This is a genomic window from Leptolyngbya sp. NIES-2104, from assembly GCF_001485215.1.
GTDB lineage: Bacteria > Cyanobacteriota > Cyanobacteriia > Leptolyngbyales > Leptolyngbyaceae > Leptolyngbya.
On sequence record NZ_BBWW01000001.1, the window covers coordinates 4304006 to 4531173 of the forward strand.

The following is a 227168-nucleotide window of genomic DNA, read 5'->3' on the forward strand; positions in this document are numbered from 1 at the left end:
TTTTCATGTCTTCGCGCAGTGCCTGCTCTCGTCCTACAGGGTAGAATGGAGCGAAGAAAGGTAGACAAGTGTGATAGTCAATAATTTGATCAGCACTGTAGGGGTGACCCAGTGGTAAAACAGAAATCAGTCGATTCAAATGGCTTGGCAAAGCATTAAGTGTTGCGACACCTGATGTCCCCAGCAATTCTTGAATAGCAGATTTAGGATTTGGATGATTTAGATGGCTCAAATGGCGTGATAGCAAGCTTTGCAGCGTTTCGTCTGAATACCCGGATGGAAAATAAGCTAGGCGATTATTTTGAGGTGTGACATTGCTTGACTTTCTGTCAATACAACTGTTGGTGCTAGGCAACGGCATCACAAAGTATCCTTCATACTAGAAAAAGCCTCCACTAAGAGCCAAACTCCGCTTTTCACTTTTCTGCGCGACGAGCATAACTCGGCACCTACAATTCTTCCTGAGTTTTGATCGACAAGAGTTATCAAGTGTGCATGATCAGGATCTGCTAATTTCCACATTCCCAGAAAGCTGAATAACTTTCCAAAGCTTTGACCAACCCTTAGGCAAAACCCACCCCATGATTGCAGCAATTTAGCCATATTCTGATCAACTTGCTGCATTACCCTGAGTTTCCTGTAACCTGAAGATTTTTTCAGCGAAGAAGTGCAATCTGATGAACCGCTGATTATTCCAGTAGGGTGGTTATTAGCCCTTAGATAAAGGTCAATCTGGGTTGAATCAACATAGTAGTGGCGAACTTTAGGCAGTTTTGACGGATGGTCGCTCATGAATTTCTCTACCTACAATTTAGGTTAATTAGTGAAATTTTTGGAACTATGAGTTTTGCGCCATTTAACAGCGCAAGCACTGTTAGATGGCTTCGATAGCTGTACCGACGAGTGAACTAGAATGCTAGGAAGTACTTCTTCTGAATCCGGGTCAGAAGAGGTGCCATTGTAAACACTCATCAAGGTCGGTAAAAAGCGAAAATAGTGAAATAGCGTTGTCCTCTAATCGGAATGAAATTTAAGCACTAATTCAGTCGAAATATAGCTCAATTTTCATTCCAGTCGTTATATTGATACTTCTGTTTACTAAACTTAGAGTAACTTCGCCATGAGTTCATTTAACTTAAAAATTGCCCTTGACCAGTTCAGTCAAGCAGAGACCGTGAGAGTTAAAAAGCGTCTTACAACAACCTTGAGATTTGTACTCAAGCAGTACGTTTTACCTTTATGGATAGGACAAAAATATACATCTGAACAGATAGAGTCAAACTTTGAGGAGTGTCTTGCTAATGTCTCAATCAAGGAATTTAGGCAACCTCCATTAGTTGAAGATGCGATCGCGCAGCAGCTAATGACACTTGTAGCTGACGGTAAGCTCAGAAGAGGCACTGCTGATAATTATCGATCTGTACTGAATAAATTTATTAAATGGATTCAAAGTCAAGAATGGTATGCTCGTGCAGGGTGTCTTGAAGGCGACGAAGGCTCAACTGCTAAAGGTAGAAATTTGAGGGCAGCACGTAAGGGGCAAAACAAGCGAACACGAGAGCAATCCAAAATATTAGAACAAAGTATTCCTGTCATAAGCCCCGCTGACTTGCCTTTAAGACTGCAACGCCAAATTTTTTCTGAAAGAAATGAGTTAGGAGTTAATGACTTCGGGTTGCGGTTCCGACAAAGATTTCAAGAGAAATATAAAAAGTTGCCTGCTGTAGGGTTGAAGAAATTTTACTTAACATGGGAAATGCCCGGACCTTTAGAGGTAACAGGAGTATCCTCTCTCCCATCTGAGTCGGACTCAGATGAACTGTTGAAAAATATTTGCCACTTCATGTGGTGGCTAGATCAGGTTAAAAAACGACCCGTACACGAATTGGAGATAGAAGATATCATCGACCCCGATTTACTGTGCGAGTTCATCATATGGGGATTCATTGAGCAAGGATATCGCGGAGGTTGGGATTTTCATATTTCCAGTTCTGCTATTCAGGTTTCACAATGGCTATTTCATCTAAATTCAAGCGACCCCTTTCTTGCAGATATTGAAGAGCTTGTGTTGCTAAAGAAGATGTATCGGAAAAGAATTGTAGCCAATTCTATTCTTAGAGGAGGTCTAGATTACTATGTGACTAACGAAAAGTATCTGTCTCTTCATGAGTGTGAAGAAATCCTTTCACAGTTATACAAAGAGTGTGAAATCAAGAATTCTAGAGGATTGGCACGAACGGATAGAGCAATTATGCAGTCCTGGCAGCGATATTTGATTTGTGCAATAATCTACTACTCAGGGTTAAGAGTTAAAGAGGTCTGCCATCTTAAAGTAGAACATTTAGCAATTACGGAGAGAATTGCCGATTGTGCAGTGATTTATTTTGAATTTGGGAAAAACTCGCGCCGTGTGCTTCTCCCTAATGTCTTAAGCAAAGATTTAGATAGATGGGTAAAGGAATGGAGATCCCAAATTCATGTCGAACACGGTCTCGTTTTCTTCTCCCTAGGCTCTAATAGTAATTTAAGCACTGTAGGGCAACCTCTTGATCACGCAGCAATCTATTCAATGATTTCAAAAGCTATTTATAAACATAGTGGTAAGGTTGCCTCACCAACTATGCTTAGAAGATTTAGTTCCCTTCGTTTAATACCCCTTGATAAGTTTGCAAATGATCTCTTAAATGAGATGGCTGAGTTCTTCTGGAGTGACGAAATCTTCTCTAACCCGCAGGAGGCTAGAGGATTTCTTGATGGATTCAGCACAGCGATTCGCATTCAGAAAGATTTAGGTTTGTGATGATGACGATTATTCCATATCCAAACTACGAATGTGATATCTCATTAGTCAATTACTCTATTTTAAGATGAGCAATTCGATTTTATTTTTGCGGGCATCCATAACAAAATGTTCAAAGTGGAACTACTTTTTCAGTGAATTTCTTTCCTTCCAGAAACAGCTTCAAGCTAGGGCAGTCCCGTCTATTCAGCAGAATCGTGATCGCGGACTTCTTGGTGATCGATCCCATACTGCACAAATAACTCAGAAACGGTCGTGTTCAAGGCATCGGTGAGCTTTTCAATCACCTCCAGTGAAGGATTCACGATGCCACGTTCAATATCCGAAATATACGTGCGATGCATCTCTGCACGCTCCGCGAGTTCCTCTTGAGACAAATCGAGTTCGCGTCGCCGTCGCCGGATGGCTTTGCCGAATCGCTGTTTGATGTTGGGGTGTTGCTGATTTTCTGCCACTGCATCATCGTCACCAAGGCCAGTTGACAGATCTACAGGCGATCGTCTAAGTTTTGTCGGTTATCGCCTACAATCTAGAATGCTTCATCCACTTGAACCCACTGAAGCAGTGCGATTGGTCATAACCCAGCATGAATTCTGACGCTCAACCTCCAATCGATGCCACGACCGCTCGGACTCCTGATGCGATTGCCGCATTATTCGAGTTACTGATGCTGCATCATCGCGACTTCAATTCGGCTTCGCCAAATTCCACAGACGGAATCGTGTTGCCGATGCAGTTTCCAGACGCGATCGCTCGTCCTCAGTTTGCGATCGGCGATCGCTGTCGTTGGATACCGAATCCTGCGACCGATTGGGGCATGGTGATCGGGCAGGTGTTTGTGCCGATCGAAGCAGATCAGTCAGAGCTGCAACAGTGGGCATGGGTGTATCTGCTGCTACTTGATTCAGATAGCCCATCCCGCTCATGGCTGATTGCCGACTGGGTTGAAGAAGCAGATTTAGAACTTTATGAGAACGATTGAAACAGAGAAACGGATATGAGTGATTCGTCGGGTCAACGTCCGCTCGGAGACATCGAGCGTGTGTTATTTCGCGTCTTCGTCAACTGCCGCCTATCAAAGCATCCCCGTGAGCTGTACGAAGAATATGCGTTTACATATACGCAACTCGCTCATATTGCTGGTTGTAGCCTTCCTGCCATGACGCGCTGGATGAATATGGATAAGTCACCGAGTAGTCTTAAAGCCGTTTACCTACGGCGATTAGGCGAGTTTGATTTCTTGCTGCATCACTACGACCAGATTCCGGTAGAACTGTGGGATCTCACCTGTCCACTTCCGCCGAGAATTCGTGCCGTTTTGTACCCAGACCGGGAATGACTGTTTGAACCTTACTATCAATTGATAGCAAGTTGACTCAAGGACTTGTGAAATGAGTACGAGCGATCTATTGTTCCAAGAGGTTGTTGGAGGACATTTCCGCTTGAACACGATCATCTCCACCTTCGATATCACCAAGGAAGCTTTGCCGGATTTGTTGCTGCGGGTCAAACAAGGCAAAGTACAAATTCCTGATTTACAGCGCAGTTTTTGCTGGAGTGATGAATTGATCATTGAACTGCTGGCCAGTGTTAGCCTAGGCTGGCCAGTTGGCTCGATCATGCTGCTAGAGCAAGGACAGAGCGATTGGAGTTTTCGTCCTCGATCTGTTGAAGGCGTGTGCCTCCATTCCCAAGTCCAGCCCACTCACCTAATTCTCGATGGGCAACAGCGCACGACTGCGCTCTACATGACTCTATTCTCCGAAAATTCAGTCCGAACTAAGGGCAAGCGCACCCAGAAGCTAATCGATCTCTGGTACTACATCGACATCACGAAAGCGCTCGATTCGGAACTGGATCGCGCTAGTGCGATTCTCAGCTTGCCCAAAAACCGAATCAGGGTTGGGGCGCAAGGAACGATCGACTGCACCACTCCAGATCAAGAGTATGCCAGCGGACTATTTCCGATCGCACAAGTGTTTCACTATCCGCAGTGGCGACAAGGCTACTCCAGATTCTGGCAGTACGACCCTGTCAAATTAGAACTGATCGATCGCTTTGAGCAAGATGTCATCAAACGCTTTGAGCATTATCAAGTGCCTGTGATTCAACTCCGGTCTGAACTGCCCAAAGCCGCTGTCTGCCGCGTCTTCGAGAAAACGAACACCCAAGGCACTGAGCTAAATTTCTTTGATCTTGCCACCGCCTGTTTTGCGAGCGAAGACTTTTCACTTAGACACGATTGGGCAATCAAAGAGCAGCAACTGAAACAGAACACGCTGCTGCAATCGGTGCGAGAAACCGATTTCCTTGCCTGTGTCACGTTAGTGGCAACCTACTTCCGACGACAAGCTGCGAGGATCGCTGCCACGCCGTTGAAAAAGTTACCTGGTATTGCTTGTGGTCGGGCTGAAGTACTGGATTTAAGTGTGGAAGAATACCGGCACTACAACGAAAAAGTGATGGTGGGGTATGAAACGGCAGCTCGCTTTTTACACGGTCAACGTCTACTTAGTACCGAAGATTTGCCCTACCAAATTCAACTCGTGGCGTTAGCTGCGATTTTTACGGTGGTCGGACCGCCGCACGAACAACTGCGATCGAAACTCGAACAGTGGTTTTGGTGTGGAGCCTGCTGTGGAATGTACACCTCCTGGCACGAAGTCCGCGCCGCCCGCGATATGTTGGAAGTCCCTGATTGGCTACTCAGCGATGGTGCAATTCCCGCGACCATCCGGGATGCTCATTTCGGTGCTAACCGATTGCTCAGTTCTCAACAACGCCGTGGAGCGGTCTACAAAAGTGTGAGTGCTTTACTACGACAACATGGTGCGATCGATTTTGCGACTGGCGAAGCCTTGTTCGATGTGCAATTTTTTAACGACCCGATCGAAAGTCATCACATCTTCCCAGTCGCCTACTGTAAACGGCAAGGGATTGCGCCTGTACAGTACAACTGCTTGGTCAATCGCACTCCCTTATCACAGTTGAGTAATCAGAAAATTGGCGGTCATGCACCGAGCCAGTATCTGCAAATTCTGGTCGATCAAGGCATTCCACGATCTCGCCTCGACGCAATTTTGCGATCGCATCTGATCGAGCCAGAAACCCTGTGGAATGATGACTTTGAAGCATTTGTAGAGCGCAGAACTGAGGCGCTCCTGTCCTTGGTGAGTCAGGCGATGGGCAAAGCACCTCCCGATACCCGACTCGAACTGGATGCTCCATCAAACCGAGAAAGCGCTTGATTGTAACCGTTCCAGATGAATTCTCTACTCATGTTGACCCTTAACGATTTGCTTTCCACTTACGATGCCTGCACTCAGCAGAGAATGAGCGACGTGACCGAGCAACTGGCACGATTGCGTCAAGAGATCGAGACCCAATGTCTGAGTATTAAGCAGGCGGAGTCCGAGTTACTTCAGGCGCAACAGCACTGCCTCGATCAGATGCGTTCCCACTTCGCGGCGGATGCTAGAGCGTTACTCAAAACCCCACAGTTCTCGGCATTCATCGAATTTCTGGTGGAAGCTGTGGCAGGCGACCGCATTGGTTCCGACCCGCTCCTCGTGCCACCGAGTCCAACCTTCTGGCTGCTCCAATCGAGGGAGATTGCGCTGCACCTGCGCGACATTGAAAGTATTCAACTTGACAACCTGGATGGAACACCTGGTGCTGCTGTGATTCGGATGCAAGTTGCGATCCAGGATTGGCAGCAACCCGTCCACATTTTTCCACAAGGTCTGCGGCAGCAGTCCCAGGTAGCAGCAGTGCTGAACCAGATCCAGTCCCAATTTCCCCAGCCTGATCCTCAGGGTGATGGAATGGCTTACCTGAACCGGGTCGTGATTCAAGAACTAGCGTGTGTGGTGCTGTACGTGGCTCGACTGTTTAGCCTCAATTGGGTCATCGCGATCAATGAAGGCTTTGAACTTTAAGGAGGTCATCGGGATGCGGAGTTTAACCTTGCCCAACCAGCGTTGCCAATGGATGTGCCGCTTCTGGGGTCGCGGGCTTGCCTTCAATCGCTGGTGCCTCCAACAAGGTTGGTTCAGCTTCGATCTTGCCTTAATGATTCAAAGCAGGTTGATCGATCGCGTCGCCCACGAACACAAGCTGGCATGTGAAGCCCATCTGCTAGTCCTGGAATCTAGCTTTTTGATTGGAGAAATCGCTGCCACTCCGGAGACGCTGGAGTACTTTTACGATTTGAGATCGCTCTATCACGAAGGCAGATACGAGACGCTATTGATTCAACTTTATCAACTGGATCGCAAGGTTACTTCTGAGCAGACCCACAATGCTGGAATCAGCCTGGACGAGGAGTGACCGACTGAAGTAAACCATTACACCTAGTACTACAAAACGAGAAGTTTAAAGCAATGAGAGAACCCAGATTAAATTTAGATAGCACACTCCGCGACACCTTGGTTTTTGGTGAACCCTTGGATTGGTCAGGACAGGAAGGGATCAAGCGCCGAGCTACCTTTGACCAACTCCAAGTACAGCAACTAGAGCAGTTGATTGCTCAGGCATTTGTTGAGGGCGACGATCAACAAAACTTGTGGATCACCCCGCAAAATCTAGTTGCGTATGCACGATCTCCCACTTTAAAAGCATTGAACTGCTACTTCGAGGGCTTTGTAGCATCCCCGGTCTGGGAGCAAGCTGTTGCGATCTGTGGCATTCGGATTGAAGGCAACATTTCCCGTGAGCTACGCCAAGCGTTCTATCGCCGATTTGAACCTGCTGGAACGATCGAGCTTTCCACCATTCGACTGCGAGCAACCTGGCAGTGGGGGGTGCAAACGCTCAATTCCGATTAGTCCCTAGAGGTGAAGATGCTAGACCCAACGAAACCCATCAGTGCCTGCACTGCCCAAGAAATTGCGATCGCTCAACTGATAGATGCCAGTTCCGGACGCTTTGATGCGACTCAAGTGTTGCGCGACCTCGAAGCGCGTCGCTCCCTATGGCGAGCGTTCCTGATGGGGCGACCGTTTTTGCACTGCGATGAAGCAGGACTGCCAGCCTGCGGCTTACTGCCGCTACGGGACTTAGAACGACACTGGAATCTAGACATGCTGTACATCCTGGCACAATCCGAAGCGAGTGTTGCCCCACTGCTTCACGTGGCGGATGCTTGGGGGTGCGAAGCAGGGCAATATAGTTTGGCGCAAGCAGAACGATTGTTGGGAACAGGTCGCCCTGCTCCGATCGTTTGGGCGTGGTGGGATTAAATGACTCAGACCCTTGCCCGATTACGGTTGATCTGATCTCAGAAAAGTAATACAAATGTACGATATCTACTTTATTCTCCTACTATGACGCTTTCTCTTAACCTTGAGGGTTACCAAGCCTTGCGCCGCTCCCATCAAGCGCAAATCGAACCCCGTCTGGCTCAACTGAGTCAAAGCATCGCTCAGCAAATCCAGGCATTAGACGCAGAGGAACACAGTTTCATTGAGCAGTCTGCCGTTGCGATCGCACAGTTGCAGTCCACGATTGCCCCCGATGTTCGCTGTGTGTTGGGTGAAGTCGCTTTTCGCACCCAGATGACGGATGGGTTTTCCACCCAATCGCGCTTAGCAAGTGACAAACCGGAACTGAGTGCAGATTTCGATACTTGGATCTTGCATGATTTACCGTTTCCCGTTGTGCTGATGGAACACCGAGCCGATGTCGATGACTGGGCGTACAACGACGAGAATCATTACACAGAGTACCGCTATGAGTTGGTGATCACGATGGGGAATTGGACGACATCGATCGGAGCCGCGATCGCTCAACTCAGTCCAGGCAATCCGATGCACTATCGCCGTTGTGAATTCGAGCAGCAGCAGTATGAACTGGCGTATCAATTGAAGCCGACTCACCGTTGGAATGAGCCACCCACGCCTCAGTTTCCCGAATTGGATTGGTCGATCGAGCAACAAGAGCAATTACGCCAAGAACTAAGTTGTGTCTTGGCATTTGTCGGCGACCTACTGATGCTGCATCCCTTAGTCGCAACATTCCGTTATCCGATGCGACGCTAGATCGCGCTGATTCACCGATTATTAGCTCTTGGGCTGCGCCGTTCGCCCGCCCGTACAAGTGCAGTTGAAGTCCCTGATGGAGGCAAGTATATGAATGATTTGTGGATCAGTTTATCGACCTATGGGGGAGTGACGACGCGCACCGCGCTTGATGTGTTGTGGGCAGCAGGCATTCGGCAAGTGGAATTAGCGATCGGAGTCAGACCCAGTATGGATACGATCGCGGTACTCCAACACTATCAGCAACTGGGAATGCAGTATCGCGCGCATCATGCGATCGTTTGGCAGGAACATCGATCGTTTAATCTCGCTGAACAGTTCGACTTGGACTATTTTGAGCGGTTGACCGATTGGCTGGCAGCGATGCAAATCTCAGCCTATTCCGTTCATGCAGGTCGGATTGATGCCGAAAATTCAGATGCCCAAATTGCTCAGTTTTTTGAGCATCTCGCCCAGTTAGCTCAACTGTGCCGCGATCGCTGCATTCGGCTTGGAGTCGAAACAATGTACCCAACGTTGCTTGATCACCCTCAGCGCTACTTCATGCAAAATAGGGCAGAAATCGAGCAATTTCTCACAGTGATGCCCAACGTTGATTTGGTGATTGACCTAGCTCATCTCAACTTGTGGCACGATTGCTCGATTTCAGAGAAGTTACAAGTCTTGCAAAGCGCGAAGAATCGCTTACTTGAACTGCATATCTCCGATAACGACGGTATCCGGGACAACCATACCCAAATCAGCGAAACAACCTGGTGGTTGCCCTATGTCGCTTATGCTCCGATCGACATTCCGATCGTGCTGGAAAGTCGGATGAATGGGCAGACAGTCGAACAAGTCCACCAGCAAGTGCAGCGCGTCCAAGCCATTTTCGCTGCGACGAACGCCTCCCCGACATCTATCGCAATGGGAGAACATCATGACTGAAGACAAATTTTGGAATTTGATTGACCAGAGCCGACAAGCATCTAAGAACTGCAAGACACAGACCGCTCGCTTGCAGCAGATCCTCTCCACGTTACCGCCCACGGAGATTGTTGAATTTCAGCAGGTTTTTGCTGACAAGATTGTGGAGAGCTATCGCTGGGATTTGTGGGGAGTCGCTTGGTTGATTGGCAAGGGTTGCTCCGATGACGGCTTTGAATATTTCTGCCGCTGGCTAATTGGTCAGGGTAAGACCGTTTATCGCCAAGCCCTAGTTGATCCGCAGAGTATTATGAATTGCCTGGAGGGAAGTCACCCAGACATTGAATGCGAGGAATTGTTTTACGCGGGGATGGAAGCGTATGAAGCAATCATGGGCGAGATGCCTTTTATTGAGATTGCCTACCCAAGACACCCAGTGGGCGAACCGTGGACGAGCAAAGAGGTCGTGGAGCGCTTTCCTCAAGTCGCGCAACGCTATGGGAAAGAATCCTAGCCCATCGCACAGGGAGCAAGATTGCAAACCCCTGGGCGCAAAGCACCACATCAACCAGCGGTGCAGCGAAACTCACGAGATGCATTCAGTTCCCAAGCAAATTTTTCAGGGTCAGCATTGAATTATTTTCAACACAACACGAGGTCAGAACAATGGCATGTCAAGGAGCAGTTCCGCCCACCGAGCCAGAGGTCAAACAAGCCGTACAAGAGGTGATGGCGCTGCTGTCCTCGAAGTACCACGTCTATCGAGAACCGATCGAGCAATACAAAGCACGGATGATGACCTGGGCAGGATCTGAACCCTTGATCGAAGACAGATGTCCAGCGACTGCAAGAGCAGCGCCAAGCCGCCGATGAGGCGCTGGAACGAGGAATTTATGAAGTGCTATGGCAAGATCGCTGTGAGAGTTTTTAGCTGCTTGGTGGGTTACCTATCCCCACAAGATGCAACCTGTGCAAGGGCAAAGGTAAAGCCCTTCTCCAGCTAGAGTTGCAGGCTTACTTTTGTGTTAGAACTTTGCGATCGACCTTGTTGTTAGAACCCTTGACCCTACTCACCAAAGCGCTTGGAGCAGCATCAATTGCTCGATCGCTGGAAGAATGGAAATCGACAACGAGTTGTGCGCCTGTAATTGCGTTGTGGTGGGATTGAGTGCCGATTCGATGGGAGAACTAGATCATGACCGATTTGCTTCAAGAACATCGCGCTTGGACACCCGGATCAAGAAAGCTGGAATTGATCCACGGACAATTGAGGGTGGGCGATCATGCCACCCATAGTCTGCGACTTCTGAAGCAGATTTTGCGCGGTTGGGGGATGGATGCGATCGTCGCGCTTGCCCCGGAACGGTTGTGGTGGCAGGCACTCTCCGAAACGTTTGGCGCTCCCCCGATCACGGGTTTGGATCAGTGGGATGAGATCGCTCCGCTCCCCGCAGTGACCGCGCTGCAAACTTGGGCAAGCACGATCGACTACACGCCGTCCCACCCACCGCATCTTGGGCAGTGGCAATGGGACGATACCCATCGTCGACAAGCTCTGCAACTGGCTTTTTTCGAGTTGAGCCGACGACCTGAAAAACTGGGAAGCTCGACTGGCATTGGCGTGGTGAATCGCTTGGGAGAAACGGGACTGATGCCAGATATCGTGTTCTACTGTGGAGAACCGCGCAATCGCCTCTATGACTACTATGTTGAGGGAGCCGCCGAAGTAGTGGTGGAATTCCTGCAACCAGGTTGTGAGGAGTATGTTCGCACGGTCAAGCAACCGATTTATCAAGCGGCAGGAGTGCCGGAACTCTGGATCGTGGATCTCAGACAGCGACATCTTCAGTTCCTCCGACTGATCGATGGAAGCTATCAAGTTCAAACTCCAGATGCGGATGGATGCTACGCCATTTCCAGTCTTCCGGGCGTGACCTTCTTAGTGGAGCGCCTATGGCAACCAGACATCCAGGATCTCAACCCTTGCGCTGAGCCGTGGTTTGAAGTCGCTGCCGACACTCCGAAGCGACCCAAGTTGACCTCCGTGGGGGAAGGGTTGGATTGGAGCAAAGCCCTGCTGAAATTTCCGGTCGGACTTGATCCCGTGCCAATTCGGTTTGAGGATTACATCTACTGGTGTCCGCCGACCAAGTTTGAGTTGGTGAACGGTCAGATCAACATTGGTGGACAAGATGGCATCAAGGGCTTAGCAGGGATGTTGATGATGACCTTTGGGCTGCGGGAAGTCGTCAAGCTGGCTCATTCCCAAGCCTGGGTGCAGGCATTGGTGAACTCTCGAACCCATGCGATCAACCCGAATCATAAAGCAGCAGTTTGGCACACGGCTCAAACCGTCGCGACCTTTTTGCGCCATCACTACCAGTGCGATCGCATTGCGGTTGCAGGCGATCTGATTGCGCCGGTGCCCTGGAGTCTATGGTCAGAAATTGTCGTGGTGATCTGGGGCTTGCTGCCCCCCAATGACGAAATCGACCTCAATCGCTATACGGCTCCAGAGCAGGTGGTACAGCAATTGGGAGGTGAGTACCGAATGCGTTTAATCGATGCGAGTAGAGCCTTAACCGAGGCGGAGCAGGAAGTCTTAGCAGCAGGCTGGATCGACCTATAGTCCTAACGAAATGATAGAGGTAACCCATGACCACCCTAGAAGAGAGCGATACGCTACTCGTTCCACAGTCTTCCCCCTTAGCAAATATTAAGCTGTGGAACCCTATCAAGCCAATTGGCGATCGTCCGAAGGAGAACTTGCTTCGCAAACCGCTTAATTGCTCGATGTTTCTAAGCAATTTTTGCTTCCAGAGAGTGAACTGATGAATGAAGCCAATACACATCGCTTGTTTGAACGGTTTGACCAGTTGTATCGCGGTCGGCATCTACCGGATACGCAGAACTTGATGTGCTACGGATTTTCGTGTGAGGATGGCTGGTTTGCCTTGATCTGGGAATGGTCTGAACAGATCGAAGCATATTGCCAGATGCATCCCGACGCTGATGACCTGATGGTAGTGCAAGTCAAACAGAAACTTGGGGAACTGCGGTTCTATACACAGCCCAAAATTTGGGATATAGAATATTTGATCGAAGCTGCACGAATTCGATCGCTGCAAACCTGTGAACTGACAGGAGCGCCAGGAGCATTGTGTCAGTTGCCATCTGAGGTCGGATCTTATTATCAAACACTGTCGATCTCGTTCATCTGAAGAATTGGGTTTTGTGCTTGCGACTACAACTCGATTGCATCCGCAACTGCCACCCCGTTCATCCGGCTGAATCAAAAGGTATTGCTTAAAGATCAGAAAGATTACTCCTCGTCGAATGGAATTATGTCACGTTCACCCTTTTCTCTCTTTAGTCAACAATACTTCGCTGCCTTACTAAATAGTTTTGGCACGGTCTACTTGAATGAGCCAGTCCCGCGCAATCCAAAGCTGAGAATCTACAAGCATCCTGCTCGCTCTGATTTTGGCACTGCGGTTCTGGGTGCGCTGACGGAAGGCAGCCCTCAAGTTTGGGTTAATCCTGAAATTATTGCCGAAGCAGAAGTAGTGGATGTTCTGTTTGAGCCAGATCCGACAGCCTCAAAAGCCGTGCTAGGCATTTTGGGAGACTTGCTGATTCAACCCTGCATTATCGAGTCGCTCCGATCTCTACCGACGAGTTGGGAGTTCAGGGCTTGCTTGGGACACTGGCTCAGATGGCAAGTCGAATCGGACGGCAGCATCATTCCGGTTGATGAAGCAGCGCCAATCGACAACGAGGATGCGTGCGAAGAGAACGACGAGGCTGAAGAACTGGAGTGCGATCGACGTTTGCTAGTAATCGTCCCCCAGATGACGGCTCAGCAACTCGAAGGATGGGGAGCAAGATTATCTGGTTGCCAGATTGCGGGTCTTTACGAGCTACCGCCTATTTACGCTACAACGATCGTCTGCACTCGCGAACTGCCAGAAACGGCAGAGACGCTATGGTTGAGGTTGCTGAGTCGTGGGTCAACCCAGCGAAAAGCGATCCAAGACCTGATCAAATTAGAGCCAAATCATCCGCTTCGATCCGTCACGTTACACTCGTTACAGTCTTGGTATCAACGTCTGTCTGAAGACACCCAGAACCGAGAAAGCAAGCTTCTGATGCAATTGCTGAGTCAGATCGAACTTTGACTCAAGATGCCGCGATGAGCTAGCTAAGGATACGTCCGGTGGAAGCAACGAGAGCACAGACAAACTGCCGAAGTGCTGGATCGAACCTTGAAACTCCATGCGATCGCAAATCAACGGGTCGATGATTTGCTCAATGATTCAACGGACTAATTTTTCAATTCTCGAAGCGCCTTCGATCTTAGGACTTTCGCCGTTAGGGGTAAGACAACCTCAAACAAGCTTGCTTCATTTTGGTTTGCCGTGATGGAGTTGAGAAATCATCGTGAAGTCACTAGAGTGGAGATGCTCATTAATTCAGAACAGGTTGAGAAATAGTGACTTTTGCAGACACCGCAAGCAAATCTCGCACCATTCACATTCTTGCTATCTCAGGCAGCTTGCGTCAGGTTTCCTCTAATACTGCTCTGCTTCAGGCTGCGATCGTCCTGTTGCCAGAAGGAGTCGAGATGAAATTATACAGTGGACTGGGGGATTTGCCCCATTTCAACCCTGATCTTGAACCAACGGAACCACCCTCCGTCACAGAGTTACGATCGCTGGTGAAATGGGCAGATGGGTTAGTGATTTCAAGTCCAGAATACGCGCATGGTATACCAGGTGTGTTGAAGAATGCGCTGGATTGGTTGGTGAGTGGGGAAGAGTTTGTCGGAAAGCCAGTTGCATTGTTTAACGCATCGCCGCGAGCGATTCATGCCCAATCCTCACTGACTGAGATTGTGACTACGATGGCAGGACACATCGTGCCTGAAGCCTCCGTTACGGTTTCTCTGCTGGGTAAAAATCTAGATGCAGCAGGAATTATGGCTGACCCAGAGATTTCAGGTGAGCTAAAATCTGCAATGATTTTATTCGCCAACGCGATCGAGCAATTTTCGTAGCAGAACCAAGCACATCTCGAACGGTTACTATCTATTACACTTCCTGTGCATTCTTAACTTTTGCTTACAGTTCCGCCCTCTAACGAGGGGATTTGCTCATCATCAGAAAGAGTTAAGCAAGAGTTGGCAAGGCAACAATGGCAACTGCTGCGATTTCAGCACAATTCCTCCGATGACTTCCTTAACTATGGAGGCTGCGATCACCAAAACTGTAATTGAGGAGTCCTCTTGTGGAGAGCAAAGACACAGAGCCGCAGTCTCTCGCGGCTAACCTAGCTGAAACGGAATCAGCTTCCCAAATCTTTCCGCGATCGCCCGTCCAAATGAGTGATCCGAGTGCTTGGCAGAATATCTTTTTGGTGCATCATCGTCAGCCCGCCTGGGAGATGCCAGAAAACTATTTGGCTCAACCCATCGTCAGCGTCAATATTGGTGCTGCTCAGAAGTTAGAGCGCGTGATCGAGGGGCGACTGCAACGGGAGAATTTCTTGACGGGAAACATTGCGCTCTATCCCGCAGAAGTCGATTACTGTCTGCGGTGGGAGAAAGAAGCCGAGTTTTTGCTTGTGGGACTCGATCCAAACCATCTATCGCAACTAGCAGCGGAAGTCTCCGGCAAAGAAACAGTAGAACTGCTGCCATTGCTGTCTGCCCCTGATCCCCTGATTCATCAGCTTGCACTGGCGCTTAAATCTGAACTAGAGTCGCCCCAGGTCGGTGGAAAGCTCTATGTCGATACGATCGCTCAAACTTTCGCCCTGCATCTCTTACGAAACTACACTTCCAGTCAGCCTAGAAGTGTGCCCTCAACGCTCCACGGACTGCCCCAACATAAGTTACAGCAGGCAACCGACTACATTCAGGATGCGCTCGATCGCGACCTCAGTTTGGCAGAACTGGCGGCAGTCGTTCAGATGAGTCCATTTCATTTTGCTCATTTGTTCAAACAATCGACCGGACTCGCACCGCATCAGTTCGTGATTCGATGTCGAGTGGAACGTGCTAAAGAACTTCTCCTACACAGTTCCCTCAGCATTGCTGACATTGCGGTTGAAGTGGGCTTTGCCAATCAGAGCCATTTGACGCGGCATTTCCGGCGAATTGTTGGGGTCACACCTCGCACAGTTCTAGCCAATCGCAAGAATGTACCAAATTCCGCAAAAACGTAGCAGACTGATTTTCTCGATCAGCCTATCGTTGGCAATGTGATGCACACTCAAGTGAATTAAGGGAGGGGAGTTAAGAGCATTTGCTCATTGCTAAGCGCGATCTGGAGTCCTCAAGTTAGCCTCTTGCACAACTCTCAAGAAATTAGGAACGGCTGGGTGTGTCGAGCCAGAATGCCAAGCCACAACCAATTCTAGAGTTGGGGTTGGTTCATGAAGCGGCTTAAATACTACTCCTGAATGTCCAATATTGGACAGCGATCGCTGCATCAGTGCGAGTCCAATCCCGACTGATACTAAGCTCAAAATCGTTTGCTGCGGAATGACTTCTTGCACAATTTTAGGACTGTACCCTGCTTTTTGAAACATGGCGAGGATGCGATCGTATAAAACCGGACCAATGCGCCGAGGAAATAGAATAAACGGCTCGTCTACTAACATTTGAAGCGATATCACCGCTTTGTTCGCAAGTGGATGATTGGTAGGCAGCACCAGAACTAGATCTTCTTGATAAATGGTTTCTGTATTCAATACGTCAGTTTCTAAGGGGGGATGGAGTAGCCCGACATGCAAGCGTCCCTGGATCAGTTCTGTGATCTGTTCCGGGGTACGAAGTTCGTTCAGCATTAGTTGAACGTTGGGATAGGAGTCGCGAAATCGAGACACGATTTGAGGCAGCACACTGCTGAGTGCAGGTCCGGTAAATCCGACTTCGAGATGACCAATTTCTCCGCGCCCGGTTTGTTGGGTGAATTGAATCGTTTGTTCTGCTTGCTGCAAAATTTTGGTGGCTCCTTCATAAAAGATGTGTCCTGCTTCTGTAAGTCGCACGGTGCGCTTGGTGCGGTGAAACAAGGATGTGTCGAGTTCGAGTTCTAATTGACGAATTTGCTGACTGAGGGGTTGTTGTGTGATGTTCAACCGCTTTGCGGCTCGTCCAAAGTGCAGTTCTTCTGCCACCGCAATAAAGTAACGAAGATGACGAAGTTCCATTTGAATGTTTTAGGTGTTAGTTGCAATAGAAAAGAGTGTTAGACATTGATCTTTGTCTGTGTCTAAGATTAGCGTTAATGTTCGGAGTGTCGATGGGGTTGTACGTTGAAAATAGACAAAATGACAAGTAGATTAGCGAATCAAGTTGCGATCGTAACGGGTGCATCGTCAGGAATTGGAGAAGCAACCGCGATCGCACTTGCCGTAGCAGGCGTAAAAGTTGCCCTTGCTGCCCGTCGAGTCGATCGATTGACCACTCTCAGTCAGCAAATTCAAGACCAAGGTGGAACTGTGATGGCGATTGAAACTGATATCGCCGATGAAGTTCAAGTCCGAAATTTGGTGCAAAAGGTACAGACGAATTGGGGACAGATCGATATTCTCATCAACAATGCTGGAGTCATGTTGCTCGGTCCGATTGATGGTGCAGATACTGAAGATTGGCGACGCATGATCAATGTCAATGTATTGGGCTTAATGTATGCGACTCACGCGGTTTTGCCAGTGATGAAAGCTCAGAAATCAGGGCATATCCTCAACATTTCTTCTGTGGCAGGTCGAGTCGTTCAGCCCTATGGAGCAGTTTACTGCGCGACCAAATTCGCAGTGGGTGCATTTTCAGAATCCCTGCGCCAGCAAGTTTCCAGCGACAATATTCGCGTCACGATCGTTGAACCGGGTGTCGTTGCGACTGAGCTAGTTCAGCATATTACTCATGCTGAAACGAAGGATATGGCAGAAACATTTTATGGCTCGATGAAAACGCTGGATAGCGAAGACATTGCTAGTGCAATTGTTTACGCATTGACTCAACCCGCTCACGTCAATGTGAATGAACTGCTCATTCGCCCTACTCAGCAAGAACGTTGACGGTTCAACCAGTCTACCAGGTTAAATTTTAGGCATCTGACAACAAAGGAATGAATCACGATGACAGCTAACTCTAATCCCCCTGAACAATTGATGAGCCATTTGGTTCTTCCAGCTAGTTTTTTTGCTCAACGTCCATTAGTGACAGCCGATGGCTCTGCGGTGACAGCCGATGATCGCTTTGCGCTCATGGATTTAGTCAATCGTGTTGAGTGGTGCATTGGCTCCCGACAGAAAGAGGCTTACAAAAATCTCTTCACAGAAGATGCGGTGTTTGATCATGCAGCAGGGCGTGTCCAAGGAAATCAGAACGTAGCGGATCTCACCTGGCAAATTCCCTACTACGGGCTGCGGCATATGTTCTTAAACCATGTGCCATTCATTGATGATCAGGGTTATTTAGCAATGCTCAGCCACATTCTAGTCGTTCAGGTTGTTGCAGAACATTCCATCTCTGTCCGCTTTCCCGCGATTCTTGATCAAGGAGTTGTGCGATTTGTATTCCAGAAGCAAGCCGGATCGTGGAGAATTTCGGAAATGGTATTTGAGCAGCAGAAGCTTGCCGATTTCAGTGGCGCACCCCCAGAAATGCTCCACAGTATGGCGCAAACTCAGACACAGCGACAAATGAGCCGCACGACTGGCGAAGTAACACCATCCACTCTATGAGAGGACTTTTTCATGTCACAACTGCTTCATCTTGACATTCCTAGCGAGGTTTTTGCTCGCGGTGAACTGGTCACACAGGAGGGCTACCTTTTAACTGTTGAAGATCGCATCAATATCATGCAATTGCCTGCTGAATATGAATTTGCGATCGGAGCGCAAGATATTGATGCGATCGCAGCCTACTATACCGATGACATCATCATTGATCATCCGCTTGGGTCTGCCAAAGGAAAAGCATCTGCGCTTGACCTCGCTTGCAGCGGCAAAATTCCCATCACGGGTTTACGCCATCAATTCTCAAATCAGGTCGTGTTCATTGATAAAAGCGGCAACCCTGCTTGCATCAGTTACATGACTGTGATGCAGATTGCAACGGAAACTCCTTCAAGCGTAAGTTTGCCAACAATCTTTGGACATCTCGTTCTGCTGGATGTGGTTCAGAAAGTGAATGGCAAATGGTGCTTTGCAAAGCGAATTTTTGACCAACTCAAGGTAGCCAATCATCTAGGTCTAGATGAAGCGACTCGTCAACAGATTGCTCAAACTCATGCTGAGCGTGCTGCAAGCAATGGTGTACCTGCTTAACTGCAAAATAATATCGTTTCCCTGAGAGAACTGCGATCGAACGAGCCAAAGAGCAGGGGCGTTAGTACCTTATCGATCGCAAGAACGTACCAAATTCCGCAAGAACGTAGCATCTTTTTAATTCACGTTGATCTACCGTACTAAACAATGTACGAAGCGAACGAGTCTCTATGAAAGCGATTCAAGTTAGCCAATTTGGTTCTCCTGATGTTCTCCAACTTGTAGAACTTCCCGACTTGACTCCTGCCGCAGGACAAGTTGTGATGCAGGTTCATGCCGCAGGGGTCAGCCCACTTGATACCTATGTGCGGGAGCAAAGTCACGGCGCACCTACCCCGCCTTTGCCTTATATTCCTGGATTTGAGGCGGCAGGGACGATCGCGGCTCTCGGTGAAGGAGTCACACAATTTCAGGTTGGGGATCAAGTCTATGCCAATACCTTTTTAGGCGCTTATGCCGAGCAGGTTGTACTAGATGCGACTACCGTTTATCGATCGCCCAACACCGTTTCTTTTGCCCAAGCAACGATGCTGTCTAATTCTTATCCAACTGCCTACTATGCGCTCTATCATTTGGCGAAGGCGAAACCGGGTGAAACTGTCTTTGTGCATGGAGCCAGTGGTGCAGTCGGTACGGCAGCAGTCCAAATGGCGCGGGCAGGTGGTCTGAAAGTTGTGGGAACGGCAGGCAGCGATCGCGGCTTAGAATTAATCAAATCTGAAGGCGCACATTATGCTCTGAATCATCGTGACCCAGATTATCTGAAGCAGGCACTAGCAATTACAGACGGTCAGGGATTTGACATCATTCTGGAAATGAATGCAACCAAGAAACTGGCAGATGATGCAATGCTGGTCGGCAAGTTTGGGCGAATCGTCGTGATTGGTGGAACGAATGGTGCGGCTCCCTTTGATGCAACGCCGATTCTATGGAAAGGAGCCAGTATTATCGGATTGTATATTGGGTTAGCAACACTCGCAGAATTAGCACAGATTCATGCTGCAATTTATGCGGGACTAGAGAACAAAACCTTGCGCCCAACCGTTGCTCAGGAGTTTTCATTAGTCGATGCAGCAAAGGCACATGAAGCGGTGCATCAGAATAGTAGCTCAGGAAAAATAGTGCTTTCGTTTTAGAACAAGTGAATTATCAAGCGATCGAGGCACTCAGATTTACTTAAGCGTGCCGCTGGTTTAAGCAGACCTAGCACAATGTCTAGGTGAAAAACGCAACAGTCGTCCAGTCCTATTTTGATTCATCAGGAGTACTCTTGAGGCAGTGACAACTCATTCCTTCGCTCAAACTGTGGAACGTGATGCAGAAAGCATTAACCAGGATTCGATTTAGGATGGCATTCGTCTCGCTCACCATGAACAACCGCAGCACCGACTTCATGGTTTCACCGTTCAATCTTTTTTGGATACCAAGCACAACTTATGTTGACCTACTCACTGGAACCAATTTTTTCTTATCACCTTCAGTTAGACCCTCCGGAGATTTTGGGACCTGTCCCCGATGGCTTTCGAGCGAATGCCTATGTTAAATCTGGAACGATTACAGGAGAAAAATTACACGGCATTCTTCGTTCAGGTGGCGGTGACTGGTTTACGATTCGTCCCGATGGCGTTGCGATTACCGATGTGCGAGGGACGATCGAAACTCAGGATGGAGCGCTGATCTACCTCACTTATACTGGGGTGATGGATTTGGGGGAGGATGGCTATCAAAACTTCCTCAACGGTCACTTTCCGCCTACTGCAAAGATTCACACAACGCCTCGTCTTCAGACTGCTCATCCGACTTATCAATGGTTAAATCGGGTGCAATGTGTGGGTGTTGCCGTCTTAGATTTTGCCACGTTTGAAGGCGATTTTGAAGTTTATGCGCTGCGCTGAAATCGTAGAACTGGCAACACCTTTAATCTCTTACGGAGAAGTCTCATGTCGAAAATTGGTGTGATTGGGTCTGGTGGAATCGGAGGTACGATCGGAACATTGTGGGCAAATGCAGGGCATGACGTGTTCTTTAGTTCTCGCAACCCGGAGAAGCTGTCTGAGTTAGTAAAACGCGAGAACACCCAAGCTGGAACAGTTGCAGCCGCAGCTAAGTTTGCAGATGTGATTCTACTTGCTTGTTACTATTGGACGATCGATGATGCGATCGCTGCTGCGGGTTCGCTCGATGAAAAAATCATTGTCGATGCAACCAATCCTTACAGGCTCAATGAGGGCAAAATTCATCGCGTTCCTGATGTAAGTTCAGGCTTAGAACTCGCATCAAAAGTTCCGAATGCAAAAGTCGTAAAAGCTTACAACACCTTGCCAACTGCGACCTTTGCGAATGAAGCGCATCGTTCTGATCCCTATGCGTTGTTCTATTGTGGAGACGATGCTGCCGCGAAAGCGATCGTTGCTCAACTCATCTGCGATAGTGGTTTTGCAGATATTGACACGGGCAACCTCAACCAGGTGATTCACCAAGAACCGGGCGGCGTACTTTACAACCATCCCATGTCTGCAACTGAGGCTAAAAAATTGCTGCCTTCTCTACAGTGAAATAACGTGAGGAAATCACATGACAGAACTGAGCCATCATGTCGCCTCGATCGAGGGAATCAACCTCCACTATCTGAAAGCCGGACAAGGGAAAGCCGTTGTGCTGCTGCATGGTTGGCCGCAAACTAGCCATGAATGGCACAAAATCATGCCCAATTTAGCCGAACACTATACTGCGATCGCCCCCGATCTCCCCGGTTTAGGCGATTCTGATCCTTTAAGCGATGGATACGATAAACGCAACATCGCCAAATACCTACATCAGTGGATTCAGCAACTCGGCTTTGACTCTATTTACTTGGTGGCTCATGATATGGGAGTTCCAGTTGCCTATGCTTATGCAGCACTGTATCCTACATCGGTCGATCGACTCGTCATTCTCGATGTGCCTCCTCCCAATCCAAACTCACAAATTGCACTGTGGCACATTGCATTTCACATGATTCCAGAGTTGCCAGAAGCCTTAATTCAGGGACACGAAGAGCAATATTTGCGCTACTTTTACGGGGATGCTTACCCGACAGCGATTACGATCGAAGATGTACGCGAATACGTTCGCTGCTACAGCAATCCGGCATCGCTCAAAGCGAGTTTAGACTACTATCGCGCCTTTCCGCAGGATGTTCAGGACAACATTGAGTTTGCAAAAACGCCGCTCACAATGCCCGTTTTAGTGCTGGCAGGAGCACGATCTCCACTAGGAAATGCTGCTTATCAAGTGATGCAAACCCTGGCAACAGACGTTCAAGGCGAAGTCATTGCGGACTGTGGACACTGGATTGCGGAGGAACAACCGGATGTATTGCTCACTCACTTGATGAGCTTCTTTGCTAAAGCAACCGTTTCTGTTTGATGTCAACCTTCCAGCATCGGTAGGAGAATTGGATTATGCCAACTGTCAAAGTTTATGGACAAAGCTACACCTGTGAGCCTGGTAAAAATCTGCGCGAGTTTCTGCTGAGTCAGCAGGTTGAACTATACAACGGAAAAGCCTCGTTGATTAACTGTCATGGTCATGGCACTTGCGGAACTTGTGCTGTTGCAATTCAGGGAGCAGTGTCAGAGCCAACGTCGATCGAGAAATTTCGGATGAATGTACCTCCGCACAAAGGTTTGGATTCGGGTCGCCGTCTTGCTTGTCAGGTTAAAGTTTTAGGGGACATTGAAGTGACTAAGTATAGCGGCTTTTGGGGAGAAGGAGAAACCTCTGTGCAAAGAACGGCTGCTGAATTCTAGTACTATTTCACCGACCCATGTGCCTGAACACAAGTCGTTTTTTGGAGGAGAATGTCGTGCAGTTTCTAATTCTTTTTCGGGTTGTTACAGGTACCCCAATGGATCAGGTCTTCGCCCTAGTCAAAGAAGAATCTGCTCGAAATTGGGAGTTTTATGCAGCGGGACTATTTCGACAGTCTTTTTACTTCGATGATTATAGTGGTGCAGTAATTCTGGCGGAGGCTAATACTCAAGATGAAGTTGAAATGGCGACTCAGAGCTTTCCAATGGTCAAAGCAGGGCTACTCACAGTAGAAGTTATTCCCTTAAGACCTTATATCGGAATTGCTCAACTTTTCGCTAATCCAGTTTCGCTAAGTGCTTGAACAAATGGGGAAATGAACATGACGCAAACGATGAACACGACTGAACATCCATCCAAGCGGCAGATTGCTGAATTATTCTATGCTGCAATGAGCACAGGAGATTCTAGCTTACTGGATCGATCGCTTTCCCCAGATTGGATTGATCATACGCTTCCTGCGGGGCGGCAGCCCGGACGGGAAGGCATTCGACAGGCATTGCACATTCTTCGCACAGCGATTCCCGATTTAGTCTGTACGGTGCAAGAGATGTTCTTTAGCGAAGATAAGGTGATCACTCGTATTGTGTTTAGCGGCACTCATACGGGCGAGTTTCTAGGGGCACCTCCGACGGGTCAGCCAATCCAATTTATTGCCTTCGACATCCATCGGGTGAGCCACGATCAGATTGTTGAAAGCTGGCATCTCGAAGACAATCTCACCCTGTTTCAACAAACCCGACTGATTCAGTTTCCCAGCTAATCAAAAGGTGAAAAGTCATTCGCGCGGTCGCACCCCTAACTTTCCGCTCAACAGGAAAACTAAATGAAAGCGTATCAGATTAAAACAGCAGCAGGCATTGATGGGTTAACAGTCAGTGAGTTGCCCATGCCTGAACCCAGTGCAGGACAAGTGTTAGTGCGTGTCCGAGCGACTTCCCTGAACTATCGGGATACGGCAGTTGTCAGTGGACGGTATCCTGGGCAAACGCTGCCTGTGATTCCTTTATCGGATGGTGCAGGCGAGGTCGTCGCGATCGGGGAAGGAGTAACGCGGGTGAAGGTCGGCGATCGCGTTGCGGGCATCTTTTTTCAGGACTGGATTGCAGGCAAGCTGACCCGCGTGAAGATTAAATCGGCGTTAGGCGGCGCGATCGATGGAATGTTAGCGGAATACGTTGTCCTAAATCAGGAGGGGGTAGTGCTGCTCCCCGAAAACCTATCTTACGAAGAGGGCGCATCCTTACCTTGCGCGGCGGTCACGGCTTGGCAAGCACTGGTGACAAGAGGTGGATTAGCCGCAGGAGAAACCGTCTTACTGCTAGGCACAGGTGGTGTTTCCATCTTTGCACTGCAATTTGCCAAACTCTTAGGAGCCAAAGTTATTATCACCTCTAGCAGCGATGAAAAACTAGAACGCGCACGATTGATGGGAGCGCACGAAACGATTAACTATAAGCAGTTTCCAGAGTGGCAGAAAACCGTTTGGGAGTTGACTCATAAAGAAGGCGTAGATCAAGTGATCGAAGTGGGTGGAGCAGGGACGCTCGATCGATCCCTACAATCTGCCCGTGTCGGTGGACGAGTGAGCTTGATTGGAGTATTGGGGGGCGCAGGCGAGGTGAACTATGTCAATATTTTGCAGAAAAGTATTGATGTTCAGGGCATCTATGTTGGAAGTCGAGAAATGTTTGAGGCGATGAACCGGGCAATCTCGCTTCATCAAATTCAACCTGTGATCGATCGCGTATTTCCATTCGATGCAGCACCAGACGCTTACCGCTACCTACAAAGTGGCAGTCACTTTGGTAAAGTCGTCATTCAACTTTAACGATTCACCTTTATCTGATTGAGGCGATGTCCGATGCCAAACTTAGTTCGAGCTGTTGTTGTTGACCCGACTGTTCCTGGGCGGTTAGCTCTTCAAACTGTAGAGCGATCACAACCTTTACCGAATCAAGTCATTGTCCAAGTCGAATCGATTTCGCTCAATCGTGGCGAAGTGCGACGCTCTCAAAGTGCTGCTGCCGGATGGCGACCCGGTTGGGATTTTGCTGGAACAATCGCTGAAGCTGCCGTTGATGGTTCTGGGTTTCCAGCAGGAACTCGGATTGTCGGATTCTTGCCCGAAGGGGCTTGGGCAGAACAAGTGGTCGTGCCGACTCATGCGTGCTGCTTCGCAGATACCGCAAGGGTCGCATCTCTCCCTGATTCAGTCGAGTTCAAAACTGCCGCAACCTTACCTGTAGCAGGACTAACCGCATTACTGTCTTTAGAACGGGGTGGACTGTTGCTAGATCGATCCGTGCTGATTACGGGTGCGTCGGGCGGCGTTGGATATTTTGCGTGTCAGTTAGCGGCACAAGCAGGCGCGATCGTCACGGCTCAAGTGCGTCGTCCTGAGTTAGTCGAGTTTGTCAAAGCTGCTAGAGCACATCAGGTGATTGTAGGAGACGATTTTGCTGCCTATGCTCCTTATCATCTCGCGCTCGATTCTGTCGGTGGAGAAGTTCTACCTGCTGTACTAGAGCAGCTTGCGCCAGATGGAACCTGTGTTCTGTTTGGTGCAACATCTGGCACGAAAATTACATTCAACGCTTCTAAGTTCTATGGGGGCGGCGGGCTGAGTTTGTATGGCTTTATTCTGTTTCACGAACTGAAGAAGCAATCTGCTGCGACTGGATTAGCTCGGTTAGTTCAGTTAGTTGCTCAGGGTGTACTTGCTCCGCACATTGATCTAGAAGCTTCGTGGAGTGAGATTGCACAGGTTGCACAGCAACTCACCGATCGACAGTTTCTTGGTAAAGCGGTTCTCCATATTCAACCCAGTTAAGAGGATTTTCATGATGCACGCTCTCGAAACCTATGCTGCAAACTATGCTCATTTCGCTAAACTAACTCGGCAATCAGGCATTCTCACGATTCAGTTTCATACCAGCGACCAATCCTGGGAATTGATGGGTGAAACTCGTGACCTGTTGCCTGATTTGTTTATCGACATTGCCCACGATCGCGAGAATCGTGTTGTGGTGATTACTGGAACTGGAACTGAGTTTTGTGCTACGCTCAATCCCGAAAGTCTTCAACGAGAGCTAGGAGGCTGGGGAGCCGATGTTGCTGACCGCTGGCGCTTTGGCGGCAATCATGCGGTGCGTAAAATGCTAGAGATTGAAGCACCTGTAATTCTCTGTCTCAATGGGGCGCTTCTGCAACATGCTGAAATCTGGATGTCTGCGGACATTGTGCTGGCGGCTCCAGAAGCAACGGTGCAAGATTTCCATATTGCAGGCGGGCAAGTACCGGGCGGTGATGCTTCTGTCGTCTGGGAAACGCTGTTGGGTCACAGTCGAGCGAAGTACTTTCTACTTACTGGACAAATTCTCACTGCTCAAGAATTGCATCAATGGGGGATTGTGCATGAATTGTGCGATCGTACTGCTCTGCTCGATCGCGCTCAAGAACTCGCCACTAAGTTTACAGGCTTGAATCGCCACGTCTTGCGCTACGCCAAAGCTAGTGTGACCGAACGATTGCGACGCAATTTAGCGATGGAGCAACCTTATACACAAGCCTTGGTCATGCTGGGCGCTCAATCTGCGGTTCCAGAACTGCTGGCTCAACTTCAGCCGTAACAAGCATAAACTTCAAGTCATCGAACTGTCGTGTTTAAATTGGAGAAGCTCATGAGTCAGAAAGTATGTGCGATCGTAGGTGTTGGAAAAGGATTGGGGTTAGCAATTGCTCAACGATTTGGACAAGAAGGGTATGCGATCGCAATGCTGGCTCGAAGGGCTGAAGCTCTAACAACTTATCAAGCTGAACTGGAACAACAAGGAATTGCTGCTCAAGGATTCAGTGTAGATGTTGCAGATAGCACTGCGCTAAGTCAAGCGTTTGAACAAATTGCTCAAACAATGGGTGCGCCAGAAGTACTGGTTTACAATGCGGCAGTGATGAAAGAATCCGATCCATTAACGATTCCCAATGATGAATTTGTGACTGAATTTAAGGTGACAGTTGCAGGTGCTTTGACCTCGATCCAGCAGGTTGCTCCCGCAATGAAATCGCAGGGTCGCGGCACGATTTTGCTCACGGGTGGGGCACTTGCTTATGACGAGTATTCTTTCCCGCCGTATGTTTCACTCGCTGTCGGTAAAGCTGGCATTCGCAAACTCTGTTTTGTGATGGCAAATGCACTCGCACCCGACAACATTCATGTTGCGACAGTTACGGTGTGTGGCACGATTCAGCCAGAGACGCACTTTGCGCCTGACAAAATTGCTGAGGTGTACTGGCAGTTGCACACTCAACCGAAAGCAGACTGGAAAACAGAGTATGTTTATCGATAAGCGGATCGAAGTCAGCGATCGACCAGCACGACACCTGAGCAAAAGTTAACGGGTGAGGATCAAGGCAATCTGAAGAGCTTACCGCCTGCTTGACTTATCCCGACAAAGTGGAGAAAGAAGGTTCAAACTTGAGGGAGATGCTGCAATCCCTGTAGAAATAGAGTTGCTGAAGGACTGTTTTGTTCAGGATGCCATGCGGCTGCAAGTTCCAATTCTGGTGTGAGTTCAGACAGCGATCGACAGACGACCCCTTGAGGCGCAACCGCACAGGCTGACGCATGAAGCAACGACACGCCTAGCCCAGCCGATACTAACCCCAAAATTGTTTGCTGCGGAAAAACTTCCTGGACAATGTTTGGGCTAAAGCCTGCTTGTTGACAAAAACTGATCATTTGATCGTAGAGAACTGGACCGACAGAACGCGGGTAGAAAATGAAAGACTCCTGAGAAAGCGATCGTATCGAGATGACCTGGCTTTTAGCCAAGCGATGACTATCCGGTAAGAAAACCATCAGCGGTTCCCGGTGTAGTGTTTCTAGCCTCAGCGCGGATTGAGCGATCGGCGGATGTAGCAAGCCAATCTGAATGCGATGCTCGATCAAGGCTTCAACCTGTTCATTCGTCGTTAGTCGCTCTAGCACAAGCTGAATGTTCGGATGCTGCATTTTGAACTGACGAATGGCTTGGGGTAGAACACGATTCAAAGCGGCGCTCGTAAAGCCAATTCTGAGTTCACCGCGATCGCCCTGTTGAGTTCGCTGTGCTAGGAGGATCGCTTGATTCGCTTGCTGGAGTGTTTTTTGCGCTTCAATGAGAAATACTTTTCCGGCTTCCGTTAAGCGCACTGTTCGTTTAGTGCGGTGGAACAGTTGCACCTCGATTTCGGCTTCTAGCTCTCGAATCTGACGGCTCAGGGGTTGTTGTGCCATTTGCAAGCGTTGCGCCGCACGACCGAAGTGCAGTTCTTCTGCCACCGTGACAAAGTAACGCAGATGCCGCAATTCCATTTGAACCTCTAGAGTGTCAAGGTTGAACTAAATCGGTGTTGGACAGTTCTAATCTCACTTTTTAGCATGAATGGAGACGGTGTAGGAGGAAATGAACCATGAGCAATGGTCGATCGCTCGGAAACAGTGTTCAAATCAAAGCTCTCTCCTTATGAGGGTGAAACCAGCCTGAATGCTCTCATGAAACAGAAATACATTTGAAGGACGGGAACGGCTCAATCTTTAAAGCTCAAAATTCAATTCAAACCTTTAATCATCATGTGGCAAAGGACAATGAAACGGCTGAAATGGGTCATCATTGCCGCGATCTCGCTATTCATGCTGGCGGTGACTTTAACAATTCCGCATGAGTCTGCGATCGCAACTGATACTTTGCAAGCGATTGCACAAAATCCTACTTCAACTGCCAGGAGTAAACCTGCCCGCATCATCTTCTTTCATATCGACGGCTTGCATTATCAAGCACCAGAACGATTAAAGATGACGAACTATCAATCCTTAGTAAAGCAGGGAACTTCAGTCGAGGAAGCCTACATTCTGATTCCGTGGCATCAAACCGAGAACGGCTATTGCAGTCTCAGCTTAACTTCACCCCCAAATCCAACTACAATGGCAGGCTCGATCTTTCTCGATCCGTGGTGGGAAGAACGCTACATTCAGCAGACCTTCTATCCACGCCAACTCACTCCACACATTGCTAATAGCATTGCCTACTCATCGCTCAATCCAGGTTTTAACTTCACCAAGCTGGAATACAGCACTGATGAAAGTAGTGTGCGATTTGCACTCGATCTACTTAGACAGCATGACATTCGATTCATGCGACTGGTGCTACAAGATACAGGTTCAGCAAGTCAAGATGTCGCGGATGGACGATTGAAGAATGAACCGTGGGCAGAAAACATTTGGGCAAATGGTTCACCTTACATCAAAGCAGCGCAAAACGCCGATCGTTTACTGGGCGAATTTGTCGCTGAACTCAAACGCATGGGGAAATGGGACGATACCTTGCTCGTTCTTCTCACCGATGGACAAGCCTCAACTGGATGGCATCCGATTCAAAATGAAGAGAGTTGGCGCATTCCGCTTGCGTTTGTCGGTACTGGGGTAGCGCAAGGTCGTACGATTCCTTATGCAGAAAGCATCGATATTGTTCCGACGGTACTCAATCTCATGGGAATGCAACCCTTGAATACCGACGGTGGCTCTGGGCGAGTGTTAGAAGAAATTAAGGCGAACAATCCTGCCTCGGCTCAACCGCCCCGCCGACTGCTCGAACTAAATCGGCAGATTAAAGAACACTTGCGCTTGAAATCTCAGATGCAGCTACTCGCCGATCGCTATCCGCTCATCGATACTTCATTGATGCAAGCCGAAAACCGCTTAGAGCGACCCGGAGCTAATTTCTACAATTTGGAGCGCATGGATCAATGGCGCGAGGCAGGCACGCTCGACAACATGCTGCGCGTGAATCGAGAAGCGATCGCTTTCCTACGAGAACGTCTAGCCCTCAGTGGCGCACCCAAATCTTAAATCCTCTTTATAACCAAGGAGCTTCGCTTATGACTCGATCAGTTCAAGTTCTTAGTACGTTGTTATTGCTTGGAAGCTTATTTGTTGGCTGTACTCAAACTTCCCAACCTCAAACCATGCCTCAAACGTCAACAACGCCTACAACGCAGCAAACTGCTACTCAAGTGACACGAGAAGATTTTTCAGTCAGCAGTGACCCGAACATTCAACTATTTGTGCGAGAAGTAAAGCCGACCGGAAACACCGATCTGACTCCGATTCTGCTCTTGCATGGCGGTGGTGGTGGCGGACTTGCTTCTTATGATGTCAATGTTCCAGGGTACTCGCTGGCTGAAACGTTCGCCCAAGCAGGACATCCCACTTACCTTATGGATGTGCGCGGTTGGGAGAACTCCACTCGTCCCGCAGGCTTAGATCAACTGCCCAGCGCCAATCCGTCGTTAGTCACCTCCGAAGAAGCAGTTAGAGATATTAGTGCCGTGGTTGATCGAATTCGGCAGCGCAATCAGAATCGAACCATTGCCTTAGTCGGTCATGCGTCTGGAGGGCATTGGGCAGGCATGTACACCAGTCGCAATTCAGGTAAAGTTAGTGGTCTTGTGATGCTGAATAGTTTGTATGGGGTGAATGCGCCGTGGAACTACCGCAGCACCTTTGAGCGTAAAGATGGTTCAGAACAGTTTGACTCCAGTGCTGCCGCTTTCCGAGAAGTGACGGCTGAGGGATTGATCGCCAATTGGACACGCGCCATTCCGGTAGAGGATAAGAATCAGTGGCGCGATCCAGCCGTCGTGCAGGCACACCAAACGATCGCACTTACAAACGATCCCACCAGCAATACTCGCAAACCGCCAAGCATTCGCGTTCCGGGCGGCTTTCGCCTTGATGCTTACAATCTCTCACGCGGTCAGAAGCTTTGGAATGCAGCCGATATTCGAGTGCCAACGTTGTTTATCCGAGGCGATCGCGATCATTGGTCGAGGCAGGCTGATCTTCAGGCATTGGACGCTGAACTAGTGAATGCACCGCGCAAAAAGACCGTGACGATCGAGAATGGGACGCATTTTCTGTTTCTGGATCGACCAGAGCGAGGACGAGATCGCTTTATTCAGGAAGTTTTGTCCTTTCTTGAATGACATTTTAGAAGCTCGTCGATCGCGAATTGATTGCTTGAATTGAAATCGTCGCTCAGTTCATATGGGCAAAAGCGATACAATTGTTCGCTAAAGGCTAGCAGCGAACGAATATGAAACTTGCAGAGTTACCTCAGGACGTGCTGGATGATTTATGCCAAGAGCAGCAGTGGCGATTAGATATCGATCCTGGCTTTGATAGCAAGCACGAATTTTGGATGCAGTGGCATCATTTCCTCAAGTTACCGGACGATGCTTACTTTCCTCGCACCGAAGACAGTTTGGCAGAGTTTCTGACGATTGAAGAACACGATCTGCTGCTCCCTGTTCCGCGATCGCATCACGGCAGCATTCATCTGATTCGCTTGATTCCTAGTGCCGATCAACAAACGCTGACTCTGTTTCTACAAGATTCATATCATCGGGATTGGTTCACGGAGCCAAGTGATGCTCGGTATGGATTCATTGCGATCGCGGATCGTTACCAAAAGTTCGGCTGCGATTTCTATCTTGCTAGTTACTACCATTTCGCCTATCTGATTGGAAGAGATTACGAAGTAGCAGTGACGATCCTGGCTCAGAAACTGGGATAGCGATCGCGACGTAGAGTGTGAATCAGCAGCGATCGCGCTGTTCCAAATCTGAATCATGCAGCGATCGCGCTCTTTGCTTTCGTTGACTCTAATTGATTGCAGGAAAACTCAAAGATTTAGAAATGAAAGATTCTCGATCGGCATAGCTTCTTTGATCAGAGTATTATCTGGCTTAAAATCGGTATAAATCCTAAAAAACGGGGAGGTCATACCGATTACAAGCGGGATAATATGCCTTGAGAGAGCAGTTATGCCGATTGCAAGGGCTTTAAACGGCAGAAGTAATTGTTATCCTGCTTCGTTTTCGGGTGGGGGAGTAAATTTATTAGGTGCTTGTCAATTTCCAAAAGGTGGCATGGATGAGCAGTTTAGATTTGTTCGCACACTGTTTGGATTGTTTGGCGTAACCAGTAGTTTACATCATCTTGATCAGCTAGTTTGCTCCACATCATTGAAACTGTCCAAGATTGCATTTCAATTGGAAGTTTAAAGACTTCGATGTTATCTAATGTCGAGAAATAGCTGGCTGTACGAGAAGGAATAGCGGCAACTAAATCACTAGACGCGATGATGGACGGCAGAACCAACATATGCGGAACAGTGATTGCAATACGGCGCTTCAAGTTGTGCATTGCAAGAGCGCGATCGACTTCGCCAATTGTGTCTCGTCGAACAGTAACTAGCGCATGAGACAAATTTGCAAACAATTCTAGAGAAAGCGGTTTCCGAATCATTGCAGGATGATTTCTACGAGCAATGCCAACAAAATGTTCTTGAAATAAAGGAGTACAGGTCATTTGACGTGGTGGATTTGGAAAAACACCGAGTGCCAGATCTGCTGCGCTCTTTTCTAATAATTCGCCTACGCTATCTTTCTCAAATCCGATCATTCTGAAGTTTAGCTTTGGTGCAATCTGGCAACAATACGCGATCAGTTTTGGCACAACGACAAAGCTTGTGTAATCCGTACTTCCAATCGCAAAATCCCGTTGATCAGATGCAGGGTCAAAGGCTTGACTCGTTTGAAGGGTCTGGCGAATTTGATGGAGTGCAGCAAAAATACCAGGCGCGATCGCAATCGCTTTACTGGTTGGCTGCATCTCTCGCCCCACTCGAAGAAACAATTCGTCGTTAAATAAGCCTCTCAACCGTCCAAGTGCTGCACTCATGGCAGGCTGCCCCAAATAGAGACGTTGAGCCGCAGCCGTGACACTGTGTTCTTCAAAGAGTGCCTCAAAGGCAACTAGCAAATTCAAATCAACCTCAGATAATTCAATTGATCTCATTAATATCTATTATCTCTACAATCGATTTGATTAATTTATATCATTTTGGTACGGTGGAATCCAGTGTTGGACTGAGCAGGAAGCATCATGATAGAACAAACGAAAATTGCAGTAGTCACAGGAAGCAATCGAGGGTTGGGCTATGCGATCGCTAAAAAGTTAGGTCAGATTCAGGGCATTCAAGTTGTTTTGACCAGTCGTAACGAAGCGGAAGGGCGCATGGCTCAAGAAAAACTAGCTCATGAGGGTGTAAATACGAACTATCACAGCCTAGACATCAACAGCGATCAGAGTGTTCAGGCTTTCGCGGAATGGTTGAAGCAAACCTATTGCAAGATTGACATTTTAGTGAATAACGCTGGCATTAATCCTACAGCGCAGATCGAGGAATCTAGCCTATTGACGGTACAACTAGAAACAATGCTTTCAACCTTTACAACTAATGTTCTCGCAGTTGCCCGTATCTCTCAAGCATTGATTCCGTTGATGAAAGCGCAAAACTATGGGCGGATTGTCAATGTTTCAACTGAGATGGCATCCTTCAGCACTTTGTCTGATGATGATTATCCGCTTGCCCCATCTTATCGATTATCCAAAATTGGGCTAAACGGACTCACTGCAATCTTGGCAAAAGAACTACAAGGAAGCAACATTCTAGTCAACACTTACTCGCCAGGTTGGCTGCAAACCGATATGGGTGGCGTGAATGCCCCATTCACGGCTGAAGAAGGCGCGGAAACTGCGGTTTATCTTGCGACATTGCCAGACGGAAGCGTTCAGGGTCAGTTCTTTGCTGAGATGCGGAAGTTTGGCGGAGCGATCCAATTAAATTGGTAATCCCTCGACAAATTAAACATCACTGAGTATTGACCCATTTAACTCAAAACTAAGGAGTGAAAATTATGACTGAGATGGAAACTCAAAACCTGGGTGTTGCTCGTCAATTCGTTGAGCAGTTTTTAGGTCAAGGTAATGTGAGCATTGCTGAAGAGATCCTAGATGAAAATATTCAAGTTACAACTGGACTTAAACCCGATGCTCCAATCGACGGGAGCGAAGAGTACCAGCAGATTTTTAGTTCATTCTTTGATGCGTTTCCACCTGTTTCACAACTGATGATCGAAGACATTTTTGCAGCGAATGATCGAGTCGTTGTACGGTTTCGGTCAGAGCAGAGACACGCAAAAGACTTTTTTGGAGTTGCAGCAACGAATCGAACAATCGTATTTATTGAAACTCATGTCATGCGTCTTCAGTCTGGCAAGATCGTAGAGAATGTAGTTAGCGCCACAAATCTTGAGTTTGAGATGCTGATGGCTCCAGTTCTCACACCACTCATTCTTCAGTAAAGGTAAGGTGCAAAGTTGATTGTCCGTTGGCAGCCAGCAGGATAATCGGGTAGCTAGGGAATTTTCTTCCCCAGCCTCCACAACACCCTATATGTGGAGACGCATATAGGGTTTCCCCAGAGCAGTTTAGAGTTCAGCTCGATCACTACAAGAGCAACCTCGATGTTCTCCAGGATTGGTTACGCAATTAAGCACCGACAATTTAGCTCCCCTAGCTGGGGACTCCTTTAGCCCCTAGTTCTGCGATATCAACTTCTCGTGAGGTTAGACATTAATTGAAGGATGGGGCGATCGCAAGGCGAAGGATTGCTAAACGAACGGAGAAATATTGGCATAGAGAACCCAGTCCTTTCAAGGTAATCAGCGAACTTGCTGGAATTCGGGCATTGCAACCAGCGATCAGAATCTGAAAAAGAGTTCAGAAATGGGAACGAGAAAACAAGGATTTCGATTATTCTCTGTTCTTTATTTAATACTTTGAAAGGGTTGACCTCAGAGAATTACACAGCTAGAAACGTTGTTTCCCAGGAAAAATATGCAAGATTCGCTCGAAGCAATGCAACATTGAACGATCACAAATTGAGATCGCCGATCTCAAAAACCGACGCACTTATGCAGTTTTGTCGAATGATTTTTCTTGCTCCGATACTCTTAAATACTCGGCTGTGTCTGACCTTTAGGGTCGCTCAGACTGCAATTCTAAGGATATTGTCGGGAACCTTAATACCATCCTCTATTCTCCACGCTGGTTATGAAGTGTTCTTACCTGTGGTTATGCAGCTTACTTGGAAGTCTTGTAGTAAATGCTCCGGTTGCTGCTCAACTGATTCCAGATAGCAGCGCTGGCACGACCGTCATCACAGAGACCACGAGCCGAGATCGCATCGACGGCGGCATTATTCGTGGAGCGAACTTGTTTCATAGTTTTGACCAGTTCAATGTTCTGAACGGTCGCAGCGCCTATTTTACCAATCCTACAGGCATCAGCAATATTTTTACCCGCGTTACTGGAGGCAATCTCAGCAGCATTGATGGAACACTAGGGGTTTCAGGAGCAGCAAATTTATTTTTGCTCAATCCAAATGGCATTCTGTTCGGTGGCAATGCAAGACTTGATGTCTCCGGATCATTTGTAGCAAGTACTGCTGATCAAATTCAGTTTGAGAGTGGCGTATTTGATGCGACGAATCTCACTGCTCCTCTGCTAACGATTAGTGTTCCGCTCGGACTTCAGTTCGGGAGTAACCCTGGTATGATTACTAACCGATCTACCGTAGGCTTAGGCACACCGAGCGGAAGCACGATCGCACTGATTGGAGGAGATTTAGCGATCGTAGGGGGTCGCATTATCACTGATGGATCTGTGGAGCTTGCGAGTTTCACACCTAACAGTAGCGTCAACCTCATTCCGAATGGAACTGGATATCGTATCAACGCCAGTTCCACTGCTAGCTTTCAAGATATTCGCCTGACTCAAAGGGCGCTTGTTCAATCTCAGGGCAATTTGTCGCTACAAGGGCGCAATATTAGTCTAGAAGAATCTTCTCAACTGCAAACGATCTCAACTGCAAATCCGGGTGGAAATCTTACCATTCAAGCCACAGGTATCTTTAGTCTCAGTGATACTATCAACCGAAGGGCTAGAATTTCGACGATAGTCCCAACTGGAGCAACTGGAAAAGGCGGCGATATTACGATTCAGGCGGGGCAGGTCTGGATGCAAGATTCTGCTGATGTCTATACGATGAGCGAAGGATCGGGGGCAAGTGGCGCGATCGCAGTTCAAGCCAACCGCCTAGAAATGATCGATCGCAGTTACCTCTACACCGAGGGCTATAGTACAGGACGCACAGGTGATATTGATATTTCGGTCGGCGATTTGCGACTCTTTGATGGTGCGGGCATCATTGCCTATGCTGAGGGTGATTCTCCCGCAGGCAACGTCACCATTCGTGCCAATCAAGCCGATTTGATTGGTACAGCAACCAATCCATACACCGTGATTGAAACAACCTCATACGCTAGCAGTCCTGGTCGCGGTGGTGATCTGACAGTCAATGTTGCAGGTCGCCTACAATTGCTCGATGGCGGCAGACTGCAAGCGGGATCACTCACAGCTAGAGATTCTGGAACTTTAACCGTTAGAGCTGGAGAAATCATTGCAGATCACGGTGGCTTCGACCAAACAGGGATCAAATCCCGAATGGAATGGGGTTCCTCTGGACAAAGTGCGCCTGTGATTGTGGAAGCGGGTCGAATTCTGGTGCGGGATGGGGCTGAAATTGCGACCGCAACTCATTCAGTAGCTGGCTCAGATGCAGGAAGTTTAACGATCAAAACAGATGAACTCACCGTTTTTGGAGGACTGAATGAATACGGTCAAGGTGGGATTTTCACAAAATCTACGAACGGTACTGGTCGAGGCGGCGACATTCGGTTAGAGGCGGGGAGTTTACGGCTGCTCGACGGTGGAGAAGTGACAACCGATGCTCAAGATAGCGGCAATGCAGGCAATCTCACCGTCAAAGCAAATACCGTTCAGATTGAGGGCATTGATGCAGTCCGTCAACTTCTAAGCGCACTACGCACGAGTACCAGTGCGGGCGGAAACGGAGGAAATGTGACGATCGAGAGCGATCGCTTAGCCTTACTCAACGGTGGACGCATTTCTGCCTCAACGACTGGCGCTGGACAGGCAGGAAATGTAACATTAACCGTCAATGACATCGCGCTACGTGGACAGTCTTCTACATTCACCAGTCAAATTACTGCCTCATCGAATACGGGTGCAAGTTCTGGATCAATTCAAATCAATAGTCAACGACTGGTGATCGCAGATCAAGCCCAAATCTCAGTAAGCAATACCAGTACTGGAAAAGCTGGAGCGATCGGAATTAATACAAGTGATTTAAGCTTGACTAGTAACGGTAAGCTTACGGCTGAGGTCAGAGACGGCGACTCTGGCGAGATTCGCATTGTCAGCCAAAGAGCGCGACTTGATGACAGCATGATCTCTACCAGTACTTCAGGACAGGGAAATGGCGGACTTATTACTTTAACAGCTAGAGAAAGCTTACAGCTCTCAAATCTGGCTCAATTGTCATCTCAAACAAGCGATCGCGGCAATGCAGGCAATATTCAAATTCAGTCTCCAACGATCGAGTTACAGTCGGCTGCGGCAGTCACAACCGCAACAACAGGAACAGGCAATGCAGGAACACTGAATATTCAATCCGAAATCTTGAGTCTCCGAGATCTGGCACAGTTCTCCACAGCAAGTAGCGCAGCAGGCAAAGCTGGAAATATCACGGTGCAGTCGGGCGCGATCGCACTTTACAACAATGCCCAAATCAGTAGTCGCAGTACAAGCAGTGGAGAGGGTGGAACGATTAGAGTGACTGGGCGATCGCTTGACCTATCGACAGAATCTGATATTACTAGTGCCACATCCGCCGGAAATGGCGGGAATCTTAGCTTCAGTCTTTCTGAACTTCTGCTACTGCGCGATCGTAGTCATTTAAATGCCGAAGCGGGCGGGAGTGGCGATGGAGGAAATATCGCCATTCAAGCTCCATTTATCATTGGGTTAGGTAACAGTGACATTATTGCGAATGCCAATATGGGACGAGGTGGCAACATTAGCATTACGACGCAAAGCCTCCTCGGATTGCAGTTTCGTTCGCAACTGACTCCTGACAATGACATCACAGCTAGCTCACAGTTTGGAATGAATGGATCAGTTCAGATCGAACTGTTAGCGATCAGTCCTGCCCAAGGCTTAACGGAATTTGCACTAGATATTCTTGATCCCAGTCAGCGATTAGCTCAGTCTTGTGTGTCTAATCAAGGCAGTCGTTTTATCATCACCGGGCGGGGCGGTGTTCCTGCCAACCCAACTGAGCAGGTTAGATCAGATCGTACCTGGGTCGATTTGCGCGATTTTTCGGGTCAGGGAAGAACAATAGCTGCGGCGACTGCTGTTGCTCCTGCTTTGATAGAAGCAACCGCTTGGCAGCGTAATCCACAGACAGGCAAGGTGGAATTAATTGCAGACTATCCCTCCGTTTCAACAAATCCTGCTGCAAGCTGTGCGCCGTGAAGCCCTTGAGGATAATCTCTACAAAGTCCTCGATCAAGGACGATGACCCTACCACTCTTTAATGCTGGATCACCCGAAGAAACACAATCTGAGCTAGTTCAGAAAGCCATAGATGTCCAGATTACAGCATCGGTGATGACCCTGTAGACCGATATCAAGCAACCCAGAATCGATCTCACTGACTCTGCCGGAAATGCTTTCCGGTGTAATCCTCAAGGTTTTCGACTCGATGCCAGTGTTCTAAAAGATCCGAGCAGATCATCTCAATCTCAAACAAGTGGCACAGGGATTCGCAGGGCAACTTCGCGCCAAGCAGTACGGGTGACAGGCAAAGGATCGATAGAGTCGGCAACAACACCCAATCCAAAACGAAGCTTGTCTTCAGCTAGACAGTAAGCAATTCCGTAGCCTTCTGAGCCTGTAATTAGACTTCCAGTTTGGCGAAGTAGCTGCTCGATTGTATCAATCCGTAGGTAAACACACCATCGATCGCGAGCGAGGAACTGTGAAAGTGTTTTTTACCCGTTCCTGGTAATCTTCCTGGTGATCCATCTAGTCTAACGATCGCTCAATTCCAGCATCGCCACCTGTGAATTCCTGGGTTGGATGTCTGCTCACGAGACCTAATCCTCAAAGCAACTCGTGGGGTTGCGATCGCGCTGGTATCGTCGCGTGGGCGGAGACAGCAGCAACCAGGATTCGCGACGGATAATCCAGCTTTCGTGAAGCAGTTTGATGCGATCGCCGAACGCTCTGACTTGCTCGATTCTCTACAATAGGGAAAAGACTCTTCCAAGCAGAGGCACGATCGTGATCGAGGAGGGCAACCGCATGAATGAAAAGGGCACAGAGCCAGAGAGAATTGCAGCTTTGGAAGCGGAACTGGCTCAAGCGCGATCGCACCTCGAAACCCTTCAGCAAGAAAACGATCGCCTCCGCAAATCTGAATCGCGATATCGTCAGGTGTTTGAGAATGCACCAATTAGCATGGTGCTAATTAATACTGATGGCTACTGTACTCAGATAAATTCGGCGGCTGAAGATTTATTTGGACTATCGATCAACCAGTTAAATCAGCAAGCAGCTCCCGTGTTTGACAATTCTCAATTGGCGGAAAATGGGACGTTACCTTATATGCAGAGAGCATTTGCCGGAGAAGCAGTGATTGAGCCGCCAACGACTTATGATGCGTCAAGGGATTTTGAAAGTGGAAAATTTGATCATGGGCGCGGGCATTATGCCCCGATTTGGAACGCTGCGGGTGTGGTCGAGGAGATTGTAGAAATCACGGCTGATATGAATGTTTTCTTTGCAGTACAGAAAGAATTGCTGCAAGAGAAAGACCGTGCTACTCAAGAACGCGCCCGACTACTTAGCACGATCGCTGAAGTTGCCAATCTACTTTTACGATCGCCGGACTATATCACTGTTCTTCCGGATGTCGTGCGGCTGTTGGGCGAGGCGGTGGGAAGCGATCGATGTGCCCTTACCCAAGAAACCACTGAGCCGCAGTCAGACAAGCCTGCGGTCAAACTACTAAATGAATGGTGTCGAGCAGGAATTCCTAGCGTTTTGGTCGGTTCTCCAGAGTTTCAAGCTGGATTTATGACCGATAAACTTGCTGCTTTTGAACAACAACTCTTGCAGGGAGAAACCGTTAACTTTCTCGTGGCAGACGTGGAAGAACCTTGTTTGAGAGCATTCTTTGAGGCTCATGGCTGTATATCGCTGCTAATTGTGCCAATCTTGGTGCAAGGACAGTGTTGGGGACACATTGGCTTTGATAATTGTGGAGAAGCACGACTGTTTGATGAGGCAGAAATTGCAATTTTGAAGATTGCGGCGGATAGTATTGCAGCGGCGATCGAGCGTCAGGCAAAAGAGGACGAACTGCGAAAATCGGAGGCATTGTATCGATCGCTGTTCGAGATCAGCAGCGAAGGCATTTATCGCTGGCACTTGGATCAGCCTGTCTCGGTCAATTTAACGCTTCATGAACAAGTCGAGTTAGTGTATCGCTATCATTCTTTTGTTCAGGCGAACGATGCTTTGGCAAGAATGTACGGACTAGAAAAGGGAGAAGAAATCGCAGGGCTGAGACTTGCTACTGTGCATCAACAATCCTCAGAAAAAACGTTAGCGATGATGCAGACAATTTGTAGAAATGGATGGCAAATTCGCAATGCAGAATCTGAGGAAATGGATGTCAATGGAAAAAAGCGGTATTTTCTCAATAGTATCATTAGTATCATTGAAGATGAGTGTGTCAGCACAGGTTGGGGCACTCAAATCGACATTACGGAGCTGCGAGAAACACAGCAAGCGTTACTTCAGGCAGAACAAGAGCAAACTACAGAACTAACCAGAGCGAATGAGGCTCTGAAGCGATCGCTGGAGGTTTTGGCAACCGAGCCAGATTTAGACAAGTTCATTGACCATGTGCTGGGCGTGATTGCTCGCCAGATGAATGCGCCTGCTTCTTTACTATGGCTGTTTGATGCCTCGCTGCAAACTGTGACGCTGCACTTAATGCACATCAATGACCAAGCCTGCCCCTCCGCTCAACTTCGGGCGAATGCTGCACACTCTCAGCAACTTCGCTTGCAGAAACCGAACTGGGTATTTCGCCTTGACCAACGGCAACCCTATCTGCTGGAAGTGGTGACACCGATATTCACCCAAGCAAGTTGTACCTTCTTAAATGGGATGGGCATTAAAGCGATTCTCATTATTCCCTTATGGTTTGGGGAGCGACTGATTGGCTCGTTTGCATTACGTTTGTCAGAAGCGCGAACCTCTCAACCGAGTGAATTAGAGTTTGTGCAAGCCCTAGCGCATCAAGTTACTTTAGCCATTCAGCTATCACGATTAGCAGAAGAGGCACAGAAGACCGTCTTGTTAGAAGAGCGTAACCGTATGGCGCGTGAAATTCACGACACCCTCGCACAAGGATTTACAGGCATTGTGGTGCATCTCGAAGGCGCAGAAAGTGTCATGAGCGAAGATCCCGAAAAAGCCCGATCGCGCCTGGATCGTGCCCGTCAACTCGCCCGCGAAAGTTTAGCCGAAGCGCGACGTTCTGTTCAAGCCCTACGTCCACGATCGCTCGAAACGGGGAACTTGTGCGAAGCGATCTCACGGTTGATTCAAATCATGTCTGACGATACACCGCTACAAATTCAATTTGAGTGTTACGGGACAACGCAACCGCTACCAGATCACCATGAAAGCCACTTGTTACGAATCACTCAAGAAGCCGTCACGAACATTCTCAAACACGCGGATGCCACTCACGCCACAATTACCCTGACGTACACTCAGGCTATCCTTTGCTTACAGATCCAAGATGACGGACAAGGCTTTGAGATTCGATCGCTAAAGACAGACGGCTTTGGCTTGGTGTGTATGCGCGATCGAGCCAAAGAAATTGGGGCAGATTTCAGCATTCTCAGTCATCCTGGAGAAGGCACAACCATCTGTGTCACGACAAGATTAGATCCGGAGGCAGAACAACATGACTAAGCCAATTCGCGTTCTCGTGGCGGATGATCATCCGATCGTGCGCGAAGGCATTGTCAGCTTGATTACCGATCAGCCCGACATGATTGTGGTAGCTGAAGCAGAAGACGGACAAAGCGCGATCGAGCTATTTTCTCAACATCAGCCCGATGTGACTTTGATGGATCTGCGAATGCCGAACGTTTCTGGCAGTGAAGCGATCGCCCGGATTCGTCGGGATGCTCCCAGTGCCCGAATCATCATTCTTACGACCTACGACGGCGACGAAGACATCTATCGCGGCTTGCAAGCGGGAGCGATGTCCTACTTGCTGAAAGATGTGCCGCGCCAAGAATTGATTGGCACGATTCGCACAGTTTATGCCGGACGCAAGCAGATTTCTGGAGTGGTGGCAGAAAAACTGATCGGGCGGATGGAGAGTGAGACGATTAGCGATCGAGAATGCGAGGTGCTTCGCCTCATTGCAGCAGGTAAAAACAATCGCGAAATCAGTCAAGCGCTAAAAATCAGTGAAGGAACCGTAAAATCGCATATCAATAGTATTTTGCACAAGTTTGAAGTAGACGATCGGACTCATGCAGTCGTGCTAGCTCTGAAACGCGGCATTATTGGTCTCTGAGCCGCTCAGAAGCCAGGACTCTAACGAAAGTTAGATCGGTTGCTCGATCGTTTGGATGGCTCAACGCTCCACTAAAATGCAGAAGCAAAAATTGATAGAAAGCTAGATGAAAAACCATCATGGCTTCTTTACGGTTAGAGGTGGGATGAAACTGTGCTGTGACTGTTCCACTTTCGTCATGCTTTAGAGAGGAGAAGCGCGATGCCGGAGTATGACTACATCATTGTTGGGGGTGGTTCTGCTGGAGCCACGATCGCTGCTCGGCTTTCCGAAGATGCGAGTGTCTCGGTCTTATTGCTGGAAGCGGGACAAAACTGGCGGAGTCAGGATGCTTCCCCAGAGTTGCGAGGGTACAACTTCTTTAAGATGCTGACTCAGGAGGGCTACTACTGGGAAAGTTTGCAGGGGACGCTGACGACTCAGAAACAACCAGAACCTTACATGGTCGGCAAAGGATTAGGGGGTGGCTCCTCGATTAATGGTCAAATTTGGATGCGCCCACCGATGGATGATTATGATCATTGGGTGTCGCTCGGTTGTTCGGGATGGTCAGCAGATGAAATGCTGCCGTATCTGAATAAAAGCGAAGCGGATGAATTGGATCGTCCCTATCATGGCAATGCAGGTACAATTCCAGTGTGGCGACCGCAAGCACAGGATTGGGGATACGTCGATCGCGCTTTTCAAGAGACCGCGATCGCATTCGGACACACAGAATCAAATGCAGATTTAGACTTAAATGCTCCCGGTGCAACAGGCTTATCGAGGATTCCTCTGAATGTGCGTCAGGGTCAGCGCGTGACGACGAATGATGCCTACCTCGAACCAGTGCGCGATCGTGCAAATCTAACCATTCTCGGCGGAGCTTTAGTCGATAAAGTGCTGTTTAAAGGTCAGCAAGCGATCGGGGTCAAGGCGATCATTAACAATGAACAACGAGCGTTTCGTGGGAGTCAAATTGTACTGTGTGCGGGAAGCATCTACTCGCCTGCAATTTTAATGCGATCGGGAATTGGAGCCGCGAATCAACTCAAAGCATTAGATATCAGCGTCTTAGTCGATTTACCTGGTGTTGGTGCGAACCTAAAAGACCATCCCATGCTGTCCGTTGTTTTTCCACTCAAAGAACAGTATCGAATGCCGAATTCAGATAGCTTACTATCAAGTTTTTACTTGCAATGGAGTTCAGGCATTGAAGGGGGACGGGCGAATGATTTGGTCATGTTCCCGATGAATTTAATGGGTGCAACTTCGGACGCGGTTCGGACGGGTGGAATCGTGCTGGATTTGTTTGATATATTTTCGGTCGGTAAAGTTGAGCTAACGAGTCTTGATCCAGCCAAAGATCCTTCAATCTGGGTAGGAATGTTAAACGATCGACGCGATTTGGTGCGTCTAAAAGCGGGAGTGCGACATTTATTTGAGATGGTTCAAAGTCAAGCGATTTTAGAATTAGCTGCCTCTGACCCTCAGTTTGCTCCTCGGATGCAGTCGGGTCGCCCGATCGCTGATTTTGCAGACGATGCCACTTTAGAAGCTGCAATGCTAGAGTACTGCGCTCAATTCTTTCATCCAGCGGGAACCTGTCGTATGGGATCACCTTCTGACTCAATGACCGTCGTTGATCCAAAGGGTCAAGTGATTGGAACTGAGAATCTATTTGTTGCGGATGCCTCGATCATGCCAGATATTGTTCGAGCCAACACGAACGTCACAGCAGTTTTGATTGCAGAAGTCATGGCGGATCAACTTAAACTGCGCTTTTCTAGCTCAAAGCAGAGTGCAACAACGCTCATTTACTAATGTTTCGCGAGTCGTCCGATGTCCTGCTTAAACCGTTCTCAAGTCAATGCTATCCCTGCAAGCCTCTCGATTTTACTATTTTCTCTAATTATTGTAGAAATTAAGACTAGCTCTGCTTCTGAAGCAATTGCTGGGGACTCGTTCACCCAAGTGACAGGTGTCGATCAGCTTTCGGATGTGCAATCTACTGATTGGGCATTTCAGGCGCTACGATCGCTCATCGATCGATACGGCTGTCTTTCAGGCTCCCCAAATCAAACCTTTCGTGGCAATCGTGCGCTCACTCGTTACGAATTTGCAGCGGGATTAAATTCTTGCCTAAACCGCATCAATGAGCTTGTTACCGCAAGTACGAGTAACATTGTGAGTCAAGAAGATTTAGCCACATTACAACGGCTACAAGCTGAGTACAGCAAAGAATTAACGGTCTTGCGCGGTCGTGTTGATCAGTTAGAAGCCCGCACAGCAACCTTAGAAAAACAGCAGTTTTCGACTACCACAAAACTGACCGGGCAAGTTGTTCTTGCAGCAAATGCAGGTGGCTTTAGGGGTGAACGTATTCTTGATCCGACAGGCAGAGTTATCACGAATACCAACCCGAATCCAACGGTCTTTTATCGTGCAGCACTCGATTTCGATACCAGTTTTAGCGGTCAAGACTTGCTGAAATTGCGGTTAGATAGTCTCAGCGCTCGTGGTCGAGAACAGACCGCAGGTTTTTTAGAACCCAACTTTGGCAGCACTTTGGAGTATACGGTGCGAGGCACACCTAATCAGCGATTGGGCGTTTCGCGGCTCTACTACGCCTTCAATCCAGTGCAAGATTTGAAAGTGACGGTTGGTTCTGCGATCGTCAGCACTGATTTTGTCGATCGCAATCGCTATGCCAATAAAATCACAGATTTTTCCACTCTGGCATTTGTGAATAACGATTTGCTGTTTCCGATTAATGCTCCATCAGTGGGAGCCGCTTTAGATTGGAGTCCGGCTCAAAGTCCATTCAAGTTACGAGCCGTTTATTTAGCGGCTGACGCTGCGAACCCAGATCGAGAAGGACAGGTGAGCGAGATCGCGCCTTTCGCTCAACTGCTAGTTCCCAGGCTTACAGGTCGTCGTGGTCTATTCGGTGCGCCGTATCAAGGAACTATTGAACTTGAATATGCACCCTCACAGGCTTTCTCAGTGCGATTGCAGTATAGCGGCGGAAAACTATCCGAACAGCGCTTTGATGTGTTTGGGGTCAACGTTGAATTAGCACTCTCACAACAGGTTGGGCTATTCGGTCGATATGGCTACAGTAACTATGACGGTACAAGCTTCGGAAACATTCAACCGAACTACTGGATGGCAGGAATTGCTTTTCAAGATCTGTTGATTCCGAAATCGATCGCAGGTCTTGCAGTGGGGCAACCCTTTATCGAAAATGCCGTTGGTGATGCCACTCAAACCAATATTGAAGCCTTTTATAACCTTCCCTTAAACGACAACATTAGCCTCACACCATTGATTCAAATCATTACTCATCCGGGTAATCAAGACAGCAACGGCACGATCGTCACTGGAACACTACGCACTGTATTTTCATTTTGATAGTAGGAGCAAGCGAATGGCTGATACTTATATCCTGATTGTGTTTCACTCCTTGCAAGGACATACTCAGCGCGTGGCTGAAATTGTGGCAGAGGGAGCGCGATCAATTCAATCAACAAAAGTTGTGATGAAGTCGGTGGATGAAGTCGATCGAACGGACTTCAAAGATTGCGATGCCTTGATTATGGGGTCTCCAGTGCATCAGCGATCAATGAGTTGGGAAATGAAGCGATTTGTCGATCTCGTGTGTGAACCTAGCTGGTTTTTTGATGATATGGTCGGTCGCGTGGGCGGCGTATTTACTACCGGGGGCGGACATGGCGACTGTGGAGCAGGCTGCGAACTTGCACAATTAAGTATGTTGGGAAATCTCGCATCTCTTGGCATGGTGCTTGTGACCCTTCCTAAAACCACTCCCGGTTTCAATGCCGCCGGAATGCACTGGGGAGCACACGTTCGCACAGGTGGCAGACAAATGGAGCCTGCGACACCCCAACAACTCGATCCAGAAGCATTAGAAGCCGCTTTTCATCACGGTGCAAACATTGCGCGAGTTGCGGTGAACTTGCGAAACGTTCAATTGATGGCTCAAGGCAATGTTGTCCCCGCACAGCCTGAACGAGAGCAGCGAACTCAGATGCAGGGCATCATCCCGCAGGGCGTTCCTCGGTAAACCAGCCTCAGCACGAATCTTTCTTTTGACAGAGCTTTCGCTTCGATGTTCTTCGCATAATGACCTTAACCTGAAGGAGTACTTTGATGGATTTGAAGTTGGCAGGGAAACGCGCTCTAGTCACTGGGGCAAGCAGTGGAACTGGAGCCATCATTGCAAAGACGTTGGCACAGGAAGGTGCTTTCGTCATCGTGCATGGACGGAATCTGGAGCGAACTGAGGCTGTGACTTCAGAGATTCGCGCCGCAGGTGGCAAGGCAGAAACAGTCCTGGGAGATCTTAGCACTCAAGATTCGACAGATCACATTGCTCAATCTGCCCTTCAAGCGTTTGGTGGAATTGATATTCTGATTAACAATGCGGCTCTGATTGGGCATTACGAAACCTGGGAGGATGTAGGAGCAGACGATTGGGCACAGATGTATGACGGCGTTGTGCTGGTGATTGTTCGCCTAGTAAGTGCATTGCGATCGCACTTAGAAACCCAAGGTTGGGGACGCATCATCAATATTGCTAGCGCCCAATCCCTGCAACCCTTCGCGATGATGCCCGATTATGCAGCAGCGAAATGTGCAGTTTTGAACTTAACCAAAAGCTTATCGAAACGCTTCGATCGTACTGGAGTCACGGTGAATGTCGTTAGTCCCGGCATCATTGTCACCGAGCAAATTCGCCAGCGATTAACTGAGGCAGCAGAGAAAGAAGGGCGTACTACTGAGTGGAGCGCGATCGAACAACACGTCTTAACCACCGAACTCGATAATCCTACAGGTCGGCTTGCTCAACCTGAAGACGTTGCTAATGTTGTAACTTTTCTAAGTAGTCCTCTAGCTGATTACATCAATGGAACCAATGTGCGCGTTGATGGTGGCAGCATTCTTACGATCTAGAACACGAGGAGCAACTCAATGTTACGACTTCATCACTTTGGAATCACAGCACATAGCTTAGAGGAGACGATTCAGTGGTACAGCAAAAATTTAGGGTTCACCTATGACTATACCTATGAGGTTGAAGCCTTGAAGATGAAAGCTGCATTTATGAGCTTGGGAGAGTTTCGACTTGAAATCTTTGAAGTTGAAAATGCTGAGCCGATGCCTACCTATCGAAATGAAGTTGCAACCAATATTCAAGTTCGAGGCTTAAATCATATTGCTTTAGCGGTAGAAGATATCGAAACCACAGTTCACACGCTCAAGCAGCAAGGAATTGAGTTTGTGACTGACCTTGCCGAGATTCCCAATTCTCAGGGGGAACGCTACACCTTTTTCAAAGACAACAATGGAGTTTTGATCGAATTATTTCAACCCAATCCCAGTAATGACAAAGGAGTAACCTGATGTCTGAGAAAATTGCATTTCCCAGTGTTGCCCATAAAACGCTATCTGAACTGATCTCGCTTGAAAATCGCGTTGTTGTTGTCACGGGTGCAGCACGCGGAATTGGTCAAGCGATCGTCAACCGTCTTCACCAATCTGGAGCTAAAATCATTGCGGTCGATCGCAGAACTGAACCGTTTGAATCCTCTAATGGCATCCTCTCCGTAACGGCTGACATTCGCCAATCGGATCAAGTCGAGCAAGTGGCAGAACGCGCCATGCAGGAGTTTGGCAGGCTTGATGTTTGGGTAAACGATGCGGGATTGCTGCCGATTCATACTGCAATGGATCTGACCGATGAACAGTGGCAAGAGACGATCGATACCAACCTCACCGGAACGTTCTACGGCTGTCGAGCCGCAGGACGCAAGATGAAAGCCCAAGGCAGCGGCGTGATCATTAATATCGCGTCTAGCCTTGCCTTTCATAGTGTGCCTGAACAGCCCCATTATGTGGCTTCAAAGTGGGGTGTGCGAGGATTGACGGCAGCACTCGCGAATGAATGGGGAAAGTATGGCATTCGAGTGGTGGCGGTCGGTCCTGGATTGACGGATACACCTGGCGTTGAAGCAAATATGCAAGAACTCGATCGATTGCAGGGCGGTGATGCAAGAGGTGCAACGGCAAAGATGTATCCATCGAGACGTATGGGCGAACCGGATGACATTGCTCGAATGGTTCTCGTACTAGCAAGTGACTTAGCAGCATTTGTCACAGGTGCAGAAATTTTAGTAGACGGTGGTGAAGTGTATTCCAGTCCTGCGGGTTGATAGTCATCGTAAATTGGAGAATCAAGATGGTCGGACGACTGACAGGTAAAGTTGCATTGATTACCGGAACGGCAGATGGTCAAGGGCGGGCTGCTGCTCGATTGTTTGCTCAAGAAGGCGCGATTGTGGTCGGTTGCGACCTCAAAGGCGACGAGAACCAGAAAACGGCTCAAATGGTGACTGGATCAGGCGGGCAGATGGATGCAGCAACGCTTGATATCACAGAGGCTCAAGCTGCTAAAGATTGGGTGAATGCTGCTGCGAAGCGTCACGGCGGTATTGACATTGTTTACAACAATGCTGCTTTAGAATGGTTTGCGCCTTTCGCAGAGATGAGTGCAGATGATTGGCATCGTACTATCCGTTACGAACTTGATGGTCTTTTCTTTGTCACACAAGCAGCTTGGTCACATTTGATTACGCGAGGCGGTGGTTCGATTATCAATACCGCTTCAGTTTCGGGAATGCGGGCGAATGAGCATATTGGCTCGATCGCTCATGCTGCTGGGAAAGGCGGAGTCATTGCCCTCACTCACCAGCTTGCACTAGAAGGTGCGCCTCATAACATTCGGGCGAATGCAATTTCACCTGGTCCGATTAATACGCCTGCAACTCTGCCTCAGCTTGACAAAGATCCGAGCTTTCGTCTGACTTATGAGGGTTGGACACTCTTAAATCGAACAGGAGAGCCTGAAGACATTGCTTACTGTGCTTTGTGGCTTGCCTCTGATGAATCCTCGTTTGTCACCGGAATTAATGTTCCAGTTGACGGCGGATGGAGCGCGAAAGGGGGACTGACCGCGAAATCAGGCGAGCTTGCTGTGAATCAACGCCCATAGTAGGAGATATTCGATATGATTGCAGAAAATATCATTGTTCAAGGAACTGGGAAAGACATCACCGCAGAGTGGGTCTGGAATTACTTTCGAGATGTCGATAGCTTTGATCCTGAGAATGTAGTGAAGCACTACACCGAGGATGGACAGTTTCGCTTTGGCAATCAAGAGCCTGCTCGTGGAAAAGCCGCGATCGCACAAATGCTCTCTGAGTTCTACAAAAACCTACAATCAATGAGCCATCGCAATGTTGGACTCTGGTTGGGTGATAATTCAGCCGTATTTGAAGCAGAAGTCACTTTTACTCGCAAAACAGGCGATCGTATTGTTCTACCCGCTGCCAGCATTATTCGACGACGTGGAGAACTGGTCGAAGATTTTCGCATGATTATGGACGGTTCTCCCTTGCTCAAATCATCATGATGAAACTATTCTACGCTCCTGGAACTTGCGCCCTCGCGCCTCACATCGTTCTCGAATGGATTGGTCAACCGTATGAGCTTCAGAAAGTAAAACCCAGTGACCCAGAGTATTTGAGGCTCAATCCCTTGGGGCAAGTTCCTGCGCTGATGGACGGCAATAGTAGCGTGATGAATCAGGCGGATGCTGTGCTGAAGTATTTAGCGCATAAGTATCCAGAAGCCCAATTGAATGATGACGGAACACTGGAAGGAGCGTATGAACTCGATCGCTGGTTAGCGTTCCTGACTGGGGACGTGCATCCTGCTTTTTTCCCATTCTTTGCACCACAACGTTACTTGATTGATGACTCTGAGCCAGCGCGAAATTCGGTCAAAGAAGCTGCTTACAAATTGATCGATCGGGTCTACCGCCATTTAGATCAACACCTCGAAAACAAAGAACATTTAGTCGGAGATCGGCGAACGATTGCTGACCCTTATGCCTTTGCCATGATTCGGTGGGGCAATCTGTTACCGAATGGACTCTCGAACTATCCGCAGATCGATCGCTTCTACCAGCATTGGCGCAACGATGAAGGAGTACAACGAGCAATGCAGCAACAAGGAATCCAAAAATGATCACGCTAAGTTCAACCTTTTCCCATCACACCACTGAGGCAAACGGCGTAAAGCTGCACTATGTCATAGGCGGATCGGGTGAGCCGATCCTGCTCTGGCATGGTTTTTTAGAGACTTGGTACTGCTGGCGAAAAATCATGCCTGCGCTGGCTGAGCGATACACCGTAATTGTGCCAGATATGCGCGGTTATGGCGATTCTGATAAACCGGAAACTGGGTACGATGCACGATCGCTCTCCGAGGACTTCCGCCAACTCATTCAACAGTTAGGGTTTGAGAAAATCCATATTGTTGCTCACGACATGGGTGCGCCACCTGCTTTGATCTATACAAACGACTATCCGGATGAAGTCTTAAGCTTGACCTATTTAGAAGAACCTGTGTTGCTCCAAGCCCATCTTCAGCAAATCTTTCAGTTCTCACCCCAATCGACCCAGAACGGTGGCTTGTGGTGGTGGACATTCTTTCTCGCGCCTGAGCTACCTGAAACTTTGATTGCCGGACGTGAGCAAGAATTCTTGAGCTATTTCTACAAGACCTACTGTGTTGATTCAAGCGCGATCGAGCCTGAAGCGATCAACGAATACCTCCGCACTTTCGCCACTCCCGCAGGCATTCGAGGCGCATTAGGGGTCTATCGCGCCATCTTTGAATCCGTTCAGCAAACCGAAGCAATTGCAAACCATCCAATTCAGACTCCAGTTCTCGCGCTGGGTGGGGAAAAGTCGATCGGAGAAAAGGTCAAACTGATGATGCAATCTGTTGCGACAGATGTTCGCGGGGGGAGTGTCGATCGCTGCGGACATTTCATCCCCGATGAGCGTCCTGATGCCCTGATTGACCAACTGTTTACGTTCTTTCAATCTGTTGAGAACAAGCGTTTAAGAGGTGTTGTATGACTGGCGGCTTCAAAGGCGGCATTCCCACGGCTCGAAACATCGACCATGCGGGCTATACCGTCCCAGATATCGAGCAAGCAATCCACTTTTTCACGTCAGTCCTCGGCTGTGAATTGCTTTATCAAGCAGGACCGTATGGAGAACCAGAGCCAAATTGGATGCAAACGCATCTAGGAGCCAGCCCAAATGGAGAAGTTCGATTAGCTTTGTTGCGCTGCGGTCCCGTCAACAACATCGAATTGGTGGAGTTCAAGGCTCCCGATCAAATAACAATACCACCGAGAGTCAGTGATGCAGGTGGGCGGCATCTTGCCTTTTATGTGGATGATATGAATGCGGCAATTGCCTACCTAAAAGCGCAACCTGATGTTCAAGTTCTAGACTCGATCGTTCACACTGCCGATGAAGGCGAAGAAGCAGGCATCATTTCCACCTATTTTGTCACGCCGTGGGGAATGCACATGGAATTGATTACCCGCCCTGCTCACGCTCCTTATGAACAGCGAACTTCAGCCCGATTATTTCGTCTAATGTAAAAATACGCACCAATTAAGCGCCAAGATGAAGACCACCACTAATCATTAATCCAATTGATGCGGAAATCATTACCGTGAATGTCACTCCCATACCAATAACTCGATAGCGAAAGTTCTCTTTGACTTGGCTGACCCCGATCGCATGAATAATGCGTCCGATTACCAGAGCGCTGCACAAAAGGTGAATCCAAAGGCTTGTCTGCATCTGAATTTCTGAGAAATAGATCAAGATGAGTGAAAGTGGAACATACTCTGCAAAGTTTGCGTGAACGCGAATCGCTCTTGCCAGTGCCGCTTGGTCTCCGTCTCCGATCGCGACTCCGAGTTGCCGTCTCAGCAGAAGTGTGCGGATACTCAGCGCCGCAAACACAAGACCCAGAATGGCAGCATAGATTGAAGTTATCAGCATTCGTTTGTTAAGGGGTATCGTTTCCTGGCTCACATTACCTGCGATCGACAAGTGCGAAACGTTAAAGTTCAAGACGATTCTTTTCTTGCTCAACTGCTTGACGCTTCACAGCTTGCTCGATCGCCTGAATCGCCTCATCACACCAAGCGACCCACTCTTCTTGATATCGGATACCGCGACGAATCACTAAGTGCATATAAATATCCTTGAGTTCAAGTGAATCGAGATGTTGGGAGAAATACTCATCTAATTTTTTGACGTGTTGCACCATTTCAGAATGCAGTTGTCGCCGCCGTTCAATTTCGCGTCTCACGGTCTGATGAGGAACGAGGTGTCCAGCCAATCCCATCACGCCTAAATCCTCACGAATTGCAGCGGGTTCACAAGGTTTTGTCAGCCAGTCGGTTAGTTCTTGCTGTCCTGACTCGGTGATGGAATAGATTTTTTTATCAAGTCGTCCGGGTTGAGGAATCGCCTCATAGGTGACACTACCCTGCTGCTCTAGCTTTGTGAGTTCGGCATAAACCTGCTGCTGACTCGCTTTCCAAAAGCAACTGCCAAACCCTTCGGCAAATTCTTTGGCGACCTCATAGCCGCTGAGCGGCTGACGAGACAGAAATGCCAGGATGGTGTGCTTGAGTGCCATAACAAAATTCTACTTGACGGATTCAATAGGTTGAGTATACCTTAATTATTGTACTCAAAAACTTGAATACAATAATTCGAGTAAATAGAGTCAACATTTGAGGAAACTACAATGTCGGAAGAAACAGTAGATAATCCTGGAGTGATTGCATTTCCGCCCGCGCTTTTTGCCGGAACCCTCGCGATCGGACTCTTGCTTCAATTCATTTTTCCGGTTCCCTTTCTGCCGCGATTGGTCGCGATCGCATCAGGCATCGTCGTCCTGATCGGCGCAGCTTCGATCTCAATTTCGGCGTTTCGCGCTATGCACCGCGCACAGACTGCCGTTAATCCTTCTCAACCCACCACGGCAATTGTCTCCGACGGAGCGTTTAGTTTTAGCCGCAACCCGATTTACTTATCTTTAGCAATGCTTTACGGAGGCATTGCGCTACTGGGGAACGCACTCTGGGCATTGTTGCTGCTGTTGCCGTTAATTGTTGTGGTTCAAATCGGTGTAATTGAGCGCGAAGAGCATTATTTAGAGCGAAAATTCGGCGATGAATATCTTCGCTACAAGGCGAGAGTGCGGCGCTGGGTATGAGCAATGAGGCAAAACATGAACCAAGCTAAATGGCGATCGCCGCGTTTAGGTGCGATGTTTGGAGTCGGTTTTCTGCTGCTAGTTGGTGGTGGTGTTTATCGAGTGTGGTTGAGTTGTCCGATTCAGCAACCGAGTGCTGTCGCTGCTGCGCCTGGGGTTGAAACCGTCTCTGCTTTGGGGAGATTGGAGCCAGAGGGTGAGGTGATTCAAGTGTTTGCGCCGACTTCCTCAGAAGGTGCGCGAGTCGAAGCGCTCAGAGTGAGTCACGCTCAGCAGATTCGCAAAGGTGATGTGATTGCGGTTCTCGATACTTACGAGCGGAGACAAGCAGCGTTGCAGGAAGCACAAGAGCAGTTAAGGGTTGCTCAAGCTCGGTTAGCGCAGGTCGAAGCGGGTGCAAAGTCGGGAGAGATTCTGGCACAGGCGCAAGTGGTCGATCGCCAACAAGTAGAACTTCAAACTGAAACAACTGCTCAGGAAGCGACGATCGCCCGTCTAGAAGCAGAACTTCACAACGCAGAACTTGAAGATCGGCGCTATCAAACACTTTATGCTGAAGGAGCCGTTTCTGCTTCCTTGCGGGATGGCAAGCAATTGACTGTTGATACTGTGCGGCAATAACTCAACGAAGCACAGGCAAATTTAAGTCGAATTCAGTTGTCTCGACAGAAGCAGGTCGCAGAAGCACAAGCCACCCTCGATCAAGTTGCAGCGGTGCGTCCAGTCGATGTGAATGTAGTGCGATCGCAAGTCGCACAAGCACAGGCAAGTGTCGCACGGGCACAGGCAGAATTAGATTTGGCAACGGTGCGATCGCCCCAAGCTGGACAAGTTCTCAAAATTCACACTCGTCTTGGCGAATTAGTGGGGACTCAAGGCATCATTAGCCTGGGGCAAACCCAGAGCATGGTAGCAGTCGCAGAAGTTTACGAACTGGATGTGAGTCGCATTCGAGCCGGACAGACTGCAACGGTGGTCAGTAAGAACAATGCGTTTCCAGATGTACTCAGGGGTTGGAGTTTCAATCGAGATGTATCTATACAGTAGCATTACTGGCAGGGGGCAATTTCAGAACAAAGGTTGTTCCTTGCTGAGGTTCTGAGAAGACTGCTATTGTACCCCAATGTTGTTGCACGATAATTTGGTGTACGATCGCAAGTCCCAGTCCAGTTCCCTTGCCGACTGCTTTAGTGGTGAAGGCATGGTCAAAGACTTTTGCTCGCACTGCTTCTGTCATACCAATGCCGTTGTCCGCGATCGTAATCTTGATATCGTTATTCTCAGTGCTAGTACAAATTGTAATTTGAGGAGTATTAGTAGTTTCTACGGCATCGATCGCATTTGCTAGTAGATTCATAAAGACTTGATTGAGTTGTCCTGGAAAACAATTCAGCATTGGAATCTCGTCATAATTCATCACTACTTCGATCTCTGGTCGATGTTCATTGGCTTTCAAGCGATGCCGTAAGATCAGAATCGTGCTGTCAATTCCATCGTGTAAGTTGAAGAATTGCTGAGTCTCCGTATCTGAACGCGAGAAGGTGCGAAGACTTTTGCTGATTGACGTGATGCGATCGCTGCTCGATTCAATCGCTTTGATGACTTTAGGCAAATCTTCTCGCAGAAAATCTAGGTCAAGTTCCTCAAGTTTTTCGATCAAGTCAGGATCGCCAACCCTAGCAAGGCAAAGATCGATCGCTTTGAAGAGATCCGCCATATAGTTCTGAACGGCTCCAATATTACCCACAATGCAGCCGACTGGATTGTTAATTTCGTGTGCCACACCCGCAACGAGATTGCCCAATGCAGACATTTTCTCGCTTTGGATCAACTGAAGTTGAGATTGTTGTAGATCTTCTAGTGCTTGTTGCAGTCGCAGCGTTCGATTCTGCACTTGCTGTTCGAGCGTTTGCGTTAGTTGTCGTAGTTGAAGATGGAGCTTGACGCGAGCGATCACTTCTTCTTGCTCAAATGGTTTAGTAATATAATCCACAGCACCCAGCGATAAGCCTTTGACTTTGCTAGTGGTATCTGAAAGGGCGGTCATGAAAATGACTGGAATTGTAGCAGTTTCCGCATCTGCTTTAAGCTGCTGACAGACTTCAAATCCATCCATTCCAGGCATTTGGACATCTAACAAAATCAGTTCAGGTCGCTTCTGAGCCACCTTGTTTAGTGCATCCTCGCCATCCACTGCCATACGAACTTCCCACCCCACACTTCGGAGCGCTTGCGAAATCACCGACAAATTATTGGGATTATCATCGACTACTAAGATAAATGCACTGCTCATGATTCACCCTCCAAGTAGCCTTGCAGCAACACAATCATTTTTTTAGCTTGGAAACTGCCTGCTAGTTCGATCATGATTTTTGCGAAGGCAGCACACTCAGGCTGAGCTTGTGCAAGGGCACGGGCTTCTGCTTCGATTTTGAAAAAATCGCCCTCCTCCACTAACTCGTATAGCTGTTTAAGTATTTCGATCGACGGTGGAATGATTTCGGTTGTCTCCTCAACCTGAGCCGCGATCGCTTGATAAATCCAGGTCAGATTTAACTGCTCCTGTATCTTTTCTAGCAATGTTTCTGCTTGCACAGGTTTCGGTAAAAAAGCATTACCACCCGCTGCAATACTCCGGTTCTGGTCAATGTCGAACACACTAGCGGAAGAGACAATCACAGGCAGCGATCGTAACGCTAGATTTTGGCGGAGTTGCTTCAACATCTCAAACCCATCCATTATAGGCATGGCGAGATCCGTAATGATTAAATCTGGGTGAGCGGCTTCGAGTTGCGCTAAGCCTTCCTGTCCATCGCAAGCTTCGAGCAGCGTAAATCCAACAGGTTCAAGCAGGTTCACTAAGACAGCGCGATTTTCCCAGCGATCGTCCACGACGAGAATTTTCCGCTTTTCGCCTTCGTAAGCAATCACGGTTCCTTGGCTACTTTGCCGAGCCGCGATCGCCCAGTCTGTCGCTTCTGTAAGTTCCACTTCAAACCAAAAGCAACTTCCAGTGCCAAATTCACTCTCAACTTGAAGCGGACTTCCCATCAGTTCCACAATCCGCTGAGAGATCGACAATCCGAGTCCAGTTCCTTCTGCTTGTTTTTTCGCGCTCCCAACTTGCTCAAAGGGCAAGAAGATTTTGTTTAACTGCTCAGGTGTCATGCCGACACCTGTATCCTTAATGCTGAATCGTGCTTTGAGTTGCCCTGCCGTCGTCGGTTCAATCTCAACTAAGAAAGTAACACTGCCTTGCTCTGTGAATTTAATCGCGTTGCCCAACAGATTGATCAACACTTGACGCAATCGCTTTTCGTCGGTTCTGACTCCGGTGGGCAGATGGGTCGGTGCATAGATAAATTCAATGCCTTTTTGTTCCGCTCGAATCCGGCAGATTTCAGCAACGCTATCGAGAAACGAGGGGAAATGGAAATCGCTACAGTGAAGTTCGAGCTTGCGTGCTTCGATTTTTGAAAGGTCGAGAATGTCGTTAATCAACGTGAGCAGGTGTGAGCCGCATTGGTAAATAATATCGATGCCTCTGTCAGCGCGATCGCTCAGTGGCTCATTGCGCTGAAGAATTTGAGCATAACCTAAGATGCCATTCAGCGGTGTTCTGAGTTCGTGGCTCATGTTCGCGAGAAATTCGCTTTTGGCTTGATTGGCACTATCCGCGATGCGTTTGGCTTGAGCCAGTTCAGTCGTTCGCTCAGCCACGCGTCGCTCTAAGTTAGCGAATGAGTCTTCTAGCTGAGTCGTCATGCTTGTAAACGCTTGCGCTAACCGTCCCAGTTCATCATTGCGCTCTGTGTCGAGTTGTACCTTGAAGTTTCCGCCTGCGACTTGATCAGCAGCACCGACCAGTTGATTCAGCGGATTTGCAATCTTACGATCGAGGACAAAGAACAACAGGACAATCTCAATGAGTAACGCAATCAGACCCGAAATCAGAATAAATCGAGCCGCATCCAAGGCTTGTCCAGTTAGCAAGGATTTGGGATAAACCGTAACGAAATACCAGTTCGGTCCTTGCACTTTGCTGATTGCTAAAAATTCGCGATCGCTTTTATTTTCGATAACTGTATCTCCGTTAGCTGAGTTCTGTACCAGTTGATAAATGCGTTTGAAATGCTCATCACCTGCTTGCAGAATCTCAAACTCTCCCCCACTATTTTCTAAATCTTGTTCATGCTCAGGATGAGCAATCAAGCGTCCATCAGCTCGAAAAATAACGTTGTACGCGCCGACTAAATGATCCTGAATTGCAGTATCAATCAAGTTGCCGACGGGAATATCAGTGCCCACCGATGCCACATGATGTCCCTGAAAATCAATCGGAGTCGAAAGCGTCGTCATGAAGACCCGTGTGACTCCTTCGTAGAATAGGGCAGTCCATTGCGGAGTGCGATCGCGGTTGTGTTCGGGGTCAGTATAGTAATACCAATGCTCTTTGCTTACATCGGTCTCTGCTGTGATGTCATTGCCCCAATTGGTTCCACTCCAATAAATCAGCGCAGAGTTATAGGGGCGAGGCGTAGTGTAAAGATTCAGGACGCGATGATCCCAGGCAGGCCCATAGGTTCTCAGCATCTCGTAGCTAATTACAGCAATGCGGCGATAGTTTGCATCCACTACTTTTGATGAACCGAGAAATCCACTCATCCCACGTTCTGTGAATGCTCCTGTCTCAGAATTACCCTGGTAAAACTCAGGGCGAAGGCGAATCGTGTGATCCGCTTGCTCAAAGTAAAGTCGATCGAATTCAGCTTTGGGATCACGATCGCCCATTGCTGCTAACCGAGAGAGGAAATCAGCTTTGAATCGCTTGTGATTTTCTTCTTGTTGGAGGAAGAAGTAACTTTCTTTTGCCCCGCGCTCAATGATGTATTTGCTGAGTTGCTCTCTGGTTTGAGTTTCCAGATTCGCCATGATGTGCAAATAGCTCGTGCCTGCCGAAAGTAACACGACGAGCGTGATCCGAATCGACATATTGATCAATGTTTTGAGCGCAAGCGACCCTTGATGCCCCAATCGAGCAGCACGATTCCAGAACATTATTCCTTATCCACTATTTTAAGTCGGTGCATCACAGTCAAGTGAATTCGTCTTCATGATTCCCTCACAGATGTCAACTCAAACAAATAGCACAGCAGCATGAACCCTCTCTGTAATTCCGAAGCATCCCCATACAATCGATAGAGTTAGCCCTTCTCAATTAGCCCACGATGTACCAATGCGAGATTTTTATTCACCGATCAGTGCTTTAGCGATCGTCTCAAACTGATTGATGCTCAGCGAGAAGTGCCCCTCCTCTGCGTAACTGACAAATTGCGCTGTGGGTAAGCTCGTTACCATTCGCTTTACAGGAGCGATCAGCACATTCTGATCCTGTTCGCCATGAAACACAATCAGCGGCACTAGGCTAAATTTCGGCGATCGTAGAGCTACTGCCGAGACTGTAAATACTGCTCGTACTGTCGGACGATCAATCTTTGCAGAGCAATAATTGCTGGATTGATTTCAACATACCGCCGAGTTGGATTCTTGAGGTAATTTTCCTGCTCACTCTCGATCATCTCAATGTCTTGTTTGAGAAATCGCAGAAACAATGAATGGACAATCAATGGCTGCAACACTGGACGAAACGCACTCAGTAACCAGGGTGGCACAGGCAATCTCAAGAACAATAACGATATGGATCGACTCTCTGTTTTTCCAACAGGTACTCGCATCAAATATATTGTCGAAACGTCTTCCAAGCGATTGACAAAATGCGGATAGCAAAAATCAATTGACATCACTTTTGTCGTCACATTTCCATCACTTAGTCCTAGTACTTTTGCAATTAGATTGTTGCAGGACACTTTGTATTCTGCTGTCACGGAATCTGCTGTTTCTTGTAGTTTGATCAAGGCTGGCGCAAACCAACTCTGCAAATTCTGATGTAAATGTCCGTGGAACACGTCCATCGTATTTTCATTGCAAATTGAGAAATGGGCGTTAAATTCTGCCTGTCCTTGCATCATCAGATAGTGACGATCGCCGTACTCAGGAATCTGGGGTAAAGCGTGATGCTCGGCTAAGGTTGGATCACCAGGAAACAACCAAATGATGCCGTACTTTTCCTGCACTGGATAATGTTGCGCTGGAAGATTCGATTCAACTCGTTCGACAGCTTGAACTTGATTCCGATCGTCTCGAAACAGATTAATCTTCTGCTCCCAAATCTGCGTGAGTAAGGTGCGATTGCGTTTTACATCCTTTGAGCGGGCGATCGCATACCAATGATTCGCATTAATCCCGACTTCGCGCACTGCATTCTGGACGGTCTGCCCTGACAAGATAGGGGACAATTCCATACGCACCTCCACCACAAAATCCCGCTTCAGCATAGCTGAGCGCTGCGACGCACCCAGAGTGATCAGAGTCATGATTTGAGCACAAAAAATTATGACAGGCGTAATATTCCTAAAAAGCGCACGATCGCGTATGATGCCTGGGAGTCTCTTTGATTTGAGGCTGTTGCCATGAACCCAATCATTGATTTCTCTGCACCGTTTCGCAGTAGATTGCGCCACATCGAGTGGCTGCTGGTTGCTGCTTTCGGGCTGGTTTATGGATTGGAGGCTTTAAATAACGGCGCGTGGGCTGAATTCTTGAAGATTGTGGCTTATGCGATCGCCTTTCTTGGATTGAGTTGGCGTTTGCCCACTCATCGTCCGATTTGGCAACGGCAGATTTATGTGGTCTGCGGACTACTTTTGGCAATGTCCATTCGATTCGTTGGGCTGGAGTGGGATTTGTTCTTCTACTTCTACATTGCCAAAAGTTGCTTCTTACTAGAACGGAGAAGACTGACACTGACAATCATCAGCAGCATGGCGTTGAATGTCTGGGTCTATTATTACGCGATGCTACTGCAACGATCGACTGACTCACAGCAGATCGGAGGATGGATGCTTGAGTTTGTGGCGACCTATTCTGCGATTCTGGCATTTGTCGTCTATCTCAGCTTGATGGTAATCACAGAACAAAAGAGTCGCCGCCGTGCTGAAGCGTTAACGCGACAGGTTGAAACGTTAGCAGCAACGCTGGAACGAACACGCATTGCTCGTGATATTCATGACTCTTTGGGGCATTTATTAACCGATCTGAATTCGAGATTGTCGATCGCTCAGGCAATGCGAGATCGCGATCCTCAAGCCGCATCCACAGCAGTCAATATGGCAAAATTGCTGGCGCTGGAAAGTATGACTGAAGTGAAGCGATCGCTGCAAATTATGCGATGCTCTGATTTCGACCTAGATCAAGCCCTGACGACTTTAGCAGAACAACTCCGACACAACCAAGCGATCAAGGTACAATGGCAGCTCAATTTGCCATCCCTACCACTCCCGATCCGTCATCATCTTTACTGCATTGTCAAAGAAGCCTTGATCAACGTTCAGAAGCATTCCCATGCCTCAGAAGCGCAGTTACGCAGTGATTTTACACCGCAAGAACTTAGGGTTGAAATCGAAGATAATGGTCAGGGCTTTGATCCCGCTTATTCCTATGATGGGTTTGGCTTAAAAGGAATGCAAGAGCGAGTTGACTTGTTGAATGGGACGCTAGCAATTCGCAGTGCAGCCGATCTAGGAACACACATTCAGGTAACTATTCCGCTATGATTCGTCTGTTGATTGTGGATGACCAACCGATTTTTCGCCAGGATCTTGCTACACTGCTATCTTTAGAGGCAGACTTGGAAGTAGTGGGACAAGCTGAGAATGGGCAGGACGCGATCGCACTTGTGCCTTCACTCCAGCCAGATGTCATCTTGATGGATGTAAGAATGCCGATCTGTGATGGCGTGACCGCGACGGCTGAAATTCATCAACGCTACACCTGGATACGAATTTTAGTCCTCACGACCTTTGATGATGATGAGTACATCGAGCAGTGTCTCAAAGCAGGGGCATTGGGCTATTTGCTCAAAGATACGCCGCCTGCTCAGATTGCGATCGCGATTCGCTCGGTCTACCTTGGATACAGTCAACTCGGACCGACGATCGCGCCCAAAGTGTTTGCCCAGCTACAACGAGACGACCCACCGCAGGCACCCTCATCACATCCTCTGAGCAAACGAGAACAGGAAGTCGTGAGGTTAATTGGACAGGGTAAAAACAATCAGGAAATTGCTCGATCGCTGTATTTGACAGAAGGAACGGTGAGAAATTATGTCACTCGAATTATGATGCTACTGGGAGTAAGTAATCGGGTGCAAGCAGCACTGTGGGCGAAACAGCATTTGCAGGACTAAATCTCGCTCAGCAGAAAGCAAATCAGCCGCGATCGTTCCTGGTCTAATCTCTGCGACCTCTCTGAATTCAGAAGTCAATCACAAATCCCAGCAGCCACTCCGGTGCCCCATCCTCGGTCGAAGCTAACACATGGTATCGAGATGCTAAGGGTCAGATTCAATTCGCTGCGACTCATACAATGTTAACTATGCCGTCAAGTGCTTGTACTATTAATTAGCTAGGCTCGGACAATCTGAAGAAATAGATTCACGCTCGAAATACAGCGTCGAACCCTCTCATCAAGAATGTTACCTGCATTAGCTGTGAATCAAACAGAGTCTGAATCAATGACTGCTAGAGATCCGAATGCCTAAACGATTGCCAAAGGCTAATCGAGCAATCAGGGCAGTCCACCCGGTTTGATGATTCGCACCGAGTCCCCGCCCCGTATCACCATCGAAATGTTCGTGAAACAGTGTTAAACTCTGCCAATACGGGTCAGAGGCATAGTGTGGAGTGTCGCCATGCCACGGGCAATGACCTGATTCATCTGGGCGAAAAATACGATATAGACGATCGCTGAGTTCTCGTGCAATTTCGGCAAGGGTCAACCACTGCCCTGATCCGGTTGGACATTCGACTTTGAACTCATCGCCGTAAAAGTAGTGATAGCGTTCGATCGCTTCGATGATCAGATAATTGATCGGAAACCAGATCGGACCGCGCCAGTTGGAATTGCCACCAAACAAAGCACTGTCTGATTCACCCGGAAGATACCCAACTCGGTATTCTTGATCGCTCGCCCAAAATGAATACGGTTGATCTTTGTAGAAGCGTGACATGGATCGAATGCCGTAGGGCGAAAGAAACTCGTTCTCATCGAGGAGGTACTTCAACACGCACACGAGGCGATCGCGAGACGGAATCGCTAGTAACAATCGATCGTGCCCCTGATCACCGTGCATACAAGAAATTCGCTGTGCTAAGTCTTGACGATTCTCTAAAAACCACTGCATTCGCTTGGAGAAGCCCGGTAAGCGATCGATGACTGATTTTTCTAGCACTTCAACCGCCAACATCGGCAGCAATCCAACCAGCGATCGCACTCGTAGCGGAATTGGGTCTTGATCATCCAGACGAATTTGATCGTAGTAGAAGCCATCTTGCTCGTCCCAGAGTCCCGTGCCTCCAAATGTATTGATGGCATCTGCGATCGCAATGAAATGCTCAAAGAATTTAGAGGCAACATCTTCGTAAGCTGGATCTTCAGCAGCAAGCTCGATCGCCATTGACAGCATTGTGCCACAGTAAAATGCCATCCATGCCGTGGCATCGGCTTGGGCAAGTTCTCCGCCGGTCGGAAGCGGTTGAGATCGATCAAACAATCCAATGTTATCGAGTCCGAGAAAGCCGCCGGAAAAGAGATTTTTACCGTCGCTATCTTTGCGATTCACCCACCAAGTGAAGTTTAGCAGTAGTTTGTGAAAGGTTCGGGCGAGAAAGACGCGATCGCGCTTACCTCTCGGAGCCGATAGCTTATACACGCGCCAACATGCCCAAGCATGAACCGGAGGATTGGTATCGGAAAAGCCATATTCATAAGCGGGAATTGCGCCATTTGGGTGCATGTACCATTCGCGCAAGAATAAAATCAACTGTTGCTTAGCAAAATCAGGATCAATTTTTGCCATCGGAATCATGTGAAAGGCGAGATCCCAAGTGGCGTACCACGGATATTCCCACTTATCCGGCATCAAGATCACATCGCGATTGTACAAGTGATTTGACCAGTCTCGATTTGGGTAAGCATCCCGCTGTACAGGCAGGGCTAGTTTATTGGCAGAAGGAAAAGAGGCGGTCGATGTCATGCGCGATTGCGCGAATTCCTTTTGTCATGGAGGCAAAGCCGTTCAGCCGGAGTAGGTTCACCGCGATAGTTCGCAAGATTGCCATGTTTTCTGGTGCATGACCGGAACAGAGTGGGGCAGCGTCTTCTTTGAAGACCACATCTTTGCCCCAATGCAGTCGATTTTCGATGTGCCAATGGGCGCGAATCCACTCGCCGAGTTGTCGAGCATCAACTGAGCGTGAACTGATGTAGAACAGGGTTTCGTGCATGGCTTCGGTTGCTCGAATCCCTGTGCGTTCGACGCGAATCAGGCTTTGTACGCCATGCCAAACGGCATCTAGGTCTGAGGTCGCTGCTAGCACACTTACGGTGCGCCTCGTGATGCGGTCTCGAACCTGCTCAGTTTGGTCATCGACGCTATCGGGGATGCGAGACTCAAATTGAGCTTGAAGATGCTGATACAACTTTGGTTGGTTACCTTTGACGGCGATGAGATAGTCATTGCCGCTCTCAATGATTTGCTCCACTGTTTTTTTGGGTGTGCAAGGCATCGAAACTGAAGCAAACGCCTTGGATGTCGAGAATCTCCAGCAATTGCAGCACGGTCTCAATCTCGCTCTGTTGGGCATTGTGCATCGGCATCAAGCCCACGACCACTCCAGTCCGCACGGAAAAGGCAGAGACGACATTGACGAAATCTTGCAGATGCGTGTCATACGCCACCACACTGGCTTTGATGCCTTTGCCATCAATGGCGAGTTGTTCTCCACTTTGCAGGTCTATCTGCGTGATTGCCCAAGCGTTAAAGGCTCTTGTCAGCGACTCAAACGGGACGCGCTCAATCACTTTGCGGAGCGTGGAGTACGACGGCAAGCGGGTGTAGGGCAGTTTCAGTAGTTCAAGTAAAGCCGCTTGATGTCGTCCCACAAACTCTTCTAAAGCACGATAGCTCGTACAACCACTCAGCACACCCATGAGGATTAGCAACAGGATCACCCATAGCTCATAGCGCGGTTGCGTTCGGAAGTCCCGCACTTGCTTGAGATGCTCAATCAGGCTCATAGTCAGATGAGGAGAGAAACAACAGTACGATTATGCTTTTTCTCTCCTCAATAAACTAGCCCTGCGCTGTACAGGGGGTTGAGTGGGATCGCCGGAGAGCCAATCGGCAACTCCGTAATGATAAAACTGCTTCGACCACAACAGTCCAGCACAGGCTTGACGTGCCACTCGTGCTTCATCAGCGGCAAGGTGCTGGCTCAGATCTGAATAGTATTCATCCGCTTCTTGAATGCGTTGCTCGAACAGTTGATCAAACGAGTCGCCAAAGTCTGCCTCAACCGATTCAGCAGATAATCGCAGCTTTAAGACCACCGTTTCACCAGGCGGAATCTCTAGCGGGTAATGTGCGGCTGCTTTCGTACCGCTTGATGAATTGACCGCATTCTGCTGATTGTGAATTAGGTAGGAATGAAAGGCATCTTTCACAAATGGACTGGCATTTGCTGTACCAAACAAGCGATCGACATTCGTTTCATTCTCAGTAAATAGAAATTTCACGCTGTCTTGCCCAGAGAGTGGCTGAGCGACAAGGTGAAACTGTCCCAACGTTGAATGCGTTGCGACAATGCCTTGATTGTTCAATTCAATATTTGGCTTTGATTCATAGCCTTCGCCAGTTCTGCCCCATGACCAGCTATTTTTGAACCACAAGGTGGGTAGCACATGCAGACGTGCTGCCTCAGAACTGCGGTTCGCGATCGCAATCCGAATCAAAAGATCATCGGGTGCAGCTTTTGCATACTCGATCGAGACATCAAAATAGCGATGGTCATCAAAGATGCCTGTATCGAGCAGTTCATACTCGCGCTCAGTTTTGCTCCGACATTGATTCTCTTCCACGAGTTGAGCGTAAGGAAACTCAGCTTGGGGATACTTGTACAGCGCTTTGAAATAGGAATGCGTGGGTGTGGAATCGAGGTAGAAATAGCATTCTTTGACATCTTCGCCGTGATTGCCTTCAGCGTTGGTTAATCCAAATAATCGCTCCTTTAGAATCGGGTCGCGTTCGTTCCAAAGTGCAAGGGCAAAACAGAGACGACCTTGGCGATCGCAGATTCCCAGCAGTCCATCTTCGCCCCACCGATAGGCACGAGAGCGAGCATGGTCATGCGGAAACGAGTCCCAGCTTGAGCCATCCGTCGAGTAATCCTCGGGTACCGTCCCCCACTGCCGCTCAGCTAGATAAGGTCCCCAACGTTTCCAGTTCTGTTGGCGTAGATTCTCTTCAATCAGTCGCTTTGACTCGGCATCATTGCTGTATTGGGTCATGATTCTGACTTGAGATCCTTTTCTCTAGCGTTGATCAAGGTTAACAAAGTCTCTTTCCAATCTCCATCACATACAATTGCAGTAGCGAAAAATACTGAACAGTGCTAAGCCTCGGCATTTTGCGATCGAATGTTGAACGCTTGAGCAAGCTGCGGAAACGCAGGGGGCAAGCTCGAAGCACTGAGCTACTGTGAGATGTAATTGATTTCGTGTTTTTGCCCAGCGGCGATCGTTTTCTTCATCGAGGAAGCTTTTACGTTCTTTGCCTCGGACTTTGATTTTACATTGCAATAAAGTTTTTCAAGCGAAGATTGGCGCAACATCCATAAAGAGCCTTACCGAAGTGACCAGTCCTTCAGAATTTCTCTCGGTGATTGCGACTGCGGGAATTGTTACTGTTTTTCCATCTTTCAGCTTAAACGTATTGAACGCTTCCAACACGAATTTGCTATCGTCACCAAAAATGTTCTGAAGATTATGTTCATCTCCGTCAACCGTTGCCCAAAAGGTCTTCAAGCCTTCTAAAACGTTGTTCTTGCCTCTGACAATTGGATTATTGCCGAATTGCATTTCACACTCTTCTGCTAGGAATGAAGCATAGGCATCAATATCAAGTTTGTCCATCGCGGTTAAGTAAGTAAGGTACCACTCATACGCTTTTGAACTAAGTTGATTCACTTTCAGTTCATCAGTTTTCACGAGACTATCCTTCTTGTTTGTTGAAAAAGTCAGCAATTGGTCTGTCAGGTAGTCAGGGCGTTCTGTTACAATCCAATGTCCACAATGAGGAATTACACTACCTTGAATATTGTTTGCTACTCGCGTTTTTGAGTGATTCAAGTGAGACTTTATTCAGTTGGCTCCGTAAAGACTACCTCGTAAAGATTGAACTCGTTTTCCGCTAACCCCTGCCAATACTCTCGCACAGACTCATACTTTGCTTCCTTCAGTAAGGCATCAAAGTGATCAAGACTGCGCCACTGTCCATAGTTAGCAGTGCGTGTTCCATCCAGCGATCGATGAAAGTTAGCAGAAATCAAATCTGGATGTTGCAGCGCAATTTCAACGTTCTCACGCTCTAAATCAACTAATTGCTGTTGGTGTTCTGGCTTGACTCGAAACTCCGCAAAATGAATGCGATCGCCCTTCGTAATTTTGAGCAAAGCCTCATCAGGCTTTGAAATGACAACCTCATAGATATGCGAATCAAGGAGTTGAAATTGAGCAAGTTTGGCAGCGATAGCTTCGCTACACGGGTACGTGCTCGCTTGGTCTTGAGGACTTTGAGCAAAGGCTTCGTACTCTGCCTGTGTTCTCCACTGAGCATAGTTGAACACTCGTGTGCCATCTAAGCTTTTATGAAAACTGGCAGAGATAAAACCGGAATGATGTTTCGTAGTTGTTTCGAGCACATCAATCATTAAGTCAATCAGTTCTTGCTGACGGTCTGGTGCAGTCGCAAGACTAAAAATGACTGTGATGACTTCGTTATCTTTGGCGATCGTCGGCATTGATTTCTCCAGGAGTGACGGGATTATGCAAAGCCGCCCGTAGCGTGCAGGGTATGCCCAGTTACGTAAGCCGAATCATCGCTGACTAAAAAAGCAACCGCATTGGCGATATCTTCAGCTTCTGCTAGTCGTTGGAGCGGAGCCATTTGCTTGAGTTGCTCTTGCTCCTCAGCAGAAACCATACTGGAAAAAGAATCCGTTGTCGTCGGACCTGGCATAATTGCATTCACCCGAATTCCCCGCACTCCAACTTCTTTTGCGAGGGCAAAGGTAAAGGCTTCGATCGCGGCTTTGCTCCCTGCAATCACAGATAAATTCGGTTGAGGCTGCACAGTGTAGGGGGTTGAAAAAGTGACAATCCGCCCGTTGTCTGCCAGGTGCTTTGCTGCTTCTTGCAGGGCAAAAAAGTTGCCTTTAGCATTGAAGGTGAAGATAGAATCGAATTCGGCTTCGGTCGTTTCTGCGATCGATTTCGTCAATCTCGGCGCACCGCCACTAATCACTAAGATATCGACTTTGCCGAACTGCTCGATCGTCTTCTGAAACAGATTACGAATGTCATCAAGCTTGGTTAAATCAAGCGGAAGAGCGATCGCATCTGAGCCATTGGCTTTGATAGTCGAAACAACCGCTTCGGCTTTCTCTCGATTGCCAGCGTAAGTAACCACCACATTTGCTCCGTCTCGTCCCAAGCGTTCGGCAAGTGCCTGCCCAATCCCGCGAGACGATCCAGTCACGATCGCAACTTTTCCTACTAAAAATCCCATGTTGAACTCTCTCTAAACGAATCAAAAGAACACAATTTTGATGAAACTGGAACTAGCAATCAGTCAACGCGATGTTCTCATAAAGACTCTTACACGATGCCACCATTGGCGCGAATGCTTTGACCTGTAATCCAATGAGCCTGATCCGAAACCAATAGCGCGATCGCATCTGCAAGGTCAGAGGGCTGTCCCAATCGTCCTAATGGCGTTTGAGCAACCATTTGATCGACTTGCGCTGGATCGAGGACTAAGCCATCCGTTTCAGTTACACCGGGAGAAACCGTATTGACTGTAATTCCGCGAGATCCCAATTCTTTGGCTAAAGCTGCACTGAAATGCTCGATCGCTGCTTTACAGCCCGCATACGCGCCACCTGCTGGAATTGCCATTGCGGTTCCACTGGTGGAGATGCTGATAATGCGACCGTGATCAGCCAAATGATGCGCGGCTTGCTGAAGGGCAAAGTAAACCCCACGAGTGATGTCAAACATGCTGTTGTACTCGTCTTCGGTCATGTCAGCCGTGGGCTTAAAGATATTCTTTCCTGCTGCATTGTTAACTAAGATATCGACTTTGCCAAACTGATCGATCGTCTTCTCAAACAGCGATCGCACTTCTTCAAGCTTTCGCACATCGACTTGAATCGCCGTTGCTTTCGAGCCTTTGGACTCGATCGATTGCACAACTTCTTCTGCTTTATCTCGATTTCCAGCATAAGTAATTACCACGCTTGCACCGTCACGTCCCAACCGTTCAGCAATGGCGCGACCAATGCCGCGAGATGAACCTGTAACAATCGCAACTTTTCCTTGCAGCGACATTCGATGATCTCCTTGCGAGTAGAGGAAACAATTTCAAGGTAAGCTAACACTTACTTTTTTGAAAGTACTTACTTTTTTGTAAGTGCCTTGAGTGGGAGAACGACAGCAATGGCAGAAGAAACCGAAGGCACTGTATTTGTGCAAGCAACGCTGAAAGTGTTAGGAGGGAAATGGAAGCTCTTGATTCTGTGGCACTTAAAAGATCAAGTGAGACGATTCAGTGAACTGAAACGACTGATGCCGGAAATTACAGAGAAGATGTTAATTCAGCAGCTACGAGAGTTAGAGAAAGATGACATTGTGCATCGCAATGTTTATCCAGATGTGCCGCCGAAAGTGGAGTATTCTTTTACGGAATACGGCAGAAGCTTAGAACCCGTGTTGCAAGTCCTCTGTAATTGGGGTGAAGCGCATCTCGATCGAGGTAACTCCCCAAATTAAGAGCGGCATTTTTTCATACCCAACTTTATAAGTAGAAACCCCAGCACTGCTTAGGGCTTCTACTGCTTATGAATGGGTAAATTCAAGTTGTGAGTAAGTTCCCCCGAATAAGCGATCGCGAATCATGTCACTTGCTAAAAAGTCATGCGGGAATCCGGGTTCAATCTTGCTAATCTCATCCAATCGCTGCAACTGTTCTGGCGAAATCTCAACGCTGAGGCAATCGAGATTGTCCTGGAACTGAGACAGCTTTCTTGCACCAATAATCGGAATGATGTTATCCGATTGTGCCTTGAGCCAAGACAGTGCAAGCTGAGACGGACTACAGCCCACCTCTTTTGCAACCTGCACCACGGTATCGGCAATCTCAAGCTGATGCGGCGGAACTTGATCGCCCAAACGGTTGCTGTCCCCGTTCGAGGATTGATTGTATTTTCCAGTTAACACACCGCCTGCTAAAGGCGACCAAGGCGTAACCGACATCCCAAATGCTTTCGCCATCGGCAACAAATCACGTTCTGGCGTGCGCTGAACTAAATTGTATTCCACTTGCAGAGCTACGAAAGGAGTCCAACCATAGCATCGCGCTAACGTGTTCGCTTCTGCCACAATCCAAGCGGGCGTGTCAGAAATGCCAACGTAGAGAACTTTGCCTTGGCGCACGAGATCATCGAGCGATCGCATGACTTCTTCAACAGGCGTTGTAAAGTCCCAAGCATGTAGCCAGAACAAATCAATATAGTCAGTGTTTAATCGCTTCAGGCTACCTTCGATCGATTGCATCATGTTTTTGCGATGATTCCCGGAACCGTTCGGATTCGCGCCGTTTTCATTCATCTTCAAGGGAAACGAATACTTGGTTGCAACGACAAAGCGTTCTCGATCGCGGTTGATCAACTCACCCACAATCTTTTCACTGCTGCCGTCGGTATACCCATTTGCAGTATCAATAAAGTTACCACCCGCATTGACGAACGCCTCAAAAATTTGGCGGCTTTCATCTTTCGAGGCTCCCCAGCCCCAATCTTCACCAAATGTCATTGTGCCAAGACAAAGTTCGGAGACGCGCAGCCCACTTTTGCCTAATAGCTTGTATCGCACGATTAATGCTCCTAATGGTTGAAATTTGTCAATTGAAGCGGTTAAGTGGATCTAAGACCTCTAACACTAGGTAGAGTTAGATAGAGAATTCTGCCGCCTTGATTTCCTCGATCGAATTCGTTAGGCGGTATACTTCGCGTTTGCACCTGCGGCAACATCGATCGTCATTCCCGTCACATAACGCGCCTGCGAAGAAACGAGATAGACAACACTATCTGCAATGTCTGAAGGCTCTAACAGTCCAATTGGAAGTGCATTATAAGCTCTCAAGGTTTGTTCTCCTTGCTTCGCTTGTTCGGGTGTTTGCGAACCGCCTAACCCTGTGCGAACTCCAGTAGGCGCGATCGCATTCACCGTGATGTTATGCGGCGCGGCTTCCAAAGCGGCTGATTTGGTTAATCCCACTAATGCCCATTTCGAGGCAACATAGTTGGCATTGCCTGCATTGCCCTGTCGCCCAAACGTAGAAGTCACCACGACAATCCGCCCCTGTTTGCGTCCGATCATGTGTGGCATGACTGCCCGGAGTGTATTTGCCGTTCCGATCACATTCACATCAATCACATTCCGCCATTGAGCATCGGTTGATTCAGCAATGGGGGAAGCATCATTGATCCCAGCATTGGCAATCATGATGTCAACTTTGCCGAGTTCTCGAATGGTACGATCGACGACTCCCCGCATCTGCTGCATCTCTCGAATATCTGCCTGAATCGCCAGACCCCGTTGCCCTTCTGCTTGCACCAAGCGCACCGTTTCCGCTAAATCTTGGGCGGTTGCAAGTGGAATCGGATGCCCCGAAATGTTTCTGCCAATGTCTACCGCAACCACATCAGCGCCCGCACGAGCAAGGGCGATTGCACAGGCACGTCCGATGCCCCGTCCGGCTCCGGTCACGATTGCAACGGTTCCATTAATGCCAGTGTTAACAGGTTGTGAACTAGACGAGTTTTGAGCGATCGCTGGAGTAGATTGCTCTGGATTTTGCAAAGCAGCGGCGGCTGTTCCTGCAACCGCTGCGGAGCCGCCGAGGATAATGTTGCGGCGTGTGATTAATTTTTTGGGTTTTGCTCTGTTCATAGAAGTTGTGTTGCTTAGACAAGGGTAAAGGTGCGATAGCTAATCCAGCATTCCACTGGTGACATCAATCAATGAACCGTGAAAAGCAGTAGCATCGTCAGACGCGAGAAACATCACGGTTCGCGCCATTTCTTCGACCGTGTTGGTGCGCCCGATCGGAATTGCTTTTGAGCCTTCCTCGAAGGAGAGTCCACGCTGTTCACGGACTCGGCGTAGCATTGGTGTATCTACTCCTCCGGGTGAAATGGACACAATCCGAATGTTGTCTTTGGCATATTCGAGCGCCGCAACTTTCGTCAGTGCTAAAACCGCATGTTTGCTCGTGCTGTAGGGACCGATTTCGGTAAATCCTTTATGTGCAGAAATCGAAGCCGTATTGACGATGATGCCAGCTTTTTGCTTGAGCATGTAAGGAATCTCATACTTCATAGATAGAAATGTGCCCAGTGCATTCGTGTTGATACTATCCATGAAGTCTTCGATCGATTGGTCGTGCAATCGCGCAATTTTAGGATTGACAATTCCAGCGTTGTTAAAGGCAATGTCGATTCGACCATATTTCTGAGCGCAAGCATTCACAAGCGCTTGAACGTCTTGTTCACGTCGAACATCGGCTCTCATGTAAGTAGCTTCACTACCAAACTGCTTAATGTTGGCTTCGACTTGTCTACCTAAGTTCTCGCGCCGTCCGCAGAAGAAGACTTTTGCCCCTTCACGCGCAAAAGCATAGGCTGTTCCTTCACCAATTCCAGAGGTTGCTCCCGTGATCAATACAACTTTGTTCGCAAATCGACCCTGCGAATTGGCAGTTCCAGTTGCGGGAGCGGGTGGCTTTTGAGTGTTCGCTTGAGCATATCCTGCTGCAACGGTCGCAGCCACACTCGCAACACTAGCACCACCAATCAAAATGCGTCGTCGAGATAATCTTCTGGATGGCTTCTGAGAGTTAGAATCTTGTGTCATGATTTTTTCGTAGATCCGATTACTTTTAAGTTAAATAAACTCAACTGTTTTTTAGGCTCAATTTCTGCGCTAAAGTATCGAAATTCTGCTCACTCAACAACTATCGCGGTAGGCTTTCGGGCTTGCACCTACTGACTTATGAAACTGAGCGGCAAAGTGACTTTTGTTCGTGAAGCCAACGGAAAGCGCAACTTCCGCGATCGGTAATCGAGTTTTCACAAGGAGCTGTTTTGCTTTCTCAATCCGTTGCTGCATCACATACCGATGCGGCGGGAGTCCGATCGTTGCCTTGAACGATCGCGCAAAGTGGGCTGGACTAAAGTGAGCCAGCGCTGCGAGATCGGCAACCGTAAAATCTTCGCTCAGATGCGTTTCAATAAAAGCTCGAATTTGATTAATCTGATGGGCATCGAGTGGGCGATCGTCGATCGCTAGCTTGGTCGAACTGCCGCGATAGTGACGGAGTAGATGAATCATCAGCGCAGTGGTCAGCGATTCAATGTAAAGCGATCCTCCGATGCCCCCGGTTTGTAATTCAGTCTTAAACAGCACCGCAAGGTGAAACAAGACCGGATCATCTAACACCAATCGATGATCGAGGGTTGCTGTTTCCCCCATACCACAGTCGATCGCAATCTGAGCCATCAAGATCGGATCTAGCGCGAGATGAACGGTATCGGCGGGTTGCTCCCATCGCCACCAAATCTGCGGAACGGTATAGAGACAGACACTTCCGGTTGGAACTGCGACAATTCCACTGCCACCCCCATCAATGCACCACGTCGATCGCAGTTGTGGCGCAAACACGGCTCCAAGCACGGGACGATCCAAAACATGATTCGCTTCACCTGGCGGTTCTTGTGCCGATGACGCTGTAATCCCGTTCCAGGTCGCTTTTATGGGTGAAGCTTGTGGATCATTAGGAAGGAATAGCATAGCTCAAATTAGAGAAAAGTTTCAAACTGAACATTGGCGCTTCTGCTCAAAGGTGAATAGATTTAAGCTTATGAAAAGCCCGGCAATTTCTCCTCCTTAGTAGGGTGAGTTTTTAGGCTCGACTCAAGTAGAAGGCAAACTGAATCGATCGATGGGGCTACTTCCTCAACTTAAGTACAGGTCAGTCAAACAAATCGTATGGAGTCGAAACTGTGGCGCAGAAAATCTGTACTGAGATAGGTTGTCATTTTGCAAGATTGTTCTAGCTTCGGGAAGAGATGCGCTTTGAGTTGAAATCGCAGTAGTAAAAATCTATGTCCCAGCTTGATCAGAAGATGCAATGCGATTCGCCAAGCCTCGAAGGAGTGCGTCAAGACCGCATGACAGTTTTAGAGCAGGAAAATGCTTTACTGCGATCGCAATTACAGCAAGCTCAAGCCTCAGAAGCGCGGTATCGGCAAATTTTTGAGAATGCACCGATTAGCATCATGTTCATCAATGCTGAAGGCTACGTGACCGAAGCGAATCAAGCCTGTGAAGCTTTGTTTGGGGCAACCTCTGAACAACTCAACGTGCGATCGATTTTTGAGCGACCGGAGTTAGTTGAGAATGGGACGCTACCTTATATGTTGCAAGCCTTTACAGGTAAGTCAGTCGTGGAGATACCGACTTGTACTGATTACACTGACGATGAAGGGGGAATTCTTTTTTTTTCTCAAGGGCATTATGCGCCGATTTGGGATGAGTTGGGCAATGTTCAAGAAATTGTGGAGATTGCCCCCGATGTCTCAGCGTTGTTTGAGGTAAGACAAGCGCTACAGAAAGAACAAGAGCGAGCAGCCCAAGAACGCGCTAATCTTCTGGGCACGATCGCCCAAGTTGCCAATCTCCTTTTACGATCGCCCGACTACACCACTGTTCTTCCTGATGTGGTGCGGCTGTTAGGCGAGGCGGTGGGAAGCGATCGATGTGTGATTACGCAAGAAATGATCGATCCGACAACTCAAAAGCATGTGGTTCAGTTTGTGACAGAACATGCTCTGATCGCCATTCCAAGTGATCTTAATAACGCTGAGTATCAAACCGTTGGTGTGATTGACGAAGATCCAGCCTTCGTACTACGAACACAAATTCTCCGAGGCGAAGCGGTCAACTTTCTTGTCTCAGAGCTACCTCACTCTTTATGGAAAAAGATTTTTGAAGCGCAACAGTGTACATCATTACTAATAGTGCCAATTATGGTGCAGGGCAAATGCTGGGGACAAATTGGTTTTGATAATTGCCGTGAGCCACAACTGTTTAATGACGAAGAGATTGCGATTTTGAGGATTGCAGCCGATAGTATTGCAGCGGCGATCGAGCGTCAACGCACCCAAACCGCGATGCTCGAAGAACAACTCCGCAGCGAAACCGCCATCCTCGAAGAACGCAACCGCATCGCCCGTGAAATCCACGACACGATCGCCCAAGGCTTCACCGGAATCCTGATGCAAATCCAAGCCGTCGATCGCTTTCTCACGACGAATCCCACTCAAGCTAAAGCCTGTCTGGATCACGCTCAAACCCTCGCTAAAACCGGACTCCTCGAAGCCCGTCGAGCCGTCTTTGCGCTCTACAAAGACCCCAACGAAGACTTATTTCACCGCCTCACCCAAGCGATTCATTCAGTTACAACAAATACTTTGCTTCAAACTCATCTTTGTCTCGATGGCGACCCTTACCCGCTCACACCTGATGTCAGTCTCAATCTCTGCCGGATTGCTCAAGAAGCCGTTATGAATGCGCTCCGTCACACCGAAGCAACTCAGCTTGATCTCACCTTACGGTACGAATGCGATCGCGTTTGCCTCAAGATTCACGACAATGGGCAAGGCTTCGATGTCTCACAATCTAGTGCCGGATTTGGCTTGATGGGAATGCAACAACGCGGCGATCTTATCGGTGCAACCTTAACCCTCAGCAGCCAACTCGGACAAGGAACCGAAATCAATGTTGTGGTTCCAGTTCCTGCAACCCAACCTTCAGGAGGAACAGTATCATGACAAACCCATCGATTCGGATTCTCCTCGCCGATGATCACCCGATCGTCCGTCATGGTCTGGCACTGATTATCGACAATGAGCCAGACATGACTGTGATTGGACAAGTTAGCACGGGTAAAGCTGCTGTCGAATTTTACAGGCAGCACCAGCCAGATGTTGCTCTGCTCGATTTGCAAATGCCAGAAATGGGAGCCGTTGATGCGATCGTTGCCATTCGAGAATACGATACCAATGCGAATCTGATTATTCTCACCACCTACGACACCGACGAAGACATCTATCGCGGACTGAGAGCGGGGGCGCGATCGTATTTGCTCAAAGATACGCCTGTCGATGAAATCTTAGATGTGGTTCGCGCGGTTCATGCGGGCAAGAAGTTTATTCCGACGCGGGTTGGAATGCGACTGGCAGAGCGGATGGATGCTCAAGAACTGAGCGATCGCGAACTTGAAGTGTTGCGCCTGATTGCCGCTGGAAAAAGTAATCTAGAGATTGGTATAGAACTGGGCATTGCAGAAAGTACGGTGAAGTTCCATGTGAATCATGTTTTGGAAAAGTTAGAGGTGAGCGATCGCACTCAAGCGGTGATTCAAGCCGCAAAACGGGGCATTGTCAAACTCTAGGCGTTGCTACCTCTTAAGACAGATTTTTGAAAGGATGAACAGAAGTAGCGCTCGGTTTATGGCAGCCTTGGCGCTTTCAAACCGATCTCGATTATCAAGACTGGATTCTATGAACACTTTAACGGCGAAAATGGTACAGCACATCAGATAGGATGAACAGGATTAGTTGCTTATCTGATGCAGCAATGTGATCGTGCTAGCTAGAAAAGCTTCTACTCAAAGCAAGGCTGCTTTTTTTAATGTTTTGCCTTACGCTATATGCTAAAAGCAGCAATTGGTTTGATGCTGAGAGGACTATGATTGAGTAAATTCAGAAACGCGGCTACAACAAGCTATCAAGAAAATGAAGATGAGATAAATTTGAACAATGGATGCGAATTTAGAGAAACCGTTTGATCCCGCTGATCCCTATGTTCGGACTGCTCAAACCTTCCCCACCTTGACCCCTGAGCAAATTCAGCGGGCGAGCGTCCTCGGTGAAGAGCAATCTTTGTCTAAAGGCACAACGCTATTTGAGCGAGGGCAGCGGAGCGTTGATTTCTTCATTATCCTCAGCGGCTGCATCGAAATCTACGAGCATCGTCAGAGTGAAACCAATGTCGTCACTGTTCACCGAGAACATCAATTTACGGGAGAAATTGATCTGTTGAACGATCGACAAATTCTCGTTGGCGGTCGCATGGGCGAAGACGGCAGCGTATTGCGGTTTTCTCGCCCACAGTTCCGTAAACTCATGAGTGCAGAACCCGATATCGGAGAAGTGGTGATGCGGGCATTTATCTTGCGACGCATGGGGTTAGTCTCCCATCAGCAAGCGGTGGTGACGTTGATTGCCCGCGAAGATTCTGCGGACAAGCTCCGAATCGAAAAGTTTTTACGGCGCAATGGCTATCCGCTCGAAGTGCTCGATTACAACACGGCTCGTCAAGAGACCGCTTTTTCGCAAGACATCGAAGCCGCACAACTCCCGGCGGTGTATCTTCCCCTTGACGATCGAGTCCTGTCCAATCCTTCTAACTTCCAGCTTGCGGACTGTTTGGGGTTGATTGAACCGCTGTCGCCAGAGCATGTCTATGATATTGCGATCGTCGGTGGCGGTCCGGCTGGCATGTCTGCTGCGGTCTATGCGGCTTCAGAAGCATTAGATACGGTGCTGATTGAATCAGAAGCACCCGGAGGACAAGCGGGCACTAGCTCAAAAATTGAGAACTATTTAGGCTTTCCCACTGGAATTTCAGGCGAAGCCTTAGCAGGCAGAGCGCAGGTACAGGCTCAGAAGTTTGGAGCCACGATCGCGCTGCCCTTCCCGGTTCAAGCGATCGATTGCCAGTCTTATCCGTTTGTGTTGAAGTCAGAGAACCAAGTTACGATTCAAGCAAAATCGATTGTGATCGCATCGGGTGCAACCTATCGCAAGCTCAATTTTGAGCATCCGTTTGACAATGCTGGGGTACACTATGCGGCGACGGCAATGGAAGGCACGTTCTGTCAGAATGAGCCGATTATTGTCGTTGGGGGCGGGAATTCTGCGGGACAAGCTGCCGTTTTTCTGTCTCGTCATGCCAGCCATGTCCATCTTTTAGTCCGAGGACAGGATCTCAAAGCTACGATGTCCGATTATCTCATCGGTCGGATTCACGCGTCTGATCGCATTACCCTCCACACTCAAACGGAAATTACAGCGTTGAATGGCGATCATCATCTAGCAGAAGTGACTTGGCAGGATAGTCAAACAAACACGACAGAAACCCATGCGATTCGCCATGTCTTTCTAATGATTGGAGCCGTTCCCAACACCCAATGGTTAAAAGATTGCTTACTATTGGATGAAAAAGGCTTTGTTTGTACCGGTATGGAACTGCTCGATCGTAACGTTTGGACACTGGAACGCCATCCGACGATCTTGGAAACGAGTGTGCCAGGGATTTTTGCGGCGGGGGATGTGCGATCGGGTTCGGTAAAGCGAGTGGCTTCAGCCGTTGGGGAAGGCGCAATCATCATCAGTCAAGTTCACCAGTTCTTGAGTGAACAGGATGGGCTGTAGTGAATAAGCAGAAGATTTGGCACAATTCGCAAATTATTGGCGCAACCCGTCAATGTTTCTCTGGGTGAGCGTTTTACCTTTCAATTGCATACGATTGTCTTCTTAAGCAGAGCCAGCAGCAGTAGTCCAAAAGCCTGGGCTACTTGCAAATTTTAGTGCTGTAAAACACTGCTACTAATTTGCAAACCACGCCAGATCTCTTGCTAATTCACATCTGCCCTAACAAATTTTTGTGGGGCATACAGTAGTGACATCTTTTATCACAGAATCTTACGCACCAAAACGATTTGTAAAGTAATATCTGCTACTTAGTAAAACAGATAGCTGATTTACTTCCTGTTCTATACAATTGCTGTCAGATTATACGAAAATTGTTTAAATGACTGAAGCAGTTGATGCTAGCTGCGTTCAATTTCGGAAATTCTTCTGCAATTGGGTTAGAAATTCGCTCTAGAATTTTGGAGTACCGTAGTGAGATTTGCGACAATATCACCTGAGCAACTCTATCTCGCACTCTCAGAAGATGCAGTTCTTCTTCTGGGAGCGGGTGCTTCATTAAAATCAGGAATTCCGTTGAGCGGAGATATTGTAGAGCGTGCTGCAAAATGGTCATACTGCCGAAGCAAGGGGTGCTATCCTGATGACCCCACTGTTCGGCGAAGTGATTGGCTGCCCTGGTTGGAGCAACAACCCTGGTATAAAGTCGGGCAATCAACAGCCGATAATTATTCTGCAACGATCGAGAATTTACTTCAGCCCAAAGAGAACCGAAGAGATTTCTTTCTACACATTCTTAAGCCTAATGTTCCACCTAGCTACGGCTATGAGTATTTGGTCGAGCTACTGGCAAAAAAAGTAATCAAAACTGTCTTAACCAGTAACTTTGATGAAGTGTTACCAGACTTATGTCGAACTCGCTCTAATCTCCACCATATCGAGGTTATCAAGACTTCTGCGGATTACATCAAGCTTTCAACCTCACCGCGTTACCCACAGCTTATTTATTTGCATGGGTCAGTCGAACATTATACAGATAAGAATCTTATTGATGAGATACAACGACTTGATGAGAAATTGGTCACTCGATTGGTTCCAATCTTGAGAGATCACCCGCTGATTGTTGTTGGATATCGAGGAGCAGAACCCTCTATTATGCACCATCTGCTGATCGAGCAAGCAGAAGCTGCTGACTACTTTCCAAGAGGCATTTTCTGGTGCGCTCGATCACAAAGCATCGCAAGTGGTTTGCACCCAATGGTTAGACAACTTGCAGACACAATAGGGAACAACTTACAAGTTGTTCAAATTACTGGATTTGATGAACTGTTTGCTGATTTTCAGCAGTTTTATGAGGTTCGACAACCTTCAGTCAGTTTTGCTCTCACTTCATTGAACTCGGCAGAAAGCGCGTTCAGCGCATTGACCTTTGATATGAAGCACCTCAAGATATTAGTGTCAGATTTAGACTGGTTTCGAGTTCAAGAGCAGATCGTTACCTACTGTCAAAATTTACAAATCAACGTGCCTTCTCCCGTTACCCGTGAATGGTTAATTCAGCAAATGTGTAAGTATGATCTTGCCGTCCAACAAGATGAGGAAATTCAGCCCACGATCGCAGGGTACTTGCTTTTTGCCACGAATCCAGACAATCAGATTGCTGGTGCAGTAGTTCGATTACAAATTGACGGTGAAGAATCTGTTCGAGTAATTCGTGGAAATTTATGGTATCAACAGGAGTTGATCACAGATATTTTAGAAGAAATAAATCGACCTTTCCGACTCAAAGGAACTATTTCAGAAACAGTTCGCCCTTATCCTGTGATTGCGCTCAAAGAATTGCTGGTGAATGCTCTAGTTCATCGGCAATACGAAGATAGCAGAACGGTAACGATTCACATTGGCGCAAATTTTATCAGGATTACTAATCCAGGAGGGCTGGTTGCAGAAATCGCCAAGTTGGTTGAAGAACGGGGCCGACCCATTCAAGAAGAAATTGAGCGAAGCGGTAGAGGAATTAAAGGCTACCGGAATCCAGTGATTGCTGATCTGTTTTACGGATCTGGTGCAATGGACAAACAAGGGTCAGGACTGGCAGATGTTCAAGAAGAGGTAAACAAAAGCGGCGGTAAGGTTGTCTTTGGCCCAGTTGAAGATAACTCTGCTTTTGAAGTGATCTTATATTGTAGACCTGAAGCAGTTGATATCAAGACAGGCACTGCCGTGCCACTAGTTAGTACTGAGCGGTATATTGCTAATCTTATCGAGATTGTGAGTACGCCCCCCTACATTTGGCACGCTAGCACCTCAGCCCGTCGAGTGAAAGAAATCTGGGAAAGAACCGGAGCGAAATCACTCCCGCCTTTCGTTCTGTATGATGAGCGACTGTACTCAATCTCTGATCTTGCTAACCCAAATAATCCGCTTAGCACACAGATCGATCATGGTGATTTAGAACAACTCTCTCTGGAAGAATTTGCAACTGGATCTGACGGAGAACGAAGGTTTGTCCACCTACTGAACGAATGCTTGTATCGCCATCTACAAGCTTGCGATTTAGAAGTTGATAAAAAGCGAAAACGTGCTTATTTTGCTCGTCCTGAATCAGGTGGTTCCCGTGAAATAACTTATCAAGCTCGTGTTCGGCAAGCAACCCGAACCGTAACTAAACCGATCATCTCTAAAACAACACAGCGACTACGTTACTGGGAACATGAAGCAGTCTACTTCAGTGTTGAACGATATGGAGATGTTTGGGCAATACAACTGGTCCCAAGCTATGTCTTTACGGTAGATGGAAGGCGCAAATTAGTAGATAGCGCCAAGGTTACAGCCTTAGTGACTCGTCGTGCCTCGCATGATTACAATGCTCAGGTACAGAACCACATCTTTTTCTGGGCTTGGGTGCTTGGTCGCAGCCAAGATAGTTTTACGCTCAATGCAGGCTGTGAGCATTCATTTCAGTTACGCGGCAGTTTGCCCTTCTGCGAAACTCATGATGTGTTACCTATGAACGATGAACCGGAAGAAGACGATGCCTTAAAAGCAGCATCGCTGGAGGAGGTTGAAGACGAATTATATGAGTTGATTGAAGCAGAAAGATTGTTTGAGGAAGCTACAGGCGCAGCATCAGAGAACGGCGAGACTTTGCAGGAGGAAAACGATGTCATTACCTATTGAGCTTTGGGATCTTCCTTCTCCAAAATTAGAGTTTGGAGATAACGCACAGTTTACTGATCCAAAAATCGGATTGAGAGAAAGTGGTCCTTACAGCTTGAGATTTGGCGCTGCTCATCGATCTCAAGTTCGTGTAGGGTTAGTTGGACCGCTTGAAATGCTGGAAAAAGCTGATAACTGGTTTTCCCATTGCCAACATTTCATCTCATCAGGTAAGTCGAATCAAACAACTTATCCTGACTTTCCCGGATTTCAGAAAACATTTCGAGCCACCTTGGATCTTGCTCCACAATGGCGGCTCGCGATCGACAATCATGAACTTGAACAAGCGCTTCAATTAAAGCCGATCGATCGATTTCAGAAAGTGCTAGAGCTTTACGTGCATGGTATTGAGCGAATTGCTAACCTAGATGTCCGTCCTGACGTAGTAGTTTGTTGTTTACCAGACGCAGTTGTTCGTGATTGCTGGAGCGTCACAAACCATAACTTAACTCCTCATGAATTGAAAAAAATATGGCAACAGCAGCGACAACCCACAGTGCAACTCTCTCTGTTTGAAATTTCAGACGTAGAGGAAAAAGCTGAGGATTTACTAACGCGAAGTTTTCGTCGGGCACTGAAGGCGGAAGTGATGAAACACCGAATGCCAATTCAGATTGCGACGACAAATCTTTTAGTAGACGGTAAAGCCAATCAAGATGCAGCAACTCGTGCTTGGAATAGCTGTTTGGGAATTTTCTACAAATCTGGTGGGATTCCTTGGCGACTAGCATTAGATGGACCAGAAACTTGCTTTGTAGGGATTAGTTTTCATCATTTGAAGACGAATAAGCGCCATTTGGTCTATTCCAGCTTGGCGCAAGCCTTTTCAACCGAAGGAGATGGATTCGCTTTGCGGGGTGATTTTGTGCCTTGGGACGAGGATCAGGGACGAACACCGCATTTGTCTGAGGAGCAAGCTGCGTATCTTGTAAATCAAGTTCTCGATGAATACCGTGAGCGAACTGGGCATCTCCCAGCACGGGTTGTCTTGCATAAAACTTCTCATTACGATGCTGCTGAAAATTTTGGGTTTGAACACGCTTTGCAGCAAATCCCGATCGTTGAATTCGTCAATTTACTTCCGACTAAATTTCGGCTAGTACGACAAGGAAGCTATCCTCCTAAACGGGGTACTCTATGTCGAATTAATGGTGCAGTAACCTACTTGTTCACAACTGGCTACATTACTGAATGGGAAACTTATCCAGGCGCTCATATTCCTGTTCCAATTCAAGTGATCACGAACCACAGTAGTGAGATTTATCGCACTGCTGCTGATATTTTGGGACTATCGCGGATGAATTGGAATACTGCTCGTGATACCAGCGGATACCCAGTTACGCTACGTTTCTCGCGTGAAGTCGGCGGAATTATGGCAGAAGTTGGTGCAGAAGCGAAACCCAATCCATCTTACCGTTACTATATGTGAGATGGATCGGGGTTAAGCCTGTAGCGGTTGAATTTAGAAGTTGAGTGGCAGCGTCAATGCCACTCGAAATCCAAATGAATGATGTCGGTTTCTAGGAACGCAACAGTATCGCGAAGCTGAACGGCAAGAATTGGGATGGTTTTGCCATGAGCCGCCCCTCAAAATTCCAGTCTGTTGCTGACGATTGAATAGATGTTTTTCATCTGCTGCTGGAGTTCCACAACACCATTCCCAAACATTACCGTGTAAATCATACAAGCCATAAGGGTTAGCAACACCGAAACTGCCAACAGGGGATGTTTCTTGCCGATAGATTCCTGTCACTCCAGATCCATAGGCAGAACTGCCATCGTAGTTTGCCAGCTGTGATGTGATTGTTTCCCCAAAGTGAAATGGAGTTGTTGTTCCGGCGCGACAAGCATACTCCCATTCTACTTCTGTAGGGAGTCGATAAGGTCGTTCTGTAAGCGCTGCAAGTCGAGCGCAGAATTCTGTTGCATCGTACAAGGACATGCTCTCTACAGGTCGATTCTCTCCTTTAAATTGAGAAGGGTTAAGTGACAAGTCCCGCTCTACCTGCGGCATAGATGCAATTACTGCCCATTGTGCCTGACTGATTGGGTATTGACTCAAGAAGAATGAACTAACGGTGACAGAGTACGGAAGAACTTCAGTGTCCAAGCGTCCTAGCTCAGTTACTGTAGAACCAATGTGTCCAACTCCTTCTGGAATCAAGATCATATTTAAGTAGCTATCTCCTAGATCTTCTCTTAAAAGACGCGTTTGCTGATTGTGACGTGAAACTTCCTCACCTAAAGCGTTGAGATAAACAACATCAAAATTGCACTTCATGAATGCGATCGAAGGCTCAAGTCCCCTGGATGATTGTGACTGCGCTTCATTGATTGAATAATGCTCTGGCACGCTTACCACTTTCGGGTGATGCTCTCGATAATCAGCGAGGATCATATCTCCAAGTCCCTCAGCCCGAAACGTCGGCTCTTGAATGAGTCCGCCTTGAGTAACGCCCCAATGCCGCAGTTTGTTGACAACATACTTTTGAAGTCCACTCACTGTTACAAATTGCTGCTGATTGTAATCTGCTGCGCCTTGCAAACCTTCGATTAAGTAATATGTGTAGACCCCATGCTGTTTATCAGGGCATTCACGCGCACGTTGTTGAGCTGTACTTGCTGCAATTAAAGCAAATCCCTCCGCTAAGTCATATACATTTCGGATAAATTCTAAATCCTCGATGCTTCGCCCCATTTCAACTCCAGTGTGGCACGCATCCAGAGATAAGAACAGCCGCTTGGCTTGGCTGTTTCTCATGTATTGCTCGATCAATGACAGTGGGAGCGATCGAGAGTTGACAAGATGATAACGAGTGTCTTGAGCGATCAAGACAGGCTTGTGATCTACAAGCTGACCATGACAGGAAAAGTGAACGAACAAGAGATCATTCGATTGAGCGACTTCACATAATTGAATAAGTGTTGCCTCAATATTGTCGCGTGTGGGAGAGTAAAGGTCGTCTTTCCCAGTGTGCAAGCTAATGACCTCATATCCTAATTGATTGAGAACTTGCTCTAAAACTGTGACATCGTTTGTACTATATTTCAGGGTCGAAAAATTAGGATCGAGATATTGATCGATGCCTACCAACAAAGCCCAACGATCGCCAACTGTCTGAGATACATCCGCCATAGAGCTACTTGAACTTCAACTGCGATTTTCAGTCCGACTTCCGCTTTTGCAGATACCGTAGAGTCAAAATTTTACCGCAATGTTCTGAGATCGCAGCCGAAAATAATTTTGCTGACGTACCGAAAAACTACTTTGATTGACCTCCAAAATTTAGCCCTGGCAGCCTTGACTCGCGAATCACCTGAGTCACTGATTCGCGAGTCACCTCGGCTCCAAATCCCCAAGCCAGTAGGCTGAAGTAGTCGGTCACGCCGTTTGAACCAAAGGTCGCATTGTTAGAATACAGTTCTCTAAATCCCAAGCCAGCAAGAAGCAAAGTCGCAACGACATAACTGAGGAGCTTGAATCCGCCGAGGCGTCGACGTGCAGTTTGAGTGATATCTGAACTTGCTCCAATCATAGGGACAGGTTCAAGAAATGCAGCGGAGAACTTTGTGCTTCCGCGAGTCGCCGTGAGTTCAGGCAGAACCATGGTATCAGCAGCTTCAGCAAAGATCGCTTGATTAAGTTCAGCGATCGCACCATCAAGTTCATCTTGCCACGCCTTGAGACTCTCATTATCCTGTGGAGAGAGTCTGTCCAATTTGGCTTGTAGCTGTTTTGCTTTCCTTTTCCAAGGTTGATCATTAGCTAGTTGGCTCATTTGCTGATTGAACTCGTCTAGCTGGTTCCTAGCTGCTAGGTAACGACCTAGCTCCCGCTGAATACAGATCACAATTTCGTGCAGTTGCTGTGAATCTTCTTGATTTACCGCAGTTCTGATCGTACCATCGATTCGATGATGTACTGCCTGAACATATGGAAGTTGACCAGACGGATCTTCCGCTTTACAGCGTTCGTCTAACTGAGCTAAGTACCTCAATTGAATCAGCCAATCTTCTCGATTTTTGCGCCATTTGTCCCAAACCGCTTGCGCTAATGCCGTTGATTGTTGCGCTGTGTCCCATCGCTTTGCTTCGAGCGCTGTTTCAATGTCAACTAGGTGCGCGTTAATCTTGACTTGGAAAGACTGCGCTACCTCTGAATCAGCCCGCATCTGATTTCTCAGTCGCCCAACTTGAACTACGACTTCATCACGAGGAATTCCTTCAGCACGGTAGCGCGAGATGCCGAACCCCAAAATTACGCCCCCAAAAAGCACAATGAATGGGAGCAGCCAAAATGCTTTAATTCGGACAATCAATGGAATTCGGAATTCTCCGGTTGAATGGACGGCTAGAAGTTCACCCGTGAATTCGCCACTTGTGACATTTTGCAAGTCAAATGCAATGGGGAAACTTAAGGGTTGATCGGGTCGAATAGAAGGGGTTGGCAGCTTCGCTTGAATCGAACTTGCAGGAACAACAGTTGCTCCATCAGCACGATTTAGATCTGAGGGAATGACTTGCAGTGCTGATATCGGCTCATTTGTTTGAAGCAATACATGGCGAATGATAGGGGTACAACCCAATGGATTGAAAACACAGTTCGTTCCTGAAATGGTTAAAGTTTGAGGACTGCCCGTAAGCTTTGGCTCAGCATTTGCGGATGACATTGCCAGGACAAGAACAAGTGTCGAACAGAATAGTTCTGCCCCAAATCTACGATCGCGTCTCACCTCAGTTGTCCTCATCGTTAGTTTCTCGATAATCCGCCAAAATCATATCGCCAAAGCCTTGTGTAGATGCCGTTGGTTCTTGAGGTCTTTTACCATAATTGACCGCCCAGCGACGTAGACCATTGATCGTGTAGTTTTTCAGGTCATCCACGGTCACGAATTTCTTCTTGCTCAAATCAGCCTGCCCCCGCAATCCTTGAAGAAGATGATAAGTAAATGCTCCATGCTGGTTTTCTGGATCTTCGTGAGCAATCTGTTGAGAAGTACTGGCGGCAAGTAACGCAAATCCTTCTGCTAGTTCGTGAGCATTCCGAACAAATTCAGGATCAGCGATCGAGCGTCCCATTTCTACGCCAGTTCGGCAAGCGTCCAGAAACAGAATAAGCCGTCTAGCTTTACTTTGTCGCATTTGCTGCTGAAGTTCGGTTAACGGTAATCCACTCCTTTGCAGTGTTGGTAGACGAGAATCTCGAAGGACAAGAATGGGTTGATGATTGCTCAGTTCTCCATGACAGGAAAAGTGAACTAATAAAAGATCATCTGACCCTACAGCTTGAATGAGTCGAGTTAGTTCAGCTTCTACATTGACTTTTGTTGGGTAACGAGAATCATCTGGAGGAAGCTGGTCGTGTAGGCAAACAACCGTGTAGCCCAGTTCTTTTAGCAGTTTTTCAAGAGCTAAAACATCCTTGACGCAGAATTTAAGGCTATCAAAATCGCTACTATAGCGATTAATGCCGACTAGAAATGCCCATCGTTCTTTGATAGGTGCAGCTTGTGAAGACTGAGAGGCTAAAGTGATGGGCTGCGGCTCTTTTAGGATAGTTCGAGATTTGTTCTGGTTCTGAAGGCGATGTTTGAGGTCTTCGATCAGCGCTTCCTGAGATGTGTTTTTAGCTTGATGGCGATGAATTGCTTTCTCGATCGCATCAATCCTTGACCGATAGAGTGCATCCACATACTGTCTGCACTCAGCGTATGAGCCTATTTCTGCTTTGTAGAATCCATACCAGTGCCAAAGGTAGCGAAACGGATTCGGATTATCGATCGAAATTCCAATGCCATCAAAATCTCGAATTAAGTTCAATGTTTCTTGATAAAGCCGCGTATATCCTTCGTCTTCATGGTCTAAGTTGCTTTTCTGAGTGGCAACAGCTATCAAAATTTCTTGCAATTCTTGAAAATTTTCGGTTAAATGGTGCAGCTTTTCGACAAGACAACTTAGAAAGTTCTCGCGCTGTGGCGCGGTTTGGGATTGGTACAAAGCGTGGTCAAGTTCGTTGATTAAATCCGAGTACAGTTCATAAATGTATCGTCTGCGCGGAACATATTGACCTGCAACGCTGAATAAATGATCTTTGGCTGCCCTCAATGATGAAAATGGGTTTGGATTGTTGATTAGAATTCCTTCTCCTGGAAACTCTTCAATCTCTAGTTCAACCTTTCTGTAGAGACTACTATACTGCTCGTCTTTCTCATGCCAAGGTGTACCTGTAGCAACCTTCAAAAGAATGGATTGCAATTCTTGGGCGTTATTGAGGAGTACCTGTATGCGAGTTGTATTCACAGCAAGATGAGTGTAGGTTGAACGTGGATGTTATGAATTACCGTATTTACGAAGAGCTTCAATTCGTTGGATGAGCCGTCTAACCTGCTGGTCGCGATCGCGATACCACTCACAAGCCCAAATTCGATGAATCTTCCAATCTAAGCCCTCTAATACTTTGCGACGAAGACGATCTCGATCGCGTGCAGTATCGTACTGACTGTAATTCACCTCATCACATTCAATGCCCAATAGAAAATTGTTACTGTCTCGATCTGCTTTGACTGCAAGATTGATGGGGAATTTCGATCGCCCAATTTGTTTCTCAACCACATAGTTGTGTTTTTCTAGTACATAGCAAATATCCTCTTCCAACAAACTGAGCGCACGAGATGCTCGATAGTTTTGTTGTTCTAAATGCTGTCCATTGCTCTCAACATAGGCAAAATAGCGTCGTAAAATCTCCAACTCTGCATTGGTAATATTCGTTTGAATTAGATCGATCGCATGAATTGAAGCAACTAAAACGAGTTTGTATCGAGCGCGAGTAATCGCAACGTTTAATCTGCGCCGTCCTGTGTCTTGTCGATTGAGAAGTCCAAACGCTCTACTCAAATTGCCTTCTACGTTTCTGCCGTACCCAAAACTGATAAAAATCACATCAGCTTCGTTGCCTTGGACATGCTCAAGCGGCTTGACGAAAAACTTGTTCGATTCTTCCTGACAGAACGTTTCTAGCTCAGGGTTACTTCGCCAGATTTTCTCTAACTCCCGTCGAATTGCCTGCTCTTGGGACTGCCCGAAGGTAATAATCCCAAGCGATCGATCGAATCGTTTCAGGTGAGGAAATTCTTGTTGAACCATTTGAGCGATCTCTCTTGCTTCGACTGGATTCCCTTGCTTCTGATCAAACGTGCCATTCTCCACAAACCGAAACTGAACCCCTCGATGCTCATCCGTGCTAGAACTTGGAAAGTAGATGAGTCCATCTGCTGAGTAGAAGTTCTTTTCAGAAAAGGCAATCAAGCTTTCATCCTGGCTACGATAGTGCCATTTCAGGCTGAAAGACTCCATAAAAGCACAAGCATCTAACAAACTGCTGTAAGTGTTGTCCTCTTCGTCATCCTCTTCAAGAATGCCAGTAAACTGCGATTTTGTCGGAGGGAGCTGTTCACGATCGCCGACAATAATCACTTGCTTTGCTCTCATGATGGTTGGCACTGCATCCGCAATCTGAATTTGCGAGGCTTCGTCGAAAATAACTGTGTCAAACTGAATGACTTCAGGATCAAGAAATTGGCTGACTGCCGAGGGAGTCATAAACCAGCAGGGCTTAAGCGTCATGACTAAATCAGGAGCATTGGCAATAAAGGGTCGAATAGGCCCTCTCGCTTTTCCGCTTTCTGCGTTAAACAATTGAATTTGCTGTTGAACCTTCAAATCCGCACGACTCGACCAATCGCGCCATTGTTGAGCGTGAAGTTGTTTGAGCCGAGTTTGAGCATGATCGAACTGTCGCTCGTCTGCCTTGCAAAATTTCTGAACTCGCCCTTCATGAGTATCAGCACGAAACATCCGCAATGCTTCATCACTGTCTAAGAGATGCCGTAACCAACTCTGATAAATGCCTTGCTGCAACGTTAAATCCCACAGCGATGCAGTCAATTTTCGAGATCTCAGCGAAGAGAGAAAGTCCTCCAACCCTATCTCGGTCAGCCGTTGTTCAGTATTTCGGCAGTCAATGACTTCTTGAAGGTTGTCTAGATCAGACTGCGCTCGTTCCACGAGGTCACGCAGTTCTTGGATGGATTGCTCTTCAAGCTCTTGTGTGGAGGTTGATACCAAATCAAACAAAAGATGCTCACGAATAAAGTCAAAGCCTTCTTCGATCTGTGGAACAGTGCTGTCAATTTTCTGAATTAAAGCCTCAATTTTCTGAATGTAAGCAGGAGAGCGAAGTAGAGTTGCGACTCTTGTGATCGAAACAGATGATTTCCGGCGTAATTCTGCAAGCCAGTCTAATCCTTGTCGAAGCTCATCAAAACGCGGATCGTCCAAGCGATAGTCCTTGCCCAATAGAACTTTAGCGGCGTAAGAGGGGTTCCTGAGCCGATTTTGAGTGTGTTGAAGCTGTGCTAAGTCTTGAAGATTTGCGACCAGTGTACGATCGAGAACCCAACATCCTCCTTCCCTAAAGCGTGTCACAGCATGACGATCATCCCGGTAGGTACGCTGGAAAAACCGTCGCCACCCTTGATAGTTCTTGAACCGATTCAACAAGTCTTCGAGTGAACGAATGGACTGCAAGATTTGGCGATCGTAAACACGCCACAAACTGGATTGATTCAGATCATGATAATCTTGCTCAAATTGGCTGATAGCACTCTCCAATTCCGTGATGTCTCTTGTAATCTCCCAGTTTGCCACAGTTGCAGGAGCATCGCTGAGATGAACGAGCGTCTTTCTTAATTGACTTAGATTTCTCAAGCTTCCCAGTATTTCAAGGTGAAGCAGTCCCTTGACTCCGATCGCAATGTCATCTGCTCGCTGAATTGCCTGACGCAGCTTTGCTAATTCTTGCCGTAGAACACCGCTTGTTTCTACTGACCAATCTTGAATATCAGGTTCAGACCAAATTGTGGCTTTTTCGCCTAAAAATATCTCACTGAAACCACTCAACCGTTCTAATAGCGTTCTCGCATCAGCAAGCCGTTGCTCTGACCAATCTCGTATCTCTGAAATATGAAACCCAAGGTTAGGAACTCCCTCTCGACTGAACTTTAGTAAAGTCCCGAAAAGCTCAAACGGAGATTTATTGAGCGAAGATTGCTTCCAATGTAGGCGTTGAACGTGATCTGTCAGCAACTGTCGATCGGTCTCAAGACTTTTGAAAAATACTTCCAAAGCAGAAATCTCTACACCTTGCTGAAGTTCGTTCTCCGTTCGTTTCAATTCTTCCAAGAATCCTTTCTTCTTGGCAATGCCTTTGTCGTAGAAGCTGAGACACAAATTGCTTAACCCCGACTCTGCTAAACGCTTAGCAACAACTTCCAAAGCAGTTTGTTTTTCAGAAACTAATAAAACTCGCTTCTTCATTCCCACTAATTCAGCAACCATATTGGTGATGGTTTGACTTTTTCCAGTTCCAGGAGGTCCCTTAACAACAAAGCTTTGCCCTGATTTCGCAGTTTCAATCACAACCTGTTGGCTAGAATCTGCATCCCGAATTTGAAAAACCTGGTTGGGATGGATTTGATCGATCAACTCAGGAGAAATAGGCGGACGAAGCGTTTTTGTATACTCGGACGAATCACCTGCTAATGCTTGCAGAATCGGGTGATTTGCGATTTTTTCTGTACACTCTTCAAGATCGCGAATCAGAGCCGCCTTAGGGTCTTCAAATAGCGCAATGTAAGCTGTCTCTTCTAACCGGACGTTAGCCTGCTGTTCCAGTGATGGTTTGACAGCAGCGATAAACTGCCCATAGTCCCAATCACGGATACTTCTACTGTCAGGTAAACAAATTCTAAAGTCCTCATCTAGTTTGCTAGCAATTAGCGGATTAATCAATACATCGTCATCTAGAGCTTGCAGCAGTTCGGTGCGTTTACGAACTTTTTGAAGCTCGATCGGAATCAGCAGTAGAGGAGCGATCGTAAAATCCCGCTCCTTCGGGGTTGCCTTTGTCGTCCATTTAATCGTTCCAACGACTGCAAAGAGTGTATTCACGCCTTTTTCTTCTAGCGCTTTCTTTGCTGCTAGTCGCAAATCATTAAAGGATTTGGCTTGCTCGTCTCTCGTCTGGAGCGTTCTCAATTCATCCAGGCGAAATTCGGGGGGTTCACCATGAATCAAAGTCTCGTAAATCAGGGACGCGGGGGTAGAAAGCTGGATGTGAGGTTTTGTGCCTTTACTTTGTAGCCATCTGATTAGAGGATTATTCAGCGTTGTATCAGAAAGCGCCTCTTTCCACTTTTCAATCTGCTGCAATACACTCGAATTGACCACGGTGACCACTGACGATTCCCTGATTTAAGGTTAAGCAAAGACTGAGTACTGAGATACATTCGTTTCTCAGTAGAATCCATACCACTTCTCTCTCAGAGGGTGTTTGAAAAGACAATCAAGGGGGTAAAAAAGCTCTCCGGTTATACGCTGTAGATACATAAAACACACAGCACCGAGAGAGCAACATGAGTAAATCATATCCGAGTAATTTGAGCCATGCTCAATATGAACTGTTGCGAGATTTGCTGCCCGAAGCAAAACCGGGCGGACGACCGCGAGAAGTGGATTTGTGGGAAGTCCTGAATGCGATCTTCTACATTCTGGTTGAAGGGGTGCGTTGGAGATCGTTGCCTGGAGACTTTCCGGCATGGCAAACCGTCTATACCTACTTTCGCAACTGGCGCAAAGATGGAACCTGGATCAACGTTCATGATTGTCTGTATCGTTGCAGTCGGATTGAACAGGGACGGATGCCCAGTCCATCGGAAGCCGTGTTGGATAGTCAGTCGGTGAAAAGCGCTGCGGGTGTCCATGAAGCCGTGGGCTTCGATGCCGGAAAGATCATTAAAGGACGCAAGCGATTTATCACCGTCGATACGCTGGGACTGGTTTTGCGCGTGTTTGTGACTGCTGCTAGCACCCCAGAACGCGAGGGCGGCAAAACGGCGCTGCAACGAGTCCGAAAACAAGGCAAAGCCGTATCTCGATTGCACACGATCTGGGTCGATGGCGGATTTGATGGCGCACCGTTCATGCAGTGGGTCATCAGTATCTGCTATTGGCTTGTCCAGGTCGTCTTACGTCCTGAGCAAACCAAAGGTTTCGTCTTGCTCAAAAAGCGCTGGGTGGTGGAGCGGACAAACGGTTGGATCATGCACTGTCGTCGCTTAGTGCGAGACTATGAGCTACTGCCGGAAACTTCGGAGACTTTTATTTATCTGGCGATGATTCGCATCATGGTGAGGCGTTTGGCATAAAATTTGACCCGATTCAACTTTTAAAACACCCTCTCAAAGTATGCAGGAACTCCAAAGAACCGACAATGATTCAAATGTGCTATTCAAGATGCGACCTCATTTGACCAAGACTTTTTTGTAGCTCTAGGACTATTTCTGTAGCTTAAGCTACAAGAAGGGCGTAAAGTTATTTCTTCAATAAATTATATTTTGAATTCTTATTTGACTGGTGCAGAGTATCTTACATACTCTGCGGTAAGAAAAGAGAAGTTAAATAAATATGTGTATAAACAGCGTTCTATGAGTAGCTTTTCAATCAAGATTTTGCAGCGATTTCAGAGCCTGTTTTGCCACGATTTCTGCTCGCTGTGAAGTTACTTTTTGATAGCGCAACGTGGTTTGAATCGATCGATGTCCCATCAGCGCTCTTAGTTCTTCAATCCCCATCAGTCCGACTCTCTCAGTCGCGAACGTATGCCGCAGGTCGTGCAGATGTGCGTCCGTGAGTTCCGGTGCTTCAGCGATTAGTTCGCACCAATTGTCGTGAGCGGTGCGATAGCTTAAACGCGAGACTTCCAGTGTGAAAGGCTGTTGGGCGGTAAACAAGGCAGTCGATCTTGGATGGCGATCGTATTTCAAGTAGTGATCGAGCGCCAGTGCTGCATCTTCGCTGTAGAAACACCAGCGCTTCCGATTGCCCTTACCCACGACTTGAAACCTGCGATCGCTCAGATTGACCTCGTTTAAGTCCAGCGCCAAAATCTCTGAAATTCTGGCTCCAGTTCGATGTAGCAGATGCACTAGAGCATTCATACGGAGATGGTGCTTAACGAGTTGGTACAGGGTCGCGAGCTGGTCGGGGGTGAGGTAGCGGATAATCTCGTCGCTGTCATGTTCTCCCTTGGCTCGATCAGGTTTACGCCGTTTCAAGCCCGCAATTGGATTCGCTTTGATGTAGCCTTCTTGAACAGCAAAGTTAAACAGGGATTGAATGATCGCTTGGTGGCGATGATGCGTCGTGTAAGCAATGCCTTCTAAGTCGTCGAGATACTCGGTGATGGCTTGCCGCGTGAGGATTTCAATCGGCATCGAGCCATACTCCTGCAAAAACGGCAACAGGGTCGATTGATACGATTTCAACGTTCCTGGTGCTAAACCTGAACGACTTAAAAACGTGGTCGCTACTGTAGCTAAAGAGGCAGCAATTTTAGAAGACATAATGAGATTGTTATTTCGGTAGAGTATTGTTGAGCTACCAAATTAAATACACCGTTTTAGACAGCGTTCTATGGCAGCTTTAAATTCAGAACTAGCTCCAAATCCCCAAGAATCGTTAGCAGACTACGTGCGACGGGTGCGAATTAGCTTGAGTCTAAGCCAGAAAGACCTGGCAGAGCGAGCAGGCATTCACCTTCAGAGTGTCGGAAAGATTGAACGGGGACAAACCACGCGGTTGAAGCATAAAGCTAAAAAAGGATTGGCGCATGCACTCGGAATTTCGATCGAGTATCTGGATGCTGTTTGTAAAGGGGTGACGATTGATGTGATCGAGACGCTTAAATTCTGTCCCCAGTGCTGGACACCGGGAAGTTTACCGGATCCGATATGGACATCGGTGCGGGCGAAATACTGTTACGTTTGTGGGACTCAGTTATGCGATCGCTGTCTCAATTGTAGTGAGAGAATTCTCTCACCTAAGTTTAAGTTCTGTCCTTTCTGCGGCAAAACTTATAAGTAATGCTACATAATGCAGTTCCGACGAACGACTCTCATAGTGGGATGAGTGTATGCTAAGCATAGTTTTGCTTCACGCATCTTAACCTTGCTCTAAGTAAACTCTGAGGTAAGAAAAATTTGTTATAAAAATTAGTTGGACTAGAATGCCATCCTGCTAATTTCAGTCCAACTAATTTTTCGATCAAGAGAACCGTGAAAGCCTTGTTTTCTCGTTCTTACAGTCCAGCTAATTATTATTCTTGATCAGTCCGACAACAGTCGTTATTTTCTGTGAAAATTCCGAAATTGCGTGACGCATTATTGTAGGTTTATAAAATCTGTGTGTGTCGCCCATCGAGTTTGTCGTCACGAATTCTAATCTAGTCGAGGTCTTCCCCATGCAAGAGCATCCACGTCGTTTTCCGGTTGGAATTGTCATCGGGCTATCTACTCTCGTTGTCGCAACTGGAGGCGCAACCGCCTTTTTTACTTGGCAAAATGCTCAGAAGAGCCAGCCCGTTCCGGTTGCGGTTGAGCCGCCTTTGGTAAACGCACCGCGATCGGCTCCTCCGACTTCCCAAAATTCGATTCAGGCACCCACAACAGAAAAAACGGCTCGAGTGTACTGGCTCAAAAATAGTGCTACTGAGCCAGCCGTCGTGTCAGTTCCGGTTAAAGTGAAATCGGTCGATCGAGAAGAAGCCCTCCTCACCGCAGCCGTGAATACCCTCTTAAGCGAAGCACCCAATAAAGAGGTCACTTCAGAAATTCCCAAAGGTACGACGCTGCGAAGTCTGAAAGTACGATCGAATGCGGTTTATGTCGATTTGTCCAAAGCGTTCGTATCGGGTGGCGGCAGTTTCTCGATGACGGGTCGCCTCGGTCAGATTCTCTACACAGCGACGAGTCTGAATCCGAGTGCAAAAGTGTATCTCTCGGTTGAAGGACAGCCCTTGACCGTTCTGGGTGGAGAAGGACTAATCGTGGATCAACCGTTGACGCGATCGCAGTTCGAGCAAGACCAAAAAACGAATCGGGAATAATACCAATTCGATTATTTAACGCAACAGATCGAACAATGGTCGTTTCATGCCGAAACCCTGGTAGAGACGCGATTAATCGCGTCTCTATGTCATTGGGTCAACGCGAAATTCATTGCATCAACGTCTGTACAAATTCAATACGGTATCTCAATCAATATTGATTGAAGTCGGAGCCGATCCACTCGGCGGCGTATAGCTCCCGATCGACGCTTTGCGGAAATCAGCATACAGCTTATCGCGCCAGTTAAAGAACGGATCAAAGATGCTGACATCTGCAATTCCAGTTACACCTTGACCTTTTAAGGATTCTGGAATATCTAGATAAGCGCCAGTCGGAAACTTTGCATACATCGATAAACCAGCAACTGCAAAATCTGCCAGCGTTGGACTATCTCCCACTAGATAAGGCTGATCAATCAAAATGTAAGACAGTGCCGTAAAGCTACGCTTGAGATCAGCGATCGCTTCTTTCACCGCATCGGGTCCCATTCCTACTCCGCTCCCCAAGACACCGAGCAAGTCACTTGGAATTGCACTTACTAAGTTCTTTAAGATATCTGGCGTGGAAGAAGGCAGCACAGCAGCACGGAAATTCTGATTTTGCGAAAGTGATCCAATCAAACCTTTTCGAGCATTGAGTCCTAAAGATTCATCTGCCCATTGTTCAATCAGTAACACTTGTCCTTTTAGCTTTGGATCAGCAGGAATGATCGGCTTCTCTGGATATTTACGATCGAGATACTCCGCGATCGCAGTTGAATCCGCAATAATTTCACTACCATCTTTTAGAACGGGAACTTTTCGCTGTCCGGATAGTTGAAAAAGCTCAATCTGTCCGATTCCCGGTGTGACTTCGATTTTGCGATACGGTAATCCTTTGTAGTCCAAAATCAATCGCACTTTTTCGACATAGTGCGACATCTCAAATTGATATAACTCAAGCATAAATGTCTCCTCAAAAAATCGAGTAGCCACCCTCTAACATAGAACTAAATTCCTCGATCGAACACGTAGGGATATCCGTCTTTATGCCATCTGAGCTTGACGCATTCGGCTGAGAAAGGTGTGCAATCGTTCGCTCTGTGGATTCGTTAACACTTCCCGCGCATTGCCTTCTTCCGCGACGATTCCTTTATCGAGAAACATCACTCGACTCGCCACTTCCCGCGCAAACTGAATCTCGTGAGTGACTACCACCATCGTCATGCCGCGTTCTGCTAATCGGTGCATCACAGAAAGAACTTCACCAACGAGTTCAGGATCTAAAGCACTGGTTGGTTCATCGAATAGCATCGCTTGAGGTTCCATACAGAGACTTCTTGCGATCGCGACTCGTTGCCGCTGCCCGCCCGAAAGTTGCTCAGGATACATTTGCGCTTTGTCAGCGAGTCCCACTTCTTGCAAATAGTACCGTGCTCGCTCTGTGCTTTCTTGACGCGATAGTTTGAGAACTTGCTGGGGTGCTAACGTCAGATTGTCTAAAACGCTCAGATGCGGAAAAAGATTGAACTGCTGAAACACCATACCGATTCGGGCGCGGACTTGTTTAAGTTCGCGACTAGAAAGATTCGCTCTCGAAATCTCTAAATTATCAATCATGATTTGCCCTCGATCGATCACTTCTAATCGATTCAAGCACCGCAGCAAAGTACTTTTCCCACAGCCAGACGAACCAATGATTGAAAGGACTTCACCCGCAGCGACATAGCCACTAATGCCTTTCAACACATGCAGAGAACCGAAACTTTTCTCGACCTGGTTAAATTCAATCGCGTGTTTCATGAAAACTAAAATATCCGCGATTGGCGATCGAGACATGCCACCTCAGACAGAGTTATCCTTTGCGAAACTCATTCATTAATTGAAGATTATTCAAACGAATTCCTATGTTTAAGCGCAAGTTGCGATCGCTCTGGATTGCTCTGTTTTGTACACTGCTGATCGTTTTAAATCCGGTACGAGTCTTCGGTCAATCAACGCTGACCGTTGCCGTTGAACCTGTGTACGCTCCGTTTGAATTTCGCAATGATGCTGGAGAAATTCAAGGCTTTGATATCGATATTATTCGCGAAATTGGTAAAGCTGCGGGTTTTGGTGTGAGATTTCAGACGATTACCTTTGCTGGCATTATTCCAGCGCTGCAAGCTGGAACCGTTGATGCGGCGGTCGGTGCAATTACCATTACTCCACAGCGATCGCAGGTGGTGGATTTTTCGCGTCCGTATTTCAAGGCAGGATTAGCGATCGCGACTCGCACGAATACGCAGAACATCAGTTCGATCAACGATCTGCAAGGAAAAAGAGTTGCTGTCCAAATCGGAACGACTGGAGCGCTCGAAGCTGAGAAAATTCCAAACGCTCAAATTCGTACCTTTAATGCGGCAGTGTTAGCGCTCCAAGAACTGAGCAATGGAAATGTTGATGCAGTCGTCCACGATGCTCCAATCTTGCAGTATGCGTTGAACTCTGGAGGCTTGAAAAATCTTCGAGTGAGTGACCAATTACTAACTTCTGAGTATCTTGGAATTCCGACTCCCAAAGGTTCACCAAACTTAGCCAAAATCAATCAAGGACTAGGCACGATTTTAGGCAATGGCACTTATGCGAACATCTATCGCAAATACTTCAACGCTGATCCGCCACAACTACCCGAAACCGTTCCGAACGGTGAGCAGCAGACTCGATCGACAAACTGGTTTACTACAATGCAGAACGCTCTACCCGCGTTACTGACCGGAACTTTAGTCACAATTCAACTTGCGCTCATTTCAGCGGTGATCGGTTTAGCGCTCGGAACATTGCTAGGGATCATTCGACTATCCAAAAATCGGTATTTGCGGTGGTTCGCCAGAGCTTACATCGATTTCTTTCGAGGTACACCGCTGCTCGTTCAGATTTTTATGATCTACTTCGGCATTCCCTCGGTGATCAAAGAACTCGGCTTGGAATTTAACCTTGATCGCTTTGTGGCTGCAATCTTAGCTCTGAGTTTGAATGCGGCAGCGTACATTGCGGAAATCGTCAGAGCGGGAATTGGCTCGATCGATGTCGGACAAACTGAAGCAGCAGATTCACTCGGTTTAGATTCTCGGCAAACGCTCCGATATATTATCTTTCCGCAAGCATTTCGCCGGATGTTGCCGCCACTAGGAAATCAGTTCATCTCCTTGCTCAAAGATACGACACTTGTTGCAGTGATCGGATTTGAAGAACTATTCCAACGGGGGCAATTAATCGTTGCAGTGAACTATCGACCGTTTGAGCTGTATGCACTCGTTGCCCTCATTTATTTAGCCTTGACGCTGCTTTCGTCACAGGTCTTTAGTTACTTAGAGCGCCGCATGAATCCAGCACAGCACAAACCAAAAGAGAACAAGCGCGATCGAGTGTTGGTGCAACAATAACCAAGTTTCACCAATATCGAATGACAGAATAAGAATCAAAGACTTGATCTGCACTAATGATGGGAATCTCTTCAGTGATGGCTTGAGCGATCAGAAGTCGATCAAACGGATCTTTGTGATGAAAAGGCAATGCGGCAACTGTGGCAGTATGAGCAATCTCGATCGGCAAAATTTCTAGCTCATTCACTTGAATCTGTTGCTGCATCCAATTTTCAAACGAGTCGGGTAACTGATACTTACCGATGCTAATTTTGATGGCGATTTCTCAATGAGAAGCGGGACTAATCAACAAATCATTCTGCGGGTCAATTATCAAATCATGAGCAGCTTGGCTGAGTGCAGAATCGTTCAACACAAACCACAAAAATGCCTGAGTATCCAGCAGCAGTTTCATGGCATGTAATCACCAAAATCTTTCAAATGAGTCTCATCGTCTGCCAGAATCACAAGTGTCCCCACAGCACTTCCAGGTTGTCTCGGTTTTCGAGTAGGTGGTGCTTCTGCGATGAGTCTTGCGACTGCTCGATTCTTTGAAAAAATTTGCACTTCTTCACCAGGCTGTAATCCTGCAATCAACTCCGGTAAGCGCAGTTGAGCCTCTTCTAAAGTAATCTGTGCCATTCTGTTTAATCGTCCTGCAACACTACCGCCAATTTTACAAGATAAACTCTAGCTGAATCTGTACACTTAAGAATGTCGATCGTTGGAGGCGAAACTATGGTGCGATTGCGAATTTGGCAATGGATTGTCCTAGCGCTCCCGATCGCGCTGGTGGTCGGTTTCCTCCTCGTCGCAGCGGGCTTTCAAATTCACGAATGGCATATTAACTGGATTTGGGCGATCGTGGCTCTGATCTTTCTCGGTTGGCGTTGGCTACTCGTTCAGTGGACACAGCCCGCCCTCAAAGAAGTGGAAGCGATCGTTACTGAACTGTCTGAAGAAACTCCTGAGCTAACCGATTCACCCGCAACTGAAACGACGCGAAAAGTTGAAATAGAAGTTCAAAAGATTCTCGTTGAAGCACAATCTGATCCGCCACTTTGGGAAGATTGGAATACATTTTGGCAACGCTGCTTAAGTTTGATTCGAGCGATCGCATCAATCTACTATCCTGAAGCCAAGAAACCTTTGTTAAACATCTATGTTCCGCAAGCTTACACCTTGGTACGGGGGACAGTGGATGATTTAGATCAATGGATGACAAAGCTTTCACCTGTACTCAATCAAGTCACTGTTGGGCAAGCAGTTCAAGCTTACGAAATCTATCAAAAACTTGAGCCTTCTGCACGTAAGTTTTTGAAAGCTTGGAGTTGGGCGCAATGGTTTTTAAATCCTGCGGTTGCAGTTACAAAAACAGTTACACAGCGGAGTGGCAGTCAAGCAACGCAAGAACTATTAGGAAATCTAAGCCAATTACTAAGAGAAGCTGCATTACGAAATTTAGCTCGACAAGCGATCGCACTTTACAGCGGCACAACTCCACCTGCGCTCAATACGCTTGAACCTGCAACACCGAAGTTTCAAACACTCCGAGAGATCATCAATCAAGCGAATCCAACCGATGAAATCGAACAAAAGCCTGTGAGTTTATTGCTCGTCGGTCGAACAGGTGCCGGAAAAAGTAGCGTGATCAATACCTTGTTTGTCGAAGCTCAAGCACAAGTAGATGCACTGCCTTCGACCGATCACATTCAAGACTATCGCTGGCAAACCGAAACCGGAGAAGCTCTAACGCTGTGGGATACTCCGGGATATGAACAAGTTGGACAACCGGAATTACGTGATCGAGTTCTAGAATATGCTGCTAACACCGATTTAGTTCTATTAGTCACGCCTGCAAATGATCCTGCACTACAGATGGATTTGGACTTTCTAAACGAACTACGATCGCTCTCTTTACCTACTATTACACTCGTGACTCAAGTCGATCGCTTACGTCCGATCCGTGAATGGAACCCGCCGTACAACTGGCAATTTGGCGATCGACCCAAAGAAGTTTCAATCCGAGAAGCGATCGCCTATCGTCAAGAAGTGCTTGGAGAGGTTTGCTCTTTAGTGTTACCGATCGTCACTACAGGAGACAATCGAGCCGCTTGGGGGGTCGATGCGTTATCAATGACGATTCTGAACACGATCGACCCTGCAAAACAAGGTCGATTAGCTCGATTTTTGCGCGACATTGATGCGAGAACAACCACCGCTGCAAAAATTATCGATCGCTATACGTTTCAAATGACCACCACGCAAGGACTCACCGCATTTCTCAAAAGTCCAATTCTGCGATTTATTTCCACGATCGCAACTGGTTCCCCCACGCTTGCATTTCTCTTAGCTGAACAGATCCCGATCGAACAATTACCGATCGTGATTGGCAAATTTCAGATGGCGTATGATCTCTACACATTACTAAAACCCAACACACCCTTAGATCTGAAATTGCTTTGGAATTTAGCGATCGACAATGGTTCTACGCCCGATCGTGTTGCTTGGGCATTTGGTCATACGTTAACTGAATATTGGACACAGAATTTAGCGATCGAACAGCTTGAAACACGCTACCACCACTACCTTAATCAGTAATCTCAAACTACAGCATATTCGTTCTAATTCGTATGTTTTTTACACAACCAAAGCGATTAACAATGTGATTACAAATCACCAAACCTTAATTTAGTTTTAAATCAGTTTTAACCTTTGGCTGAGCGACTTTGTTTATTGTATTGAAGGGTTTAGTTTATCAGCCAATCTAATAAATTTGATCGCTGATCTGAACCGTTGTTCGTAGGTCATATATGCGATCGTCCGGGTCACAATTTAGCTCTAATTTCTATCAAGCGACAATTTTAGCGATCGATGATGAAGCCGCAATTCTAGAATCGATTACCTCTGCCCTCACCCAAGAAGGATATCGCGTTCTGACTGCTTCCGATGGACGGCAAGCTTTAGACATTATTCAAGCATTACAGCCAGAAGAGCCGCCGATCGATTTGATCATTTTAGATTTGATGTTGCCTCGGTTAAACGGGCTGGATCTCTGCCGAATTTTGCGGCAACAAGGAAACACTGTACCCATTTTAATTCTGAGTGCAAGGGCGAGTGAAACCGATATTGTGGTCGGGCTGGAAGTGGGTGCAGACGACTATCTGACCAAGCCCTTTGGACTGAGAGAATTAATTGCGCGATGTCGGGCATTGTTGCGTCGTCGATCGCAAGACCTTCCCGAAACACAGCCGATTTTGCAATACCAAGACATTACTTTGTATTTGCAGGAGTATCGCGTGATTGTTCGAGGAGAAGAAACCAATTTATCGCCCAAAGAGTTCTCTCTACTAGAACTGTTCATGAGCAATCCCCGCCGCGTTTTTTCTCGTGAGCAACTGTTAGAGCAAGTTTGGGGAATGAGCTATTTAGGCGACTCTAAAACGGTAGATGTCCATATCCGATGGTTGCGGGAAAAATTGGAGATTGATCCGAGTGCACCACAATACATCATTACGGTGCGGGGTTTTGGGTATCGGTTTGGGTGAATGATATCGGCTGGCAATGCGATGAATGATGCGTTTATCCAACGACGTAGAGACGCGAACAGGCAGTGCAGCGAAGCTCTTAATCGCGTCTCTACCCAAATTTGGCGGCGATCGATTAAATTCACATCCATGTTCCAATCTGTGGCGCGATAAATGTATTAATCAACCAACCCACCCATAACCCTTCCCAACCGACGATCGCTAAAACCCACTGCACCGAAGACCGCCGAAATCCCGCCCGTTCCATCCGGTATCTCGCGCCTCCCGATGCCCACAACCAAATTCCAGTCAGTGCAAGTGCGATCGCACCCCACCGAATCAAATCCGCATTCTGTCCCCGCACAAATCCCAATGCAACCGCCCCCACCCCCGCCAGCACAAACGCAATCAATCCCCCTCGTCCCAATAGAGTAGACGACGCAAACGTCACCAACAGAGAGATTGCTCCCGCTCCAAACCAAAACCCGATCGCCGCTCCTGAGATTCCTAAACCCAACCCGATCAGCACATACACAACAAACAGCAACACCAATCCAGACAACGGAACTCGATCGAGTTCCTGTCTCGGAATCCGAAACGCCAAAATTGCCGTCAACACTCCACCTAAAATCGCGATCGCTGCATCAATCTGTGTCGGAACCATTCCCGCTTTCCCAAAACCCAGCACCTAAAACCTAACACCCAAAGCCTTCTCCTGTGTTACCCTAGATAAGCTGTCAAAACTCACACATTCAGGATTTCGGGTGGTGAACCTCAAATCACTGCTCCTGAATGGAAGTTAAACCCGAATAAGGAGAATATCGAATGCCAGTTGTTTCCTTGGCTCAATTGCTTGAGTCTGGAGTCCACTTCGGTCATCAGACCCGGAGATGGAACCCCAAAATGAGTCCCTACATCTACACCGCCCGCAATGGTGTGCACATCATCGATTTGGTGCAAACTGCACAATTGATGGATTCCGCTTACAACTATGTGCGGACGGCTTCAGAACAAGGGAAAAAGTTCTTATTCATCGGCACCAAGCGTCAAGCCGCAGGCATCATCGCTCAAGAAGCAAGCCGCTGTGGTGCGTACTACGTCAACCAGCGCTGGTTGGGTGGAATGCTCACCAACTGGTCAACGATTAAATCCCGCGTCGATCGCCTTAAAGAGCTAGAACGCCGCGAAGAAACAGGCGGACTGGATCTTCTCCCGAAAAAAGAAGCTTCCGTTCTGCGTCGTGAACTCGAACGGCTTCAGAAGTATCTGGGCGGTATCAAGAATATGCGGAAACTCCCGGACGTGATCATCATGGTCGATCAACGCCGGGAATACAACGCCGTTCAAGAATGCCTCAAGCTGAACATCCCGATCGTCGCTTTGCTTGATACCAACTGCGACCCCGACACCGTTGATATTCCGATTCCGGCAAACGATGACGCGATTCGATCGATTAAATTGATCGTCGGACGGTTAGCGGATGCAATCTACGAAGGTCGTCACGGTCAACTCGAAGCCGAAGAAGAATTCGACTACGAAGGCGCAGAAGAAGAGTACGAGTACGACGAAACCGAAGTCACCGAAGGCGAAGAAGAAAGCGCAGAATAATAGGACAATATGGAGAAGATTTCGGGTCTTCTCCATTCTTTCTAAAACATTGGGAACTCAGGCAAATGGCAGACATTTCAGCAAAAGCGGTGAAAGAACTGCGCGAAAAGACTGGCGCAGGCATGATGGATTGTAAAAAGGCGCTGTCCGAAAATGACGGCGATATGGAAAAGTCGATCGACTGGCTTCGTAAAAAAGGCATCGCATCGGCAGGTAAAAAAGAAGGCAAGGTCACGGCTGAAGGTCTGGTCGATAGCTATATTCACATCGGTGGTCGGATCGGTGTACTCGTCGAAGTGAATTGCCAAACCGACTTTGTAGCGCGTAACGAAGCGTTCAAAGAACTGGTTCGCAATATCGCGAAACAAATCGCTGCCAGCGCGAATGTGGAATATGTCAAGGTTGCGGATATTCCAGCGGATATCGTCGAGCGTGAAAAAGTGATCGAGATGGGCAAAGACGATCTCGCAGGCAAGCCGGACAATATTAAAGAAAAAATCGTTCAAGGTCGGATCGATAAGCGCCTGAATGAAATGTGCTTGCTGCCGACTCCTTACATCAAAGACCCGAACATCACCGTCGAAGAATTGGTGAAGCAAAACGTGGCGCAACTGGGCGAAAACATCCAAATTCGTCGCTTTGTGCGGTTTGTCTTGGGCGAAGGCATCGAGAAGGAAGAAACGGATTTCGCGGCAGAAGTCGCGGCACAAATGGGCGGCGCGAAGTAATTAGCGCGATCGTGATTCAGAAAAGCGAGGAGTTGAATGCTTCTCGCTTTTTTGTGTTTTAGTGTCATGACGAACCAACAACAAAGCGAAAACATTATGGAGCGATCGCACACGTCACCCCGCTACCACGCGACATCGGTTGTGCTGCAATTAATTCAATTGCGCCTGTGACAGCGTTGCGTCTCCAGCCCGTTGCTTCGAGCAGAACAGGTGAAGATGCTTGAGTAACAGGAGCTTCCGTTTTGTTCGATCGAGGTAAATCCCGTAAATCTGACCAAGTGAGATCGCCCCAAAATTCTTCGCTCGGATTAGTCGGAAGTCCGCCACGCCCAGAAATGATAAAACTACTGTCTTGGATTCCAGCGCAGCCCGTCGCAATCTGCTGACTCGAATCAACGACATCCGTTGGCAGATTTATTAAACCTGAGTTCGGATCAACGCCGAGCGTGGTAATTTGCACGGTTCCATTCACTCCAAACTGTGAACTAGCACTAATATCATTGTCCGGAGTAAGTTGCGGACGAAACTGAAGCCCAAAAATACTCTGAGTCGTGATGTCGATATTGCCACCTCTACCCTGAAAAGCGTTCGCAATAATATCGCTATTTTCCAACCCCAAAATGATCGGAGCCGCGATCGCGATATTACCGCCGTTCCCAGTCCCCCCCGCTTCAGCCGTCAATTGACTGTTATTTCTCAGCAGCAGTAACTTTGATAGGCTCAGACTAATATTGCCGCCGTTGCTCGATGTGGTCGTTGCATTGATGCTAGAACGATCGCTTAAACTCAACCGTTCTCCACTCACGCTCACCATGCCACCGTTCCCAGTTCCTCTACTGCGGCTTGTGATTTGAGATTCATTGTTTAAAGCAATTTGCTCTGCTTCAATGTTCACGTTCCCCGCGCTGCCTTGACGACTCGATGCGGTTGAAATCTTTCCTCGATCGAGTGTGAGAGAATTTGCCACGATTCCAATCATTCCAGAAGTTCCATCCCTAACTTCTGCCTGAAGACTTCCCCCATCGGTGACTTGAACTTCATCTGCTTTCACCATCAGATCGCCCGCGTCACCTGCCGCTGAACTGGTTACTGTCACCGTAGCATCTTTGCTAACGCGGACTCGATTGGCTCGAATGTTGATCGAACCCGCAGCAGAATTACTAGTTGAGGTCGCAGAAAGGCTACTCGGTGAACCGTTTGGAGTCGTGCCTTGAACCAGTAACGTACCGACTTGTGCAGTAATATTGCCTGCATTTCCTCGCCCAGCGGTACTGACCGAGAGCTGTCCTCCGTTTGTAAGCTGCAATTGTCCGGTTTGAACCGCGATCGATCCGCCTTCGCCGATCGCGACTCCAGCAACGTTGGATGAAATATTGCTGATCGAGTTGCCCAATAAACCGACTCCATCAATTTGGACAAAATCCGAGGCTTGAACCGAGATTCTTCCAGCATTGCCAACGCCGAACGTTGCGCTACTGATTTCTGCACCTTGACGCAGTTGGAGACGATCGGTCTGAATGTCTAGAAGTCCTGCATTCCCCTTGGCTGTAGGAGTGACGACAGTAAAGATGCCACTCGGCGTTGCTCCATCTTCAGTCGCCCCAGTTGCCAGAATGTCCGTTGCGCGAATCGTCACGCTGCCTGCATTTCCAGTTCCGAAAGTTCCTGCAACAATCTGACCTCCATCCAGATTCAATCGATCCGTGACGATCGAGACCGCGCCTCCATTGCCCACACCGGTATCTGCGACTGATGCTCCAATGAGACTGAATTGTCGAGACGCATAATCACCCCGCATCTCGATCGTTCTGGCACGAATCGCTACATTTCCGCTAGTGCCCGTTCCCGCAAGGGATGCCGAAACTTTGGCACCGTTGAGCAGGGTGAGCGAGTCAGTCTCAACTGACAAGTTCCCTGCGTTGCCCGTGGCTCCTGAAAACGAATTCGTTAATAAGCCAGCGACAGCGCCAGAGACAGTCCCCCGACCGTCGATCGTGATATCTTTTGCCTGTACTAAAAGACTTCCGGCATCACCAGATCCGAAAGTACCCGACAGTGCGTAAGCGCCATTTAAGCTTAATTGTTGCGTCTCAAGTGTGAGTTTGCCACCGTTCCCGGTCGCATCTTGCAAAACCACACTCTCGAATCCGGTTCGAGCAAGATCGGTCGATGCTGCGACTCCTTGGATTGTGGTTGCCCGAACGGTGACATCGCCCGCATCGCCTGCACTATTGGTGAGTGCAGTGACTTGTGCCCCATTCAGTAGGGCGACTCGCTGGGCATCGATTGTGATGTTACCGCCTCTTCCCTGAGAGCCAGCAAAAGTGTAAATTGAAGTACTGTTCTCGTCGGGATCAGTCCCTCGAAGTTCGACTTGATCCGCTTGAATGGCAATATGACCCACGTTGCCATCTCCAGATCCGACCGAAGCGATCACGCCGCCATCTGATAGCTTAAGCGTGGGGGTGTGAACAGAAATATTTCCTGTGTTCCCCGTTGCACCAGGAGCGACAATAGTTGCCAGAGCACTGATTAAAGTTCCGGTTGAATCGACTCTCGTGATCAATAAAGAATCTTGAGCGTTGACGGTGATGCCGCCACCAGAGATCGCGCCAGCGGTAGCAGTATAGGCTTGAGACCCGTTCGTGAGTTGAATTTGTCCGCCTTGAAGCTGAATCGTACCGCCGCCGTTGCCGCTCACATCCAGATATGAACTTTGCAGCAAAATGTTTTGAAATGCAGTGACTCCGGCATAGTCAAAGCGCCAACCTGAACCATTGGGAACGAGAGAAACGAATTGATCGCTGCCGACACTCCCTAGTTCAATGTGTCCGTCAGGAACATTGAGGTAGCTATCTCGCAGCAGGAGATCGCCGCCGATGAATGCCAGCGTTTGTCCAGGATTTACCACAGGGGAAAACGCCTGACTGACAATTGCTCCCGGATTTTGTCCCATTTGTAGCCCAATCGGTGCACTGATTGTTAATAAAGGTGGACTACCGGGATTGACAGCACTAAATTCTGTACCGTCCGCAAATTTGACACTACTGGCTGTTGTCCCAACAAACGATCCTCCAATATTCAAGGACGCATTGGAGCCGAAGAGAATGCCGTTCGGATTGAGCAGAAACAGACTGGCACGCCCATTCGTTTGCAGTAAGCCATCAATCTGAGAGGTTGTGCCTCCAGTGACGCGGCTGAAGATTGTTTGAATATCGAGAGCGTTATTGAATCGCGCAGAACCGCCCGTGGGAACAGAGAATTCTTGGAAGCTATGAAACAGATTAGTGCCTGCTGTCCTGCCGCCTGTGATTGTAAAGTCGCGAGTGTTCGGGGTGTTGACGATCGTACTAAGCGTTCCATCTGGAGTCACGGTTTGAGCATGACTCGGTGCGATTAGACTGAGATTTACCAATGCTAAACAGAACAGAGCACGTTTCATTGGAATAACTCTCTGGAATAAATTACTTCTGCCAGAGTGCCCCTTGCGTTCTGTATTCAAGACAGCATCAATTTGAAACTATGACAATTTCAATCAATCCTTATCCTCGATCCGCAATCCCTTCGTAATCCGCGATAAATCGCTCTTCTCATCGACTGCAATTCGTGTCGGCGATCCGCTAATAATTCGCTCAAAATTCCGGAACGAATCCTTAATTTCAGGACCTTTAGCGCTGATCGTATATTCGCGAATTCCCTTATCGTGCCAAGATCCACGCATCTTAAACACATTCAAAGCCCGCGACATTTCACCGCGAATTTCGACGTATTGCAGCATGATAATCGTGTCGGTAATCGTCGAAATGTGCGAATCCGTAATCGAATGCGATCCCATAAATTGATCGGTCGTATTCGTAAAGAATCCGGTGATTTCTTCTTGTTTCGCAAATCCGGTTACACCGATTACGAATTGGCGAAAGGCATTGTTACTCACTCCACGCGCTAGTGCGGAAAGAGAATCGATCGCAATTCGAGAGGGCTTAAATTCGCTAATCTCAGACTTAATAATCTGCAAGTGATCCTCAAGCCCCGCCGCTTCAGGATAAGCACAGATAATTTTGAGCATTCCTTTCTGCTCTAAATCCTCGAAGTCAATACCCCAAGAGTAAGCATTTCTCGACAACTGAGCGCGGGACTCTTCATAAGCAAATAAAATGGCTCGATCGCCTCTTTGACAAGCCTCTTGCAGAAACTTACTCACAAGAAGCGTTTTCCCAGTTCCGGTCGCTCCAGTCGCGAGAATAATCGAATCTTTGAAGAATCCGCCGCCGCACATTTCATCGAGCGTTTTTACACCCGAAGACACACGAACATTCGACGATCGCTGAGTCAGTCGCATCGCACCGAGCGGGAAGATATTAATGCCCTGATTCGTAATCGTGAATGGATACTCACCTTTCATGTGAGTCGTGCCGCGTAGTTTCAGAATCTCGATCGTTCTTCTGCGTCGTTCGCCTTCGAGCACATTTCTGACGATCGCGACGTTATCGGAAACGAATTCTTCCACACCAAATCGCGCCACCGGACCATATTCATCGATGCGCTCAGTGGTCATGATTGTGGTTGCGCCTACTTGTTTTAAGCGAGCGACAAGGCGGAAGATTTCGCGACGAACGACCGAAGCGGCATCATATTGTTGAAACACAGCGGTGACAGAATCGATCGACACCCGTTTCGCTTTGTATTTCCGAATCGCATATTGAATGCGCTCGATCAGTGCAGAAAGATCAAAATTTCCGACGACATCTTGCCCTTCAGGATCGGGGGAAGCATCAAGAATAAAGAGTTTCCCTTCATCGACAAATTTTTGCAAATCCCAACCAAAACTAAAAGCATTCTTAATAATATCGGCGGGTGATTCTTCAAAAGTGACAAACACGCCAGCCTCATCAAACTGAGTAATGCCGTTGTAGATAAATTGCACCGCGATTAGCGTTTTTCCGGTTCCAGAAGTGCCGCTGACTAATGTCGTCCGACCGATGGGTAAGCCACCGTGACTAATATCGTCAAAGCCCTCAATCATCGTGCGGATTTTGTGGACACCCGCAAGTTCGGATGGATTACGTTGTTCGGTTGAATGGCTCGAAGTCATAGGGTTAGGATGTCAAACAAACGGAGCAAGCTCCTTAATATGAAAAAGGATTGGACAGGATCGTTTCACTTATTTACCATAAAACTGCAAATAAAGCGGTTCAGTAAATCTAATCGAGTCGTTTTATTCTGCCTCCAGTTCTTCTTCACGCAGTTCTTCATAGAGAAGATCAAGTCCAATCAGCACCTTTTCTCGATCGGATAAATCTCCGATAATTTTACGCACCGGAGGCGGCAGAATTTTTGCCAGTGTGGGAGTCGCGAGAATCTTATCTTCCTCGGCAAGCTGAGGATTTTTCAGCACATCAATCACTTTCAGCGCATATACACCTTGAAACTCTTTTTCCAAAATGTTGTTTAGCGTCTTTAGAGCACGTATTGAGTTTGGGGTATTCCCTGCCACATACAGCTTTAGGACATAAGTTTTTTTCAGAGGACTCATGAATTTCATCGTCGATCGCTATTGTTCATTAGAGTATCGTTCTAGCTGCCGAGACAATCCGAATTCTAAGTTAAGATTCGCGCGGAATAGAGCGGCGGTACATTTCACACAGGTGCGCGATCGTGTCAATCAACGTCAATCGATAGTCAAGCAAAATCTCTTCACTGCGCCCTTCTAATTTTAGCTGTTTGGCAAATTCGTCCATCAGTTCCATGTGGATCTCAACAATTTGTGAAACAGGCACGTCAGCAAAAAAAGCGGCGTTGACAAAGTTATCAATCTGCTGATTGAGATCGCCATCGTCTTGAAAGTAGTTAAGAATAATCAATCGATATTCGACCCGCAACTCGTCTAGAAACTCTTGCTGTTCCTGGGGTGGCAGATTTTTCAAGAACGCTTTTGGACTGCGCTTGTAATAGATTCCCAAATAGCCTAGTCGCTCTTTGAGCTTGTCGGTCAATCGTCGCTGTTGCAGCATGAGGAAGTTTTGGGCGATTAAATCTTGCGTGAAATCGGGTGGCGTAATCGTATCAGGTAACTGGCAGACTGGGGAGAGTTCGAGGAATTCTTCGATCGAGCGATCAATCCACGTTTCAATCTGATTCAATTCGTTGAACGGCACCCACAATTCAGCAGTGTGATAGAGAAATCGCAAATCAAGCTGCCGCTGATCCGCATGGAAAATCACGATCGGGAGAAGAATCGCTGCGGTTCTAAGCCGATTTAGCAACGCTTCTAATTCTTTTCCGTCCTGCAAAATCAGACAATCAAGCTGTTGTTTTTGGTGTTCGATCAGTTGGAAAAAGTCTGCTTCGGAAGGCGCGATCGACAACGTATAGCGATCGCCGTGTACCAAAATTTCCTCGATCGAGCGAATCAGATCGGAAGATTCGAGGTACACACCGATCGAGAGTTGGGGACGAGCGATCGAAGAAACTGAGGCTGTCAAGGCAAAAACCTGAGTATTGAAGAGCTAAACCGTATTCTAAAGAGTCTTAGATACCGATGTGTGGAAAATGCCGTAACAGAAAAACAGAATTTCGATGAGAGTGTTTGAAAAGTAGAAAAAGTTTCTTCGCTTCGATTGCGCCCCGCCCTGAAATGAATTTCGGGCTAACCGTGGAAAGTCTACTGAAGTAGACTCGGAGGCAGTTATAGGCTCTTAGTCCATTTCAATGGACTTTCGTCGATTAGCCCGAAATTCATTTCAGGGCGAGACGATGCAACGAACGAAGACTTCTCAAACACTTTCTTAGAATTTTAAAGAGCTTATCAGACTGTTAACTATGATTGCACAAACTTCTTCTCTCTTTGCACAAATGATTTGATGTGCGATGATTTAGGCGACATTCCGCTTAAATTCGCTGCATAAGAGTGCTTACACTCATCCTTATTAATTTCCATTTCAGTCAACGATTTTGTAGCCCTATTGACCATGATCAGCCGTTGACAAGCGACTAAGATTAAAGGCAACGCTGATTTACGTCCTTTTGCCGATCGTGCAGGATAAAGCGATGGTGACATCCACAGCCTCGATTCGTGAATTCGTCGAGTCTGCCCCCGTTTGCTTACAGTCGGCAACCTTGGCTGAAGTAATCGAACTGATGGGGCAGTATCGATCTGACCGTTTAGTGTTCGTCAATGAACGGCAGTTTCCCATTGGCATTCTTCATGCCCATTCTCTATTGGCTCATGTCCGATCTGAAGAGATTGATCTAAAACTGTTCGTCGAAGCGTTACCGACGATCGATGATTCGATAGATCTACTAGAGATCGAATTCTCGAATCCAATGCGATATTGGGCGGTGATCGACCGGGCTGCTCGATTCGTTGGTTTAGTCGATAGTTTTGCGGTGCGATCGTGGTCGGAATTCATTCAAGCCAATTTCCCCAAACCGCTCAAACAGTCTTCTGAGTCGCTGTGGCATCGAGCGAAAGCGGAAACTTGCGCGGAATTAGAGCGCGTTCCGGTCAAGCTGAATCGATTGAGACTTCAGTTTGCAGAAGCGGGATATGTGAACTCACAGGAACCGAAATACGATCGCAAATCGACGCTTGTTCAGTTTCTCGAACATTTACCGTTACCGTTGATGCTGCAAACGCGATCGGGTGAAGTGATCGCCCAAAATCGGGTTTGGGAAGAACAACTCGGTGACGTGGTTGATCCAGCCTGGTTACAACGAGATGCCGCTGCGTTTTTGGAATATGTCACGCCGAGCCAGATTTCGATGAAATCCGTCGCTTCTAATTTCTGCGAGGTGGGTGCTACTCCGAATACTTGTGTGTGTGTTTGTCCGTTGAAAAGTGGACAAGAACGAATTCTTCAATTCGCCAAAATTCCATTGGGAGATTTACTCTCAGATGAGACTGATCTGATGTTCCGGCTTGCTAGTTTCGAGCAAGGAACGACGAAGTTTCATCAATCTAGCGAAGAAAGCATCTGGCTAGTTCTGGCTCAAGATGTCACTGAACAGCAGCAGCTATCTCGCGAATTAGCTGCGAAAAACGCGGATTTAGTACAACTGAATCGCCTAAAAGATGAATTTCTCGCGTGTATCAGCCACGAATTGAGAACGCCATTAACCGCAGTTTTAGGACTATCGAGTCTGTTAAAAGATCAGCTTTCTGGATCGTTAACCGATCGACAAGTTCGATACGCTCAACTGATTCACCGCAGCGGACGGCATTTAATGTCGATCGTCAATGACATTTTGGATCTCACCCGAATTGAAACCGGACAGATCGAATTAACGCTCTATTCAGTCAGTGTGAAATCGGTTTGTGAAAGAGCGATCGAGCAAGCGCGACAACTCTGTTTAGAAGAACAAAATCCGGAAACTAGAACGAATCTAGAAGCAACCGAAGGCTTAGCCCATTGCACTTTAGAGATTGAAGCAGGACTCGAAGCATTAGTCGCGGACGAATTACGCCTGCGTCAAATGTTGGTGCATCTCTTGTCGAATGCGCTGAAATTCACCGATTCATCCGGTCGGATTGGCATGAGAGTGAATCGCTGGGAGGGCTGGATTGCTTTCACCGTTTGGGATACTGGGATTGGAATTTCCGCTGAAAAGCAACATCTAATTTTCCAAAAATTTCAACAGCTTGAAAATCCCATGACTCGCCGCTTTGAAGGGGCAGGATTGGGACTTGTCCTAACCCAACGATTAGCCAGACTTCACGGGGGCGATGTCTCATTCGTGTCTCGTGAAAATCAGGGCAGTGAGTTTACTTTGCTGATACCGCCAACTCACCCACAACCGACGAGTAGAATTGCAAATTCGCGGGTGAAAACGTCTACGGATAATCGCCTTGTGCTAGTCGTCGAAGCGGTGGTGAAATCGATCGAGCTTCTCTCAGATCAACTCGCAGAACTTGGATATCGCGTCGTGATTGCGCGATCGGGCACTGAAGCGATCGAGAAAGCTCGTCGTCTCCAGCCTTGCTCTGTTTTTCTCAATCCACTACTACCAACGCTATCCGGTTGGGATGTCCTCACCCTGTTAAAAGCTGAACCCGAAACCAAAGATATTCCAATCATTGTGACGGGGACTCGTGGCGATCGAGAACAAGCCCAACGTAATCAAGCCGATGGATTCCTCGCATTCCCGATCGTACAAAAATCGCTCAAGCAAGTTCTGACCCAACTTACCCCCGATGAACAGTCGGAAATCTCGATCGCTGAACCCGATGCCCAAACCTTAGTTATTTTGCGCCTCAGTCCGACTCGATACGGCGAACTTCAGCGCTTAGGCACTCCCACAGAAGCTGATCTCAATGCCCTACTCCACAGTCACAATTATCGAGTTGTCGAAGCAGACGATTTAGATCAAGCCGAACTGCTCGCCCAAGTCTGGAAACCGAATATTGTGCTGCTCGATGCCGCTGTACCCGATCCAATCGGCTATTTGAAACTCTTAGGTGACTGTAGTTTTCTCGCCTCCTTGCCGCTGGTCACGCTCGATCCAGTCACCACGCAAGCCGCGAATCAGGTTCCAGGATTGTCAGTTTTCCCTTGTCTCGCGCCCGTTTCCGAAACTTCAGAGGCACTGCTACAAGTGATTCAAGTGGCAGCGGGATTTGCGTGGCGACCGTTAGTTTTAGCGATCGACTCTTCCAAACTCTATTCCCCCGATGCTAAACGGTCGGACTGGCTCCAAGCCGCGATGCAATACCTGCAAACGGCAGGATTCCGGGGAATGATGGGTCGATCGTGGCAAGATGTCCTACAAAAACTCGACACCCAAAGCATCGATTTACTCCTGTTTCATGCTTCTGATCTCGATCAAGCAAGTCTGTCGCAAATTTCCACGCTCAAGCGCTTCCGCGATCAAGTTGCGATCGTGATTATCAATCATCAGCCAGAAAATACGCCATTATTAGAACCGATTGCAACCGCTGTTCTCCCTCCGATGCCGATGGAAGAATTACTCGATCGTATGAATCACATTCTAGAAGCGTGACGATGGAAGACTGGATACAAGAAGGAATCGAGAAACTGATCGCCGAATATAGCGATGTTCCCCCTCCTTGGGTGATTTTCGATGAACATCCCTACAGCCTGTGTTGGCGAATGGGCGGAGGAGAAGCGCATATCGAGATCTGGTCAGCCTGGTGGGAAGAGAAAAACTACAGCGAGGCTGAGCGGATCGAGTATTTTCGTCGCTGGATGCCGCCTCCACGCTGGCTCGAATGGACGATCGACGCAATTTGGGAAGATGACGAAAGCGATTTCGATGAAAACGCCGCTTTTGCACGAATCGAAGCGATCGGACTTGGAACCAAAGCCGAGTTTGAGAAAGACTTCGACGATCCAAAGTGGTACAACGTTGAGGATTAACCTGCTGACTGATCGCCCTCAGTCTTTTGAGTCGTGCGAATCAAGTCTGCAAGCTGCTCCATTGACTGCACCCGAATCCGAGGCGAAGCATACACCTTGTCTGCAAGCGCATAAAATGCTTCATCATCATGACGATGCTTCATGACGTAGGATGCAAGTTCTTCGCGGCTCATCTCTGAAAAATTGGGTTTGCTCATGATGGGTAATCCACAGTGCCATCTGGTTCGATTGTAACGATTAAATTCTCACCTGCAAGGATAAAGACGTTGCTCGTTCGCTCATCGATTCGTACCAGAGAAATGTCAAGAAACAGGTTAGTGAGTTGATAACAGATGCGAAAACATTTGAATGTTTTCGCAGAAGTCGGTAAAAGCGGGCTGGACATTATTATCTGTGTTGGCATTAAAGCTGAGTCACTTTAGCATTTTTCAGTTCGTTGCTAAAAACTCCAGGTACGAACTGCTGATTTCTTTCACTGCCAACTCATACAATTGTTTTCCGTGTTCGGGGGTGGCAAGGGCGGGATTTGAACCCATGCGACCGTCGGGATAGCGATCGCGAAAATCGATCGCGCCATAAATTCGATGCCCTCGCGCCACAGGTTCAATCAACGGCGCAGTTTTGATCGAGTCAGGATACACATACTGAGTTAACGCCACCTCGCTTGGTGTGGCATGAGATCCTTCTTGATCTCCATATAGCTCTTTTGCCAATTTGTAGACCGAGCCGCACATATACCAATTGCTCACAACACATTGAACACTGTGCGAAATGCCCAAATCTGACAAATAATCATACGTTTCCGAAAATGCCGCTTTCAATGTCGCCACATTCCCGCCGTGTCCATTGATGAAAAAGAATTTCCGAAATCCCGCTTTCGCCAAACTCGTCACATAATCGCGAATCACCAGAATCATCGTACTCGGTCGTAAACTCATGCTACCTGGAAACGCTGTGTGATGCAGTGCCATCCCGACATTAATTGTGGGAGCCACGATCGCATCCGTTGAATCTCCGACTCCTTTCGCGATCGCTTCGGCACAAATCGCATCGGTGCCAATTAATCCCGTCGGACCATGTTGCTCAGTCGAACCGATCGGGATTATTATCCCGGTCGATCGCGCTAAATACGCCTCTACTTCTTGCCAAGTCGATAAGTGCAATAACATACGGTTTAAGCTGAGTTGAACGTTCTAATTTCAGTTTCGCATTCCGAATCGCGTTATCATTTTCTTTATTGATGTTGCTTAGAAAGTCGGTTTAGTGGGCGCTGTGGACTTAAAACAAATATTCAAAACTTCAAATCCAATTATTGGTGTCGTTCATCTCCTGCCCCTGCCGACCTCTCCGCGCTGGGGCGGTAGTTTGAAGACCGTTGTCGATCGAGCGGAACAAGAAGCGACCGCACTCGCAGCAGGCGGCGTAGACGCGATTATTGTCGAGAATTTTTTTGATGCACCGTTTCCAAAAGATCATGTTGATCCCGCTGTCGTGAGCGCGATGACTGTGATTATTCAACGATTGCAGCAGATGGTGACATTGCCGATCGGGATTAATGTGCTGCGAAATGATGCTCACAGTGCATTAGCGATCGCAACCTGTGTTCAAGCCCAATTCATCCGAGTGAATGTCTGGACAGGCATTATGGCAACAGATCAAGGCTTGATCGAAGGACGCGCCCACGAACTGATGCGCTATCGTCGCGAGTTAGGCAGCGATGTAAAAATTTTCGCAGATGTATTAGTGAAACACGCTCGTCCGTTGAGTTCTACAAATCTGACCGTCGCGGTGCAAGATACGATCGAGCGGGGACTTGCCGATGCGGTGATTCTCTCTGGATGGGCAACAGGCGATCCTCCCAATTTAGAAGATTTAGAATTAGCGAGAGACGCGGCGCAGGGTACGCCTGTCTTTGTCGGTAGTGGGGCGGATTGGGAAAATGTGCCTCAAATGATGCAGGTCGCGGATGGCGTGATTGTATCGAGTTCACTGAAGCGACAAGGAAAACGGGAAAATTCGATCGATCCGATTCGCGTCAGTCGATTTGTGGAAGCGGCACGAAGAGGGGTTCCGCTGCCGAAAAATGAGAAATCAGTACCACCTGTGAAAATCCATAACTTCTAATTCGATGACAACTGCGATCGCCAAACCCCTTCAGCACCCTCTCAGTTTTGAGGAATTTCTCAGCCGATACGGTGACGACGATCGCTATGAGCTAATTGATGGAGAAGTATTCGACTTGGAACCAACAGGTTTACACGAGGAAGTCGCTGCCTTCATCACGACAAAACTCTGTGTGCAGATTGATCAAACCGATTTACCTTGGTTTGTGCTTCAGCGAGGACTCTTACGCCCCTCGAATGTAGGAATGACAGCATTTCGACCGGATGTAGCAGTCATCGATCGTACTGAACTGACCAAAGAGCCGTTTTGGTCTGAGCAATCGATTCTGACACTTGGAAGCTCAATTCGGTTTGTTGCAGAAGTCGTAAGTAGCAATTGGCAAAACGACTATGCGCGGAAGGTCGAGGATTACGCTGTTCTAGGAATTCCCGAATATTGGATTGCAGATTACGCAGCTTTGGGTGGAACGCGGCACATTGGAAAGCCGAAACAGCCGACGCTTTCGATTTGTACGCTCATTGATGGAGAGTATGAGATCCAACAACTTCGGGAGGATCAATCGATCGCTTCTCTCACCTTCCCGGATTTGAAGCTGACGGCTGAACAAGTTTTAAAGGCAAGTCGATAAATATTCTGCTTCAACCTGAATCTAGGGATGTCAGCAATACTTGACACTCCCTATAGCGTTTCATCGTTTGTATTCTGTATTCTGTATGGTGAATACTCGTTTAGCATTGAAAATTGGAGAATCTGAGTTTTATGCTCAAACCTATCGTTCGTCGTCTTAGTGTCACAGCGATCGCGCTTTTGCTGTTTCTCAATCTTTCACTTGGATTTGCGGGAGCGGCTCGTGCGATCGAGATCTCTGGATCGATCGCTCAAGTGCAAGCTGCCCCGACTGCCCCGACCGATTCACCAGCAGTAGAAGATCCAGCGGCAGTGAAAGCAGCGGAAAAAGCAGCAAAGAAAGCGGCTAAAGAAGCAGAAAAAGCAGCAAAGAAAGCGGCTGAAGCGGAAGAAGACAAGCAGAAAGAACTTCTGAAGGCTGAGAAGAAGAAAGCGAAAGAAGCAAAGAAAGCTGAGGAGAAAAAGGAAAAAGCAGCGAAGAAAGCAGCAAAAGAAGCAGAGAAAGCAGCGGCAGCAGCTAGTACAGCATCCGAATCAGCGGCGGCTTCAGCGTCCGAAGCAGCGGCGGAATAAACGGTTTCCACCGATCGGTGCATCGCATGGTGCACCGACAATCGATCGAGTAAATTGCTATAGAATTCTCTTAGTTTTGATCTGTAATGTTAGAAGTTGATTCGGATCAGTTTTATGCAAGTTTAGTGATTGAACATATTGTTTCAGTCGGTGCAGAGTCCGCCTTCAAACGGTGGCATCAGACCTATGTAAAACATGCGAAACGCTTTACAGGATTTATTCGGACTGATCTTTGTTTACCGTTGAAGTGCCCGAATGCAGTCGTAAAGTGGTATTCGATCGTGCATTTCGACACGCCAGAACATCTAAACGAATGGGTGGAATCGAGCGATCGTAAACAGCTTGTCGAATCGGGGCAGCAGTTTTTTCGCGCTTATCGCTTCAAATCGTTTACGACTGGGTTAGAAGGTTGGTTTTCTAATACAGTTGGTCATGGAGAACAGTCTAGGCTCGGACCTGCGACCTGGAAACAAATTTTAGCGGTTGTGTTGGGACTTTACCCGATCGTGATGCTGCAATCTAAGCTTTCTGCCCAGTTTAATTTTCTGAATGCTTTACCGCGTGAATGGGTGACACTGATTAATATTTTGATTAGCTCTACGCTGCTGAGTCTGGTGATGATGCCGTTGATTTCAAAACAATTTAGCTTTTGGTTGCAGCCTGCTTATCGATTAACATCGCGAAAAAATGATGTAGTTGGAGCGGGATTAATTGCGATCGCGCTCTTGATCATGATGACCGTATTTCATCAGTTCTAAAAAAGCTCCGGTTGTTCTAATCAACCGGAGCTTTTTCAATTATTTATCGTTGTAAGAGCGGAACGATTGGTAAGCGTAGTCTGGGTGATAGAGATGACAGCGATCGGTAATCTCTTTCATCAGTCCCCAAGAAAACTGATGCTGTCTCAGCTTCGTTCCCCAATTCTGAACTAGGCTTTGATGGGCTAGTCGTAAGTTGTAGGACGGAATCGCGGTAGATAAGTGATGCGGAATGTGGACATTGATATCGTGACAGAGGAATTCGATCCATCTCGGATAATCACAATGTACTGTTCCGAACAATTGCGCCTGTGCAGCGTCCCATTCCTCCGGCTCTTTAAATTGGATGTCCGGTAAGGTGTGGTGAACGAGCGTGAAGGTGCTCATCCAGAAGTGATACACCAACCAGGGCAAGAGCCAGAATTTGACAAAGCCCCAAACTCCAACCGTGAGAAATAACGTCGGAAAGACGATCGCAGCAAAACCGACGACAACCGCGATCGACAATTTCACTTTGCCATGATCTCGCTTGTTATAGTTCGACAAATTAAAGTGAACGATTGCCCAGTGCAGCACCGAAGCTAACCACCAGAACCGCCCACGAGTCGTTTCATAAGCGATCTTTGTGATCGGATCAAGCTGGTCGTACACTTCTGTTCGCCAAGGTTGCCAAGCATTATCAACATCCATTTTGTTGGTGTGATTGTGATGTTGATTGTGCAGAATGCGCCAGCAGTGGAACGGATAAATCAGCGGAGCCATGAAAATGTGACCGATCAGATCATTGACCCATTTACGCTGAGCAAACGATCGATGTCCACAATCGTGTGCGATTACGAAAAATCCAGTTAATGCAGTTCCGGTAAAAATCCACGCAAACGGTAACAGGAACCAGGGAGCGGCTTGAATACTCCAGTAGCCAAGACCCACCATCGCAACATTGACGATAACGGAAGTCCAGGCTTTTTTCATGTCTTTTTGAAAGCACTCACGCGGTAGCGTCTTGATGATGTCTTTCAGTCGAAGGTTTTCAGAACTCGTGAGAGTCACGGAGTCGGGCGTGAGCGATGCTGTCATGAACGATCTTTCTCTCCTGGAAGGACGGTAAAAATCATGCCGATCGAAACAAATTCTCGATCGAGAATTTGTCACATAAAAATCAGGCTCCAAGCAGCGGTAGCCCGACCTCAGCTTGTAAAATTACGAAGATTTCTGTTAAGAAACCTTAATTGTTATACCACGATCGCTGAAAACGAACTCAAGATTCGTCTTTTTCGTCAGAGGGTAATCGTCTTCCTCGTCGTTTTCGCGCTTCCATTGCCCGCTCTAAAACCGTGAGCAATCCCGGCGCTTCTTCTTGGAGTGCGAGCAGTAAGCGTTCGCCTTCTTCGAGGTCGCCCGGATCTTCTCCGGTTTCCATCACGGCGTTTAATCGGGGCAGTGCTAATTCATCGACGAGTTCGACGAGGCTATGTAGGCAGCGATTGAATTGCCGCTCGGTGAGGGTGGAATCTTCGAGGGGAAATTCGATGATGGCGCGAATTTCACCATCGGACGGGTCATATTCCCACTGCAACATTTTGGTTTCCCAAGAAATCGCCAGCATAGTTTGTAAAATTGCGGCTTTGTGTGGGTGATCTTTGACTCCAGATAAAACTCGTGGAGCAAACATTTCAAAGAATTCACCTTCTTCGTCAAGCTGAATCACAATGAGAAAATCTTCTAGGTTCTCACCGTACACACCAGTAAGAATGCGGCAACCTGCTTCATCAATGCGGTACTTCCATTCCTTTTTATCGAGATAACTTGCAATTTGTTCTAGAGTTGCTGCCATAAAATTTTCTTTTTGTCATCCTGAACAGTCTAGCGGTCGAGGTCGATCGATTTCAACCGCTGAGGTTTAAGGCGCGATCGACTTGTTGAATCAAGCTCTCAGGCGTAGTGGAATTATCCAGAACGATGTTGGCGCGATCGCGCTTTTCCTCGATCGACATTTGACTGCGAATTCGCGCTTGAGCTTGTTCTAGCGTTAATTTTTCTCGCTGCATGAGTCGCTGGATTTGTTGCGTTTCTGGGCAGGAGATCACCCAGATTTCAGTCACTAAATCGGTCATGTTGGCTTCAAATAAAAGCGGGATCACTAGCACGATTGTCGAATCAGTCTGTGAAAGTCGATCGCATTCTGTTTGCAAAACGGTTCTGACAAACGGGTGAATTTGTTGTTCTAACCAGGTGCGTTCAGTCGGATCGGAGAAAATGATCGATCCGAGTTTTGCTCGATCGAGCGAACCATCGAGACGCAGCAGGGCGGAACCATATCGATCGATAATTCGCGACAGAATCGGTGATCCGGGTTCTACTGCCTCTCGTGCAATCAAATCTGCATCTAAAACAGGTAAATGATGAGCGGTGGCGAGATAGTTTGAAACCGTTGTTTTTCCCATTGCGATCCCGCCTGTGATTCCAATGATTCGCATCGAAAATTTCCCGAAGTTCCCGATCTAGTGTAGATTCAGGCTGATGTCTCGATCGATCTGTTCTCTTGGCTCCTGTGCTTGGTCTGATTACGGCTTTGCTGATTGGCGCGATTCTCAGGTTCTGGAATCTCGACCTCAAACCGCTCTGGATGGATGAAGTCATCACAGCGATTTTCAGCATGGGACGCAACTATTTAGAAGTGCCCGTCGAGCAGTTTTTTAATCTTTCAGCTTTGGATCAATTGTTTCAACTGAAGCCGACTACTTGCGCGAATATTGCTCAAACCGTTTCAGTGCAATCTGTTCATCCGCCGTTGTTTTTTTGCTGGCTGAATCAATGGCTGCAATGGGTTCCGGGGGACTGGGTCTGGAGATTGCGATCGCTGAGTGCGGTCGCTGGAATCGTTGCGATCGCGCTTGTCTACTGGCTCAATCGCATTGCTTTTTCTTCGAGTGCGGGAACGATCGCGGCGTTTGTAATGGCAGTTTCGCCGTTTGCGGTTTATCTGTCTCAAGAAGCGCGGCATTACACCGTTCCTATCTTGTTTGTGATTGTGGCGCTGGTGGGATTGATTCGGATTCAGCAAGACTTATTGAAGGGTCAGCGATCGCTTAAAGTTTGGATCGGTTGGACGATTGTGAATGGTATTGGGTTTTATGTTCATTACTTTTTAGTGTTAGCGATCGCGGCTCAGTTTTTTACTTTATCTGTCTTGCAGATTCGATTGCGGCATCCGTATCGATTTTGGTGGCGGACTTGGGTCGCGATCGTACTTTCAGGTTTAGGCATTCTTGCCATTTGGCTGCCTTGGCTTCCGACTTTTATCAGTCATATCACTCGTCCTGAGACGGATTGGTTAGCGACTTCGGAGGCGGCATGGTGGAGTTTTTTGATTCCGCTGTCTCAGTTTGCGGTGGGGTGGCTCGTGATGGTGGTGTCGTTTCCGGTCGAGTTTCAGCCTGTTTGGATTATTGTGCTCAGTGCGATCGCGATGGTGTTGTTTGCAGGTTGGATGATTTGGTGTGTGGTCAAAGGATTAAAAATGCTCTGGAATGATCCAAAAACACACTGGGAAACGTTGATTTTGGTGAGTTTTGTCGTCGGGGTTTTGATCGAATTTTTAGCGATCGTCTACATTCTCGGCAAAGATATCACACAAGTTCCACGCTATAACTTCATTTACTATCCGGCAGTTTGCGCCCTGATTGGAGCTTGCTTTTGGAAGTTGCAGCCGTCAAAATTTGAATCTCCAATTTTGCTGTATTTTGTGGGTGCATTAAGCTGTATTTTTGTCGTTTTTAACTTGGTATTTCTTAAGCCATACACTCCGGAGCGCGTTGCTCAAAATATTCTGTCTCCGAACTGTGCGGCGGTTGCAATGAGCTACAACGATTTTCAAGATATTGCTTTGGGTTTAGGATTTGCTTTAGCGATTCAAACGGAAGCGAGATTACAACCTTGTCAGCCTGTTTTTGCGCTCTTTTCTCGGACTCAGGGATATGAAGCGTTTTGGCAGAAAGTTGCAGCCTCGAAGATTCCATCTGTACAGCAGTTTTGGGCGATCGCTCCGGGTTTAAGAATGCGCGATTTTCCGAATCAGGTGAAACTTCAGGGGAAAATCTGCGATCGTAATCCACAAGCACAATATCGAATCGGAATTCCATACGTCGGTTACGATTGCCAAAATTAATTCCTACGGTTTACCTATCTCGATGGGCGATTATTATTATCAAGTCACAGATAATAAAAAGGTTTTCTGTAGGATAAAACCGCTAGTCATGAATTCTAGAGTTTTAAAGCAAGAAGCAAACGCGCTTCACAAAGCAGTTTCGCCGCTGTTGGCATTGGATGCTCGATTTGCAGAAGTGATAGTGCGGGATTTGGCTCGACTCGTTCAACAGTGTGCGCGGAGTCGTGGAACGGTACGACCGCCGGAATTGCTTGCGTTTCTCGTGGTGTATGCGCTGATCAAGCAAGATGCAGAAAAATTAAACGCAGCCATTCATCTTTGGGAAACTCCGGAGCGATCGAAATATGAAAAGATCACGCTGCAAATTATTTTAGACTTGACTCAGGATCAGTCTGAAACGTTTTTATTACCTTCGATCGTCAATCGATTCGATGAAGAGAAGGGAACGAATTATTTAGGTACAGTAATTAATGCCGTTTATAAATTTGCTCAAGCGATCGTTAAATCTGATGGCTCAGTAGATCTACAAGATTTAGAAACACTTTCGCAGATTTGGCAACGACTTCATACTTATCAAAAACTAGAAAATTATCAATCAGGATTCGCTTCAATTCCAGGAATAGAATCGACTGAAAGCCCTGAACAAATTTTAGAAGAGGCACTTTCTGAATTGAATGATTTGATTGGACTGGAAAATATTAAAGAAGAAGTGAAAACGCTGGCGAATTTTCTCAAAGTGCAAAAGATTCGAGTCGATCGCGGTTTAGCAAAAACTTCTGTTTCACTTCATGCGGTGTTTTGTGGACCTCCAGGAACCGGAAAAACAACGGTTGCGCGATTGATGAGCCGAATTTTTCACGGACTCGAATTTCTAAATAAAGGTCATTTAATCGAAACCGATCGCTCAGGGATGGTGGCGGGATATGTCGGACAAACTGCGAAGAAGGTCGATGATTTGGTCGATTCTGCGCTTGATGGAGTTCTCTTTATCGATGAAGCCTATGCGCTAGTTCCAGGAGAATCAGGACGAGATTTTGGGCAAGAAGCGATCGATGTTTTGCTCAAACGCATGGAAGATTATCGCGATCGCTTAGTCGTAATCGTGGCAGGATATACCGATGAAATGGCAACCTTTATCGAGTCGAATCCAGGTTTAGAATCGCGGTTTAATCGATATTTTTATTTTAATGACTATAAGCCTGAAGAATTACTCGCAATTTTAGAAAAAATGTGCGGTAAAAGCCACTTTAAGTTATCGAATGACGCACGAGAAAAACTACGATCAATCTTTGAAGATCTGTACGTCAATCGAGATAAAAACTTTGGAAATGCAAGACTTGTACGGAATTTATTTGAGCGAATGATCGAACGTCAGGCGAATCGATTGGCTGTGTTAAATTCACTCAGTGATGAGACATTGACAACGCTTTTACCTGAAGATATCCCGGCTCAAGTCGGCAGTCGATACGCGGGTCAGCGTCGATCGTAGAAAGAGATTTGAAAGTTCTTTCGCTTCGATTGTCTCCCGCCCTGAAATGAATTTCGGGCTAACCGACGAAAGTCTACTGAAGTAGACTAAGAGCGAATTTCAGGGCGGGACGTTGCGACAAACGAAGACGGCTCGAACATCTCTAACTGTCACGTTTCTTAAGAAAGGTTTGTCGATCGAAACGGGTGGCAATCGAGTGTGATATGCTGCATGGGCTAAGGATTGGGGAAGTCCGGTGCGAATCCGGTACTGTGGCGCAACTGTGATGAGCGGCGATCGTTCGAGTCAGAATGCCAACCTGAGCAAGTCGATGAGATTCTCTGCGATCCACGGAGATGAGGCGTATTCATGAGTTGGTTGGCGGCATCAAATCCTTGTCCTGGTTTATTCTACGGGACACCTGCACAAGATGGAACTTTGATTCGGATTCGGGTTCCGGGTGGAATCTTGAATCGAAAACAAGCGATCGCAATTTTAGAACTGAGCGATCGCTGGCAGACTTCAAACATTCAAGTCACCAATCGGGCAAATCTTCAATTCCGCGCAGTGCGATCGATTCCGACTTCTGAAGCTTATACAATGCTGCAATCGGTCGGACTGGCGGCAAAAGATCCTGAGTTGGATCATTTGCGAAATATAATGACAAGCCCGACCGCAGGCATTGATCCAAGCGAATTGATCGATGTGCGATCGATTGTTCAAGCGATCGATGATTACATTCAGAACACACCAGAACTGATTGGATTACCTCCAAAGTTTAGTATCGGGATTGATGGCGGCGGCACAGTTGGAATTGGGGCAAGATCTGGATCTCAATGGCAGCATCGATACAATGAAATTCAGCTTTCGGCAATCAGCCGCGATCGATTCAAGCTCACACTCGGCAGCAATCGACAGTTTTATGAAACGAACGTAGAAACATCTGATTGTTTAGGTGCGATCGCAGCTTTATCACACGCTTATTTAGAGTATGTTCAACAGTCGCATAAGAAAAAACCTCGAATGCGCGATTTGTTGAAAGAATGGGGAATTGAAGGCTTTTTGAATCGGGTTCCTTTTGAATTTAACCCTTCAAATACTTCAATTTCAGAGGCACAATCACAGCATTTAGGAATTCAACCTCAGAAACAATCTGAACGTTCTTACATTGGAATTGCATTAAAGCTGGGGTGGATGTCGATCGCGCAACTCAAAGGATTGATTCAACTAGCAGAAACTTACGGTTCAGGGGAACTTAGGCTTACTCCTTGGCAGTCTATTTTGCTTCCCGACATTCCAACCATACAAGCTGCAAAAGTTTTGAGCGAAATCAAAGCATTAGAGCTATCGACTGATCCGATTGATTCAGCGATCGTAGCTTGTGCTGGAAAACCAGGATGTGCAGCTTCAGAAACACACACTCAAATTCACGCCCTTGAACTTATGAAGCTTCTAGAACATCCCATGAACATTCATATCACAGGTTGTAATAAAGGATGTGCTCAACCGAGTCCCGCAGAGCTTACCTTACTTGGAACGACCATTCAAGGAACTGAAGCTTATTCAATCTATGCAGGCGATCGCTTATTAACAGATCAGCCGATTCCAGCTACAGAGATTTCCTCGATCGCACATCTTATTAACACGCGGCATGATTGACTATATTCGCAACGGCGACGACATCTATCGCAAATCCTTTTCGATCATTCGTGCAGAAGCAAACCTCGATCGCTTACCTGCGGATTTAGCTCATGTCACAGTGCGCCTCATTCACGCTTGCGGCATGACTGATTTAGCTAACGATATCGAAGCGTCTCCGAATGCCGTTCAAGCAGGAAGACAAGCCCTCGAAAAAGGAACTTCAATTCTCTGCGATGCTCAAATGGTCGCGAATGGCGTAACTCGAAAACGTTTGCCTGTGGATAATTCGGTCATTTGTACTTTGAATGATCCAACCGTTCCAGAGCTTGCAAAAACAATCGACAATACCCGATCAGCCGCTGCTCTAGAACTTTGGAAACCGGTGTTAGCCGGATCAGTCGTGGCGATCGGGAATGCTCCAACTGCATTGTTTCGATTGTTGGAATTGTTAGACGAAGGAGCACCCAAACCTGCAATAATTTTAGGCTTTCCGGTGGGATTTGTCGGAGCCGCAGAATCAAAAGCAGAATTGGCGGCAAACAGTCGGGGTGTGCCATTCATTACGCTGCATGGGCGACGCGGAGGAAGCGCGATCGCAGCCGCAGCGATTAACGCTTTAGCAAAACAAGAGGAGATATAACGATGACCGGTCGGCTTTATGGAATTGGTATTGGTCCTGGAGATCCTGAACTCCTGACGATGAAAGCGTTTCGCGTTCTGCGATCGTCGCCCGTAGTGGCTTACCCGATGTCCGATAGTGCGCGAAAATTAGCGCGATCGATTGTGGCGGAATATCTTCGCCCTGAACAAATCGAAGTGCCAATGTATTTTCCCTTCAAGCTCGAAGAATCCGCACAGCCCTACTATGACAAAGCAGCAGAAACACTCGCAGAACATTTAAATGCTGGCAGAGATGTGGTTGTACTGTGCGAAGGTGATCCATTCTTTTATGGTTCATTTATGTATTTGTACAATCGATTATCCGATCGATATCCAACTGAAGTGATTCCGGGTGTGTCTTGTGTGATGGCAAGCCCAGCAATTTTAGGAACACCGTTGACTTATCGAAATGATGTGTTTATGGTTGTCTCTTCGATTCTTCCAGCCGAAGAGTTAGCGGCTCGATTATCAGTCGCAGATGCAGCAGCGATTATCAAACTTGGTAAGCATTTTAGCAAAGTGGTCGAAGTGCTAAAACAGTTGGGACTATACGATCGAGCAAAATACATCGAACGCGCCACAATGCCCGGTCAGCGAATTATTCCGATCAGCGAAGTGAATCCCGCTGAAGTGCCTTATTTTGCGATGATTGTAATTCCGAGTCAGTGGCAACCGTAATGTCGATCGCTGTTGTTGTTTTAGGTCAAGCGAGTGTTCCCGTCGCTCGTCGAATTGTCGATGCTCTACCCAATGCAGTCTTGTACGGCTTAGAGCATCGAACCACTGGAGTCGATCGTACTTTTACTCAATTCGGTGAAACGGTTCGCGAATTGTTTAGTCGAGGAACTGCGATCGTCGGAATTTGTGCTGCGGGAATTTTGATTCGCACCGTTGCACCGTTGCTAAATAACAAATGGAAAGAACCTGCGGTGATTGCGATCGCAGAAGATGGTAGTGCGGTAGTTCCGTTGCTGGGTGGATTACAGGGCGTAAATGATCTTGCTCGTGAGATTGCTACGGTATTGGAGACTGTTCCAGCAATTACAACGACCGGAGATATTCGATTTCGGACTGCATTGTTATTGCCTCCGAATGGTTATCAACTATTAAATCCTGATGATGCTAAGACTTTTTTAGCGGATCTACTCGCAGGTGAAACCGTCAAAATCGAAGGGTCTGCACCTTGGTTAGAAAATAGTCAGCTACCGATCGCTGAAGATGCCAGATTAACCATCAAAGTCACCGAGCAAGCAATCGAAGGCGGTTCTGATTGTTTAGTGTACCAAGTGATTTCAACTCAACGATTGGCGATTATTGGAACGGGACCCGGATCAGCAGAATGGATGTCGCCGCAGGTGAGAGAAGTTTTGCGATCGTCTACAGATTGGATCGGCTATCAAACCTATCTGAACTTAGTTGAACCACTCCGCACAACTCAGCAAATTCATGTGTTTGACAATCGTGAAGAATTAGAACGAGCAGCATTGGCGCTAAATTTGGCGGCTGAAGGGCGATCGGTAGTCATGGTGTCTTCCGGTGATCCAGGCATTTATGCGATGGCGGCGGCGGTATTTGAAGTTCTAGAGCGCGAAAATAAACCGGAATGGAGCGCGATCGACATTCAAGTCTGTCCGGGTATCTCCGCGATGCAAGCGGCGGCGGCTCAGGTGGGCGCACCTTTGGGACATGATTTCTGTGCGATTTCCCTCTCGGACATTCTCAAACCTTGGGAAACGATCGCCGATCGCATTTGTGCAGCGGCTCAGGCAGATTTCGCGATCGCCTTTTACAATCCCATTTCCAAAACTCGCACTTGGCAACTAGAAAAAGCAAAACATCTGTTATTGAACTATCGCACTTCTGATACTCCGATTGTTCTCGCTCGAAATCTCGGTAGACCTGGACAGCAAACCCAGGTGAAACGATTGGGAGATTTGTCGATCGAGGATGCTGATATGAGAACCGTGATCTTGATTGGCTCGAGTAAAACGCGATCGATTCCACGCTCAGATGGCGGCGTCTGGGTCTATACGCCTCGTCGGTATGATAGTTAATCTGCCATTGCAAAGATTTGAGCCGCAGTGAGTTCTAGCTCCGTCAGAATCGAGGACACAATGCGATCGTTCTCTCGAAACAGTTGCGATTGATATTCTCCATTGATCAATCGATTCAGTGTAATGGTCGGTTGCTTGGGCTTGCCGATATAGCGGATGCCACCAAACGCCCCATAATCCACGATCCAATACTCTGAAATGCCCAACGCTTCATATTCTAGGAACTTTGTATCGTAGTCATCTGCCCAGTTCGTACTTACCACTTTAATCACTAAGGGTGGAGGAATATAGGCAGCAGCAGACATCGAACTTTGTCGCATTCGTTCCCATTCCGATGTCGCAAATACAACGATATCCGCTTTCCGACTTTCTTCACGTCCTGTCGTTGGATTGTTGCCTAATCGAATCTGCTTTGACTGACGTGGAACATAGGGGCAATCTTGCGCCACACAATGATGATCTAGAAAAGCACAGAGTCGCTGAATCAGATCTTCGTGTTTGGCATTGGGTTCAGTGATTGGCATCGGCATCCCATCTCGCAGCTCGAAGCTTCTGCCTGTTCCGTCATCCCAAGCAAGAAACGCTTCAAATGTCAGTGGCTCAGCTACAGTAGCAAACATTACTTCTTTACGATGGTGGGACATTACCCCCAGTATACGGTTTTGGCTGAACATGCAGCCTTGGCACGATCGCATCATACAACCGATTCGCGATCGCACTGTTCGCACTGTCTGTTAAATGAATCGCATCCTGAAACACTTCGCCCTGAGCCGTATTCACGGTTTCGGTTAAATTCAGCGTTGCCGTATTGGGCGTTTCGCGTTTGACTTGTTCGATCGCGCTCTGAAGTTTCGTATAGCCCGTTTTAATCTGCTCTGGGTAACGTGCTCCTAACTGATCGAGAATTTCCTTTTCACGTCCCGCAGGTTTGGCAGCACGTGAAGACACTTCAGGCTGAAGCGCAATGAACAACGGAATCTTAGAAGCGGAGACAAGCCGGGAAACTTGCTGAAGATTTTGCCGATAGCGGGTTGTCCGTTGATCTAGCTCTTTTGTATCCGTCGTTAACCGATCTTGCACTGGAGCTTCAGTGGGTGGAATTAATTGCTTGAGTGCAGTTTGGGGACGAAATACCCAGTACTGAACGCTTTTAACAAGATAGAACTGATGGAAAAAGTTGTCTAAATGATTGCCCCAGCTTGCTATCAAATGCCGCGGTGCACTTGCCATCAACGATTCGACTTCTGGAACATCAACACCTTCGTTGGCACTTGGCAACAAGAGATCAGAATAGCCATTCATCAGCACGATCGCATCTGGCTTGTAAGGCAACACTTCAAACGCTAATTGCGCTAATTCATTGCCAGACGCATATCCAGGAACTGCGGCATTAATCACTCGATAGCGCGTTTCTCGAATCCGGGGAGGAAGTTTCAGCGCTTTTTCTAACTCATCCGCAAAATAAGGCAGCGTATCTGGTCGGAACTTATTCGGAGCAGATTTTTGAGCCGCGACTTGTTGATTTAGACGAGTTTCAAGCTGAGCCGCGATCGTACTTTGATTGTTAGAACTCAGTTGCCCGAATGCCGCTGATCCACCCAGTAGAAAAATTCGTACCTCATCTCTGGGTTTATCCAAGCTGACCGCTTGATCGGCTCGAAATCCTTGTTCATTGATTTTCCAGGCGGGATTTTGTTGATTGCCCATCAGCCGATAACCCAACATCGGGCTACGTTTGACCGTTAGTTGTCCGTGATCTGGCAATCCGGCAAACGGTCGTCCTTGCTGATCGAGAAACTTCAAACGATAAGCGGTGATATTTAGGGGTTCACCTCTAAACGCATCTAATTCTGCGGTTTTGCCTGCTGCGCCCACAGCTAAACGGGCAAACAGTTCCAATCCAAGCAAAACCAGCGGAATCGAGAGAAAGATCCACCGTTTCGGCAATGCCTTTTTCTTCTGATATAGCGAACGACTAGACCAGGAAGACTTTCGGCTAGACCTAAAAAACATTCACACTTTCCTCTTTTACGATCGCAGTTCGGGTAACGCAGAATCCGTACTAAACCTGGTAGATGAAATTGATCGAACCGTTAGACATTCAAGTTTGCTCGATCGCACCTGACGATTTTTCAACAGTTGCAGACGGAATTTGAGTCCGCAAGGTCTTAAGATATTGGTTTCAAATCTTACTACCATACCGTACAACGAAACCGTTTTTTCTGACATTTCTCAACATTTGAATCCGATTTGCCATCGCCAGATTCAATCACAAAGCGGGAATTCTGACGGAGAAAACAGATGATTTTTTCCGTTATGAATAAGTTGTCGCTTGAGCAATGTTACGCGCTGTTAGACGTGCATCCGGGAACTTCGATCGCAGAACTCGATGCAGCGTACTCGAAAAAAGTGATGGAGAAAATTCAGCAAGGCGCAAAGCAGGAAAAAGTCTTGCTCAAAGCAGCTTACGATCGCATTCGAGCAGATCTTTATCAATCAACTGAGGAACTTCCGCTAGTTCAACAGGTGACAGACTTGCTTCAACACCTCAGTCCAGAGCCATTTCACGTTAAATTTCAAGCAAATACGCTGCAATTGTTTTTCAAAACGAATTCAACAGCGGACTATGCAGATTTTATTTATGAAAATCTGAGTGAATTAAAATTGCCTGAAACTAAAACGATCGTGATTTACGGAATGCGATCGACAAAAGCGGTCAACTGGAAAAAACAATTCCAGCTTGATGCAATTTCTAAGGACGATTTGAATCCTTATTCTTTCAAGAATCGCTATATTTTGCTTCTGGCATTTCCGATCGCGATGTGTAGCTCAGTTCTGTTTCAATCGCTTGGCTTTACGAGAATTTTGCTGCTTCCGTTGCAGATTTGGGTGCATGAAGTCGGTCATGCAGTCGTCGCTTGGTTTTCAGGACGAAGAGCAATTCCGCTTCCCTTTGGTTGGACGAATGTGGCATTAGAGCGATCGCTGTTTGTTTATTTTGGCATTCTCTTTTTACTCGGTTTATCGTTCCGCGCGGGTTGGAAAGAGAAAAAGCGATCGACGATCATTTTCGCGATCGTTTGTGCAATTCTTCAGTTTGTGATGACCTGGATACAGTCGGCTGATCACTTTGAAATGTGGCTATCTTTTGGCGGAATTGGCGGCGAATTCTATCTCAGTGCGTTAATGATTGCCGGGTTTTATTTTCAACTTCCGAACTATTGGAGATGGGATTTCTGGAGATATCCGTTTATCGTTGTCGGTGCGAATACGTTTTGGGCAGCATTTTCACGCTGGCAACAGATTAAGAAAGGGACAGAATCGATTCCTTGGGGGTCGCTTTTATTTGGAAATGGGGACGCTGGCGGTGATATGAATCAACTCAGTCAAGTGTATGACTGGAGCGATCAGAGAATTATTGCAACTTACAACACACTTGGTAACGTCTGTTTTATCCTCTTGCTCAGTCTCTACATTTTCTTTGTGGTTAAACATCGGCGTTGGATACTTGATCGCATTAGCAGCAAACCCTTCTAATAGAGTTGAACTCAACAAGTACGATTTATGCCAGATTACACGCCGCAGATTCGGGAATTCATGCGATCGCACAATCTCAAAACGTTCCGAGAACTCCGAGATCGCACTGGCATTTCTGAAAAACAACTCCTCAAACTGCGCCGTGGAGAACTTCAACAACTCCGCTTAGAAACACTCTCTCAATTTGCAGCAGGTTTAGAAATTTCACTCGCTGATCTACTTGCACTGTTCGACCTGATGCCAGCCATTCAGAAAGAATACGATCGACTACAAACCCAACTATCCGAACAACGCGACACACTGTTGCAAGAGTTCCAACAATCGAGCTTACAAACCTTAGAACCGTGGTTGATTCAATGGTCTGCGGCGGCGTATGCAGCTCAACAAAATCCGCAAGCTCCAGCCGTGAAACTATTACCGTTAGTGCGTCCGATCGAGCAACTACTACAACAATGGGGAATCGAACAAACTGCGATCGTCGGTTCTGAAATTTCTTACGATCCACAGCAGCATCAATTAATGGGCGGAACAGCGGCACCGGGCGATTTAGTGCGAGTTCGGTATGCGGGCTATCGACAATACGATCGACTGTTGTATCGTGCCAAAGTTAGCCCAATTTAGTAGTGCAAAAATACTAAACGTAGAATATAATTATTTTCTAACGGCAATTAGGAGTCTTAGTCTGATGATTCTCCAAACCGAAACTAAGCGCAAATACACTCCGGAAGAATATTTAGAAGCTGAGGTGCAATCCGATGAGCGCCATGAATACAACGATGGTGAGATTCTTTTAATGACAGGCGGACTTCCCAATCACAACAAAATCGCAGGCAATCTTCACACCGTGCTAAACGTTGCTTTGAAACGCGAACCATACGGCATCTTTGTAGCAGATCAGCGCCTATGGATTCCTAACAAGCGAATTTATACTTACCCAGATGTAATGGTGATGACGGAACCGCCTCAATGTCAAGAAGGTCGTAGAGATACTTTGATAGATCCATTGCTGATTGCAGAAGTATTGTCAAAATCTACTCGTGACTATGACAAAGCTGGTAAATTCAGCGCTTATCGCACAATCTCAGCATTTCAAGAGTATTTATTGATTGATCAATACTCAATTCATGTTGAACATTACACAAAGGATGGGAATCGCTGGATTCTAGTTGATTATGAAGATGAGAATTTAGAGATCTCACTTTCATCTGTACCTTGTCAGATTTTGATTTCTGACCTTTACAACAAAGTCGATTTCTCTGAACAGCAGAACGAGGAAAGCGATCGCACTTAAAACGCTCTAGAGGTAGAATTCGCGATTTCTCCGTTCCCACCTTTGACTGATGCCACTCTTGTCTAAATTTGGTGAACTAGCAAGAGAAACCCAATAAGGTAGAGAGTGATTGTCATGCGTAAAATCAATATTGGATTAAGCGACGAACAACGCCAAGGCGTATGCGAAATGCTAAACCGCGACTTGGCAGATGAGAACTTGCTTTTGATTAAGACCAAAAAATACCACTGGGATGTCACAGGTCCCGAATTCCGCTCCTTGCACCAGATTTGGGAAGAGCAGTACACCATTTTGAATGAAGCGATCGATGCGATCGCTGAGCGGGTTCGTCAGTTGGGCGACTATCCTGTTGGAACCGCAAAAGGCTTTATCGAATACTCCACGATCGAAGAGCACACCGGTCAAGTTCCTCCTGCCTCGAAGATGGTCGAAAACCTCGTCGAAGACCACGAATTGATCATCCGCAACTTGCGCGAACACATCGATCGTTGTTCCGAAGAGTTCCATGACGAAGGAACGGCTGACTTCCTCACCGGAATGATGGAACAGCACGAAGAAATGGCGTGGATGTTGCGCTCGTTCATCCAAGGTAAGCGCGTTGAATCCGATGGCGAAACCCCGAACGAAGTCAAGTTCCCCGCAGGCGTCGCAAACTAGCGATCGACTAATCTAAAACAGCGCCCGGAGCCTTCACGACTCCGGGCATTTTGCTATCTAATATCACATTCAACTTCTACAGGAGTCGGCGGCAATTCTAACGGCTGATTGAAATACACCATCGTTGTCGTCTGGTTCACCTCAAATCCAATCCGCTTATAAAATTCCTGCTGATTCGTGGTCATTAAATAAAGCCGTTCCACCTTCGACACATGCGGATGGCTCAAAACGGTTTGCACTAATTTCCTTCCCAAACCCGCCCCTTGATAATCCGGATGCACAACAACATCCCAAATCGTGGCGCGGTAAACTCCGTCTGAAGTTGCACGAGCAAATCCAATTAATCGATCGCTATCCCAAGCCGAAATCACCGGATCACTATTTTTAATCGCGATCGCTAAATCCTCACAGGTACGATCGCTTGCCCAAAATGCTGCAACTTGAAATAACGCTTGAAGTTGAACCAGATCGATTTGGCTTTTACGATCGCAAAGTTGAACGTGACTACAATCCATCCTGATGTCCCAAAATGTGCGTGAAACCTTGTTGTATCTAAAATCGATTTTGATATCCGTCGCAAATGTATCACTCTGGCTTCAGAAAGTTTTTTGAGCTAAAGAAACAAAGTCATGCGATCGCGAGTCAGTGCCCACGATTGCCGTATTATCAAAGTCAATCTAGTTCAACCGGATTCGAGTCGTATGTCTAAGTTAGTTCCGCCCAAACCCCGTCGAATTCGGAGACGTTCTCCCGTCATCTTAATTGGAATTCTCTTGATTTGGAGTTTAATTCTCGGTTGGGGACTCGCTCAAGCCGTTGAACCCTCAAAGAACTCGGCTGAGATTGGTACGGTCGATGTCGTCGCTGGCAATCTCAAATTAGGACAGCAGGCTTATCTAGAAAACTGTGCGACCTGTCACATTGGAATTCCACCCGCTGCTTTCCCCACACAAACTTGGCGAGATTTGCTGAGAGATCCTCAACATTACGGCGCAACGCTGACCCCGTTGGAAGAGCCAACTCGATCGCTCGTTTGGACGTATTTAAGAGCGTTTTCCCGCCAAGTCGTTGAAGGAGAGCGAATCCCTTTCCGATTTGGAGAATCGAAGGCGTTCAAGATTCTGCATCCGAAAATTGAATTATCTCGATCGATTCCAATCTCTAGCTGCGTCAGTTGCCACCCCGGAGCAAACCAATACAATTTCCGCAAGCTCACCGCCGAGTGGGAGAATTCACCCTAGAACACTGTGCTACTCTGAGTAGTAATCGGAGTAGCATAAGCTTTTAAGAGAAGTTCAATGAAAGTCTCGATTTCTTTGTCAGATGATCTGGTTGCTTATCTTGATCAAAAAGTTGAGAACCGCAGTCAGTTAATCGAAGCACTTTTACAACGTTGGCGAAAGCAGCAAGAGCAGCAAATTCTAGTCGAAGCTGCGATCGCGTTGGACGAACTGGAATGGGATGAAGAATGGCAACAAGCAGCGATTACCGATTGGGAAGCATCTGGCTAATTCGATTTGATCCCTCGATCGGTTCAGAAATTCAGAAAACTCGTCCTGGAATTATTGTCTCTGCAACCGCATTCAATCAGCGCAGCCGAGTCACTGTACTTCCCATCACTTCTACAACTCCCAAGGCGAAAATGCTGCCTGTCATGATCGCGATCGCTCCTTCTGAAACAAATGGACTTGATGTGGAGAGCTACGCGGTTTGCATTGATCCGGCAACATTCGATAAAAAACGCCTGGTCAAACGTCTGGGACAGATCGAGATAGAGCAAATTCAACAGATCAAGCAGATTCTCGCTACGTACTTGGATCTAGAGCCGCCAGAATAATCGCCTTTTGTTCGGCTTTCCCCCGATGCCTTTGCCCGTTCAGGTTTCGTTCTGAGTGATAGGATTGGAATACTTATCGGGATCGAAACAAAAGCGTAACTCTGCACGTTTTGATCACCGAAGCCACAACCCACATTCAGAAGCTCTGATTTTCCCCTGTCATGCTTAAAAACCTCCTGGGCGACCCCAATCAACGCAAGCTCAAGAAATACAAACCGCTGGTCAACGACATCAATCTGCTCGAAGAAGAGATTGAGCCGCTTTCAGATGACCAACTGAGAGCGAAGACCACTGAATTTAGAGAGCGACTCGCCAAGGCGAAAAACAAAGAAGAAGAGAAGCAGATTCTCGATGATATTTTGCCGGAAGCATTTGCGGTGGTACGAGAAGCCGGAAAGCGCGTTTTGGGAATGCGGCACTTTGATGTGCAGTTGATCGGCGGGATGGTGCTGCACGATGGACAAATCGCGGAAATGAAAACTGGGGAAGGAAAAACTCTGGTTTCGACGTTGCCTGCTTATCTGAATGCGCTCTCTGGGAAAGGGGTTCACGTCGTTACAGTAAACGACTACCTGGCAAAACGCGACGCGGAATGGATGGGACAAGTTCACCGCTTTTTGGGTCTGAGCGTCGGACTGATTCAGCAAAACATGAGTCCGATCGAGCGTCAGAAAAATTACGCCTGCGATATCACTTACGCCACAAACAGTGAACTCGGCTTCGATTATCTGCGGGACAATATGGCGACTTCGATGGAAGAAGTGGTGCAACGCCCGTTTAATTATTGTGTGATTGACGAAGTAGATTCGGTGCTGATCGATGAAGCCCGGACTCCGTTGATTATTTCTGGTCAAGTCGAGCGTCCGACTGAGAAATATTTGCAAGCTGCGGGAGTTTCTCGTGCGCTGAAGCGGGATGATCACTATGAAGTCGATGAGAAACAGCGAAACATTCTTCTGACGGATGAAGGGTTTATCGCCGCAGAACAGTTTCTTGGCGTTTCCGACTTGTTCGACCCGAATGATCCTTGGGCGCATTATGTGTTTAACGCGATCAAAGCAAAGGAACTGTTCATCAACGATGTGAATTACATTGTGCGAAACGGCGAAATCGTAATCGTGGATGAATTCACCGGGCGTGTGATGCCGGGTCGTCGGTGGAGTGATGGATTGCACCAAGCGATCGAAGCGAAAGAAGGGGTCGAAATCCAAAACGAAACCCAGACTTTAGCAACGATTACGTATCAAAACTTCTTTCTGCTGTATCCGAAACTCGCCGGAATGACCGGAACGGCGAAAACTGAAGAAGCGGAACTTGAAAAGATCTACAAGCTTGAAGTCACGCTCGTTCCTACAAACCAACCGCGTCGGCGGGTTGATCTATCAGATGTCGTTTACAAAACGGAAGCAGGCGATTTAACCGTTTTTGCTCGTGAATGCGCTGAGAAGGTCGCACAAGGTCGCCCGGTTCTCGTCTGGGTGATGAACCTCGAAGCGATGAGTAACCTGTCTCAATTGCTCGAAAGACAGGAATTGCCGCACAATCTTTGTCCTGGTTTGCCTCAAAGCACCGAGCAAGCAAGAGAAATCGTACGGCAAGCGAAGCACCCCGGAATGATTACCGTGACAAACAGTTACGAAGTCTACCGGATGGTTCGGCAAGCGGTTCCTGAAGGCGATGAAGGTTTATTTGTTCTGAGCATTACCGGAAAGTGGAGTGCGATCGCGCTTGAATGCGAAGAGATGCACCGCACAGGTCGCCCGGTTCTTGTCGGTACGACCAGCGTTGAGAAATCAGAATTGCTGTCTCAACTGCTGCAAGAATTAAACGTGCCGCATAACCTACTGAATGCGAAACCGGAAAACGTCGAGCGGGAATCGGAAATTATCGCTCAAGCGGGTCGGCTGGGCAAAGTAACGATCGCGACCAACATGGCAGGACGCGGAACCGACATTATTCTGGGCGGAAACTCCGATTACATGGCGCGTCTGAAGATCCGCGAGTTCTTCATGCCGCGAATCGTTGAGCCAGAAGATGACGATGATTTTTCAGGAATGGGCTTCGGAGAATCGCGGGATGGCGGGCAAGGTTTCGCACCCGGACGCAAGATCAAAACCTGGAAAGCAAAATCGGATATTTACCCGACGGAACTTTCTGCGGAAACAGAGCAAGCCTTGAAGGATGCGGTTCATATCGCCGTTCAGCATTATGGTGAGCGCAGTTTGCCAGAGTTGGAAGCGGAAGATAAGATCGCGACCGCAGCGGAAAAAGCGCCGACAGACGATCCGGTGATTCAAAGTCTGCGGGCAGTCTATAAGATGATTCGGAAAGAATATGATGTCTTTACCGATCGAGAACACGAAGAAGTGGTAAGTTTCGGTGGGCTGCATGTCATTGGTACAGAACGTCACGAATCGCGGCGGATTGATAATCAGTTGCGCGGACGGGCAGGACGACAAGGCGACCCTGGATCGACTAAGTTCTTCCTTAGTTTGCAGGACAACTTATTGCGGATTTTTGGCGGCGATCGCGTTGCGGGTATGATGAATGCCTTCCGCGTCGAGGAAGACATGCCGATCGAATCGAAAATGTTGACTCGATCGCTTGAAGGCGCACAGAAAAAGGTCGAAACCTATTACTACGACATTCGGAAACAGGTATTTGAGTATGACGAAGTGATGAATAATCAGCGTCGTGCCATTTATGCCGAGCGTCGTCGGGTGTTGGAAGGTCAAGATCTTAAAGAGAAAGTGATTGAATATGCAGAGCGCACAATGGACGACATTGTAGAGGCGTATATCAATCCTGAACTGCCGTCGGAAGAATGGGAACTCGATAAGCTCCTGAGCAAGGTGAAGGAGTTCGTGTATTTGCTCAATGATCTAGAGCCGAGCGATTTAGAAGATATGACTTTGGGCGAGATTAAAGCGTTCTTGCACGAACAGGCTCGGATTGCTTATGACCTCAAAGAAGCAGAAGTCGATTCGATTTCACCGGGTCTGATGCGTCAGGCGGAACGGTTCTTTATTTTGAATCGGATTGATACTCTGTGGCGTGAACATCTGCAATCGATGGACGGATTGCGCGAATCGGTGGGTCTGCGGGGTTACGGACAGAAAGATCCGCTAATCGAGTACAAGAGCGAAGGGTATGAATTGTTCTTGGAAATGATGATCAACATTCGTCGGGATGTGGTCTACTCGCTGTTCCAATTCCAACCGCAGCAACAACAGCCACAGGTTGAGGTTGAGGTGGTTTAGATTGAGATGAAAAAAAAGACGATCGCATTAAAACCGCGATCGTCTTTTTTTGTGATTTATGCCCGAACCGAACTCGGTAACACGCGACACAAAATCACATACAATACCGCCGCCGAAATGACACCATTGATCGGCGCGATTCCGAACCCTGCGGAACCAGAAAAATATGCGATCGCAGCTCCCACAATATAGGAAATCACACCCGCCCAATTAAAGGCAGGCAACGGATCATCCAGCGAGGGAAACCGCCCGCCTCGATTAAACCAGAAGTCCGCCATAATGATGCCACCCACCGGAGGAATCACCGTTCCGAGAAATAGCAGGAACGGAATCATATTTCCATAAATGCCACCGAGAGCCAGAACTAGCGCAAAGGTTGCTCCACCTAACACGAAAGCAGTTCGTTTCGAGGTGCGGAAAAAGTTACTCCCTGCGATCGAGAACGCATAAATCGTATTGTCCTGCGTCGTCCAAACATTCAGAATTAATAGAACTAATCCACCGAGTAGCAATCCTTGTCTTGCCATTGCTTCGATCAAGTCATTCGTGCCGTAAACCAGCGTACAGAACGCGCCTGTGAACACGAGCAAGCCATTGATGAAGAGAAAAGCAAGTAAGGTACTTCCAACTGCATTTTTGGTCGAATCTGCATATCGGCTCCAGTTCGTTGCTTGAGTTCCACCAGAAATAAAGGTCGCAATCACAACCCCGATCGCTTCTGTCACGCCGATCGATTTCTGCGGCGCGATCGCGAATAAATCACCTGCATCGCGAAACCCGATCGCTAAACTGAGCGCAATCAGAATCAACATTGCCGGAACTGCTAATCGGCTCAGCCAATCCATTGCGGTGTAACCCATGTAAGCCGTGACACAGAAGGCATAAGTGAAAAATACGATCGCGAACCACTCAAACGATGCAGGAATGTTCAAGAGTTTCAAGAGGGCGCTAGCAATAAAGGCATTTGTCACGGCATACCAGCCAATCTGAGTAAAGCCGAGGATAAAATCAACCCATCGCGATCCAATTGCTCCAAAGCTAAATCGCGCCATTAGCACCGTACTCAGTCCAGTTTTTGCCGCAATATACGCCAATGCTGCACAGTATGCACCAAGCGCTAGATTTCCGACAATCATCACCCAGAGCATGTCTGCAAATCTGAGCGACGATCCGAGTGTTCCACCTGCGAGGAGTGTGGTGGAAGTGAGTGCAAACCCCATCAATAAAGGAGCCAATGACCAAATCGGACGGCGATCGGACATCGGTACAGCAGACAGCGGATAGTCCTGATTGGCTTGAGATGAATCAGCGACTTGTGGTTCCCCAATAAGACTCATAAGAAATCGCCTAGTAGAAATTCCTGATATTGTCCAATACTCAAGCAAACCTAAAGGTATTGCACGTTACGACCGGGTGCTTTTATAGTACAATTGATCTAAATTCTTTTTCCCTTAGTTATGTCAGCCAAACTCACGATTTCTGGGAAAGTGATGGGCAAGACGCGCCCCACGTTTGCGAATTGGGAACTGTTATTGCCGGAAGAATTGGCAGCCAAAGGAATTACACTGCGATCGCTGCTCACGCACATTGTTCACGCGGAAGTAGAAGCCTTTCGATCGCGCCAAAGTCAACGTAGGTTACTCAACATTCTCAGTCCTGAGCAAATTCAGGCAGGACTTGCACAAGGAAAAATCGAATCGGGCGGAAGTGACCTCGATCAAGCTGTAGAGGTTGAAGAGGCGGTTGAGACTGCGCTCCAAGCCTTTTTGGATGGTTTTTATTATGTGTTTTTGGATGAGCAACAGGTTGAGGATTTAGATACAGAGGTCGTTTTGAGTGAACAATCTGAACTGCTGTTTTTGCGGTTGGTTCCCTTAGTAGGCGGTTGAACGGGTGGTCTGCGAAATTGTTGTTTTTGGAGCCTTTTAGGAATGTTGAACCCCGAAATCGCACAAGCCCAACTCAAAGAAGTTTTAGATCCAAACTGTTCAAGACAGCGAATGGAACGGATTGCAGCGCTGCCAGAACCTTATCGCTCGATCGCACACGATCTAATGGGAACTAATGACCCAGCGCGATCGCAGTGGGAGTATTTACAAGCGCATCAATATCGCACTGCGGCACTGAATCAATTAGCAGAAGTGAGCGATCCCACTGTAATTTTTGACTGCTTGTTTCCAAAGTTTGGGGCAGTTGTCGCCAGTGGCTGGGGATTGTTCGATCGATTACCGTATCAGCAGAGCTATCATCGTCGATCGTTTCGCGTCCCAAATCATCCTCAGTTTCAATCAAAACGCTCTGCCTGGTTACTTGCGCTAATTGATGCGACGACGGGCTATGATCATCAATCACTAGAATGGTTTGCGGCTTGGGTGCCTTATTTTCAGTATTATTCGATCGCTGATTATTTCGGCATTTTGTTTGCAGCCGCAATCGAGCAAGGAAATGAAACGATCTTTCAAATTTTGCTAGATTCAGCGCGAGGTGATCACGAAATCGGCGCAATGGGAAGACACATCACCCGCGCTTTTCTGATTAGCGATCGACCGGAAGCTTGGGACTTTATCGAACGATTGTTGTTAGCGGCACAGCGACAGGAAGGATTAAGACAAACCATTTTAGAAATGGTCGATGAAGCGCACTCGATCGCGTTTGTGCGAATGTTGCGATTGATCGTAGCGGAGAAATTGACTCGATTTAGCTCAGTGATTCGGGCGATCGATGTTTGGTTTGGATTCGGGTTAGAGTCGCTAAATGAGAAGCTTGCTAAGCAGATTTTGACTCAGGTGAGCGAACTATTAGAAGATGAAACGGCTCAGCAGCAAGCTCTAGAAAGCTCTGATGCTCAGACGGTTTATCTAGCGCTTTGGACGTATGGATATCGAGACGCGATCGCTGCAATTGATATCGCGATTTCATTATTCAACCATTCTGAAGCCTCTCATCGTTTTGTTGCAGTACATTTTCTCGCACAGTTAGATCTTGCACCTGCACGACTTGCTTTGATCGATGCCATTGATGATCCAGATCTTACAGTTGCAACTCGCGCCGTTCAGGAATGTAGAGATGAAAATCTGAAAGATTCGGATGTGTTTGAGCGGTTAGAGCAGAATTTAGCTCGATTTTCTCAAAAGCCGAAAACAGTTTCGATCGTGTGGGATTGGGTCAAATTAGAATCTAGCCAAGAGCTTGTTGCCTTCATGATGGTAGAACAGTTAGGAACGCGATCGCCCAAACGATTGATTCCGTTTCTTCCAGTGATGGACTCATACAAGCGTCATCGAGTCGTGGAACTGTTAGCAGCAGTCGATCCTTGGGATGATGAGATTCGCGCAACCTTGTTCAAGTTAACCGGGGATGCGACGCAATGGGTACGAGAAACGGCAATTCGAGCATTGCATCGCTGTACGATTACAACCGATGAGAGCATCCAGATTGAACAATTGCTGACTCGAAAAGCAAGTGATTTGCGACGTGGTGTTTTAGGGTTGTTGTTGAATCAATCAGATGAAAATGCGATCGAGTCTGCGGAAAGATTACTCAATGCAAAACAAGCTCCACAGCGACAAGCAGGATTAGAACTATTACGGGAATTAGTTCTAGGAAAACGATGTGTTCAAAGATCTCGAATTCTAGCGGCGAACTATCAGCAAGAGCGATCGAAGCGTTCCACAACTGAAGATCAGCTATTAGCAGCGATTTTAGAGCCTGAAACGAAAGAAGCAACCTTAACCGATGCGCTGGGATTAGTTGATATTGATGAACTAACACCGATCGTAAAACCAGAACCGCGATCGACGATTCAATTCACGACACCAGCCGCGATCGCTTGCCTTACCTCACTCGATGAATTAATCCATGAACATCGCCAAACCCCAGTTAAAACCCGGACTTGGGAAAGCAACGAAGAAGAGCAACTTCTTGGAAATCTTCACTCCTGGCAATTGTATTGTGACAAAAACACCTTTGTTTTAACTGATGTTTGGGAAAATTGGTGGCAACAGAGAACACCAAGATTGCGCGATGAAGATGGCTTAGAATTGCTGCGGATGATTGCTCCTAGATTCCAGCCCGCAACATCACAAACTACTGATGTGGTCGAGGTCGTTGAACTTGACAACGAGCAGCAGGGATTGATCGACGCATTGGAAGAAATCCCTGATCAACTTACAGCACTCATTCGATCCTATGTGCCTGACTATGTTCCTTATGATGAAATTGCTAATCAAGTTGAACGATCGCTAAAAACCATTTCGATCGAGCTTCCTCAGCTTCGTTATCCAGAGCTAGTCAACGAAATTGCACGATGGTTGATGCGACAACATCCACCAGAGCAAGCTTCAAATTTTGCGCTAGATGCGCTGGCTCAAATGATTCAACTGATTCCAACCGAGAAGCTGCGAGACTATCCCCGATGGAATCAGTACGAATATCAGGGATTGCGATCTCGCATCGAAACTTTTCTTCAAGGCTGGATTTACCTTGCTCAAGCACACGATCATCTGACGCTTGAATGGAATGACGATCGACAACTTTGGTGGCAAATCACTCGCTGGTTTGACCGCTGGATGACATTTCATAATTCCATTACCACAATTTTCAGCACTTACGCGGCTTGGGAAGCTGGAGCAGCAAAAGAAGCCGATTTAATTTTTCAGATCATTGGCTCTTACGAAGAGGTGAGACCACAAGAGAATGCAACAGCAGCAACGATCGCGGAAGCCAAAGCAAGAGTGCGATCGTACTTTAATGAACTCTACAACCTGACTCGACGCAAGCCACAAGCAGAATATCAGCAGCTTCCGCGATTAAATGAAATTGTGGATCGAATTCGTGCTCGAATTTTGTCGATCGAACTTCAGCGCGGCGATTTTCCGACTGCGGCTTCGTATGCGGCGAGACAACTGCGATCGATTACTGGAATTTCTACTGTAATTCAGTTAATTCAAGGATTAGGACAAGAAAAAATTGTTCGAGGTTATAGCTACGGTAGCTTGAGTAAAGCTTCTGTGTTTAGTCACTTGATGCGGGTGAGTTTTCCGGCTCCACAAGATACCCCCGAAGAGTTCAAGCAGCGAGTGATTTCGGCACAGATTCCAACCCAAAAATTGATTCAATTTGCATTCTACGCGCCGCAGTGGGTGAACTATGTCGAATATGCACTAGGCTGGTCGGGGTTTGCGGATGCAGTGTGGTGGATTCATGCTCACACCAAAGATACAAGCTGGTCAGTCGAAGAAGAGGTGCGAGAAACTTGGGAAGCTCAGATTAGTGAACGAACTCCGCTTTCGACTCGAAGCTTAATGGATGGTGCGGTTGATGTGAGTTGGTTTCTAAGTCTTCGGAAGCGATTAAAACCGGAACGCTGGCAACAGTTATATGATTCGGCGCAGTTTGCATCGAGTGGTAGTGGACATCAACGGGCGAAACTGTTTGCAGATGCAATGTTGGGAAATCTCCAGATCGAAGCAGTTCGCGATCGCATCAATGAAAAACGCCACCAAGACTCAGTTCGTGCAATCGGATTGTTGCCGTTACCGAAAGGGAAAAAGCGCGAAAAGGAATTACTCGATCGATATACCTTACTACAAGAGTTTCTCCGCTCTAGTAAAAAGTTCGGTTCACAGCGTCAAGCGAGTGAAAAATTAGCAGTGTCGATCGGATTAGAAAACTTAGCCAGAACAGCAGGCTACATTGATCCACAGCGATTACAGTGGGCAATGGAGGCTTCTTTAGTTGCGGATCTTGCAGGTCAAGCACAAACGATCGCAATCAATGATGTAAGCGTAAGTCTCTCAATCAATGAATTGGGAGAGCCTGAAATTGCAATTTCTAAAGCTGGAAAAGCTTTGAAATCGATTCCTGCAAAACTTAAGAAAGATCCGCAGATTCAAGCTCTGACGAACCGCAAACAAGACATTACAAAGCAAGCCTCTCGAATGCGGATTTCGTTAGAACAGGCAATGTGTCGGGGAGATCGATTTACAGTAGATGAATTAATGCAGCTTCGGACACATCCGGTACTTGCGCCAATGTTATCTCAATTGATTCTTGTAAGTGATCAAGATATTGGATACCTGACCGAAACTGGATTGCGATCGCACAACGGAACCATTCAACCCATTCAAGCAGATAGTCTCAGAATTGCTCATCCGTATGATTTGTTGCAATCGAATGAATGGCATCTCTGGCAACAGGATTGTTTTGAGCGATCGCGTTCTCAACCCTTCAAGCAAGTGTTCCGTGAATTGTATGTACTGACGGCTCAAGAACAATCGGAAAAGCTTTCAAAACGGTATGAAGGGCATCAGGTGAATTCTAAACAAGCGATCGCGCTTTTTGGACAACGCGGCTGGGTTGCAACACCAGACGAAGGCGTAAGACGCACCTTTCATACTGAGGGAGTCATTGCAGCAGTTGAATTGCAATATGGCTACTACACACCGCTCGAAGTTGAGGGATTAACTTTAGAAGGGGTGCGATTCTACCGTCGTGATGAGTGGAAACCTTTGCCGCTAGTCGAAGTTCCGCCGATGTTGTTAAGTGAAGTGCTGCGCGATCTAGATTTGGTCGTGAGTGTAGCGCATCAAGGCGGCGTTGATCCAGAGGCGACGGCTTCCACTGTAGAAATGCGATCGAGCTTAGTGCGTGAAACTTGTCGATTGCTAAAGCTTCCTAATGTTCATATTCAAAGCAATCATGTGCTCATCGAGGGACATTTAGGAAGCTACTCGGTGCATTTGGGGAGTGCAATGGTACATCGTCAGCCAGGAGGCGCACTTTGTATCATTCCAGTGCCTTCTCAGCATCGTGGGCGCATCTTTTTACCATTCGTTGATAACGATCCGAAAACTGCGGAAGTCATTTCTAAGGTGGTGCTGTTGGCGAAAGATAAAGAGATTCAAGATCCGACGATTTTGGAGCAGATTCTTTAACGTGAATTCGATAAGTCTTTGCGCTTCGTTGCTCACCCGCCCCGGAATAGAATTCGGGGAAGAGCGGTGCAAAGTCCCTTCAGGACTACAAGCCTCATGGTCTTTAATCTTCAGTCCCCTTCAGTGGACTTCGTTCGACTAGCCCCGAATTCCATTCCGGGGCGAGACTAAATCGGAGTGAGAAACCTATTGAATTCACGATCCTTAGCGTTTCGATCGCTCTGCTAATCCGTAACCGATCGCGATTCCCGCAGAACTTGCAATTAAGTCGATCGCGTCTAAACTACGATTCGGTGACAATCCCTGTGCGAGTTCTTCTCCAAACGTAAACAGCGTGAATAATCCGGGAAAGACTGGCACAGGAATATTGAAAATTCTAATCTGCCGATGATTCATCGCTTTGTGTCCGAGAAACGTCGCAATGCCGTAGAGAATCACATGAGCGAGTTTATCGTTTTCGGTGAGGATGGTCGGAAGTTTGCCTTGGTACGCGAAGAATAGAATCGTTACGAAAATGGCGGAAAAGGCGATCGCACAAACGATCCAAATCCAACGGGAAGCGGTGACGGTTTTCATAAAAATCGCTCTGGAACTTCGATCGACTACAACAGCAAAGTTGCTGACTTCTGGAGCTTTGCGAAATTCTTACAGGCGAAACTTTGTAGGTCAAGAAACCCTAATGTACATCTAGGGACTTATGGCAAGATTTGAAAACATTTTTTAACATATAGTGCATAATGAACTCACAAGCTATTCCACGGCACTATGATTCGTAAACCCTCCGCTGATTTGGTTACGTTTCTTTCACGGCTCCGATCTGGGATTTGGATTTTCGGGATCTCGTCCTGGTTGTTTGGTTTAACCGATCGCTCTCTTGCCGCGTTTATGGACGGTTATCTTTCTGCGATCGATATCGCTCAATTGTTTACTGCCTCATTTTTCTTCGTGGGTTGGTTGTTTTTGAAGCCAGCAAAGCTGTTCTAAACTTGCAAACTCCAATATGGGTAATTCAACCGTAAAGGTTGCCCCACGTCCTTCTCCCTCGCTTTCGGCATGCACCGTTCCACCGTGTAACTCAGCGAGATGCTGCACGATCGCGAGTCCAAGTCCTAACCCACCAAATTGTCTTGTACTGCTGCCATCTGCCTGCTTAAAGTGATCAAAAACATAAGGCAGAAATTCAGGATTGATTCCGATTCCTTGATCGCGAACGGTGATTTGTGCGATCGGTCCGGTTTGTACTAGCGAAATTTCAACCCGTTCATTTTCTGGTGAGAACTTGATTGCGTTTGAAAGTAGATTCCAGATAATCTGTTGCAATCGATTCGAGTCACCTAAAACCATACAGGAAGCATCAGGAATGGTGGATTCGAGCGTGATCCCTTTTGTATTCGCTGAGAGTTGAACGGTGTCGATCGCAGATTGAATGACATCTCTCAAATCAATTAGTTCTTTTTTGAGAACTAACTTCCCTTTCAGAATGCGCGATACATCTAATAAATCATCAATCAAGTTGATCTGAATCTTCGCATTCCGTTCGATAATTTCTAGCGCTTTCTCTAAACCTGCTTGATCAAATTTACGCTGTCTTAGAAGTTGAACCCAGCCTAGAATTGGATTCAATGGGGTTCGTAACTCATGTGATAGAACCGCTAGAAATTCATCTTTAATTTGATTTGATTTCGCTAACTGTTCACTTCGATTCTGAAGTGATTTCATCAGATTTGCTCGATCGAGCGCGATCGCAACTTGATCGGCTGCTGCTTGCATCAATTCCTGTTCTTCTTGGGTGAAAAAAGTTCTCGATCGACTGCCAAACGACAATGAGCCTAACACTTTTCCTTTAGTGATTAATGGTTGGCATGAGTAAGCAGTAATGCCGATTGATCTTACTAAGATTGCTTGCTCTAATGTCGAATTTTGAACATCAGCTAAGCAAATTTGTGCTCCATTCTTTACCGCTGTTCCACAAACTGCCTGCCCAATTTCTAAGTGAGCAAACTCCGCCTTTTGGTCTGTGGTTAATCCATAAGATGAAGCAAGCTTAAGGTAGGAGTCTTCCTGTCTGGGTGTCACCAGGTAATTGAAATACAGATCTAACTCTAACTGTACAGAAAGCCGTTCATACAGATTATCAAGCAGCGCGATCGGGTCTTCCGCTAACAATAAATCTCGCGTTGTGTCATACAGCAAATTCAGCTTGTCATTTTGTTTTTGAAGTGCTTGTTCTGCGGTTTCTCGTTGAATCAAATTCCGTCGTAGCTGCCAAACGAGAAGTTCTAAAAATAATGCGATCGCTAAACAACTCGGAAGCGTTAACCAAACGATCAGATTTAATCGTCTTTGTTCTGCATTCGATCGCTGATCTAATAGCTGTCTTTCCTGACTTTGCATCTGATTAATCAGACCGCGAATCTCAATCATCAGAAATCGACCGCGATTGCTTTTCACAATCGATCGCGCTTCATCCATTCGGTTCTGATCCGCTAACTGAATCGTCTGCCGTAACAACGACAATCGATCGGTCATTAACTGGTCAATCTGCGACAATCGTTGCTTCTGGCTCGAATTATCTCTTACCAACTCTTGCAAGCGATCCATCGTTTGATCGACCACTTGAATCGCATCATCGTAAGGCTGCAAATATTGTCGATCGTTCGTCAGCAAATAGCCCCGCTGCCCGACTTCCGCGTCTTTCAATTGGGATAAAAGCGATTCTGTCGTTAATAAAACTTGCTGCGTATGGCTCTCCCAGTGTTTTGCCTCTCGATAGCCTGTCAGCGTCGAGTAAGAGAGCATTCCGATACCGATCAGTGCCGCTAGAGAGCACCAAACCCCGATCGAGGCTTTGCGTGAGAACGATCGCTTCATGTATCGCGCCATATCAACCGTGCGGTAGATTCTATCTAGGCTAACGCTTTCTTCGCTCTACTGAATGATAGATCTTTTGTATCCTGAGTAAAAATATTACAAAATGTTGCGAAGTAACTGAGAAGGTGAACGCAATGCCGCACAATAATTTCGGAAGGTCGCTAAGTCAAACCGCCAAGAGCCAATAAGCTCCGAGCGCAGAGACTTACTAAGCCATTTGGGGAACTCCCGCTTTTAAACACACTCGGTTACATTTCCTTGGAGGAATCCATCAATGAGTATTGTCACGAAGTCAATCGTGAATGCTGACGCTGAGGCACGCTATCTCAGCCCCGGCGAATTGGATCGGATCAAAAGCTTCGTCACCACAGGCGAAAAGCGTCTTCGGATTGCTCAAACCCTGAGCGACTCGCGTGAGCGCATCGTGAAGCAAGCAGGCGACCAATTGTTCCAAAAGCGTCCCGATGTCGTTTCTCCTGGTGGAAACGCTTACGGCGAAGAAATGACCGCTACCTGCCTGCGTGACCTCGACTACTACCTGCGCCTCGTGACCTACGGAATCGTTGCAGGCGATGTCACCCCGATCGAAGAAATCGGTGTTGTCGGCGTGAAAGAAATGTACAACTCCTTGGGAACTCCGATCCCCGCAGTTGCAGAAGGCGTTCGTGCAATGAAGAACGTTGCAGCATCGTTGCTGTCGTCGGATGATGCGTCTGAAGCTGGTGCATACTTCGACTACTTGATCGGTGCAATGCAGTAATCGCTGCAAAGCTCGATTTCCTCCTTTATTCATTAAGACCACGCGACTTACGGAACTTTAATCATGCAAGACGCAATTACCTCGGTAATCAACACTTCTGATGTCCAAGGCAAGTACCTGGACGGATCAGCACTCGAAAAGCTCAAAGGCTATTTCTCGACTGGCGAACTGCGCGTTCGTGCAGCAACCACGATTTCGGCTAACGCAGCAGCGATCGTGAAAGAAGCCGTTGCGAAGTCGTTGTTGTACTCGGATATCACCCGTCCCGGTGGAAACATGTACACGACTCGTCGCTATGCAGCTTGCATCCGTGACTTGGACTACTACCTCCGCTACTCGACCTACGCAATGTTGGCGGGCGACCCTTCGATCCTCGATGAGCGCGTTCTCAACGGATTGAAAGAAACCTACAACAGCTTGGGTGTACCCATTGCAGCAACCGTTCAATCGATCCAAGCGATGAAAGAAGTCACCGCTGGTTTGGTTGGTGCTGATGCTGGTAAAGAAATGGGCGTTTACTTCGACTACATCAGCTCTGGTTTGAGCTAAGAGTTGGGTAAGGAATAAAGGTCTGCTTTGTTCTTTAGCTTTTCTCGATCGGTTTGGAAGTCTGGAGTGAGTATTAAGTGGTTGAGGCTAGTTTTGGCTTTTACGATTTAATATTGACTCTTGGCTTCCAACCTTTTAAACGAGGTTTGTTTTATTTTGTTTGATCCATTTAGATTTGTTAAGCCGCTATCATTTAGCTGAATCTAAAGTGCGATCGACATTTTTGAGATTTTTCTAAACTCGACCTGAAAGGCACTCGTTGCGCTGTGTCCTCTTTCTTCATCCTTTAGGAGAGATTCCAATGAGAATGTTCAAGATCACTGCTTGTGTTCCGAGCCAAACTCGGATTCGGACACAACGCGAACTGCAAAATACCTTCTTCACGAAGCTGGTTCCTTACGAAAACTGGTTCAAAGAGCAGCAACGCATCCAAAAAATGGGTGGAAAGATTGTGAAAGTTGAACTCGCGACAGGTAAGCAAGGCATGAATACAGGTCTAGCGTAAGCGAGTTCGCAAGGTTTGCTAACTCTGAGCATTAGCAGGAGGTTTCTGACCTCCTTTTTTGTTGGTCGTTTGTAAAGTCGTTCACTTATATTTGATGTCATCTGGTTAGAACATGAAAACAGAATTGTGCAATTAATACCCGCAGTACCTATGTCTACGAGCGACACAATAGCCGCTCTGGCTTTACTACTTTCTGTTTCTTCTTTCGCTGTGTCTTTGCTTACTCTGTATTTCCAATTTCTACGAAAGACACGAGTAGTAAAGCTTACTCTACTTAATTGGTTTTCAGAAATTAGTTCAAGTAGTGAGACGATCTTGGTTCTACATTTAGCCTTTGCAAACTTGGGTAATCAGCCTAGTGTCTTGTTGAATGTTGGATTAGCCTTTGAAAGTAGCAGAAAGAGCCGTGTACTACTTCCAGAGCAAGAAAGCAAACGCGAACCAATGCTCTTGAAACCTTCAGATATTCAATCGGAAATCTACAAATTTGCGTGTTCAGAAAGTCTCCTTTCATTTGTTCTAGACCACGATTCGAGTCGGCAGGAAATTAAGCCGATTATCCGTTTTGAAATTCTTGATTCTACCGGGAAACACCATGAGAGAAGTTTATACGGTTGTATTGTCAAGGTTGAAAACTTCAGGGTATGTGGTACGCAGTATTCACGATATGCACAAGTAACATTGAACTCGTAAGCCCATCAGTAAATAGTTATGGCACGATACCAAAAATACAGCCTTGTGCAAGCAAAACAGCAAGAACAAGTTTCTCGCACTGATGCCGAATGAATAAATAAGTGGTAGCACGATAAATTTATGCAGTTTGAATGGGATGAAGTCAAAGCAGTACGCAACTTATCGAAACACGGAGTTTCGTTTGAAGAAGCAAAAACGGTTTTTGACGATCCTCTTTATGTTGACTTTTACGATTCAGATCATTCTGAGGAAGAAGATAGATATCTTATTATTGGGCAGTCGAAACGAGGACGATTGTTGATCGCTTCGTATACTGAAAGAGAAGGTTCAATTCGCCTGATCAGCGCAAGAGCAGCAACACGAAGCGAGCGAGAAGCTTATGAAGAGTGATAATTCAGAGATGGAAGACGATTTGCGCCCAGAGTATGACCTGAAGAAACTACGGGTTAGAAGATTAGGTGCTGAAAGAAAAAGTTTTGGAAGCGCGACTGTCCGCTTAGAGCCTGATGTTGCAGAGATGTTTCCTGATGCTGATGCAGTTAATCAAGCATTACGGTTTTTGATTCGAGTGATGCGAGATCAACAGCCTCCTAGTTCAAATGTGCAAGCTAATTATTCAGATCCAGCTAAATAGTTAAGGACAATGGATAACCAACGCTTAGATCCAGCGATCGCACAAGTCATTCTCAATGCACTGCCTGAACACATCCGTAAAGCATACCTCGCTCATGCCGCAGAGATTGAGTACCCGGTAGAAGCCGTTATCGAAATGGCACTTGCAGGATTTCTTGATTCAGAAGCACTCAGTTTTGTCGATTGTAAACCTGCTGCTTACGATGTTGCACAGGCTTAGTATCACCGCTTCAAAGCGAATGCTATTCACACAGATCGACGACCGTTCCTTAGAGGCTGACATCGTTATGGTTGAGGTGAATTTGATAAAGCGAGCTTTTGTGATGCCTCTGCTTCTAGGCGGGCTAAAGTTGTGGCGGCTTCGGCGAGATAAAGCGCGATCGTCGCTCTCATGGCTGGATTGGTTTCACGCTGCAACTCTTCGCAGTGAAATAAGACTCGAATGCGGTAGGCTTCGATTGAAGTAGGCTCAAGTGCGTAGCGTTTTGGTTCAGACATCTAATCACCTCTCTAGTATTTCTACAAACTCTACTTACCATAATGCTTGGAAACACTCCGTACAATGAAGGGGAGTTCTTTTTCTCAACCAGTATGAAGCGAATTGTTTTGATCGCGGGATTTGAGTCGTTTAATGCGGGACTGTATCGGCAGGCAGCGGAACTGGCTCAGGGGCGGTGTCCGGAGTTGGATATTCGCGTGTTTAGCGATCGCGATCTCAATACAAGTTCTGCTGAAGTGGAAGCGGCGTTACAAACAGCGGATGTGTTTTTTGCCAGCCTCTTGTTTGACTATGATCAAGTGCTTTGGTTGAGAGAGCGAGTGTCAGAGATTCCGATTCGATTGGTGTTTGAATCGGCGTTGGAATTGATGAGTTTGACGCAGATCGGGAAGTTTGCCATTGGTGACAAGCCGAAAGGAATGCCGAAGCCTGTCAAGTTCATTCTCGATAAATTTAGCAACGGGCGGGAAGAAGATAAGCTTGCGGGATACATTAGCTTTTTGAAAACGGGACCGAAATTGTTGAAGTTTGTGCCTGTTCAGAAGGTTCAGGATTTGCGGAACTGGTTGATTATTTACGGGTATTGGAATGCGGGCGGAAGTGAGAATGTTGCGGCGATGTTTTGTACGATCGCGCAAAAATATTTAGGGTTGTCGGTTGGGGAAATTGCAGAAGCGATCGAGACTCCCAATATCGGACTTTTACATCCAGATTATTCTGGTTATTTTGACTCACCGAAGCAATATCTAGAGTGGTATCGTCAGCGGTTTAATTCTGATCATCCAACTGTTGGGATTCTGTTATATCGGAAGCACGTTATTACAAAACAGCCGTATATTCCGAAGTTGATTCGAGCGTTTGAGAAAGCGAATTTGATTCCGGTTCCGATTTTTATTAATGGCGTTGAAGGTCATGTTGCGGTTCGGGATTTGATGACGACTGAGTATGAGATGGAAATGCGCGATCGAGGAATTAAAGAAACGCTTTCACTCTCCGATCAGGCGGTAAAAGTCGATGCCATTGTTTCTACGATCGGGTTTCCATTGGTCGGAGGTCCCGCTGGATCAATGGAAGCAGGGCGACAAATTGAAGTCGCAAAACGGATTCTCAGCGCGAAGAATGTTCCTTATATGGTTGCAGCTCCATTGTTGATTCAAGATATTCATTCTTGGACGCGGCAGGGAATTGGCGGATTGCAAAGTGTGGTTTTGTATTCGTTGCCGGAATTGGATGGGGCGATCGATACAATTCCGCTCGGTGGTTTGGTTGGAGAAACAATTTATTTAGTTCCAGAACGAGTCGATCGATTAACTGGAAGATTGAATCAATGGATTAAACTACGTCGAACTGCGCCTAAAGAGCGGAAAATTGCGATTTTGCTGTATGGATTTCCACCGGGATATGGGGCAGTTGGGACAGCGGCGTTATTGAACGTTCCGCGATCGCTACTCAAGTTACTTCAAGTCATGAAAGCGCAAGGATATGAGCTTGGAGACTTGCCCGAAGATGGGGAAGCTCTGATCCAAGCTGTGAAGAATGCAGATGAAGGAGATTCGATCGCAATCTCAACTCAAACTTTAGAACAATGGTTAGGCTATCTGCTGACTTCGAGAGTTAAGAAACAATGGAAGTCTTTATCAAATAGCGGCATTAAAACATTAGGTGATGACTTAGTTTGGGGCGGCGTACAGTTAGGAAATGTTTGGATCGGAGTACAGCCACCGCTTGGAATTTCTGGCGATCCGATGCGATTGATGTTTGAGCGGGATTTAACGCCTCATCCGCAGTATGCAGCGTTTTACAAATGGCTTCAGAATGACTTTGGAGCAGATGCGATCGTGCATTTCGGAATGCACGGCACAGTAGAATGGCTGCCCGGTTCACCGCTCGGAAACACAGGTTATTCCTGGTCAGATATTCTACTTGGCAATCTTCCGAATCTTTATATCTATGCTGCGAATAATCCTTCTGAGTCGATTTTGGCAAAGCGTCGAGGCTATGGAACTCTGATTTCTCACAATGTTCCGCCGTATGGTCGAGCAGGATTGTACAAAGAGCTAGTGAACATTCGCGATCTAGTAGCAGAATATCGGGAAGATCCAGAAAAGAACTATGCGCTTAAGTCTGCGATCGTTCAAAAAATCATTGATATTGGCATCGATGCAGATTGTCCGTTTGAAGATGCGAAACGGTTAGGAATTGCTTTTAGTGTTGAGAACATTAGTTTATTTAGCAATGATGCTTTCAATCACTATCTAATCAAGCTGTATGAGTACTTACAGGTTTTAGAAAATCGATTGTTCTCGTCGGGCTTGCATACGTTAGGTGAGAAACCATCAGCGGAAGCGATCGAGAGTTATCTAAATGCTTACTTTGACAATCAGAGTTCCGAGCTTACTAGAATTGCTCAAGGTGAAGATTTAGCAGAGTATCAAGAAGCGATCGACATTCGCAATTTGCTTCTACAAACACCAGATGAACTTACGAATCTATTACGGGGTCTAAACGGTGAATACATTCCTCCTGCTCCGGGTGGCGACTTGCTACGAGATGGTTTAGGAGCATTACCGACAGGTCGAAACATTCACGCGCTTGATCCCTATCGAATGCCTTCCCCAGCAGCATACGAACGCGGTCGCGAAATTGCTCGAAAGATCATTGATCAGCATTTGAAGGAACATCAAAGCTATCCTGAAACAGTCGCGGTAATGCTTTGGGGATTAGATGCAATTAAAACGAAAGGCGAATCACTTGGAATCTTACTAGAGTTAGTTGGTGCAGAACCGACGAAAGAAGGAACAGGGCGGATTGTTCGCTATAGTTTGAAACCGCTTTCAGAAGTTGGACATCCTCGAATTGATGTTCTCGCGAATCTTTCGGGAATCTTTCGGGATAGCTTTGTGAACATTATTGAACTATTAGATGATCTCTTCCAAAGAGCCGCAGAACTCGATGAGCCAGAAGATCAAAACTTTATTCGGAAACATGCGATCGCGCTTTCTCAAAAAGGCATCGAAAACCCCACAGCCCGTTTATTCTCGAATCCCGCAGGCGATTACGGTTCTTTAGTCAATGATCAAGTGGTTGCTTCAAATTGGGAATCAGGCGAAGAATTAGGACAAACTTGGCAGAGTCGGAATGTCTTTAGTTATGGTAGGAACGACAAAGGAGAGGCGCGATCGCAAGTTCTCGAAACATTGCTCAAGACTACCGATCGCATTGTTCAAGAAATCGATTCGGTTGAATATGGCTTAACCGACATTCAGGAATACTATGCGAACACAGGCGGACTCAAACGCGCCGCAGAACAACAAAAAGGTGCAAAAGTTCAGGCAAGTTTTGTCGAAAGCTTCTCGAAAGATACGACTCCTCGGAATTTGGAAGACCTCTTGAGAATGGAGTATCGCACGAAGTTACTCAATCCGAAATGGGCGGAAGCCATGACAGCACAAGGATCAGGCGGAGCTTATGAAATTTCGCAGCGCATGACCGCTCTGATTGGCTGGAGTGGAACAGTCGATTTCAAAGAATCTTGGGTGTACGACCAGGCGGCGGATACTTATGCGCTCGATTCAGAGATGGCGAAACGATTGCAAGAAGCGAATCCTGAAGCGTTTCGGAATATTGTGGCGCGGATGCTTGAAGCGAATGGGCGCGGGTTTTGGAATCCGGATCAGGAAAAATTGGAAAAACTGCGATCGCTCTACGATCAATCTGATAGCAAAATCGAAGGAGTCCCAATCGCGTAGATTTGTTAAGCTATCTTAAGCACTCCATCGAAGTCGTTATGACCACCGAAACCGAGAAACCACAAACAACTCAGGAAAAAACTGAGCCACCCACTGAAAAAATTCTATGTCCTCATTGTTTGAGAACAGCAACGAATGGAATTAAATGCCAGGGAATTTGTGTTGCTGATGATGGTTATTAAGGCATCACATCGCTGAGGCGCAGAGATAAATCTGGAAATAATGGAGATGCGATCGCATCTTCTAATCTATATTGCTTTTGCTGATATTGATCTTCTACAAGCTGATAAACCGTGAAAGTCGGTTGCTTTGGTTTACCGATGTACTGAATGCCACCTAAAGCGCGAAAATCAACAATCCAATATTCAGGAATTTGAAGCAGTGCATATTCTTCAACTTTCCGCGCATAGTCGTCTTGCCAATTCTTACTTGCCACTTCAACCACAAGCTTTATAGCTTGCCCACTCATTAATATCGGTTCTCGTTGCCAAAGCGGTTCACGTTCTAACCGAGATTTGTCTAGAACAATCACATCAGGGCGCAATGCTGTTGCTTCTGCTGCGGGCGGTTTGATCAAACAATTCTTTGGAATTGTCCACTTTAATCTCAACCTTAAAATTCCAGCGAACAACCGACCTGCCACTTCTCCAGACACAGCCTCGTGTGGTCCAGTCGGCTCCATATCTCGCAATTCTCCATCAATTAGCTCGTAACGCGGATTGTCACCATACTGAGCGACAAACTCTTCAAAAGTGAGTTCCTGAGAAGCTACATAAGTCATAGGCGAGCAATTCCATTGAACTTATCTTTATTATCCAACATTTAGAGAACTTGAATTAAGATTGCAATAATCATCTAATTATTATCAATAATTTGTAGGTTTATTTAACTAACTTAATATTATTTCTCATCTGATCCATCTTAAAGAAGATGAGGCGGGGATCAAACGATTCCTATGATTTAGAACGCTGGAACTTACAGAGATGTTTTGTTTTAGCAATTTGATACTGTGTTCAATCCAACCACTTACTAGCCGAGACGCGATCGACAAGTAAAAGCGCGATCGTGAGGTGATTTGCTTATGGAAATGCTACAAGAATATCGCCATAAATTCGTGCAGTATTGGCGACGATCGCTGACCTTTCGGATGGTTAGTTCGTTCGTTGCCTTTGCGCTCACTGCACTGCTGATCGTTCTTCCGTTGAGAGCACAGCAACCTGTTGTGTTATCGGTTTTGATTCCGGCTCCAGATGTGAAACCGTTTCCGCCTGTAATTGCAGAGTTTGAGCGGCAAAATCCAGGGATTAAGATCAATATTGTTGAAGGTCCAAACGCTTCTAACCTGGTCGAGGATTTGTATTCTTCTGCATTTTTGCTGGGGGACTCACCTTATGATCTCCTGAACATGGACATCACCTGGGTTCCAAAGTTTGCTGCCGCAGGTTGGCTACAAGATATTTCAGACATCATTCCACAATCGGAACTGGCTCAGTTTTTGCAGGGAGATATTGAAGGTGGACGATACAAAGGAAAGCTTTATCGCTTGCCGTATCGAACGGATGTCGGAATGTTGTACTACCGCTCAGATTTGCTGCAACAAGCAGGATTGAAGCCGCCGGAAACCTTTCAGGAATTGATTCAGGCATCGAAGACGGTGCAAGGAAAAAATGCGGCGCAGTGGGGTTATGTATGGCAGGGTCGGCAGTATGAAGGACTGTCTGCAATGTTCACAGAAGTTCTACAAGGCAACGGGGGCTTTTGGATTAATCCACAAACGAATGAGGTGGGACTCGATCGACCAGAAGCGATCGATACCGTTAAATTTCTCGTAAGTACGATTCAGCAAAACATTTCACCGCCTGGCGTGAACACCTATATCGAGGAAGATACTCGGCGCTTGTTCCAGAGCGGTAACACGCTGTTTATGCGGAATTGGCCCTATGCCTGGGACTTGTTGAATAAAGATGATTCTCCAGTTCGCGGCAAGGTGGGAATTAAACCGATGGTTCGCGCACCGAATGAACGGAGCGGGGCGTGTCAAGGCGGTTGGGGAATGGGCATCTCTAGCAGCACTCGACATCCAGAAGAAGCACGTAAAGCGGTACGGTTCTTTACCAGTCCTGAAATTCAAAAGCAATTATCGATCGCTGGGGCGTATCTACCGACTCGACGGGCACTTTACAACGATCAGGAACTGCTTCAGCGCTATGAGTATTTCCCATTGGTGCTGAAAATCTTGGAAAATCCAGCCTTGCGTCCTCCGATCGCGCAATATGCTCAAGCTTCAGACATTTTGCAGCGCTACTTGAATGCGGTGCTTTCGGGTCAATCTTCACCGGAAGCAGCAATGCAGGCGGCAGCACGGGAAACTCGATCGTTGTTAGGAGTGTAAGCCGATGAAAGATGTGATTCGAGAACGAGAACGCCGCACAGGTTGGTTTTTAACCATTCCAGCATTGGTGATTTTAGCGTTGGTGTTTGCTTACCCGATTCTAAGAGCGTTTTGGCAAAGCTTGTTTGCTCAGAACTTAGGAACTCAATTAAATTCAGAGTTTGTCGGGTTGGCGAACTTTGGGCGGATGGCTCAAGATGGGCGATTCTGGCGAACGTTGATCAATTCAGCGATCTTTACCTTTGTATCGGTGTTCTTTGAGCTGATTCTGGGAATGGGGATTGCTTTGGTGTTGAATCAGCAGTTTCGAGGACGGGGAACGGTAAGAACGATCGCGATTTTGCCTTGGGCGTTACCCACTGCATTGATTGCACTCGGTTGGACTTGGATCTTCAATGATCAGTACGGCATCGTGAATGACATTCTGATGCGGTTTGGAATCATTAACACCGGGATTAACTGGCTCGGAAATCCAACGCTGGCGATGATGGCGGTAATTTTTGCAGATGTGTGGAAGACAACGCCATTTATCAGCATTCTGCTACTGGCAGGATTGCAGTCGATTTCAAATGATCTGTATGAAGCACAAGCGATCGATGGCGCGAGTCCGTGGCAAAGTTTCCGAACAATCACCCTGCCGCTTTTAATGCCGCAAGTCGTGATTGCATTGTTATTCCGGTTGGCACAATCTTTTGGAATCTTTGACTTGATTAGTGTAATGACGGGCGGGGGTCCGGGCGGTGGAACTGAAACGGTTTCACTGTACATCTATTCGACGGTGATGCGCTATCTCGACTTTGGATATGGTTCAGCATTAGTTGTTGTAACCTTCCTGCTGTTGGTGTTGGCGGTTGCGATCGCGTCGTTTTTCCTCACCCGATCTAGAGCTAGAGCAGCAGGAGAAGTATAATCATGACCACTGTATTTCCAGATTCTGTCGATCGACGAATGCCGGGAGGAAAAGCGACCAAAATCGGACGCAAACTGATATTACCGATCGCGGTTGCATTCACGGTGATATTTTGTCTTGCACCGATCTTGTGGCAGTTGCTCACATCGGTCAAGGTGAATGCTGATATTGCTGCAATTCCAAACGTTTACTTCCCCACGCGCTATACGTTGGATCACTATCGCGAACTGTTTCAGCGTCGCCCGTTTTTGAACTACATCTTTAATAGCGCGATCGTATCGTTTGCATCGACGATATTAGCGCTGGGGGTAGGCGCTCCAGCAGCGTATGCTCTGGCGCGATTGAAGCTTCAAGGAGAGCGATGGATTCTTGCTGGTATCTTGATTGTGACCTTGTTCCCGCCGATTCTATTGTTTATCGGATTGTTAGAAGTCGTTCGCTTTTTTGACTTGGGTAACAATTATCTTGCGTTGATCATTCCTTATACTGCGATTAACTTACCGCTGACGATCTTAGTGATGCGGAGCTTTTTCCAGCAGTTACCGAAAGAACTCGAAGATGCTGCAAGAATTGATGGTTATAGTACGCCGCGAATGCTGCTTGAAGTCGTGTTACCGATGACGATTCCCGCATTGGTTACGACTGGAATTCTCACATTCATCTCCGCTTGGAATGAATTCATTTTTGCACTGACTTTCATTACTCGCGAAGACATGAAAACAGTTCCGGTGGCGGGCGCTCAGTTGGGTGGAGCTTCGCCGTTTGAGATTCCCTATGGACCGATCGCGGCTGCAACTGTTTTAGGTACGATTCCCCTCGTTTTACTGGTGTTGTTCTTCCAACGCCGCATCGTTCAAGGTCTAACTGCTGGAGCTGTCAAAGGATAATAACAATCATGGAAAGAAACTTAGAACTCATTGATTTAAAAAAGGCTTACAGTGCGACTGTTGTTCCTGTAAAGAACATGAATTTGCAGGTGAAACAAGGTGAGTTTTTAACCTTGCTGGGTCCGTCAGGGTGTGGAAAGTCTACGATTTTGCGGTTGATTGCAGGATTGGAACAGCCAACTAGCGGACGAGTGATGATTAACGGTCGGGATGTGAGTCGGTTAAATCCGGGCGATCGTAATATTGCAATGGTGTTTCAGAGCTACGCACTGTATCCACACATGACCGTGTACGACAACATTGCATCCGGGTTGAAGCTCCGTAAGACTCCACACGCTGAAATCAAAGACCGAATTCGTGAAGTTGCTGATTTCCTAGGCTTGCATGAACTGATGGATCGTAAACCAGGTCAGCTCTCCGGTGGTCAACGTCAACGGGTTGCAGTTGCAAGAACTCTAGTGCGTCGTCCGGATTTGTTTTTGTTGGATGAGCCGCTCAGTAACTTAGATGCACTGTTGCGGGAACACGTTCGAGCAGAGTTGAAACAGTTATTTGGTTCGCAAAACGCGCCGATCGTCTATGTGACTCATGATCAAACGGAAGCAATGACACTTTCGACGAAGGTCGCGGTGTTGAACAATGGTTATCTGCAACAGTTCGATCGACCCGATGTAATCTACAGTCATCCGGCAAATCAATTTGTGGCGGGCTTTATTGGCAGTCCGCAAATGAATTTTCTGCGGGTGCCTTGTAGCAATGGAAGTGCGATCGTAGGAAGTGCCAAGATTCCAGTTCCACGCGGATTTTCATCAAAAGAAGTGGTGTTGGGAATTCGTCCAGAGCATGTTCACCTAGCTGAAGGGCAGAATGAACCAACCTTAAACGGCGAAGTGTTCTTGCTTGAGAACCTAGGGATGCACGATTTGGTAAGTACTCGGATTAACAATGGTGCTGGGGAAACGATGAATGTTCGGGCGATTCTGCCTGTACATTCGGGATTGAAATCTGGTAGTGCAGTGCGATTAGGGTTCCCAGTCGATCACATTCATTGGTTTGATGTCACGACGGGCGATCGGATCGCGACGGCTGACTCACGGGTGATGGCATAGGGGTTTACCCTTCTCCTATAGCAATCCTAAGTTAGGTGGGGAGTGGGGAATAATTCCCTTTTCTTACTCCCTACCCCCTACTCCCTACTTTTCTTAGCATTTACAACTCAACCAGGATTGCTACAGAAGAGAGGGACGTGAGCAAAGCTAAGCCTTTAGGATATTAGAACCTCTATCGGTGGAGCGATATGGCGTGTTCGTGAGTTCGGGTAAAACGTAAGAGGTTAAATTTTTACGGAGACTGTATCCTATGAAACCAAACTATTTTGTAAAACGCTTAATCGCTGGATTATTTGCTGTGTTGATGATGGTGTCGGCTTGGGTGACGATGCCTGCTGCAAATGCAGCTTCGAGTGCTGAAGGTGCGGCTCAAGAGACTCAAGACAACTCGAAAGGCTTTGTGCGCGATGTGAGAGACAAAGTGAAAGATGCTGCAAAGAGCAATTCGATGAAAGTCGATGAGTCAACGGACAATGGTGCTGTATCTCGCAAAGCCAGAGAAGACGCAGCAACGATCCTGGAAAGAGCGGACAAAGATGCTGAACGGACGCAAGACGCGATCGATAACAACATGGGTGCAGTGAAAAAAGCGGTTGAAGGCATCAAGGATGCTTTTAGCAAGTAATCACTGAACAGTCATCGAATCCACCAAGAGCGAAGTTCGCTCTTGGTGGATTTTTTTATGCTGGGCGAATCTTTCTTTTGGGGTATGTCAATCGATCAAGATTTAAGAGCCGTTGCGGTTGAGAAAAATCGAGCGAATTCTGACCTTCAAGCCATTCATAGTGATGGAAGTGGTCATTACTATTGGGTGGAGCGGGATGCTGGATTTAGTTCACAGGATCAGACGGATTTAGTACAGTTTTTATTGTCGATCAATGATGATCCAGCAGTCACGATCGGAGATTAGGTAGAAAAATTTTCGCGCTTTTTTAAGGGGATGACAATGATTCAGGTTTTACAGAATTGGCAGGAAGTTGAGACAGCGACCCAAGCTTTGAAACAGTCAAATTTGCCTACGCACATCACGATTCAGAAGAATTGGGATCAGTGGTTATTGGCTCAACTTCTAGAGGAATATCATGTCGATCGACAATCGAAAATTCTCGATCTCGGATGTGGTGATTGTTGCACATTAGAATTCCTATCTGCGCTTGGTTTTCAGGATTTACACGGCATTGATTTGAACATAAAAGCGGATTCCTCGAACTATCAGCTTTATCAAGGAGACATTACCGCGACATCTTTCCCAGATAGCTCGTTTGATGTGGGTGTAAGTGTTTCTGTGATTGAACACGGTGTTGATTTAGATGCGTTTTTTCGTGAAGCTTACCGGATTTTGAAACCAGGCGGATTATTGTTTGCCACAACTGATTACTGGCAGGATAAGATTTTGGTCGATCCTGCGATTCAGCCGTTTGGATTGACTTGGACAGTGTTTTCAGGTGCAGAGATTGAAACTGCGATCGGACTTGCTAAAACTCACGGATTTGTTCTAAATAACACGAATGAGATTCCTGCTTGTGCTGAAACGACTGTCTCCTGGTACGAGAAGAACTATACATTTATTGCACTGACGTTTCAGAAACCGTAAGGGTATCTACAAGCTTCAGCAATCGTTGTTCTAACTCTTCTAAACCCATTCGCTCTGTTGCAGAGATGAAAATCGCATCAGGATAAGATTGCTGCACTTGTGATAAGGTTTCTGGTTTGACGCGATCGATCTTATTAAACACAAGCACCGCATCGGGTGGCGTTGCAGGCAGTTCGGATAGTACCGTGTTTACTGACTGTAAATGCTGTTCCCACGCGGGATGAGACAGATCTAAAACGTGCAGTAATGCCTCTGATTCAGTCACTTCCTCAAGTGTTGCCCGAAACGCATCCATCAATGCAGGCGGCAAATCGTGAATAAATCCTACTGTGTCGGTGAGTAGTAGATTTTTACGATCGTGAGTATTCGGATCAGTGATTGTCAATCGTCGAGTGGTGGGATCAAGAGTCGCGAATAGCTGATCGGCAGTGTAAACTTCAGCGCGAGTTAGTACATTCAGTAATGTCGATTTGCCTGCATTGGTGTAGCCGACTAAAGCAATGGTTGGGGAGTCTTGTCGATCGCGTTGTTGTCTAAGTCGCGCTCGGTGTGCTTGAAGCTGATTCACTTCTTGCTGAAGTTGAGTGATCTTGCGTTGAATCGTGCGGCGTTCGGTTTCAAGCTTCGTTTCACCAGGTCCACGGGTTCCAATGCCTGCACCTAGACGCGACATATCTTGCCCACGTCCACGTAATCTGGGCAGTGTGTATTCTAATTGCGCTAACTCGACTTGAAGTTTTCCGGCTTGCGATCGCGCTCTTTGAGCAAAGATATCTAAGATGACCTCGGTACGATCAACGACTCTCAGCCCGATTTGCGCTTCTAAGTTGCGGGCTTGTGTGGCTGAAATATCCTGATTGAAAACAATCACATTTGCTCCAAGGCGCTGAGCTTCTAAGGTCAGTTCCTCGACTTTTCCTTGTCCGATCACCGTTTGAGGGTGAGGATGCGATCGCTTTTGTTGAACAACTCCGAGAACTTCGCCTTTAGCACTTTCGACTAAGCGAGTAAGTTCATCAATGCTGTCTTGAAAGCGCTGATCAGACATTTTATCAGTTTGTAATCCGACCAGTAAAGCGCGATCGTGATCAAATTCAACCGTCTGCGATAGATCAAATCCAGCATCTTGAATATCTTTTTCCCAATCCTCGATTAGTTGATCGGCATCCTGTTCGATCAGTGTTTTGAGTGACATTGATTCGACTTGCCAAGGTTGATCAATATCGGGAACGAGATGCAGGAGATAGGACTGTTTGATCGATTTGTCTTGTAGCGTGAGAACCACGATCGCATCAAGTCGCTGACGTAACATTGCAATGAACGCGCTCGTATCCGGTGGCTGGAATTGAGCGACAGTGCAGCGAATTCCACTAAAGCGATCGCGGCTCCGACGCGGTAACTCTGATTCGGGCAGTCTTGTTTGCATCGGTGTACCGATTCCGACTCGGAGCACCTGTCCACGTCGATTGACATAACAGCAAATCGGCTGATGAATCAGGTGACTGAGAGCGGCAAGTTGTTCCGCAAATTCTGAGGTGATCAAGCTGTCACTGGCGAATCTGGTGTCGTATAGCTTTTCAATCTGTTTGATGTGAGTCGATCGAATGCCTTGTAGCTGACCGTAGACTGTTGCCATTGAAGATCCCTAATGCGCTATTTCTAAGTTAGAAATTTGCAGCGTTTTGATCGTCTGACTAATGATTGACATTGATTAAGGGTTGTGCGAGATTTTGTACAACCCTGTTGGGTTTAGGCGATGTGCTCCAATCATTCGAGACTTCTCAGTTTTCCATTGTCGATCGCGAACGGAGAGCGATTTCATGACTACGCTTGTTCAATCTCCTAGCTCAGTTGAACAAAAGAGCCGATACATTCCCACGAATCACCGTAAAATTCTCTGCATTTTTCCAACCTATAGCCGCTCTTTCGGCACGTTTCATCATGCGTTTGGGCTGAAGGGTGTAAAAGCATTTATGCCGCCTCAAGGATTGCTGATTGTGGCAGCTTATTTGCCCCAAGAATGGGATGTGAGATTTATTGATGAAAATATTCGTCCTGCAACGGCGGCAGACTATCGATGGGCAGATGTCGTGATTGTGAGTGGAATGCACATTCAGCGATCGCAGATTCAACAAATTAACGAACGCGCACATCGAGCCGGAAAAATTACGGTGCTGGGTGGTCCTTCAGTTTCGGGCTGTCCGGAGTACTATCCTGATTTTGATATTTTGCATCTGGGAGAGTTGGGCGATGCAACGGATCAGATGATTGAATGGCTCGATCTCACGATTGAGCGACCGAGTGAGCAAATTCGCTTTGAGACAAGCGATCGCTTACCGCTGTCCGAGTTTCCGACTCCGGCTTATCACAAGTTAAATTTGAATCAGTACTTTCTGGCTAACATTCAGTTTTCTAGTGGTTGTCCGTATCAATGTGAGTTCTGTGACATTCCAGCCTTGTATGGACGTGATCCGCGATTGAAGTCGCCCGCACAGGTTCTACGCGAATTGGATGCAATGTTAGAGGCAGGCAATCCAGGAGCGGTCTATTTCGTTGACGATAACTTTGTGGGAAATCGTAGAGCGGTGATGGAACTATTGCCGCATTTGATCGAGTGGCAGAAAACGAATGGCTATCCGGTGCAATTTGCTTGTGAAGCCACATTGAATTTGGCACAGAGTCCGAAGCTGTTGGAAATGATGCGAGAGGCTTATTTTTGTACCGTGTTTTGTGGGATTGAAACACCGGAGCCAGAAGCATTACGAGCGATTTCTAAAACGCAGAATTTAAGCTTGCCGATTTTGGAAGCGGTGAAGACGCTGAATCGATATGGAATGGAAGTCGTATCGGGGATTATTTTGGGATTTGATACAGATACACCTGAGACAGTCGATCGCATTTTAGAATTCGTTCGAGAGTCGCAGATTCCGATGCTGACGATCAATTTACTGTATGCGTTGCCGAAAACGCCGCTGTGGGAGCGATTGAATGCAGAGGGGCGGATTATTTCAGATACAGGGCGAGAGTCGAATATTGATTTTCTAATGCCGTATGAGCGAGTTGTTGAAATGTGGCAGCGCTGTATTGCGATCGCGTATGAGCCTGAGTTTTTATACGATCGATTTGCGTATCAATGCCAGCATACCTATCCGAATCGAATCAAAGTGCCGAATAGTCCAGCGAGAACGGCTCCGGATAAAGTGCGGCGCGGATTGATGATGCTGGCGAAGATTTTGCTGAGAGTAGGTGTGTTTAGTCACTATCGTGATACGTTTTGGCAGATGGCTTCACCTGCTTTGAAAAAGACAAAGATTGAGCAAGTGATCCACATTGGATTAGTGGGACATCATTTGATTCAATTTACGCAGGAATCAACGAAAGGGTTGGAATCGGCTTCGTTTTATTCGCAGAGGTTTCGAGGACATTGATTATTCGGGACTTATTCAGGTTCGTCGCAATAAGAGGATGTTTGAAAAGTTGTCGTTCGTTGCAACGTCCCGCCCTGAAATGAATTTCGGGCTAGTCGGCGCAAGTCCATTTCAATGGACTAAGAACTTGAAACCGCCTCTTAGTCTACTTCAGTAGACTTTCCACGATTAGCCCGAAATTCATTTCAGGGCGAGAGGCAATCGAAGCGACTTTCTATACTTTTCAAACACCCGCTAAGAATGTACCGGATTAGTTTGTCATTAACCTGGTATATGCGAATCTTAGTCCTGGATATAATCTCGATCGCTAAACAAACACTGTTCAGCCCGCACAAATTCCCGCCCCAAATACGCCGCATGATCCAGCCGACTCACACAGGAATTCTCCGGCTCTTCAAAAATCTCGATACATAGTTCCTTTGCCGTTCTACCTTTGAAAATCGCGATCGGCTTCCGCTTCAACTCACCACTACAAGGCAACGGTTCCCCCGTCTCTGGATCGCAAGCCAAACCCTTCTCGTTGATCGTGTTGCTGTAGTGTTCTGCACAGATCAACCGAGAAGCTCGATCGACATAAATAATAAAGTAGCCGTTGGGATCAAGTTCGATGTAGCGATTTGATAATTTGTCATCGAAAACAACGGGATCAAAAACAGCTTGAGTCATGTCACCTAAAAATATGGATCTGCTAGATTATTCTAAATTTTGAAGTCGATCGTTTGCTGCTTAAACGGCAATTCTTGATTAATTGCATCAATTTCTTGCTGTTCGAGATCATTAATTTGATCAATGTGCGATCGCAAAATCTGCGACAAGCGACTGTTATAAAATCGATGCAAAGAATGATTCGGAGTCGCTGGAAATCCGCGCCGCTTCTTGTGTCTGCCGCCTGCACCCGGATCAAACAGTTGAATTCCGTTCTGAATTCCCCATTCGATCGGCGCATAGTAACACGCATCGAAATGTAAGCAATCGATTTCCTCAGTACAGCCCCAATATCGACCGTATAAGCGATCGCCTTTTGTCAAACAAAACGACATGCCGATCGGGTAATCATTTCCTTCTGCATACGCCGCAAAAAACACAACCCGATGCCGATACGTCAAATAAAGCTGCTCAAAGAACTTTTTAGTAAGATATTTACTGCCCCACCAGCCGAATTTATCGCACGTATCGCTGTAGAAGCTGTACATCGTCGGAAACAACGATCGCGGAATGTCATCCCCTGTAAACGTCTTAAAAGACAGTCCCGCATTCACAACTGCTTTTCGTTCCCGCTTAATGTTGCGCCGCTGATTCGCATTAAACGCATTCAAATAATCATCAAACGCCTGATAACCATCGTTCGCCCAAATAAAACTGTGATGCAGCCACGAGCTAAAACCATGACGCTCCATCAGCGATCGCCAATCGGGATCAACATAGAGAAAATTACAGCCCGAAATCCGATTACGCGAACAAAAATGATCGATCGCGCCCACCATTATTTCAGTCAGTTCATCCTCATCTTCACCTGGTGCAATCAAAAATCGATAGCCTTCCGCTGGCGTAAACGGCGACATTCCCAACAGCTTTGGGTAATACTGAATGCCTAAACGATCGGCTAAATCCGCCCATTGGTGATCAAACACGAATTCACCGTAGCTGTGACCCTTGATGTACAAAGGAGCCGCTGCAATCAGTTCACGATCGCGCCACACGGTTAGATGGTTTGGCATCCAGCCGGATCGAGCCGTCGTGCTGCCAGAAGTCTCCATCGTGTGCAACCAGTCCCACTCTAAAAACGGCGTTTTGAGCGGCATCGCTAGTGCATCCCAAGCCGATTGTGGAACCTCAGAAATCTTATTAATCCAAGCGATCGAAGTACGGGGCTGGAATTGTTCAACCATAACCAGGAATCAGTAGCTTCATACAGCGTAATAGATTTGTCTGAATCTGGCACAGCAGCACAAAATTCCCCACAAAATTCCCCTTTGAGGGAATGCCATTTAGAAAAATTCCGTGAACAATGGCAAGAAATCGATAACCCCGTTAAAGTGAGAACAGATTTTAAGCGTAAACTCGCTCAAAATCACTGATCTAGCGGATGAATCTATCGTTTTATATCGATAAATTTATCCATTGGCGTTCTAGAACATCACGTTCACGATCGCGGTAAGCTTTGACTAGGCGTTACTTTTATCATCGGTCCTGCTCTACTTGTGCTAATCCGTTCCCTTATCCGGTAATCAAGGGCTTATGGCAAAGTCACGACAATCTTCATTCCGGCGCATCCTGCTGAGACGCTTATTATTGCTCAGCATTCCGGTGCTATTGACGGGTGAAGTGGTCGCTTATAAAAAAGCAAGATCTGGACTGCTCGAAACCGCTCGCCAAAATCTCACTGCCAGCGCTGCTCGTAAAGCAGAATCGCTACAAACCTCGATCGCGAATCTGCGATCGAATCTCGCGCTTGCGGCAACCTCTTCATCGCTGCAATCCGACTCTCCCCAATCCACCTACAACTTTCTCGAACAGCTTCAACGCACTTCTCCGATCGCGCTTCAGTGCATTCAACTCATCAATATCAAAGACAGAACCGTAAAAGCGAGCACTTGCGGCAATCAACCAATCGCCCAATTTCCGCTTGATCCCTGGGCAAGTTTAAAGGCTTCCAGTATTGCTGATGCCAAAAATATCCAAGTGTCGCTTTCTCAACCGACGCGAGTCGCGGGTGAACTCTCGGTCGATCATCAACTTAATCTAGTTTTGAGCGCTCCGGTCACGATCCGATCGAATAATCAAGACACCCGATATGCTCTGAGTGTCCAAGCCTCGCTTTACTCCAAGCCAGAACCCGCGCTTAACGGCATGACCACGGGTTACACGGTTGTAATCGACGATACAGGCGTAATTTTGGCACATCCGATCGCAGAACGGGTGAACAAGAATATTCGCCAGGAAGCGAACGCTCAACAGCTTCAGCAAGTGTTTGAAACTGCGATCGCCAATAGTACAGTTGGCAATCGCGCCACCAACCAGCAAGAATCGCTTGCGCCCATTCCATTTGAAGAAAACGGTGTGGAATGGATGGCAGGAGGCAGCACGATTCAAGTCGCCCTCAAAAACGGAGAATCTTCCACCTGGGTTGTTTTAGCGGCGACTTCGGTCGATAGTGCTCTTTACGGTTTAGGTGAGATTAAGCAGGTTCTGATCATTCTCACACTCGGACTGTTGACCGCGATTCTCCTTGCGACCTTGTATCTGACTCGTGATCTTGCACTCCCGATCGAACAATTGAGCGAATACGCGCTTAAGATTCGGCAACGCTTCGACGGCGAACGTGCTCCGAAGAATTTCAAAGTGCGAGAACTTAACTATCTGGCTGAAGCGCTCGATAACATGATCGATCGCTTAGAAGAACGTGCCAGTGAACTCGAAGCCGCTTGGCAAGAAGCCCAATCCGCTAATCAAGTCAAAAGTGAATTTCTCGCCACGACCTCTCACGAATTGCGAACGCCCTTAAACGGCATCATTGGCTGTATTCAACTGGTGCGCGATGGTTTTTGTGACAGTCGTGAAGAAGAACTCGAATTTCTCAACCAAGCGGACAAATCCGCCAAGCATTTACTGCAAATCATCAATGATTTACTAGATTTAGCGAAGATCGAGGCTGGAAAAGCGGATTTGAACTTGCAGCCGATCGATGTTCGGAATCTCTGCCAGGAATGTCTCAAAATGGTGCAGCCAACTGCTGATCTCAAGCGGTTGAAGCTGATGTTTCACTTTAATGCAGAGTGCGATCGCGTTTCGGTGGATGGTTTGCGAGTGAGCCAAATGGTGATCAACTTACTTTCAAACGCAGTGAAATTCACGCCTGAAGGTGGAACCGTTTCGCTGGTAGCTCGAATCGGATACGGCTATCAACTCGCTCAAGATGTCAGACCCGATCGCAGTCCGATTAATCAAGAAACTTCTTACCTTTGCCTTGAAGTCGAGGATTCCGGGATCGGCATTCCTAAAGACCGCTGGCACTTACTATTCAGACCGTTCCAGCAAATCGATTCCTCGATGACCCGTAAACATGAAGGGACTGGTTTAGGATTGGCACTCACCAAACGACTTGCAGAAATGCACGGAGGCACTCTTTCGTTTTGGTCAGTTCCTGATAAAGGCAGCACGTTCAGAATTTGGCTCCCGTGGACAGAGCCGACTGCTGGGAAACAGAAAACGACGATCGATGAAAGCTCGATCGCTTCACCGCTAGAACAGCCATTGAGAAAAATTGAAGAATTAGGAACACGCGGCTGACGTTTTTCAGATTTATAAGTTTTCTATACGACTGGAACAAATCCAACGCGGGTAGCGACGAATACTTATAAGTCACGATTTCCAGAATTGAAGTTTTTGATTCTGTAGCGTTCCTTAAACCTATTCGATTTACCTGCTCAATCTATGAAACCCGCGATTCTTGTTGCTGCTACTGTTGGAATTGCATTGAGTTCTATTTTGCCTGTTCGTGCGGAGGGTGCTGAGTCAATTCGGCAACTGCTAGAAACTCGATCGTGCATCAATTGCGATCTCCGTGATGCCGATTTGCAAGGAAAAAACTTGCGGGGTGTGAATCTACGCGGTGCAAACTTACGGGGTGCAGACCTGAGACGAACAAATCTCAGCGGTGCAAATCTCACAAATGCAGATCTTCAGGAAGCGAATCTTAGAGGTGCAGATTTGCAGAGAGCAGATTTATCGAATGCCGATTTGAAAGATGCCAATCTGCGGGATGCAATTTTGACTTATGCGGAGTTGTTCGGCGTGAACTTGCGCGGGACGAACATCGAAGAAGCTCGATCGAGTCAAATTTCCGAAGAGATTCGCAGAATTTACCGCGACATTACCGGACGCAATTCGGATAGCTACAAAGTGCGGGAATATGTTCGAGAACTCGCAGAAGGTCGATCGTTGTCGCATATTCGACGGGAGATTGCTCGGAGCGATGAAGCCAGAGACGCGATCGAGGAACTATACGAAGATATTTTTGGACGTAGAGCCGACGCAAGCGGATTGCGGACTTGGACTCGATATTTAGAAGGGGAATCTCGATCGCTGTTTGATATCCGCCGCGAATTAGTTCGCAGTCCAGAAGTCCGTGATGCGATTAATCGGATTTATCAAGAGCTTCTAGGACGCGATGCCGATGTGCGGGGAATGCGGACATGGCTAGATCAGCTTCGACAAGGACGATCGCTTTCTGATGTTCGATCGCGCATTGCCAGCAGCAACGAAGCAAAACGCAAATAGTATTATTTTCTCAGCGCTTCAATGATTTTGATGTTGGCTCTGGGAAAGGGGAATGCGGAAAGTTCATCGATCGTGACCCAGCGAATCTCATCGCACTCGATCGCTTGCGGTTCTCCAGAAATGTGCTGACAATGATGCACATTCAATGAAACGCGAAAATGCGTGTAAGTGTGATCAACCGTGATCAGATGCTCACCGACTTCGATTTCGATACCCAGTTCTTCTTGAATTTCGCGCTTGATACAGTGTTCGATCGTTTCACCCGGTTCCACTTTCCCGCCCGGAAATTCCCACAGTCCACCGAGTAGCCCTTCGGCTTTTCGTCGATCGATTAAAACCTTTCCTTCATTCCAAATCACCGCCACTCCAATCACTTTGTGTGGAATCGGCGCACGAGTTTCTGACATAGGAAGCTCCGCCTGAACTCCTCGATTGTACGCCTCACAGTGCGATCGCCAAGGACAAATTAAACAAGCTGGATTTTTCGGAGTGCAAACTGTCGCTCCTAAATCCATCAACGCTTGATTAAAATCGCGCCCATTCTCTGGATCAATCAACGTCTCGGAAAGCTCCCAGAGTTGCGACATCGATCGGCTCGGTGGCACGTCCAATGCAATCAATCGGGCTAAAACTCGCTTCACATTGCCATCTAAAATCGCTAGAGGTTGATTGAATGCAGCACTGAGAATTCCGCCTGCGGTGGTGCGTCCGATCCCCGGAAGTTTCAGAACCGTTTCTAAATCGGTTGGAAACTGTCCCTCATAGTCTTGTAAAACTTGTTGCGCCGCTCGATGAAAGTTTCGGGCACGAGCATAGTACCCCAGACCTTCCCAAGCTTTCAGAACCGTTTGAAGATCGGCATTCGCGAACGATTTGATCGAGGGAAATTGCCGCATCCACCGTTCAAAATACGGAATTACCGTTTTCACCTGAGTTTGCTGAAGCATAATCTCAGAAACCCAGATCGCATAAGGATCGCGTGTATTTCTCCACGGCAGCGACCGACCCGATTCGACATACCAAGATAACAACGACGATCGCAGTTCTGACACGACAAAATTCGGCAGAGAGAAACTCCCTGCCGATGACTGTTGATTCGACGATCGATTATTCGGCATCGATCGATTGAAAGGACTTCTCAAACGCTAACCGCTGTTCTGCGCTCTTGAGAAAATAGCCGCTCATCATCGCAGAAGCAAGCAGGCGACCGAATGCTTCACGGCTCGTGGTAATCGTCACTTCAAAATTCTCTGGCGGCAGACCCCCCAACAAACCGATAATATTGCGCTCCATCACTTGCAGAACTTCGGGCGATGAAGGCTTTGAGAGTTGAGCGATCGTTTCAGGATCGAGCGATTGAACATACTGTAAGAACTTGCCGTTCAATTCGTCCGCGCCTTGAATAAACTCAGGAAGTTGATTAGATGTCTCGTTCACGGTGCCTACCTCGCAACTGAGGAATTTGATATACATACTGTAACAAAGCCAGATTTCCCCCACAGTCGGTAGAACCGAACCATCCATGTTCGGAAATACTGTAAGTCGCGATTCTAAAGCACTATCCTTAAAAAACGCAAAGCGCGATCGCCAACTCCACATCTACCTCATGATAGATAACGTATAAATGCAGATCATTGATTTGATAGATTGTATCAAAAGTCACCTTTAACTGATTAAGATTGTTTATGGATAACAGTTCTAGTGAAAAGATCAGCTAAAATTATTTATGCAGTGGAATCTTTCCGCTGATCCCTGGGTTAACTAGGAAAGAATCAGGGCTTCCTGCTAATCCGTGTCGAATTGGTTAAATTCATCTATGCACATCGGGAGTGAGACCGCCGCTCCGGGACGATCCAGCAAACCTTCGAGCCACGCCGTGGCGAATCTCGTCGGAACTGCGATCGCGCTGATTACACTTGTTCTACCTCTATTCGTGATCGCTCATTACACACCGGAAAGTCCCCCACAAGCGAGTCCCACCCGAATGAATAACTAACCTTCAAAAGATCGGTTCATACGACTTGCTTGATAAAGGTTTCATCAGGCAGAATGAACATTACCTACCCTTAATCCGTGGAATCGCGCTTGATCGTTTTTAGAGGTTAGGAATTCATTTCTGAGGCTGATTACATGACATCTTATGCAACCTCGTCCGCTAGAGCCGATATGAGCGAGTTACGTCGCTTGAAAACCCTGCTGCCTCCAGAACTGCAAAGCTGGGTGACGATCGAGACGACAACCGCCGTGAATCCCCCTTTGATTACCAGCGAAGAAATTGGTCGCGACGAAGTGGAGATCCAAATCGATATGCCGAAATGGGATCAACTGGCGATCGACCAGCGCAATCTCTTGTTTTGGCACGAAGTTGCACGTATCCAAGCCGACACGATCCCCAAAGACGGCTGGGAAATGGCGGCGTTAGCGATCGGCTTAGGTGGCGCGGTCGGTGAACTTTGGGTTCAAGATGGTCTGCTGCTGCTCTTAGCGATGGGATTGTCTGGGGTGGCAGGCTGGAGACTGTACCAGAAAAATAACAGTGATAAGACGGTCAAAGAAGCGATCGAAGCTGATGAACGAGCGATTCAATTGGCGACCCGATTTGGTTACACGCTGCCGAATGCTTATAAAAGCTTGGGGAGTGCGTTGAAAACTTTGATCGATCAAACTCCGAAGAAGAAATTGCGATCGTGCTATCAGGCCCGCCTTGATGCCTTGAAGAAGAGTGCAGCGAAAGCGAAAGCAAAAATGCGATCGGCGGCTCCTTCTGATTTCTAATCTACAAGTTATTTCAATTCAACGCGCTCCAAGTTGTAATGAGAGAACAAGAAAAGCCGTCCTTCTAGGACGGCTTTTCTGACCCATTTTTCTGATAAAGCCTCAATATGTAACAAATTCAGAATAGGCTTTGATTAAGCGTTACATCCGTTTTTTGTTGCGGTCACTATGATAGATTGCGAGGCGTTCTGAGGAGTGCCAGCATCGGGTTCAGGAGACAGACATGGCTTTTAATATTAATGCGCTTAACCTTCCAACGATTCAACGAGGGTCAACCGGGGCAGCCGTGGGTGCATGGCAGCGATTTTTACAAGATCAAAATTTCGCGATCGGAGCCGTTGATAATGGCTTCGGCAATGTAACCGACAAAGTAACCAGAGATTACCAGCAGAAAAGTGGGTTAGTTGCCGATGGCGTTGTCGGTCGAGGAACTTATGTCAAAGCGCTATCACAAGGATTTATTTACCGGGTTGCGAATCTGACCGCAGCAACGTTACTCAGGTATTTGAACTATGGAATCGCAGAAACGCAAGATTTACAGCGTAGTCTCAATGCGATCGGGCGATTGAATCCGCCGTTAACGATCGATGGAAATTTCGGCTTGGGCAGCACCAAAGGCATGTCCGAGGCTTACAAAATTCTCGATGTCAATTTTCGTCCGCGTTTGGATGCTCAACTGTCTACCCAAACGAAACAGCGATTAGGAGCCGACTATGCGCCTGGATTGGCGATTCTGACCGAGTACGCTCGACGACAACGATCAAGATTGAGCGGGGCGCAGTGGGTGAGATTTTTTCCGGCAAGTAGCTCGATCGATGATTTAGCGTCACCCTTTCGCCAACGAGTTCGCGCCTTTGAAAAAGCCTTACGAGACGGAGGCGCATCGATTACCGTCGTCAATACCTACCGCCCTCCTCAACGGGCTTACATGATGCACTATGCAGTGCAGTTGAACAATCGCGACATCGCGCCGTGGGATGTGCCGCCGATGGTCGGAGTCGATATCGACTGGGTGCATTACACCGATGCGGCTTCTTATCAGGCGGCGCGAGACATGGTGAATGCCTTTGATATTGGGAGCAATCCAGCCGCCTTAGTTTCTCGACATACTCAAGCACTCGCGATCGATTGGATTGTGACTTGGAAGCCTCCGATGCGGATTCGGAATGGCAACGGGCAAACGGTGACGATCGGTGCTCCGGGTGAAGCTTACGATAATGCGGACTTGTGGCAAGTGGGTGCAAGTTATGGGGTGTACAAGCTAGAGTATGACCCGCCTCATTGGTCAGTCGATGGATTTTAACTTGGAAGATCAGGCACAAATCTCGATAGACTGGGATTTGTGCAGTTGAGCGATCGTAAAATTTCATGAGTTCCACCGAGTACGATGTCATTGTGATTGGGTCAGGGATTGGCGGATTGGTGAGCGCCACCCAACTCGCAGCCAAGGGAGCAAAAGTCTTGGTGTTAGAGCGCTATTTGATTCCGGGAGGGAGCGCCGGATATTTCGATCGTGATGACGGATATCGCTTTGATGTCGGTGCCTCGATGATTTTCGGATTCGGAGATAAGGGAACAACGAATCTGCTCACTCGTGCATTGGATGGGGTGGGAATGTCGATCGAAACGATTCCCGATCCGGTTCAGGTTCACTATCATTTGCCCGATGGTTTAGATCTCAAAGTTCATCGTGATTACGAAAAGTTTTTGCAAGAACTTATCGCCTATTTTCCACAGGAAGAGAAGGGAATTCGGCAATTCTACGATGAATGCTGGAAGGTGTTTAACTGCCTGAATGCAATGGAGTTGCTCTCACTCGAAGAGCCGCGATATTTAACTCGCGTATTTTTTCAGCATCCCTTCGCTTGTCTAGGTTTGGTGAAATATCTGCCTCAAAATGCAGGAGACATTGCCCGAAAATACATTCGCGATCCGCAGCTTCTAAAGTTTATCGATGCGGAATGTTATATCTGGTCGGTTGTGCCTGCCGATCGTACTCCGATGATTAATGCGGGAATGGTATTTAGCGATCGACATTACGGCGGAATCAACTATCCAAAGGGCGGAGTCGGTCAAATCGCTCAAAAATTAGTCGAAGGATTAGAAAACGCTGGTAGTCATATCAAATACAAAGCGAGAGTGACAGAAATTCTCACCGAGAACGATCGCGCAGTGGGTGTCAAGATTGCTTCCGGTGAAACATTCCGAGCAAAGCGAATTGTTTCAAATGCAACACGCTGGGATACATTCGAGAAGCTACTTCCTTCAACGCAAAAGCCAACGGCTGAGAAAAAATGGAATCAACGCTATCAGCAATCTCCTAGCTTCCTCAGCTTACATTTAGGCGTGAAAGCAGAATCACTACCTGCCGGAATCGAATGCCATCACATTCTGTTAGAAAACTGGGATGACATGGAAGCAGAGCAAGGAACGATCTTTGTATCAATTCCGACCTTGCTTGATCCGAGCCTTGCACCAGAGGGACACCACATCATTCACACTTTCACACCGAGTTGGATGCAGGAATGGGAAGACCTTTCTCCGAATGAATACGCCGAGAAAAAAGAACAGGCGGCGAATCGGTTGATCGATCGATTAACTCAAATTATTCCCGATCTCGATCGCGGTTTAGATTTCCAAGAAGTCGGAACACCGAGAACACATCGCCGCTTTTTAGGACGAGACAACGGGACTTACGGACCTGTTCCCTCGCGTAAATTGTTGGGACTGCTGGGAATGCCGTTTAACCGAACTGCGATCGCGAATCTCTATTGCGTTGGTGACAGTACCTTCCCCGGACAGGGCTTGAATGCAGTCGCTTTTTCAGGATTTGCCTGCGCTCACCGAATTGCGATCGATTTGGGATTATGAGTTGTATGCTTCGCTGCGATGGGCGATCGCAACAACCGAAACCTGCAATCGCTCATCATCTACTGCATAAATCACCCTGTAATCTCCAATCCGATAGCGAAAGTAACCGGAGTACTCGCCTTTGAGCGTTTTAATATTCGGATGTGAGCGCGGAGACTGCTCTAAGTTCTCGAAACAGCGGGCGATTTTTTTGGCTAAAGCCTTGTCAGCATTAATGTAAAATTCTTGAGCGTCAGGGTGAAGGTTTACTTCATACATCAGAGCGCAGATTTCTCCAATTTCTGTACTCAGTTTTAGATGTAGATTGATTCTGCTGAATCCGTTCTAGCAATCCGGTAATTGCCAAAAGTTCTTGAGTTGCAGATTCACTCTCGATATCTGCTAAGTAAGCCGCAAAATCAACCAACACCTTGAGACGCTCTACCGACAATTCCTTTAGGGAACGATCAAGCTGATGTTGAAGTTCGTTCATCGATACCAAATCCAACGCTTCTACGTCATCGATCAAGGAATCACTCATATTGTTGGACTTCTAATCTCAAGCGGTTGCATCCATTGTACCAAGTGGTAAAAATTGTTTATTTCTTCTGGGGCGATCGACAAGCGTATTCCATCACCTTATGGCTACTACTTCCCGGTTTCGGCTGAATCAGCATTCCATCATTGCCATAGTCGAACTTCTGAATCAGCTTGCGATTCGTGGTGTAAGCATTCACTTTTCTGAGGCGTTGCGATTGATTCGAGCAATCGGCTGACCAGCGAATCACAGCACCATGTAGAGGCTGATCGACTTTCACATCGAGTAGGGCATTGTTCGCTTCTGGAAACTCGCGATATTCCCAATACCAAACGATCGAGCCATTGCGCTGAATCGAACTCGCATCGACGAAGAAGCGATCTTTCACCGAATTCTCAGTAATTCTTGTCCATTGAGCCGATTGAGCGAATGCGCCATTGCCCATCAGCAAAACAGCACTGCTTAGGAATGCAGCAGAAAATTGAATCAGTTTCATAGCGGGATTAGCGATTAGGTTTTTCAGTGATGGGGGTCGTTCGATTAGATCCGCCTTGTGCAGTTCCAAGATTGCGGAGAGCCTGGAGCGCGAATTTATCCTGTGGGCGTTCGTCTAATGCTCGTTGAAAATAGAGTCGTGCCGTCTTCTGATCCTTACGCTGAGCGGCATCATAGCCAGCATTCATGTAGCGCTCGTAAAAAGTTTCCTTTTTCGCTGGTTTTTCAGTCGAGGCGGTTTGGTAGGCACTGAGCGCTTTTTGAACATAAGGCGCAATTTCGCGGGCGCTGAACTTGTTCGAGTCTCCGGTCATCCACCACGCCGCAACTCGTTGAACCGCGATCGTTTGATTATTCCCGATCGCTCTTGCATCTTGTTTGATCACATCTCGCACAATGCAAGTGACAATCGATCGAGCCGTGTCTGGATTTGCCTGAAATTCAGCCGGGGTAATTTCTCGACCGCCGCACGCTTTAGACCAGCGGGGAATATTGGAAGGTTTCACTTGCCAATCGCTATAAAGTCCAGTATTTGGCTCCTCTGGCTTTGAGGCTTGGCGTAGGGCTTCGACGATGAGATCGACCTGCGTGTCACTTAATTGGGCGGAGACAGGAACCGCGATTAAACCGAAAATACCGATCGCGATCGAGCTTCCGATTAGCTGTTTACAAACGTGCATGGCGGTAAATTTTGCATTAAATGGAAAATACGATCGTAGACTTCGTTTTGATTTGAAAGTTTCAGTTTGACAAGGCGCATCTTGTCAACAAATTAATAGAGCGATCCTGACATCAAAAAACTATGAAGGATGAGTGCAAAAAGGTCAAGCGGGAACAGGAAGAGCGATCGCGTTCTATTTCAAACAAAAAGAGGGGTAGAATTCTACCCCTCTTCTGTCGCTTTTATGGGATTTTACTGGCTGACACGCCCGACCACTTGGTCTTTTAACTTGTTGAATTCTTGCCCTAACTCCTGACGGTTCGAGGCTTTGAGCAAATAGCGATACACAAACCAAATGCTGTAACCGAGTCCGACGAGTTCAAAGGTCGGCTGTAAAAGGGGCACATCGTTGATTGCGCCCAAGAGTGCGAGGGTGAGCTTGACCGATACGATCGAGCCAAAAATCAGTCCAACTGTCACGAGCGGCTTGCGGTACTCGGTAAAAAATTTGCCAACATATTCCGGTAGCGTTGCCAAAACCGAGTAGGTTTTATCAGCAATTTCGCGCCATTGTTCGTTGCTCGAATCAGAAGACATCGGGGCGAGCGATCCGGCTTGATCCATTTTGATCGTCGAGGGAGTTTCAACGACGGTGGGGGTTTCCACTTCTTTCACTTCAGGTTCCATACTAAACACCTTGGAAACAATAACCTAGTTGGGTTTTGCTGGCAGAAAAATTTCCAGCATTTGGACAGTAGCAGAATTCAAATTCGATTTTCGCTATCTTTCAAACATAGCGAAAGTTCAGGGCTGAACTTGTCACTTGCAAGATAGATAATCACTCACAAATCTGAATTCTGTAAACCCTACCTTTGAGGAGATTTACCTCTAGGCTGAAAGATTCAGGCTTAAAATAGTCTCTTTGTTCTAGTGTGATTAGCTTATCACGTTGAGTCACGATCGGGAAATCACAAATTCTTTCACAAATCACAAAATTCTTGAATTGCTTGCCAGATCGATTCTTCTTGATCAACCAGGCTATGGTCGCTGTCGAGTTCAATCAATTCCACCCACGATCGCGCTCTTGCATACGATCGACTTTGCTCGATCGGAATTGTTTCATCTCGAATTCCATGTACGACCAAAGTCGGAATCGGTTTCTGAAGCTCGTTTTCGTCGTATCTTTCTAAATCTGAAATAATGTCGTAGTTCAATGGTAGTGATCCACCTGTCCCGTATTGATAAATCATGATTGCCTGCCCGGATCGCCATTTTTCTAACTGAGCAGGCGCAAACGTGGGAAGCCAGTGATTTAAGTAATTGAATGCGGGGGCGAGGAGAACAATACGATCGACTTGCTCACACTGCTGAGCGATCCAAGCCGCTGTTAATCCGTCAAAGCTAGAGCCAATCAGTGTTATAGGTCCTTCTGAGATTAAGCTTTTGACCTGTTCGACCTGCCGAGTGAGGGTCAAATGTTGAAAATCGTTTTGATTGAAATCGGGAATTTCAAGGGAGAGATGAAGGGATTGGAAGCGATCGCGCAATTGGCGGGCTTTTGTCGATCGAGGACTTGATGCAAATCCATGCAAGTAGAAATACTTCATCTCTCCAATCTTTTAGTAACTAATCTGCAAGGTTACTGAACCTTCGACGCGCTGTTCGCCACCTACGACAGGACTTGGACTCGGAGCTGCTGCCGCCTGCATTCTTGCTCTTGGAGCCACATCTTGGAAAATGGGTTGCGGAGCGACTGCGTTATTGATTTGAACGTTGACGATTTCCTTACGAGTCAGATTCAAGGCGCTAAAGACGGCATCCGCTTGAGCGTTGGCTTCTTGAGTTGCTTTCTGGAGCGCACGTTTTTGAGCCGCTGCTGTTGCCTCATCGGTTGCCGTAAAGCTCACGCTATCAATCCGACTCGCTCCCGCTTTCACCGCTTCATCGATAATTTCTCCGGCTCTCTCAGTCGGAACTCGGAACGAAACATTATTCGAGCCGACATATCCGACTAAAGTTTGGCGATTGTTGGTGTAGTCGTAGCGCGGATTCAGATTGATTCCAGTGGTTTCGAGCTTATCAACTGGGCGCGATTTTAAGAAACTCACGACCGAATTCGATCGACGAGCCACTTCTCGCTGGACATCATTCGCGGTTTTGCCTTCGACTTCCACCCCTAATCGAACTTGCGCGATCGTCGTTTGAATGTCCTCAAATCCTCGACCAGTCACGGTTAAAGTTCGCACCAATTTCTCCTGTGCATAAACGGGGCTGATCATTGAGAAGCCAACGATTCCAAGCGCGATGGGAACTGCACTTAATCGTTTCCAAGGTGATTTTTGAATGGTACTCATCATCTGAATTGCTGTACTTAAGAATGTACCTACTCTGCCATCGAACTTGGGAAATAATGCGATCGGTTACGCTTTTCGCAACTTAAGTTTGATTCTGTTTGCGCTCATGAAGCTGTAATAAGATTTCGGCGTGCTTCTCCTTCGTAATCGGGTAGAAATATGCCAACACTAACCCAATCACCAAAACGACGAGCGGAGCCGGACCGACTAAAATCCGAATCGCCCATAATGCTGATTCTGGCTGAATGGGAGCGGGTTGACCTGCGACGCTTTCGGTAAAACCAGATTTTTGCAGCACCCAGCCGACGATAAATAAGCCGATCGCTAACGCCACTTTTTGCAGCAGCACCATAAAGCCGTAAAATACGCCTTCGCGCCGTTGTCCAGTCTGCAACTCATCAAGTTCAATCACATCTGGAATCATTGACCAAGGAATCAAATAAGCGGTGGATACCCCAAACCCAGCTAACACCGCCAACCCATACATCAGAATGATCTGTCCAGGTTGCAGAAGGAATAATCCGATTTGTGCGATCGTCCAAACCGTCATTCCCATAAAATAAACCGCTTTTTTTCCATACCGCTTACTCATCGCACTCCAAACAAAGAGCATGACTAATGCCGTCACTTGAACGGCAATGATCACCTGTGTAAAATCTGAATCACCCAACCCCATCCAGTTTTTGACAAAGTAGGGAATCACCGCCACCGTGTTTTGAACTGCCAACCAAGAGCAAAGGTAAATCCCAATCACATACAAAAATGGACGATTGCTAAACGCGATTTTGAGTTGCTCCAAATAAGGAAGGGGTGTTTCAACAGGCAAAGCGCGACGCTGACGTTCCAATGCTTGAACCCGCTTCCGCGTTCCCCAAACGCACCAGTACAGGGGCAGCACCGAAATCACCGCACAAACCCCACCTAGCACTAAATATTGCTGAATCGGATTTTGCTTAAATGCCTGAAAAATCAAGAGCGCCAGAATCAGCGAAAGAATACTCCCGCTAATCGAGAACGCAAATCGGTAGCTACTCAAGCTAGTCCGCTCATCATAATCCTGAGTTAATTCTGCGGTCATTGCGGTATAGGGCAAATTGACCGCTGTGTAAAAGCTATTGAAAAACAGCCCGATCGCGACATAGTACAGAAACAACGCCCACTGATTGATCTCAGGATTGCCACTAAACTGAGGAACAAGCCACTGGAGAAAAAAGAATATGCCAAAAGGGATCGCGCCAAAAATCATCCAGGGATGCCTTCGTCCCCAACGACTCTGAGTGCGATCGCTCCACATCCCAATAATGGGATCATTGATCGCATCCCAAATTTTGCCAATCATCAGAATGCTGCCTGCGATTCCAGGTTTGAGTCCCGCGACGTTTGTGAAAAAAATCAGCAAAAAAACGCCTGTGATATTTGCGGTAATCGCAGGACCCAGATCGCCAGCTCCATAAGCTAACTTTGTCGGAAAACTCAGTTTTTCAGAAAGAAACGATCGATCATCAGCAGAATTATTCATAACAAGGTCGCGGAATCCGGGGTAACAGTTGTATTATTTTCATCGTCTTCGTCTGCGATCGTGCACGATGAAGAAAAACTTATCTATTTTGACTCCACTATGCCGGATTCCACTCAGTCCGATCTTCATGTCAGTTGGTCAGATTACCACCAATCCATCGAAAAACTCGCGGCGCAGATTTATCGATCGGACTGGCAGTTTAACCAAATCGTCTGCTTGGCAAAGGGCGGCTTACGAGTCGGTGATGTACTTGCCCGAATCTTCGATGTCCCGCTTGCGATCTTATCGACTTCCTCGTATCGAGGCAGTAGCCAGTCAAGAAGTTCTCTCGTGTTCTCAAAAGATTTAACGATGACTTCACTGAGTTTAGGAAGTCATGTGTTGCTCGTTGATGATTTGGTCGATTCTGGGGTGACGTTGCAAAAAACGATTCCTTGGCTCGATCGACATTACGGTTTCTACATCGAAGAAGTTCGCACCGCTGTACTCTGGTACAAAGCCTGCTCCGTGATCAAACCTGATTACTATGTGGATTATTTGGAGCATAATCCCTGGATTCATCAGCCGTTTGAGAAATACGAGAAGATGGAGCCGTCAGAACTCCTTAATCTGTCTGAGAGCGACTGATCATGTATGGAGCAGACCCAAAAGATAAACACCCAATGAAGGGATTTCCGCAAATCTGCTTCATTCAAAACACGGTGTCAAATCCAAATATCATCATTGGCGACTACACATATTACGATGACCCTGAAGATTCAGAAGATTTCGAGCGCAATGTTTTGTACCACTTTCCATTCATCGGCGATCGTCTAATCATCGGAAAGTTTTGTGCTTTGGCAAGAGGTGTCAAGTTCATTATGAACGGCGCAAATCACAAATTAGATGGCTTCTCGACTTATCCGTTTTATATCTTCGGCAATGGCTGGGAAAAAGTGGCTCCTCAAACTGAAGAACTTCCCTACAAAGGCGATACTGTCATCGGTAACGATGTGTGGATTGGTTATGAAGCAGTGATTATGCCAGGGGTGCAAGTCGGAGACGGAGCGATCGTTGCAGCAAAGTCAGTTGTCGTTAGTGATGTGTCACCGTACAGCATTGTTGGAGGTAATCCGGCTAAATGTATTCGATCGCGCTTTAAGCATGAAGTGATCCAAGCACTGCTTGAAATTGCTTGGTGGAACTGGAACATCGAGAAAGTGACTCGCAACTTAGAGAAAATCGTAGCGGCAGATATTGAGGCTTTAATCAATTGCAAGTAGAGCAAAATAAGCAGGCTTGAGTTCGCCATGCCCAAATCTAAACACAAAAAAACGGGTTAACTGTGAGAAGTTAACCCGCCAGCTTGGGAACGCGCAGAGAAACTATTTTTGAACAACCAATTTCACGTTTGCATTGTTCAAGCCAGGACGCTTGACTTCAGCCAAGGTCTTGTTGACAGCGTACTTCTGGTTGATCGAGTTGATCAGTTCGGTTTGATTGTGCTTCTTCGCCACACCCCAAAGGTCAGCGATCAAATCAAACGAACCGTCAGCATTGCGCGACCAGCCCAAATCGTATTCGCCATCGAGAACTGCAACGATGTCAGAGCGAACCCGCTGTCCGTTGTAGCCACGAACATCAGCTTCAGTCTTAACCGAAATGCCCAGATCGCGGAGCGAGGACTTCAGGATTTCAGCATCAGTGATCTTGGTGCGAAGAGTGCTAAAGTGAGACATGTTGGGTTTCCTCCGTGGAAAAGTTGATAACAACGACAACGTTTAGGTTTAAGACGTTTTGAACCCGGAGCGTACTCAAGCATTCAAAACGGTTCAGACTGCTAGCTGATGATGCTAGCCCTTCATCCTGTTGGGAAGACAGGAGAAAGCTTGTTAGAACTCAAGCCGCTGATATTCAGCAACTGAGGCTGCCGCAGGTCGCGCTCGCTGCCTAGCCCAATCCCGAAGGGCTGTCACCTGCTCAGTCATTGTCTTGGACAGCGGCAATGTGGCTCTCGATGCCGCGATAATGTCCAATTGGGTAAACTCTCGATCTTGAGCGAATGCTTCGTACATTGCTGCGACTAAAGCTTGCTCAATTTCTGCTCCCGAAAAGCCGTCGCACACGTTGGCGAGTTGGTCGAGGTCGAATCGCTCGATCTCTCTGCGGCGTTTCGCGAGATGAATTCTGAAAATCTCTTTGCGCTCCTCCGCGTTCGGCAGGTCTACGAAGAAGATTTCATCGAATCGACCTTTTCTGAGGAATTCTCCTGGAAGCCGCTCGACTCGGTTCGCGGTTGCCATCACGAAGACCGGAGAAGTTTTCTCCTGCATCCAGGTGAGGAATGAACCGAAGATCCGACTAGAGGTTCCCCCATCAGAATCGGCTGATCCAGTGGTTCCGGCGAACGCCTTGTCCATCTCATCAATGAACAGGATCGCGGGTGAAATCGATTCCGCAGTTTTGAGAGCGTTGCGAAGGTTGGCTTCCGACCGACCGACCATCGAGCCGTCATATACTCGACCCATATCGAGTCTCAGAAGCGGCAATCCCCACAGTCGGGAGGTCGTTTTCGCAATCAGCGACTTTCCACAACCCGGAACCCCTAGAATCAGCATCCCCTTCGGTTGGGGCAGTCCATATTCTCTGGCTCTTTCGGTGAAGGCATCCGATCGCTGTCTCAACCAGTGCTTTAATTCGTCAAGTCCACCGACCGAATCGATCGTTTCATCTTCTTCGATGTACTCTAGAATGCCGTTGCGTCGAATTAGCTGCTTTTTCTCAGAGAGAACGATATCAACTTCTTCTTCGGTCAAGCGTCCAGCGGTGACTTGCGCTTTGCGGTAAACTTTTTCTGCCTCGTCGCGGGTCAGACCTAACGCAGCTTTGAGGAGCTTTTCGCGGGTTTCGGTCGTAATCCGGCGAGTGCGGACGAGATCTAACTGTGCAGTGAGAACTTGATTCAACTCGGTCATGTTGGGAAGCGGGAAGTCAATGACGACGACCTCTTTCTCCAACTCGATCGGGATGTTCTGCATCGGAGACATGAGCACGATCGCTTTTTGAGTGCCTTTGAAACTGGCAATTGCATCACGCAACCACCGAGTCACCGCAGGCGAATCAATAAACGGGTGCAAATCTTTGAAGACGAAGATGCCGGGTTCCCGTTGGCGCATCACCCATTCGATCGCAGCTTCTGGTGAAACTGTATTGTGTTGAGTCACGCTACGGGGCTGACCATATTCGACAATCCCGTGTGTCACTGTCCACAAATACAACCGCTTGGGGGGCTTTGTTTGAGCAAGAATCGAGATCGCTTGCTCTGCCCGCTCTTCTTCCGAAGTTACAAGATAAATTAAAGGATATTGAGCCTGTAACAGGATATTTAGCTCTTCTTGCATAACCGCGACCCACTAAAAACGGTGCAGATGTGTAAAGCGAACCAGGCTGCGGACTCTGAATCGGGATGACCCTAGCAGGGAACGACCACCTTTTCTTCGATTGAAACGGTCGATAGCTCATCTTGAAGAACGGAGCTTTGCCCTAAAGCGGTTAACTCGCCGTTCCGTAATACAACCGGAGTGGTACAACTGGGACAGTCATAAATCCGGTGCGTTTGTCCATGAGCTTCTTCTTGCTGCTCAACTACCTCCGGGTAAGTGAGGTAAAAGCTGAGTGCCCTCTCTGCGAGGATTGACATCGCCTCGGAACTCATCGCCGCTTGGATTTTTAGCTTGCGGTGTAATTCGGGCGGGAGATACAGCGTAACTTTCTGCTTGTCTTGCATAGAACTTTCAGTCGTTTTACCCGGGTATGCAAATACAATATCTGCCAGATTCAGGGCTGTCAAGACGGTAAGCCAGCATAACAGCATTATTGTTACAATCGTTTACATTATGAAGTATGGTTTGAGTTGGATTTTAGTCGGGGTGTTGGGGCTGACGGGCTGTGATGGCTTGCCGTTCGGACGCTCTGAGCCGCAGCAAAATCGGTTGCCCGATCGATGGCAGACGTATCGGAATCCTCGGTTTGGGTTCGAGTTTTTGTATCCGGAGGGCTGGGTTGATTCGATTCCGCCAGAGAATCAAGATGGAATTGCGTTTAGTGATCCGAGGAATAACGGGTTTGAGATTCGGAGTTGGGCGAAGTTAATGCGATCGACGACTCCTGCAAAAAATTCCCCTGCGAAACCGACTCCGAACTTTACAACGGAGCAGGGAATACCGGGACGCTTAGAGGTGAAGGTGGAAAAGCAGACGAGTACGATGATGCTGACGGTTTATCACAAGGACGTGGAGTATCACTGGCGCGGCGTGGCTCCGAGTTCGCAGTTTGGTAACTTTTATCGATTTTTCTCGTTTATTGCGAGTCGGTATCGGGTTCCGGAGTGAGAGAGGAAGTTTGTCGATCGGGTTGTATCGACTTGCAAGTCTAGATAAAAAGTATCTTCAAAATTCCCGTATATTCATCTGTATAAACGTTCTTTGTAAAAATTTTTGTATACTATTCCAGATTGCTGCGATGACCCAAAAATCTTCTGCATAGTGCGTCAATGTGAATGATGTGCAGAAACTTCCGCATGATTAGACGGCGCTACTTGCATCTCAACCTAAACAAACCTAGGCGATATCTTTACTAATAACGCAACATGGACGAAGACCTCGAACAACTGACCCGCGCTGAGCTTGTTGCTGAGATTAAAAAGCTCAGGAATGGCATTCGTAAACATCGTGATACCTCTAGCCATGAGTTATGTTGGCATCATCCTGACCTATGGGGACTGCTGCCAGAAAAGACTGACCCTACTCCGGTGGTGCCGGAGTGGTCAAAGTTTCTTGAAGGCTGCTTGAAATATCGGCAATCGCTCGACGAACAAGCTCCGAACGCACAACGCACTAACCAATCTTATGGTGAGTAGTCATAGGACAAACGTCTAACAAACCGCTGCTTTGGAACAACGAGATTGGTCAGTTGAGTTGAAACGGTATCGTATCCAGTGAGCCTTGTTCTCAAGCTAATTTATCGCGAATCTTCACAAAATCGCGATCGCGCTTTAACTACTCAAGCTAAAGTAAAAAGACACTTTTGCAACAAACTGAAGCCGATCGCAATTCGACAACCCCGCTATCCCAAAGAAGAATATGTTCGGTGCGGCAATGACATTTACGAGACTCAAGATTGTCATTTTGCGATAATAGACTTGAACCAATCGGTGCTTGAGTTAGCAGAGCAGTTTTTGGAACGCAGTAATCTTCCTGCAAAAGCGGATGTGGATGCTGTTCACATTGCTGCTGCGACCGTTCATGGTATGGATTACTTGCTCACATGGAACTGCAAGCACATTGCAAATGCTCAAATTCAGGGCAAGTTAGCAGAGATTAGCCTTGATTTCGGGTACGAGTTGCCGATTCTTTGTACAGCCTATGAACTTCTTGGAGGTTAATGATGTTTCAGGATGAGATTGTCGAAGAGATCCATAGAATTCGTGAAGAGTATTCACGTTCATTTGACCATGACTTAAAAGCCATCTTCGCTGATTTGCAAAAGCAACAAGCTGAAAGCGGCAGAGAAGTTGTAAATTTATCGCGCCAGCCAGGTTCGACAACACGTTGGAGCGGACGGAAGAGAGACTTAGGCGAGGATGCACAAAGTATTACCCACTCAACTTAGCCGTTGAGCGATTTGACGATCGCAAATCTCCACAAAAGCGCGATCGCACTTCAATTTATCTGAAAAACTAGAGCAATGAACAAGCTTGAAACCTTTCCTTGGGACGCGGCAGACCATCTAGAAACTAAAGAGGATGTTGCGGCATATCTTGAAGCTGCCCTTGAAGACGGTGATCCTGCTCTGGTAGCCGCAGTACTTGGGGACATTGCTCGATCGAAAGGAATGACAAACATTGCCCGTGAAACAGGATTAGGACGAGAAAGCCTGTACAAAGCTTTATCGAGCGAAGGGAACTCAGAATTTGTAACGGTTCTCAAGGTAGTGAAAGCACTGGGTTTACGTCTACAAGTTGTCGCTGGATAGGTGAAACACTCAGGCTAATCGAGTCGTGAGGTCGCGATCGCAGATTTCCACAGAAGGGCGATCGCACTTCAATCTGCTGAACCACGATAATGGTACGATTCTCTCTACTGAACAGAGAATCGGTCATGCTGGCGAAACGAATTCTGCCTTGTCTAGATGTGAAAGCGGGGCGTGTGGTTAAAGGAATTAACTTTGTAGATTTGCGGGATGCGGGTGATCCGGTTGAACTCGCGCAGGCTTACAACGAGGCAGGGGCGGATGAGCTTGTGTTTCTAGATATCACTGCCACGCATGAAGACCGAGACATTATTTACGATGTGGTGTACCGGACAGCGGAACAGGTGTTTATTCCGTTGACAGTTGGGGGCGGGATTCAGAATCTCGACACGATTAAGAAATTGCTGAGAGCGGGAGCCGATAAAGTCAGTATTAACTCGGCGGCGGTGCGTGACCCGGATTTGATTAATCGGGCAAGCGATCGATTCGGCGTTCAATGTATTGTGGTGGCGATCGATGCTCGAAGAAGAGAAGACCCGACGAATCCAGGATGGGATGTGTACGTGCGCGGCGGTCGGGAAAATACGGGGATTGATGCGATCGCGTGGGCGAAAGAAGTCGCAGAACGTGGAGCCGGAGAATTACTGATTACCAGCATGGATGCAGATGGAACGCAGGCGGGGTATGACTTGGATTTGACGAGTACGATCGCGAATCAAGTCGAAATTCCTGTAATCGCGTCTGGCGGGGCGGGAAATTGTGAACATATTTATCAAGCCTTAACGAATGGGAAGGCGGAAGCGGCATTGCTGGCTTCTTTGCTGCATTACGGGCAGTTGAGTGTGGAACAGATAAAGACATACTTAAGCGAACGGCAGGTTTCGGTCAGACAGTCCTAGAATGACGAGACTTGGAGAGATTCAGCCGACTGATAAGAATTTGCTACCACCAAAATCAGAGAAACTGTTTACTCGATCGTGCTCTTACCGAGGTCTACTTTTCTGAGCGTCTGTTACAATACGTAAACTATGGTGATAACAATCTTATTTATTGTCATTGCTCTTGTGGCTTGGGCGCTTCACCTCATGCAGGAAGCGATCGAGCAAAAAGAGTTTTCCCTGATGCTGGCGGGTACATTGGTCGCAATGTCCGCGACAGCACTTGTTGGCGTTTACTTTGTGATGGGCAATTACATGGGCTATCTCAGTCACCTTTCGCCTCAAGAAGCAGCGATGAATCAAGAGGCATACGAATCGGTGGCGCGATATCTCGAAGAACAAGATCAGCTTTATATGAGTGCTTCGGCTTCTCGATCGATTTCTCAAGTCGTGCGAAACATTTCGCCATAAGATACGATCATAGTTATCAAGTTTTAACAAATGGGGTGAGTCAAACTTGCCCCATTTTTAGTGAGCCGCTATGAGTTACTACATTTCTCCGCGTTTTCTCGATAAGTTATCGGTTCATATCACTAAGAATTTTCTATTGCTGCCAAATGTGAAAGCGCCATTGATTCTGGGAGTTCACGGACGCAAAGGGGAAGGAAAATCGTTTCAGTGTGATCTCGTGTTTGAACGGATGGGAATTGAAGCCGTTTATATGTCGGCGGGAGAGTTGGAAAGTCCTGATGCGGGAGATCCAGCGCGATTGATTCGATTGCGATATCGGGAAGCTGCGGAATATGTGAAAGTGCGTGGCAAAATGTCGGTTTTGCTGATTAATGATTTTGATGCGGGTGCGGGACGGGTGGATCAGTTCACTCAGTACACCGTGAATACGCAGTTGGTACACGGAACGCTGATGAATATTGCGGATAATCCGACGAATGTTCAGCTTCCGGGGAGTTATGATTCTGAGCCGATACAGCGAATTCCGATTATTTTGACGGGGAATGATTTCTCGACGTTGTATGCGCCCTTGACTCGTGACGGGCGGATGGATAAGTTTTTCTGGGAACCCGATCGAGCAGATCGAATCGGAATTGTCGGCGGAATTTTTGAAATCGATCAGGTGCCAAAAAGCGATATTGAAAAGCTAGTCGATCAGTTTCCAAATCAAGCGATCGATTTCTTTGGTGCATTGCGATCGCGCCTTTACGATGAGCAAATTCGCCGCTTCATTAACGATGTGGGCATCGATCGGATTTCTCAGCGCGTGGTGAACAGTACTGAAGCACCTCCAGAATTCCGCAGACCCGACTTTAGTTTGTCGCATTTGATCGAAGTCGGAACCGCGATCGGACAAGAGCAAAAACGACTTCAAGAGTTGCGCTTGGTTGAGGAATACAATCAGACGGTTCGCAATCGGGGACTCGGTGAAATTAAGAGGAATCCGCAACCTGTTCAAAATAGTGCAATGGTTTCGGAGCCTGTTCGATCGCCCGCGGTTCCAGCATCGAGCAGCTATAACGGTCAGCCTTCGAGTACACGATTGACTCCGGAGATTGTGAGCGAAGTTAATCAAATTCTGCGACAGGGACAGCGGTTAGGCATTGAAGTAGTCGATGCCCGACGGTTTAGAACGAATTCTTGGAACTGTTACGGGATGTTTGAAGGAGATGGAGCAGCGGCGATTTCTGCGTTAGAAACTTGCTTAGATGAGAATCAGAAAAATTATGTGCGGATTGTGGGAATTCGCGATCGACAACGGGTGATTGAATTGATCGTGCATCGCCCTAACCAATAGTTCGCTAAGTTTTCGGGGTGTAGTAATAGTTCCAAGTGTAGGTATTTATGTTGTGTTTGCAGGCGGGAAGTTACGACATTGTGATCAATGACAATCCTGCCTACATAGTGGGATCAGTTGATAATGTGCGAACCTATAGTCATCAGTACTGGTTGGGTGAACAGGAATATTATCCATCTGCAAAGTATGAGGTAGGGCTAATAAAGCATGGTGCAGAAATAGCATCTTGTATTGTGCTTGGTACGCACGGAGCGACTGGAGTGCACGAGCATTCAGCCCTATTACACAATCAGTCTTGCATCGTTGCAGTGAGTGCATTCATCTGCGCTTTAGCTATTCCGTCTTTACAGCTTGAATGGCAAGTGCAAGTAGACTGGGCAACTTGCTTTGGTATATATCACGCAGCAAGGCATGACTGCTACATCTCGCACGGCGAATGCGACATCGCCTGTGTCTCCTGCGAAGGAAAATTGCTTTAGAGTGTCAGTGGTAAAGACATATTCACTAACGGCTTTTATCTAGATGATGACTACGTTGAAGTCATTGATTGGAACGATGAAATGTATCGCATTGACATACGCTCAGGTGATAGCTATCTTGTTGCGAGCTAACCCTTTATTGCACAGAGTACTAAAATCTGTTGAACTAGATGTTCGATCGAACAAATCTGGAGCGATCGACAACGGGTGATTGAATCGATCGTGCATCGTCCTGACTGATAGGAATAGAGCAATGACATTAATGCAGAGTCAGAATTTACAGTTCGAGCCACTTACTGCCATCCATGCTGACGCTCTCTTTCCCATTCTGAATACATCCTCCGTCCTCGCCTTTATCGATCCAACAGGAGAACCACCATCGTTGGAGGAACTTAGGGCGGAATACGCCGCCCGTGAGCGTGGTCCGGTGGATTTGATAACGCCTGCCGAGAAATGGTTCAACGTGGCAATCTATTTGAAAGCTGATTCTCCTACAGTGGTCGGTCGGCTTGAGGCAACAAGCTACGGCGAGTGGGGCGAGATTGCATACTTGTTGGGTGAAGCTTGGTGGGGAAAGGGGTTGGCATTTGAGGCAATGTCTTGGTGGCATGACTATCTTGAGTCACTTGTGCCAGAAGCTCAGTGGTGGGCTACAGTACACCCGGAGAACCAAAGGAGCATTCGGCTTCTGACACGTCTAAGGTACGAAGAGATCGATCCGAGCAGGCGACCGAACCTGCAATCCTATGACCCAGGAGATCTCTGCTTCGTTCGATCGGCTCCTGCTAAATCACAATTACAGCGATCGCCAATTCATAAGTGATAATACGACTACGATTCTTGAAACATGAATTCTATGAATACTCGATTAGAAGTTGAGTCAGCAATCAAGCAATTGCCAGAAAATGAAGCGCGTGATCTTGCAAGATGGCTGCAAGAGTATCTCGATGAAATGTGGGATCGACAAATCGAAGCCGATCTTGCATCAGGAAAATTAGATCGTCTGATTGCGAGGGCAGAGTCAGATATTGCAACTAACAACGTGAGGGATTTGGATGAAGTCCTTCGCGACGGCTGACTTTTGGGAAGCTTATGCCGAACTGTCACCTGAAATGAAACAGCAAGCGCGGAAAGCTTACAAGCTCTGGAAGGAGAACTCACTTCATCCATCTCTACGTTTCAAGAAAGTCGGTAAAAAGCTTTGGTCTGCTCGAATCAGTGGTGAATATCGGGCATTAGCCTTGAAAGAAGGTGACGATTATTACTGGTTTTGGATCGGTGAACATGATGAGTATGAAAGTCTTTTGAACTAGGTGTTCGATCGAACAAATCTGGAGTGATCGACAATGGGTGAGTGAATTGATCGTGAGCGTCGGTTTATCGAGCATGAAGCGGCGCTGTGGAAGTCTCATAGGCTTACAAGGTAAGATTAAGCATCATATGACTGGTCGTTTTCCTGGATTAGTTGCAGGAAGCAGGAAAAGCCTCAAGATTTCTCAACTCTATCAAGCTATGGAAACAAAACAAATCACCGTTCGCGTCAATCTAGAAGCTGCTCATATCTTTGAAGCCGCATCGGAAGAGCAAAGGCGTAAAATTGAGGCGTTACTCAGCTTAAAACTGACCCAAGCAACTCGTAAGAAACGGGCGCTAGAGGAAGTCATGGATGATATCAGCCAGAAAGCACAGGAGCGAGGATTAACCCCAGAAATCTTGGACGCAATTCTAAATGAGCCGTAAGGTGCGTTACGTATTTGATACAAATGTAATTGTAAGTTCGTTACTGTTTAAGAGCGGTAACCCCTCGAAAGCATTTCGGTATGCTCTAAAACACGGAGAGATTTTGGTATCGCTTGAATTGTTAGAAGAGCTTAGCGATGTACTTGGGCGAGAAAAATTTGATCGCTTTGTGACGAGTGAAGAACGTGACGAGTTTTTGGAGACGTTTGTTGAGCGAGCAACACTGGTTGAGATTATTGAAAGGGTGCAAGAGTGCCGAGATCCTAAAGACGATAAGATTTTAGAACTCGCATTGAACGGACAAGCAGAGTACATTGTGAGTGGTGATAAAGATTTACTGGTGCTTAATCCGTTTCGTGATGTGAAGATAGTCACGGCGGAGGAATTCTTAAGAGCCGTTGAGATTGGTTGAGCTATCACAGTAGCACGACGCGTCAATGCAGGAGACAAATAGAGTCTTCGCGCTTCGTTTCAAGTACTCTCGTCGCCGCAGTTCGCGCTCTTACGGAGTGAGGATTGCGATCGAGACTGAGATCGTACACCCACTCTTAATTCGGCAGGTATTCAGAATTCAGCACCTGCTCAGAAAGATAAGGACAGCTCACAGGAAAAGTCTCTAAGAGCAATCCAGTTTCATCTGCTGCCTGTTCACGAGCATTCGCATAACATTCATCAAAGACTTCTTGAAGGTAGGGAACTAAGCTTGGTGAATCTTTCAAGTCATCATTAACACGCCGCCGATGTTCTCGAATACTGCCGCGCCAACTGCCACTTCTATACTCTGGTTGATATTGCCATTTCAGCAGGTGAAGCAGAATGACGATGAGGTTACTTTTAAGGCTTTTTCGCTCCCGTCTCGACATATCTTCGATTTCTTCGATCAGGTTTTGCCAATCGACACAAGCATAATTTTGATTTCGTAATTGCTCCGCTGTTGTCTCAATCCAGCAAACAAAATCGATTTCATAAAGACTTTTTTGGCTAGTTTCTAGTTCAGTTGACATCGCTTTGCCTTATGGATGTTAAGTGTTTAATCGCACAAATCCCTCAATACTTCCCACAAATTCCTGAGTCGATTCGTAAGGTAAGACATTTCGACCCGGAATAATCACACCTTCGCAATTCGGGAATTTTTCGAGGTAATCATTTAAGCGATCGCTGACTTTTTCCCCTTTCCCCTCACGGCTAATACTCGAAGCTTTATCACCAAACACCGCTAAAACAGGTTGCTGAATTTTCGACATTCGTTCGGTGTAATCTTGCCGCCAAAATCCAGATAGAAACGCAAATACCGCATGACGACTTTCTAAATCGTTCGATCCTTGCTTCAACATCGCTAACCATTCCGAATCGACCTGAGCTTCATCAGCAAACAATTGACGAATCGAAAAATTTCTCAAAAATTCGCTCCGACGAGCATATCGATAAAAGGCATTTCCGAAAGGGGAATCGAACAGATTCCAGGCGATTCGATGAGAGGTTTCTGAAGTGTCTCGGCTCAACAGCGACATTGCAGGAGAACCGCTGAACACGATCGCTTTTACCAAAGTCGGCTCGATCGTGGCAAGTTCGATCGCAACCGGACATAACGCACCCTGAGCAATGACGATCGCAGGTGTTTTGACCACCCGATGCAGAAAGGATTGCAATTGTTGTGCCCAATCGATCGGAGCGTAGGCAATTCGCGGCATATCAGACTCGCCGCAGCCTAGTAAATCGGGATTGTAAATCGAATTCTGCTGCCCAGCGTCGATGAATCTGCGCCAAAATTGCCGCGAGAGTCCAACGCCGATCGGATGAATCAACAGTAACGGAACGCCCTGACCCTCGTGAAAGTCATACGCACATCGATACTGATTCCATTGATAAAACTGAGTTTTGTTTAGCTGCTTCATGTCTCCATCTTAAAAGGAAATTCAGCGTGAATTTGCCAACGTTGTCCGTCATGTTTGAGCAACGTCAGATGAGAAGCGATGAATTCAAAGCGAAGCGATCGATCTTTGAACTCTTGCCATGCGAGTTTGAAATTCTGTTTCGTCAGATCCCGGAACGCAACCGTCATATGAGGCGCATACGGGCGGGATTTTTCTCGTGAGTCAACCAGCGCGATCGACCTTTCTAAGTGTTCAATGAAACGGCGGTGGAGCGTCAGAAGTGCATCAGTGCGATCGACGTTGATATAAATCACTCGTGGCGGAAACGCGCCGAAACCATCGAGAATAATCGGGATTGGGCATTGAGACTGCGCGAAAGCTTCGATACACTCACTCAGTATCGCGAAATGTTCATGTTTCCATCGAAACGGCGGCTGTAGCGTGATATGCGGAGGTGATTTGAATGCGTGGCGACTGTCATAATACTGATCAAAATGGCATTTAACTCCGGTAGCATGTTGTTGAATTGCTTGTGGGGGAAGCAGCGCGATAAAGAAAAGTGGCTCTGTGTTCATAGATTGCTTCGGGTACGAAAAATCAGACTTACACCCCTTAAGTTCTTGTAAAACTTTACTCTAATGCTGTAGGCATCCGTTTTAAGCTACAGCATAGGTTCCTGTTGATAAAAATGATAGAGGAAATGGGTCAATGCCTTGGTTCGTCAAAATTGAAGAAGGAATCGTCGATAAAGCGACGTTTGATCAATACGTTCCAGCCCATAAAGCATTTGTCAAAGACCTGATCGATAAGGGGTACGAGGCAAAAACTGGATATTGGGGCTGTTTTGGTGGGGGGATGTTGATGTTCAAGGCAAAATCGATGGATGAAGCCGAAAAAATCATTAAAGAAGATCCGCTGATTCGCAATCAGTGTGTGCATTACAAGCTCTATGAATGGAAAGTCGTGGTCGAATGAGTGGCGAAAATGTCATCACTCGATCGAGAAGAGTGCTATGCTAGAAAGCGACTCGGATCTATGCGATTGTAACGCCCAAACTTTGTCAGGACCGGAAGGTAGCAGCAATACGGGATGCTTATGATAGGCGTAGTCTCCGGGTCACCTTTGTTTTAAAGGTCGGTTTTCCATACCGAATTCAGGGAAGTTTTACACTGGGCAACTCACGAATTTCTGCCTATCTTGGAGAAAAGAGTACCAGGAGCGCGATCGTTATGGGTTTGGGTGATTTAGTTCAAAAAGCAATGTATCTGGGCATTGGAGTTGCTTCCTATGCGGGCGAGAAGGCGGGGGAGAAATTGACCGAACTCCGGGCACAGGTGCAGAAGGTGGCTGATGAGATGGTCGAACGGGGCGAGATGAATGCGGAAGAAGGTCGCAAGTTCGTCGATGACATGATGAAACGAGCGCAGCAAGCCAATCCAAATGTTGCTGTCGAGGAGAATCGCCCGACCGAGCCGCGCAAAATTGAGATTTTAGATGAAGAAGAGCCGACCCCAACGCAAACCACGGTGAATGACATGCGGCAACAGGTGGCGGATTTGCAGGAAGAATTGCGGCGATTGCAGAAAAATTAATGTTTGAACGATTTGTCGGGTGTGGAATGTCCGATTAAATAGAATATTTGAGTAAACGAATCATCCTCGGTGCGTCATTCATCGGGGATTCGTCATTTTTTAACAGTCGTTGAAAAATCCTCAAACCATCCCCTCCGCTTGAAATAAAGGATGAGGGAAACCGCGATCGTAATCATTACGCCCCAACACATCACATATCCCCAATACCAATTCAATTCCGGCATATTGAACGGTGATTTTTCGGGATTAAAATTCATTCCATAAATTCCAGCCACAAAGGTCAACGGAATAAAGATCGTCGAAATCACCGTTAGAACTTTCATGATTTCATTCATCCGATTGCTCACCGAAGAGAGATACACATCCATCAAACTCGCGGCAAGTTCTCGATAAGTCTCCACCATATCCAACACTTGAACGGTGTGATCGTAACAATCGCGCAGATAAACTCTGACATCATCGCTCACTAAATCTGAGCTGCTGTCACGCACCAAGGAATTAATCGCATCTCTCAAGGGCCAAATCGATCGACGTAACGCCAACAGTTCCCGCTTAATCGCGTGAATTTTTTCTAACGTTTGTCGCGTTGGACTGGCAACCACTTCGTCTTCAAGCTCTTCGATATTTTCTCCATAAACTTCGAGGATCGGGAAAAAGCCATCAATGATTGCGTCTAATAGTGCATAGGCGAGATAGTCCGCTTTACGTTTGCAGATTGTGCCTTTAGCGGTACGAATTCGATCGCGCACCATATCAAAACAATCATGCTCCGGCTCTTCCTGCACCGTCAGCAAATAGTGTTTTCCAAGAATGAAACTTACCTGCTCAGAGTAAAATCCTTTACCCGATTCTTTCAGCACCACCATCCGAGCAATGATCAAAAGTTGATCCCCGTATTCCTCAGTTTTCGGACGCTGAGGAACATTGACCACATCTTCTAACACGAGTGGATGTAAGCCAAAAACGCGCCCTAACCTGAGTAGAATGTCTTCGCTGCCTAATCCTTTCACATCGACCCACGAGACCGATTCTGTATCGAGGTAAGGCGTACACTCTTCCGGTTCTTCGATCTGAATGCGAACGGCTTTTCCGTCGTTGTAATCGATCAAAACGATAACGGGGGGTTCGGCATCGTTGTCGATCGTCAGCGTACCGGGAATGGTGCCGGGGGCATCGTAGTGATAATCGATCGTAGAATCATCGTCAGGCTGAGTGATGAAGCGAGAAGGTTGAAGACGCTTTCCGACCATGCAGAGTCCCCTTACAATTTACGGTGAGTCCGTCACAATTAGTTATAGACGAAATTTGATATGCTCTTATCGAGTTTGAAACAGGTAGTGTCCCTTTGACTGAATCGCCCCAGCCTTCTCCGTCTGCTCTTGGAACTTGGAGTCGTCGTTTAATTGCCGCTATTTTGTTAGGAGGGCAGGTGATTGTGCATTTGCTGTCCGGCAAGATTCATCGTCGAAATACGATCGAGCAAATGGCAACCGTCGGACCCGAATCATTACTGATTGCGTTGGTGACAGCGGCGTTTGTGGGGGCAGTGTTCACGATTCAGGTAGCGCGAGAGTTTATCAATCTGGGAGCGGGAACGGCAGTTGGGGGAGTGTTGGCGATTTCATTATCGCGTGAATTGGCTCCGGTGCTGACGGCGGTTGTGTTGGCGGGACGAGTCGGCTCGGCGTTTGCGGCAGAGATTGGAACGATGAAGGTGACGGAGCAGATCGATGCCCTGTACATGTTGCGGACTGATCCGATCAATTATCTTGTCATTCCTCGCGTGGTAGCTTGCTGTGTGATGTTGCCGATTCTGACATTGCTCTCGCTTGTGACCGGAATGCTCGGCGGAATGCTCGTTGCCAACTTGCTCTATGGAATTTCAAATACTGTCTTCCTCAATTCAGCGAAGAACTTTCTCAGTGTTTGGGATTTGTGTAGTTCGCCGATTAAAGGATTAGTGTTTGGCTCGATGATTGCGGTGATCGGGTCGAGTTGGGGACTGACGACGACAGGCGGGGCGAAAGGGGTTGGACAATCGACGACGACAGCGGTGGTGACTTCGCTGCTGGCAATTTTTATCGTGAATTTCTTTTTGTCCTGGCTGATGTTTCAAGGTCCGGGGAGTGCGCTTGGTAGGGGTTTATAATGGGCTGCAAAAATTGATTGAAGCGGTATTGGCGGGTGGCTCGATCGCTAATTTCAGAAACCAAGATGTAACACTAACCAAATGCCTTATGAGATTGCTGGTTGCTCCAAGTAGCCTCTGCTTTAATCTTGTAAGCTGAGTGGAGTATTGCGAAGCCCGACACACGTCAAAATCTCAATACAGCCATTGCTCTCTCCAAGCTAAAATCGAAGAAGCAAGACACATTGAGGTTGACCCTATGACAATTCGCCAACGACGTTACAGCAAAGAAGAGTTGGCTCAACGTGGGCAGAAACTCTATGAGTCTGGCATTCGGCAGCAAGTCGAAGCGGGAAATGAGGGCAAGATTGTGGCGATCGACATCGAAACCGGAAATTTTGAGGTTGATGAAACAGTGATAGCGGCTACCAATCGGCTATTTGAGCGCAATCCTGATGCTCAGCCTTTTGGAATTCGGATCGGACACCGCGCCGTGTATCACTTTGGTTCGCGGAGCTTGAAAAAGAATTAATGATACATGGAGTGGTGAATTTACGCCGGGAAGCCACGCTTTTCCTTGTGGTTGGTAACTCATTTGGTCAACGAGAAGCCATCAATACCGTAATTGATACTGGGTTTGATGGCTTTCTGTCTTTGCCATCTGAAATTATCGTTCGCCTTGAAGTACCTTGGACGATTTCCAATCCAGCGACTCTGGGTGATGGCAGCGAAGTCTTATTTGATTTTTACACTGCAACAGTCATTTGGAATGGACAATACCGCGAGATCGATATCGCAGCATCAGAGACAGAACCACTCCTCGGAATGGCGATGCTCTACGGTTATCGATTGCAGGTTGATAAGGTTGAGGGCGGTATCGTTAAGATCGAAGCATTGTGATTCCATTGAGAAGCTTCGATTTCTTGGCGAGTGCGATCGCTTCAAAAGTAGGTTGTGATTCAGCTAGGACGAACAATACGAATCAATTTGCCCTGTAGAGATTCTTCTTGTGCGATCGCTGTATCAATTCGATGTGCCAGTGCTTCCCAATCACGATCGTTGGTGCAGGCGATAATTCCGGCGTGATCCGTCTTGAGACGATGGAGTTTGAAGAAGTCTTTGCGGTTTTGGGTCAGGATAGCACGCTGTTCGAGGGTTGCAAAAGCAAGCACTTCTGAATCAGGAATTCTCTGATTGGCTTTGCCTGCGTCCTGAACGGTCAAAACGTCGTGTCCTAGAGTTCGCAGGAATTCTACAACTGGGTAGGGGTACTGCTCATCAGCATAGAGACGAGCCATCTGCTTACAGTTCCTCTTCCATTACGGCATTGTTCGCTTGAATTTCTGCTTCAATCTCGCTGGGGGCGGCGGCAGCGTATGCCCAGGCATGAGCCAGGTCAGTGGCGGTGAGAGAGGGATAGCTGGTCAGAAGGTCAGCTTCGCTGTAACCTAGACGACGAGCTTCGACCAGTCCCCAAACGGTGATTCGAGTTTCTGCAATGCAAGCACTACCCCCACAGACTCCTGGCGTTTTCTCGATGCCCTCGATCGTCGTTTTGCCCTGGGAAAGCAGTTCGATCACTTGTGCTTTTTCTTCATCAGACAGGGCAAGCAATTTGGGTTTGAGTTCCTTCAGCGTCATGGCGGAGTCAGAAAGCTATAGATTTCATTGTAATCAGTCTGCTAATCTCCACAGGATGTTGTCTTCGATTTGTTGACGGGTGCGATCGCCACGAATGCTTCAAGTTAATGAATGAGTAACGGGTAAAATAGTGTTTATTAATTCAAGCTAATTCAATGACGATTACGACGAATGACCTTCCTGAGGCTCTGCAAGCAATCCTGCTAGAACTTCAACGAACCAATACACCTCTTACCGTGACTCATGAGGGCAAACCTATCGCGATCATTACTCCAGCGCAATCTCGTAAACCCCGTCCTGCTGCTGGATGTATGAAAGGTCGCGGTGAAATCTTAGGTGATATCGTTTCTCCCCTGGAGCAGCCTTGGGAAGTGCTGCAATGAAAATCCTGTTGGACACACACATTTGGCTATGGTATCTCTTTGATGACCCACAACTTTCCCAAAACTTGAAGAATGTGATCTCAGATTCTGACACTGAATTATGGCTGAGTCCTATCACCATCTGGGAAGTCATGCTTCTTGCGGAGAAAGGAAAGCTATCGTTGCCACCTGATCCGATGACTTGGATCAATCAAGCTTTGTGGGAATTGGAAAGCCAGCAAGCTGTACTCAATCATGAAATTGCGATCCTTAGTCGTCAATTGGCTTGCTCTCACCAAGACCCAGCGGATCGCTTCATTGCTGCTACTGCAATTCACTACAATCTACAGCTAGCAACAGTCGATCAAACTTTAATCAGAACGCCTTCTTTGCAAACGATTCATTGATCTGCGATCGCGCTGTCCAAAATTCTTTACTCTCCATACAGGTCTGGTAGCCGTTCTCGCAGTGTGGCGATCGGTAACAGCAGATTGTCTTCGATTTGTTGACGGGTGCGATCGCGCCTATGATTTTTGTTCGGGTGGCAAGCCTAGCTTTTGTCGAAAGTCTTCATCGTAGTCAGCTTTTTCCCAGTTTCGGGCAGTTTTGATTTGATCTAGAGTTAGACCTTGAGCATTTTTTAATGATGCGTTAAAGAGATTTGCTCTGCGAAATTTTGCCCTATTCAGGTTTGCCATATCGAAACATACCTTTGACAAGTCTGCACCTGTAAAGTCTGCCATATTAAGATTGGCTCCGATAAAAGATGCCCCAGTAAGATCTGCATCTATAAATACCGCTCCAGTTAAATTTGCTTCATCCAGGGTTGCACTGTATAGCTTTGAGTTGAAGAAACGAGCCAAGGAGAGTTCTGCTTTTCGTAATGTTGCCTCTTGTAAATTCACGTTTGAAAGATTTGCTCCAGTGAGATTTGTATTGCGGAGGTCTGCTACTATCAGCGCAGTAGATGTGAGGTCAAGACTTACTCCCTGCGGATCTCTTCTTGCATCCCGTCGCCCAATTACCGTCAGAGCAGTTTGGATAACTGGATCGAGGATTCCATCATTCTCAATCTCTGAAAACATTTCTCCCGTCTCTTCGTCAAAATACGAATCACGCATAGGTGACTTCTCTCGAACAAACGAAGTCAGAATTTCCATGACTACCCAATGATCTTCCAAAGAATCTCTTGCAATTCGTTCAAGAGCATAAATAGCTCCTAATTGAATGTAGATACTTGTTTCATTGCCCAACTGATTAATTGCCTGAGTAAATCGCTCTGTAACCTGCTTCTCTTCAGCGACCGATACATTACGCTGAGTCGCTTTTAGATTCTGCAATGAGACATAAGCAGTGACAAATAGGAGAAGTCCTCCAACTGCTTGAACTAAACTTCCATCAATCGTGTTCTCTAAACCGATGCGGTCTTTCACTAAAGACACTTTATCCTTACCGTTTGGCAATTGAGCAATTTGCTGCTGAAGGTTATTCACTCTCTGCTGCTGAACGTACCAGTATCCTCCTAAAAGCGCCGTTGCACCCAGACCAAGGAATACACGAGCAACATTCCGCCAAACTTGGTTTCTTCGCATCCTCGTACAGTTTCCCAAACCCTACTATGTCTCAATACAACAGCAGGGTCACGGAAATCGGTAATTTTAGAGAAAACATTACCTCTCAACTTTCCAACTGACGATCGAGCAATTTAAGAATCTCAGCCCTAACCGACTCTAGTGGCTCTTCCCATCGATCTAGACAACCAAAAATAATTTTTCTTCTCAGAACGCCTGTACTTCTGAGCAGTTTTTTTGTATTGTATTGGCATTCAGGGAAAAATCACTTGCAAGTCAGAGGCGCGATGCAGATTGATCCGCCAAAATGATCTTGACGCTTTTCTACATCTAGTGTTTCATAGTGAAGCGACTCAAATAGAGACGCTACATCTAAAAAGTGAATTGCCCTTATCTGAGACAGTCCTATGGTTTCGCAAGTAGAAACGCCTGTGTTTGATGCTTCACGATCGCGCAATCTTAGCGTTGAAGGATTAGTGCAGGTGTTTACCACGTTTCACCGCAGTTTCTTTACGGGTGTGCTGGCTCAGGCGATGCGAATTGCTGGACAAGGAACCCCCGTTTTAGTGGTGCAGTTTCTCAAAGGCGGGATTGGTCAGGGATACGATCGACCGATGCAGTTGAGCCAAAATCTCGATTGGATTCGATGTAATGTGAATCGCTGCATTGATAGTCCGCAGATTAGTGAGGAAGAAGCTCGATCGTTGTTAGACCTCTGGCAACATACGCGCCGGGTGGTTGAGCAGAATCGATACGATCTGGTGGTGCTGGACGAATTGAGTTTGGCGATTCACTTTGGATTGATTCCAGAAGCGGAAGTGCTCGACTTTTTGCGATCGCGTCCGCGTCATGTGGATGTGATTCTCACAGGTCCCAATATGCCCGAAGCGATTTTAGATGTAGCCGATCAAATTACAGAACTGCGTCGCACTCACCAACCCTAAACTACGCTAAGCATCATGATCAAGAACGATAACTGGATTACGCAAATGGCACAGCAGGGAATGATTGCGCCATTTGAACCTCAGCTTGTACGCCGGATTCATGGTTTGCCTGTGATTTCGTATGGGTTGAGTAGCTACGGTTACGATCTGCGGTTGTCTCCGTCTGAGTTTCGCATCTTCAAACACATTCCTGGAACCGTCGTTGATCCGAAGAATTTTAGCGATGCGAACTTGGAGCCTGCACCGCTACATCAAGATGATAATGGCAGCTTTTTTATTTTGCCTGCTCATTCGTATGGTTTGGGCGTTGCGCTGGAACGGTTGGAAGTGCCGGACAATGTAACGGTGATTTGTATCGGAAAATCGACGTATGCGCGGATTGGACTGATTGCGAATCTGACTCCAGCCGAAGCAGGTTGGCGGGGACATTTAACACTTGAGTTCTCGAATTCGTCGAGTGCTGACTGTCGGATTTATGCAAGCGAAGGGATTGTTCAGTTGTTGTTCCTTGAAGGTGCACCTTGTGCGGTGAGTTACGACGATCGACGCGGTAAGTATCAAGACCAAGTTGAGCGGGTGACACTAGCGCGAGTTTAGAAAGGAAAGCGATCGCATCTTTGAGGGTACGATCGCTCTATTTGCTAAATCGGTAAGCGATCGATATCGCGATTCGCACCAATCACAACGATCGCGGTTCCTTTCGTTAAATAGGTGTTGGGGTCAGGGTTAATCACAAACTTACCTTTGTGGCTGAAGGCAAGTAGGTTTAAACCGAAATGCGATCGCAATCTCAGTTCTGCGATCGTTTTTCCGTGGAAGTTTTCGGGTGCAATTAATTCGACGATGCTGTTTTCCGGATCAAGCTCGAAGCGTTCTAGAATTCCGGGTTTGGTCAGCGATCGAGCTAATTCACAGCCCATTTCATGCTCTGGAAACACGACGTGATCCGCGCCTACTTTTTTCAGTAGTTTTTCATGGATCTCTGACGAAGCTTTTGCCACTACGTGTCGTACACCGCCTTCTTTGACGTTCATGGTGGTGATGATGCTTTCTTGAACGTAATTCCCGATCGCGACAATCACCGTATCCTGCTCGAAAATTCCGGCTTCTCTCAGTGCAGCAGGCTGAGTCGAATCAATTTGACGCGCATGTGTGGCAATGCGATCGTTCAAGGCTTGATCGACTTTGTTTCTATCAGAATCCACCGCCAAAACTTCGTAACCGGAATTGTGCATACTAGAGCAGACTGCGCGACCGAACCGACCTAAGCCGATCACTGCAAACTGCCGATTTCTCTGGTCTGATCGTAAACTATGAAAAAATCCTAGAGAAGATAAATTCACGATCTGTTATGCCTCTTAAATGTCTCGATCGTTCATGATAGTTTGAAAATGTTATCCAACGAGTAAATTTTCTTCAGGATAATTTACAAAACTCGGTTTTGGGTCGCCTAAGATCGCACCCATCAACATCAAAATCCCGACCCGTCCGGTATACATGACCATGACGATCAGCAATTGACCTGAAACTGATAAATTTCCAGTTCCAAAAGCAGTTAAGCCGACGGTTGCAAAGGCAGAAACCGCTTCAAACAAAATATTAATAAAGTTCAGTTCTGGGTCAGTGAGTGCGATTAAAACGGTGGCAGTGATGACGGTTGCGATCGAGCCAATCAAGACGCTAATCGCTTTGAGAATGAGCGCCATCGGGATTTGTCGCTTCGATGTGAGTACGACTTCTTTTCCTTGCAGTACTGCTTTTGTGCAGTCGAGTAATATTCTTAGCGTTGTTGTTTTGATTCCGCCGCCTGTACCACCCGGACTCGCACCGATGAACATAAACGCGATCGTAATAAACAATCCCGCTGTTGTCATTTTCGTAATGTCGATCGTGTTAAATCCAGCAGTTCGAGGTGTGACCGATTGAAACCAAGCTGCCATCAACTTTTGAGGAAAATTCAAAGGTCCTAATGTGGCAGGATTGCGAAACTCTGTGGCGAAAAATGCGATCGTTCCCATAATCAACAGCGCGATCGTGGTACTGGTTGCGACTCTAAAATTCAGCGAAAACATATGTCTTCTGGGATTGCGACTCATGCGATCGCGTCCCCACAAATACAGTTCCATGATCACCTGATAGCCAATGCCACCAAAGATGATTAATCCCGTGATGGTGAAATTGACGATCGGATTTGTCACATACTGCACCAAGCTATCCGAGAACAAGCCGAACCCCGCATTATTAAACGCATTAACGCTATGAAAAACTGATTGCCAGAGTGCGACAAGCGGCTGATCGCGAAACTGCGGTAGAAAAACGGTCATCAGCAAAATTACGCCTGTGAGTTCAAATAAAAGCGTCGTAGCAATAATCGATCGTAGTAATCCCGGTAATCCTGACAATTCCTGCACATCGAGCGATTGTTGTACCGCAATTTTGTCTCTTAATCCCAATCGCTTACCCAACACTAATAAGAGAACCGTTGTTGCAGTCATGTAGCCGAGTCCACCCACCTGCACCAACAGCATGATAAAAAGCTGTCCCCAAAATGAATAAAACTTGCCGACATCGACCACAGACAATCCAGTCACGCATACGGCAGAAGTCGCGGTAAATAGAGCAGTGACCGGACTATTCCAAGCTCCTGAAGCAGTAGAAAACGGCAACATGAGTAGACAGGTGCCGATGGAAATCATCGCGAGAAAACCAAGACAAATCGTACGGGAAACAGTCATAAATCTGGAACGAGAAAGAGACGATCGAGCGTTACTTTAATCAATTGTGCTGTAGATTTTTTATCTAAATCAATCAAACTTTGGATTTAGTTTCCCACGGTTCGATCGCTTTCGATGCAGGATCTGATTGAAGCAGGCAGTCTTTTCCAGTAGTTAAATGAAAAAGTGCTCGGTGAAGTCTTAAACAAACCTAATAGCAGTAAGGGATCAAGCAATTCCAGTGCCAAAATTAAGCGTACTTTTTCTACTGCTTTAATTAACGATTTTTGGAGATCTACTTATGCCCGCTAAGTTTCGATTCCTGCAAGTTTCAACCCCGATCGCGAATATTCAGGTTGAAAGTGATACCGCCATTATCTCTGAAGGGTTGATCGCGATCGCGCTTCCACTCGGATTATTTCTCGGCGTGCTTGTGCGTAAAACTCAACAACGTCGTCTTCTGAGATACCAGATTGAACTCCTCGAACGACTTTGGCAGAAAAGCAGCGATCGTGTTTAGTCGATTCATCCGAAGAGTAAGTAATGCGGTTGTGCTTCATCTTTCGAGAGTCAGAGGTATTTTTATTCTGTGCGCCCTATAGTGTCGATAAAACAGTAAAACGTAAGGATAGGGCGCGATGACACAGCAAGCTTGGCTCTGGATCGGTTGTCTTAGTATGGCAGCGGGAGCAATTTTCTTCGGATTTGGAGCAGAACGCGCTAAGAACGATCGCTGGCAAGTTGTTTATGTTCTGAACTTCTTTATTTGTGCGATCGCGTCGGTGCTCTATTTAGCGATGACCCAGCGGCAAGGATTTAGCGTGATCTTCGATCGACCGTCGTTTTGGGTGCGCTATGTGACGTGGACGTTTTCAACGCCGTTAACGATCGTACTGCTGAGCTATTTAGGCAGAACGAAACCGATTATCCTGGCAAGTATGGTCGGTGCGGATGTTTTGATGATTGCGACCGGGTTCGTGGCGGCGATTTCTCCCAAACCGATTACAAATCTTTGGTACATCGTAAGCTGTGGGTTTTATTTGGGATTGGCGTATTTGTTGCTGAAACATTATCGAGGGCAAGCGATCGAGCATTTCCCGCGTTCTAAATCGGTTTTTAATCGATTGCTTACAGTGCACTTGGTAATCTGGTCGCTGTATCCGGTGGTTTGGATTCTAGCGGGAACTGGAATCAATGTGATCAACAGCACGACGGAAACAGCGTTGTATATGATTCTGGATGTCTCTGCAAAAGTGGGATTTGGATTTTTAGCGCTGAGTTCGTTGCAGAAATTAGAGAAGGCGGGAATTCAGGAATTGGGATTCGATCGCGTTCCCGTTTCGCAGTAGTCTACACCGCCAAAAATCGCTGAACCACTTCATTGCTCAATTCTTGGGTCGAACCCGATGCCACGATCCCGCCTTTCTGCATCGCATAGTACCAATCGGCTTGGCGCACAAAATGTAAATGTTGCTCAACCAACAACACTGAAATGCCAGTCGTCTCAACAATCCGACGCACAGCGGCTTCGATTTCGAGAATGATCGAAGGTTGAATTCCTTCGGTCGGTTCATCGAGTACCAGTAAGCGAGGTTGACCCATCAGAGCACGAGCGATCGCTAATTGTTGCTGTTGTCCTCCGCTCAAATCGCCGCCCATCCGTCCTAACATCGTCTTCAGCACCGGAAATAGCTCGAAAATTTCATCGGGAATTTCAGCGCTTTTATTCCGTTTCGGTAAGGCTTCGAGTCCAAGAATCAGATTTTCTTTAACCGTGAGCCGTGGGATCACTTCTCGTCCTTGGGGAACGTAGCCAATTCCCAGACGGGCGCGTTGATCGGGCGATTTAGTCGTGATTGGTTGACTTGCGAGAACAATCGAACCCGATCGCGGTTTTAACAATCCCATGATCGTTTTGAGCAACGTCGTTTTACCGACACCGTTTCGCCCGATTAAACAGACCATTTTGCCCGGATGAACGGTCATATCTACGCCGCGAAGAATGTGACTTTCTCCGTAATACACATTCAGACCGGAAACTTCTAGCATTGGATCTGCTGTACTCGATCCCATTGGTTCTAGCGTGGTGTTGGTATAGCTCATAGTATTCTACGCTGCGTGATCTTCTTGTTGTCCGAGATATACTTCGATGACTCGCGGATCGTTTTGCACTTCGTCCATTGTGCCTTCGCACAAAACACTTCCTTGGTGAAGCACAGTAACTTGTCTCGCGATTTGTCGAACGAATTCCATATCGTGTTCGATCACGATGATCGAATGACTTTCCGCCAGTGCTAAAAGTAAATCTCCGACTTTCTCAGTTTCTTCATCGGTTAATCCCGCGACAGGCTCATCGACGAGAAGCAAATCAGGGGATTGAGCCACTAACATTCCAATCTCTAAGCGTTGTTTCTCACCATGAGACAGCAATGCGGCTTTGATATCTGCTTTGAGATCTAGCCCGATCGTTTCGAGTAATCCCGCGACAGTCCGCTGTTCTGCGACGGGACGTTTACCCACGATCGCATTCCACACCGTCTTATTCCGATTGCACGACAGTTCCAAATTTTCGCGCGGGGTGAGATTGAGATAAACACGCGGCGTTTGAAACTTTCGCCCCACTCCCAACTGAGAGATCTGATGCTCTTTCAAGCCTTTGGTATTTCGACCTTTGAAATGAACTGTCCCGATCGTTGGTTGCGTTTTGCCTGTGATCGTATCGAGAAAGGTCGTTTTTCCGGCTCCATTCGGACCAATAATCACGCGCAGTTCGCCTTCGTTCAGGTCGAAATTGAGATTATTAATCGCCTTGAAGCCATCAAAACTAACCGTCAGATTTTCGATTTGCAAGATTTTCCCGCTCATATTGCACTTCCGGATCTTCTTCTAAGCTTGGATAAGTTGCGAGTTTGCGCTTGCCCAGGAACTTCGATCGCACAAGGTCTACGCCTTCATTGCGAATCCAGCCAATGATTCCACCCGGCAAGACCGTCACCACCGTTAAGAACAGCGCACCTTGGAAAAAGTACCAGATCTCTGGAAACTTTTCGCTAAAAAGGCTCTTAGCAAAGTTCACAATCAGCGTTCCAAGAATTGCACCAACCAAACTGGCACGACCCCCGACCGCCACCCAGATCACCATCTCGATCGAGAATGCAATATCCATCGCTTTCGGTGAAATGATCCCAGACTGTACCGTAAACAGTGCGCCCGCAATCCCCGCCAGTGCTGCCGAAACCGCAAACGTGAGCACCTTAAAGCCCGTCGGATCGTATCCCGAAAATCTCAGCCGAGGTTCATCATCCCGAACCGCGACTAAAAGCTTTCCAAGTTTGCCGCTAGTCAACCACCGACAGAGCGCGTAAGCTCCCACTAAAAACCAAACTGTCGTCATGTAGAATATCCACTGCATGGAAACATCACCGACAGTCTGACCAAAGAAAGTCGCCGTATCGGTCTTCAATCCATTCGTTCCATTGATCAGTTTTTGCTGACCGTTGAAGAAATTGAAGAACACGATCAAAGCAGCTTGCGTCAGGATCGAAAAGTAAACGCCTCGAATCCGGTTGCGAAACACTAAGTAACCCAGAATTGCGCCCACAATTGCAGGCAGAGCCACGATCGCAAATAGCGTAAACGGAAACGAATAGAACGGAATCCAAAACGCCGGAAGCTGATTCACACCATACAGCGTAAAGAAATCCGGTAGCTGTCCAGCGGGAATCTGCAACTGAAGAAACATTGCGATCGCATATCCACCCAAAGCAAAGAACAATCCATGTCCCAAGCTCAAGATTCCGGTGTAGCCCCAGATCAAGTCAATTCCAAGTGCTACGATCGCTAATGCTAAAAAGCGCCCTAGCAAGTTCACCCGAAAGGCTTGACCGATTCCAATCAAAACATTCGGCACAATAAAGATCAGCGCAAGCGCGATCGCGACAACAATGGCAGCTTCGACTAAGATCGATCGCTGCTTATACCAAGGCGCTCCTGTGTTCACGATAATTTCTCCCTAAGCATCCACGGTTCTTCCTTTCTGCGGGAATAGTCCAGCCGGACGGAATTGCAGAAACACAATGATGAGTGCAAATACCATCACTTTTGCCATGCTGATCGTCGAGAAAAATCGGAAGAATTCAGACAATGGCGGAAAGAAGCTAAACGCATCGACTAACACATTCGATCCAATGATGTAGCTGGCAGTCCCGATCGCGAGTGCTGCAATGATGCTACCAACTAATTTTCCAACTCCGCCCACAACGACGATCATGAACGTATCCACGATGTAGTTCTGTCCGGTATTGGGTCCAACTGATCCGAGTAAGCTTACGGCACAACCTGCAATTCCAGCGAGTCCCGACCCGATCGCAAATGCCAACGCATCAACTTTCTGAGTCGGAATGCCCAAACACGCACTCATATTTCGGTTCTGGGTCACGGCTCGAATTCGTAAGCCCCAAGGCGTTTTATTCAAGAACCAGAACACACCGAGCACCGCAGCGATCGTCAAAAAGATAATGAAAATCCGGGCGTACGAGAACTGAGTTCCCGCGATCGACAATCCGCCCCGCAACCATATTGGAGCGGTCACATCCACGTTTTGCGCTCCGAACCAAGGTTTAGTCGCAGCTAGTCCGTAGAGTTGTCCAACAGTGTTACTCACCGCGAGTGCAACCGCAGCCGAGAGCGGTAACAGAATAGCGATCGACCATCCTCGAATCTGCTCATAGTTCGGACGACGCGCCAAAATCCACATCGCGCCAAAGTACAAAGCACAGAACACAGCAATCAGAGTGACTAGTTGCCAACTAATACTTCGTACCAACTGTTGCAAAATCAAGCTCACACCCCAAGTTGCCAGCAAGGTTTCGAGCGGTCGCCCATAGAGATAGCGAATGACTCCCCGCTCTAGAATGATCCCAAATATTGCAGTGACGATAAAAGCAGCAATCAGTGCAATGAAAATGTAAGCATCAAACAAAGGCGTACCTTTGAGCGCATTTTGTATCACGAAGGTCGTGTAAGCACCGAGCATCATAAACTCACCGTGTGCCATGTTGATCACACCCATGAGTCCAAATACGATCGCTAACCCCAATGCCGCAAGCAACAACACCGAGCCGACGCTAATCCCACTGAAAATTCCGTTTAAGAGTCCTGCTAGCAAAGCTTTCTCCGTGTTTTGCTAAATGAACCAACTCGTAGGGTTAATCAAATTAGCCCTACGAGATAGCGTACTAATTTGATTGGCTCTAGGTGGTCTTGAACTTACCGCCTTTTGCAGGATCAGACCAATCACAAGAGAAGCCCTTCGTTTCTGCAACGAATTGGTTCCACGGCACAGGTTTCACCGCTTCCTTGGACTCAGACACAATCCTGAATAGTCCATCTGCTGCGACTTCACCAATCCGAACGTATTTCGATAAGTGGTGATTCGAGTTCAATGTCACCTTACCTTCAGGCGCATCGAAAGTCTGTCCGTAAGCTGCGGTTTTCACTTTATCGAGATCATCCGCAGTACCCGCTTTTTCAACTGCTTGCTTCCACAGATAAACCATGATGTAAGCCGCTTCCATCGGGTCATTCACCACGCGATCGTTGCCGTATTTCGCCTTGAACGCTTCGACGAATTTCTTACTTGCAGGCGTATCCACGGTTTGGAAATAGTTCCACGCCGCATAGTGACCTTTGAGATAGTCAACCCCGATCGCTTTGACTTCTTCTTCCGCGATACTGACCGACATCGACGGATACTTATCAGGAGACAATCCCGATGCTTGCAACTCTTTGAAGAATGCCACGTTGGTGTCACCGTTCAAGCTGTTGTAGATCACGCCACCGTTCGGCATGGCTTGCTTGATCTTGTCTACTACAGGCTTGACTTCGGTGTTACCTAGAGGAATGTAGTCTTCGCCCTTAGTGGTTCCACCTTGTGCGCCCAATTGTGCCTTGATAATGGTGTTTGCGGTACGAGGGAAAACGTAATCTGATCCCACCAAGTAGAAGTCTTTGCCTTTGTTCTTCAGCAACCATTCAACTGAAGGTTCAATCTGTTGGTTCGGGGCTGCACCCGTGTAGAAGACATTGTTCGAGCATTCTTGTCCTTCATACTGCACCGGATACCAGAGCAGGTGTTTCTTCGACTCGAACACAGGCAGAACCGCTTTACGACTGGCAGAAGTCCAACAACCAAACACAGTCGCAACTTTGTCTTGGTCGATCAATTTCTTCGCTTTTTCCGCGAAGGTGGGCCAATCGGAGTTTCCATCTTCAACGACGGCTTCGATTTGTTTGCCCAACACGCCGCCTGATTTGTTAATTTCTTCGATCGCTAATTGTTCGGCATCAACGACACTCTTTTCAGAGATCGCCATCGTGCCAGAAAGCGAGTGCAGAATTCCGACTTTAATCGTGTTACCCGATGCAGTGGTGTTAGCAGCAGGAGAAGCAGCAGGAGCACTGCTCGTTGATCCCGTGGTTCCTTGCGGCGGAGTACAAGACTTTAACAGAATGCTCCCCGCAGCGGTGGAGCCAAGGATGATAAATTCGCGCCGTCCAAATGATTTTGTCATGTCCAAAAGGTGTAGTGACGTGTTGAACCAAGCCAAAGCGATCGACAATCAAGAGACTGTCTCTGCAAAGGAGCGATCCGCAGATTTATCGCAGTTTCAAGCTTCAGTAATATCTCTGAAATACTAGGGCTTGGATTTTCAGCGAATTGTATACCAAGTCACTTTTTAATGATTGTTTTGTTATTTTTGCTTCAGATTCAGTCCTGCGTAGGTTGACACAAACTCAATGATTTTATCTAAACCGTGACGATTTTTGAGATTTGTAAAGATAAATGGTTTTTCTCCCCGCATTCGTTTTGCATCTCGCTCCATGACTTGCAAGTCTGCGCCGACAAAGGGAGCTAAATCAATTTTGTTAATGACTAAAAGATCGGACTTCGTGATACCCGGTCCACCCTTGCGCGGGATCTTATCACCACCAGCAACATCAATTACATAAATATTGAGATCCACCAGTTCCGGGCTGAAAGTTGCTGCTAAGTTATCTCCGCCACTTTCCACAAAAATCAGTTCTAAGTTTTGGAATCGTTTTTCGAGTTGCTCGATCGCGGCTAAATTCATCGACGCATCTTCGCGAATTGCCGTATGGGGACAGCCTCCGGTTTCCACTCCAAGAATGCGATCGGGATCAAGCGCTTGCGATCGCACTAAAAATTTCGCGTCTTCCTGGGTGTAAATGTCATTGGTGACCACGGCGATTTGATAGCGATCGCGCATTGCTTTACAAAGTGCATCGACTAACGCCGTTTTACCAGAACCCACAGGACCCGCAATCCCGACTCGGAAAGCAGTAGAAACTAGAGTTTGTGTCATGAGAACTTCTTAAAATTTCGCTGATCTTAATGAGATACCACGGGATTGATCGATTACGGTGAAAGAAAATCATCACTTTAGAATTATGTTGATTGACTTTGCTAAAGAAGGAGTCAGCGGATATCAACGAGTCTTCGATCGTGCTCCCGAATTAACGAGTGTAGCGACGGGTTGGGATGGAATCGGCTTTGGGTATGACTACATGCCACCCGGAGAAACGACCGAAGTGATATCCATGCAACATACGCTTGCTATCTTTACGCATACGAGCAAATCTCAATGGGCAGAGCGATCGATTGATGGCAAGTTCCACCGCGAACAAGTTGCGAACGGCAATATGATTCTGGTTCCGGCTCAGGTTGGCTGTCAGAGTCGCTGGTTTGATTGGGGTGGAGTGATTTTCTTTAGCTTTGATCCCTTCAAAGTGCATCAAGCGATCGAGCATTCTCACATTGAACTCATTCCACAATTTGCACTCAATGATCCGCTCGTTCATCAAATCGGACTATCACTTAAACTGATTTTAGAGCGTGATAGTTTTGTAAGTCGCCTGTATGGTGAATCGTTAACCAATACGTTAATCATTCATTTAGCAGAGTACTATTCAACGCGGCGAATTTCCATTCAAGAATATACAACTGATTTATCTCGATTTCGTTCTGTAATTGATTATATTTACGCTCATTTGGATCAGGATTTGGGATTGAGTGAATTAGCTGCGATCGCGAAAATGAGTCCACACTATTTTTCTCAGCTATTCAAACAAGCAACTGGATTGACCCCGCATCAGTTTGTGATTCGGGCGCGGGTCGAACGGGCAAAGGAATTATTGATTCGAGGAATGTCGATCGCAGAAGTTGCCAAACAAGTCGGATTCGTCGATCAAAGTCATCTGCATCGACATTGTAAAAAGCTGCTGGGAGTCACACCGAGAATGATTCAAAAATCGTAGGAAGAATCTACAAAAAACGGACGAATTTACAAGACTGATTTGAATGAATTTCTGATAGTGAAAATAAATATCAGGAGTTCAAACAATGGGCTGGATCGAAACTAAAACTGAACCGATGGTGATCAATATAGGACCTCACCATCCTGCAATGCACGGTTGTTTTCGCATCATTGTCACGTTAGATGGCGAAGATGTGATCGATTGCGAACCTGTGATCGGTTATCTTCATCGCGGCATGGAAAAGATCGCTGAAAACCGCACCACGACGATGTTTATTCCCTACACGAGTCGATGGGACTACTACGGCGGTATGTTCAACGAAGCAGTCACAGTGAATGCTGTGGAGAAACTTGCTCAAATCGAAGTTCCAAAACGCGCTCGATATATTCGGATGATTTTGCTCGAACTTACCCGGATTGTGAATCACTTATTGTGGCTCGGTCCGTTTGTGGGAGATGTGGGAACGCAAGCATTGTTTTTTCCGACGATGCGCGATCGAGAACTCATCCTCGATCTCTTTGAAGCGGTTTCTGGCTACCGCATGATCAATCACAACTATTTTCGCGTGGGAGGAGTGGCAGCCGATTTGCCGTATGGATGGGTTGATAAGTGTGCGGATTTCTGTGAGTACATGCCGCCAAAACTGGATGAATATGATCGATTAATGAGTGATAACCCGATTTTCAGACGGCGGACTGAAGGGGTGGGCGTGCTCGATCGAGAAACTGCAATCAATTGGGGAGTCACTGGACCCATGTTACGGGCTTCGGGCGTGAAATGGGACTTACGTAAAGTGGATCACTACGAATGCTATGACGAACTCGACTGGAACATTCAGTGGGAAACCGCAGGTGATTGTTATGCCCGATATCTTGTCCGAATTCGAGAAATGCGAGAGTCAATCAAAATCATTCAGCAAACTCTAAAAGCTTTACCTGGTGGTACTTATGAAAATTTAGAAGCGAAACGAATGGCAGCAGGTCCGAAATCTGAGTGGAATAGCACTGACTATCAATTCATTGCTAAAAAAATTGCACCTACTTTCAAAATTCCGAAAGGTGAACATTATGTGCGAGTGGAATCGGGTCGAGGCGAACTCGGAATTTTCATTATCGGGGATGACAACGTATTTCCGTGGCGGTGGAAGATTCGTCCTGGAGACTACAACAATCTGCAATTGCTACCTCAATTAGTGCAGGGAACCAAGGTTGCAGATATTTTTGTGATTTTAGCGAGTATCGATTTAGTCATGGGGTCAGTCGATCGCTAAAAAACCCGCCATAATGAAACCAATCAGCGAAATCGATCAATATCGACCCAAATTTCACTGTATCCTCATAGAGAGTTTTAAGGAAATCAGCGATCGTGGCGACAAAAGGACAACCCGTTTCTAAAGGCTTTGGGGTAGGGCTTCAAATCTGGCTCTTGTTCCTGATCAGCCTCTATGGATTGGGTTATCCAGCACTTTTCAGTATTGCGCTCGGTGCGATCGGGGGGACTGCCAGCGGTTTTATTGTCGATTGGTGGCTTTCTAAAGAAGAAAACATCGAACCGACCCGCAAACCTGCCAGCGACACAGGCGTTGAAGAAGAAACGCGACTCCGCAAACGTCGCCACAATTCTGCCCTGAATCACCGCAAACGCCGCAAAGAACGCGAACCTGTGACGCTGAAAACAATTACGAAATTCTTCCAGCGTCCCCAGGAAGATCGCAACGAGGACAACAGTTAGTCACCTGGATCGAAAACGATTTCGTAGATGGCTTCGGCATTTAGTCGGTTTAAGGCTTGAACGTGGTCGATCGCATCATTTCGCTTGCGACATCGGCACACGACAATTCGCTGCATTTTTGGCAACAGTTGAACAACGCACCAGGGAGAAAGACGCTCTTGATAAGTCATCGTCTACCTCCGCGCCAAAGTGCAGAAGTTTCAACGCATGACGAAACTCTTGGTATCATGTCTGTACCTCATTTGTGGGTGAGATCGTTCTTGAGTTTTCCAGGCTGGGGGACGATCTGTTTGGTTCATTAGAGACTCAATCGAGTCTTTCCAACTTTATTAAAGGACTCAATTGAGTCTTTGTCAATTGTTTCGATGGGATTAATCAGGCTAAGAATTCGCGAGTTTGCAGATGAGCGAGGATGGACACTGAAGGAAGTTGCAGAACGCTCTGGACTAAATTACAGCACTGTAAAAAACTACGTTCAACGTGACGCAATGACGATGACGGATTACACAGCGATTCTTAAATTGGCGCGTGCATTTGGAGTGTCGATCGAAGAACTCGTCGAAGTGTTGGAAGAGTAACATCTTCGAGAATATTTGAGCACTCTTCGTCGTTGGCACAGCCCGCCCTGAAACGAATTTCAGGGCGAGAGTCCAACGTAGCGAAAAAACTCTCCATACGTCTGAAACACCCCCTTAACCGCACTGTCCCCGCTGTCGCAACAGATGATCACACAGCACCAACGCCACCATCGCCTCAACCATCGGAACCGCTCTCGGCAACACACACGGATCATGTCTACCCTTCGCCGCTAACGTCACCGCCTCCCCCGTATTCGTCACAGTCTTCTGTTCCTTCCGAATCGTCGCAGTCGGCTTAAACGCCACTCGAATCACAATATTTTCCCCGTTCGAGATGCCCCCCTGCACCCCGCCCGATCGATTCGTCACAGTCCGAATTCGTCCTTCCTCATCGGTGTAAAACTCGTCATTATGTTCGCTCCCAGTCATCAGCGTTCCAGCAAATCCCGAACCGATTTCAAATCCCTTCGTCGCTGGAAGAGACATCACCGCTTTCGCCAAATCCGCCTCTAACTTGTCAAACACAGGCTCACCCAATCCGATCGGAACTTGACGCGCTACACACTCGACCACGCCGCCGATCGAGTCTCCCTGTCCGCCCATTTGCTGAATTAGATCGATCATCCGCTCTGCACAATCCGCATCAGGACAGCGAACAATATTGCTTTCAACTTGTTCTAGAGTGACCGTATTCGGATCGATCGCGCTTTCAAGGTCTTTAATCCGTTTCACGTATCCAACAATTTCGACACCGAACTGGTTAAGAATTTTTTTCGCGATCGCACCTGCCGCCACCCGTCCGATTGTTTCTCGTGCCGACGATCGACCGCCACCCGCCACCGCTCGGATGCCATACTTCGCGTCGTAAGTCGCATCTGCATGAGACGGACGATACTTTACTGCCATATCGCTGTAATCTTGCGATCGCTGGTCTTTGTTGCGAACCAAAATCGCGATCGGCGTTCCTAATGTTTTCCCGTCCACAATTCCAGACAAAATCTCGCACTGATCCGCTTCATTTCGAGGAGTCGTAATCTTGCTCTGACCCGGACGACGACGATCGAGTTCGACCTGAATTTCTTCTGCTGAGAGTTCGATCAACGGCGGACACCCATCGATCACCACCCCAACGCCGCCACCATGCGACTCACCAAAAGTACTAATCCGAAATAAATGCCCGAACGTGCTACCCATTGTGAATTTTCTGCTTGATTAAGGTTTCGATCGTACCGGAAAAGTGCCTACCTCAAGATAGATCCTCTACTTTTATGAATCTTTAGCCCTTCAATCTCGTCTTTTATAGAAAGGGGAATTCAATTAACAATGATGTCTTTAAAAACTACGCTTCTAGGTCTTGGAATGGCACTCTTGCTCAGCACACCTGCATTAGCGGCTGAGCGAGTCATTTTCAAATATAAAATTCTACGCGAATCCGTTTCGGTGCCAGAACTGACGACGTTCGCCCAAACAGGTCAAGTTTCACCGGATTTGCAAACTTATTTTCGTTTGTCGGGTCAGCGTCCTGAAACCGTTCGTCAAACGCTGACTCGTCCGATCAAAGTTGATCCGGTCTTGCTCGATCGCGTTCTCAATAGCCCACTTGGAAACGGTGTTCTCGATCAGCTCGGTCAAGCAATCCAAACTCCAAAAGGTGGAGCCGAACGCCAAGCCCTCCGAGCCGCTCTAACGCTTTCTGCCAGCGGTGACAGTACGATCACAATTTTAGAAATTCTGCAAAACTATCCGACTCAGGAAGTGGTGGTCGATGGCGATCGCATTGAAACGGCATACCGTCGATTAAATGAATTTGTCGATCGCTTACGAAATCCGCTGGGTCGTATTTTCCGCTAAAAAACAAAGCAGTTGATCGTATGATCAACTGCTCAACTAGAAATCAAAAAAATCTTAGTAAGCCAAGGTTTCAAGCGTCTCGCGCAAATATTGGTGTACCAGAGCATCCAAATCGGTTTCCTGACAAGTCCGATCGATTTGCCAGCGTTGAAAGCCAGAACTTTCTGCGATCGCTAACTTCAAACTGTTCCACATCTGAGAGTCACTGAGTTGGGCAGAGTCGATTGAATTAGAAGAATTTGCCATGAGATACCTTAGTGTGAGAGAGCAACAGACGATGTGGAGCATTTTATCAAACGCCTGCAATACATCCAGGATAACCTACATACCTGTAGTGTCTGTACTCCTGAAGACATTTTGAGCCAAGCCATCGGTATGTCAGAATTTGGCAAATACCGAAAAATTGTATGAAACGCTTTTTCTTTCTGAGTTTGATCGCGATCGTCACCGTCGTTCCAGTTGCCCGATCGTTTCCGCTCGATCAAACCTCTCAAGGCATGGTGACATCCGCCCATCCCTTAGCGTCCGAGGCAGGTTTATCGATGCTCAAACAAGGCGGAAATGCGATCGATGCTGCTGTCGCGACCACGTTAGCAATTTCAGTCGTAGAACCTTTCTCAGCGGGAATCGGGGGCGGTGGATTTCTCTTGTTCCATCAAGCTCAGAAGCAAGAAATGAAAGCGCTTGATTTTCGGGAACGTGCGCCGATTAAAGCGACCCAAAATATGTACTTAGATGCTCAGGGAAAGCCGCGTCCGAATGCCAGTACAGATGGATATTTAGCGGTTGCGACACCGGGAACGATCGCAGGACTTTATCAAGCGCATCGGCAATATGGAAAACTGCCCTGGAAAACCGTTGTCGCTCCCGCGATCGCAATCGCGGAATCTGGCTTTCCTGTGAGTCATCGATTCACCGAAGCTGTGGAATTTCGCAAACTTCAGAACCCGGAAGCCCGCCGGATTTTTACTCGCAATGGGCAACTCTACCGACCGGGTGAAATTCTCAAACAGCCCGATTTAGCCGCGACTTTGAAAGCGATCTCGACTGATCCAAACAGCTTTTATCAAGGCAAGATTGCGAGTGCGATCGCTCAAGATATGCGCTCGAACAACGGTCTAATCACTCTTGAAGATCTCAAACAATATCGTCCAATCTGGCGCACTCCGGTCTGTGGAAATTTCCGCCAGTCGCGGGTTTGTTCGATGCCGCCACCTTCTTCAGGTGGAGTTCATCTCCTGCAAATTCTCAATCTCATCAGCGACACCGATCTTAAATCACTCGGTTGGCGCAATCCTGATGCCCTGCATTTATTCGTGGAATCGATGCGAATTGCTTACGCCGATCGCGCCACTTACTTAGGCGATCCCGATTTTGTCAAAGTTCCAGTGAATGCCCTAATCAGTCCCGAATATGCCAAACTGCGACGACGAGAAATCGATCCGAAAAAAGCGGCAACCCAAGTTAAACCGGGCGATCCAGCCATTATTCAGAAACTTTCACGTGAATCAACCGAAACGAGTCATCTAACCGTTGTGGATCGCGATCGCAATGCCGTTAGTCTCACATTTACAATCAATCTCGGATTTGGTGCAGGCATTGTCGCCAAAGGGACCGGAATCGTTCTAAACAACGAAATGGATGATTTTGCGATCGCGCCAAACACTCCCAATGCGTTCGGATTAGTTGGAGGACAAGCGAACGCGATCGCACCCCGAAAAACGCCGCTTTCCAGCATGACTCCGACGATCGTCACCGAAAATGGCAAACTCCGAATGGCAGTCGGCGCACCGGGCGGCAGCACAATCATCACCACTGTTTTGCAAACGATTCTGAATGTCTTGGTATATGACATGGATGTGAGAAACGCGATCGCGGCTCCTCGAATTCACCACCAATGGCAACCAAATCAATTGAACGTTGAGGAGCGCGGGCTTGACCCATTAACGATCGCAGAATTAGAACGGCGAGGACACAAGATTCGACAGCGCGGAAAATGGGGAAATGCAAATGCGATCGTCGTTCTGCCAGATGGTTCGCTTGCAGGAGCGGCTGATCCACGCGGTGAAGGGGTTGCGGCTGGATACTAGATCAATTCAACGTTGATGATGCTGTGTTGTTATCGTCGAATTAGTTTTGCAACATCTATTTGAATATCTGGGAAACATACAGGGCTAATGTTGCCGCTGGTTAGCGTTGACTTCTGCTGATACTTTCCCTGGACTGGTTCACGAAAGACTATCAGTTCTCTAGTTCTAAGATTAATCACCCAATATTCAACGATGCCTGCTTCCGCATAAACCTTACTTTTGATCTTCAAATCCTTCTCTAGACTTGAATCCGAGTATTCAATCAGCCAAAAAATGTTTTCGGGGTAGGGATGATGATCGAAGTAAATGTCCTCTTGTGGGTCAACAATGGCTAAATCGGGTTCAGGCTCCGAGCGGTTGGACAATGTGATCGGATGTCCCACGCGCACGATCGCCCGTTCATCAAGAAGGCGCTGCAAATAGCGAGATGAGCGATCGCTAAGTGACGAGTGAGGAACGCCTTCAGGGGACATATCGATCAATTCTCCATCCAATAATTCAACGGGCACTTCATCAAACACACCCGCCTCTACCGCTTGGTGATAACGGTCGATTGTCCATTTGTGAATGATGTTCATCTGCGATCGTGCCTCCCGTGTAGATTCTTCTGGGCGCTACTTCTGAAGCGTAACATCAAAAAAAGGAGCATTTAATCAAATGCTCCCCTTTCAAACTTGATTCAGTTCAGTTATTCGCCCCAACCATCGTTTCGATTCGTGTCGATCGGGCGATAGTCCACATACCCCCCATCATCGGGCTGGTTGATATCTTCGATCGCATTATTCCGGCGCGGACGAGCATTATTTCTAGCGGAACTGCGACGAGTCGGACGAGCCTCTTCACGCGGCTCCTCGAACGACTCATCCCGACGCGATCGAGGATTCTTCGAGGCAGGTCTTAAACGGGGTTCTTCTGCGCGGCTTGAGCGCTCCCGAATTGGCGGACGATCGTCGTACTCATCTTCACGTGCAGGTCTGCGACGGTTGCCTTCTCGTAATGGAGTCCGAGATTCGCGATTCGGAAAGCTCACGGTGTAAGGCTCATCTTCAAACGCTGCCGTATATTGAGAGCTAACAGGTCGATCGTCATCTACGATCGGGGTCGTACGTTTCGCCTGCTCGGTCGAGATCTGGCGCAGTCTCAAATTCTCAAACACAAAATAGATCGCGGCTCCACTCAGCAGCACTTGACCAAACTGCATAATCGGATCAAACCGCCAGCCATAGAAGATCAAAATCAATCCACAGAGCAGCCCGACTGCCGAAAAGAAAATATCGGAATCACGGGCAATTTGGGGACGAAAGGATCGCACAGCGTAAAGGGAAGCCCCGCCCACCGCTAGGACAATCCCAGAGATACTTGCCAAATTGAACTGAAAATTAACCATGTCCGGTCTCCAAGGATAAGTCCATGTTAGCGGCTTCTATCCAATTTCTCCACGAGAATCACACTTTTGGATAAGCGAAAACCTCAGTCTGAGCGACAAGCGTCAGGCTCTGAGGTTTCACTCCAATATAACTGGTCGAATCAAGTTGACCAGAGTTTCTATCCAAAATTTCTAGGAACGTTGAATCTTATCTTTCTGACTGACGAAAATGAGAAACGCAGTCGCAGGAATCACAACGATCGCAACACCTGCTGCCAAACTAAGTAGAAAATTCATCAAAGAAGGGGTCATACTGCTCCGTCCTTATCAACAACACGCAAGTCATCATAATTTTAATGGTTTGTCATGTTTTTGTATAGCGCAGAGATCCAGCAAGAGACAGCATTTTCTAGGGTGCGCTTCTCGGTAGAATGAAATTAGAGTTACAAAGCTTAAGAATTTGGCGGTAAAAGTGTATGGATGTGACCTCGATCGCGCTTCTGTCTCTCAGTATTCTGCTCGGTGCGATGACGTTTCTGTTTATCTTCCGAATTGTGCTGACTTGGTATCCACAAGTCGATCTGGAGAAATTTCCGTTTAACTTGATTAAGATTCCTACTGAACCATTTTTAGCGCCGACTCGGAAGGTGATTCAACCGTTGGGCGGCGTGGATATCACCCCGATTTTGTGGGTGGGAATTTTCAGCTTGCTGCGCGAATTGTTGCTCGGTCAGCAAGGCATTTTCACGATGATGTTCTAAGTGGAAAATTTAAACGAATGCCGCCCTGAGTCAACATTTGGGCGGATTTTTCTTAACGCTAATCTTTGCCCGACATCATCACTTTATCGACAAAGTTTGTATAGATATCGCCTTTCTGAAATTCCGGGGTTTCGAGAATCCGTTGATGAAAATTGATTGTAGTTGGTAATCCCGTCACCGCACATTCTCTTAGAGCGCGTTTCATTCGCAAAATTGCAGAAGGTCGATCGCTGCCCCAGACAATTAATTTACCAATCAGTGAATCGTAGTACGGCGGAATCTCGTAATCGGTGTAAACGTGAGAATCCATCCGCACACCGGGACCGCTCGGAGGCAGATAACCGCTAATCCGTCCGGGACTGGGGCGGAAATTGTGATCGGGATCTTCGGCATTAATCCGACATTCGATCGCATGTCCGCGTAGTTCAATTTCGTCTTGGGTAAATCGCAGCGGCTCCCCTTGAGCGATCCGAATTTGTTCGGCAATCAAATCGATGCCTGTGATCATTTCTGTGACTGGATGTTCGACCTGAATTCGGGTATTCATCTCCATAAAATAGAAGTCACCCGATCGATCGAGCAAAAATTCCACCGTTCCCGCGCCGATGTAGCTGATCGATTTTGCGGCAGTCACGGCAGCATTCCCCATGCGCGATCGCAGTTCCGGTGTAATTGCCGAACTCGGTGCTTCTTCTAGTAATTTCTGGTGTCGTCGCTGAATCGAACATTCTCGCTCACCCAAATGCACTACATTGCCGTAACTGTCTGCAAGAATCTGAAACTCAATATGTCGCGGATTTTGGACGAATTTCTCCACATAAACACCCGGATTACCAAACGCCGCTTCTGCTTCTCCCTGAGCGGCATGGAATAACTTATTCAGTTCATCATCCGACGGAACCAGCCGCATTCCTCGACCGCCTCCGCCAGCGGTTGCTTTAATAATGACTGGATATCCGATCGCTCTTGCGATCTCCCGCGCTTCTTCTTCACTGTGAACTAATCCCTTACTGCCCGGAACCGTGGGTACTCCGACCTGCTGCATTGTTTTCTTCGCGGTCGATTTATCGCCCATCGATCGAATCGCGTCAGGAGTCGGTCCAATAAATGAAATCTGGTGATCGGCGCAGATTTCCGCGAATCGAGCGTTCTCGGCTAGGAAACCATAGCCCGGATGAATCGCAGTGGCATTCCGAGTCAGGGCAGCAGCGATAATATTGGGAATGTTGAGATAGCTTTTGCTGCTGGCAGGTTCTCCGATGCAAACGGCTTCATCGGCTAACTGAACGTGAAGCGAATTACGATCGATCGTCGAGTGCACCGCGACGGTCGAAATTCCGAGTTCTTCACAGGTGCGAATGATTCTTAGGGCAATTTCCCCCCGATTTGCAATCAGAATTTTTGAAAAACGCATGTTCAGTAGCCTAGATCCGTAAATGTAAGAATAGAGCGAATAGGGGTACAGTGCGTAGATTTTTGCTCATGGGCAGTTACAAGTCGGGAGCTGACGCATCACCGCAGGCGCGATCGCACTCCACAGCGGCGTATTGATTCCGGCTGTATCAAGCGCCTCGGCTGACCAAGTATTACAAGTTCGCAATGCAGAATAATAGCCAGTCGCAGCGAAAAAACCGTCAGTGGTTGCGGCTCCCGCTTTCACGTAAATTAATTTGCCTTGAGAATCTCGTGCGAAAGAGTTCTGAAGAAAATTGACAAAGCGCAGATACTGTTCTCGATCGACTCCCACACATCGAATATTTTCTGGCTTTGCACTGTAGCCCTGAACATACATCACCGAAGCGTTTCCGGGTTTCAATAAAACTCGACCGATGTCCAAGACATTCATCTGTGACCAATCGGAAACTTCGGTATACCAAATACGATCGCCCCAGCCCATTTTGAGGTAACGATAGTTCTCATTCGTATCACTCCCAATTCGTTGAAGATTTAAGAACTGTCGCCAATCGTAAACACCGTTATCTACTGGCATCACTAGATTGACGTGCATCGCGTCTCCTTGAACATAAAGGCGATACGGCTGATTGTCACAAGATGCAGTTTGAGTCCAGCGGCGCGGTGTGAAAAAGCCGATCGTCAATCCACTTGCTAGTAACAAAACTCCACACAAGACCCCCTTACCGAGACGGACAAACGCAGTACGATACTTCATAGACTTTTAAGGGTAAACATTATGGGCAGAAAACCCACTCCCACTGAAAAAAGAGTGACGCTATCGGGGGTGAGTTGGCAATCGTTCGAGGAATTGCTGGGCGAACTAGGGCAGACTCGGACAGCGCGTTTAACTTATGACCGTGGCAAGCTCGAAATGATGACACCGCTCGAAGAACACGATCGCTGTTTGCGATTGATCGAGTCTCTCATTTTGGTGTTAGCAGATGAACTGTATCTAAAAATTTATTCACTCGGTTCTGTGTTGCTGACACTTCCCGATCTGGGACGTGCAATTCAACCCGACGCGATGTATTCGCTGCAAGAGGTACGACTTCAGAAACGGGCGGAACTCGATATGAATCGAGCAGAGCCGCCGGAATTGGCGATCGAAGTGGCGATCGGAAAAGGAGCACTCGATCGAGAATCAATTTACGTATCGATGGGTGTTCCTGAAATTTGGCGCTATACGACCACCGTTGGCGATGATGTGCTAAAAGGCAGTTTGCAGATTTATCAGCTTGAGGGTGATAGGTACATTGCGACTGCCAATAGTAGATTATTTCCCGCCTTGCCAGGAACGCGAGTCCTAGAATTTTTAGAGCAGAGTGATACGATCGGGCTTGCTCAAGCCTTGATCGTGCTACGAGAATGGAGCAAAGAGCAACTTTAAAGTTTGCTATCTCAGC

236 protein-coding genes, 1 other RNA gene, 2 pseudogenes and 1 riboswitch (2 of these 240 running past the window's edge) are annotated in these 227168 nt (G+C 47.3%); of the genes and pseudogenes, 148 read left to right on the forward strand and 91 right to left on the reverse strand.

Annotation, left to right across the window (positions count from 1 at the left end):
* Positions 1 to 361, reverse strand: partial view of a TnsD family Tn7-like transposition protein gene (locus tag NIES2104_RS20525; RefSeq protein WP_059000100.1) — the 5' end (the start) only. 1646 nt of this gene lie to the left of the window's left edge; the window shows 361 of its 2007 coding nt (coding positions 1-361); its start codon is at positions 359 to 361; the stop codon falls past the left edge of the window.
* Complete coding sequence (locus tag NIES2104_RS31910; RefSeq protein ID WP_156427007.1) at positions 361 to 792, reverse strand: hypothetical protein; 432 nt, start codon at positions 790 to 792, stop codon at positions 361 to 363. The genes NIES2104_RS20525 and NIES2104_RS31910 overlap by 1 nt, the downstream gene beginning before the upstream one ends.
* Positions 793 to 1120: 328 nt before the next feature.
* On the opposite strand from NIES2104_RS31910, the gene NIES2104_RS20535 reads away from it, so the two are divergent.
* Positions 1121 to 2800 carry a site-specific integrase gene (locus tag NIES2104_RS20535; RefSeq protein WP_059000102.1) on the forward strand — a complete coding sequence of 560 codons (1680 nt, stop codon included), beginning with the start codon at positions 1121 to 1123 and terminating at the stop codon, positions 2798 to 2800.
* Between the two features lie 182 nt (positions 2801 to 2982).
* Here the strand turns inward: NIES2104_RS20535 and NIES2104_RS20540 are convergent, their stop codons facing one another.
* Positions 2983 to 3255: a helix-turn-helix domain-containing protein gene (locus NIES2104_RS20540; RefSeq protein WP_059000103.1), complete on the reverse strand. Its 273-nt coding sequence runs from the start codon at positions 3253 to 3255 to the stop codon at positions 2983 to 2985.
* Between the two features lie 131 nt (positions 3256 to 3386).
* Between NIES2104_RS20540 and NIES2104_RS20545 the strand changes: the two genes are divergently transcribed.
* The 17 genes from NIES2104_RS20545 to NIES2104_RS20620 all read left to right on the forward strand — a co-directional run bounded on the left by NIES2104_RS20545 (position 3387) and on the right by NIES2104_RS20620 (position 15969).
* The gene (locus NIES2104_RS20545) at positions 3387 to 3782 is read left to right on the forward strand and encodes a hypothetical protein (RefSeq protein ID WP_059000104.1); all 396 of its coding nucleotides are present in this window, start codon (positions 3387 to 3389) and stop codon (positions 3780 to 3782) included.
* Between the two features lie 15 nt (positions 3783 to 3797).
* Positions 3798 to 4139 carry a hypothetical protein gene (locus NIES2104_RS20550; RefSeq protein ID WP_059000105.1) on the forward strand — a complete coding sequence of 114 codons (342 nt, stop codon included), beginning with the start codon at positions 3798 to 3800 and terminating at the stop codon, positions 4137 to 4139.
* Between the two features lie 52 nt (positions 4140 to 4191).
* A complete protein-coding gene (locus tag NIES2104_RS20555; RefSeq protein ID WP_202815098.1) occupies positions 4192 to 6048 on the forward strand; it encodes a DUF262 domain-containing protein in 1857 nt (618 codons plus the stop codon).
* 30 nt (positions 6049 to 6078) lie between these two features.
* Complete coding sequence (locus NIES2104_RS20560; RefSeq protein ID WP_059000106.1) at positions 6079 to 6738, forward strand: hypothetical protein; 660 nt, start codon at positions 6079 to 6081, stop codon at positions 6736 to 6738.
* Between the two features lie 13 nt (positions 6739 to 6751).
* Positions 6752 to 7129, forward strand: coding sequence for a hypothetical protein (locus tag NIES2104_RS20565; protein WP_156427008.1), 378 nt, complete (start codon positions 6752 to 6754; stop codon positions 7127 to 7129).
* Positions 7130 to 7182: 53 nt separating this feature from the next.
* Complete coding sequence (locus tag NIES2104_RS20570; protein WP_059000108.1) at positions 7183 to 7626, forward strand: hypothetical protein; 444 nt, start codon at positions 7183 to 7185, stop codon at positions 7624 to 7626.
* A 15-nt stretch (positions 7627 to 7641) separates the two neighbouring features.
* Positions 7642 to 8040, forward strand: a complete 399-nt coding sequence (locus NIES2104_RS20575; protein ID WP_059000109.1) for a hypothetical protein — start codon at positions 7642 to 7644, stop codon at positions 8038 to 8040.
* Between the two features lie 84 nt (positions 8041 to 8124).
* Positions 8125 to 8838, forward strand: a complete 714-nt coding sequence (locus tag NIES2104_RS20580) for a hypothetical protein (protein ID WP_059000110.1) — start codon at positions 8125 to 8127, stop codon at positions 8836 to 8838.
* Between the two features lie 90 nt (positions 8839 to 8928).
* A complete protein-coding gene (locus NIES2104_RS20585; protein ID WP_059000111.1) occupies positions 8929 to 9765 on the forward strand; it encodes a sugar phosphate isomerase/epimerase in 837 nt (278 codons plus the stop codon).
* A complete protein-coding gene (locus tag NIES2104_RS20590; RefSeq protein ID WP_059000112.1) occupies positions 9758 to 10258 on the forward strand; it encodes a DUF4240 domain-containing protein in 501 nt (166 codons plus the stop codon). Before NIES2104_RS20585 ends, NIES2104_RS20590 begins: the two co-directional genes overlap by 8 nt.
* Before the next feature lie 152 nt (positions 10259 to 10410).
* The gene (locus NIES2104_RS20595) at positions 10411 to 10617 is read left to right on the forward strand and encodes a hypothetical protein (protein ID WP_059000113.1); all 207 of its coding nucleotides are present in this window, start codon (positions 10411 to 10413) and stop codon (positions 10615 to 10617) included.
* Between the two features lie 172 nt (positions 10618 to 10789).
* Positions 10790 to 10912: a hypothetical protein gene (locus NIES2104_RS33525; protein ID WP_263971001.1), complete on the forward strand. Its 123-nt coding sequence runs from the start codon at positions 10790 to 10792 to the stop codon at positions 10910 to 10912.
* 27 nt (positions 10913 to 10939) lie between these two features.
* Complete coding sequence (locus NIES2104_RS20600; protein WP_059000114.1) at positions 10940 to 12373, forward strand: Uma2 family endonuclease; 1434 nt, start codon at positions 10940 to 10942, stop codon at positions 12371 to 12373.
* 202 nt (positions 12374 to 12575) lie between these two features.
* Positions 12576 to 12965, forward strand: a complete 390-nt coding sequence (locus NIES2104_RS20605; RefSeq protein ID WP_156427009.1) for a hypothetical protein — start codon at positions 12576 to 12578, stop codon at positions 12963 to 12965.
* Between the two features lie 123 nt (positions 12966 to 13088).
* Complete coding sequence (locus NIES2104_RS20610) at positions 13089 to 13922, forward strand: hypothetical protein (protein ID WP_059000116.1); 834 nt, start codon at positions 13089 to 13091, stop codon at positions 13920 to 13922.
* A 314-nt stretch (positions 13923 to 14236) separates the two neighbouring features.
* Positions 14237 to 14800, forward strand: a complete 564-nt coding sequence (locus tag NIES2104_RS20615; protein ID WP_202815099.1) for an NADPH-dependent FMN reductase — start codon at positions 14237 to 14239, stop codon at positions 14798 to 14800.
* A 230-nt stretch (positions 14801 to 15030) separates the two neighbouring features.
* Entirely contained in the window at positions 15031 to 15969 is a 939-nt protein-coding gene (locus NIES2104_RS20620; RefSeq protein WP_059000117.1) for a helix-turn-helix domain-containing protein, read from the forward strand.
* Between the two features lie 90 nt (positions 15970 to 16059).
* Here NIES2104_RS20620 and NIES2104_RS20625 read toward each other — a convergent pair whose 3' ends face one another.
* Complete coding sequence (locus NIES2104_RS20625) at positions 16060 to 16959, reverse strand: LysR family transcriptional regulator (RefSeq protein ID WP_059000118.1); 900 nt, start codon at positions 16957 to 16959, stop codon at positions 16060 to 16062.
* A 120-nt stretch (positions 16960 to 17079) separates the two neighbouring features.
* Between NIES2104_RS20625 and NIES2104_RS20630 the strand changes: the two genes are divergently transcribed.
* The 14 genes from NIES2104_RS20630 (at position 17080) to NIES2104_RS20695 (ending at position 27284) form a co-directional block, all read left to right on the forward strand.
* On the forward strand, positions 17080 to 17829 hold the full coding sequence (locus tag NIES2104_RS20630) for an SDR family NAD(P)-dependent oxidoreductase (RefSeq protein ID WP_059000119.1): 750 nt from the start codon (positions 17080 to 17082) through the stop codon (positions 17827 to 17829).
* A 60-nt stretch (positions 17830 to 17889) separates the two neighbouring features.
* Entirely contained in the window at positions 17890 to 18498 is a 609-nt protein-coding gene (locus tag NIES2104_RS20635) for a nuclear transport factor 2 family protein (RefSeq protein ID WP_059000120.1), read from the forward strand.
* 12 nt (positions 18499 to 18510) lie between these two features.
* Entirely contained in the window at positions 18511 to 19083 is a 573-nt protein-coding gene (locus tag NIES2104_RS20640; RefSeq protein ID WP_059000121.1) for a nuclear transport factor 2 family protein, read from the forward strand.
* Positions 19084 to 19253: 170 nt separating this feature from the next.
* On the forward strand, positions 19254 to 20219 hold the full coding sequence (locus NIES2104_RS20645) for an NADPH:quinone reductase (protein ID WP_059000122.1): 966 nt from the start codon (positions 19254 to 19256) through the stop codon (positions 20217 to 20219).
* 300 nt (positions 20220 to 20519) lie between these two features.
* Positions 20520 to 20978: a DUF3237 domain-containing protein gene (locus NIES2104_RS20650; RefSeq protein WP_059000123.1), complete on the forward strand. Its 459-nt coding sequence runs from the start codon at positions 20520 to 20522 to the stop codon at positions 20976 to 20978.
* Positions 20979 to 21023: 45 nt separating this feature from the next.
* Positions 21024 to 21638: an NADPH-dependent F420 reductase gene (locus NIES2104_RS20655; RefSeq protein ID WP_059000124.1), complete on the forward strand. Its 615-nt coding sequence runs from the start codon at positions 21024 to 21026 to the stop codon at positions 21636 to 21638.
* 19 nt (positions 21639 to 21657) lie between these two features.
* Positions 21658 to 22491 carry an alpha/beta fold hydrolase gene (locus NIES2104_RS20660; RefSeq protein WP_059000125.1) on the forward strand — a complete coding sequence of 278 codons (834 nt, stop codon included), beginning with the start codon at positions 21658 to 21660 and terminating at the stop codon, positions 22489 to 22491.
* A 35-nt stretch (positions 22492 to 22526) separates the two neighbouring features.
* Positions 22527 to 22874 (forward strand): 2Fe-2S iron-sulfur cluster-binding protein, encoded by a 348-nt coding sequence (locus tag NIES2104_RS20665; RefSeq protein WP_059000126.1) that lies wholly within the window; start codon positions 22527 to 22529, stop codon positions 22872 to 22874.
* A 56-nt stretch (positions 22875 to 22930) separates the two neighbouring features.
* On the forward strand, positions 22931 to 23239 hold the full coding sequence (locus tag NIES2104_RS20670) for a muconolactone Delta-isomerase family protein (RefSeq protein ID WP_072218225.1): 309 nt from the start codon (positions 22931 to 22933) through the stop codon (positions 23237 to 23239).
* Between the two features lie 18 nt (positions 23240 to 23257).
* Positions 23258 to 23698, forward strand: a complete 441-nt coding sequence (locus NIES2104_RS20675; RefSeq protein WP_059000128.1) for an ester cyclase — start codon at positions 23258 to 23260, stop codon at positions 23696 to 23698.
* Positions 23699 to 23761: 63 nt separating this feature from the next.
* A complete protein-coding gene (locus tag NIES2104_RS20680) occupies positions 23762 to 24766 on the forward strand; it encodes an NAD(P)-dependent alcohol dehydrogenase (RefSeq protein WP_059000129.1) in 1005 nt (334 codons plus the stop codon).
* Positions 24767 to 24799: 33 nt separating this feature from the next.
* On the forward strand, positions 24800 to 25768 hold the full coding sequence (locus NIES2104_RS20685; protein ID WP_059000130.1) for a zinc-binding dehydrogenase: 969 nt from the start codon (positions 24800 to 24802) through the stop codon (positions 25766 to 25768).
* A 10-nt stretch (positions 25769 to 25778) separates the two neighbouring features.
* The gene (locus NIES2104_RS20690; protein WP_059000131.1) at positions 25779 to 26567 is read left to right on the forward strand and encodes an enoyl-CoA hydratase/isomerase family protein; all 789 of its coding nucleotides are present in this window, start codon (positions 25779 to 25781) and stop codon (positions 26565 to 26567) included.
* A 51-nt stretch (positions 26568 to 26618) separates the two neighbouring features.
* The gene (locus NIES2104_RS20695; protein WP_059000132.1) at positions 26619 to 27284 is read left to right on the forward strand and encodes an SDR family NAD(P)-dependent oxidoreductase; all 666 of its coding nucleotides are present in this window, start codon (positions 26619 to 26621) and stop codon (positions 27282 to 27284) included.
* A 122-nt stretch (positions 27285 to 27406) separates the two neighbouring features.
* Here the strand turns inward: NIES2104_RS20695 and NIES2104_RS20700 are convergent, their stop codons facing one another.
* Positions 27407 to 28291: a LysR family transcriptional regulator gene (locus NIES2104_RS20700; RefSeq protein WP_059000133.1), complete on the reverse strand. Its 885-nt coding sequence runs from the start codon at positions 28289 to 28291 to the stop codon at positions 27407 to 27409.
* Between the two features lie 273 nt (positions 28292 to 28564).
* Here NIES2104_RS20700 and NIES2104_RS20705 point away from each other — a divergent pair, with 273 nt between their 5' ends.
* The 3 genes from NIES2104_RS20705 to NIES2104_RS20715 all read left to right on the forward strand — a co-directional run bounded on the left by NIES2104_RS20705 (position 28565) and on the right by NIES2104_RS20715 (position 31550).
* The gene (locus tag NIES2104_RS20705) at positions 28565 to 29824 is read left to right on the forward strand and encodes a sulfatase-like hydrolase/transferase (RefSeq protein ID WP_059000134.1); all 1260 of its coding nucleotides are present in this window, start codon (positions 28565 to 28567) and stop codon (positions 29822 to 29824) included.
* A gap of 29 nt (positions 29825 to 29853) precedes the next feature.
* Entirely contained in the window at positions 29854 to 30960 is a 1107-nt protein-coding gene (locus NIES2104_RS20710; RefSeq protein ID WP_059000135.1) for an alpha/beta fold hydrolase, read from the forward strand.
* Between the two features lie 110 nt (positions 30961 to 31070).
* The gene (locus NIES2104_RS20715) at positions 31071 to 31550 is read left to right on the forward strand and encodes a hypothetical protein (RefSeq protein ID WP_059000136.1); all 480 of its coding nucleotides are present in this window, start codon (positions 31071 to 31073) and stop codon (positions 31548 to 31550) included.
* Positions 31551 to 31918: 368 nt separating this feature from the next.
* On the opposite strand, the gene NIES2104_RS20720 is transcribed toward NIES2104_RS20715, so the two are convergent.
* The gene (locus NIES2104_RS20720; protein ID WP_059000137.1) at positions 31919 to 32836 is read right to left on the reverse strand and encodes a LysR family transcriptional regulator; all 918 of its coding nucleotides are present in this window, start codon (positions 32834 to 32836) and stop codon (positions 31919 to 31921) included.
* Between the two features lie 87 nt (positions 32837 to 32923).
* On the opposite strand from NIES2104_RS20720, the gene NIES2104_RS20725 reads away from it, so the two are divergent.
* From NIES2104_RS20725 to NIES2104_RS20800, 17 genes are all read left to right on the forward strand, one after another.
* On the forward strand, positions 32924 to 33673 hold the full coding sequence (locus NIES2104_RS20725) for an SDR family oxidoreductase (RefSeq protein ID WP_059000138.1): 750 nt from the start codon (positions 32924 to 32926) through the stop codon (positions 33671 to 33673).
* A gap of 65 nt (positions 33674 to 33738) precedes the next feature.
* Complete coding sequence (locus NIES2104_RS20730) at positions 33739 to 34185, forward strand: ester cyclase (protein ID WP_059000139.1); 447 nt, start codon at positions 33739 to 33741, stop codon at positions 34183 to 34185.
* 751 nt (positions 34186 to 34936) lie between these two features.
* Entirely contained in the window at positions 34937 to 38284 is a 3348-nt protein-coding gene (locus NIES2104_RS20735; protein WP_059000140.1) for a filamentous hemagglutinin N-terminal domain-containing protein, read from the forward strand.
* Between the two features lie 602 nt (positions 38285 to 38886).
* Positions 38887 to 39063, forward strand: coding sequence for a hypothetical protein (locus tag NIES2104_RS31915; protein ID WP_156427010.1), 177 nt, complete (start codon positions 38887 to 38889; stop codon positions 39061 to 39063).
* A gap of 52 nt (positions 39064 to 39115) precedes the next feature.
* Positions 39116 to 41806 carry a GAF domain-containing protein gene (locus NIES2104_RS20740; RefSeq protein WP_059000141.1) on the forward strand — a complete coding sequence of 897 codons (2691 nt, stop codon included), beginning with the start codon at positions 39116 to 39118 and terminating at the stop codon, positions 41804 to 41806.
* Complete coding sequence (locus NIES2104_RS20745) at positions 41799 to 42422, forward strand: response regulator transcription factor (protein WP_059000142.1); 624 nt, start codon at positions 41799 to 41801, stop codon at positions 42420 to 42422. The genes NIES2104_RS20740 and NIES2104_RS20745 overlap by 8 nt, the downstream gene beginning before the upstream one ends.
* Before the next feature lie 201 nt (positions 42423 to 42623).
* Complete coding sequence (locus tag NIES2104_RS20750) at positions 42624 to 44225, forward strand: GMC family oxidoreductase (RefSeq protein WP_059000143.1); 1602 nt, start codon at positions 42624 to 42626, stop codon at positions 44223 to 44225.
* A gap of 18 nt (positions 44226 to 44243) precedes the next feature.
* A complete protein-coding gene (locus tag NIES2104_RS20755) occupies positions 44244 to 45815 on the forward strand; it encodes an iron uptake porin (protein ID WP_059000144.1) in 1572 nt (523 codons plus the stop codon).
* Complete coding sequence (locus NIES2104_RS20760) at positions 45799 to 46488, forward strand: flavodoxin domain-containing protein (RefSeq protein WP_339375245.1); 690 nt, start codon at positions 45799 to 45801, stop codon at positions 46486 to 46488. Before NIES2104_RS20755 ends, NIES2104_RS20760 begins: the two co-directional genes overlap by 17 nt.
* An 86-nt stretch (positions 46489 to 46574) precedes the next feature.
* Positions 46575 to 47378: an SDR family NAD(P)-dependent oxidoreductase gene (locus tag NIES2104_RS20765; protein WP_059000145.1), complete on the forward strand. Its 804-nt coding sequence runs from the start codon at positions 46575 to 46577 to the stop codon at positions 47376 to 47378.
* Between the two features lie 18 nt (positions 47379 to 47396).
* Complete coding sequence (locus NIES2104_RS20770) at positions 47397 to 47828, forward strand: VOC family protein (RefSeq protein WP_059000146.1); 432 nt, start codon at positions 47397 to 47399, stop codon at positions 47826 to 47828.
* Positions 47828 to 48637 (forward strand): SDR family NAD(P)-dependent oxidoreductase, encoded by an 810-nt coding sequence (locus NIES2104_RS20775; RefSeq protein ID WP_059000147.1) that lies wholly within the window; start codon positions 47828 to 47830, stop codon positions 48635 to 48637. The genes NIES2104_RS20770 and NIES2104_RS20775 overlap by 1 nt, the downstream gene beginning before the upstream one ends.
* A gap of 26 nt (positions 48638 to 48663) precedes the next feature.
* Positions 48664 to 49476, forward strand: coding sequence for an SDR family NAD(P)-dependent oxidoreductase (locus NIES2104_RS20780; RefSeq protein WP_059000148.1), 813 nt, complete (start codon positions 48664 to 48666; stop codon positions 49474 to 49476).
* A 15-nt stretch (positions 49477 to 49491) separates the two neighbouring features.
* On the forward strand, positions 49492 to 49896 hold the full coding sequence (locus tag NIES2104_RS20785; RefSeq protein ID WP_059000149.1) for a nuclear transport factor 2 family protein: 405 nt from the start codon (positions 49492 to 49494) through the stop codon (positions 49894 to 49896).
* Entirely contained in the window at positions 49893 to 50513 is a 621-nt protein-coding gene (locus NIES2104_RS20790; protein ID WP_059000150.1) for a glutathione S-transferase family protein, read from the forward strand. Before NIES2104_RS20785 ends, NIES2104_RS20790 begins: the two co-directional genes overlap by 4 nt.
* Positions 50510 to 51412: an alpha/beta fold hydrolase gene (locus NIES2104_RS20795; RefSeq protein ID WP_059000151.1), complete on the forward strand. Its 903-nt coding sequence runs from the start codon at positions 50510 to 50512 to the stop codon at positions 51410 to 51412. The genes NIES2104_RS20790 and NIES2104_RS20795 overlap by 4 nt, the downstream gene beginning before the upstream one ends.
* Positions 51409 to 51948, forward strand: coding sequence for a VOC family protein (locus NIES2104_RS20800; protein ID WP_059000152.1), 540 nt, complete (start codon positions 51409 to 51411; stop codon positions 51946 to 51948). The genes NIES2104_RS20795 and NIES2104_RS20800 overlap by 4 nt, the downstream gene beginning before the upstream one ends.
* A gap of 13 nt (positions 51949 to 51961) precedes the next feature.
* On the opposite strand, the gene NIES2104_RS20805 is transcribed toward NIES2104_RS20800, so the two are convergent.
* Together NIES2104_RS20805 and NIES2104_RS20810 are read right to left on the reverse strand one after the other, a co-directional pair.
* Entirely contained in the window at positions 51962 to 52357 is a 396-nt protein-coding gene (locus NIES2104_RS20805) for an MAPEG family protein (protein WP_059000153.1), read from the reverse strand.
* A 61-nt stretch (positions 52358 to 52418) separates the two neighbouring features.
* On the reverse strand, positions 52419 to 53003 hold the full coding sequence (locus NIES2104_RS20810) for a PadR family transcriptional regulator (protein WP_059000154.1): 585 nt from the start codon (positions 53001 to 53003) through the stop codon (positions 52419 to 52421).
* A 111-nt stretch (positions 53004 to 53114) separates the two neighbouring features.
* On the opposite strand from NIES2104_RS20810, the gene NIES2104_RS20815 reads away from it, so the two are divergent.
* Together NIES2104_RS20815 and NIES2104_RS33045 are read left to right on the forward strand one after the other, a co-directional pair.
* Positions 53115 to 53585, forward strand: a complete 471-nt coding sequence (locus NIES2104_RS20815; RefSeq protein WP_059000155.1) for an isoprenylcysteine carboxylmethyltransferase family protein — start codon at positions 53115 to 53117, stop codon at positions 53583 to 53585.
* A 54-nt stretch (positions 53586 to 53639) separates the two neighbouring features.
* Positions 53640 to 54632 (forward strand): annotated as a pseudogene (locus NIES2104_RS33045) (biotin/lipoyl-binding protein).
* On the opposite strand, the gene NIES2104_RS20830 reads toward NIES2104_RS33045, so the two are convergent.
* The 4 genes from NIES2104_RS20830 to NIES2104_RS20840 all read right to left on the reverse strand — a co-directional run bounded on the left by NIES2104_RS20830 (position 54622) and on the right by NIES2104_RS20840 (position 59947).
* Positions 54622 to 55878 carry a sensor histidine kinase gene (locus tag NIES2104_RS20830; protein WP_059000158.1) on the reverse strand — a complete coding sequence of 419 codons (1257 nt, stop codon included), beginning with the start codon at positions 55876 to 55878 and terminating at the stop codon, positions 54622 to 54624. The pseudogene NIES2104_RS33045 and the gene NIES2104_RS20830 sit on opposite strands and share 11 nt — an antisense overlap.
* Positions 55875 to 58643, reverse strand: a complete 2769-nt coding sequence (locus NIES2104_RS20835; protein ID WP_156427011.1) for an ATP-binding protein — start codon at positions 58641 to 58643, stop codon at positions 55875 to 55877. The genes NIES2104_RS20830 and NIES2104_RS20835 overlap by 4 nt, the downstream gene beginning before the upstream one ends.
* A gap of 189 nt (positions 58644 to 58832) precedes the next feature.
* Positions 58833 to 58994: a hypothetical protein gene (locus tag NIES2104_RS31920; RefSeq protein ID WP_192843611.1), complete on the reverse strand. Its 162-nt coding sequence runs from the start codon at positions 58992 to 58994 to the stop codon at positions 58833 to 58835.
* Positions 58995 to 59032: 38 nt separating this feature from the next.
* Positions 59033 to 59947: a hypothetical protein gene (locus NIES2104_RS20840; protein WP_059001952.1), complete on the reverse strand. Its 915-nt coding sequence runs from the start codon at positions 59945 to 59947 to the stop codon at positions 59033 to 59035.
* A gap of 168 nt (positions 59948 to 60115) precedes the next feature.
* Here NIES2104_RS20840 and NIES2104_RS20845 point away from each other — a divergent pair, with 168 nt between their 5' ends.
* Both NIES2104_RS20845 and NIES2104_RS20850 read left to right on the forward strand, forming a co-directional pair.
* Entirely contained in the window at positions 60116 to 61258 is a 1143-nt protein-coding gene (locus NIES2104_RS20845; RefSeq protein ID WP_059000159.1) for a sensor histidine kinase, read from the forward strand.
* Positions 61255 to 61890, forward strand: coding sequence for a response regulator transcription factor (locus NIES2104_RS20850; protein ID WP_059000160.1), 636 nt, complete (start codon positions 61255 to 61257; stop codon positions 61888 to 61890). Before NIES2104_RS20845 ends, NIES2104_RS20850 begins: the two co-directional genes overlap by 4 nt.
* Positions 61891 to 62214: 324 nt before the next feature.
* Here NIES2104_RS20850 and NIES2104_RS20855 read toward each other — a convergent pair whose 3' ends face one another.
* The 7 genes and pseudogenes from NIES2104_RS20855 to NIES2104_RS20890 form a co-directional block, all read right to left on the reverse strand.
* The gene (locus NIES2104_RS20855) at positions 62215 to 63738 is read right to left on the reverse strand and encodes a hypothetical protein (RefSeq protein WP_156427013.1); all 1524 of its coding nucleotides are present in this window, start codon (positions 63736 to 63738) and stop codon (positions 62215 to 62217) included.
* A pseudogene (locus tag NIES2104_RS33835) lies at positions 63704 to 64781 on the reverse strand (ISAs1 family transposase). Before NIES2104_RS33835 ends, NIES2104_RS20855 begins: the two are co-directional and overlap by 35 nt.
* A 30-nt stretch (positions 64782 to 64811) precedes the next feature.
* A complete protein-coding gene (locus NIES2104_RS20870) occupies positions 64812 to 66050 on the reverse strand; it encodes a hypothetical protein (RefSeq protein ID WP_059000163.1) in 1239 nt (412 codons plus the stop codon).
* Positions 66051 to 66350: 300 nt separating this feature from the next.
* On the reverse strand, positions 66351 to 66749 hold the full coding sequence (locus NIES2104_RS20875) for a nuclear transport factor 2 family protein (RefSeq protein WP_072218231.1): 399 nt from the start codon (positions 66747 to 66749) through the stop codon (positions 66351 to 66353).
* Positions 66750 to 66898: 149 nt separating this feature from the next.
* The gene (locus tag NIES2104_RS20880) at positions 66899 to 67561 is read right to left on the reverse strand and encodes an antibiotic biosynthesis monooxygenase family protein (RefSeq protein WP_059000165.1); all 663 of its coding nucleotides are present in this window, start codon (positions 67559 to 67561) and stop codon (positions 66899 to 66901) included.
* A 23-nt stretch (positions 67562 to 67584) separates the two neighbouring features.
* On the reverse strand, positions 67585 to 68328 hold the full coding sequence (locus NIES2104_RS20885) for an SDR family oxidoreductase (protein WP_059000166.1): 744 nt from the start codon (positions 68326 to 68328) through the stop codon (positions 67585 to 67587).
* 89 nt (positions 68329 to 68417) lie between these two features.
* Positions 68418 to 69149 (reverse strand): glucose 1-dehydrogenase, encoded by a 732-nt coding sequence (locus tag NIES2104_RS20890; RefSeq protein ID WP_059000167.1) that lies wholly within the window; start codon positions 69147 to 69149, stop codon positions 68418 to 68420.
* Positions 69150 to 69257: 108 nt separating this feature from the next.
* Between NIES2104_RS20890 and NIES2104_RS20895 the strand changes: the two genes are divergently transcribed.
* Entirely contained in the window at positions 69258 to 69590 is a 333-nt protein-coding gene (locus NIES2104_RS20895; protein WP_059000168.1) for a helix-turn-helix domain-containing protein, read from the forward strand.
* A gap of 66 nt (positions 69591 to 69656) precedes the next feature.
* Here the strand turns inward: NIES2104_RS20895 and NIES2104_RS20900 are convergent, their stop codons facing one another.
* From NIES2104_RS20900 to NIES2104_RS20915, 4 genes are all read right to left on the reverse strand, one after another.
* A complete protein-coding gene (locus NIES2104_RS20900; protein ID WP_072218108.1) occupies positions 69657 to 70691 on the reverse strand; it encodes an aldo/keto reductase in 1035 nt (344 codons plus the stop codon).
* A gap of 120 nt (positions 70692 to 70811) precedes the next feature.
* Positions 70812 to 71771, reverse strand: a complete 960-nt coding sequence (locus NIES2104_RS20905) for a mycofactocin-coupled SDR family oxidoreductase (RefSeq protein WP_059000170.1) — start codon at positions 71769 to 71771, stop codon at positions 70812 to 70814.
* A 39-nt stretch (positions 71772 to 71810) separates the two neighbouring features.
* Positions 71811 to 72734, reverse strand: coding sequence for an SDR family NAD(P)-dependent oxidoreductase (locus tag NIES2104_RS20910; protein ID WP_059000171.1), 924 nt, complete (start codon positions 72732 to 72734; stop codon positions 71811 to 71813).
* A gap of 93 nt (positions 72735 to 72827) precedes the next feature.
* Positions 72828 to 73670, reverse strand: coding sequence for a helix-turn-helix domain-containing protein (locus tag NIES2104_RS20915; RefSeq protein WP_059000172.1), 843 nt, complete (start codon positions 73668 to 73670; stop codon positions 72828 to 72830).
* A gap of 314 nt (positions 73671 to 73984) precedes the next feature.
* Here NIES2104_RS20915 and NIES2104_RS20920 point away from each other — a divergent pair, with 314 nt between their 5' ends.
* The 5 genes from NIES2104_RS20920 (at position 73985) to NIES2104_RS20940 (ending at position 83024) form a co-directional block, all read left to right on the forward strand.
* The gene (locus NIES2104_RS20920) at positions 73985 to 75712 is read left to right on the forward strand and encodes a histidine kinase (protein ID WP_059000173.1); all 1728 of its coding nucleotides are present in this window, start codon (positions 73985 to 73987) and stop codon (positions 75710 to 75712) included.
* Complete coding sequence (locus NIES2104_RS20925; protein WP_059000174.1) at positions 75709 to 76335, forward strand: response regulator transcription factor; 627 nt, start codon at positions 75709 to 75711, stop codon at positions 76333 to 76335. Before NIES2104_RS20920 ends, NIES2104_RS20925 begins: the two co-directional genes overlap by 4 nt.
* Positions 76336 to 76702: 367 nt before the next feature.
* The gene (locus tag NIES2104_RS20930; RefSeq protein WP_059000175.1) at positions 76703 to 78379 is read left to right on the forward strand and encodes an FAD-dependent oxidoreductase; all 1677 of its coding nucleotides are present in this window, start codon (positions 76703 to 76705) and stop codon (positions 78377 to 78379) included.
* Between the two features lie 471 nt (positions 78380 to 78850).
* A complete protein-coding gene (locus NIES2104_RS20935) occupies positions 78851 to 81556 on the forward strand; it encodes an ATP-binding protein (protein ID WP_059000176.1) in 2706 nt (901 codons plus the stop codon).
* Entirely contained in the window at positions 81540 to 83024 is a 1485-nt protein-coding gene (locus NIES2104_RS20940) for a hypothetical protein (protein WP_059000177.1), read from the forward strand. Before NIES2104_RS20935 ends, NIES2104_RS20940 begins: the two co-directional genes overlap by 17 nt.
* Positions 83025 to 83057: 33 nt before the next feature.
* Here NIES2104_RS20940 and NIES2104_RS31345 read toward each other — a convergent pair whose 3' ends face one another.
* From NIES2104_RS31345 to NIES2104_RS20960, 4 genes are all read right to left on the reverse strand, one after another.
* On the reverse strand, positions 83058 to 84731 hold the full coding sequence (locus NIES2104_RS31345) for an SUMF1/EgtB/PvdO family nonheme iron enzyme (RefSeq protein WP_082690054.1): 1674 nt from the start codon (positions 84729 to 84731) through the stop codon (positions 83058 to 83060).
* A 127-nt stretch (positions 84732 to 84858) separates the two neighbouring features.
* The gene (locus NIES2104_RS20950) at positions 84859 to 86343 is read right to left on the reverse strand and encodes a hypothetical protein (protein ID WP_156427014.1); all 1485 of its coding nucleotides are present in this window, start codon (positions 86341 to 86343) and stop codon (positions 84859 to 84861) included.
* Positions 86330 to 87895 carry a caspase family protein gene (locus NIES2104_RS20955; protein WP_082690055.1) on the reverse strand — a complete coding sequence of 522 codons (1566 nt, stop codon included), beginning with the start codon at positions 87893 to 87895 and terminating at the stop codon, positions 86330 to 86332. The genes NIES2104_RS20950 and NIES2104_RS20955 overlap by 14 nt, the downstream gene beginning before the upstream one ends.
* A 30-nt stretch (positions 87896 to 87925) precedes the next feature.
* Positions 87926 to 91891, reverse strand: a complete 3966-nt coding sequence (locus tag NIES2104_RS20960) for an AAA domain-containing protein (protein ID WP_059000180.1) — start codon at positions 91889 to 91891, stop codon at positions 87926 to 87928.
* Between the two features lie 176 nt (positions 91892 to 92067).
* Between NIES2104_RS20960 and NIES2104_RS20965 the strand changes: the two genes are divergently transcribed.
* Positions 92068 to 92859, forward strand: coding sequence for an IS5 family transposase (locus tag NIES2104_RS20965; protein WP_058997871.1), 792 nt, complete (start codon positions 92068 to 92070; stop codon positions 92857 to 92859).
* Positions 92860 to 93150: 291 nt separating this feature from the next.
* Here the strand turns inward: NIES2104_RS20965 and NIES2104_RS20970 are convergent, their stop codons facing one another.
* Positions 93151 to 94056, reverse strand: coding sequence for a tyrosine-type recombinase/integrase (locus NIES2104_RS20970; RefSeq protein WP_059000181.1), 906 nt, complete (start codon positions 94054 to 94056; stop codon positions 93151 to 93153).
* Positions 94057 to 94126: 70 nt separating this feature from the next.
* Between NIES2104_RS20970 and NIES2104_RS20975 the strand changes: the two genes are divergently transcribed.
* Positions 94127 to 94576: a zinc ribbon domain-containing protein gene (locus tag NIES2104_RS20975; protein WP_059000182.1), complete on the forward strand. Its 450-nt coding sequence runs from the start codon at positions 94127 to 94129 to the stop codon at positions 94574 to 94576.
* A gap of 376 nt (positions 94577 to 94952) precedes the next feature.
* Positions 94953 to 95597, forward strand: coding sequence for a GerMN domain-containing protein (locus NIES2104_RS20980; protein ID WP_059000183.1), 645 nt, complete (start codon positions 94953 to 94955; stop codon positions 95595 to 95597).
* A 147-nt stretch (positions 95598 to 95744) separates the two neighbouring features.
* Here the strand turns inward: NIES2104_RS20980 and NIES2104_RS20985 are convergent, their stop codons facing one another.
* Positions 95745 to 96542, reverse strand: coding sequence for a glutathione S-transferase family protein (locus tag NIES2104_RS20985; RefSeq protein WP_059000184.1), 798 nt, complete (start codon positions 96540 to 96542; stop codon positions 95745 to 95747).
* 81 nt (positions 96543 to 96623) lie between these two features.
* Positions 96624 to 97379, reverse strand: coding sequence for an amino acid ABC transporter ATP-binding protein (locus NIES2104_RS20990; RefSeq protein ID WP_059001958.1), 756 nt, complete (start codon positions 97377 to 97379; stop codon positions 96624 to 96626).
* Positions 97380 to 97483: 104 nt separating this feature from the next.
* Between NIES2104_RS20990 and NIES2104_RS20995 the strand changes: the two genes are divergently transcribed.
* Positions 97484 to 99001 carry an ABC transporter permease subunit gene (locus NIES2104_RS20995; protein WP_059000185.1) on the forward strand — a complete coding sequence of 506 codons (1518 nt, stop codon included), beginning with the start codon at positions 97484 to 97486 and terminating at the stop codon, positions 98999 to 99001.
* Between the two features lie 7 nt (positions 99002 to 99008).
* Here the strand turns inward: NIES2104_RS20995 and NIES2104_RS33540 are convergent, their stop codons facing one another.
* From NIES2104_RS33540 to NIES2104_RS21005, 3 genes are read right to left on the reverse strand one after another with little or no spacing between them, the layout of a single operon-like run.
* On the reverse strand, positions 99009 to 99206 hold the full coding sequence (locus NIES2104_RS33540; RefSeq protein WP_263971002.1) for a type II toxin-antitoxin system VapC family toxin: 198 nt from the start codon (positions 99204 to 99206) through the stop codon (positions 99009 to 99011).
* Positions 99207 to 99266: 60 nt separating this feature from the next.
* Positions 99267 to 99395, reverse strand: a complete 129-nt coding sequence (locus NIES2104_RS33545) for a hypothetical protein (protein ID WP_263971003.1) — start codon at positions 99393 to 99395, stop codon at positions 99267 to 99269.
* Complete coding sequence (locus tag NIES2104_RS21005; RefSeq protein ID WP_059000186.1) at positions 99392 to 99622, reverse strand: type II toxin-antitoxin system Phd/YefM family antitoxin; 231 nt, start codon at positions 99620 to 99622, stop codon at positions 99392 to 99394. The genes NIES2104_RS33545 and NIES2104_RS21005 overlap by 4 nt, the downstream gene beginning before the upstream one ends.
* Before the next feature lie 96 nt (positions 99623 to 99718).
* On the opposite strand from NIES2104_RS21005, the gene NIES2104_RS21010 reads away from it, so the two are divergent.
* Together NIES2104_RS21010 and NIES2104_RS21015 are read left to right on the forward strand one after the other, a co-directional pair.
* The gene (locus NIES2104_RS21010) at positions 99719 to 101581 is read left to right on the forward strand and encodes a GTPase family protein (RefSeq protein ID WP_059001960.1); all 1863 of its coding nucleotides are present in this window, start codon (positions 99719 to 99721) and stop codon (positions 101579 to 101581) included.
* A gap of 212 nt (positions 101582 to 101793) precedes the next feature.
* Positions 101794 to 102528, forward strand: a complete 735-nt coding sequence (locus NIES2104_RS21015; RefSeq protein WP_059000187.1) for a response regulator transcription factor — start codon at positions 101794 to 101796, stop codon at positions 102526 to 102528.
* Between the two features lie 121 nt (positions 102529 to 102649).
* Here the strand turns inward: NIES2104_RS21015 and NIES2104_RS21020 are convergent, their stop codons facing one another.
* Complete coding sequence (locus NIES2104_RS21020; RefSeq protein ID WP_059000188.1) at positions 102650 to 103171, reverse strand: hypothetical protein; 522 nt, start codon at positions 103169 to 103171, stop codon at positions 102650 to 102652.
* Positions 103172 to 103332: 161 nt separating this feature from the next.
* Here NIES2104_RS21020 and rpsB point away from each other — a divergent pair, with 161 nt between their 5' ends.
* The gene (rpsB, locus tag NIES2104_RS21025; RefSeq protein WP_059000189.1) at positions 103333 to 104115 is read left to right on the forward strand and encodes a 30S ribosomal protein S2; all 783 of its coding nucleotides are present in this window, start codon (positions 103333 to 103335) and stop codon (positions 104113 to 104115) included.
* 65 nt (positions 104116 to 104180) lie between these two features.
* Positions 104181 to 104843: a translation elongation factor Ts gene (gene tsf, locus NIES2104_RS21030; RefSeq protein ID WP_059000190.1), complete on the forward strand. Its 663-nt coding sequence runs from the start codon at positions 104181 to 104183 to the stop codon at positions 104841 to 104843.
* A 94-nt stretch (positions 104844 to 104937) separates the two neighbouring features.
* Here tsf and NIES2104_RS21035 read toward each other — a convergent pair whose 3' ends face one another.
* The 4 genes from NIES2104_RS21035 to NIES2104_RS21050 all read right to left on the reverse strand — a co-directional run bounded on the left by NIES2104_RS21035 (position 104938) and on the right by NIES2104_RS21050 (position 111325).
* Positions 104938 to 108285 (reverse strand): filamentous hemagglutinin N-terminal domain-containing protein, encoded by a 3348-nt coding sequence (locus NIES2104_RS21035; RefSeq protein ID WP_059000191.1) that lies wholly within the window; start codon positions 108283 to 108285, stop codon positions 104938 to 104940.
* Between the two features lie 93 nt (positions 108286 to 108378).
* On the reverse strand, positions 108379 to 109935 hold the full coding sequence (gene kaiC, locus NIES2104_RS21040; protein ID WP_059000192.1) for a circadian clock protein KaiC: 1557 nt from the start codon (positions 109933 to 109935) through the stop codon (positions 108379 to 108381).
* A 123-nt stretch (positions 109936 to 110058) separates the two neighbouring features.
* The gene (gene kaiB, locus NIES2104_RS21045; RefSeq protein WP_059001963.1) at positions 110059 to 110376 is read right to left on the reverse strand and encodes a circadian clock protein KaiB; all 318 of its coding nucleotides are present in this window, start codon (positions 110374 to 110376) and stop codon (positions 110059 to 110061) included.
* A gap of 70 nt (positions 110377 to 110446) precedes the next feature.
* Positions 110447 to 111325 carry a circadian clock protein KaiA gene (locus NIES2104_RS21050; protein ID WP_225895269.1) on the reverse strand — a complete coding sequence of 293 codons (879 nt, stop codon included), beginning with the start codon at positions 111323 to 111325 and terminating at the stop codon, positions 110447 to 110449.
* A gap of 565 nt (positions 111326 to 111890) precedes the next feature.
* On the opposite strand from NIES2104_RS21050, the gene NIES2104_RS21055 reads away from it, so the two are divergent.
* Positions 111891 to 114839, forward strand: coding sequence for an ATP-binding protein (locus NIES2104_RS21055; RefSeq protein ID WP_059001966.1), 2949 nt, complete (start codon positions 111891 to 111893; stop codon positions 114837 to 114839).
* A 2-nt stretch (positions 114840 to 114841) separates the two neighbouring features.
* The gene (locus NIES2104_RS21060; protein ID WP_059000193.1) at positions 114842 to 115216 is read left to right on the forward strand and encodes a hypothetical protein; all 375 of its coding nucleotides are present in this window, start codon (positions 114842 to 114844) and stop codon (positions 115214 to 115216) included.
* Here the strand turns inward: NIES2104_RS21060 and NIES2104_RS21065 are convergent.
* Both NIES2104_RS21065 and NIES2104_RS21075 read right to left on the reverse strand, forming a co-directional pair.
* Entirely contained in the window at positions 115213 to 115413 is a 201-nt protein-coding gene (locus NIES2104_RS21065) for a hypothetical protein (protein ID WP_059000194.1), read from the reverse strand. The two genes, NIES2104_RS21060 and NIES2104_RS21065, sit on opposite strands and share 4 nt — an antisense overlap.
* Before the next feature lie 231 nt (positions 115414 to 115644).
* Complete coding sequence (locus NIES2104_RS21075) at positions 115645 to 116385, reverse strand: creatininase family protein (RefSeq protein ID WP_059000196.1); 741 nt, start codon at positions 116383 to 116385, stop codon at positions 115645 to 115647.
* 103 nt (positions 116386 to 116488) lie between these two features.
* On the opposite strand from NIES2104_RS21075, the gene btpA reads away from it, so the two are divergent.
* The 4 genes from btpA to NIES2104_RS21095 all read left to right on the forward strand — a co-directional run bounded on the left by btpA (position 116489) and on the right by NIES2104_RS21095 (position 119298).
* Positions 116489 to 117340, forward strand: coding sequence for a photosystem I biogenesis protein BtpA (btpA, locus tag NIES2104_RS21080; RefSeq protein WP_059001968.1), 852 nt, complete (start codon positions 116489 to 116491; stop codon positions 117338 to 117340).
* Positions 117341 to 117344: 4 nt separating this feature from the next.
* Positions 117345 to 117968, forward strand: coding sequence for a Uma2 family endonuclease (locus tag NIES2104_RS21085; protein WP_059000197.1), 624 nt, complete (start codon positions 117345 to 117347; stop codon positions 117966 to 117968).
* 131 nt (positions 117969 to 118099) lie between these two features.
* Entirely contained in the window at positions 118100 to 118540 is a 441-nt protein-coding gene (locus NIES2104_RS21090; protein ID WP_059000198.1) for a hypothetical protein, read from the forward strand.
* Positions 118541 to 118626: 86 nt separating this feature from the next.
* On the forward strand, positions 118627 to 119298 hold the full coding sequence (locus tag NIES2104_RS21095) for a hypothetical protein (RefSeq protein ID WP_059000199.1): 672 nt from the start codon (positions 118627 to 118629) through the stop codon (positions 119296 to 119298).
* Positions 119299 to 119337: 39 nt separating this feature from the next.
* Here NIES2104_RS21095 and NIES2104_RS21100 read toward each other — a convergent pair whose 3' ends face one another.
* From NIES2104_RS21100 to coaE, 3 genes are all read right to left on the reverse strand, one after another.
* Positions 119338 to 120375: a fatty acid desaturase gene (locus NIES2104_RS21100; protein ID WP_059000200.1), complete on the reverse strand. Its 1038-nt coding sequence runs from the start codon at positions 120373 to 120375 to the stop codon at positions 119338 to 119340.
* Positions 120376 to 120556: 181 nt separating this feature from the next.
* On the reverse strand, positions 120557 to 121132 hold the full coding sequence (locus NIES2104_RS21105) for a hypothetical protein (protein ID WP_059000201.1): 576 nt from the start codon (positions 121130 to 121132) through the stop codon (positions 120557 to 120559).
* Between the two features lie 52 nt (positions 121133 to 121184).
* Positions 121185 to 121775, reverse strand: coding sequence for a dephospho-CoA kinase (gene coaE, locus NIES2104_RS21110; RefSeq protein ID WP_059000202.1), 591 nt, complete (start codon positions 121773 to 121775; stop codon positions 121185 to 121187).
* A 74-nt stretch (positions 121776 to 121849) separates the two neighbouring features.
* On the opposite strand from coaE, the gene NIES2104_RS21115 reads away from it, so the two are divergent.
* From NIES2104_RS21115 to cobJ, 6 genes are all read left to right on the forward strand, one after another.
* Positions 121850 to 123466 (forward strand): glycosyltransferase family 39 protein, encoded by a 1617-nt coding sequence (locus NIES2104_RS21115; RefSeq protein ID WP_225895321.1) that lies wholly within the window; start codon positions 121850 to 121852, stop codon positions 123464 to 123466.
* An 88-nt stretch (positions 123467 to 123554) separates the two neighbouring features.
* Positions 123555 to 124955, forward strand: coding sequence for an AAA family ATPase (locus tag NIES2104_RS33550; RefSeq protein ID WP_082690056.1), 1401 nt, complete (start codon positions 123555 to 123557; stop codon positions 124953 to 124955).
* A gap of 177 nt (positions 124956 to 125132) precedes the next feature.
* Positions 125133 to 125272, forward strand: a riboswitch (cobalamin riboswitch).
* 31 nt (positions 125273 to 125303) lie between these two features.
* Complete coding sequence (gene cobG, locus NIES2104_RS21125; RefSeq protein ID WP_059000204.1) at positions 125304 to 126593, forward strand: precorrin-3B synthase; 1290 nt, start codon at positions 125304 to 125306, stop codon at positions 126591 to 126593.
* Positions 126586 to 127215 carry a precorrin-8X methylmutase gene (locus tag NIES2104_RS21130; RefSeq protein ID WP_059000205.1) on the forward strand — a complete coding sequence of 210 codons (630 nt, stop codon included), beginning with the start codon at positions 126586 to 126588 and terminating at the stop codon, positions 127213 to 127215. Before cobG ends, NIES2104_RS21130 begins: the two co-directional genes overlap by 8 nt.
* 2 nt (positions 127216 to 127217) lie before the next feature.
* Positions 127218 to 127913 (forward strand): precorrin-2 C(20)-methyltransferase, encoded by a 696-nt coding sequence (locus tag NIES2104_RS21135; RefSeq protein WP_059000206.1) that lies wholly within the window; start codon positions 127218 to 127220, stop codon positions 127911 to 127913.
* Entirely contained in the window at positions 127913 to 129289 is a 1377-nt protein-coding gene (cobJ, locus tag NIES2104_RS21140; protein ID WP_059000207.1) for a precorrin-3B C(17)-methyltransferase, read from the forward strand. Before NIES2104_RS21135 ends, cobJ begins: the two co-directional genes overlap by 1 nt.
* Here cobJ and NIES2104_RS21145 read toward each other — a convergent pair.
* Complete coding sequence (locus NIES2104_RS21145; protein WP_059000208.1) at positions 129286 to 129909, reverse strand: Uma2 family endonuclease; 624 nt, start codon at positions 129907 to 129909, stop codon at positions 129286 to 129288. The genes cobJ and NIES2104_RS21145 overlap by 4 nt on opposite strands.
* Before the next feature lie 7 nt (positions 129910 to 129916).
* Positions 129917 to 131302, reverse strand: coding sequence for a GDSL family lipase (locus NIES2104_RS21150; RefSeq protein WP_072218109.1), 1386 nt, complete (start codon positions 131300 to 131302; stop codon positions 129917 to 129919).
* Positions 131303 to 131590: 288 nt separating this feature from the next.
* Here NIES2104_RS21150 and NIES2104_RS21155 point away from each other — a divergent pair, with 288 nt between their 5' ends.
* The 4 genes from NIES2104_RS21155 to NIES2104_RS21170 all read left to right on the forward strand — a co-directional run bounded on the left by NIES2104_RS21155 (position 131591) and on the right by NIES2104_RS21170 (position 134774).
* Positions 131591 to 132826: a hypothetical protein gene (locus NIES2104_RS21155; RefSeq protein ID WP_059000210.1), complete on the forward strand. Its 1236-nt coding sequence runs from the start codon at positions 131591 to 131593 to the stop codon at positions 132824 to 132826.
* Between the two features lie 27 nt (positions 132827 to 132853).
* Positions 132854 to 133447 carry a helix-turn-helix domain-containing protein gene (locus tag NIES2104_RS21160; protein WP_059000211.1) on the forward strand — a complete coding sequence of 198 codons (594 nt, stop codon included), beginning with the start codon at positions 132854 to 132856 and terminating at the stop codon, positions 133445 to 133447.
* A gap of 64 nt (positions 133448 to 133511) precedes the next feature.
* Positions 133512 to 134117, forward strand: a complete 606-nt coding sequence (locus NIES2104_RS21165; RefSeq protein WP_059000212.1) for a Uma2 family endonuclease — start codon at positions 133512 to 133514, stop codon at positions 134115 to 134117.
* Between the two features lie 114 nt (positions 134118 to 134231).
* Positions 134232 to 134774, forward strand: a complete 543-nt coding sequence (locus NIES2104_RS21170) for a Dps family protein (protein WP_059000213.1) — start codon at positions 134232 to 134234, stop codon at positions 134772 to 134774.
* A gap of 53 nt (positions 134775 to 134827) precedes the next feature.
* Here NIES2104_RS21170 and NIES2104_RS21175 read toward each other — a convergent pair whose 3' ends face one another.
* On the reverse strand, positions 134828 to 135289 hold the full coding sequence (locus NIES2104_RS21175; protein ID WP_059000214.1) for a GNAT family N-acetyltransferase: 462 nt from the start codon (positions 135287 to 135289) through the stop codon (positions 134828 to 134830).
* Positions 135290 to 135475: 186 nt separating this feature from the next.
* On the opposite strand from NIES2104_RS21175, the gene NIES2104_RS21180 reads away from it, so the two are divergent.
* From NIES2104_RS21180 to secA, 4 genes are all read left to right on the forward strand, one after another.
* Positions 135476 to 136015, forward strand: coding sequence for a diheme cytochrome C (locus NIES2104_RS21180; protein ID WP_059001972.1), 540 nt, complete (start codon positions 135476 to 135478; stop codon positions 136013 to 136015).
* Between the two features lie 57 nt (positions 136016 to 136072).
* Entirely contained in the window at positions 136073 to 136285 is a 213-nt protein-coding gene (locus NIES2104_RS21185; RefSeq protein ID WP_059000215.1) for a hypothetical protein, read from the forward strand.
* Positions 136243 to 136611 (forward strand): type II toxin-antitoxin system PemK/MazF family toxin, encoded by a 369-nt coding sequence (locus NIES2104_RS21190; RefSeq protein WP_192843612.1) that lies wholly within the window; start codon positions 136243 to 136245, stop codon positions 136609 to 136611. The genes NIES2104_RS21185 and NIES2104_RS21190 overlap by 43 nt, the downstream gene beginning before the upstream one ends.
* A 161-nt stretch (positions 136612 to 136772) precedes the next feature.
* Complete coding sequence (secA, locus tag NIES2104_RS21195; RefSeq protein ID WP_059000217.1) at positions 136773 to 139871, forward strand: preprotein translocase subunit SecA; 3099 nt, start codon at positions 136773 to 136775, stop codon at positions 139869 to 139871.
* A gap of 56 nt (positions 139872 to 139927) precedes the next feature.
* On the opposite strand, the gene codB is transcribed toward secA, so the two are convergent.
* Positions 139928 to 141208, reverse strand: coding sequence for a cytosine permease (gene codB, locus NIES2104_RS21200; RefSeq protein ID WP_059000218.1), 1281 nt, complete (start codon positions 141206 to 141208; stop codon positions 139928 to 139930).
* Between the two features lie 120 nt (positions 141209 to 141328).
* Here codB and NIES2104_RS21205 point away from each other — a divergent pair, with 120 nt between their 5' ends.
* Together NIES2104_RS21205 and NIES2104_RS21210 are read left to right on the forward strand one after the other, a co-directional pair.
* Entirely contained in the window at positions 141329 to 141760 is a 432-nt protein-coding gene (locus NIES2104_RS21205) for a hypothetical protein (protein ID WP_059000219.1), read from the forward strand.
* A 42-nt stretch (positions 141761 to 141802) separates the two neighbouring features.
* The gene (locus NIES2104_RS21210) at positions 141803 to 146806 is read left to right on the forward strand and encodes a DUF4132 domain-containing protein (RefSeq protein ID WP_059000220.1); all 5004 of its coding nucleotides are present in this window, start codon (positions 141803 to 141805) and stop codon (positions 146804 to 146806) included.
* Between the two features lie 204 nt (positions 146807 to 147010).
* Here the strand turns inward: NIES2104_RS21210 and NIES2104_RS21215 are convergent, their stop codons facing one another.
* Both NIES2104_RS21215 and NIES2104_RS21220 read right to left on the reverse strand, forming a co-directional pair.
* Positions 147011 to 147382, reverse strand: a complete 372-nt coding sequence (locus NIES2104_RS21215) for a hypothetical protein (protein ID WP_059000221.1) — start codon at positions 147380 to 147382, stop codon at positions 147011 to 147013.
* Positions 147383 to 147739: 357 nt separating this feature from the next.
* Positions 147740 to 149689 (reverse strand): CHASE3 domain-containing protein, encoded by a 1950-nt coding sequence (locus tag NIES2104_RS21220; RefSeq protein WP_059000222.1) that lies wholly within the window; start codon positions 149687 to 149689, stop codon positions 147740 to 147742.
* A gap of 262 nt (positions 149690 to 149951) precedes the next feature.
* Between NIES2104_RS21220 and apcA the strand changes: the two genes are divergently transcribed.
* The 6 genes from apcA to NIES2104_RS21255 all read left to right on the forward strand — a co-directional run bounded on the left by apcA (position 149952) and on the right by NIES2104_RS21255 (position 153037).
* Positions 149952 to 150437 carry an allophycocyanin subunit alpha gene (gene apcA / locus NIES2104_RS21225; protein WP_059000223.1) on the forward strand — a complete coding sequence of 162 codons (486 nt, stop codon included), beginning with the start codon at positions 149952 to 149954 and terminating at the stop codon, positions 150435 to 150437.
* A gap of 63 nt (positions 150438 to 150500) precedes the next feature.
* Positions 150501 to 150986, forward strand: a complete 486-nt coding sequence (gene apcB, locus NIES2104_RS21230) for an allophycocyanin subunit beta (protein ID WP_059000224.1) — start codon at positions 150501 to 150503, stop codon at positions 150984 to 150986.
* A gap of 301 nt (positions 150987 to 151287) precedes the next feature.
* Positions 151288 to 151491, forward strand: coding sequence for a phycobilisome linker polypeptide (locus NIES2104_RS21235; protein ID WP_059000225.1), 204 nt, complete (start codon positions 151288 to 151290; stop codon positions 151489 to 151491).
* Between the two features lie 813 nt (positions 151492 to 152304).
* Positions 152305 to 152574 (forward strand): BrnT family toxin, encoded by a 270-nt coding sequence (locus NIES2104_RS21245; RefSeq protein WP_059000227.1) that lies wholly within the window; start codon positions 152305 to 152307, stop codon positions 152572 to 152574.
* 10 nt (positions 152575 to 152584) lie between these two features.
* Positions 152585 to 152818: a hypothetical protein gene (locus tag NIES2104_RS21250; protein ID WP_263971004.1), complete on the forward strand. Its 234-nt coding sequence runs from the start codon at positions 152585 to 152587 to the stop codon at positions 152816 to 152818.
* A 9-nt stretch (positions 152819 to 152827) separates the two neighbouring features.
* Positions 152828 to 153037 (forward strand): hypothetical protein, encoded by a 210-nt coding sequence (locus NIES2104_RS21255; RefSeq protein WP_059000229.1) that lies wholly within the window; start codon positions 152828 to 152830, stop codon positions 153035 to 153037.
* A 65-nt stretch (positions 153038 to 153102) separates the two neighbouring features.
* Here the strand turns inward: NIES2104_RS21255 and NIES2104_RS21260 are convergent, their stop codons facing one another.
* Positions 153103 to 153315: a hypothetical protein gene (locus NIES2104_RS21260; protein WP_059000230.1), complete on the reverse strand. Its 213-nt coding sequence runs from the start codon at positions 153313 to 153315 to the stop codon at positions 153103 to 153105.
* Positions 153316 to 153408: 93 nt separating this feature from the next.
* Here NIES2104_RS21260 and bchH point away from each other — a divergent pair, with 93 nt between their 5' ends.
* Entirely contained in the window at positions 153409 to 157065 is a 3657-nt protein-coding gene (gene bchH / locus NIES2104_RS21265; protein ID WP_059000231.1) for a magnesium chelatase subunit H, read from the forward strand.
* 178 nt (positions 157066 to 157243) lie between these two features.
* Here the strand turns inward: bchH and NIES2104_RS21270 are convergent, their stop codons facing one another.
* On the reverse strand, positions 157244 to 157846 hold the full coding sequence (locus NIES2104_RS21270; RefSeq protein WP_059000232.1) for a Uma2 family endonuclease: 603 nt from the start codon (positions 157844 to 157846) through the stop codon (positions 157244 to 157246).
* Between the two features lie 300 nt (positions 157847 to 158146).
* Here NIES2104_RS21270 and NIES2104_RS21275 point away from each other — a divergent pair, with 300 nt between their 5' ends.
* The 7 genes from NIES2104_RS21275 (at position 158147) to NIES2104_RS21305 (ending at position 163957) form a co-directional block, all read left to right on the forward strand.
* Positions 158147 to 159457: an ABC transporter substrate-binding protein gene (locus NIES2104_RS21275; RefSeq protein ID WP_156427015.1), complete on the forward strand. Its 1311-nt coding sequence runs from the start codon at positions 158147 to 158149 to the stop codon at positions 159455 to 159457.
* A 4-nt stretch (positions 159458 to 159461) separates the two neighbouring features.
* Positions 159462 to 160367 carry a carbohydrate ABC transporter permease gene (locus NIES2104_RS21280; protein ID WP_059000233.1) on the forward strand — a complete coding sequence of 302 codons (906 nt, stop codon included), beginning with the start codon at positions 159462 to 159464 and terminating at the stop codon, positions 160365 to 160367.
* A 2-nt stretch (positions 160368 to 160369) separates the two neighbouring features.
* Positions 160370 to 161254 carry a carbohydrate ABC transporter permease gene (locus tag NIES2104_RS21285; RefSeq protein WP_059000234.1) on the forward strand — a complete coding sequence of 295 codons (885 nt, stop codon included), beginning with the start codon at positions 160370 to 160372 and terminating at the stop codon, positions 161252 to 161254.
* Positions 161255 to 161262: 8 nt separating this feature from the next.
* Positions 161263 to 162363, forward strand: coding sequence for an ABC transporter ATP-binding protein (locus tag NIES2104_RS21290; protein WP_059000235.1), 1101 nt, complete (start codon positions 161263 to 161265; stop codon positions 162361 to 162363).
* Between the two features lie 250 nt (positions 162364 to 162613).
* Complete coding sequence (locus NIES2104_RS21295) at positions 162614 to 162988, forward strand: hypothetical protein (protein WP_059000236.1); 375 nt, start codon at positions 162614 to 162616, stop codon at positions 162986 to 162988.
* A gap of 84 nt (positions 162989 to 163072) precedes the next feature.
* Entirely contained in the window at positions 163073 to 163273 is a 201-nt protein-coding gene (locus NIES2104_RS21300) for a hypothetical protein (protein WP_156427016.1), read from the forward strand.
* 36 nt (positions 163274 to 163309) lie between these two features.
* Positions 163310 to 163957 (forward strand): bifunctional 2-polyprenyl-6-hydroxyphenol methylase/3-demethylubiquinol 3-O-methyltransferase UbiG, encoded by a 648-nt coding sequence (locus NIES2104_RS21305; protein ID WP_192843613.1) that lies wholly within the window; start codon positions 163310 to 163312, stop codon positions 163955 to 163957.
* Here the strand turns inward: NIES2104_RS21305 and hflX are convergent.
* Positions 163929 to 165593: a GTPase HflX gene (gene hflX, locus NIES2104_RS21310; protein WP_059000239.1), complete on the reverse strand. Its 1665-nt coding sequence runs from the start codon at positions 165591 to 165593 to the stop codon at positions 163929 to 163931. The genes NIES2104_RS21305 and hflX overlap by 29 nt on opposite strands.
* 184 nt (positions 165594 to 165777) lie before the next feature.
* Between hflX and NIES2104_RS21315 the strand changes: the two genes are divergently transcribed.
* Entirely contained in the window at positions 165778 to 167385 is a 1608-nt protein-coding gene (locus tag NIES2104_RS21315) for a B12-binding domain-containing radical SAM protein (RefSeq protein WP_059000240.1), read from the forward strand.
* A 282-nt stretch (positions 167386 to 167667) separates the two neighbouring features.
* Here NIES2104_RS21315 and NIES2104_RS21320 read toward each other — a convergent pair whose 3' ends face one another.
* The gene (locus NIES2104_RS21320) at positions 167668 to 168051 is read right to left on the reverse strand and encodes a DUF4346 domain-containing protein (protein ID WP_059000241.1); all 384 of its coding nucleotides are present in this window, start codon (positions 168049 to 168051) and stop codon (positions 167668 to 167670) included.
* A gap of 32 nt (positions 168052 to 168083) precedes the next feature.
* The gene (locus tag NIES2104_RS21325; RefSeq protein WP_059000242.1) at positions 168084 to 169274 is read right to left on the reverse strand and encodes a GNAT family N-acetyltransferase; all 1191 of its coding nucleotides are present in this window, start codon (positions 169272 to 169274) and stop codon (positions 168084 to 168086) included.
* Between the two features lie 349 nt (positions 169275 to 169623).
* On the opposite strand from NIES2104_RS21325, the gene NIES2104_RS21330 reads away from it, so the two are divergent.
* The gene (locus NIES2104_RS21330; RefSeq protein ID WP_059000243.1) at positions 169624 to 171675 is read left to right on the forward strand and encodes a sensor histidine kinase; all 2052 of its coding nucleotides are present in this window, start codon (positions 169624 to 169626) and stop codon (positions 171673 to 171675) included.
* Between the two features lie 144 nt (positions 171676 to 171819).
* Positions 171820 to 172665, forward strand: coding sequence for a pentapeptide repeat-containing protein (locus tag NIES2104_RS31925; protein ID WP_059000244.1), 846 nt, complete (start codon positions 171820 to 171822; stop codon positions 172663 to 172665).
* Positions 172666 to 172667: 2 nt separating this feature from the next.
* Here the strand turns inward: NIES2104_RS31925 and mutY are convergent, their stop codons facing one another.
* Positions 172668 to 173783 carry an A/G-specific adenine glycosylase gene (gene mutY / locus NIES2104_RS21340; protein ID WP_082690057.1) on the reverse strand — a complete coding sequence of 372 codons (1116 nt, stop codon included), beginning with the start codon at positions 173781 to 173783 and terminating at the stop codon, positions 172668 to 172670.
* Positions 173773 to 174102 (reverse strand): DUF760 domain-containing protein, encoded by a 330-nt coding sequence (locus NIES2104_RS21345; RefSeq protein ID WP_059001979.1) that lies wholly within the window; start codon positions 174100 to 174102, stop codon positions 173773 to 173775. The genes mutY and NIES2104_RS21345 overlap by 11 nt, the downstream gene beginning before the upstream one ends.
* A 355-nt stretch (positions 174103 to 174457) precedes the next feature.
* Between NIES2104_RS21345 and NIES2104_RS21350 the strand changes: the two genes are divergently transcribed.
* From NIES2104_RS21350 to crtH, 4 genes are all read left to right on the forward strand, one after another.
* Positions 174458 to 174661, forward strand: a complete 204-nt coding sequence (locus tag NIES2104_RS21350) for a hypothetical protein (protein ID WP_202815100.1) — start codon at positions 174458 to 174460, stop codon at positions 174659 to 174661.
* 170 nt (positions 174662 to 174831) lie between these two features.
* Entirely contained in the window at positions 174832 to 175440 is a 609-nt protein-coding gene (locus NIES2104_RS21355; RefSeq protein ID WP_304608015.1) for a DUF3318 domain-containing protein, read from the forward strand.
* A 223-nt stretch (positions 175441 to 175663) separates the two neighbouring features.
* Positions 175664 to 176743 carry a peptidoglycan-binding protein gene (locus tag NIES2104_RS21360; RefSeq protein WP_059000247.1) on the forward strand — a complete coding sequence of 360 codons (1080 nt, stop codon included), beginning with the start codon at positions 175664 to 175666 and terminating at the stop codon, positions 176741 to 176743.
* 65 nt (positions 176744 to 176808) lie between these two features.
* Positions 176809 to 178311 (forward strand): carotenoid isomerase, encoded by a 1503-nt coding sequence (gene crtH, locus NIES2104_RS21365; protein WP_059000248.1) that lies wholly within the window; start codon positions 176809 to 176811, stop codon positions 178309 to 178311.
* Here the strand turns inward: crtH and NIES2104_RS21370 are convergent.
* From NIES2104_RS21370 to NIES2104_RS21405, 8 genes are all read right to left on the reverse strand, one after another.
* Positions 178306 to 178569 (reverse strand): type II toxin-antitoxin system RelE/ParE family toxin, encoded by a 264-nt coding sequence (locus NIES2104_RS21370; RefSeq protein ID WP_059000249.1) that lies wholly within the window; start codon positions 178567 to 178569, stop codon positions 178306 to 178308. The genes crtH and NIES2104_RS21370 overlap by 6 nt on opposite strands.
* Complete coding sequence (locus NIES2104_RS21375) at positions 178562 to 178831, reverse strand: hypothetical protein (protein ID WP_059000250.1); 270 nt, start codon at positions 178829 to 178831, stop codon at positions 178562 to 178564. The genes NIES2104_RS21370 and NIES2104_RS21375 overlap by 8 nt, the downstream gene beginning before the upstream one ends.
* A gap of 58 nt (positions 178832 to 178889) precedes the next feature.
* The gene (locus NIES2104_RS21380; RefSeq protein WP_059000251.1) at positions 178890 to 179324 is read right to left on the reverse strand and encodes a surface-adhesin E family protein; all 435 of its coding nucleotides are present in this window, start codon (positions 179322 to 179324) and stop codon (positions 178890 to 178892) included.
* A 7-nt stretch (positions 179325 to 179331) separates the two neighbouring features.
* Entirely contained in the window at positions 179332 to 180003 is a 672-nt protein-coding gene (locus NIES2104_RS31355; protein WP_072218111.1) for a tol-pal system YbgF family protein, read from the reverse strand.
* Positions 180004 to 180236: 233 nt separating this feature from the next.
* The gene (locus NIES2104_RS21390; RefSeq protein WP_059000252.1) at positions 180237 to 180671 is read right to left on the reverse strand and encodes a CAAD domain-containing protein; all 435 of its coding nucleotides are present in this window, start codon (positions 180669 to 180671) and stop codon (positions 180237 to 180239) included.
* Positions 180672 to 180964: 293 nt separating this feature from the next.
* Positions 180965 to 181591, reverse strand: coding sequence for a YqiA/YcfP family alpha/beta fold hydrolase (locus tag NIES2104_RS21395; protein ID WP_059000253.1), 627 nt, complete (start codon positions 181589 to 181591; stop codon positions 180965 to 180967).
* Between the two features lie 12 nt (positions 181592 to 181603).
* Positions 181604 to 182341, reverse strand: coding sequence for an SIMPL domain-containing protein (locus tag NIES2104_RS21400; RefSeq protein WP_059000254.1), 738 nt, complete (start codon positions 182339 to 182341; stop codon positions 181604 to 181606).
* 79 nt (positions 182342 to 182420) lie between these two features.
* Positions 182421 to 183857 carry an MFS transporter gene (locus tag NIES2104_RS21405; protein WP_059000255.1) on the reverse strand — a complete coding sequence of 479 codons (1437 nt, stop codon included), beginning with the start codon at positions 183855 to 183857 and terminating at the stop codon, positions 182421 to 182423.
* A gap of 99 nt (positions 183858 to 183956) precedes the next feature.
* On the opposite strand from NIES2104_RS21405, the gene NIES2104_RS21410 reads away from it, so the two are divergent.
* Both NIES2104_RS21410 and NIES2104_RS21415 read left to right on the forward strand, forming a co-directional pair.
* Complete coding sequence (locus NIES2104_RS21410) at positions 183957 to 184484, forward strand: phosphoribosyltransferase (RefSeq protein ID WP_059000256.1); 528 nt, start codon at positions 183957 to 183959, stop codon at positions 184482 to 184484.
* Positions 184485 to 184486: 2 nt separating this feature from the next.
* Complete coding sequence (locus NIES2104_RS21415) at positions 184487 to 185119, forward strand: Vat family streptogramin A O-acetyltransferase (RefSeq protein ID WP_059000257.1); 633 nt, start codon at positions 184487 to 184489, stop codon at positions 185117 to 185119.
* 102 nt (positions 185120 to 185221) lie between these two features.
* Here NIES2104_RS21415 and NIES2104_RS21420 read toward each other — a convergent pair whose 3' ends face one another.
* The 3 genes from NIES2104_RS21420 to NIES2104_RS21430 all read right to left on the reverse strand — a co-directional run bounded on the left by NIES2104_RS21420 (position 185222) and on the right by NIES2104_RS21430 (position 187623).
* Positions 185222 to 185575: a DUF1257 domain-containing protein gene (locus tag NIES2104_RS21420; protein WP_059000258.1), complete on the reverse strand. Its 354-nt coding sequence runs from the start codon at positions 185573 to 185575 to the stop codon at positions 185222 to 185224.
* A gap of 153 nt (positions 185576 to 185728) precedes the next feature.
* Positions 185729 to 187237 (reverse strand): AAA family ATPase, encoded by a 1509-nt coding sequence (locus tag NIES2104_RS21425; protein WP_059000259.1) that lies wholly within the window; start codon positions 187235 to 187237, stop codon positions 185729 to 185731.
* Between the two features lie 71 nt (positions 187238 to 187308).
* A complete protein-coding gene (locus NIES2104_RS21430; protein ID WP_059001980.1) occupies positions 187309 to 187623 on the reverse strand; it encodes a hypothetical protein in 315 nt (104 codons plus the stop codon).
* Between the two features lie 109 nt (positions 187624 to 187732).
* Here NIES2104_RS21430 and NIES2104_RS21435 point away from each other — a divergent pair, with 109 nt between their 5' ends.
* The 13 genes from NIES2104_RS21435 (at position 187733) to NIES2104_RS21495 (ending at position 195182) form a co-directional block, all read left to right on the forward strand.
* Positions 187733 to 188227, forward strand: a complete 495-nt coding sequence (locus NIES2104_RS21435) for a hypothetical protein (RefSeq protein WP_059000260.1) — start codon at positions 187733 to 187735, stop codon at positions 188225 to 188227.
* Positions 188228 to 188484: 257 nt separating this feature from the next.
* On the forward strand, positions 188485 to 188754 hold the full coding sequence (locus tag NIES2104_RS21440; protein ID WP_059000261.1) for a hypothetical protein: 270 nt from the start codon (positions 188485 to 188487) through the stop codon (positions 188752 to 188754).
* Positions 188755 to 188832: 78 nt separating this feature from the next.
* Positions 188833 to 189279, forward strand: coding sequence for a hypothetical protein (locus tag NIES2104_RS33070; protein ID WP_225895270.1), 447 nt, complete (start codon positions 188833 to 188835; stop codon positions 189277 to 189279).
* Positions 189279 to 189506 carry a hypothetical protein gene (locus tag NIES2104_RS21450; protein WP_263971005.1) on the forward strand — a complete coding sequence of 76 codons (228 nt, stop codon included), beginning with the start codon at positions 189279 to 189281 and terminating at the stop codon, positions 189504 to 189506. Before NIES2104_RS33070 ends, NIES2104_RS21450 begins: the two co-directional genes overlap by 1 nt.
* 75 nt (positions 189507 to 189581) lie before the next feature.
* On the forward strand, positions 189582 to 189869 hold the full coding sequence (locus NIES2104_RS21455) for an addiction module antidote protein (protein ID WP_059000262.1): 288 nt from the start codon (positions 189582 to 189584) through the stop codon (positions 189867 to 189869).
* A 125-nt stretch (positions 189870 to 189994) separates the two neighbouring features.
* Positions 189995 to 190765 (forward strand): imidazole glycerol phosphate synthase subunit HisF, encoded by a 771-nt coding sequence (hisF, locus tag NIES2104_RS21460; RefSeq protein ID WP_059000263.1) that lies wholly within the window; start codon positions 189995 to 189997, stop codon positions 190763 to 190765.
* 129 nt (positions 190766 to 190894) lie between these two features.
* Entirely contained in the window at positions 190895 to 191215 is a 321-nt protein-coding gene (locus tag NIES2104_RS33555) for a hypothetical protein (protein ID WP_263971006.1), read from the forward strand.
* A gap of 70 nt (positions 191216 to 191285) precedes the next feature.
* Entirely contained in the window at positions 191286 to 192551 is a 1266-nt protein-coding gene (locus NIES2104_RS21470) for an AAA family ATPase (protein ID WP_059000264.1), read from the forward strand.
* A 732-nt stretch (positions 192552 to 193283) separates the two neighbouring features.
* A complete protein-coding gene (locus tag NIES2104_RS21475; protein WP_059000265.1) occupies positions 193284 to 193853 on the forward strand; it encodes a GNAT family N-acetyltransferase in 570 nt (189 codons plus the stop codon).
* A gap of 33 nt (positions 193854 to 193886) precedes the next feature.
* Complete coding sequence (locus NIES2104_RS21480) at positions 193887 to 194108, forward strand: hypothetical protein (protein ID WP_059000266.1); 222 nt, start codon at positions 193887 to 193889, stop codon at positions 194106 to 194108.
* Positions 194086 to 194343 carry a hypothetical protein gene (locus tag NIES2104_RS21485; protein ID WP_059000267.1) on the forward strand — a complete coding sequence of 86 codons (258 nt, stop codon included), beginning with the start codon at positions 194086 to 194088 and terminating at the stop codon, positions 194341 to 194343. Before NIES2104_RS21480 ends, NIES2104_RS21485 begins: the two co-directional genes overlap by 23 nt.
* Positions 194344 to 194380: 37 nt before the next feature.
* On the forward strand, positions 194381 to 194770 hold the full coding sequence (locus NIES2104_RS32695) for a hypothetical protein (protein WP_202815101.1): 390 nt from the start codon (positions 194381 to 194383) through the stop codon (positions 194768 to 194770).
* A complete protein-coding gene (locus NIES2104_RS21495; protein WP_059000268.1) occupies positions 194760 to 195182 on the forward strand; it encodes a putative toxin-antitoxin system toxin component, PIN family in 423 nt (140 codons plus the stop codon). Before NIES2104_RS32695 ends, NIES2104_RS21495 begins: the two co-directional genes overlap by 11 nt.
* A 136-nt stretch (positions 195183 to 195318) precedes the next feature.
* Here NIES2104_RS21495 and NIES2104_RS21500 read toward each other — a convergent pair whose 3' ends face one another.
* The 3 genes from NIES2104_RS21500 to NIES2104_RS21510 are packed head-to-tail and all read right to left on the reverse strand — an operon-like array spanning position 195319 to position 197219.
* On the reverse strand, positions 195319 to 195774 hold the full coding sequence (locus NIES2104_RS21500; protein ID WP_059000269.1) for a DUF29 domain-containing protein: 456 nt from the start codon (positions 195772 to 195774) through the stop codon (positions 195319 to 195321).
* An 18-nt stretch (positions 195775 to 195792) separates the two neighbouring features.
* Positions 195793 to 196665, reverse strand: a complete 873-nt coding sequence (locus NIES2104_RS21505) for an alpha/beta fold hydrolase (protein WP_059000270.1) — start codon at positions 196663 to 196665, stop codon at positions 195793 to 195795.
* Positions 196662 to 197219: a 2'-5' RNA ligase family protein gene (locus NIES2104_RS21510; protein ID WP_059000271.1), complete on the reverse strand. Its 558-nt coding sequence runs from the start codon at positions 197217 to 197219 to the stop codon at positions 196662 to 196664. The genes NIES2104_RS21505 and NIES2104_RS21510 overlap by 4 nt, the downstream gene beginning before the upstream one ends.
* Before the next feature lie 133 nt (positions 197220 to 197352).
* On the opposite strand from NIES2104_RS21510, the gene NIES2104_RS21515 reads away from it, so the two are divergent.
* The 3 genes from NIES2104_RS21515 to NIES2104_RS21520 all read left to right on the forward strand — a co-directional run bounded on the left by NIES2104_RS21515 (position 197353) and on the right by NIES2104_RS21520 (position 198236).
* The gene (locus tag NIES2104_RS21515; RefSeq protein ID WP_059000272.1) at positions 197353 to 197619 is read left to right on the forward strand and encodes a YciI family protein; all 267 of its coding nucleotides are present in this window, start codon (positions 197353 to 197355) and stop codon (positions 197617 to 197619) included.
* A 49-nt stretch (positions 197620 to 197668) separates the two neighbouring features.
* Positions 197669 to 197765, forward strand: an RNA gene (ffs, locus tag NIES2104_RS30610) — signal recognition particle sRNA small type.
* A gap of 108 nt (positions 197766 to 197873) precedes the next feature.
* Positions 197874 to 198236, forward strand: a complete 363-nt coding sequence (locus NIES2104_RS21520; RefSeq protein WP_059000273.1) for a phasin family protein — start codon at positions 197874 to 197876, stop codon at positions 198234 to 198236.
* A gap of 92 nt (positions 198237 to 198328) precedes the next feature.
* Here NIES2104_RS21520 and corA read toward each other — a convergent pair whose 3' ends face one another.
* Positions 198329 to 199486: a magnesium/cobalt transporter CorA gene (gene corA / locus NIES2104_RS21525; protein ID WP_059000274.1), complete on the reverse strand. Its 1158-nt coding sequence runs from the start codon at positions 199484 to 199486 to the stop codon at positions 198329 to 198331.
* Between the two features lie 95 nt (positions 199487 to 199581).
* Here corA and NIES2104_RS21530 point away from each other — a divergent pair, with 95 nt between their 5' ends.
* The 3 genes from NIES2104_RS21530 (at position 199582) to NIES2104_RS21540 (ending at position 201264) form a co-directional block, all read left to right on the forward strand.
* Positions 199582 to 200385, forward strand: coding sequence for an MlaE family lipid ABC transporter permease subunit (locus NIES2104_RS21530; RefSeq protein WP_059000275.1), 804 nt, complete (start codon positions 199582 to 199584; stop codon positions 200383 to 200385).
* A gap of 238 nt (positions 200386 to 200623) precedes the next feature.
* The gene (locus tag NIES2104_RS21535; protein WP_059000276.1) at positions 200624 to 200896 is read left to right on the forward strand and encodes a hypothetical protein; all 273 of its coding nucleotides are present in this window, start codon (positions 200624 to 200626) and stop codon (positions 200894 to 200896) included.
* 11 nt (positions 200897 to 200907) lie between these two features.
* On the forward strand, positions 200908 to 201264 hold the full coding sequence (locus NIES2104_RS21540) for a clan AA aspartic protease (protein ID WP_339375176.1): 357 nt from the start codon (positions 200908 to 200910) through the stop codon (positions 201262 to 201264).
* A gap of 59 nt (positions 201265 to 201323) precedes the next feature.
* Here NIES2104_RS21540 and NIES2104_RS21545 read toward each other — a convergent pair whose 3' ends face one another.
* A complete protein-coding gene (locus tag NIES2104_RS21545; RefSeq protein WP_059000278.1) occupies positions 201324 to 201662 on the reverse strand; it encodes a DUF5615 family PIN-like protein in 339 nt (112 codons plus the stop codon).
* Between the two features lie 4 nt (positions 201663 to 201666).
* Positions 201667 to 202005 carry a DUF433 domain-containing protein gene (locus tag NIES2104_RS21550; RefSeq protein ID WP_059000279.1) on the reverse strand — a complete coding sequence of 113 codons (339 nt, stop codon included), beginning with the start codon at positions 202003 to 202005 and terminating at the stop codon, positions 201667 to 201669.
* Between the two features lie 155 nt (positions 202006 to 202160).
* Here NIES2104_RS21550 and NIES2104_RS21555 point away from each other — a divergent pair, with 155 nt between their 5' ends.
* Both NIES2104_RS21555 and NIES2104_RS21560 read left to right on the forward strand, forming a co-directional pair.
* Positions 202161 to 202388 carry a type II toxin-antitoxin system Phd/YefM family antitoxin gene (locus NIES2104_RS21555; RefSeq protein WP_059000280.1) on the forward strand — a complete coding sequence of 76 codons (228 nt, stop codon included), beginning with the start codon at positions 202161 to 202163 and terminating at the stop codon, positions 202386 to 202388.
* Positions 202385 to 202774 carry a type II toxin-antitoxin system VapC family toxin gene (locus tag NIES2104_RS21560; protein ID WP_059000281.1) on the forward strand — a complete coding sequence of 130 codons (390 nt, stop codon included), beginning with the start codon at positions 202385 to 202387 and terminating at the stop codon, positions 202772 to 202774. The genes NIES2104_RS21555 and NIES2104_RS21560 overlap by 4 nt, the downstream gene beginning before the upstream one ends.
* 117 nt (positions 202775 to 202891) lie before the next feature.
* On the opposite strand, the gene NIES2104_RS21565 is transcribed toward NIES2104_RS21560, so the two are convergent.
* Positions 202892 to 203809, reverse strand: a complete 918-nt coding sequence (locus NIES2104_RS21565; RefSeq protein ID WP_192843614.1) for a pentapeptide repeat-containing protein — start codon at positions 203807 to 203809, stop codon at positions 202892 to 202894.
* Between the two features lie 536 nt (positions 203810 to 204345).
* On the opposite strand from NIES2104_RS21565, the gene NIES2104_RS21570 reads away from it, so the two are divergent.
* Together NIES2104_RS21570 and dcd are read left to right on the forward strand one after the other, a co-directional pair.
* Positions 204346 to 204882: a P-loop NTPase family protein gene (locus NIES2104_RS21570; RefSeq protein ID WP_059000283.1), complete on the forward strand. Its 537-nt coding sequence runs from the start codon at positions 204346 to 204348 to the stop codon at positions 204880 to 204882.
* Positions 204883 to 204894: 12 nt separating this feature from the next.
* A complete protein-coding gene (gene dcd, locus NIES2104_RS21575) occupies positions 204895 to 205479 on the forward strand; it encodes a dCTP deaminase (protein WP_370561223.1) in 585 nt (194 codons plus the stop codon).
* A 44-nt stretch (positions 205480 to 205523) separates the two neighbouring features.
* Here dcd and NIES2104_RS21580 read toward each other — a convergent pair whose 3' ends face one another.
* Together NIES2104_RS21580 and NIES2104_RS21585 are read right to left on the reverse strand one after the other, a co-directional pair.
* A complete protein-coding gene (locus tag NIES2104_RS21580) occupies positions 205524 to 206225 on the reverse strand; it encodes a TrkA family potassium uptake protein (protein ID WP_059000285.1) in 702 nt (233 codons plus the stop codon).
* Positions 206226 to 206276: 51 nt separating this feature from the next.
* The gene (locus NIES2104_RS21585) at positions 206277 to 207617 is read right to left on the reverse strand and encodes a TrkH family potassium uptake protein (RefSeq protein ID WP_059000286.1); all 1341 of its coding nucleotides are present in this window, start codon (positions 207615 to 207617) and stop codon (positions 206277 to 206279) included.
* Positions 207618 to 207897: 280 nt separating this feature from the next.
* Here NIES2104_RS21585 and NIES2104_RS21590 point away from each other — a divergent pair, with 280 nt between their 5' ends.
* Both NIES2104_RS21590 and NIES2104_RS21595 read left to right on the forward strand, forming a co-directional pair.
* Positions 207898 to 208116, forward strand: coding sequence for a hypothetical protein (locus NIES2104_RS21590; protein WP_059000287.1), 219 nt, complete (start codon positions 207898 to 207900; stop codon positions 208114 to 208116).
* A 118-nt stretch (positions 208117 to 208234) separates the two neighbouring features.
* Positions 208235 to 208945 carry a bacteriorhodopsin gene (locus NIES2104_RS21595; protein ID WP_059000288.1) on the forward strand — a complete coding sequence of 237 codons (711 nt, stop codon included), beginning with the start codon at positions 208235 to 208237 and terminating at the stop codon, positions 208943 to 208945.
* 1 nt (position 208946) lies between these two features.
* Here the strand turns inward: NIES2104_RS21595 and urtE are convergent, their stop codons facing one another.
* From urtE to ureG, 6 genes are all read right to left on the reverse strand, one after another.
* A complete protein-coding gene (urtE, locus tag NIES2104_RS21600; protein WP_263971007.1) occupies positions 208947 to 209699 on the reverse strand; it encodes an urea ABC transporter ATP-binding subunit UrtE in 753 nt (250 codons plus the stop codon).
* A gap of 6 nt (positions 209700 to 209705) precedes the next feature.
* The gene (urtD, locus tag NIES2104_RS21605) at positions 209706 to 210461 is read right to left on the reverse strand and encodes an urea ABC transporter ATP-binding protein UrtD (RefSeq protein ID WP_059000289.1); all 756 of its coding nucleotides are present in this window, start codon (positions 210459 to 210461) and stop codon (positions 209706 to 209708) included.
* Complete coding sequence (gene urtC / locus NIES2104_RS21610) at positions 210421 to 211596, reverse strand: urea ABC transporter permease subunit UrtC (RefSeq protein WP_156427018.1); 1176 nt, start codon at positions 211594 to 211596, stop codon at positions 210421 to 210423. The genes urtD and urtC overlap by 41 nt, the downstream gene beginning before the upstream one ends.
* Before the next feature lie 12 nt (positions 211597 to 211608).
* On the reverse strand, positions 211609 to 212763 hold the full coding sequence (gene urtB, locus NIES2104_RS21615; protein ID WP_059000291.1) for an urea ABC transporter permease subunit UrtB: 1155 nt from the start codon (positions 212761 to 212763) through the stop codon (positions 211609 to 211611).
* An 85-nt stretch (positions 212764 to 212848) separates the two neighbouring features.
* A complete protein-coding gene (gene urtA / locus NIES2104_RS21620; RefSeq protein ID WP_059001989.1) occupies positions 212849 to 214168 on the reverse strand; it encodes an urea ABC transporter substrate-binding protein in 1320 nt (439 codons plus the stop codon).
* Between the two features lie 180 nt (positions 214169 to 214348).
* Positions 214349 to 214981, reverse strand: coding sequence for an urease accessory protein UreG (gene ureG / locus NIES2104_RS21625; RefSeq protein WP_059000292.1), 633 nt, complete (start codon positions 214979 to 214981; stop codon positions 214349 to 214351).
* Between the two features lie 85 nt (positions 214982 to 215066).
* On the opposite strand from ureG, the gene NIES2104_RS21630 reads away from it, so the two are divergent.
* The 3 genes from NIES2104_RS21630 to NIES2104_RS21640 all read left to right on the forward strand — a co-directional run bounded on the left by NIES2104_RS21630 (position 215067) and on the right by NIES2104_RS21640 (position 217664).
* Entirely contained in the window at positions 215067 to 215933 is an 867-nt protein-coding gene (locus NIES2104_RS21630; protein ID WP_072218112.1) for an AraC family transcriptional regulator, read from the forward strand.
* A gap of 85 nt (positions 215934 to 216018) precedes the next feature.
* Positions 216019 to 217203 carry an NAD(P)H-quinone oxidoreductase subunit H gene (locus tag NIES2104_RS21635; RefSeq protein ID WP_059000293.1) on the forward strand — a complete coding sequence of 395 codons (1185 nt, stop codon included), beginning with the start codon at positions 216019 to 216021 and terminating at the stop codon, positions 217201 to 217203.
* A gap of 95 nt (positions 217204 to 217298) precedes the next feature.
* Complete coding sequence (locus tag NIES2104_RS21640) at positions 217299 to 217664, forward strand: hypothetical protein (RefSeq protein ID WP_059000294.1); 366 nt, start codon at positions 217299 to 217301, stop codon at positions 217662 to 217664.
* On the opposite strand, the gene NIES2104_RS32455 is transcribed toward NIES2104_RS21640, so the two are convergent.
* The gene (locus NIES2104_RS32455) at positions 217661 to 217834 is read right to left on the reverse strand and encodes a hypothetical protein (protein WP_192843615.1); all 174 of its coding nucleotides are present in this window, start codon (positions 217832 to 217834) and stop codon (positions 217661 to 217663) included. The two genes, NIES2104_RS21640 and NIES2104_RS32455, sit on opposite strands and share 4 nt — an antisense overlap.
* Positions 217835 to 218014: 180 nt before the next feature.
* Between NIES2104_RS32455 and NIES2104_RS21645 the strand changes: the two genes are divergently transcribed.
* Positions 218015 to 218242, forward strand: coding sequence for a helix-turn-helix domain-containing protein (locus tag NIES2104_RS21645; protein WP_263971008.1), 228 nt, complete (start codon positions 218015 to 218017; stop codon positions 218240 to 218242).
* 114 nt (positions 218243 to 218356) lie between these two features.
* On the opposite strand, the gene aroC is transcribed toward NIES2104_RS21645, so the two are convergent.
* Complete coding sequence (gene aroC / locus NIES2104_RS21650; protein WP_059000296.1) at positions 218357 to 219436, reverse strand: chorismate synthase; 1080 nt, start codon at positions 219434 to 219436, stop codon at positions 218357 to 218359.
* A 129-nt stretch (positions 219437 to 219565) separates the two neighbouring features.
* Between aroC and NIES2104_RS21655 the strand changes: the two genes are divergently transcribed.
* The gene (locus NIES2104_RS21655; RefSeq protein WP_059000297.1) at positions 219566 to 220093 is read left to right on the forward strand and encodes an alpha/beta hydrolase; all 528 of its coding nucleotides are present in this window, start codon (positions 219566 to 219568) and stop codon (positions 220091 to 220093) included.
* A 54-nt stretch (positions 220094 to 220147) separates the two neighbouring features.
* Here NIES2104_RS21655 and NIES2104_RS21660 read toward each other — a convergent pair whose 3' ends face one another.
* A complete protein-coding gene (locus NIES2104_RS21660) occupies positions 220148 to 220288 on the reverse strand; it encodes a hypothetical protein (protein ID WP_304608008.1) in 141 nt (46 codons plus the stop codon).
* Between the two features lie 212 nt (positions 220289 to 220500).
* Here NIES2104_RS21660 and ggt point away from each other — a divergent pair, with 212 nt between their 5' ends.
* Positions 220501 to 222183 carry a gamma-glutamyltransferase gene (gene ggt, locus NIES2104_RS21665; protein ID WP_059000299.1) on the forward strand — a complete coding sequence of 561 codons (1683 nt, stop codon included), beginning with the start codon at positions 220501 to 220503 and terminating at the stop codon, positions 222181 to 222183.
* Positions 222184 to 222212: 29 nt separating this feature from the next.
* On the opposite strand, the gene NIES2104_RS21670 is transcribed toward ggt, so the two are convergent.
* The 3 genes from NIES2104_RS21670 to psbX form a co-directional block, all read right to left on the reverse strand.
* Positions 222213 to 222761 carry a Uma2 family endonuclease gene (locus NIES2104_RS21670; protein WP_059000300.1) on the reverse strand — a complete coding sequence of 183 codons (549 nt, stop codon included), beginning with the start codon at positions 222759 to 222761 and terminating at the stop codon, positions 222213 to 222215.
* Positions 222762 to 222871: 110 nt separating this feature from the next.
* Complete coding sequence (locus NIES2104_RS21675) at positions 222872 to 223570, reverse strand: Ycf66 family protein (protein WP_059000301.1); 699 nt, start codon at positions 223568 to 223570, stop codon at positions 222872 to 222874.
* A gap of 171 nt (positions 223571 to 223741) precedes the next feature.
* The gene (gene psbX, locus NIES2104_RS21680; RefSeq protein WP_059000302.1) at positions 223742 to 223861 is read right to left on the reverse strand and encodes a photosystem II reaction center X protein; all 120 of its coding nucleotides are present in this window, start codon (positions 223859 to 223861) and stop codon (positions 223742 to 223744) included.
* A 164-nt stretch (positions 223862 to 224025) separates the two neighbouring features.
* Between psbX and NIES2104_RS21685 the strand changes: the two genes are divergently transcribed.
* Complete coding sequence (locus tag NIES2104_RS21685; RefSeq protein WP_059000303.1) at positions 224026 to 224310, forward strand: YggT family protein; 285 nt, start codon at positions 224026 to 224028, stop codon at positions 224308 to 224310.
* Positions 224311 to 224368: 58 nt separating this feature from the next.
* On the opposite strand, the gene accC is transcribed toward NIES2104_RS21685, so the two are convergent.
* The gene (accC, locus tag NIES2104_RS21690; protein WP_059000304.1) at positions 224369 to 225724 is read right to left on the reverse strand and encodes an acetyl-CoA carboxylase biotin carboxylase subunit; all 1356 of its coding nucleotides are present in this window, start codon (positions 225722 to 225724) and stop codon (positions 224369 to 224371) included.
* Positions 225725 to 225790: 66 nt separating this feature from the next.
* On the reverse strand, positions 225791 to 226480 hold the full coding sequence (locus tag NIES2104_RS21695) for a TIGR02117 family protein (protein WP_059000305.1): 690 nt from the start codon (positions 226478 to 226480) through the stop codon (positions 225791 to 225793).
* A 21-nt stretch (positions 226481 to 226501) separates the two neighbouring features.
* Here NIES2104_RS21695 and NIES2104_RS21700 point away from each other — a divergent pair, with 21 nt between their 5' ends.
* Entirely contained in the window at positions 226502 to 227152 is a 651-nt protein-coding gene (locus tag NIES2104_RS21700; RefSeq protein WP_059000306.1) for a Uma2 family endonuclease, read from the forward strand.
* Positions 227153 to 227158: 6 nt separating this feature from the next.
* Here NIES2104_RS21700 and NIES2104_RS21705 read toward each other — a convergent pair whose 3' ends face one another.
* Positions 227159 to 227168, reverse strand: the end of a protein-coding gene (locus NIES2104_RS21705) for an acyltransferase family protein (RefSeq protein ID WP_059000307.1). The gene runs 1148 nt beyond the window's last position; 10 of the gene's 1158 nt are visible here — the last part of the coding sequence; its start codon lies off the right edge, out of view — the gene reads right to left on this strand; it ends in the stop codon at positions 227159 to 227161.

Bases quoted from the DNA above. Each gene is read 5' to 3' on its own strand.
- NIES2104_RS21485 (WP_059000267.1), top strand. From the start codon at position 194,086: ATGAAGTCCTTCGCGACGGCTGACTTTTGGGAAGCTTATGCCGAACTG.
- NIES2104_RS21400 (WP_059000254.1), bottom strand. From the start codon at position 182,341: ATGATGAGTACCATTCAAAAATCACCTTGGAAACGATTAAGTGCAGTT.
- NIES2104_RS21105 (WP_059000201.1), bottom strand. From the start codon at position 121,132: ATGGCAGCAACTCTAGAACAAATTGCAAGTTATCTCGATAAAAAGGAA.
- NIES2104_RS20690 (WP_059000131.1), top strand. From the start codon at position 25,779: ATGATGCACGCTCTCGAAACCTATGCTGCAAACTATGCTCATTTCGCT.
- NIES2104_RS20730 (WP_059000139.1), top strand. From the start codon at position 33,739: ATGACTGAGATGGAAACTCAAAACCTGGGTGTTGCTCGTCAATTCGTT.
- NIES2104_RS21700 (WP_059000306.1), top strand. From the start codon at position 226,502: ATGGGCAGAAAACCCACTCCCACTGAAAAAAGAGTGACGCTATCGGGG.
- kaiB (WP_059001963.1), bottom strand. From the start codon at position 110,376: ATGAGTCCTCTGAAAAAAACTTATGTCCTAAAGCTGTATGTGGCAGGG.
- NIES2104_RS21290 (WP_059000235.1), top strand. From the start codon at position 161,263: ATGGAAAGAAACTTAGAACTCATTGATTTAAAAAAGGCTTACAGTGCG.
- NIES2104_RS31355 (WP_072218111.1), bottom strand. From the start codon at position 180,003: ATGCACGTTTGTAAACAGCTAATCGGAAGCTCGATCGCGATCGGTATT.
- apcB (WP_059000224.1), top strand. From the start codon at position 150,501: ATGCAAGACGCAATTACCTCGGTAATCAACACTTCTGATGTCCAAGGC.
- NIES2104_RS20635 (WP_059000120.1), top strand. From the start codon at position 17,890: ATGACAGCTAACTCTAATCCCCCTGAACAATTGATGAGCCATTTGGTT.
- NIES2104_RS20845 (WP_059000159.1), top strand. From the start codon at position 60,116: ATGAACCCAATCATTGATTTCTCTGCACCGTTTCGCAGTAGATTGCGC.
- NIES2104_RS21475 (WP_059000265.1), top strand. From the start codon at position 193,284: ATGACATTAATGCAGAGTCAGAATTTACAGTTCGAGCCACTTACTGCC.
- NIES2104_RS20995 (WP_059000185.1), top strand. From the start codon at position 97,484: ATGTTTAAGCGCAAGTTGCGATCGCTCTGGATTGCTCTGTTTTGTACA.
- NIES2104_RS21370 (WP_059000249.1), bottom strand. From the start codon at position 178,569: ATGTATGAAGTAAACCTTCACCCTGACGCTCAAGAATTTTACATTAAT.
- NIES2104_RS20535 (WP_059000102.1), top strand. From the start codon at position 1,121: ATGAGTTCATTTAACTTAAAAATTGCCCTTGACCAGTTCAGTCAAGCA.
- cobG (WP_059000204.1), top strand. From the start codon at position 125,304: ATGAGTTGGTTGGCGGCATCAAATCCTTGTCCTGGTTTATTCTACGGG.
- NIES2104_RS21380 (WP_059000251.1), bottom strand. From the start codon at position 179,324: ATGAAACTGATTCAATTTTCTGCTGCATTCCTAAGCAGTGCTGTTTTG.
- tsf (WP_059000190.1), top strand. From the start codon at position 104,181: ATGGCAGACATTTCAGCAAAAGCGGTGAAAGAACTGCGCGAAAAGACT.
- NIES2104_RS21095 (WP_059000199.1), top strand. From the start codon at position 118,627: ATGTTAGAAGTTGATTCGGATCAGTTTTATGCAAGTTTAGTGATTGAA.
- NIES2104_RS20910 (WP_059000171.1), bottom strand. From the start codon at position 72,734: ATGACACAAGATTCTAACTCTCAGAAGCCATCCAGAAGATTATCTCGA.
- ureG (WP_059000292.1), bottom strand. From the start codon at position 214,981: ATGACACAAACTCTAGTTTCTACTGCTTTCCGAGTCGGGATTGCGGGT.
- NIES2104_RS20590 (WP_059000112.1), top strand. From the start codon at position 9,758: ATGACTGAAGACAAATTTTGGAATTTGATTGACCAGAGCCGACAAGCA.
- NIES2104_RS21430 (WP_059001980.1), bottom strand. From the start codon at position 187,623: ATGCAAGACAAGCAGAAAGTTACGCTGTATCTCCCGCCCGAATTACAC.
- NIES2104_RS21520 (WP_059000273.1), top strand. From the start codon at position 197,874: ATGGGTTTGGGTGATTTAGTTCAAAAAGCAATGTATCTGGGCATTGGA.
- NIES2104_RS20600 (WP_059000114.1), top strand. From the start codon at position 10,940: ATGACCGATTTGCTTCAAGAACATCGCGCTTGGACACCCGGATCAAGA.
- NIES2104_RS21055 (WP_059001966.1), top strand. From the start codon at position 111,891: ATGGTGACATCCACAGCCTCGATTCGTGAATTCGTCGAGTCTGCCCCC.
- NIES2104_RS21590 (WP_059000287.1), top strand. From the start codon at position 207,898: ATGCCCGCTAAGTTTCGATTCCTGCAAGTTTCAACCCCGATCGCGAAT.
- NIES2104_RS20745 (WP_059000142.1), top strand. From the start codon at position 41,799: ATGACTAAGCCAATTCGCGTTCTCGTGGCGGATGATCATCCGATCGTG.
- NIES2104_RS21635 (WP_059000293.1), top strand. From the start codon at position 216,019: ATGGGCTGGATCGAAACTAAAACTGAACCGATGGTGATCAATATAGGA.
- corA (WP_059000274.1), bottom strand. From the start codon at position 199,486: ATGGTCGGAAAGCGTCTTCAACCTTCTCGCTTCATCACTCAGCCTGAC.
- NIES2104_RS21015 (WP_059000187.1), top strand. From the start codon at position 101,794: ATGCGATCGTCCGGGTCACAATTTAGCTCTAATTTCTATCAAGCGACA.
- NIES2104_RS21270 (WP_059000232.1), bottom strand. From the start codon at position 157,846: ATGACTTATGTAGCTTCTCAGGAACTCACTTTTGAAGAGTTTGTCGCT.
- NIES2104_RS21305 (WP_192843613.1), top strand. From the start codon at position 163,310: ATGATTCAGGTTTTACAGAATTGGCAGGAAGTTGAGACAGCGACCCAA.
- NIES2104_RS20710 (WP_059000135.1), top strand. From the start codon at position 29,854: ATGACTCGATCAGTTCAAGTTCTTAGTACGTTGTTATTGCTTGGAAGC.
- NIES2104_RS21280 (WP_059000233.1), top strand. From the start codon at position 159,462: ATGAAAGATGTGATTCGAGAACGAGAACGCCGCACAGGTTGGTTTTTA.
- NIES2104_RS21325 (WP_059000242.1), bottom strand. From the start codon at position 169,274: ATGGTTGAACAATTCCAGCCCCGTACTTCGATCGCTTGGATTAATAAG.
- NIES2104_RS20775 (WP_059000147.1), top strand. From the start codon at position 47,828: ATGTCTGAGAAAATTGCATTTCCCAGTGTTGCCCATAAAACGCTATCT.
- NIES2104_RS20975 (WP_059000182.1), top strand. From the start codon at position 94,127: ATGGCAGCTTTAAATTCAGAACTAGCTCCAAATCCCCAAGAATCGTTA.
- NIES2104_RS20785 (WP_059000149.1), top strand. From the start codon at position 49,492: ATGATTGCAGAAAATATCATTGTTCAAGGAACTGGGAAAGACATCACC.
- NIES2104_RS21545 (WP_059000278.1), bottom strand. From the start codon at position 201,662: ATGGCTCGTCTCTATGCTGATGAGCAGTACCCCTACCCAGTTGTAGAA.
- NIES2104_RS21285 (WP_059000234.1), top strand. From the start codon at position 160,370: ATGACCACTGTATTTCCAGATTCTGTCGATCGACGAATGCCGGGAGGA.
- NIES2104_RS21130 (WP_059000205.1), top strand. From the start codon at position 126,586: ATGATTGACTATATTCGCAACGGCGACGACATCTATCGCAAATCCTTT.
- NIES2104_RS20700 (WP_059000133.1), bottom strand. From the start codon at position 28,291: ATGGAATTGCGGCATCTGCGTTACTTTGTCACGGTGGCAGAAGAACTG.
- crtH (WP_059000248.1), top strand. From the start codon at position 176,809: ATGAGTTCCACCGAGTACGATGTCATTGTGATTGGGTCAGGGATTGGC.
- NIES2104_RS21425 (WP_059000259.1), bottom strand. From the start codon at position 187,237: ATGCAAGAAGAGCTAAATATCCTGTTACAGGCTCAATATCCTTTAATT.
- NIES2104_RS21065 (WP_059000194.1), bottom strand. From the start codon at position 115,413: ATGAGCAAACCCAATTTTTCAGAGATGAGCCGCGAAGAACTTGCATCC.
- NIES2104_RS21090 (WP_059000198.1), top strand. From the start codon at position 118,100: ATGCTCAAACCTATCGTTCGTCGTCTTAGTGTCACAGCGATCGCGCTT.
- NIES2104_RS20790 (WP_059000150.1), top strand. From the start codon at position 49,893: ATGATGAAACTATTCTACGCTCCTGGAACTTGCGCCCTCGCGCCTCAC.
- NIES2104_RS21675 (WP_059000301.1), bottom strand. From the start codon at position 223,570: ATGGTTAATTTTCAGTTCAATTTGGCAAGTATCTCTGGGATTGTCCTA.
- NIES2104_RS20980 (WP_059000183.1), top strand. From the start codon at position 94,953: ATGCAAGAGCATCCACGTCGTTTTCCGGTTGGAATTGTCATCGGGCTA.
- NIES2104_RS21450 (WP_263971005.1), top strand. From the start codon at position 189,279: ATGATGTTTCAGGATGAGATTGTCGAAGAGATCCATAGAATTCGTGAA.
- NIES2104_RS20705 (WP_059000134.1), top strand. From the start codon at position 28,565: ATGAAACGGCTGAAATGGGTCATCATTGCCGCGATCTCGCTATTCATG.
- NIES2104_RS21220 (WP_059000222.1), bottom strand. From the start codon at position 149,689: ATGGCGCGATACATGAAGCGATCGTTCTCACGCAAAGCCTCGATCGGG.
- NIES2104_RS21410 (WP_059000256.1), top strand. From the start codon at position 183,957: ATGCCGGATTCCACTCAGTCCGATCTTCATGTCAGTTGGTCAGATTAC.
- NIES2104_RS21455 (WP_059000262.1), top strand. From the start codon at position 189,582: ATGAACAAGCTTGAAACCTTTCCTTGGGACGCGGCAGACCATCTAGAA.
- NIES2104_RS20765 (WP_059000145.1), top strand. From the start codon at position 46,575: ATGGATTTGAAGTTGGCAGGGAAACGCGCTCTAGTCACTGGGGCAAGC.
- NIES2104_RS20850 (WP_059000160.1), top strand. From the start codon at position 61,255: ATGATTCGTCTGTTGATTGTGGATGACCAACCGATTTTTCGCCAGGAT.
- NIES2104_RS21440 (WP_059000261.1), top strand. From the start codon at position 188,485: ATGGACGAAGACCTCGAACAACTGACCCGCGCTGAGCTTGTTGCTGAG.
- rpsB (WP_059000189.1), top strand. From the start codon at position 103,333: ATGCCAGTTGTTTCCTTGGCTCAATTGCTTGAGTCTGGAGTCCACTTC.
- NIES2104_RS33540 (WP_263971002.1), bottom strand. From the start codon at position 99,206: ATGCAGCAACAGATTCAAGTGAATGAGCTAGAAATTTTGCCGATCGAG.
- NIES2104_RS21355 (WP_304608015.1), top strand. From the start codon at position 174,832: ATGAGCGAGTTACGTCGCTTGAAAACCCTGCTGCCTCCAGAACTGCAA.
- NIES2104_RS21085 (WP_059000197.1), top strand. From the start codon at position 117,345: ATGACAACTGCGATCGCCAAACCCCTTCAGCACCCTCTCAGTTTTGAG.
- NIES2104_RS21170 (WP_059000213.1), top strand. From the start codon at position 134,232: ATGCGTAAAATCAATATTGGATTAAGCGACGAACAACGCCAAGGCGTA.
- NIES2104_RS21390 (WP_059000252.1), bottom strand. From the start codon at position 180,671: ATGGAACCTGAAGTGAAAGAAGTGGAAACCCCCACCGTCGTTGAAACT.
- NIES2104_RS21300 (WP_156427016.1), top strand. From the start codon at position 163,073: ATGTCAATCGATCAAGATTTAAGAGCCGTTGCGGTTGAGAAAAATCGA.
- NIES2104_RS20595 (WP_059000113.1), top strand. From the start codon at position 10,411: ATGGCATGTCAAGGAGCAGTTCCGCCCACCGAGCCAGAGGTCAAACAA.
- NIES2104_RS21150 (WP_072218109.1), bottom strand. From the start codon at position 131,302: ATGTTTTTTAGGTCTAGCCGAAAGTCTTCCTGGTCTAGTCGTTCGCTA.
- urtD (WP_059000289.1), bottom strand. From the start codon at position 210,461: ATGAGCGGGAAAATCTTGCAAATCGAAAATCTGACGGTTAGTTTTGAT.
- NIES2104_RS21035 (WP_059000191.1), bottom strand. From the start codon at position 108,285: ATGAAACGTGCTCTGTTCTGTTTAGCATTGGTAAATCTCAGTCTAATC.
- NIES2104_RS20680 (WP_059000129.1), top strand. From the start codon at position 23,762: ATGAAAGCGTATCAGATTAAAACAGCAGCAGGCATTGATGGGTTAACA.
- NIES2104_RS21235 (WP_059000225.1), top strand. From the start codon at position 151,288: ATGAGAATGTTCAAGATCACTGCTTGTGTTCCGAGCCAAACTCGGATT.
- NIES2104_RS21555 (WP_059000280.1), top strand. From the start codon at position 202,161: ATGACGATTACGACGAATGACCTTCCTGAGGCTCTGCAAGCAATCCTG.
- NIES2104_RS20555 (WP_202815098.1), top strand. From the start codon at position 4,192: ATGAGTACGAGCGATCTATTGTTCCAAGAGGTTGTTGGAGGACATTTC.
- NIES2104_RS21585 (WP_059000286.1), bottom strand. From the start codon at position 207,617: ATGACTGTTTCCCGTACGATTTGTCTTGGTTTTCTCGCGATGATTTCC.
- NIES2104_RS20565 (WP_156427008.1), top strand. From the start codon at position 6,752: ATGCGGAGTTTAACCTTGCCCAACCAGCGTTGCCAATGGATGTGCCGC.
- NIES2104_RS20550 (WP_059000105.1), top strand. From the start codon at position 3,798: ATGAGTGATTCGTCGGGTCAACGTCCGCTCGGAGACATCGAGCGTGTG.
- NIES2104_RS20575 (WP_059000109.1), top strand. From the start codon at position 7,642: ATGCTAGACCCAACGAAACCCATCAGTGCCTGCACTGCCCAAGAAATT.
- NIES2104_RS20815 (WP_059000155.1), top strand. From the start codon at position 53,115: ATGTCGGAAGAAACAGTAGATAATCCTGGAGTGATTGCATTTCCGCCC.
- NIES2104_RS20655 (WP_059000124.1), top strand. From the start codon at position 21,024: ATGTCGAAAATTGGTGTGATTGGGTCTGGTGGAATCGGAGGTACGATC.
- apcA (WP_059000223.1), top strand. From the start codon at position 149,952: ATGAGTATTGTCACGAAGTCAATCGTGAATGCTGACGCTGAGGCACGC.
- NIES2104_RS20880 (WP_059000165.1), bottom strand. From the start codon at position 67,561: ATGCCGACGATCGCCAAAGATAACGAAGTCATCACAGTCATTTTTAGT.
- NIES2104_RS21315 (WP_059000240.1), top strand. From the start codon at position 165,778: ATGACTACGCTTGTTCAATCTCCTAGCTCAGTTGAACAAAAGAGCCGA.
- NIES2104_RS20660 (WP_059000125.1), top strand. From the start codon at position 21,658: ATGACAGAACTGAGCCATCATGTCGCCTCGATCGAGGGAATCAACCTC.
- accC (WP_059000304.1), bottom strand. From the start codon at position 225,724: ATGCGTTTTTCAAAAATTCTGATTGCAAATCGGGGGGAAATTGCCCTA.
- NIES2104_RS21570 (WP_059000283.1), top strand. From the start codon at position 204,346: ATGGTTTCGCAAGTAGAAACGCCTGTGTTTGATGCTTCACGATCGCGC.
- NIES2104_RS20665 (WP_059000126.1), top strand. From the start codon at position 22,527: ATGCCAACTGTCAAAGTTTATGGACAAAGCTACACCTGTGAGCCTGGT.
- NIES2104_RS21145 (WP_059000208.1), bottom strand. From the start codon at position 129,909: ATGTTTGCTACTGTAGCTGAGCCACTGACATTTGAAGCGTTTCTTGCT.
- bchH (WP_059000231.1), top strand. From the start codon at position 153,409: ATGAAGCGAATTGTTTTGATCGCGGGATTTGAGTCGTTTAATGCGGGA.
- NIES2104_RS21190 (WP_192843612.1), top strand. From the start codon at position 136,243: ATGGCAACAAGCAGCGATTACCGATTGGGAAGCATCTGGCTAATTCGA.
- urtE (WP_263971007.1), bottom strand. From the start codon at position 209,699: ATGAGCTATACCAACACCACGCTAGAACCAATGGGATCGAGTACAGCA.
- NIES2104_RS20990 (WP_059001958.1), bottom strand. From the start codon at position 97,379: ATGAAACACGCGATTGAATTTAACCAGGTCGAGAAAAGTTTCGGTTCT.
- NIES2104_RS21185 (WP_059000215.1), top strand. From the start codon at position 136,073: ATGAAAGTCTCGATTTCTTTGTCAGATGATCTGGTTGCTTATCTTGAT.
- NIES2104_RS20930 (WP_059000175.1), top strand. From the start codon at position 76,703: ATGGATGCGAATTTAGAGAAACCGTTTGATCCCGCTGATCCCTATGTT.
- cobJ (WP_059000207.1), top strand. From the start codon at position 127,913: ATGTCGATCGCTGTTGTTGTTTTAGGTCAAGCGAGTGTTCCCGTCGCT.
- NIES2104_RS21180 (WP_059001972.1), top strand. From the start codon at position 135,476: ATGTCTAAGTTAGTTCCGCCCAAACCCCGTCGAATTCGGAGACGTTCT.
- kaiC (WP_059000192.1), bottom strand. From the start codon at position 109,935: ATGACTTCGAGCCATTCAACCGAACAACGTAATCCATCCGAACTTGCG.
- NIES2104_RS20650 (WP_059000123.1), top strand. From the start codon at position 20,520: ATGTTGACCTACTCACTGGAACCAATTTTTTCTTATCACCTTCAGTTA.
- NIES2104_RS31345 (WP_082690054.1), bottom strand. From the start codon at position 84,731: ATGGCGGATGTATCTCAGACAGTTGGCGATCGTTGGGCTTTGTTGGTA.
- NIES2104_RS21695 (WP_059000305.1), bottom strand. From the start codon at position 226,480: ATGAAGTATCGTACTGCGTTTGTCCGTCTCGGTAAGGGGGTCTTGTGT.
- NIES2104_RS21010 (WP_059001960.1), top strand. From the start codon at position 99,719: ATGGTGCGATTGCGAATTTGGCAATGGATTGTCCTAGCGCTCCCGATC.
- NIES2104_RS33545 (WP_263971003.1), bottom strand. From the start codon at position 99,395: ATGAAACTGCTGCTGGATACTCAGGCATTTTTGTGGTTTGTGTTGAAC.
- NIES2104_RS31910 (WP_156427007.1), bottom strand. From the start codon at position 792: ATGAGCGACCATCCGTCAAAACTGCCTAAAGTTCGCCACTACTATGTT.
- secA (WP_059000217.1), top strand. From the start codon at position 136,773: ATGCTTAAAAACCTCCTGGGCGACCCCAATCAACGCAAGCTCAAGAAA.
- NIES2104_RS21160 (WP_059000211.1), top strand. From the start codon at position 132,854: ATGCCAGATTACACGCCGCAGATTCGGGAATTCATGCGATCGCACAAT.
- NIES2104_RS20965 (WP_058997871.1), top strand. From the start codon at position 92,068: ATGAGTAAATCATATCCGAGTAATTTGAGCCATGCTCAATATGAACTG.
- NIES2104_RS20855 (WP_156427013.1), bottom strand. From the start codon at position 63,738: ATGACATCGACCGCCTCTTTTCCTTCTGCCAATAAACTAGCCCTGCCT.
- NIES2104_RS20895 (WP_059000168.1), top strand. From the start codon at position 69,258: ATGGCAGAAGAAACCGAAGGCACTGTATTTGTGCAAGCAACGCTGAAA.
- NIES2104_RS20905 (WP_059000170.1), bottom strand. From the start codon at position 71,771: ATGAACAGAGCAAAACCCAAAAAATTAATCACACGCCGCAACATTATC.
- NIES2104_RS21320 (WP_059000241.1), bottom strand. From the start codon at position 168,051: ATGACTCAAGCTGTTTTTGATCCCGTTGTTTTCGATGACAAATTATCA.
- NIES2104_RS21480 (WP_059000266.1), top strand. From the start codon at position 193,887: ATGAATACTCGATTAGAAGTTGAGTCAGCAATCAAGCAATTGCCAGAA.
- NIES2104_RS33555 (WP_263971006.1), top strand. From the start codon at position 190,895: ATGGTGATAACAATCTTATTTATTGTCATTGCTCTTGTGGCTTGGGCG.
- NIES2104_RS20885 (WP_059000166.1), bottom strand. From the start codon at position 68,328: ATGGGATTTTTAGTAGGAAAAGTTGCGATCGTGACTGGATCGTCTCGC.
- NIES2104_RS20630 (WP_059000119.1), top strand. From the start codon at position 17,080: ATGACAAGTAGATTAGCGAATCAAGTTGCGATCGTAACGGGTGCATCG.
- NIES2104_RS20560 (WP_059000106.1), top strand. From the start codon at position 6,079: ATGTTGACCCTTAACGATTTGCTTTCCACTTACGATGCCTGCACTCAG.
- NIES2104_RS21165 (WP_059000212.1), top strand. From the start codon at position 133,512: ATGATTCTCCAAACCGAAACTAAGCGCAAATACACTCCGGAAGAATAT.
- NIES2104_RS20780 (WP_059000148.1), top strand. From the start codon at position 48,664: ATGGTCGGACGACTGACAGGTAAAGTTGCATTGATTACCGGAACGGCA.
- NIES2104_RS20740 (WP_059000141.1), top strand. From the start codon at position 39,116: ATGAATGAAAAGGGCACAGAGCCAGAGAGAATTGCAGCTTTGGAAGCG.
- NIES2104_RS20645 (WP_059000122.1), top strand. From the start codon at position 19,254: ATGAAAGCGATTCAAGTTAGCCAATTTGGTTCTCCTGATGTTCTCCAA.
- NIES2104_RS21005 (WP_059000186.1), bottom strand. From the start codon at position 99,622: ATGGCACAGATTACTTTAGAAGAGGCTCAACTGCGCTTACCGGAGTTG.
- NIES2104_RS21375 (WP_059000250.1), bottom strand. From the start codon at position 178,831: ATGAGTGATTCCTTGATCGATGACGTAGAAGCGTTGGATTTGGTATCG.
- NIES2104_RS21515 (WP_059000272.1), top strand. From the start codon at position 197,353: ATGCCTTGGTTCGTCAAAATTGAAGAAGGAATCGTCGATAAAGCGACG.
- ggt (WP_059000299.1), top strand. From the start codon at position 220,501: ATGAAACGCTTTTTCTTTCTGAGTTTGATCGCGATCGTCACCGTCGTT.
- NIES2104_RS21660 (WP_304608008.1), bottom strand. From the start codon at position 220,288: ATGTGGAACAGTTTGAAGTTAGCGATCGCAGAAAGTTCTGGCTTTCAA.
- NIES2104_RS20800 (WP_059000152.1), top strand. From the start codon at position 51,409: ATGACTGGCGGCTTCAAAGGCGGCATTCCCACGGCTCGAAACATCGAC.
- NIES2104_RS20735 (WP_059000140.1), top strand. From the start codon at position 34,937: ATGAAGTGTTCTTACCTGTGGTTATGCAGCTTACTTGGAAGTCTTGTA.
- NIES2104_RS21670 (WP_059000300.1), bottom strand. From the start codon at position 222,761: ATGAACATCATTCACAAATGGACAATCGACCGTTATCACCAAGCGGTA.
- NIES2104_RS21295 (WP_059000236.1), top strand. From the start codon at position 162,614: ATGAAACCAAACTATTTTGTAAAACGCTTAATCGCTGGATTATTTGCT.
- NIES2104_RS20950 (WP_156427014.1), bottom strand. From the start codon at position 86,343: ATGAGGACAACTGAGGTGAGACGCGATCGTAGATTTGGGGCAGAACTA.
- NIES2104_RS20720 (WP_059000137.1), bottom strand. From the start codon at position 32,836: ATGAGATCAATTGAATTATCTGAGGTTGATTTGAATTTGCTAGTTGCC.
- NIES2104_RS21275 (WP_156427015.1), top strand. From the start codon at position 158,147: ATGGAAATGCTACAAGAATATCGCCATAAATTCGTGCAGTATTGGCGA.
- coaE (WP_059000202.1), bottom strand. From the start codon at position 121,775: ATGCGAATCATTGGAATCACAGGCGGGATCGCAATGGGAAAAACAACG.
- NIES2104_RS21535 (WP_059000276.1), top strand. From the start codon at position 200,624: ATGACAATTCGCCAACGACGTTACAGCAAAGAAGAGTTGGCTCAACGT.
- NIES2104_RS20985 (WP_059000184.1), bottom strand. From the start codon at position 96,542: ATGCTTGAGTTATATCAATTTGAGATGTCGCACTATGTCGAAAAAGTG.
- hflX (WP_059000239.1), bottom strand. From the start codon at position 165,593: ATGGCAACAGTCTACGGTCAGCTACAAGGCATTCGATCGACTCACATC.
- NIES2104_RS21020 (WP_059000188.1), bottom strand. From the start codon at position 103,171: ATGGTTCCGACACAGATTGATGCAGCGATCGCGATTTTAGGTGGAGTG.
- NIES2104_RS21330 (WP_059000243.1), top strand. From the start codon at position 169,624: ATGGCAAAGTCACGACAATCTTCATTCCGGCGCATCCTGCTGAGACGC.
- NIES2104_RS21060 (WP_059000193.1), top strand. From the start codon at position 114,842: ATGGAAGACTGGATACAAGAAGGAATCGAGAAACTGATCGCCGAATAT.
- NIES2104_RS21685 (WP_059000303.1), top strand. From the start codon at position 224,026: ATGGATGTGACCTCGATCGCGCTTCTGTCTCTCAGTATTCTGCTCGGT.
- NIES2104_RS21420 (WP_059000258.1), bottom strand. From the start codon at position 185,575: ATGTCTCACTTTAGCACTCTTCGCACCAAGATCACTGATGCTGAAATC.
- codB (WP_059000218.1), bottom strand. From the start codon at position 141,208: ATGAGTCTTATTGGGGAACCACAAGTCGCTGATTCATCTCAAGCCAAT.
- NIES2104_RS20585 (WP_059000111.1), top strand. From the start codon at position 8,929: ATGAATGATTTGTGGATCAGTTTATCGACCTATGGGGGAGTGACGACG.
- NIES2104_RS21210 (WP_059000220.1), top strand. From the start codon at position 141,803: ATGTTGAACCCCGAAATCGCACAAGCCCAACTCAAAGAAGTTTTAGAT.
- NIES2104_RS20870 (WP_059000163.1), bottom strand. From the start codon at position 66,050: ATGACCCAATACAGCAATGATGCCGAGTCAAAGCGACTGATTGAAGAG.
- NIES2104_RS20750 (WP_059000143.1), top strand. From the start codon at position 42,624: ATGCCGGAGTATGACTACATCATTGTTGGGGGTGGTTCTGCTGGAGCC.
- NIES2104_RS20715 (WP_059000136.1), top strand. From the start codon at position 31,071: ATGAAACTTGCAGAGTTACCTCAGGACGTGCTGGATGATTTATGCCAA.
- NIES2104_RS21655 (WP_059000297.1), top strand. From the start codon at position 219,566: ATGATGTCTTTAAAAACTACGCTTCTAGGTCTTGGAATGGCACTCTTG.
- NIES2104_RS33550 (WP_082690056.1), top strand. From the start codon at position 123,555: ATGAATTCTAGAGTTTTAAAGCAAGAAGCAAACGCGCTTCACAAAGCA.
- NIES2104_RS20770 (WP_059000146.1), top strand. From the start codon at position 47,397: ATGTTACGACTTCATCACTTTGGAATCACAGCACATAGCTTAGAGGAG.
- NIES2104_RS20545 (WP_059000104.1), top strand. From the start codon at position 3,387: ATGAATTCTGACGCTCAACCTCCAATCGATGCCACGACCGCTCGGACT.
- NIES2104_RS32455 (WP_192843615.1), bottom strand. From the start codon at position 217,834: ATGACTTATCAAGAGCGTCTTTCTCCCTGGTGCGTTGTTCAACTGTTG.
- NIES2104_RS21505 (WP_059000270.1), bottom strand. From the start codon at position 196,665: ATGAAGCAGCTAAACAAAACTCAGTTTTATCAATGGAATCAGTATCGA.
- NIES2104_RS21560 (WP_059000281.1), top strand. From the start codon at position 202,385: ATGAAAATCCTGTTGGACACACACATTTGGCTATGGTATCTCTTTGAT.
- mutY (WP_082690057.1), bottom strand. From the start codon at position 173,783: ATGCCGAATAATCGATCGTCGAATCAACAGTCATCGGCAGGGAGTTTC.
- NIES2104_RS20830 (WP_059000158.1), bottom strand. From the start codon at position 55,878: ATGAGCAGTGCATTTATCTTAGTAGTCGATGATAATCCCAATAATTTG.
- NIES2104_RS20580 (WP_059000110.1), top strand. From the start codon at position 8,125: ATGACGCTTTCTCTTAACCTTGAGGGTTACCAAGCCTTGCGCCGCTCC.
- NIES2104_RS20925 (WP_059000174.1), top strand. From the start codon at position 75,709: ATGACAAACCCATCGATTCGGATTCTCCTCGCCGATGATCACCCGATC.
- NIES2104_RS20915 (WP_059000172.1), bottom strand. From the start codon at position 73,670: ATGCTATTCCTTCCTAATGATCCACAAGCTTCACCCATAAAAGCGACC.
- NIES2104_RS21250 (WP_263971004.1), top strand. From the start codon at position 152,585: ATGGAAGACGATTTGCGCCCAGAGTATGACCTGAAGAAACTACGGGTT.
- NIES2104_RS21135 (WP_059000206.1), top strand. From the start codon at position 127,218: ATGACCGGTCGGCTTTATGGAATTGGTATTGGTCCTGGAGATCCTGAA.
- NIES2104_RS20920 (WP_059000173.1), top strand. From the start codon at position 73,985: ATGTCCCAGCTTGATCAGAAGATGCAATGCGATTCGCCAAGCCTCGAA.
- NIES2104_RS20890 (WP_059000167.1), bottom strand. From the start codon at position 69,149: ATGTCGCTGCAAGGAAAAGTTGCGATTGTTACAGGTTCATCTCGCGGC.
- NIES2104_RS21260 (WP_059000230.1), bottom strand. From the start codon at position 153,315: ATGTCTGAACCAAAACGCTACGCACTTGAGCCTACTTCAATCGAAGCC.
- NIES2104_RS21630 (WP_072218112.1), top strand. From the start codon at position 215,067: ATGTTGATTGACTTTGCTAAAGAAGGAGTCAGCGGATATCAACGAGTC.
- NIES2104_RS20970 (WP_059000181.1), bottom strand. From the start codon at position 94,056: ATGTCTTCTAAAATTGCTGCCTCTTTAGCTACAGTAGCGACCACGTTT.
- NIES2104_RS20835 (WP_156427011.1), bottom strand. From the start codon at position 58,643: ATGTTCTGGAATCGTGCTGCTCGATTGGGGCATCAAGGGTCGCTTGCG.
- NIES2104_RS21255 (WP_059000229.1), top strand. From the start codon at position 152,828: ATGGATAACCAACGCTTAGATCCAGCGATCGCACAAGTCATTCTCAAT.
- NIES2104_RS21215 (WP_059000221.1), bottom strand. From the start codon at position 147,382: ATGAAAACCGTCACCGCTTCCCGTTGGATTTGGATCGTTTGTGCGATC.
- NIES2104_RS21435 (WP_059000260.1), top strand. From the start codon at position 187,733: ATGAAGTATGGTTTGAGTTGGATTTTAGTCGGGGTGTTGGGGCTGACG.
- psbX (WP_059000302.1), bottom strand. From the start codon at position 223,861: ATGACCCCTTCTTTGATGAATTTTCTACTTAGTTTGGCAGCAGGTGTT.
- NIES2104_RS21470 (WP_059000264.1), top strand. From the start codon at position 191,286: ATGAGTTACTACATTTCTCCGCGTTTTCTCGATAAGTTATCGGTTCAT.
- NIES2104_RS20605 (WP_156427009.1), top strand. From the start codon at position 12,576: ATGAATGAAGCCAATACACATCGCTTGTTTGAACGGTTTGACCAGTTG.
- NIES2104_RS31925 (WP_059000244.1), top strand. From the start codon at position 171,820: ATGAAACCCGCGATTCTTGTTGCTGCTACTGTTGGAATTGCATTGAGT.
- NIES2104_RS21360 (WP_059000247.1), top strand. From the start codon at position 175,664: ATGGCTTTTAATATTAATGCGCTTAACCTTCCAACGATTCAACGAGGG.
- NIES2104_RS21495 (WP_059000268.1), top strand. From the start codon at position 194,760: ATGAGCCGTAAGGTGCGTTACGTATTTGATACAAATGTAATTGTAAGT.
- NIES2104_RS20805 (WP_059000153.1), bottom strand. From the start codon at position 52,357: ATGCTGATAACTTCAATCTATGCTGCCATTCTGGGTCTTGTGTTTGCG.
- NIES2104_RS21595 (WP_059000288.1), top strand. From the start codon at position 208,235: ATGACACAGCAAGCTTGGCTCTGGATCGGTTGTCTTAGTATGGCAGCG.
- NIES2104_RS21100 (WP_059000200.1), bottom strand. From the start codon at position 120,375: ATGACAGCATCGCTCACGCCCGACTCCGTGACTCTCACGAGTTCTGAA.
- NIES2104_RS20810 (WP_059000154.1), bottom strand. From the start codon at position 53,003: ATGGCACTCAAGCACACCATCCTGGCATTTCTGTCTCGTCAGCCGCTC.
- aroC (WP_059000296.1), bottom strand. From the start codon at position 219,436: ATGGGTAGCACGTTCGGGCATTTATTTCGGATTAGTACTTTTGGTGAG.
- NIES2104_RS21415 (WP_059000257.1), top strand. From the start codon at position 184,487: ATGTATGGAGCAGACCCAAAAGATAAACACCCAATGAAGGGATTTCCG.
- NIES2104_RS20840 (WP_059001952.1), bottom strand. From the start codon at position 59,947: ATGGAATTGTCCCCTATCTTGTCAGGGCAGACCGTCCAGAATGCAGTG.
- NIES2104_RS21205 (WP_059000219.1), top strand. From the start codon at position 141,329: ATGTCAGCCAAACTCACGATTTCTGGGAAAGTGATGGGCAAGACGCGC.
- NIES2104_RS20940 (WP_059000177.1), top strand. From the start codon at position 81,540: ATGTCATTACCTATTGAGCTTTGGGATCTTCCTTCTCCAAAATTAGAG.
- NIES2104_RS21395 (WP_059000253.1), bottom strand. From the start codon at position 181,591: ATGAAGTATTTCTACTTGCATGGATTTGCATCAAGTCCTCGATCGACA.
- urtA (WP_059001989.1), bottom strand. From the start codon at position 214,168: ATGACAAAATCATTTGGACGGCGCGAATTTATCATCCTTGGCTCCACC.
- NIES2104_RS20610 (WP_059000116.1), top strand. From the start codon at position 13,089: ATGTCACGTTCACCCTTTTCTCTCTTTAGTCAACAATACTTCGCTGCC.
- NIES2104_RS21075 (WP_059000196.1), bottom strand. From the start codon at position 116,385: ATGTTATTGCACTTATCGACTTGGCAAGAAGTAGAGGCGTATTTAGCG.
- NIES2104_RS21510 (WP_059000271.1), bottom strand. From the start codon at position 197,219: ATGAACACAGAGCCACTTTTCTTTATCGCGCTGCTTCCCCCACAAGCA.
- NIES2104_RS20570 (WP_059000108.1), top strand. From the start codon at position 7,183: ATGAGAGAACCCAGATTAAATTTAGATAGCACACTCCGCGACACCTTG.
- NIES2104_RS21175 (WP_059000214.1), bottom strand. From the start codon at position 135,289: ATGGATTGTAGTCACGTTCAACTTTGCGATCGTAAAAGCCAAATCGAT.
- NIES2104_RS20725 (WP_059000138.1), top strand. From the start codon at position 32,924: ATGATAGAACAAACGAAAATTGCAGTAGTCACAGGAAGCAATCGAGGG.
- NIES2104_RS20640 (WP_059000121.1), top strand. From the start codon at position 18,511: ATGTCACAACTGCTTCATCTTGACATTCCTAGCGAGGTTTTTGCTCGC.
- NIES2104_RS21500 (WP_059000269.1), bottom strand. From the start codon at position 195,774: ATGTCAACTGAACTAGAAACTAGCCAAAAAAGTCTTTATGAAATCGAT.
- NIES2104_RS21245 (WP_059000227.1), top strand. From the start codon at position 152,305: ATGCAGTTTGAATGGGATGAAGTCAAAGCAGTACGCAACTTATCGAAA.
- NIES2104_RS21155 (WP_059000210.1), top strand. From the start codon at position 131,591: ATGATTTTTTCCGTTATGAATAAGTTGTCGCTTGAGCAATGTTACGCG.
- NIES2104_RS20695 (WP_059000132.1), top strand. From the start codon at position 26,619: ATGAGTCAGAAAGTATGTGCGATCGTAGGTGTTGGAAAAGGATTGGGG.
- NIES2104_RS20755 (WP_059000144.1), top strand. From the start codon at position 44,244: ATGTCCTGCTTAAACCGTTCTCAAGTCAATGCTATCCCTGCAAGCCTC.
- NIES2104_RS20795 (WP_059000151.1), top strand. From the start codon at position 50,510: ATGATCACGCTAAGTTCAACCTTTTCCCATCACACCACTGAGGCAAAC.
- hisF (WP_059000263.1), top strand. From the start codon at position 189,995: ATGCTGGCGAAACGAATTCTGCCTTGTCTAGATGTGAAAGCGGGGCGT.
- NIES2104_RS20625 (WP_059000118.1), bottom strand. From the start codon at position 16,959: ATGGAACTTCGTCATCTTCGTTACTTTATTGCGGTGGCAGAAGAACTG.
- NIES2104_RS20675 (WP_059000128.1), top strand. From the start codon at position 23,258: ATGACGCAAACGATGAACACGACTGAACATCCATCCAAGCGGCAGATT.
- NIES2104_RS20685 (WP_059000130.1), top strand. From the start codon at position 24,800: ATGCCAAACTTAGTTCGAGCTGTTGTTGTTGACCCGACTGTTCCTGGG.
- NIES2104_RS21405 (WP_059000255.1), bottom strand. From the start codon at position 183,857: ATGAATAATTCTGCTGATGATCGATCGTTTCTTTCTGAAAAACTGAGT.
- NIES2104_RS21550 (WP_059000279.1), bottom strand. From the start codon at position 202,005: ATGACGCTGAAGGAACTCAAACCCAAATTGCTTGCCCTGTCTGATGAA.